Here is a 218,522-nt window from a genome sequence, read left to right on the forward strand (position 1 = left end):
CGCTGAAATGGAAACAATGACACTGTGTCGCCCGGCGTGAGCGACAGTGATATCCTAGGCGGGGCGTGAAAGACCACTTCGCGTGCTCCCAGAAGGACGCACGGCCTGTCTTTGTGGCAAACCAGCGTATTGAGCACCGCCAGTTGGTGGTCCAGCCGACCTCCGAGAAACCCGACACCCAAGACCAGCGGCGCGCGGATATTGCGTAGGGCCTTGTCGAAATCAGTGCTGTCCTGTTCCCGGATCGGAAACAAACGGTCCTCTGGTATCCGTGCAAGATAGGCGTGTGCCAACGAATCGAAGTCGCCGATCACCGCATCCGGAACGCGCCCCGAATCGATCAATGCGGCGGCCCCGCCATCCGCGGCTACAGCGCCATTGACGCGATTCAGCGCCAGATTCAGGTCATCGGGGCCGGTTTCCCCTCCTCCGAACAGGGCAATTGGTCTTTTGGAATGAACAATTTCGCCGTTTTTTCCAAGATTGACCATTTTTCCCGCTTTTGGACACATTGAGACCACAAAATGATAGGTTCTTTAGAACAGGTTCGAGCTGACAGACGCGCCCAGCGTCGCGCGGGTTGGCTCTGTGTAGTTTGTAGAGGACGTGCGTCTGATGGTACAGAACAACAAGGTATTGACCGTTTCCTACGGAACCTTCTCATGCACTTTGGAAGGCTTTGACGATTCCTTTGAGACGATGAAGGCGATTGCCGAATACTTCCGCGATCTTGCTGCGGATGACAGGTATTTCGGCTCCGAGCCTCCGCAACCAGACGCAGAAATGTTGACCCGTATCGCTCAGCGTGACGCTTCGCGCCGTGTGGAAGCCAAGCAGAACGACACCGGACTGCTGCTGCGCGCCACGGATGAAGCCCATGATGCGGCCCCGCAACAAACCGCACCCGCAGCCAGCACACCGGCGCCCGCCAGCCCTGATCTGAGCGTGGTCGACACGGCACCGGCGGCTGGTGCTGCCGCATTCTTTGCCGATGCCGAGCAGGTCGAATCCGCAGCCCCCCAAGGCGCCGACAGCATCGCCGCCAAGCTGCAGCGCATCCGCGCGGTCGTCTCGCACAATGACCAGACGCCCCCCGCCTACAGCGAAGACGAAGACAGCGGTTTTCTAGCGTCGCCCGAGCCCCAGATTGACGCCATCTCGGCCGCATTCGAAGCCGGAGCGCTCAGCCCCGACGATTTGGATGCAACCGAAGAGGTGACGCAGGAAGATGCTGAAGATGCTCCGGTAGAAGCCACACAACAGCCCACGGACCCGTTTGTCGACCTGGCCGAGGAAGAACCTCAGGCCGCGGTCGAATTCGAAGCGGCAGAAGAATTCCCGGCAGCACCGGAAGTTGAAGCGGAGGCTGAAGTTGAAGCGGAGGCTGATGAAGCTGCCGAGGATGCTCCGGAAGTTGAAGCTGATCTGGAAGAGGCTGAGGAAGCCGCGGCGGAAGAAACGTCCGAAGACGACCAGGCCGCCAGTGATGAAGAAGCCTCGTCCGAGATTCTCTTTGCTGATCTTGAAGAGGACACCGACTCGGAGCCCGAGGCTGACGACATCCTCAACATTCTGGGTGATCAGCCCGAAGATGCCGATGAGGAAGTCTCTGAACTCGCGGAAGACGGCGTCCTGACTGCCGAAGACGAAGAGAGCATCCTGGGTGAGATCTCGGAAATCGAAGCGGAAATGGATGCGCGCTCGAAACGCGACGCAAACAAGCCTCAGGACCTGGACTCGGACGTGTTGCGCCTGATGGAGAAGGCCGACGCCCAAATGGACGACCCGGCCACTTCGGACAAGCGGGAAACTTATTCCCACCTGCGCACAGCTGTAGCAGCCACCGAAGCTGAAGGCGGCAAGGCCCGCGATGCGGATGAGGACGAAAACCAGAAATATCGTGGAGACCTGGCCTCGGTCGTCAGCCCCCGTCGTCCCGAAATCCATGTCACCAGCATGCGCCCCGAGTCGGATACGGCCGCGCCGCTCAAGCTGGTTGCCGAGCAGCGTATCGATACGCAGGACGCGGACGCCGGTCCGGTCACCCCGCGCCGCGTGACCGCAGCACAAGACGACGACGCATCCGAAGAAGGCGGCTTTGCCCACTTCGCTCAGGAGCAGGGCGCACAATCCCTGCCCGACCTGCTGGAGGCGGCGGCGGCCTACCTGTCTTTCATCGAAGGTCAGGAGCAGTTCTCGCGTCCGCAGCTGATGAACAAGGTGCGGTCACTCAAGCAGGATGAATTCAACCGCGAAGAAAGCTTGCGTTCGTTCGGCCAGCTTCTGCGCGATGGAAAGATCGAAAAAGCCGGCGGAGGGCGCTTTGCCGCCTCGAACCAGATCGGCTTCCGCCCCGACGACAAGCGCGCCGCGGGCTGACAAGACCCCCCAACTGCCCAAGACAGGCCGGAGATCCTCTCCGGCCTTTTTTGCATTTTGCGTGAAAGCTCAGAACTTGAACGCCAACGCCACGTACGGGCCGGTCAGTATAAGATCGACAACGTTGCGGCCGTCCTCAAAATCAACGCTCAGATGACGGTAGCCGGCCGCAACATCGATGGTCTCGGTCCAGCTCCAATTGGCTTGAACGAGGGCTTCCCACTGGAATTTCGACCCATAGCCAAAGCCACCGATGTTGCCCATGGCCGCCAGTTTCCACCGCTCATTCAGCGCGCGAGAGTATCGTGCCCCAATGATTGGATCTGTCCAGCTTTGGTCAGTGCTTGCCGTGAAACCGGCCACAGTTGTCGACAGATCAAGATCCCAATGGCGCAGCCCGCCCAGCACCTCAATTCGGGACTGGCTGTCCTCTGCCACCGCGTAGCTGCCCGCGAGCGAGGTCATGATCCCGTCCAGCTCCCAGCTCGCGGCGTTGCTGAATGGTCCGATGGAAACGGTGTCGCCCAAATTCAGATAGTTGAACTCGCCTCCGATCGTCCAACGCCCTTTTCGGGCCTCGCCCGCGATCAGGAATGCGCTGTTTAGAATGTCGAAGATGGATTTGCTGCCATCAACCGGAGGGTTCGGCCCAATGTCCAGAGACGTTCTGAAATCCGGCCCCCAGAGGTAAGGGGCAATGATGAACTCCCAATCATCAGCCCAAACGGCACCCGAACTCAGGGTTGCGAGACTGGTCAATGTGACCAAAACAGCATTTTTCATCAAGGATCCACCTGCCGACTTGTGCTTTTCGAAACTGTTTTTCGGACAAGCCTGTCACGTCGGCAGGTTTCTTACAACGGTCTGGTCTATTGCTGATCTTGATCCGGGTCTTCTTTGCCAACGCCACGAAACACAAATTTGAATGGCAGCGCCCAAAGAACACCCAAAACCACATAGACCAGCAGTTCGACCAGGATCGATGGTCGGTCCAGCCAGTTCACGATGGTGACCACCGCCACAATATACAGCGGCAGCCCCACCAGCAACAGAACCAGCGACCACCGTCTGCGGGCCTTGTAGCTGAGGCCGGGTTTGTCCGCGCCTGCCATCAGTCGGCAAACGGGTCGGTCACCAGGATGGTGTCGTCCCGCTCCGGGCTGGTGGACAGCAGCGCAACCGGGCATTCGATCAGTTCTTCCACCCGGCGAACGTATTTGATGGCGTTTGCCGGCAAGTCTGCCCAGCTGCGCGCGCCTTCGGTGGACTCGCTCCAGCCCGGCATTTCTTCATAGATCGGTGTGCACCGCGCCTGCTGATCCGCAGCCGTCGGCAAATAGTCCAAACGCTTGCCGTCCAGTTCGTAAGCGACACAGATTTTCAGCGTCTCGAACCCGTCCAGAACATCGAGCTTGGTCAGGGAAATGCCGTTGACGCCACTTGTGGCGCAGGTTTGCCGCACGAGGCAGGCGTCAAACCAGCCGCAGCGCCGCTTGCGGCCTGTCGTGGTGCCGAATTCATGTCCGCGCTCCCCCAGTCGCTGCCCGTCGGCGTCGTGCAGTTCGGTCGGGAACGGTCCTTCGCCAACACGGGTAGTGTAGGCCTTCACGATACCCAGAACGAAGTCGATCGACCCCGGACCAATCCCCACGCCCGTCGCCGCTTGCCCTGCAATCACGTTCGACGAGGTCACAAACGGATACGTACCAAAATCGATATCCAGCAATGCACCCTGAGCGCCTTCGAACAGGATGCGCTTGCCCGCTTTGCGCTTTTCGTTCAGCACTTTCCAGACGGGGGCCGCAAAAGGCAGGATCTGCGGCGCGATTTCCTTCAATTGGGCGATCAGTGCGTCACGATCCACGGCGTCGATACCCAAACCCTTGCGCAGCGGGTCGTGGTGTTGCAACGCCCTATCGACCCGGGCCTCGAGAGTCGCCTCATCCGCAAGATCGGCCACACGCACCGAGCGGCGACCAACCTTGTCTTCATAGGCCGGGCCGATCCCGCGCCCGGTCGTGCCAATCTTGGTGCCCTTGCTCGCTGCTTCCTCGCGCGCGCGGTCCAGCTCGCCGTGGATCGGCAGGATCAAGGGTGTGTTTTCCGCAATCATCAGCGTTTCAGGTGTGATCTCGACGCCTTGCGCGCGGATCGTTTCGATCTCTTTCAGCAGATGCCAGGGATCCAGGACAACCCCGTTGCCGATGACGCTCAGCTTGCCACCACGCACCACACCAGACGGCAGTGCATGCAGCTTGTAGACCTCGCCATCGATGACCAGCGTATGCCCGGCGTTGTGCCCGCCCTGAAAACGCGCGATCACGTCTGCCCGCTCGCTGAGCCAGTCGACGATCTTGCCTTTTCCTTCGTCACCCCATTGGGCGCCGACAACAACCACATTGGCCATATCCGGTCCTTTTTGCGCTGATTTACCAAACCCGGCCCATATAGCGGGGTGCAGGCAACAGGGAAACCGGTAATTCGCCGCAGCCACCAATCGCGCCGACGCGCAATGCTGTTGTCGGGGATCATGGCCACCGGATGGAGTCCGCGCCGTTGTTCATCTGACCCAGAAGATACCGGGATAACCCCCGGAACGGGCAGCAACTGCCAAGTCACCCGGGGTTAAAGGCGTACCGGCATTCCGTGAGGCGTCTTTAGATACGCCTCCTCCCAAGCTGCGCGCATTTCGTGGACTTCTTCGGGCAACGCCGTTTCCTGCTCGGCCAAAACCGACTCGAGCGTTTCGAGCCAGGCCATGAAATAGTCATCGCCCCCGTCCAGCTCGCGGTTCAGCCCGTGGCGCCGCAAAGTCTCGGAGAACCGGGCGGCCCAATCGGTCCAGGAAATCCGGCCGGCCTCGTTCAACGCCACCGTCACCGCAAACACCTGAGCGTGCCAGGGGTTCTCAAAAACCGGACTTGGGGCGTTGTGATCGGGACAGATGCTCATGCGGGTTCCAGATAGCTTTGCCAGAGATCCAGAATCACCTCGTCGTCCGGGTGTTCGGGATTGGCCCACAGTTCCGACGCGGGAAAAGCAACGGCATAAAGCGGCTCGGGCGCTTCACCCAGACCATGCGCGCTGGAGTCCGGCAAGACATGTGTGCCGTGAAACCGCAAAATGCGTCCGGTCGCGCCCGCTCCGTATGCGGGCAGCCGCGTGTGCCCCCCTGCAACAAGACGATTGGCAGAAGGGCGCAGCGTGCGAACGGTCTGGCCGACCTCAAAAGCGGCAGGGATGTTCGACGGGCGATCGGCCGGTCCACCTTTAGCCAGAACTCTGGCCACCGCATCCGCCGGCAGTTTTCGCGGAGCAAGCGGATGTGGCCTGTCAACGCCCTGCCCGCGCAGATCCTCGATCTGCAGAACCCCGGTCTCGACCAACAGGTTGGCCAGGGCCGAAATCCATTTCTCGTAATAGCTGTACCGGGCATAGTCCTTGGGGGACAGCCTTTCTCGCGCATGGCGCGACGTGTCGATGTTCCATTGGCCCAACGCGCCGGCAGCCAGCGTCACTGCAAGGGCCCGCGCGTGCCAGTCTTCGGCAAACACCGGCACGTCTTCAGGCTCGGGGCGTACCGGCCCGTCACCGAACCGCCCGCCCATGTCGTGGACACGGGTCATGCCGACACCTTCGGCAAACCCGTGCCGATCATGCTGTCGCGCGTGACCAGCGCGGCGAGGTCTGCTTCGCTCAGACCATCAGTGCCTTCTGGGCGCATGGGCAAGACCAGATACCGTATTTCGGCGGTCGAATCCCAGACACGAACTGCGGTACCCTTGGGCAGTTCAACTCCGAACTCAGCCAGGACGCGGCGCGGCTCGCGCACGGCTCGGGCGCGGTAAGCGTCAGATTTGTACCAGCCCGGGGGGATACCCAACAGCGGCCATGGGTAACAGCTGCACAAGGTGCAGACGACCATGTTGTGCGTCCGGGGAGTATTCTCGACCACGACCATATGTTCGCCCTGCCGGCCATAAAACCCCATCTCAGAGAGCACAGGCGTAGCGTCGCCCAGCAGAGCGCGTTTGAACTCCGGGTCAGACCAAGCTTTGGCGACAACCTTCGCACCGTTTTGCGGGCCGATCCGGTTCTGATAGGTGTCTATGATCTCGTCCAGAGCGGCCGGATCGATCAAACCCTTGCGGGTCAGGATCGTCTCGAGCGCTTTGACGCGCAAAGCGGGGTCCGGGGGCAGCAACGCGTGCGGGTGGTCGTGGTCGTCATGTGGCATGGCCGCAGCCTGAGCCAGGCACCGCCGGGTGTCCAGCCCCATTTGGCCTGTTCGGCACAATCCCTGGCGGTGACGGCAACTCGTGGCTTGCCCCCGGCCTCAAACTTGCTTAAGTACCCGGCGATACACGCCACGCCGCACAGGAACACCATGGAAAACGTCGTTCTCATCATCCACCTTCTTTTGGCTTTGGGCCTGATCGCCGTTGTTCTGCTGCAGCGGTCCGAAGGCGGTGGCCTGGGCATGGGTGGCGGCGGTGGTGGCGCCATTGCAGGACGTTCGGCAACGACGGCACTGGCAAAGGTGACCTGGATCCTTGCAGCCTGCTTCATCGTCACCTCGATCACCCTGACGATTCTTGCCGCGGAAAAATCGGCTGGAAGCTCGGTCATCGACCGGCTTGGCGTTCCGGCTCAGGACGCGACCGAAGAGAGCACACCTGCTGTTCCCTCGGCCGAGGACCTTCTGCCGCCGGCGCAGGGCGACAACGCGCCGCTGATCCCGCAGGCCGACTGATCCACAAAACCTGGAAACCTGAAAGAGAACCACAACAGCATCTTGCGGTTCTCTTGCGCTTTTTGCGCGAATCCTTTATACGTGAAGTCCCGTGATGCTGCGGTTTTTTCGAACCGCCGGGCAGTTGATGTTGACGTCTCACGGGGGCAGCCGAAGAAACATGGCACGATTTATTTTCATCACTGGTGGTGTTGTTTCATCCTTGGGCAAAGGGCTGGCGTCCGCTGCTCTGGGTTCGCTTCTGCAGGCTCGGGGATACTCGGTTCGGCTGCGCAAGCTGGATCCCTACCTGAATGTCGACCCCGGCACGATGTCGCCGTTCGAACATGGTGAAGTCTTCGTCACCGACGACGGGGCCGAGACCGACCTGGACCTGGGTCACTACGAACGCTTCACGGGTGTTGCCGCACGAAAGACCGACTCGGTCAGTTCGGGGCGGATCTATTCGAACGTTCTGGAAAAGGAACGCCGCGGCGACTATCTGGGCAAGACCATTCAGGTGATCCCGCACGTGACCAACGAGATCAAGGACTTCATCGCCATCGGCGAGGATGAGGTAGATTTCATGCTGTGTGAAATCGGCGGCACCGTGGGCGACATCGAAGGCCTGCCCTTCTTTGAAGCCATCCGTCAGTTCAGTCAGGACAAACCGCGCGGCCAGTGCATTTTCATGCACCTGACCCTGTTGCCTTACATCAAGGCCTCTGGCGAGCTGAAGACCAAGCCCACCCAGCACTCGGTCAAGGAACTGCGCTCAATCGGCCTGGCGCCCGACATTCTGGTCTGCCGTTCCGAAGGACCGATCCCGCAGAAAGAGCGCGAAAAGCTGGCCCTGTTCTGCAACGTGCGCCCCGACGCGGTAATCGCCGCGCAAGATCTCTCGACCATTTACGACGCGCCGCTGGCCTATCACCGCGAAGGTCTCGATCAGGCCGTGCTTGACGCATTCCAGATCAGCCCGGCGCCCAAGCCCGACCTGTCGAAGTGGGAAGACGTCAGCGACCGCATCCACAACGCCGAGGGCGAAGTGAAGGTCGCGATCGTCGGAAAGTACACCCAACTGGAAGACGCCTATAAGTCCATCGCCGAGGCGCTGACCCATGGCGGCATGGCCAATCGCGTCCGGGTCAAGGTTGAGTGGGTCGATGCCGAGATCTTCGACACCGAAGACCCCGGTCCGCATCTGGAAGGGTTCCATGCCATTCTGGTGCCCGGCGGTTTTGGCGAGCGCGGCACCGAAGGCAAGATCAAGGCTGCGCAATATGCCCGCGAACACAAGGTGCCGTATCTGGGCATCTGTCTGGGCATGCAGATGGCAGTGATCGAAGCCGCGCGCAACGTGGCCGGCATTTCCGGCGCGGGGTCCGAGGAATTCGACCACGAGGCCGGCAAAAAACGCTTTGAACCGGTGGTCTATCACCTCAAGGAATGGGTCCAGGGCAACGCCAAGATCGAACGCAAGCTTGGTGACGACAAGGGCGGCACCATGCGTCTGGGTGCCTACAACGCGGTTCTGACCGAAGGCTCGAAAGTGGCCGAGGTCTACGGCAGCACCCAGATCGAAGAACGACACCGCCACCGCTATGAGGTGGACACCAAGTATCGCGAACAGCTTGAGAAAGCTGGCCTTAACTTCTCGGGGATGTCACCCGATGGACGCCTGCCCGAGATCGTCGAATGGTCGGATCACCCGTGGTTCATCGGCGTGCAGTACCACCCGGAACTGAAATCCAAACCTTTCGATCCGCACCCGTTGTTCCGCGACTTCGTTCGCGCGGCCAAGGACACGTCGCGTCTGGTCTGAGGCGGACTGTACGGCTTGGTCTTGCTTTGCAAAGCGTTCCGGTTCAGTTTGAGCCGGAACGGACAAAAGGAGCAGACCGCGTGAGCAAAGGATACTGGGTGGCCCATGTCGACGTAGACGACATGGAGACCTACAAGACCTACATCGCTGCCAATGGCGAGGCTTTTGCCGAATACGGTGCCCGTTTTCTGGTCCGCGGTGGAGATCGGCAGGTGCGGGAAGGCGCAGCGCGGGCGCGAACCGTCGTTATCGAATTTCCCAGCTACGAGGCCGCCCTGGCCTGCTATGAAAGCGACCTGTACCAAAAGGCTAAAGCCTTGCGCGATCCTGTTTCATCCGGTGATCTGGTGATCATCGAAGGGTATGACGCCTAGCACGGACACGGTGACAGAAATACGGATACCCCAATGCCACTGCTAAAGAACTTCCTGCAGGCTTTGCGCCCTCCTCAGCAGACCACGCTGCCGGACCCTGATGCGGAACTGGCGCTTGGCGCTTTGCTGGTGCGTGTCGCGCAGGCCGACCGCGACTACAAGATCGAGGAAATCAGCCTGATCGACCGCATCCTGGCACGGCTGTACCAGCACAACGCGATCGAAGCCGCCAAGGTCCGCGCCACTTGCGAGAAATTGCACGCCGCAGCCCCCGACACGGATACCTTCGGCAAACTGATCCGCGAAACGACGGATTTGCACGAACGTCTGGCCGCGATGGAGGCCCTTTGGGAGGTTGTGCTGGCCGACGGCAATTCGGACGAGGGCGAGATCAAGATCGTCGAAGAAGCGCGTATCGCAATGGGCCTCAGCTACAATGACAGCCAGGCCGCGCGCGAACGGGTGCAAAGCCGCTTGGACGCGGGCTGAGTGACGGCTATATCTAGGCCATGTTCAACGCCTTCCTGTCCCGGCTGACCCAGCCGCAACCCGACCCACTGACCGATGACGACGCCCGGCTGGCCTTGGCCGCCCTGCTGGTTCGCCTTGCCCGGTCCGATGATGACTATGCCGATACCGAGATGTCGCGCATCGACAAGGTTCTGGCCGAGCGCTACGGCCTGTCCCCGTTCGAGGCCGCAGGGCTGCGCGCCCACGCCGAAGATCTGGAGGCCGAGGCCCCTGATACCGTCCGCTTTACCCGTGCGATCAAGGATGCGGTGCCGTACGACCATCGCCTCGGCGTGGTTCAGGCGCTGTGGTCGGTGGCGCTGGCTGACGGTCAGCGCTCGCAGGACGAGGACTCGCTGCTGCGGCTGGTCGTCAGCCTCCTGGGCGTCAGCGACGTGGATTCAGCTCTAGCCCGGCAGAAGGCCGCCAAATCGTGACGGCGATGCTGGGCATGTACGACATGCCCGCTTTGCAACCGGCCAACGATCGCTTTTGGAGTTTGATTCGCGCACATTTGGGCGAAGGTCCGAACCATCTGACCCGTGATCGCGATTTCTGGGAGATCTGGCAGGACCCTGACCTTGTCTTTGCCCAGACCTGCGGCATGCCTTATCGCACGCGCCTGCTCGGCAAGGTGCATCTGGTCGGCACTCCAGATTATGACCTGCCGGGCTGTCCGCGGGGACACTACTGCTCGGTTTTCGTGGCCCGCGCTGAAGACGCGCGCGATCTGCCTGAACTGGCGGCCGGTTTTTTTGCTTTTAACGAGGCGCTATCCCAATCGGGTTGGGCCGCCCCGGTCACGCATCTGTCCGAACTGGGCCTTGCTCCGGCGCGCCTGCTGGAAACCGGTGGACACGCTTTGTCGGCGCAGGCCGTGGCCGATGGACATGCCGATTTCGCATCGCTGGACGCGCTGACATGGGTGCTGCTGCAAGAGCATACCGATCTGGGCAAGCGCCTGCGCCCGGTGGAAAGCACGCGCCCCACCCCGGCGTTGCCCTACATCACCGCGATCACGCGCGATCCGGTCCCGGTCGCCACCGCGGTTCGCGCCGCGATTTCAGACCTTTCCCCGGCTGATCGGGCAGCGCTGCACATCCGCGGGTTGATCGACATTGCAGCCGATCTCTACCTGGCCGTTCCCAACCCGCCATCGCCTGCGGCTTTGCTGCCTGAAAGCTGACCAATTTGACCACTGACCGTGGCCGAATCGGAGGTTTCGGGACTTGAACTTGTCATTTGCGCATTGCATTGCTCTTGTTTTTCGGCCCTAGTACCGCACCAACGCAATCAACAACACCAGGACGACCCGTGACAGACAGCACTCCCGTCATCGAGATCAAGAACCTGCACAAAAGCTTTGGCAATCTCGAAGTCCTCAAAGGAGTGGACATCACCGCCCATCGCGGCGACGTGGTGTCACTGATCGGATCATCCGGGTCGGGCAAATCCACCCTCCTGCGTTGTTGCAACCTGCTGGAAGACAGCCAGGAGGGCGAGATCCTGTTCAAAGGTGAGCCGGTGCGCTGGACGGGAACCCGCGATCACCGCCGCCCCGCCGATCCCAAGCAGGTGCTGCGCATCCGTACCAACCTGTCGATGGTGTTCCAGCAGTTCAACCTTTGGGCTCACATGACCATCCTGCAGAACGTGATGGAAGCCCCGATCACCGTGCTGGGCCGTGACCGGCACGAGGTCGAGGACAGCGCCCGCAAATACCTGGACAAGGTTGGCATCGGCGACAAATGCGACGCCTATCCCGCGCAGCTGTCGGGCGGCCAGCAACAGCGCGCCGCGATCGCGCGAGGCCTGTGCATGGAGCCCGAGGCGCTGCTGTTCGACGAGCCGACCTCGGCACTCGATCCCGAGCTGGAACAGGAAGTGATCAAGGTGATCAAGGATCTGGCCGCCGAAGGCCGCACCATGATCATCGTCACGCACGACATGCAGATGGCGGCCGACATCTCAAGCCACGTGGTGTTTCTGCACCAGGGCCTGATTGAAGAAGAAGGCTCGCCCGAAGATATTTTCACTGCTGCCGAATCCGAAAGGCTTCGGGGCTTTCTCTCCGCCACAAAGGCGGCGTAAAATCAGGACAGAACCAAACAGGGGAGTTACCAATGAAAAACCTGATTCTGACCACTGCAGCGCTGGCGCTTGGCGCTGGTATGGCCATGGCCGACACGGTCCGCATGGGCACCGAGGGTGCCTATCCTCCGTACAACTTCATCAACGACGCCGGCGAGATCGACGGCTTCGAGCGTGAGGTCGGCGACGAGCTGTGCAAACGCGCCCAGCTGGAATGCGAATGGGTCAAGAACGACTGGGATTCGATCATTCCGAACCTGGTCTCGGGCAACTACGACACCATCATCGCGGGCATGTCGATCACGGCCGAGCGTGATGAAGTCATCGACTTCACCCAAGACTACTATCCGCCGACCGCTTCGGCCTATGTCGCAACTTCGGCGGATGCTGACGTGACCGGCGGCGTCGTCGCCGCACAGACCGCCACCATCCAGGCCGGCCACGTGGCCGAGTCGGGCGCAACTCTGGTTGAATTCGCAACGCCCGAGGAAACCATCGCCGCCGTGCGCAACGGTGAGGCTGATGCCGTTCTGGCCGACCGCGACTACCTGGTGCCGCTGGTTGAGGAATCGAATGGCGAACTGGTCTTTGTCGGCGATCCGGTTCCGCTGGGCGGTGGCGTCGGCATGGGCCTGCGCGAAAGCGATGCCGAACTGCGCGGCAAGTTCGATGCCGCCATCACCTCGATGAAAGAGGACGGCACCCTGAACGAGATGCTGAAAAAGTGGTTTGGTGAAGACACCGCCACCTACGCACCTGACGGCTCGGTCGTCACCAACTAAGCATCCGGTCCTGCGGTTCGGCGCCACGCGCGCCGAACCCACCCCGGCCCGCGCCGGACCCGACGTTCGAAAGACGCCCCATGTTTTCCTACTGCGCTGATCCCGACACGCTCGGCACGTTCCGCTGGTTTTCATGCTATCTGACCAACGGCGTGCACTGGTCGTTCTACCTGTCGTTCATCAAGGTTCTGGCCTTGCTGGCGGTGACGGCCCCGGTGGCGTTGGCTTTCGGCTTTGCGGGGGCCATGGCGGCGCGGTCGCATGTCCCGCCACTCGGTTGGCTGGGCAAGGGCTATATCGCCATCGTGCGCGGTGTGCCCGACATTGCGTTTTTCCTGTTTTTCGTGATCGCCCTGGACCAGGGGTTCGAGTGGATGCGACATCAGGTGCTGTGTCCCGACTGGACCGATCCAATCCGCCAGGGCAACGATTTCCTCGTCTGCCCCCAGGCCAAGCTGCCGCTGGGCACCGCACCGGAATGGGTGCACGAAACCTACGGCTTTTTCCTGGCCGTCATCACTTTCTCGATCGTGTTCGGTGCCTTCGCCGCCAACGTGCTGTTCGGCGGCATGCGCGCCGTGCCGCTGGCGCAGCTTGAAACTGCCGAGGCCTATGGCATGACCCGCCGCCAGACCTTCTGGCGCATTCTCGTGCCGCAGATGTGGGTCTATGCCCTGCCCGGCCTGTCGAACCTTTGGATGGTGCTGATCAAGGCCACGCCCCTGCTGTTCCTGCTGGGGGTCGAAGACATCGTCTATTGGGCGCGCGAGCTGGGCGGCACCAAGACCTCGAAATTCACGGCCTATCCGCATGGCGACTGGCGCATGTGGTACTTCCTGTTCCTGCTGGTTTTCTACCTTGGCATGACCCGCGTTTCCGAGATCGGCCTCGAACGGCTGATGCGCCGCCTGTCGCATGGCCAGGCCACATCGGGCGGAGAGCTGCTGCGCAAGGAGACCACCGCATGAGCTGCCTGCAGACCATCCAGGATTACGGCCTGCGTTCGATCGGGTTTGGCGAGCGCCTGCTGCCGCGCAGCGATTTCACCCTGTGCGAACAGTTCACCCTGATCGGCTCGGGGATGATCTGGAACATCTATTTCGGCGTGATGGCACTGGCCACCGGGTTCTTCCTGGCGACGGCCGTGGCCCTTGGCAAGGCGTCCAGCCGCAAGTGGCTGCGCAAACCGTCCGAGTGGTTCATCTTCATCTTCCGCGGGTCACCACTGTTCATCCAGTTCTTCTTTGCCTACTTCCTGTTCCTGTCGCTCAAGAAGACCTACCCGATGTTCGACGCCTTCACCTCGGCCTGGCTGGGGGCGCTGATCGTGCTGTTCCTGAACACCGCCGCCTATTCGGGCGAGATCTTCTATGGCGCGCTGCGGTCGATCCCCAAGGGAGATATCGAGGCCGCCGATGCCTATGGCATGTCCGGCTGGTCGCGCTTCCGCCGGATCGTGTGGCCCACCATGCTGCGGCTGGCCTGGCCCGCCTACACGAACGAGGCGATTTTCCTGTTCCATGCCACCACGCTGGTCTTCTTCTCGGCCTTTCCGGCCTGGCAGCAACGCGGGGACGCGCTGTACTATGCCAGCTATTTCGCCGACAAGACGTTCAATCCATTCGTCCCCTACCCGATCCTGGCGTTCTATTTCATCCTGCTGACGCTGGTGATCGTGGGCGTGTTCGGCCTGATCAACAAGCGGCTGAACCGGCACCTGCCGGTGGCGCGCAAGGCCAAGATGCGGTTCCGCCTGAACCTGGCGCGCTGAGGCATCAGGCTCAGGCCATCCGCAACCGGCCCAGCATCGGGCAATCCACAGACCCTTCGGCGCAATTTGCCGTCAGCTCGCCCAGGGCGGCCTCCAGCCTTTGCAGCTCGGCGATCTTCCGACGGACACTATCCATGTGGCGTTGGGCCAATGCGCTGACATCTGCGCAATCAGCCGCGCCGCCCTCGGACAGGTCCAGCAGAGCCTTTGCATCGCCCAGCGAAAACCCAAGGTCACGGCAGCGTTTCAGAAACCGCAACCGCCCCACATCCTGCGCGGAATACAGCCGCCGATTGTTGGCCGCCCGCGCCGGGCGCGGCACGATGCCTTCACGCTCGTAATACCGGATGGTCTCGATCCCTACGCCGCTTTGACGGGCCGCTTCGCCGATCGCAATCATGTGACCTCGTTTCGCTTGATCCTGTAGTGGCTACAGGATTTATACCTCTGCCCACACGCTGCGGCAATGCTGCGGCCCCTGAATGACGGAGGAACAAAATGCGCGGATTTCTCGGCCTCAGCTTTGCCGGATCCCTGTCGGCCCTGGGCGTGGGCGCATGCTGCGTGCTGCCGATGACGATGATGTTGCTGGGCCTTGGCGGCAGTTGGCTGGCTGTCTTTGGCCAGATCGCGGCGTTCAGCTACTATGTTCTGGCGGCATCGACGGCGCTGGTCGCGGTGGCGTGGCTGGTGGCCTATCGGCGCAATTCCGTGCGCCATCTGAAATGGGGTTTGGCGGCCAGCACCGTGATGACCGCCCTCGCCTGGGTCGTCGTGTTCAACGAGGCCCGCATCAACGAATTTCTGATCCAGCAGATGTGAGACCATGACAGACACGACCGTAACGCTTGAAAGCACTCTGACCTGCCCCGCCTGCGGCCACGCCCAGACCGAGACCATGCCCACCGACGCCTGCCAGTGGTTCTATGAATGCAGCGCCTGTCACACGGTACTGAAACCCAAGCCGGGTGATTGCTGTGTCTATTGCTCGTACGGAACCGTGGCCTGCCCGCCTATTCAGCAAGGCGACTGCTGCTGCGGATAATTTGATCAAATATCGTGACAAGGGCAGAAAGCTCGACTAGGTTTGCCGCAGCACAGCTACGGAGCCCCAGATGGACCTTGCCGCCCTGCACACATTTCGCGTTGCCGCCTGCGACCTGAACGGCCAGATGCGCGGCAAACGCGTGCCCCCGTCTTACGCCGACAAGCTGGACAGCGGCGCGGTGCGCATGCCGTTTTCGGCGCTGAATGTCGATCTGTGGGGCGCCGATATCGAGGGCAGCCCGCTGGTGTTCGAAACCGGCGACGCCGATGGCGTGCTGCGCCCGACCGAGCGCGGCCCGGTGCCGATGCCCTGGCTTACCACACCCACGGCGCTGGTGCCGATGTGCCTGTACGACGATCACGGCGCCCCCTTTGCTGGCGATCCCCGCCATGCGCTGGCCGCAGTCCTGTCGCGCTATGCCCAGCGCGGATGGAAAGTTGTTGCCGCGACCGAGTTGGAGTTCACCCTGCTTGACTCCTCGGACGCGCAACCAAAACCCCCGCACAACCCGGTCACCGGCCGTCGGCTGCGCGGCGAGGCGGTGCTGTCGATGGCCGAAATGGACGCCTTCGACGCCTTCTTTACCGAGCTTTATGACGGGTGCGCCGAAATGGGAATTCCCGCTCAGACGGCAATCTCAGAGAGCGGCATCGGCCAGTTCGAGATCAATCTGAACCATCAGGATGCCATGCGCTGCGCCGATGATACGTGGCTTTTCAAGGCATTGACCCGTGGGTTGGCCCGCAAGCACGGCTTTACCGCGACCTTCATGGCCAAACCCTATGCCGATGATGCGGGGAACGGTATGCATGTGCACTTCTCGGTGCTGGATGACCAGGGTCGCAACGTGTTTGACAATGGCGGGCGTGAAGGGACCGAATTCCTGCGCTCTGCCGTCGCCGGCTGTCTTGCCGCCATGCCCGGCAGCACGCTGATCTTTGCTCCGCATGGCAATTCTTACACGCGGCTCGTGCCCGGAGCTCATGCCCCCACCGGCGCGGCCTGGGCCTATGAGAACCGGACCGCGGCAATCCGCATTCCGGGCGGTGCGCCCGCCGCCCGCCGGATCGAACATCGCGTGGCCGGCGGCGACATCAACCCTTATCTGATGCTGGCGGCGGTTCTGGGCGCGGCTCTGATCGGCATCGAGGACGGCCTTCAACCCCCGCCCCCGATCACCGGCAATGCCTACGAGATCGAAGGGCTTCCGCAATTGGCGGGGGACTGGGATTCGGCCATTTCGGCATTCGAGACGGACCCGATCATCGCGCGCATCTTCTCCGGGGATCTGATCCGAAACATGGTGATGACCAAAAGGCAGGAATCCGCACGCTTTGCCGACATGGACCCCGACAGTCACTGGCTGAGCTATCTGGAGTCCGTATGATCCTCTTGCCCGTGGATCGAGACTCGGGTAGATTGAATTTGATCAAATTTGGTGACTCATGAAAATCGGCATACTGCAGACCGGCCACGCGCCCGAACCGCTGGAACGATCGTTCGGCGACTACGACCTGATGTTTCAACAGCTTCTGGACGGCAACGATTTCGAGTTCGTGACCTATGCGGTGGTGGATGATGTGTTCCCCGACAGCGCAAGCGACTGCGATGGATGGGTGATTACCGGCTCGCGGCATGGCGCCTACGAAGATCATCCGTGGATCCCCAAGCTCGAGCAACTGATCCGCGAGATCCAAGCGGCACGGAAACCGTTGATCGGGGTCTGTTTCGGCCACCAGATCATCGCTCAGGCGTTGGGCGGCAAGGTTGAAAAGTTCGACAAGGGTTGGGCGATCGGACGCACGGAGTATGACTATGACGGGCGCAAGGTGTCATTGAACGCATGGCACCAGGATCAGGTGACGGCCTTGCCCGACGGCGCCCAGCTATTGGGTAGCAACGCGTTCTGCAAGAACGCGATGGTTGCCTACGGGGACACGATCTGGACGGTGCAGGCACATCCCGAATACTCCAACGATTTCATTCAGGGCCTCATGGAGACACGCGGTAAAGGCGTGGTGCCCGACGCCCTGATGGACGACGCAAAAACCCGATGGAACGCTCCGGATGACAACGCCAATATCGGGCGTTTCATGGCAGAGTTCCTGAAGAAAGAGAGGGCCTGATGGCCGACTGGACAGACCAACTTCCACAAGCAGCACGGGATTACATCGAAGGGCACCGGCTGGACGAGGTCGAATGCATCATCTCAGACCTGCCGGGGATTGCCCGCGGCAAGGCAGTTCCGGCATCGAAATTCGCCAAGCAGGCTTATTTCCATCTACCCGACAGCATTTTCTACCAAACCATCACTGGTGACTGGGGTGAGGCCGCGGGTGAGGATGGGTTCATCGAACGCGACATGATCCTCAAGCCCGATTTCAGCACGGCCTCGGCGGCACCGTGGACCGGTGACTGGACCCTTCAGGTGATCCATGACGCCTACGACAGGGACGGCGATCCGATTCCGTTCAGCCCGCGCAACGTGCTCAAACGCGTGGTCCAGCTGTACAAGGACAAAGGGTGGAAACCGGTTGTCGCGCCCGAGATGGAGTTCTTTCTGGTTGCCCGCAACGTGGACCCGGCCAAGGGGATCGAGCCGATGATGGGCCGGTCGGGCCGTCCGGCTGCCGCGCGGCAGGCCTATTCCATGACCGCCGTGGATGAATTCGGCCCCGTGATCGACGACATCTATGATTTCGCCGAAGCGCAAGGGTTCGAGATCGACGGCATCACCCAAGAGGGCGGCGCCGGTCAGCTTGAGATCAACCTGCGCCACGGCGACCCGGTCAAGCTGGCCGACGAGGTGTTCTATTTCAAACGCCTGATCCGCGAGGCTGCGCTGCGCCACAACTGCTTTGCCACCTTCATGGCCAAACCGATCGAGGATGAGCCGGGATCGGCCATGCACATCCATCACTCGATCATCGACATGGAGACGGGCAAGAACCTGTTCTCGGGGCCTCAGGGCGGCGAAACGGACGCGTTCTACAACTTCATCGCCGGTCTGCAGCTGCACCTTCCGGCCGGGCTGGCGGTGATGGCGCCCTACGTCAACTCGTACCGGCGCTACGTCAAGGACCATGCCGCCCCGATCAACCTTGAATGGGCGCGCGACAATCGCACCACGGGCATCCGCGTGCCACTGTCAGGCCCCGACAGCCGTCGGGTGGAAAACCGCATCGCCGGTATGGATTGCAACCCCTATCTGGGCATCGCCGTGTCGCTGGCCTGTGGCTATCTGGGGCTGGTCAACCAGGACCGGCCGCGCCGTCAGTTCTATGGCGACGCTTACGAAGGTGACGGCGACATCCCGCAGGTCATGGGCAACGCGCTGGATCTGTTCGACGAGGCCGAAGCCTTGCATCAGGTTCTGGGCCCTGAATTCGCCCGCGTCTACAGCATCGTGAAACGCGCCGAGTACGAGGAGTTCCTGCAGGTGATTTCGCCGTGGGAGCGTGAACACCTGCTGCTGAACGTCTGAACCATGTGCGCCATGAACCTGCTGTACAGCAATGACAAACGCGGCACCTACCCGCCCAGCTGGTATGCCGCCACCGCGCACCCGCGAACCCCGACCGAGCCGCTGCGCGGCGAGGTCACCGCCGACGTTTGCGTCGTGGGTGGAGGGTATACGGGCCTCTCGACCGCGCTGCACCTGGCCGAGGCCGGGTTCAGGGTGGTCCTGCTTGAAGCGCACCGCGTGGGCTTCGGCGCCTCGGGGCGCAACGGCGGGCAACTGGGCAGCGCCCAGCGCATGGATCAGGAAGACCTGGAGAAGCTGGTGGGGCGCGACGACGCGGCCAAGCTGTGGGATCTGGCCGAAGACGCCAAGACGCTGACCAAATCGCTGATCGAACGCCAGGGCATCGATTGCGACTTGAAACCGGGCATCGCCACGTTGGGCTTCAGCGACGGCGAACGGGGCGAATTGCACGCCCACGCCAAGCACCTGAAAACCGCCTATGGCTATGACCAGATCGAGCAGCTGGATGCCGAAGCCGGGCGCGTGCTTTGTCCCTCGCCGGCCTATGCAGGCGGATACCTGGACATGGGCGCGGCCCATCTGCACCCGTTGAACTATGCGCTGGGTCTGGCCGAGGCCGCCTTGGCCGCCGGCCTGACGCTGCACGAAAACACCGAGGTTCTGGGCATCGAGGAAGGCCCGCGCGTCACCGTTCGCACCGAACAGGGTTCGGTCACGGCCGACCATCTGGTTCTGGCCTGCAATGGCTATCTGGGCAACCTGAGCCGCAAGGTCGCCGCGCGGGTCATGCCGATCAACAATTTCATCGCCGCGACCGAGCCGCTGGGCGCCGAGGCCGCAAAGGTTCTGACGCAGGACGTGGCGGTTGCCGACACGAAATTCGTGGTGAACTATTTCCGGCTCAGCGCCGATGGGCGGCTACTATTCGGCGGTGGCGAGAGCTATGGCTATCGCTTTCCATCCGACATCGCCGCCAAGGTCCGCAAACCGATGACCGAGATTTTTCCACATCTGCGCGACGTTCGGATCGACTATGCTTGGGGCGGCACGCTGGCCATCACCATGCGGCGAATGCCCTACCTGACGCGTCTGGCGCCAAACATCCTGTCGGCCTCGGGCTATTCCGGTCATGGGGTCGGCACTGCAACCCATGCCGGTCAGTTGATGGCGCTGGCCATCCGGGGCCAGGCCGAAGGGTTCGACACGATGGCCCGCGTGCCTGCCATGCCTTTTCCCGGAGGCTCGGCCCTCCGCAGCCCTCTGCTGGTGCTGGCGATGACTTGGTATGCCCTGCGTGATCGGCTGGGCCTTTGACCCACGACTTGTGACGGTTCGGTGAAATTTCGCCCATCAGGCGAATGAAGGCTTGGTTTGCTCAGCTTTTCATTTTATCTTTTCCAAACATAGAATTTGGGATTATCAAATATGACGCTGCCACCCAACGTCCATGACGCCGAACCCATCCCTGCCGCCGCCAAAGACGCGATCGAGTCCCTGATGCAATCCGGGGACCTGTTCCGCTATACCGCGCCGCAGGATGCGCCGGTTGCTTTGCTTGAGGCTGAGTTCGCCGAGTTGCTGGGCAGCAAATACGCGCTGGCGGTGTCGTCTTGTTCGGCGGCTCTGTTCCTGTCGCTCAAGGCGCTGGGGCTGCCGCGGGACGCGCGGGTACTGATCCCGGGCTTTACCTTTGCGGCGGTGCCCTCGTCGGTGGTGCATGCAGACTGCGTTCCGGTCCTGTGCGAGGTGGGCGACAATTACCGCATCGACATCGACGATTTCGCGGCCAAGCTCGACGGGGTTCAGGCGGTGATCATCAGCCACATGCGCGGCCATACCTCGGATATGGACGCGATCATGGCGCTGTGCGACGCGCGCGACATCCCGGTTATCGAGGACGCGGCCCATTCGCTGGGCACCACCTGGCATGGCCACAACATCGGCACCATCGGCAAGGTGGGCTGTTTCTCGTTCCAGTCCTACAAGATGATCAACGCGGGCGAAGGGGGCATCCTTGTCACCGACGACGCCGACCTAGTCGCACGCGCCGTGATCATGTCGGGCGCCTACGAGCACAATTGGAAGAAACACAAAGGCCCGCACGGCCAGAATACACCTGATCTGGAGCAAGCTTTTGCGCGATGGCAAAACAAGCTGCCGCTCTACAATCTGCGCATGAGCAACCTCAGTGCCGCGGTGATCCGCCCCCAACTGCCCGAATTGGCGCGGCGGGTGCGGGACGGGCTGGCCAACCACGACTATGTCGCGCAGCGCCTGAACAGTTCGCCGCATATCCACGTCCCCGACCCGTTGACACCGGAGCGACGCGCGCCGGATTCGATCCAGTTCAACCTGGTCGATCTGGACAAAGACCAGATCAAGGCCTTTGCCGCTGCCGCCGAGGGCCGCGGCGTCAAGGTGCAGGTCTTTGGTCTGAGCGAGGACAACGCCCGCGCCTTCTGGAACTGGCAGTTTCTGCCAGAGCAGGTCGAGCTGCCTCGAACGCGCGCGATGCTGATGTCGGCCTGTGACGTGCGTCTGCCGGTGCGCCTGACCCGTGCGGAACTGGATGTAATCGCCGACATCATCCTGGCCTCGGTCGGCGAGGTTACCGCGCCCGAAGTGGCCTTCGGCACCTGACCCCAACACAAGAAAGAAAAGGCCCGGGTTGTCCGGGCCTGTCTGGTATCAGCTGAGCTTGGAAAGCTTCTGCTGCAACTCGGCCAGTTGTTTCTTGATGTCGTCCAAGTCTTCTTTGGACTCGGACTTGCCTTCTTCGTCCTTGTCCGGCCCGGACCAATTACCCGACAGCCCGCCTGTCATGGCCTTCAGGAACGCCTGCTGCTGCGCTTGCATTGCTTCGAACCCGGGCATGCTGCTCATGGGGTTCATCGCATTCATGTTTTCCATCATCTTGGCCTGGCTTTCGCGCAGCATCTCAAAGCTGGATTGCAGGAATTGAGGCATCATGCCCCCGCCCGGCACCATGTAGCTGCGCACCAGGTCATTCAGAACGTTCACAGGCAGAACGTTCTCACCCCGGCTTTCATGTTCGGCAATGATTTGAAGTAGATACTGTCGTGTCAGGTCGTCGCCGGTTTTCAGGTCGATGATCTGAACCTCGCGCCCGTCGCGGATGAACCCAGCGATGTCCTCGAGCGTGACGTAGTCGCTGGTCTCGGTGTTATACAGCCGGCGGCTGGCATACCGCTTGATCAGCAGAGGTTTATCTTTGTCCGACACCGTTTACCCTCCCCAAGGATGATGCGTTGCAGCAGAGGTTATGCGACTGCAGAACAAAAAGAAAGGGCAGGTCAATGGACCTGCCCTTAGCGATTGCACCAATTTGGGAGGGATGGGTGCGTTTCGCGGATCCTGCTTACTTGGCAGCCGTTGCTTTCTTGGCAGCAGCGGTCACTTCGTTGGTGGCTTTCTTGACGGCCGCGGTGGTTTCTTCCGCAGCTTCTTTGCCAGCAGCCATCAGCAGCTCGACAGTTTCCGACTGAACTTTCTTGGCGATTTCAGCGAAAGCAGCCAGGTTCTCGGCAGCAACTTCAGCCGAAGCGCTGGCGAAATCGGTTGCTGCTTTGGCGTAGTCGGCCGGCTCTGCTTTGGCTTTCGACATCTCGCTCAGCTTGGCCAGAGTTTCCTTGGTCCATTTGTTCGAGATTTCAGCCGATTTCTCGGCAGCTTCCAGAGCAACACCCGACAGCTTTTCGTTCAGCGAAGCGGTCGATTTGAATGCATTTTCAACGGCGGAGGTGTCCACCGGGAACGCGCCCATCATGTCTTTCATGATCGCGGTAAAGTCTTGGGTCTTTGCCATTATCCTAATCCTTTCAGCCGGTCCGGGCCCACCCCGGGTTTCATCAGCTTGAGGACAATATGATTGCTGCGGCGCAGCATTTCAAGTTTTTTGTTGCTGCACCGCAGAATTTTTTAGTTTCAATGTGAAATCAAGACTTTGGTTTGGCGACTACATAGGTTCCCGGCGCCGGAGCCAACGGTGGATGGCTCGAATCACCCGGTTCGCGTGCCGGAACCTGCTTGCCAGACCGCTTCTTCAACCAAGCCTCCCAGCGGGGCCACCACGAGCCTTCGTGGAAGCTTGCCTCTTTCATCCAGGTATCGGCACCCGCCTTGAGATCGGGGTTGGTGTAGTGACCGTATTTCTTTTTGCTGGGCGGATTGACGATGCCTGCAATATGTCCCGATTCCGAAACGATGAAGGTTTTGCTGCGGGAACCCATTTTCTGCACACCGCGATAGCAGTCCTTCCAAGCGGCGATATGGTCCGTCTCGCAGGTGATCGCCATCAACGGCACATCCACGTCGCGGACATGCAGCTTGTGGCCCATCAATTCGAACCCGTCCGAGGCGAACTCGTTGCGCTGACACAAGCCACGTAAATACTGCACAGCCATTTTCGCGGGCAGGTTCGCGCCGTCCCCATTCCAGTACAACAGGTCAAAGGCGGGTGGCGTCTCGCCCAGCATGTAGCTGCGGATCGCCGGTCCATAGACCAGGTCGCGAGACCGAAGGAACGACATCGTGCGCGCCATGATCCATGACCGCAGCACACCTTCCTTGTTCACCTCTTCCTCGATCCCGTCGATGAAATCATTCTGCAGGAAGGGGGTAAACTCGCCCTGATCCGAAAAATCGGTCAGCGCCGTAAAGAACGTGGCGGATTTGATCGACTTGTCACCGCGCTGCTTCAAAAGCGACAGAGTGAGGCTCAAGGTCGTTCCGGCAATGCAGTACCCGACCGCATTGACTTGTTTGACCTTGCAGATCTTCTTGGCCTCTTCGACCGCCGTCAGGAATCCGTCCTGAACGTAGTCTTCCATTCCCGTTTCGGCATAGCTGGCATCCGGATTGACCCAGCTGACGACGAACAAGGTATAGCCCTGATCGGTGATCCACTTGATCAGGCTGTTCTGTGCCTTCAGATCCAGGATGTAGAACTTGTTGATCCAGGGCGGGAACAGAACGACGGGTGTTTCATAAACCGTCTCAGTCGCAGGACTGTACTGGATCAGTTCCATCATCCGATTTCGATAGACGACTTCTCCGGGTGTTGTGGCCAGGTTGCCGCCCACCTTGAACGCGTTTTCATCCGCCAGCTTGACGATCAGCTCGCCATCATTGGCTTCGAGATCGGCAACAAGATTCTCCAGCCCCTGGATCAGCGACTGGCCATCGGTTTCTATCGCCTTCTGCAGAGCGTCGGGGTTGGTCGGCAGGAAATTCGTCGGCGACATCATGTCGACAATCTGCTGCGAGAAGTATTTCAGCCGCCGCTTGTCCTTGGCGTCCAAGTCCTCGACCGACTCCACCGCGTTTGCGATGGCTTCGGCATTGGTCAGGTATTGCTGTCGGACGAGACGGAAATAGGGGTTCGTATCCCACAGCGGGTTCGAGAAGCGTTTATCCTTGCTCGGAGCCTCGTCCGCTTCGCCTTCACCCGCCAGCAGGGCCTGCTGCGCCGCAGCAAAATTCAGGACGGACTTGCCCCAGTATTCCAGCTGTTGTTCCAACAACTTGGCCGGATTTTGCAGGGCCTCGGCCCAATAAGCTGTTGCTGCTCTTGCAAAAAGTTCCTGATTCGGGCCGTCCAGCGCGGGAGTATGAGCTTTTTTCGACGCCATCACCTCGATCAGCCGCTTGGACAGATCTTCGACTTTCAGCATGTTTTCCTTAAGGCGTTCAACGTGTTCGTCACTTAAGTCGGGCATGTGGCCTTCACTTGTTGTCATTTTAACAAATCCCCCCTAACCTCGCTGCTGTGCAGAATATCGTCGTGGGCACCGGGGGGCAAAGCGACGAATGGTCCGAACTCTCAGGCTGACATTTAGGAGGCCATTCCCGTGCGTTACATGATGACCTACGACCTGATGGAAACCATGCGCAACACCAACCAATGGCTTGGTGCAACCGCAAGCGCGATGGCGTCCTACCCCCAGTTTTCCATGATCCCCAATCCGGCATTCAACTGGATGGCCGCGTGGGGCGAAGTAACCGAACGCACATTTCAACGCATGGTCGTGAAACCCGATTGGGGTATCCGAACGTTTACCTGCGAAGACGGCAAAGATCATCTGGTGGATGTCACCTCCGTGCTTGAACGCCCGTTTGGCGATCTGGTCCACTTTCGCGTGAATGGCCGCAAAGAGCAACCGCGCAAGGTGCTGTTGGTTGCGCCGATGTCCGGACACTACGCCACCCTGCTGCGCTCGACCGTCAAGAGCCTGCTGGTCAATTGCGAAGTCTACGTGACCGATTGGCATAACGCGCGCGACATCCCCGTGTCCGAAGGCAAGTTCGATGTCGAGGACTACACCCTGTACCTTGTCGATTTCATGAAGGAGCTGGGGCCGGACACGCATGTCGTCGCTGTCTGCCAGCCCGCGCCCCTGACCCTTGCGGCGACGGCGTACCTTGCCGAAACCGACCCCAAGGCGCAGCCCAGCACGCTGACGCTGATCGGTGGCCCGGTTGACCCTGACGCAACCCCGACCGAAGTCACCGATTTCGGCCGCCGGGTGACCATGGGCCAGCTTGAGGAAACGATGATCCAGCGGGTGGGCTTCAAATACAAGGGCGTGGGACGCATGGTTTATCCCGGGCTTCTTCAATTGGCATCCTTCATGTCGATGAATGCCGAGCGCCACGGCAAGGCGTTCTCCGACCAGATCCAGCGCGTCATGCGGGGTGAGGCGTCGGATCATGACGCCCACAACCGTTTCTACGATGAATATCTGGCCGTGATGGACATGACGGCAGAGTTCTACCTCTCGACGGTCGAGCGGGTTTTCAAGAACCGTGAGATCGCCCGGAATGAGTTCATCGTGGCTGGCCACAAAGTCGACATCGGCAAAATCACGGATGTGGCGGTCAAGACGGTCGAAGGCGCCAATGACGACATCTCGGCCCCCGGTCAGTGTATCGCGGCGCTGGACTTGTGCACCGGCCTGCCCGACAGCAAGAAGGCCAGCCATGTCGAACCCGGCGCGGGCCATTACGGTATCTTCGCCGGACGCAGTTGGCGTGACAATATCCGCCCGCTGGTCATAGACTTCATGAACGAAAACAGCCGCAAACCGCGCCGCCGCGCGGCCAACAGCAACAAGGTTGCTTGATGTCCGCAGACCCGGCGCCTGCCCTTCCGTTCGCCTGCAACTGCGGTGAGCTTAGCGGCGAGATCACGGCCAAAGGGGTGTCCAGTGGCACCCATGTCGTCTGTTTCTGCCCAGATTGCCGCGCCGGACAGCTGTATTTCGGTCAACCTGACCCCGCACCGGGACCGGTAGACATTTTTCAGATGTCGCCCGAATATATCCGCATCACCAAAGGCGCCGAGTACCTGGCCGTGATGCGGCTGGGACCCAAAGGTCTGTTTCGATGGTACGCCAAATGCTGCAACGCGCCTTTGGCGACCACCACCAGCAGCATGAAATTCCCCTTTGCCGGATTTGATGTCGCCAGGTTTTCCGATCCATCCCCTCTGGGGCCTGTGAAGACCCGCGCCCATGTCCCGCAGGCGAATGGCAAATGGAAGCACGAAAATGTGGCTCCTGCTGTTTTCGGCATGATCCGCAGAGTCATTGCGGCGCGCCTTTCCGGTCGTTGGAAGCAAACTCCGTTCTTCGACGTCGCAACCGGCGATCCGGTCGTGGCTCCGCATGTCATCAGCCTTGAAGAACGCAAGGCGCTGTACGACTAGAAAGCCCGCACGGGTATGTTCAACCAGTCGGACAGCGCGTCGGTGGTTTCACCCGGCGCTTCAAGCGTTGGAAGATGCCCCGCCATGTCCACCACATGCAAGGCTGCACCGGGGATCAACTCGGCCATGAAACTGTGTTTTTTGACCGGCGTCAGAGTGTCGTGTGCCCCGCACAGAACCAATGTCGGCACCTTTATTCGCCGCAATGTGCCCTGCTGATCCGGGCGGCGCTGCAGAGCGCGCATTTGGCGCACGAACAGTTCCGGTCCCAGCTCCAGCGCCATTTCCAGCATGTCGTTCAATATCGGGATCCGCTGCGGTCCGGGGGCCAGCGTGTCCGAGCCCAGAACCTTGCGCATGACATCCTCAAGACGGCCAGCCTGCGCCGCAACGATCAGCTCTTCGCGGTCAGCGGCGATCTGGGGGGTATCGGCCTGCGCATCCGTCGCCATGAGGCAAAGGCGGGTCACGCGTTCCGGGGCCCGGCGCACCAGTTCCAGCGCGACAATGCCCCCCATGCTCAGACCAGCCAACGCAAAGCGGTGGGGCAACTGGTCCAAAAGCGACGAGGCAATCTCTTCGATCCGATCACCGCCGCCGATCGGCGCGACCATCACCGGCCTGGTCTGAGACAGCCGGGTTGTCTGCGGCTGAAACAGACGTGCATCGCACATCAATCCTGGCAACAAGACCAGCGGCTCGATCACGCAGGGCCTCCTTGTACTGGCCGATCGGCTCGGCCGTTTTGTTGATCAGGATGAGAGTTTCGGCGCAGACGGGCAAGGAAAACTTTAGGGATAGCGGATTGCGCGAAATTCGGGAAAGTCCGCATAGCGCCGACGGCGTTCACGCAGGGTCTCATCCGGATCGGCACCGGCCCTGAGCAGACTGCCCCGCGGCGCAATGTAGCTGTCGATCCGGCGCAGTGGGGTGGGCCGCCACACCAGATTGAAGGCGCAGAGTTTGGGAAAGAACCAGATCTCGGAATAATCCAGATGATCGTGCATCCACCAGGCCAGATCGCGCCAGTCCCTGCCTTGTGCGTACCGGTCGGCAAACCATGGGATCACGATCGAGGCTCCGGCAATTCGCGCCTCGCCTGTTCCCCGGTCCCAGATGTGGCATTCAAGTGGATGATCGTTGCGGGCGCAGTTCAACTTGTTCTCGTTTCCAAACCGGTTCAGCGCGGGTGACCGGTATCCAGACCGGACGGCAACACGCCCGAATGTTTCCTCCAACGGATCCAGAAGGGTTTCGCAAAATGCACGGCCGGTTTCGATGGCCAGATCCGGGTTGTCCGGCAGGTTCTGTTTTTTGTGAAAGTTCCCGATCTCGGAATACAGGAAATCGCGCATGAAGAAATGGCGCGACAGGCGCACGCGGCCCAGGGTCTCGAGGCTCCACATGCTGCCCGGTCTGCGCATATTCAATACCCGTTCCAACGAAAGGCCCCATCCGGCGCGAGGGCCGAGTACGGGTTGAACGCAACTTCCCAGATCGTGCCATCCGGTGCCCGAAAGTACCCATGGTGCCCGCCCCAGAACACGTCCGAGGCCGGCTTCAGGATTTCGGCCCCCGCTGCCTCGGCAGCTTGCAACAGTTCGGCGACACCCTCCTTGGATCGGCAATTGTGGCTGAGCGTCATCGCGCCGCGCCCCAGGGTTTCAACGCCAACCCCGATTTCTTCGGCCAGCGCGGTCAATGAATACAGACCCAGCGTCTGGCCGATCAGGTCAAAAACGATCACCCCGTCCGGGCTGTCGGTGCGACGCCAGCCCAGCGCCTCGTAAAAGCGGGCTGCGGCTTCGGGATCTTCGGCCCCGATTGTGATCAGGCTGACGCGTTGCTCCATCACTCTACCCCCAAACCGTTCAGCCATTGCAGAATACCCGCCACCGTCGCATCGGTCTGCCCCGGCGACATCAGCCGTCCGGCAATAACATGCGATTGCGGGTCGTCACCCGGCCCCATGGTTACGGTCTGAACGGTCGCAGGTGCCCGCCAGTCTTCTGCAACTTTGTGCGTCAGGTCGGGCCGAACCACCTGGTCGTCATCCGAGAACCAGAACAGAGCCGGCACCAGTGCACCCGAAAAATCCAGCGCGTCGACGGTATCCACCAGAACAGACATCGGAACCACCGCCTCCCACGGATAAGAGGACGACCAGTACAGGTTCTTTTCCGGATCAGGGCCCGACACGTCGCGGGTTTCCCCCATCAGCAACGGCAGCCAGCTGCGCGCCCAAGGCAGTGATGGTATCCAGGATCCGGCCGCCTGCACCCCGAAATTGGGCGAGATGAACACCATCCCGACCACGTCCTTGCTCAGCTCGGGGTCCAGCGCCGCGGCTGCCGCCAGGGTTCCCCCGGTCGAGGTCGAGATCACGATGACCTTGTCGCCCACCGCGCGGGCGGCGGCTAGACCTTCGGCCATGTCCTGCATCCAGCCCGAGGCCGTCCCTTCGGCCATTGCCAACCCGTCGCGCCCGTGCCCCTGCAGGCGCGTATAGACAAGATTGGCCCCCAGCGCGTCGGCGATCCTGTCGGGCACCGGGCGGATTTCCTCGGACGAGGCCGAGAACCCGTGCACATAAAGCACCGAATAGGGCGCGCGACGTTCCTTGAACCCGTCCTGCCAGATCACCCGCTTTTCGACACCCGGTACGATATCGTAATAGGCGGACTCGATGCTTTCGAAATAGACTTGGACCCCCTCGCCAAACTTGCGCGGATCGAACCGCGGGTGCAGATCCACTTCTTCGCGCGGGCCGAACCAGTAGATCAGCCCGCCGACCACCACCAACGCCAGCAAGGCCCGCCCGAGAAACCGCCCCAGCCGCCGCATCAGTTTGTCCCCATCACGTCGCGAACCGCATCCTCGATCAGCCCCAGGCACGGCCCGTCCGAGAACCGGTGATCCGCATCCTTGACCAACAACAGCCGCATGTCCGGACCGCTGGCATGGTCGAGCAGCCGTACAGCGGTGTCGACCGAAACCGCCGTATCCGCCGTGCCTTGCAGAAACCGTACCGGGAACGGCAGGTTCAACGGCGACCGCAACACCAGCCGCGTCCGGCCATCCTCGATCATCCGCTTGGTGATGATGTAGGGCTCCATGTAGTCCGAAGGCAGTTCAACATGCCCGACCGTCTCCAACGCCTCTTTCTGCGCGTCTGTGAACGAGGCCCAATAGCCGTCCTCGGTGAAATCCGGCGCCGCCGCGATGGTGACCATGCCGGCGATCCGCTCGGGCATGGCCTTGGCCAGCAACAGCGCCTGCCACCCGCCCATGGACGAGCCCACCACGATCAGCGGCCCCTCGGTCAGTTCAGACACCGCCGCAACCGTGTCTTCGTGCCAATCCCCGATGCAGCCTTCCTCGAACCGGCCGGAGCTTTCACCATGCCCGGAATAGTCGAACCGCAAGTAGGCCTGCCCACGTGCCCGCGCCCAGTCCTCCAGATGCACCGCCTTGGTGCCCTCCATATCCGACTTCAAGCCGCCCAGAAAAACGACCGTAGGCCCTGTCCCTTCGCTCTTATGATAGGCCAGCCGCCGCCCCTGCGGCGTTTCCAGAAATGTCGTTGCTGCCATGAAATCCTCACATGCTTTTCCAGCATCATGCACGCGCCGCGCCCAAGTGCAATTCCCGCCCCTCCGTCATCTGGAGGCAGATACCCCGCGGCACGCTAGGAGCAGAGCCCTCTGCCCGCCAACGCTTGACACGGACACCACCAACTGCCAAACGGACCCGACACCATAACCCGCAACCGGGCGTTCAGTGGGCGCCAAACCGACGAGGAGAGCCAGACCATGGCCTTGGATTCAAAATCCGTCTCTCTTACCTTCCCCGATGGCAATTCCCGATCCTACGCGGCAGGCGTTACGCCGGCCGAGGTCGCGGCCGACATCTCCACCTCGCTGGCGAAAAAGGCCATCTCGGCCACCGTCAACGGCCAGCACTGGGATCTGCAGTGGCCCATCGAACAGGATGCCGAAATCGCTCTCCATACGATGAAGGACGAGGCCCAGGCCAACGAACTGATCCGCCACGACTTTGCCCACGTGATGGCCCGCGCGGTCCAGGAAATCTGGCCCGACACCAAGGTCACCATCGGCCCGGTCATCGAAAACGGCTGGTATTACGACTTTGACCGCGCAGAGCCGTTCACGCCCGAAGATCTCGGCCTCATCGAAAAAAAGATGAAAGAGATCATCAACAAGCGCGATCCCGTCACCACCGAGATCTGGGACCGCGAGCGTGCCATCGCGTTCTACAAGGCCAACAACGAGCCCTACAAGGTCGAGCTGATCGAGGCGATCCCGGGTGACGAGCCGGTGCGCATGTATTGGCACGGCCACTGGCAGGACCTGTGCCGCGGGCCGCACCTGCAGCATACCGGCCAACTGCCCGGCGATGCATTCAAGCTGATGTCGATCGCCGGCGCCTACTGGCGCGGCGACAGCAACCGCCCGATGCTGCAGCGTATCTATGGCGTCGCGTTCACCGGCAAGGAAAAGCTCAAGGCGCACCTGCACATGCTGGAAGAGGCCGCCAAGCGCGACCACCGCAAGCTGGGCCGCGAGATGGACCTGTTCCACATGCAGGAAGAGGCCCCTGGCCAGATATTCTGGCACCCCAACGGCTGGACCATCTACACCCAGCTTCAAGATTATATGCGGCGTGCCCAGCACCGCGGCGGCTATGTCGAGGTCAACACCCCGCAGGTGGTCGACCGCAAGCTGTGGGAACGTTCGGGCCACTGGGACAAGTACCAGGAAAACATGTTCATCGTCGAAGTTGACGAGGAACACGCCCGCGAAAAGGCCGTGAACGCGCTCAAGCCGATGAACTGTCCCTGCCACGTGGAAATCTTCAAGCAGGGCCTGAAATCCTATCGCGACCTGCCGCTGCGCATGGCCGAGTTCGGATCCTGCGCGCGCTACGAACCCTCGGGCGCGCTGCATGGCATCATGCGGGTCCGCGGCTTTGCCCAGGACGACGCGCATATCTTCTCGACCGAGGACCAGATCGGCGACGAATGTGCCCGCTTCATCGGGTTTCTGACCGATGTCTACAAGGATCTGGGCTTTGACAGTTTCAAGGTCAAATTCTCGGACCGCCCCGAACAGCGCGCCGGCTCGGACGAGGTCTGGGACAAGGCCGAAGAGGCCCTGCTGACCGCCACCCGCGCAGCGGGGGTCGAGCCGGAACTGAACCCCGGCGAAGGTGCTTTCTATGGGCCGAAACTGGAATTCGTCCTGACCGACGCGATCGGACGTGACTGGCAATGCGGCACCTTCCAGGTGGATTTCGTCCTGCCCGAACGGCTGGACGCCACCTATATCGGCGCCGATGGTGCCAAACACCGTCCGGTGATGCTGCACCGCGCCTGCCTGGGATCGTTCGAACGGTTCATCGGCATCCTGATCGAAGAACACGCCGGCAAACTTCCTTTCTGGCTGGCGCCGCGCCAGGTCGTCGTGGCCTCGATCACCTCCGAGGCCGATGACTATGTTCTGGAAGTGGTCGAAACGCTCAAGGCTGCCGGTGTCCGGGCCGAGGCTGACATCCGCAACGAGAAGATCAACTACAAGGTCCGCGAACATTCGGTCGGCAAGGTGCCGGTGATCCTGGCCGTCGGCCACCGCGAGGTCGAAGAGCGCACCGTCAGTGTCCGCCGCCTGGGCGAGAAGCAGACCCAGGTCCAGCCGCTTGACGCTGTAACAAAAGAGCTGTCGCACGCAGCAACGCCCCCCGATCTTCTGTAACAATCGGCACAGTCTTGCCGCCAATCCGGCCCCCAGCACGGGGCCGGATTGAAACATTTCTGGATTTCCTAATTTATTACAGTGTGTTAACCTGCAAGAGGCATTAACGCTCCCTGACACAGCCGTGAGACACGGGCTCGTGAATTCAACAGAGCAGTGTCAGCCGTTACCTTTGTCACTGTCACAAGCAGACATACGCAATCACGAAAAGGATTACCTGAGATGTCGAACACCGCCAAAACCCTCGTAATCGCAAGCGCCGTTGCCGCAGCCGTTGCGGGCTCTGCAACCACCGCCGCCGCTCAGGCCAAAGAAAAATGCTATGGCGTATCGCTGGCAGGCCAGAACGACTGCGCCGCCGGACCGGGCACCACATGTGCCGGCACCTCGACCGTGGACTACCAAGGCAACGCCTGGACGTTGGTCGATGCGGGCACCTGCGCCGACATCGAACTGCCTAAATCCGCGGATGGAACGCCCCGCAAAGGCTCGCTCGAGCCGCTGGAACGCGATCTGCCGGCATAAGGCACGGGAAGGAATGTCAGGGGCGGGCTAAACCAAACAGCCCGCCCTGTTTCTTGCTGAGAAGGATCACGCGATGTTGGATGACGCCCGCAGAATGCAACGGCTGCCCGCCGCGCCCGGGGTCGGCTACAAGCCGCAGCACTATGCCGAGATCCTTGACCAGCCCGACCCCGTCGGTTGGCTGGAAATCCATGCCGAAAACTACATGGGCGACGGCGGCCGACCGCTGGCGCAGCTGCGTCACCTGTCCGAACGGTTTCCCATCTCGGTGCACGGCGTGGGCCTGTCCATCGGCGGCGAAGGCCCGCTGGACGCCGAGCACCTGGGCCGCCTGAAGCATCTTGTCGGCTGGCTGAACCCGGCCAGCTTTTCGGAGCATCTGGCATGGTCCACCCATGACAGCCAGTTCCTGAACGATCTGCTGCCCCTGCCCTATACCGACGCCACACTGGTCCGCATCTGCGATCATATCGATCAGGTACAGCAGACGGTGGGCCGGCAGATGCTGCTGGAGAACCCTTCCAGCTATCTCACTTTTGCCGAAAGCACGTGGTCTGAACCCGACTTCTTGCGCGAGGTCGCGCGCCGCACCGGCTGCGGCCTGCTGCTGGACGTCAACAACGTCTTCGTCTCGGCCACCAATCTGAATTACAGTCCGCAGGCCTATATCGACGCCTACCCTCTGGACAAGGTTGGCGAGATCCACCTTGGCGGCCATGACGAGGATCAGGACGACCACGGCCAACCCCTGCTGATCGACAGCCACGGCCGCGCCGTCGTCGATCCGGTCTGGGCGTTGCTGGATTATGTGCTCGACCAGTCAGGCCCCAAACCCGTGCTGATCGAATGGGACAATGACGTTCCCGACTGGCCCACCTTGCGCGCCGAGGCCGAGCGCGCGCAATCCGCGCTGGACCGGATCCCGGCATGAGCGTTTCGCAATCAGAATTCCGGGCGGCTCTGCTGGACCCGGCAGCCCCCGTGCCCGAGGGGCTGCTGGACGACCAGGCCCGCCCCGCCGGGCGCCGTTTCAGCGTCTACCGCAACAACGTGGCCGTGTCGCTGACCGAAGCCATGCACCAGGCATTTCCGGTCATCACCAAGCTGCTGGGTCCGCAGAACATGGACGGTCTGGCCGGAATCTATCTGCGCCAGCACCCGCCGACCTCTCCGCTGATGATGTTTTACGGCGAGAATTTCCCCGAGTTCCTCGCCGACACCGGGCAGCTGGCGCATCTTGGCTATCTGCCCGACGTGGCACTGCTGGAGTTGGCATTGCGCCGGTCCTACCACGCCGCCGACAGCCAACCGATCGCGCCCGACGCGCTGGCCGCCCTGCCGCCCGAAGACCTTATGCAGGCCCGGCTGGGCTTTGCCCCGGCCATGCAGCTGGTCCGGTCTGACTGGCCCATCCACGCCATCTGGCGGTTCAACACCGAAGACGGCGCGCCCAAGCCCCAGCCCGGTGCCCAGGACGTGATGATCACGCGCCCCGAATTCGACCCGTCGCCGCACTTGCTGCCCCCCGGCGGGTTTGACTGGATCACCGCCATGCAAGCCGGCCAGACCATTGGTCAGGCCTTCGAGGCAACCACCGCCCGGACGCCCGCGTTCGACCTGGGAACCACCCTAGCACTGCTGTTGCAGGGCAGTGCAATTACTTCAGTGACTATCGAAAGGCCGGAAACATGACTGCCCTGATCTCTATGCATAATTCCGCACTTGGAAAGCTGGACCACGCCTCGAACTGGCTGACACCGACCGTGGCGCGGCTGACTTTCATAGCGGTTCTTCTGGTCTATTACTGGAACTCGGCCATGACCAAGCTGGGCAGCGGCTTTTTCGGGTTCCTGTTCCCCTCGGATGGGGCCTATGTCCAGATCTTCCCCAAGGCCATGGAGGCCGTCGGCTACGACAGCTCGCAGCTAGGGTTCTTTACCTGGCCCGTTGCCGTCGCCGGAACCTGGGCCGAGTTCATCCTGCCTGCGTTGCTGCTGGTGGGGCTGCTGACCCGCCTTGCCGCCCTGGGCATGATCGGGTTCGTCTGGGTCCAGACCTTCACCGATGTCACCGGGCACGGGGTCAAACTGGGTGGTCTGTTCGACAACACCATCACTCTGATGGATCAGCGGGTCATGTGGACCTTCCTGTTCGTGGTGATCGTGATCAACGGCGCGGGCCCACTCTCGCTCGACCGGGTCCTGCGCCTGAAATGATCTAGAAATGCGCTTTGGGTTCGTCCGGCTTGCCCGCGGCGATCCCAAGCAGCCCGGCGACGCCGGCGAAGGCAATCGGGAACATGGTGAACACGCCGAAGCCAAAGGCATAGTACATCCCCGCCGCGGAAATCAGCAACAACACACCGGCCAACAGAGCACGCGCATGCGCCATGGCCCCCCCGGCAATCGCCAGCAACGGCGCCAGAAGCGATGCTGTCTTGATAAGCTGGGGGTTTTCCACCTGCTCTGCCAACCCCTCGATCTCGCCGTAACGATCCACAAGCTCGACAAACCCGTACCCAAAAAAACCGACGATCATTCCGACCAGACCGGCAATGACACCCAATATCATGGCTGCGTTTCGCATGAATTATTCCTGATTGTTGCGCCGGTTCAGATAGTCACCCGATCAAGCAATGCCAAGGGCTGCGCGGGTTTGCGGGGTCCAGCCCAGGAACAAGTGACCGTCACGTTTGATCAGCGGACGCTTCATCAGGGCAGGATGATCCGCCAGCAGTTCCAGCGGTGGTCGCGAGCGTTGATCGTCGTCCAATCCACGCCAGGTTGTCGAGCGGGTGTTGAGCAAGGCTTCGCCGAACTGGTCAAACGCTTTGGCCAGCACCTCCGAAGGAACACCCGCACCTCGGACATCAATGAATTCGGCATCAGGCAGTGATTTCAATGCCTTACGGCAGGTATCGCAGGTCTTCAGGCCAAAAAGGCGCATGATGTATCTACTCCGGTCGTTGCAGCAATTTCGGGCAAAACGAATAGGTTAACCCAGTATTCCTTGATTTTTTACTTCACCGTGCAATGTTGAAAAAGGCGAAACACACAATTTACGCCGTCTCGTTCGTTCGGAACTGCGTGGGTTTGTGGTCGCTTTGACTATGCCCTGCCGATTTGCTGGGTGACGCGCAAGGAGAAGGAGACACGGGAAATGCCAACCGGCACCGTGAAGTGGTTCAATACGACCAAAGGCTATGGTTTTATTGCCCCCGATGAAGGGGGTAAGGATGTGTTTGTGCATATCTCGGCCGTAGAACGATCCGGCCTGACCGGACTCGCCGACAATCAGAAAGTCTCGTACGAGTTGCAGGACGGACGTGACGGCCGCCAAATGGCGGCTGATTTGAAGCCATTGTAAAAGGGCCCGCCAACTGGCGGGTGCGACGAAACAAGGTCAACGGCCAATTGACAGGCCGTTGTCCACCCTCTTCCCGGATAGTCTAACCTCGCGTCGGGTCGGCCTCGATGCGGCTTGTCCAGTTGTTGCCCATGGCCACAATGCAGGACGTCCCGGTCGCATAGGTTACGACAAGGGTCCAGTCGCCGCGACGGCTGGTCCACACTTCCATGATCTGCTCGGGTCCGCGAACACCAGAGGCGGTCTGCTGCGCGCCGAATTGGTGGCGCAGTTTGTCATGCATCCGCGCCGTGGGCTCACAGATCACCTCAGCGATTGGCGACTTTGCGTAGGCCGGCTGGCACAGCAACAAAGCGATCGCCGCAGTTCTAAACATCAAGCTGAACGTCATGCCCAAAGTGTAACAGGATCATGACAATCCGAACAGGTGGCGATCAGCCTTCGCGGATCACCGCTTCGAACTCGCGCCATTCGCGCGCGGTCATGCCCGAGTTTTCCTGCGTCACCTGCTCGCCCTTCAGCATCCGACGCAGCGCTTCGACCATCTGCGCCGACAGGTTGACCGCACCCAGCCGATAGTCCTCGAACGCCTTGTACGCGAACGGTACCCAGTCGGCCACGATCTTGCACATGGTTTCGGCATAGACGCGGATCTCGTATTGCGCATGCGAATCTGCCCGCAGGCGCAGGAAGTGGAACAGATTGTGCAGGTCCACCTTCCAATACCACTGCGTGTAGATGTTTGCCGGCAGGTTCATCCGCGCCAGTTCGCGCGCCAGCCCCTGCTGGCCATCCTGGCCGATCATCGCTTCGTAATTGTCGTAGCAGCGGGCGCTGTCGGCCTTGAGAATGTCCAGCACGCGCGCAGCCTCTTCGCCCTGCAGCGCCTCGCCCCGCCCCTGATTGTTGATCGCTGATTGCGCAGCCAATTGATCCGGCGCGGGAATGTAGAATTCCCGGTCAAGGATCGAATAACGGGCCGAGTATTCGTTCACGTTCGCCGTGCGGTGGCGGATCCACTGACGAGCCACGAAGACCGGCAGTTTCACGTGCAGTTTCACTTCGCACATCTCGAACGGGGTCGAGTGCCAGTGGCGCATCAGATAGCGGATCAACCCCTCGTCATTCTGTACGGACTTCGTACCTTTGCCATAGGACACGCGGGCCGCCTGGCAGATCGCAGCATCATCGCCCATATAGTCGATGACCCGCACGAATCCGTGGTCCAGAACAGGATGCGCAGTGTAGAGGTGCTGTTCCATACCCGGAGCTACAACTCGGCGGGTCGCCTGCGTTTGTGCGCGTTGCTCTTCGATCTCGGCCAGTTGTTCGGCGGACAGCGGCATGGACATACCTCGTTTTTGAAATGAGTCGCCGACCACTATATATCGGCAACATCAGCACTGAAACCGCCATATGTGTGCTGCGTCGCGCATTTTTCGGTTTCTCTGCGACCGCCCCCTCGACACGCCCCTGCAGCGCGCTAAGCTGCACACAATCATCAACACCGAAAGGATCGCCGAGATGGGGCTGAGATACCTCCACACCATGGTGCGCGTGAAGGATTTGGAAAAATCCATGGCCTTCTACAAGCTGCTGGGACTCCAGGAAACCCGCCGCTACGACAGCGAGGAAGGGCGGTTTTCGCTGATCTTCATGGCCCCTCCGGGTCAGGAGGACAGGCCGATCGAGCTGACATGGAACTGGGATGGCGATGAGGGTTTGCCAAGCGACAGCCGCCATTTCGGCCACCTGGCCTATGGGGTCGACAACATTTACGAGACCTGTCAGCACCTTGCCGACAATGGTGTCGTCATCAACCGCCCTCCGCGCGATGGGCGCATGGCGTTCGTGCGCTCGCCTGACAACATTTCGGTTGAACTGCTGCAGAATGGCGATGCCCTGCCCCCGGCCGAACCTTGGGCCAGCATGGAAAGCACCGGCCACTGGTGATCCGCTGGCTGACAGGATTGGGGCTGGCCGTTCTGGCCAGCTCTGCTGAGGCCCAAAACTGCCGGCTGGCCTTGGCGCTTGCCTTGGACATCTCCGTTTCGGTCGACGCCAAAGAAGACGCCCTGCAGCGGCAGGGCCTGGCTTCAGCCTTGATCGCTCCGGAAGTCCGGAAAGCGTTCTTTTCCTCGCCGCTGCCCGTAGCCCTGACGGTTTATGAGTGGAGCGGTCGCGACGCCCAGTACATCGTCCTTCCCTGGCGCCTGATCGAAACCGAGGCTGATCTGCTTGTTGCGGCGACACAGGTGAGCAGGTCCCAAAGATCTGACAGCGGCTCGGCCACCGCCATGGGATATGCCCTGGCTTTCGGGGCCTCGCTGATGGAGCAGGCTCCGCAATGCCTGTTTCAAACGATTGACCTGTCCGGGGACGGCTCGAACAATGACGGCTACGGTCCGCAGATCGCCTATCGCCACTTTCCCTTCGACCGCATAACCGTGAATGGGTTGGTCATAAATGCGGCGGATTTCGAAGGGGAGCTGTTCCTCATCCCGTTTTTTGAGAACAACGTCTTGCATGGGCCAAACGCCTTTTTGGAAATCGCGCAAGGGTTCGAAGACTTTGAGCGCGCCATGCGACGCAAGCTGGAACGGGAATTGACCAGCCTTCAGGTCGGCGCGTTGGGGCGCAACGCAAAATGATTACCCGTGCGCTGGCTCTGTGTTGTTTGGCCTTGGGCAGCCCGGCCGCTGCTCAATGCCGGCAAGCCCTGGCGCTTGGGTTGGATGTTTCAGGCTCAGTCGACAGCAACGAATACCGACTTCAATTGGACGGCTTGGCCGCTGCATTGCAACGGCCGGAGGTGGAACGGCTGATCCTGTCGAATCCCGAAGCCCCCATTCGGATCGCCGTTTTCGAATGGAGCGAAGCAGGTTTCCAGCGGCTGTTGGTCGGCTGGACCGACATTCGGTCCCCGACCGATTTGTCCGGGATTGCGCAACGTCTGCAATCCACGCGTCGGTCATCGGCACCTCAGGGCACAGCGGTGGGGTCTGCCATGCAGTACGGGGCTGATTTGTTGGATGCCCAAGCCGCCTGCTGGAAGCGAACGCTGGACCTCTCAGGAGATGGCAAGCACAATGTCGGCCTCCATCCCAGAGAAGCTAAAGCCCAACTGCAGGCAACCGGCATCACGATCAATGGGCTTGTGATCGGAGCCGATGATCCCAGCACCGGGGACAAGCGGTATGTGCAAATCGGAGAGTTGTCGGCCTATTACAACGCTTGGGTCATTCTGGGGCCCGGGGCCTTCGTCGAAACCGCTTTGGGATTTGAAGCCTACGAAGACGCGATGACACGCAAGCTGATCAGAGAGCTGGATTCGCTTACCCTGTCCCAAGTTTTGCCATTGAACGGCGAAAGTCAGTAGATGTACCGGATCTGATCCGTCCAATACCGTTCAACCCGGCGCAAAGCGCTGGTAATCTCTTCGATCCCTTCGATGCCAAGGACACCTTTGGCCTGTAGCCCTTCGGCGTGCCGCGAGAAGAGATCGGCCACGATGTCACGGATTTCCCGCCCCCGAGGTGTCAGACGCACCCGCACCGAACGTCGGTCAATCTCGCATCTCTGGTGATGCATGAACCCCATCTCGACCAGTTTCTTGAGGTTGTAACTGACATTGCTGCCTTGATAATAGCCGCGGCTTTTGAGTTCACCGGCAGTCACCTCGTGGTCACCGATGTTGAACAGCAGCAGCGCCTGCACCGCGTTGATTTCCAGAACGCCGACCCGCTCGAACTCGTCCTTTATGACGTCCAGAAGCAACCGATGCAGACGTTCAACCAATGCCAGCGCCTCAAGATAGCTGGACATGAACCCTTTGGTTCCGGGTGCGGAGACCTGCAATTCCAAACTCATCCGATCCTCCGATTCAATCGCGCCGTTCAGGAAACTTTGACGCGAAATCCCGAAGAATCTGTTAAGTCTGTTTTGCCATTATTTTTGAAATACTTGCGAGATATCGAAGATCATGCTCGCGTAGTGTTCAGGGGCGGCGACCTGCCCGGTTACCCATTGGTAGAGGTCCTGATCGTTTTCGTGCAACAAAGCTTCGTACAGGTCCAATTCGGTCGCAGACATCCGCTCAAGCCGCTGGTCGGCATAGGCAGACAGAATTATGTCCATTTCCTTGATGCCGCGCCGCATCGACCGCATCTTCAGCCGCTTGATCCGGATGTCGTTCATTCGCCTTTCTCCAGCTTCAGCCGCAGCGTTTTCTCGACCCGCGCAAGGCGCTCGGAACTGGCGCGCATCTCACCTCGGATGGCGCGCAACTCCGCGACCAGCGGTGCCAGCTCCATATCCGCGGCTTCCGCGATATCCGGAGCATCCATGCCCTCGCCTTCACCGGTTAGCAGCCACATGATCGACACGTTCAACATACCTGCCATCATCGACAGCTTGTTGGCGCGCGGTTCTGACAGGTCATTCTCCCAGGCCACCACAGTGGACTTCTTGACACCCAGCCGGCGGGCCAGTTGGGTCTGGGTCATACCGGCGGCTTCGCGCGCGCCGGCCACGCGGTCTCCGAATGTCGCGGCCTCGGGTCCGAACCAGTCGGTTTCGTCGCTCATCAAACTCTCCAGTTCTTCAAAAGCATATCGCTTGATCGTGTTTCGGCGGCACCCTATGACAGTCCTGAGCAACATACAAACCGGGGCCCGCCATGAGCTTTCTGTCTGCGACACTGTCGCGCGTCAAACCTTCGCCGACCATTGCCATGACGGCCAAAGCCGCCGAGTTGAAGGCCGCCGGACGGGACGTCATCGGCCTCAGCGCAGGTGAGCCCGATTTCGACACGCCGCAGAACATCAAGGACGCAGCCGTTGCCGCAATCGCCGCCGGTAAAACGAAATACACCGCGCCTGACGGCATTCCCGAGCTGAAACAGGCCGCTTGCGCCAAGATGAAACGTGACCACGGGCTGGACTATACGCCCGCACAGATCTCGGTCGGAACAGGTGGCAAGCAGACGCTGTACAATGCGCTGATGGCGACGATGAACCCGGGCGACGAAGTGATCATTCCCGCCCCCTACTGGGTCAGCTATCCGGACATGGTGCTGCTTGCGGGCGGTTCGCCTGTCGTGGTTGAGACCACACTGGAAAACAGCTTCAAGCTGACCCCAGACCAGCTGGAAGCCGCAATCACGCCAAACACCAAATGGTTCATCTTCAACTCGCCGTCGAACCCGACCGGCGCCGGGTACAGCCGCGCCGAACTCAAGGCTCTGACCGATGTTCTGATGCGGCATCCTCATGTCTGGATCATGTCGGACGACATGTATGAACACCTGGCCTATGACGGGTTTGAGTTCTGCACGCCAGCCGAAGTCGAACCCGGGCTGTATGATCGCACGCTCACGTGCAACGGTGTCTCCAAGGCCTATGCCATGACCGGCTGGCGTATCGGCTATGCCGCAGGCCCTGTCGAGCTGATCGCGGCCATGCGCAAGATCCAGTCGCAATCCACGTCGAACCCTTGCTCGATCAGCCAGTGGGCCGCGGTCGAGGCCCTGAACGGCACCCAAGACTTCCTTGCCCCGAACAATGAAACTTTCAAACGCCGACGCGATCTTGTGGTCGGGATGCTGAACCAGATTGACGGCATCACCTGCCCCACTCCCGAGGGCGCATTCTACGTCTATCCGTCCATTGCCGGGTTGATCGGCAAGACCACGCCGGCCGGCACGGTCATCGACACCGACGAGGCCTTCGCGACTGCCCTATTGGAGGAAGCCGACGTAGCCGTAGTGTTTGGAGCGGCGTTCGGCCTCAGCCCCAATTTCCGCGTCAGCTACGCGACTTCAGACGAAGCCTTGACCGAGGCCTGCACCCGCATCCAGCGGTTCTGCGCGTCCCTGAGCTAAGACCGAGGTTCAACATGTCCGCAGCACTGCCCGAATATTACTTTCGCGTCCGCGAGAACGGCGCGGTCGTGTTCAAGATCGACACGGAGAACCGGCAGCGCCGGATCGAAATGGACCAGATCGCGGTGATCAACATCCGCAACGGCGAGGTCAAGCCGCATGGTCAGGGTACCCTGACCGAAGCGGACAAAACCGAAATCGCCCGTTGGATGGACGAACGCAAAGCCCTGCTTGCGCGGCGCGACGTCGACGACATCCACCGCACGATCGATCACCTGAACCTGACCACGCAATGGGCCCAGTCCAAGGCGACCGATACCCAATTGGAAGACATCACGGACCGGTTGCTGCTGGCGATGCACGACTTGCGCACGGTACTGGTGCGCAAGAAGGCCGACCGGCTGGAGAAGGGTTGAGCCTGGCGGTTGTCGCTACGCGGCGGGCGCACCTACCACGCGGACGGATCGCAGCCAGAACCGTCCCATCAGCATGACCGCCGCGCAGGCAAGGCCCAGAACAAGGCCAAGCCAGACTCCGATCCCGGCCATGCCTTGCACGAAACCAAAGTAGTAGGATGCGGGGATCCCCACGACCCAATAGCTGAGGCCTGCCATAACCATGGGCACCTTGGCGTCTTGCAACCCGCGCAGAAGGCCCAGAGCGATTACCTGCGCGCCGTCCACCAGCTGGAACAGGGCCGCCATGGCCAGCAGACCGGTCCCGATGGCCAGAATCTGGGGACGCTGCGGGTCGTCCGGTTCGACAAATACCGAGATGAGCGGCTCGGCGCAGGTCAGGAACAGGATGATTGTCAGCACGGACACCACAAGGGACATGCCCGTGACCGCAATTGCGCCTTTCTCAAGATGCGGTCGATCCTTGCGACCCAGCGCGTTGCCGGCCCGGATCGTTGCTGCATTCGACAGGCCCAGATGCACCATGAAAGTGGCCGAGGCCAGGTTCAGCGCAATCCCGTGCGCCGCCAGCGGCACCTGCCCGATCCAACCCATCATGAAGGCGGACATGGCGAACAGAGACACTTCGGCCAACAAGGTCAGACCGATGGGCACACCCAGCTTCAGGACGCTCAGCAACATTTCCCAATCCGGGCGCCAGAACCGCTGGAACAGGTTATGCTCCGGCAGGACTTTCACCGCGTAAATGATCACCGCCACCAGCGACACGGTCTGCGTGACGACCGACGCAATCGCGGCCCCCATCACGCCCAGTTCCGGCGCGCCCCAGTTGCCGAAGATCAGCGCATAATTCGTAAGTCCGTTGACCACTGCCGCAGCGACGGTAATCCACAGCACGATCTGCGTACGCTCCAGAGCGGCCAGATAGGATTTTAGAACCATCACCACCAGCGCCGGAAACAGGCCCCAGCCCGCGACCCGCAGATACTCGGACGCGGTTTGCGCCACTTGCGGATCCTGATCCGTGGCGATCAGAATCGGGTAGGACCACCACAGCAGCGGCATGATCAGCATGCCATACAGCAGCGACAGCCACAGACCCATTCGGGTGCTGCGCCGAATGCTGGTTTCATCCTCCTCGGCGGCCGCGGTCGCGACCATCGGCATGACGGCTAGGCCAAATCCGCCTCCGAAAAGAAACAGAACAAAGTAAAAGCTGCTGGCCAGCGTCACCGCGGCCAGTGCCTCGACGCCATACCAGCCCAGCATGATCGTATCCGTCAGGCCAATGGCGAATTGCGCCAGATGACCACCGATCAACGGCAGCCCCAGCACAGCAATGGCCCGGAAATGGGCGGGATATGTCATGACCTTTCTCATCCCGCCAGCCATATGCGCGGCCCCGAGCCGGGGCAAGGGGAGATCTCTGAAATTTCACTTCGAGACCTCGATGACGCCCGTCGGGCCAATCAGGTGACGCGCGCCTCGGGATGTATCGCCGTACCAAGGATGTGATCCGACCGGTGGACCACATGATGTGCCTGCCCCACGATCAATGGATCGGGCTGGCCCACGATGTCGTGATCCTTGTCCGGATAATCCAGCGTCGACAGGAAATGCCGCATGCAGTTCAGCCGGGCGCGTTTCTTGTCGTTCGACTTGACGATGGTCCAAGGCGCGTCGGCGGTGTCGGTATAGAAGAACATCGCCTCTTTCGCCTCGGTGTAGTCGTCCCATTTGTCCAAGCTGGCTTTGTCGATGGGCGACAGTTTCCATTGCTTCAGCGGGTCCGTCTCGCGGCTTTTGAAACGGCGCAGCTGCTCATCCCGCGTCACCGAGAACCAGTATTTATAAAGCTGGATTCCCGACCGAACCATCATGCGCTCCAACTCGGGCGTCTGGCGCATGAACTCGAGGTATTCGTTCGGGGTGCAGAACCCCATCACCCGCTCGACCCCGGCCCTGTTGTACCAGGACCGGTCATAGAACACCATTTCGCCGACAGTGGGCAATTCCTGGATATAGCGCTGGTAATACCATTGGCCCTTCTCCTCCCAGGTCGGTTTGTTCAGCGCCACCACCCGGGCCTGACGCGGGTTCAGATGCTCCATGAACCGCTTGATGGTGCCGCCCTTGCCGGCGGCGTCGCGACCCTCGAACAGCAGCACGAACTTCTGCCCGGTCTCCTGCGCCCACAATTGCACCTTCAACAATTCGGCCTGCAACTGGGCTTTCTGCTTTTCATAAGCCGCCCGCGATAGTTTCGAGCGATACGGATACTCCCCGCTTTCAAAGGCCTGCCGGATCTTTTCGCGAGTGGGCGCTTCGGTGTCCGCGTTCGGTTTGGCCATGACGGCCACGGGGGCTGCGTTCGTCTTTTTTTGGGTCACTGCGTCCATATGCTCTCTCCTTTGTCACTGTCCGCCGAAACGCCTAGCAAATTTGCATCTTTTCCGCGTTGATCCGTATCAAGTTGACTTCGGCGACGGCTCCGAAAACTCTGCAGGTGTGAACTCAGTCAGGGGCATCCGGCATGGACAGCGAATTCTTCGACCTCAACGGCCACCCTTTCTTCGTCCGCCGCTGGGGCGATCCCAACCTGCCTACGCTTTTGATGTTGCACGGTTTCCCGGAGTATGGCGGCGCGTGGTCCGACCTGGCCCCGCACCTTTCGGACCGCTTTCACTGCATCGCGCCGGACCAGCGTGGCTATGGTCAAAGCTGGGCGCCCGAGGGTATTTCGAACTATGCGCTGTCCAAGCTGGTGTCGGACATGGCTGCGCTGATCGAGCAGTTCGGCGACCCCGTCACTGTGCTGGGACATGATTGGGGCGCCTCGGTGGCTTACGGTCTTGCCATGTTCCACCCCAAGTTGGTCAGCCGCCTGGTCATCGCCAACGGTGTTCACCCTGTCCCGTTCCAGCGCGAATTGGCGGCAGCGGGCAAACAATCTGAGGCCTCGCAATACATCAACCGCCTGCGCGCGCCTGATGCAGCCGAATTTCTTTCGGCCGACAACTTCGCCAAGCTCGAACAATTCTTTCGGCATGGCATGGGGTTGGACTGGATGAGCGACGCGCGCATGGGCGACTATCGCACCGAATGGGCCCGCCCCGGACGGCTCGACGCCATGCTGAACTGGTACCGGGCCTCACCCCTCGTGGTGGCTGAGCCGGGCGCGCCCTGCACGGACCTGCCGGAACTGCCCGTTGACAGATTGACAGTCTTCTGCCCGCATTTGCTTCTGTGGGGGCCGCGGGACAAAGCCTTGCTTCCCGAATGCACCGATGGGCTGGAGGAGTTCGCACCCAACCTGACCCGCAAGCAGATCGACGGTACAGACCATTGGCTGCATCACCAGAAACCTCAGGCGGTGGCCGACGCTATTCTCGATTGGGTTCAGGACAACTGAGCCAACTCTTCGCCCGACGCCGAAGGACGCAAGAGGCAGCGCCCTTCACCGATGGCCCCAGTCATCCGGATTGTCCGAATTGTTCGGAGACAACCCCAGAATGTCGCCCTTGGTCGAACAGCCAAGCCCCAGAACGGTGCGGTTGGCGTAGGAGAAATAGGCGCAGACCTGATTGATCTCCAGGATCTCACCATCGTCCCAGCCAACAGATCGCAACGCGTCAATATCCGCCGCCACCAGGTCGGCCGGGTTCTCGGTCAGTTTTCGGGCGTATTCCATCGCCGCCACCTGTGCGGGGTCCAACGGCGCCGTCTCGGGTGTTTCCGCCTCGATCGCCGCGCGGATGGCCATACCGCGCTGCTCGTCGCCCAAGAGTCGCTGCAACCCGCTGAAATGATGCTCGACACAATAGCCGCAGCGATTCAGCGAGCTGACCCAGACCCCGAGCAGTTCCAGAAACCACTTGGGAACCGAGTTTCCCGAATGGTGCAGCACGTTCTTGTAGAGCGCCATGTGACCTTCCATCGAATGTGGACGCAGGGAATGCACCATCATGATGTTGTCCACATTGTTCCCAGGCCCCGTGACCCGGTCATACAGCGTCTTCAACCGACCGCGGGCCTCGTCGAATGGTATCGTCTTAATCCAGCTCATCACCTGCTCCTCCACGATTTCCGCAACTCAGCGGGAAAACTACCCGTTTTGCAACCCGCCACCGCCCGCAAGTTTGATACAACACCTCGCGTCCCTCTTCCCCCGACCCACATCACCTGCCATAATGGGCCAAACCCAAAAACAAGAGCAGCACCCATGCCCGACGACCTGTTGACGCCCGAATCCGCCACCACCTACGACGCCTCCTCGATCGAGGTCCTCGAAGGTCTGGAGCCCGTGCGCAAACGCCCCGGCATGTATATCGGCGGCACCGACGAACGGGCACTGCACCACATGGTGGCCGAAATCCTCGACAATTCGATGGACGAGGCCGTTGCCGGCCATGCCAACCGTATCGAGGTGGAACTGCACGACGATTACGCCCTGACTGTGCGCGACAACGGCCGCGGTATTCCGATCGACCCGCACCCGAAATTCCCCGATAAATCCGCGCTCGAGGTGATCCTGTGCACCCTGCACGCGGGCGGCAAGTTCTCGGGCAAGGCCTACCAGACCTCGGGCGGTCTGCACGGCGTGGGCGCCTCGGTTGTCAACGCCCTGTCGGATTCGATGGTCGTACAGGTGGCCCGCAATAAGGAGCTGTACGAACAGCGCTTTTCGCGCGGCATCCCACTGGGTCCGGTCGAAAAGGTGGGCTCGGCTCCCAATCGGCGCGGCACCACCGTCACCTTCCACGCCGACCCCGAAATCTTCGGCCACCACAGGTTCAAACCCGCCCGCCTGTTCAAATCGATCCGCTCCAAGGCCTACCTGTTCTCGGGCGTTGAAATCCGCTGGAAAACCGCAATCGACGACGGCGAGACGCCCACCGAGGCTACCTTCCACTTCCCCGGCGGCCTGTCGGACTACCTCAAGGAGACGATGAACGGCTCCTCGACCTATTCCGAACAGCCCTTCGCCGGAACCGTTGATTTCAAAGAGAAATTCGGCACCCCCGGCAAGGTGGAATGGGCGATCAACTGGACGCCGTCGCGCGATGGCTTCATCCAGTCCTACTGCAACACCGTTCCGACGCCCGAGGGCGGCACCCACGTGGCGGGCTTCTGGGCCGCGATCCTCAAGGGCATCAAGGCCTACGGTGAACTGATCAACAACAAGAAGGCCGCCCAGATCACCCGCGATGACCTGATCACCGGCGGCTGCGCGCTGGTCTCGTGCTTCATCCGTGAACCCGAATTCGTCGGCCAGACCAAGGACCGCCTCGCCACGGTCGAGGCGCAGCGGCTGGTCGAAAATTCGGTCCGCGACCATTTCGACAACTGGCTGGCCGCCGACACCAAATCCGCCGGCGCCATTCTGGATTTCCTCATCCTGCGGGCCGAGGAACGCCTGCGCCGACGGGCCGAGAAGGAAACACAACGCAAGTCCGCCACTAAGAAACTCCGTCTTCCCGGCAAGTTGGTGGACTGTAGTAGTTCAACACGCGACGGCACCGAATTATTCATCGTCGAGGGCGACTCGGCTGGCGGCTCGGCCAAGATGGCCCGCGACCGCAAGACACAGGCCCTGCTGCCCCTGCGCGGCAAGATCCTGAACGTACTGGGCGCGGCCAGCTCGAAACTGGGCACCAACGCCGAGATCAACGACCTGACGCAGGCCCTTGGCGTCGGGCTGGGCACCAAGTTCAACATCGACGACTTGCGCTATGACAAGGTCATTATCATGACCGACGCCGACGTGGACGGCGCGCATATCGCATCGCTGCTGATGACCTTCTTCTTCACCCAGATGCGCCCGATGATCGACGCGGGCCACCTGTACCTGGCCTGCCCGCCCCTCTACCGCCTGACCCAAGGCGCCAAGCGCGTCTATTGCCTGGACGAGGCCGAGCGCGACGAATGGCTGGAGAAAGGTCTGGGCGGCAAAGGCAAAATCGACGTCAGCCGCTTCAAGGGTCTGGGCGAGATGGACGCCAAGGACCTGAAAGAAACCACGATGGACCCCAAGTCGCGGAAATTGATCCGCGTCACCATCGACGAGGACGAACCCGGCGAGACCGGCGACCTGGTCGAGCGTCTGATGGGCAAGAAACCCGAACTGCGGTTCCAATACATTCAGGAGAACGCCCGGTTCGTGGAGGAGTTGGATGTTTGAGTTCCAACGTGCTCGCGCTCACCAGCGAATTACATAACTATTTCTAAGCGCAGGGAGTTTTTCGTCGATTAGGATACCGGTTTAAAAGCACCTGTGGATACAAAGGGATTGCGTTATGTTGGACCGACAAACGCTAGAAACGCTGGCATCAGAGCGAGATGTAGACGCATTAGGCATATCTAACGACATCTTACCCGATTCAGTTATCGCCCTACTGGGCTTTCAGCGAACCAAACAAATCAGCAAACAGGCCCGAGAAGCTTGGATGGCCGGAAATCGTGCCCCGTTAGTGGCCGAGGTCGTCGAGCGCCGCGGCGCAATCTTTAATGGTGCGTTGCTGGAAGTCTTCCGAGAGCACATCCCGTTGCGTCGCTATTTGGCCGAACGCAAAATCCGACCTAAGTCAATCGTCGACATTGGTTGCGGTCAAGCCTTGCCGACCCTTTTTCTGCTCCGCGATCATTCTCCTAAGCTTACATTGGTAGATATCGAACACACCGATGAGCAGTACCATTCTTGGGCCAGAAGTGGCAGCGGTTACAGCAGTCTGGCCCATGCCCGCGACCTTCTAGTGCACAACGGAGCTGACCCGCGCGAAGTCGAAACCCTGAATCCCCAAAGAAATCCTAACGACATGGCAAAGGTCAGCGGGGACTTGGTCACCAGCTTTTATTCATGCGGGTTCCACTACCCGGTAGATGACTATATTGACCTGATGGTCCAGACGATTGGTGGCGGCGGCAGCGTTTGCCTGGACCTGCGCAAACGATATTTGCGCCGCCGCCCAGCCCCGCTCGATCGGCTCCTGTCGGCGGGTCGAATGGTCACACTATATGAGGATCCGCGTTCGTACCGTGTGGTGGTTACTGGACTGTAGCGGGGCAACGCTGCTCCACTCATTCTACGCTTTCGCCCCCTTGCCTAACCCTTTGATCCGGATCACACTAACCCTCAAACCGTCATTCAAGAACGAGCTTTGAGGTTCCGAGCGTCCAAGACCCAATTTGAAAATCGGATATCCGAACGGGAGGACGACATGAAGACTTTGACCCTCGGGCTGGCCCTGACCCTGATGGCCTCGGCAGCCCCCGCGCAGCAGATGCTCAGCACCGCATCCCCCATCCCCGACGGCGCCGAGACCCGGTTCTGCTATTACGAAGGCATGGCCTATTCCGAGGACGCCTTTGTGCTGATGGTCGGTGACAACACCGTCACCAGCACGGTGAGCACGGTGCAGGAACGCCTGTTGCGTTGTTACCGCGAAAGCGACGGCGTGCTGCGTTGGCGGCCTCAGAGCACGTTTCAGGTCAGCAAATAAAGCCTGAACGGCCCCTAGCCCAGCTTCTGGTCCAGCCAGTCCGCAATCTGTGCGGCTGGCTTTTCCCAACCGGGCTCCATGAACAGAAAATGCGCGTGACCTTCTGCGGACAGAAAGGTCGCGCGGTCGCCATAGAGTTTCGCCAAGGAACGGCAGGTGTTGGGGTTCACCGCCCTGTCCTCCGAGCCTGAAACGATCAGAACCGGGCAGTCGACCTTGTCGATATCAACCTTCATCGCGTGGTGATCGTCGAACATCCAGAAAAACATCTCGAACATCACCCGCCCGCTTTCCGGGCCAAGCTGATCGAAGACCGCATGTTGCTGGGCTTCGGGCATTTTGTTCAATGCGAATGGGGCCATCAAGTCGAAGTCGACGCGCATGGGCTGCTTCCAGAACGCCCCGCCCTCCATCAAGGCGCGCGGCACGGCGCGTTCGTCATCGGTTTCCGGCAGGGTGCCCCAGGCCGCGTTCGGGTTGATCAACACGATGGCGCTGGCTAACCCGCGAGACGCAACCTGCTGGGCGACGACGCCCGCAATGGCATGCCCGAGGATCACGGGTTTGCTGTCCAACCCCTGGACGAATTCTGCAATGTCGTTGGCATAATCCAGCACGCTGGTGTCGGTCAGACCCGCATCGGGCTCGGCTGCAGGATCGCCGCCATGGAACCTCAGCGCCGGAGTGTGCACCGTCCAGCCACGGGCGCGGAAGAACTCCGCATAGTCCGCCATGCACCACGGCCCGGCAAACGCCCCGTGGATCAGCACAATCTCTTTGGTCATCACGTTCTCCCTCCGGTCCCTGACCCGAGTATGGGCATCCTGACACGCGTTACAACTGCACGTGATCGCTGTTGCGTGGGAAGCCTGGCCACTTAAACTCAGGTGCATGAGCTTCATCACCGACTATCAGCTGCCCCTGCTGTTGCTGTTCTTTCTGGCCGGATCGATTGGCACCGCGTTCCTGTTTCGCAAACCAGCGGGTCACCGGGCATGGAAGCTGGCCGACCTCGTGTGGGTCGTGTTGGGTGGGCTGGGCGCGCTGGTGGCGGTCATGGCGGGGCTCTACAAATCCGACAGCTCAAGGTTGGACAGGCAGATCGACGTTGCCTATGCGGCGACACTGGCCTTCGATCGCGACGCTGCGCGGTTCCGGCTGCGGTTCTGCGATCCGGCCTACGATCCGGACACGGCGGTTTTGTGCGACAAGGTCGAATTCCTGTCGGCCTCGACCGCCAGCAACGCCGACCTGCCGCTGTTCATCGCCGTCACCAACGAAGTTGCGCCGCTGCAGGGCCTGAACTTCATCTTAGGCGCACGGTCCCGAGGCCAGATGGATGACATTCAGGACATGGCCGCCAAGGCCGATGCCTTCGACATCGAGCAATTCCTAGTATTCACCACGCTGGACGAAGAAACGCAGACCGCTATCGACAACATGCGGCGGAAAGTGCCGGCAATCGCCGGAGACTATATGATCCTCGCGCAAAGCTATGATGATTTGATCGCTCAGGTCGCCAAACTGAAAGGAGAGTGGGAGTACCTCCAGGAAAACGCCCACATTCTCGTGCTACAGATCATCGCGCTGTGTCTTGTCAGCTTTGCGGCACCATTCCGGTTGGGCAAATCTGTTGTCGAGTTGCGGTCCAACCTCATCGCCGAGCCGACGGCGCGGAAGCCAACCTCCGAAGCACCTGCGACCGAGGTTACCGCGGTGGCACCTCAGGACGCGTCCGACCACGGCGCCCGGCGCCTGTAATGGCACGCGCCCGCAATAGTGTCGCGCGCGGCAGAGAGCGCATGAGCGCCCCCTCCTTCCCCGGTTGATCCGGATATCCACCGGCGGCCTTGTACAATTGCGCCGGCAGCAGCAGGCCCTGATCAACAGACGCCAATCCAAAGACCCGGCTGCGCAGATTGGCCCAGCCTGCCGTCAAACTCGGGCTCAGGCCTGAGGACCGGAACCCAAGGCGGAACACACCCGGACGCCGCGTTACAAGGTGCTCGGCCACCGCGTCGGTCCACCCCGGCTCAAGCTCGGTCCCCGGAAGGATGATCAGCAACCAGTCGCCCACTGCGGCGTCGCATCCCACGCGCAGCTGCGCGGTACGGGACCCGGCCCCGGCAACGATCCGGGCACCTGCTTCATCGGCAATACGCAACGTATGATCGGTCGACCCTCCATCGGCGATGACAAGTTCGCGGATCAGACCGGCGTGCAGACCTTCCATCAGGGTCATCAGCGTGCGCGCGAGTTCGGTTTGGGAATCGAATGTCGGAATCACGATACTGATCGGGGCGGACACGTTCGAAACCTCTGGTCTTGGCAACGGGTTCGCTTATATCACCGCTCTCAGGGCAATGACGAGGACCCAAAAATGAGCACCCGCCGCATTTTGCGCCTGACCGGCACGGATACCGACAGCTTCTTGCAAGGTCTGGTCACCAATGACACCCGCAAGCTGGACGATGGTCTTGTCTACGCGGCCATCCTGACCCCGCAAGGCAAATACCTCACCGATTTCTTTCTGAAACGCGATGGCGACTCGGTACTGCTGGACGTGGCTGAGTGGATGGCGGATGCACTGATCAAGCGGCTGAACATGTACAAGCTGCGGGCGGACGTGCGTATCGAGGAAACCAACTTGCACCTGCAACGCGGAACCGGGCCCGCACCCGAAGGCGCCCTGCCCGATCCTCGTCACCCCGATATGGGCTGGCGCGCATATTCTGACGCTCCCGAAGCCGATGATGGAACGGATTGGGACGCAATTCGGGTGCGTTATTGCATCCCGGAAACCGGGATCGAGCTGACACCGGACACTTATATCCTCGAGGCCGGTTTCGAGCCGCTCAACGGCGTTGATTTCAAAAAGGGTTGCTATGTCGGGCAAGAGGTAACCGCTCGCATGAAGCACAAGACCCAGTTGCGCAAGGGGCTGCGGGTTGTCGCCATCGACGGCGCGGCTCCGGTCGGCTCCGAAATCCTCTCGGCGGGAAAGCCAGCTGGTACGCTGTTCACGCAATCGAACGGACAGGCCATCGCCTATCTGCGCCTTGATCGGGCGGGCGACGACATGCAGGCCGGAGACGCCCGGCTGCGTCTGCTGGATTGAGCCTGTTGCCCAACCGGCACGACCACTAACCGGGCTGCTTTGCAAACGTTTTATCCGGGCCGGCCACACGGTAAGACTTGAGGCACTTGGCTGATCGGGTGCCTGCATGCTCCAACTGTATTCAGCCATCTGGCGCGCCAGCGCCGGACGGCAAGTCATACTGATCCTGTTGTCCTTGTCGGTCGCGGCTCTTGCCGCGGCCCCGTTGGAGTTTCAACGGGACATCATCAACCATCTGACCTCGGACAATATCGAGGCGCCTCATCTCCTGCTGCTGGGTGCCGGCATGATGGGGGTGATCCTGCTGAGCCTCGCCCTGAAATGGGTGTTGGGATATCGCGCGGGGACATTGGGCGAAGACATGATCCGTCGCATTCGCCAGCTTTTGCTGGCCCGCACCGTGGACGTGGACGAGTCGGGCGAGAATGTCCGCAAGGGAACCATGACGACGGCCATCTCTGCCGAAGCCGAAGAGCTGGGCAAATTCGCAGGAGGCGCATTCTCGGACCCGGTCGTACAGATCGGAACCTTGGTCAGCGTGATTGGCTACATCTCGTCGACGCAACCCTGGCTGGGACTGATTGCCCTTTCGATGATCGCACCGCAGATCCTTATCGTTCTCGTCTCGCAGAGAAAGGTGAACGTGTTCGTGGCGGACCGCGTCCGCATATTGCGAAGCGCGACCGACCATCTGACGATCGAAAACATCGAGGCCGTGACTCAAGAGGTGCACGACCAGTTCGACGCGATCTACGACACCCGGCGGCGGATGTTCCTGTGGAAATTGTCGGCCAAGTTTCTGCTGAGCGTGATCAACGGTGCAGGCACCGTCGGTGTTCTGATGCTGGGCGGATGGCTGGTTCTGCAAGGAGAAACCGACGTGGGAACCGTGGTCGCCGCGACCAGCGGTCTGGCCCGGATCCAAGGGCCGACCGGGTTTCTCATCGCTTTTTACCGACAGGTCAGCGCCAATCGCATCAAGTTCGAGCTGTTGCTGGAACTGTTCGGCCCGGACCGCGCCCGCTACCGCCGGGGCGGGGTCGCCTCGCAAGAAAATAACCGCGCCGAATAGCGGCGCGGTTTCTTGGTCTTTCTCCGAGTATGACGCGACGTTACGCGCGCTCGGAATATTCCATTGTCTCGGTGTTCACGACGATCATCTCGTCCTGCGCGATGAACGGCGGCACCATGACTTTGACCCCGTTGTCCAGAACCGCCGGCTTGAACGAGTTCGCCGCAGTCTGACCTTTGACGACCGGTTCGGTCTCGACGACCTTGCAGACGACTTTCTGAGGCAGCGTCGCGTTCAGCGCCTCGCTTTCATAGAATTCGACCACGATGGTCATTCCGTCCTGAAGGAACGGACGACGGTCACCCAGCAAATCTGCAGGCAATTCAATCTGTTCATAGGTCTCGGCATCCATGAATACCAGCATCCCGTCGCTTTCATACAGGAACTGCTGGTCTTTCTGCTCCAACCGAACACGCTCGACCTTGTCCGCGGAACGGAACCGCTCGTTCAGTTTCGAGCCGTTGCGCAGGTTCCGCAATTCTACCTGTGCAAAGGCACCGCCTTTGCCCGGTTTGACGTGATCGACCTTGACCGCCGCCCACAGACCGCCGTTATGCTCAAGCACATTGCCCGGGCGAATTTCGTTCCCATTGATCTTGGGCATGACATATTTCCTTCACACATGGTTGATGCGTCAGTTGTCGTCCCTATATCTGGCGGGACCGATCCATGCAATACAACGAAACCTAGTGCTGCACCTGCAGAGAGCCATGCAAATGACGCAACGCAACTATGCAAATTAGGTGTATCCGAATCGCACTAAATAGGTCATAAGGACCGCCACGCCGAAAATTACAAGAGCAAGAACAACAAGGAAAACGAGATGAGAGATTTCGTTGACGGCACCGCCTTTAACAATGAGCAAGGCAACCGTGCCCGCAAACTTTTCGCGGCCGTTGTGCTGGCTGCACTCGATGATGCCATCGCCGATGACAAGAAATACGGCAATGGCCCGGAACAAATCGCCCGCTGGGCACGCTCGCGCGATGGTCGCGAAGTGCTGTCCTGCGCTGGCATCGACCCGAACGAACGGGTTGTCCACGGACTGATGGAGTTCGTTGGCCGTGGCGTGCGTACGTCCGTCGCCCTGTCGCGCGAAGAAAGCGAACGCCGCAACGCTGCACAGCAGGCCGAAGCCGCCTAAGGCTTTGCCCGACCCAAAAACGCGCGCCGGTACTTTCGGCGCGCTTTTTTTTGCCCTGTACGCAGCGGAATAGTCGCATTCGTCGTGCAAATGGCCCGATCCACGCTTTCGTCGGCTGAATAAATGCGGTCATCTGCCAACATCCGCAGGAGGCTCAGATGGTTCGCGCGATCATGATTCAGGGAACCGGCAGCAACGTCGGCAAGTCGATGCTTGTGGCCGGGCTGGCCCGGGCCTTTGCGCGGCGAGGGTTGAAGGTTGCCCCTTTCAAACCGCAGAACATGTCCAACAACGCCGCAGTGGCGGCAAACGGAGGCGAGATTGGCCGCGCCCAGGCGCTGCAGGCCCGGGCGGCGGGGCGCCCGCCGCATACGGACATGAATCCAATCCTTCTGAAGCCGGAAACCGATACCGGTGCGCAAGTGATCGTTCAGGGCAAGCGGGCGGGAACGATGCGGGCCAAGGACTATCGCAAGGACAAATCCAAGCTTCTGAACGCTGCGCTCGAGAGCTTTGCTAGACTTTGCCAAGATGCCGACCTTGTGCTGGTCGAGGGCGCCGGCAGTCCGGCCGAGACCAACCTGCGGGCAGGCGACATCGCCAACATGGGCTTTGCCTGCGCCGCGAATGTGCCCGTCATACTGGTGGGAGACATTCACCGGGGCGGTGTCATAGCGCAGATCGTCGGCACCCACACAGTGCTGGAAAGTGCCGATCTAGCAATGATCCGCGGCTTTGCAGTCAATCGCTTCAAGGGAGACGTAAGCCTGTTTGATGACGGGCGCGACGACATTGCGGCACGCACCGGATGGCCTTGCCTGGGCGTCGTTCCCTGGTTTGACGACGCCTGGAAACTGCCGGCCGAAGACATGATGGATATCCGCTCGCACGCAGGCGGCACCTGCAAGGTTGCAGTACCGCAGTTGGAGCGCATGGCGAATTTTGACGATTTGGACCCGCTGTCTGCCGAGCCGGGTGTTTCGGTCGAGATCATTCCGGCTGGCCGCCCCCTTCCCGGTGACGCGGATCTGGTGATTCTGCCGGGCAGCAAATCAACGATCGGAGATTTGACCTTCTTCCGCAAACAGGGTTGGGACATCGACCTGTATGCCCATGTACGGCGGGGCGGCCATGTTCTTGGCCTCTGCGGCGGGTATCAGATGCTGGGCCGGGTGATCGCTGACCCCGACGGAGTGGACGGCAGACCCGGCGGCGTCGATGGGCTGGGTTTGCTGGACGTGGAAACGGTTATGTCCGGGGAAAAACGGGTCGAACTGCAATCAGCGCAGGCCTTGCCCGGCGGCGAGCCTGTCACCGGCTACGAAATCCACATGGGGCGCACCCAAGGTCCGGATACTGCCCGCGCATGGTTGCAGGTGGAAGGGCGCCCGGAAGGCGCCGCATCGAGAGACGGGCGCGTTCTGGGAAGCTACCTGCACGGCATTTTCGCGTCAGACGCCTTCCGCGCGTCGTATCTGCAGCGGTTTGGCGCCAGGTCGGAACTGGCATACGAAGACAGTGTTGAGCAAACGTTGGAGGCGTTGGCCGATCACCTTGAACAGCATATGGACCTTGATGCCCTGCTGTCACTGGCAGCCGAGCCTCGGTTCGGCTGAGCGTCAATCCAAATTCTGAGCGGCCAAAGCGCGGTTGATCTCGCGCCGCACCAGCTTGCGAATGTTGCGGGTGATACGTTCACCCAGCGCGCCCTGCAGTTCCTGACGGACGATGTCTGCGATCAACTCGCGCAATTCCTCTTCATCCATCGTGCCGGTCGCCATCGCCGGCGTTTCCTGATCCAGCTTTACCTCGGCCTCAGAGGCATCCCGGTTGTCCCGGATAAACGTGGCAGGCGTTGATTCCTCGTCGCTGTCAGCGTCCATCTCCGCCTCAGACTCAGGCGCATCCTTTGATGCCGAAAACCCGGTGTCCGTGGCCCAACTGACCGTGTCGGTGCGCGTGCCGGAATAGGCGTCGTCGCTTTCACCGTCAGGCTCCCACTGATCTTCGGTCCGCGCAATCGCAGCCTCAAGAGCCGCGATCTTGGCGCTCAGGCTGCCGGCCAGATCCCTGCGGCCTTCGCGATCATTCGAAGACTCGCCGCCAATGTCGTTGATTGCCGGGGTTCCGGGACGAACGATATCGCAAGACCGCAACCGCATAGGTTGTGACAGGTCGTTGGCCGGGCGCATAGCCTCGACATTCGCAGCATGCTGCGAGGCCGCCTCAGCCGAGATCTTTTGGGCCAGCTTCAAAGGTGCTTTTGGATCCTCGGCCGGTGTGCCAACCCGCAGGGCATCCGTCAAAACCAGGCGTCCCGGCTTGCGGGCCGCAGTCGCTTTGATCAGGTTCGGGACCTTGCGCCCTTCTTCGCTGACCAAACGCTTGATCGACGACAATACGTCTTCGACACCTGCTTTGACACTGCTATCCGTCATTGTTCTCTACCGCTCTGACCTTTTGGACCAGTGTATCCAATCCGGTCGAACCTAACAACAGATAGTGTGGCTGATCACTCGCGCCGCAAAGCTTTGAGAACTCGATCCAGGTCGCGGCTTTGCTTGCTGATCTGTGCTGGCGCCTTTTTGACCAGGTTGTAGTAGAGCGTCGGGTCGTAAATCTGTACCGCCAATCCAAGACGCTCGGCAGTCAACAGACCTTGTGCCTGCAACAACTGATAGGCAGCCAAAGACCGCTCCGTCCGCGAGGCAACTTCGGCCAATTGTGCGTCCAGCAAATCCTGCTGAGCGGTCAGAACGTCCAGCGTGGTCCGAGCCCCCAGCGTGGCCTCTTCGCGAATCCCGTCAAAGGCGACCTGCGATGCGCGTACCCGTTCGACGGATGCTCGCAGGCTGGCCGTGGCCGTTTCAAAGCGCACATAGGCGTCCGTCACACCCTGAGTGATGTCTTTCTGCACATTCAGAAGGTTGGCGCGCGATGCGTCCCGCTGAGCCATTGCTCGGCGCACGTTAGCCGCCAATCGACCACCGGCATAGATGGGCTGATTGAAATTCAACGAGATGGACGCATCGTTGGTATAGTCGTCGTTGTCATAGCTTTCCGTTATCCCCGCGTCCGCGTTCAGGCTGACATTCGGACCAAGGCCCGCGCGCTGCTGCTGCACGGTCAGATCCAAGGCACGCACCTGATGCTGCGCCGAAAGGATTGCCGGATGGTTTCTTTGTGCCAGGCTGATGGCCTCGGCCAATGAACCGGGTAGCTTCGGCAGACGCGGCTGGCCCGCTGTACGGCCAGGCTGTTTGCCGACGGCATTCACGTATTCCGCTTGAGCGGTGCTCAGGTCGCCTCGCGCATCGGCCAGATCAGCCTGCGAGCTTGCCAACTGCGCTTCGGACAGCGCGACGTCGGTCCGGGTGACCTCACCGACTTCAAAACGGTCCTGCGTGGCCCGCAGTTCCTCGCCCGAGAGATTGACGTTGTTCTGGCGAATTTGAACCGTTTCTTCCTGCAGCAGAACACTCAGATAAGCCGTCGTTGCGCGGAACAGAACCTGTTGCTCAATGTCGATCAATGCCTGGCGGGTTGCCAGAACTGTTTCCTGAGCCGACTGTTTCCCGAGAATCGATGCACCGCCGTCATAGACCAGCTGGCTCAGCGTTAACCCCGAGAAGAAGCGCGATGGTTCGACCGTCGACACCACAGTTCCGGCGCGGGTCTTGGCGTAATCCTGGCTGACACGGACGGTCCAGTTGATGATCGGGCGCAGGGCCGACAACGCGATTGCAACGTCTTCGTCGGCTGCGCGCAGCAAGGCGCGGTTCTGTTCCAACAGCCCGCTTGTGTTGTATGCACCGATGAACGCGTCGGTCAGATTGTCCGCCAAAACCGAGCGCCCCGGCATCACGCTCAGCGCGATTCCCGCCGTCAGAGCGACTGCCTTGACCAGCTTCCCTCCAGCCGTTCCAAGCATACCCAAATCCTCTCAAATCAAAATAACGCAAGCCCGCAGGCAGTTTGCGCCTTTGTTTTCAACTAATCAAGGGACCGCGGAAAACCGCTGATCGACTATAGCGAAAATGCACACTCGGCCGAAAACGCCGGCAGTACCGGGGCGTTTGCGTTGAAGCCATGACGCCAAGTCACCCGCCCATCGGACTTTCGACCAATGCGAACGGTGCCCAGATTGCCTTCGACGAACAGGCAGGCGATGCGGCCATGATCTTTCAGTTGATCGAGCAGGGCATCGGGCAGACGTTCCACACCGCCCTGGATGATGATGACATCATAAGGGCCATGCTCGGCAGCCCCCTGCTCCAAAGGTCCGACATGAATGATCGCGTTGTCGATATCCGCCTCCATCAGGCGGGACTGCGCGTCGGCTGCGTTGGCCTCGTCATCCTCGACGCCCACCACAAGCTGCGCCATGTTCGCGGCCACGGCGGTCGAGTATCCGAACGCTGGGGCGATATCCAGAACCACCTCGTCATTCGAAATATTCAATGCATCCAGCATCTTCGCCAGAGTCCTCGGCTCCAGCAGGCAGCGCCCGTTTCCCAGGTCGATCAGGTCGCCAGCATAGGCCACTTCGCGACTGGCATCCGGCACGAAGTTCTCGCGCTGGACCTTCAGCATTGAATCGATGATCGGGAATTTGGTGACATCAGAGGGCCTGATCTGAGTGTCTACCATCGTGTGGCGTCGGGCTGCGAAATCCGTCATGTGACCGCTCGTATATTTCCCATGGTTGCTCGGCTTTTGCCACATCCGATCCCGCCCGGCAACGGCCAGCCCGGCAAAAATTGCAGGCCGCGACAAAAGTTGCCACAGCGTTGACCGACCATCCATCGCCGTGGCCGGCGGAAATTTCAGCAACCCTCTGGACGTTGTTCTGGAAAGCTGCTAGAACCGCGTCTGCACCACGTCAAGTAATTGAAATTGCTTGAAAAGGCGAGTTGGCGGAGTGGTGACGCAGCGGATTGCAAATCCGTGTACACCGGTTCGATTCCGGTACTCGCCTCCAACTTTTTAGCCTCGCACTGCATCGCTGCTCTCTGATCCTAATAATAGTCGACTGGAACAGTTTGTTGATACGAAACGCCAAAATACGTGCGGAGATGGTTAGCGCAGCCGAGCTAACCAGTAACTATCGGGCAAGGATTTAGTCCGTGCTGGGGCACCGCCTACGCACTCGACCCACGCAAAACACACCCGGAAAGGGCGTGCCTCTTACTGACCGTCGGCTCAGACCGCGCTTCTACCTTGCGGAATCACCTCGTACCCCGGCTCTTCCGGTTCATCGTCCTGCATCTCGGCCGGAAAACCGGGCGCGGTAATGCTCAGCCCGGTTGCATCCTCGAGCCGCCGAATGATGTTGGGCGACAGCTCGCGCTCGCCATAGCGGGCGATGGCGTCGTCGAATATCTTGATCATCAGGGGGTTCATCTCCAACGGCACGCCGGCGCGGTCGGCGACCTCCTGGAATAGGCCGATATCCTTTTTCACCAGGTCCATGGTGAAGGAAATATCGCGCGAGCCGTTCAGGATCACCTGGCTTTCGGTCTCATGCACGAAGGACGTGCCGGACGAGATCTTGATCGCCTCGTAGGTCGTGTTCAGGTCCATCCCGGCGGCCTTGGCGGTCACCAGCGCCTCGGCGCAGGTGATCAGGTTGGCAGTGGCCAGATAGTTGGTCAGCACCTTCAGAACCGAGGCCGTGCCCAGATCGCCGGTATGCAGAATGCGCCGGCCCATCGTCGTCAGGAACGGCAGGATCCGCTCGAACGTGGCCCGGTCGCAGCCCGCGAAGATCGAGATATTGCCCGTGGCCGCCCGGTGGCACCCGCCCGAAACCGGGCAGTCCACCGCCGCCCCGCCGCGTTCGATCACCATGGCCCCCAGGCGTTTGACCTCGGCCTCGTCGGTGGTGGACATCTCCATCCAGATCTTGCCGTGGGTCACCTCGGGCAGCATCTGCTGCATCACCGCGTCCGAGGCAGCGGGCGATGGCAGGCAGGTGATGACCGCATCGCAGTCGCGCATCATCTGGGCCGGGCTTTCGCCGGCCTTGGCTCCCTTGGTCGCGAATTCAGCAACAAGATCGGGGTTCAGGTCATACACCGTCAGGTCGACACCGTTGCGCAGCAGCGACCCCGACAGCTTGCCCCCCACATTGCCCAAACCGATGAACCCGACCTTCATGTTCTGCCCTCCTGCAGGCGCAATTTCGTTAGCCCGAGTATTTCCGTTGCCCACCGACAAAAGAAACGAATAAAAAGTCAGTTTAGATGTAAAATATTTTGGTGCTGAATGGACCGCCTGCCCAATCCGGCCTGGCTGCGCAGCTTCGAGGCCGCTGCCCGCCACCTGAATTTCACAACCGCCGCGCAGGAACTGGGCCTGACGCAAACGGCGGTGTCGCTGCATATCCGCTCGCTCGAGGCGGACCTCGGGCAGCCGCTTTTTGCCCGCAACGCGCGACACCTGTCGCTGACCGAGCTGGGCCAGTCCTATGCGCTGACCGTGCGCCGGGCGTTGTCGGATATCGCGCTATCCACCAACAGCTTGTTCGGCCCCGCCTCGCGACAGGCGCTGACCATCCGGGCGGCGATATCGTCGATGACCTACTGGATCGCGGCCGAGCTGCCCGCGTTCAGCGCGCAGCACCCCGAGATCCCGGTGCGGCTGGTGTCGCATATCTGGAACGACTCGGCCGCGCCTGCCGATGTGGACGTGGAAATCCGGCTGGGCTATGGCGACTGGCCCGGTGTTGCGGCCGAACGGCTGTGCTCGGAACGATTGGTGCCCGTCTGCCGGGCGCAGGACCCGGCGCCAGACCTGCGCAACGGCCCGTTGATCCACATTCTGGGGTACGAGGACAACTGGGCGCGGTACTTCGAGGCCACGGGCACCGACCTGCCCGACCGCCCCGCGCGCCATTCGGCGGATACGACCGTCACGGCGCTGCAACTGGTGACGGCCGGCGCGGGCTACGCCACCGTTCTGGAGCGGTTCGCGCTCAACGCCATCGCCCAGGGCGCGCCGATCCGGGTTGCGGGGCCGGCGATTCCCTTTACCCAGTCGCACTACCTGATCCGCAGCGTCAGCGCGGCGCCTCCGTCCATCCCCGCCCAGTTGTTCCTCGCGTGGTTGCGCGACCGATTGGCCGGTGATGCCGCGGATTGACCCCGGCAAGTCGCTTTTTCGATCCGACGCAAAGCACTTGCCCCTGCGCGCTTGACAACCCCCCTGCCCGTACCGCATGTCGCTTGCGTTGGTGTCTGTGCAAACAGATGAAAAGGGAATGCGTCAGCGGTTTTCCGTCAAACGCAGCCGCCCCCGCGACCGTGACCGGAGAGGGTGCCCAAATGCCACTGGCCGCAGGCCGGGAAGGCGGGACATCCGACAGAGCGACGCTCTGACATCCGCAAGCCGGGAGACCTGCCAACGCCCGAAGACAAACCGGACGGGGTGTTCCGGTGTCGGGCCCATGTCCGCAACGTGGCCCGCGCATACCCCGTCCCCCGACAACCGAGTGATGGGGATGAGAGACGTGACCGAGACCACACCAGTCGAGCTGCTGGTCTGCACCACCTGCCGACGCGGGCTGCCCATCGAGGACGACGCCCAGCGCCCCGGCACGCTGCTGCACAAGGCGCTGGCCGCCGCCGACCTGCCCGAAGGCATCACTCTGAAGCCGGTCGAATGCCTGTCGAACTGCGACCAGGGCTGCTCGATCGTTCTGCGCGGCGGGCCGTCGCGCTGGACCTTCGTCTATGAAAACCTGAACGAATCCGACCATGTCGAGATCATCGTCGAAGGCGCCACCAAATATCTGGCCGCGGATGATGGCCTTGTGAAATGGCGCGACCGCCCTGAACATTTCCGCAAGAACTGCGCCGCCCGCATTCCCCCGATTGGAGCCTGAGCATGAGCACCCTCGAAAAACTTCCCGTCACCGTCATCACCGGCTTTCTCGGCTCGGGCAAGACCACGCTGATCCGCCATCTGATGCAAAACCCGCAGGGCAAGCGGCTGGCCGTGGTGGTCAACGAATTCGGCGACGTGGGCGTCGATGGCGAAATCCTGAAAAGCTGCGCGATCCCCGACTGCCCGGCGGAAAACATCATGGAACTGGCCAATGGCTGCATCTGCTGCACCGTGGCCGATGACTTCATCCCCACGATCGAGGCGCTGATGGCGCTCGACCCGCGCCCCGATCACATCCTGATCGAAACCAGCGGTCTGGCCCTGCCGAAACCGCTGCTCAAGGCGTTCGACTGGCCCGACATCCGTTCCAAGATCACCGTGGACGGCGTGATCGCTCTGGCCGATGCCGAGGCCGTGGCCGCAGGCCGCTTCGCCCCGAATGTCGCGGCGGTGGATGCCCAGCGCATGGCCGATGACTCGATCGACCACGAAACGCCCCTGTCCGAGGTGTTCGAGGATCAGATCTCGTGCGCCGACATCATCCTGCTGACCAAGCCTGACCTGGCCGGCCCCGAAGGCGTGGCCAAGGCGCGCGAGATCATCGCCGCCGAGGCGCCCCGCCCCCTGCCCGTGGTCGAAGTGGCCGAGGGTGCGGTGGACGTGCGCGTGGTGCTGGGGCTGGAGGCCGCAGCCGAAGACGACATGGACGCCCGCCCCTCGCATCACGATGGCCATGACGACCACGAACATGACGATTTCGAAAGCATTGTGGTCGAGCTGCCAGAACAGACCGACCCGGCGCAGCTGGTCGCCAATATCGAGCGTCTGGCGAACGAGCTGAACATCCTGCGGGTCAAGGGCTATGCCGCCGTTCAGGGCAAGCCGATGCGCCTGCTGGTCCAGGCGGTCGGCGCGCGGGTGCGGCACCAGTATGACCGCCCGTGGAAACCCGAGGAAGAGCGCCGCTCGCGCCTTGTGGTCATCGCCGAGCATGACGACATCGACGCAGCCGCGATCCGCGGCATCCTGACGGGCGTCACCGAGGCCGCCGAGTAAGCACCGATGCACGTCGTCTTCCGCGAAAGCCACGGGCTCGAAGAAACCGAGACCCCGACCGATCTGGGCCAGAGCCCGGCGGATCTGGTGGTGCTGTCCTTTTCGGACAGCGATCTGGGTGCTTTCGCGGCCGGCTGGCATCGCGGCGGCGGGCCCGAGGGGCGGATGCCCTCGTTGCGGCTGGCCAACCTGACGGCGCTGAAACATCCGCTGTCGGTCGATACCTATGTCGAGCAGACGCTGGAGGGCGCCAAGGGCATCCTGATCCGGCTGATCGGCGGCGTGCCCTATTGGTCCTACGGGTTGCATCAGGTGCTGGCGCTGGCACAGGCCAAGGGCATCGCGCTGGCGGTGCTGCCCGCCGACGGGCGCGAGGATACGCGGCTGGACGACTATTCCACCCTGCCGGTCTCGACCCTGCGGCGGCTGGCGCATCTGTGCGACACCGGCGGCGAGGTCGCGGCGCAGGCGGCGCTGGCGCAGATGGCGCTGGCGGCGGGGCTCTATGCCGGGCCGGTGATGGGGGCCAAGACCCTGCCCGATTGCGGCGCGTGGTGCCCGGATCGCGGCGTGATCGCGCCCGAGGACACCTTCGCGGGCGAAGGTCGGCGCATCATCGTGACCTTCTACCGCGCCTACCTGACTTCGGCCGATACCGCGCCGGTCGCGGCCCTGATTCGGGAAATCCGCGCGCGGGGTCATCAGGCGGTGGGGCTGTTTGCGCCCTCGCTCAAGGCGCCTGCGGCGGCTGAGTGGCTTACCGAGAATATCCCCGCGATGGCGCCCTCGGCCATCATCAATGCCACCTCGTTTTCAGGCAAGGGCGCGTCGGGCACATCGCCCTTGGACGTGGCGGGCGTGCCGGTGTTTCAGGTCGCTCTGGCCACTTCGCGCCGCAAGGCCTGGGCCGAGGCCGAACGCGGCCTGTCGCCTGCCGATCTTGCCATGCATGTGGTCCTGCCCGAGGTAGACGGGCGTATCACAGCCGGTGTCGCCTCGTTCAAGGAGCCGGGCAAGCGCGACCCGCATCTGGAATATTCCCGTTTCGCCCACCGACCCGAGCCCGACCGGATCACCGCCATCGTCGACCGGGCGATGGCCTGGGTGGACCTGGCCGAGAAACCAAAGGCGCAACAGGTCCCCGCGCTGGTCCTGTCCACCTATCCGGGCAAATACTGGCAGATGGCCTATGCGGTGGGGCTGGACGCGCTGGCCTCGGCCGAGGCGATCCTGTCCGACCTGCAGGGCGCCGGCTATGACACCGCCCCCGCCGAACCGATTGCCAACACGCTGCTGGACGCCCGGATTTCATGGCCGGTCTCGGCCTACCGCGCAGCGCTGGCGCAACTGCCCGAAGCGATGCGCGCCGATCTGGAAACCGTCTGGAGCGCGCCCGAGGACGACCCGGCCTGCGCCGATGGGGCCTTTCACTTCACTGCGCTTCGGCGCGGCAAGGCGCTGGTGGCGTTGCAGCCCGAACGCGGCACGCCGGAACTGCGCGACGACGAATATCACGACCTGTCGCGCACGCCCCGGCATGGCTATGTGGCCTTCTACCTGTGGCTGCGGCACGGGTTGGGGGCGGATGCGCTGATCCATATCGGCGCCCACGGAACGCTGGAATGGCTGCCGGGCAAATCGGTCGCCCTCTCGGCGGAATGCTGGCCCGAGGCGCTGATCGGCGACCTGCCGGTGATCTATCCGTTCATCGTGAACGACCCGGGCGAGGCCGCGCAGGCCAAGCGCCGGATCGGGGCCGTCACGTTGGGCCATATCCCGCCGCCGATGAAACAGAGCAGCACGCCCGACCGCATGGTGCGGCTGGAATCGCTGCTGGACGAGTTCTCGAACGCTGACGGGCTGGATCCCAAGCGGCGCGACCGGTTGCAGGCCGATATCCGGGATGAGGCACAGGCCATCGGGCTCGAGGCCGATCTGGGGCTGGATCAGGCCACCAGCACCGCCGAGGCAATCACCCGCATCGACCGTTTCGTCTGCGACATCAAGGAAAGCCAGTTCGGCGACGGGCTGCACGTCTTTGGCCGCGCGCCGCAGGTTGCGGGCAATTTCGATACTGCCGCGTCAGCACAGACCGAACGGCAGGCCCTGCTGGATGCCTTGGCCGGCAAACGGATCGAGGCTGGCCCGTCCGGCTCGCCCTATCGCGGGCGCACCGACGTGCTGCCCACCGGGCGCAACCTGTTCACCACCGATCCGCGCTCCGTCCCGACCCGCGCGGCCTATGCGCAGGGGGTGAAACTGGCCGAAGAACTGGTGCGCCGCCACCTGCAGGAGGAGGGCGACTACCCCAAGGGCCTGATCGTCGATCTGTGGGGCTCGGCCACGATGCGCACGGCGGGCGAGGAATTTGCAATGGCATTGCACCTGCTGGGCGTCAAACCGGTCTGGGATCCGGGGTCCGAGCGCGTCAGCGGGATCGAGGTTCTGCCGATCACCGACCTGGAGCGCCCGCGGCTGGACGTGACCCTGCGTGTCTCGGGCCTGTTCCGCGACGTGTTCCCGACCCAGTCGGCGCTGTTCGGACAGGCGGTCCGGGCGCTGTCGGAACGCGACGAGGCGCCCGACTGGAACCCCTATGCGGGCCAGCCGCCCGCCGCCCGCGTCTATGGCCCGGCGCCGGGCAGCTATGGGCTGAACATGACCCACCTGTCGGAGACCTATACCGACGAGGCGCGCGCGCAGGCCGGTCAGGCCTGGCTGGACGCCAGCGCCTTTGCCTTCGAGGGCGAGCACATTGCCCACGACCTCGATGGGATCACCCAGCGCGTGGCGCAGGCCGACAGTTTCGTGCACCTGCAGGACCTGACCGAGACCGACCTGCTGCTGGCCAATGACTATGCCACGCATGAGGCCGGATTTGCCGCCGCCAAAAAGCTGACCGGCGGGCAGGCGCAGCTGTACCACCTGGACAATACCCGCCCAGAAACACCCCGCGCCCGCACCCTGCCCGAGGAAATCAGCCGCGTGGTCCACGCCCGCGCCGCCAATCCCGACTGGATCGCCGGTATGCAGCGCCACGGATTCCGCGGCGCGGCCGAGATCGCCGCGACGCTGGATCACATGGCGTCTTTCGCACATCTGTCGGGCAGCGTCGCCCCGCATTTGTTCGACCTCTATCACGATGCCACCCTCGGCAACCCGGAGGTGGACGCCTTTTTGCAGCAGGCCAATCCGCAGGCCCATCAGGCCATGCAGGACCGGTTCCGCGCGCTGTTCGAGGCCGGGCTGTGGAACACCCGCCGCAACTCGATCCGCGCGGATCTGGAGGGGTTGGGATGAGCGCCCCGGTCGTTCAGGGCTGGTGCCCCGGCGCGCATCGCCCGATGATGTCCGGCGACGGGCTGGTGGTGCGGGTGCGCCCGCGTCTGGCCCGGCTGAGCGCAGCCCAAACGCTGGGGCTGTGCGATCTGGCGCTGCGCTTCGGCAACGGCACCATCGACCTGACCAACCGCGCCAACCTGCAACTGCGCGGCGTGGCCGAGGCCAACCACCAGGCGCTGCTGGCCGAGATGTCGGCGCTGAACCTGCTGGACGCCGAACCGGGCATCGAAACCCGGCGCAACATCCTTGTGTCGCCGCTGTATCAGCCGGGCGACCTGACCGCACGCCTGACACAGGCATTGATCGACCGGCTGGGCGATCTGCCCGCCCTGCCCGCCAAGTTCGGCTTTGCGGTGGATACCGACGAGGCGCGGCTGCTCGCTGGGGACTCGTCCGACATCCGACTGGAGCGAGGACCTTCGGGCCTGATCCTGCGCGCCGACGGGGCCGAGACCGGCCGTTTGGTGATCGAAGATGAGGCTATCGATCGCGCGATCGAATTGGCCCGCTGGTTTGCCGAGCGCTTCACTTCTGACACCCGCCGCATGGCCCGCCTGATCGCGGTGCAGGCTCTGCCCGAGGAATGGCAGGGCCACGCCCCCGGCCCCACGGCACCGGCGCTGCAACCCGGCAACGGCGCAATGGGCCCGATCTATGGCGCGGCCTTCGGGCAACTGCCCGCCGCCGAGTTGCGCGCATTGGTCGAGGCCTCGGGCGCCGCCGCCCTGCGCGTCACGCCCTGGCGGTTGTTCCTGCTGGAAGGTGGGGCGGCGATCCCCGCCCCGGCCTTCGTGACGGACGGCGCCGACCCTCTGTTGACCACCGACGCCTGCCCCGGCGCGCCATTCTGTCCGCAGGCGCAGGCCGAGACCCGCGCCATCGCCCGCGCGTTGGCTCCGCGCGTGTCCGGCAGCCTGCATGTCTCGGGCTGCGCCAAGGGCTGCGCGCGCATGGGCGCGGCCGATCTGACGCTGGTGGGACGCAATGGGCGATTTGATCTTGTAAAACACGGCCGCGCGGGGGATGAGCCCCTCCAGCGCGGGCTGGACCCCGAAACACTGAAGACCATGGACCTGACCTGATGCCCTATGAATACGAAACCGACGGCGCGGCGATCTACAAGCAATCCTTCGCCACGATCCGGTCCGAGGCCGATCTGGCCCGCTTTGATCCGGACGAAGAGCAGGTCGCCGTCCGCATGATCCATGCCGCCGGGATGGTCGGGCTGGAAGAATTCATCTATTTCTCGGACGGCTTCGTGCGCACTGCCCGTACCGCGCTGGAAAACGGCGCGCCGATCCTGTGCGACGCGCGGATGGTGTCCGAAGGCGTCACACGCTTTCGCCTGCCCGCTGACAACCAGGTCATCTGCACCCTGCATGACGAGCGCGTGCGCGCGCTGGCCGAGAAGATGGGCAACACCCGATCCGCCGCCGCGCTGGAACTGTGGCGCCCGCATCTGGAGGGTGCGCTGGTGGCCATCGGCAACGCGCCCACGGCGCTGTTTCACCTGCTGAACATGCTGGAAGACCCCGACTGCCCCCGCCCCGCCGCGATCATCGGCTGCCCGGTGGGCTTTGTCGGTGCGGTCGAATCCAAGGACGCCCTCTGGGAAGCGCAGCCGGTGCCCTGCTGCATCGTCAAGGGCCGTCTGGGCGGCAGCGCCATCACCGTCGCCGCGATCAACGCCATCGCAAGCCGGGCGGAATGAGCATGGGCACGATCTATGGCGTGGGCCTCGGCCCAGGCGATCCCGATTTGATGAGCGTCCGGGCCGACCGCCTGTTGCGCGGCGCGAAACACGTGGCCTATTTCCGCAAGCCCGGCCGCACCGGGCAGGCGCGCAAGATCGTCAACGGGATGATCCGCGACGATGCGGTCGAGTTTCCCATGGAATACCCGGTCACGACCGAGATCCCGGTCACCGATCCGCGCTACAACGCGTTGCTGGCCGAGTTCTACGAACGCTGCACCGCGCGCCTGAAAGAACTGGCCGATCAGGGCGAAGACGTGGTGGTGCTGTGCGAAGGAGACCCGTTCTTCTACGGCTCGTTCATGCATCTCTACAGCCGCCTGCGCGACGTAGTGCCCGTTGAGGTGGTGCCGGCGATCACCGGCATGTCAGGCGCATGGACGGCCTCGGGCGATCCGATCACCTGGGGCGACGACATCCTCACGGTGCTGATGGGAACCCTGCCCGAAGAGGTTCTGGCCGACCGCATGGCGCGCACCGACGCGCTGGTGGTGATGAAGATCGGCCGCAACATCGACAAGGTGAAACGCGCGCTGAAAACGGCGGGCCTGTTCGACCGGGCCTGGATCGTGGAATACGCGCAGATGCCCAACCAGACCGTCCGCAAGCTGAGCGACGCCTGCACCGAGATCACGCCCTATTTCTCGATCATCATCGTGCACGGACAGGGGCGGCGGCCATGAGCGGCTGGGTCAAGATCGCCGGGCTTGGCCCCGGAAACGAGGCGCTGGTGACCTCCGAGGTGACCGCCGCCTTGGCCGAGGCGACTGATGTGGTGGGCTATATTCCCTACGTCGCGCGGGTGGCCAAACGGCCGGGCCTGACCCTGCACGCCAGCGACAACCGAGTCGAGATCGACCGCTCGCAGCACGCGCTGCGCATGGCGGCCGAGGGCAAGCGGGTGGTCGTGGTCTCGTCGGGCGATCCGGGCGTGTTTGCCATGGCCGCCGCCGTGTTCGAGGCGCTGGAAACCGGCCCGGCCACCTGGCGTGAAATCCCTGTCGAGGTTCTGCCCGGCATCACCGCCATGCTGGCCGCCGCGGCCCGGGCGGGCGCGCCGCTGGGCCATGATTTCTGCGCCATCAACCTCAGCGACAATCTCAAGCCCTGGGCCGTGATCGAGAAACGCCTGCGGCTGGCCGCGCAGGCCGATTTCGCGATGGCCTTCTACAATCCGCGCTCGAAGTCGCGGCCTGAAGGCTTTGTAAAGACGCTGGAAATCCTGCGGCAGGAATGCGAGCCCGAGCGCCTGATCCTGTTCGCCCGCGCCGTATCGCGCCCAGACGAGGCGATCCGCATCGCGACCCTGGCCGAGGCAACGCCCGACATGGCCGACATGCAAACGGTGGTGATCGTCGGCTCGTCGCTGACCCGCGTCATCGAGCGGCCGATCGGCCCCATCGTCTATACCCCAAGGTCGACACCGGAATGAGTCAACCAGTCCAGAACCTGCGGCACGCTTGTCAACTCGACCCGGCGGGGCAGCCTGGGCCGGTCGATCATCAGCACCGGGATGCCCACCGCTCGCGCGGCGTCCAGCTTGGCGCGCGCGCCGGTGCCGCCGGCGTTCTTGGACACCACCAGTTCAGTTCGGTGCCGGCGCATCAGCGCCGTGTCTTCTTCAACCGTAAAAGGCCCGCGCGACACGACCACGTCGCAATCGGCGAAGGGCAGCGGGCCGGGTTCATCGACCAGCCGCAGAAGATAGTGGTGCTGGGGCTGCGCCGCGAATTCCTCAAGATGCATGCGCCCCACCGCAAGGAACACCCGACGCGGCGGACCGGCCAGCGCGGCGACGGCGCCGGCGATGTCGGGCACGTGTTGCCACCGGTCGCCGGGCGCGGCCGTCCATTCTGCGCGGGTCAGCGCGGCCAGCGGCGTCTGCGTCTGCTGGCAGGCGGCGATGGCATTGCGGCTCATCTGCGCGGCAAAGGGATGGGTGGCGTCGATCACATGGGTCACGCCGTTGTCGCGGATGTGACGCGCCAGACCCTCGGCCCCGCCGAAGCCACCTACGCGCGTCGGCAGCGGTTGCGGCCGCGGGTTGTCGACCCGGCCCGCATAGGAATAGGTTGCCGCCACACCCAAATCCGCCACGGCGCGGGCCAATGCGTTGGCCTCGGTCGTGCCGCCAAGGATCAGGAGGTTGGGCATGTCTGAAACTCCGTGGCTGACCATTCTGGGCCTGGGCGAGGATGGACTGGATGGCCTGTCGGCCGCAAGCCGTCAAGAGCTGGAACGCGCCGAGGTCATCATGGGCCCGCCGCGGCACCTGTCACTGGTTCGCGAAACCGGAGCCGAACGCATCGAATGGCCGGTGCCGTTCGCCGACGGGCTACCCATCCTGCAAGGGCTGAAGGGCCGCCGCACGGTGGTTCTGACCTCGGGTGATCCGTTCTGGTTTGGCGCCGGGTCGGTGATCGCGCGCAATTTCGCCCCCGAAGACTGGGTGGCACGGCCGGGGCAGTCGACCTTCGCTCTGGCGGCCGCGCGGTTGGGCTGGCCGCTGGAAAGCACTGCCACCTTCGGCCTGCACGCCGCCCCCCTGACCCGCCTGCGTCCGCATCTGTCGCGCGGCCTGCGCGCCATCGTCCTGCTGCGCGACGGGGCCGCGGTGGCCGAGTTGGCCCGCTATCTGACCGAGACCGGGTTCGGCGAAACGACCCTGCACGTGATGGAGGCCCTCGGCGGCCCTCGGGAACGCGCGCGCAGCATGTCCCTGACCGAAGCCCTGCTGGGCGCGTTCGAGCATCCGGTCTGCGTTGCGCTCGAGGTTTCGGGCAACGGGCCTGCGCTGCCCTTGGCCTCGGGCAAACCCGACGAGATCTTCGAGACCGACGGGCAGATCACCAAACGGCCGGTGCGCGCGTTGACCCTGTCGGCGCTGGCGCCTGCGCGGGGCGAGCATCTGTGGGACATCGGCGGCGGCAGCGGCTCGATCGGCATCGAGTGGCTGATGTCCAACCCGTCCCTGACCGCCACCACGATCGAGCCGCGCGCCGACCGCGCCGCGCGCATCCGCGCCAATGCCGACGCGCTGGGACAGGATCGGTTGCAGGTCATCCATGGCCGGGCGCCTGACGCGCTGGACGGCCTGCCCTTGCCTGACGTGGTGTTCATCGGCGGTGGGCTGAGCGACGCGCTGCTGGACTGGCTTGCGGCCAACCTGCCCTCGGGCACGCGGCTGGTGGCCAACGCCGTGACGCTGGAAAGCGAAGCGGTGCTGGGCCAATGGCACGCCAAGCTGGGCGGCGACCTGCTGCGGATCGAGCTGGCGCAGGCCAGCGACCTCGGTCCCCGGCGCGGTTGGAAATCGGCCTATCCGGTCGTGCAGTGGAGCGTGACCCTATGATCGTGGCCGGGCTTGGGTTTTCGTCCACCGCGACCTGCGCCAGCCTGCGAGCCGCGTTCGACCGCGCCACTGCCGGGCAGGCGGTGGACGCGCTGGCCACCGCCGCCGACAAGGCCGGCCACCCGGCGCTGGCCGAATTTGCCGCCGCCTGCGCCCTGCCCCTGCATTTCGCGGACCCCGCCGATCTGGCCGGGCAACGCACGCTCACCTGCTCTCCCCGCAGCCGCGCCACCCATGGCACCGGCAGCGTGGCCGAAGCATCCGCCCTTGCCGCCGCCGGACCTGGCGCGCGGCTGCTTTCACACAGACAGATCTCGGACGACCGGCTTGCCACCTGTGCGGTCGCCATCGGAGGACAGACATGACCGTTCATTTCATCGGCGCCGGACCGGGCGCCGCCGACCTTCTGACCCTGCGCGGGCGCGACATCATCGCCGCTTGCCCGGTGTGCCTTTATGCCGGATCGCTGGTGCCCGAGGAGATCCTGGCTCATTGCCCCGAAGGTGCGCGCATCGTGAACACCGCGCCGATGGATCTGGATCAGATCATGGCCGAAATCAAAACCGCCCATGACGCCGGCCAGGACGTGGCCCGCCTTCATTCGGGCGACCTGTCGGTCTGGTCAGCGATGGGCGAACAGATCCGGCGCCTGAAACAGATGGGCATTCCCGTCAGCGTGACGCCCGGCGTTCCGTCCTTTGCCGCCGCCGCCGCCGCTTTGGGCACCGAGCTGACCCTGCCCGGGCTGGCGCAATCGGTGGTGCTGACGCGGACCCCGGGGCGCGCCTCGTCCATGCCCGAAGGCGAGACGCTGGAAAACTTCGCCCGCACCGGCGCCACACTGGCCATCCACCTGTCGATCGGCAATCTGGACAAGGTGGTGGCCGACCTGACCCCCGCCTATGGCGCCGACTGCCCCGTGGCCGTGGTGTACCGCGCAAGCTGGCCGGATGAGCGGATCATCCGCGCCACGCTGGGCACGTTGAAGGACTCGCTGGACGAGAGCATCTCGCGCACCGCGCTGATCCTGGTCGGACCGGCGCTGGCGGGCGAAGGCTTCGACGAAAGCTGCTTGTATTCAAAGACCTATGACCGCCGCTATCGCCCGCAAAGCGCCGACAGCCCGTGGTCAAGCTGGAGTCACGGCGATGACTAACCCGCCCGGACTGCTGATCTCGGCTCCATCCTCGGGGACGGGCAAGACCACGGTGATGCTGGGCCTGCTGCGCGCGCTGGCCGAGGACGGGCTCACGGTGCAGCCCTTCAAGAGCGGGCCGGACTACATCGACCCGGCCTTTCACCGGGCGGCGGCGGGGCGGGCCTCGTTCAACCTGGACAGCTGGGCGATGGGCGCGCCGTTGCTGGGCGCGATTGCGGCGCAGGCCAAAGGCGCCGACATCGTGGTGGCCGAAGGGTCGATGGGCCTGTTCGACGGAGTCGCCAAGCCGGGAGAACTGGGCCACGGGTCAAGCGCCGAGACCGCGCTGCGCATGGGGTGGCCGGTGGTTCTGGTGCTGGATGTGGGTGGTCAGGCGCAATCGGCCGCCGCAACGGCGCTGGGGTTCCGGATGTACAACCCCGACCTGCCCTTTGCCGGCGTGATTCTGAACCGCTGCGCCAGCCCGCGCCACGAACGCCTGACCCGTCTGGGGATGGAGCGCGCGGGCCTACCGGTTCTGGGCGTATTGCCCCGGCGCGGCGACCTGACCCTGCCCGAGCGGCATCTGGGTCTGATCCAGGCGGTCGAGCACCCCGATCTGGAAAGCGCAATTGCCAGCTACGCGGCCTTTCTGCGCGAACATGTGGATCTGGAAGCGATCATGCGGGCGGCCTCCTCGGGCCCGATGGGGCCGTCGTCGGCCGCGCTGCCGCGCCCTCCGGCGCAACGGATCGCACTGGCCCGGGACGCGGCGTTTTCCTTTACCTATCCGCATCTTCTAGAAGGCTGGCGGGCGGCCGGGGCCGAGATCCTGCCGTTTTCTCCGCTGGCGGACGAGGCGCCGGCCCCGGATGCCGATCTGGTCTGGTTGCCCGGCGGGTACCCCGAACTGCACGCCGGAACCCTGGCTGCGGCAGAGCAGTTCCTGACCGGCTTGCGCAAACATGCTGAAACGCGGCCCGTGCATGGCGAATGCGGCGGCTACATGGCCCTGGGCGAAGGGCTGATCGACAAGGACGGCACCCGCCACCGGATGGCCGGGCTGCTGGGCCTAGTCACTTCGTACGAGAAGCGCAAGTTCAACCTGGGCTATCGCCGGGCCGAGTTGCTGGCCGACATGCCCGGGTTCTCGGCCGGGACCGCGCTGCGGGGGCACGAGTTCCACTATTCCTCGATCGTCGAGCAGCCCGATGCGCCTCTGGCGCGGGTTTTTGACGCCGAAGGCGCCGAAGGTCCGCAGACCGGATCGCGCCGCGGACATGTCACCGGTACGTTCTTCCATCTGATCGCAGAGGCCAGCGCATGAGCGGTTTCGTTTCCTTCATCGGGTCCGGCCCCGGCGACCCGGAGCTGTTGACCCTCAAGGCCGTGGACCGGCTGCAAAAGGCCGACGCGGTTCTGTTCGACGATCTCAGCAGCGGGCCGATCCTGAGCCATGCGCGCAAGGACGCCGACCTTGTGGGCGTGGGCAAACGCGCCGGGCGGCCCTCGCCCAAGCAGGACCATGTCAGCCGCCTGCTGGTCGAGTACGCCCAGACCGGCCAGCGGATCGTGCGGTTGAAATCGGGCGATGGCGGCCTGTTTGGGCGGCTCGAGGAGGAACTGGTGGCCCTGCGCGCTGCCGGGATCGCGTACGAGATCATTCCGGGCATCCCCTCGGCCATTGCCGCGGCTGCGGCGGCGGGCATCCCGCTGACCCGGCGCCTGACCGCGCGCAGGGTGCAATTCGTCACCGGCCACGATGTCAGCGGCAAGCTGCCCAAGGACCTGAACCTGCCCGCGCTGGCCGACCCGGGTGCGACGACCGTGGTGTTCATGGGCAAGCGCACCTTTCCCCTGCTAGCGCAGGCGCTGCACGCGCATGGCCTGCCGCTGGACACCCCTGCGCTGATGGCCGAATCGGTCTCGACGCCCGAGCAATCGATGCACCGGTCCACCGTCGGCGCACTGGCCGAGCGTCTGGGCTCCGAGATCGGCACCGCGCCGGCGCTGATCCTTTATGGCCCGCTGGCGGAGTTCGACGATGATTGATCTGGTCTTGATCGGGATCGGCACCGGCAACCCGGACCACGTGACCTTTCAGGGCGCGCAGGCGATCCGCGCGGCCGATCTGATCCTGATCCCGCGCAAGGGCGCCAACAAGGCCGATCTGGCCGGCGTGCGCGAGGAAATCATCCACAAGGTCACCGACACACCGCCCCAAATCTCCTATTTCGACATCCCCGAGCGCCGGTCGCAGGACGGCTACCTGCGCGGCGTGGATGAATGGCACGACGCAATCGCCCTGCGCTGGCAGGAGGCGATGGACGAACACCCCGAGGCGCGCACCGTCGCCCTGCTGATCTGGGGCGACCCGTCGCTCTATGACAGCTCGCTGCGAATCGCGGCGCGGCTGGCCCCGCAGCCGAACACCACGGTGATCCCCGGCATCACGGCGCTGCAGGCGCTGACGGCGGCCCATGCCATGCCAATCAATGAGATCGGCGCGCCTTATCTGGTGACCACCGGCCGGCGCATCCGCGACGAGGGCTGGCCCAGCGACGCCGATACGGTTGCGGTGATGCTGGATGGCGAATGTTCGTTCCAGACGTTGGACATGGCCGATTTTGACATCTGGTGGGGGGCTTACGTGGGTATGCCCGAGCAGATCCTGATCAAGGGTCCGCTGGCCAATGTGGCCGACCAGATTCTGCGCACCCGCGCCGAAGCCCGCGCCCGGCACGGCTGGATCATGGATATCTATGTTCTGAAAAAGCGCGGGAATTGACGCGAAAGGTCGCAAATGGCGATTGCGCCACAGCGGCATTCACGTCTAAATGGTCGGGTCTGGTCCTGCCGGAGACATCCGGATGCTAAGAGGGAATTTGGTGCGGCCTGCGCGCAGGTCAAATCCAAAGCCGCCCCCGCGACTGTAAGCGGTGAGCCCTGTTCAACCAGCCACTCCCGATCCGTTCGGGGGGAAGGCGAACAGAGGCGCTGACCCGCAAGCCAGGAGACCTGCCAGGCGAACAATGAAACACCGGCCGTCGGGTGCGGCGGCACAGGAGGACAGAAAATGACGACACAAACGCAAACCGCATCAACGGCACGTGCTGGCATTCTTTCGGCAGTGTTCGCGGCAGCCCTGGGCCTGGGGATCATCACCCTGGCTGGTCACGTTCAGGCATCGGCGCTGCATGACGCCGCGCATGACGTGCGCCACGCAACCGGCTTCCCCTGCCACTAAACCAATGTTCAGTCGCATTCTGACCAGCGCGCTGTTCGCTGGTGCTGCAGCCGGGTTGATCGTCGCCCTGCTGCAGTTGGTATTCGTGCAGCCCGTGTTGCTGCATGCTGAACTCTATGAATCCGGAGAGCTGGTGCATTTCGGAGCCGAAGCCGTCTCGGCCCATCCCGAACTGCCGGGCATGTTCTCGGACCTGACCCGCGACGGGCTGAGCGTGGTGTTCACCATGCTGACCTATACCGGCTATGCGCTGGTTCTGGTCGCCCTGATGTCGCTGGCCGAAGCGCAAGGCCACCCTGTTGACGGGCGCACGGGCGTGCTGTGGGGCCTGGCCGGTTTCATCGCCTTTCACCTGGCGCCGGGCTTCACCATGGCCCCCGAGGTTCCGGGTGTTGCCGCAGCCGACGTGTTCGCGCGGCAGATCTGGTGGTGGGCAACCGTCGCGGCTGCTGGTGTGGCCATGTGGCTGATCGCCTTTGGTGGCAACATCGTCAGCTATCTGGTTGCGGCCGTGCTGTTGATGGCCCCGCACCTGATCGGCGCGCCGGAACCCGACGTGTTCACCGGGCCGGTTCCGACCGAGATCGGGGCCCTGTTCGCAGCACGCGCCTTTGGCGTCGGCCTTGTGGCCTGGGTGCTGCTGGGTTCGTTTGCCGGGTATTTCTGGCAAAGCGAGGGCAAGCGCGTCGAAGCCGCGGCCTGATCCCCGAAATCCCACGACCCGCCGGCGCCCAACCGGCGGGTCATTTGCTTTTCAAGGAAACATGATGACACGCTCGCTTGCTCTTTTTGCGATCGGTCTGGTCTTTGGCGGGGGTGCCGGGTTCGTGCTGGCCGCGGCCAACGGCGTCACCTTCGACGGCCACGACCATGCCGACGCCGCCCAACATGGCGGCCATCACGCCGAGGCCATGGCCCATGACCACAGCGCCGCCATCAACCTGCCCGCCGGACCGGACGCGCCGGGGCTGGAGATCGCCGTCTCCCCCGACCCGATGGCGGGTTGGAACCTGCATGTGATGCCAAAAAACTTCCGCTTCTCGCCGGAGAACGCCTCGCTGGACAACAAGCCCGGCGAAGGCCATGCGCATGTCTATGTAAACGGCGTCAAGCTGGCCCGGCTTTATGGCAACTGGATGCACATTTCGGACCTGCCCAAGGGCAACACTACCATCGAGGTCTCGCTGAACGCCAACAGCCACAGCCCGCTGGCCGTGGATGGGGTGCCGGTCAGCGCCTCGGTCACGGTTCAGGTGGACTGAAACGCGGGGATCCGCGCCCGCAGACACAAGCGAAGCCGCCCGCACGGCCGGGCGTCTTCGATCCAGCCATTCGGGCTGTTCAGAATGGTCCGACAGGTCGCCGCAATGTCATCGGCATCGGCAACCGGATCGATCCCCGAAAACACGTAGGACGCCAGGCGTTCCCCCTGCATCGCCACCACGGTCGGCTCGTCGCAACCGCTGAAACAGGCGTGCTCGACGATCTCGACCTGCCCGTCCAGGTCCGCAGCGCGCAGGGCGTCCGATACGGCCTGACGCTCGGCCGGCAAGTCGCGCTCGCCCGCGCAGCTGCTGCAGATCAAAACACGCATGCCACTCGCCTGCCTTTTTCGTTTCTCACTGTCGCTTGTGCGGGTTTCGCACCCCCGGCGCAAGCCCGCCACCCACGATATTGTGACTGTACGCAGCCGGGATTTCGGGAAAACTCGGGCCACCCATTACATGGAGAGCCCGCGATGAAACATCTTGTGTTTTTCCTCGGCCTGCTGGCGCTTCCCGCGCTGGCGGCTGATATCGAACCGCGGCCGGGTTGGGCCTTCCACCCGACGACCAAGACCTATGACGCGCTGGTGGCCGACACGATCGCGGCGGTCAAGGCAAACGGTCTGATCGTGGTAACGCAGGCCGGGCCCACCAAGGCCGCCGCCGCGCGCGGCATCACCATTCCGGGCAACCGGGTGATCGGCGTCTTCAACAACGACTATGCGGTGCGGGTTCTGGAACAATCGGTGCTCGCGATGATCGAGGCGCCGATCCGCCTGTACGTCACGGAAAACGAGGACGGGACCGCGACGCTGTCCTACAAAACGCCCACTTTGGTCTTTGCCCCCTACAACGGTGGCTCCGACGCCTTGCCCGCGATTGCCGCAGAGTTGGACGCCAAATTCGCCGCCATCGCCCAGATGGCTGTCAAATAGTCACACTGACGTGATGCGGCTTGCACCGGCCCGGAACCTCCGCAATCTGCTGCGCAACGGAACTTACGGAGCTTGTTCGATGCAGGACCTGTCCCCCCGCGCTGCGGACCTTCTGGCGCAACGGCTGTACGAGGCCGGGTGCCGCCACGCATTCGGCATGCCCGGGGGCGAGGTGTTGACCCTGGTCGATGCGCTGGAACAGGCCGGGATCACCTTTCACCTGACCAAGCACGAAAACTCGGCCGGTTTCATGGCCGAGGCGGTGCACCACCGCGATGGAGCGCCGGCGATTCTGGTGGCGACCCTAGGTCCGGGGGCCATGAACGGCATCAATGTCGTGGCCAACGCGCTGCAGGATCGGGTACCGATGATCGTGCTGACCGGCTGCGTCGATGCCGACGAGGCGCTGACTTACACCCATCAGGTCATGGATCATGCGCAGGTCTATCGCTCGATCACCAAGGGTACGTTCACCCTGACGGCCAAGGGCGCCGATATCATCGCCGACAAGGCCGTGTCGCTGGCCACGCAGGCGCGACCGGGGCCGGTGCATATCGACGTACCGATCTCGGTCGCCGATACCCGGGTGTCTATCGCCAAGCGCCGACGGCTGACCCGGGCCGCCCGCGTCGCGCCCGAGGGCACATGCCTGGAGAAGGCCCGCCGCTGGGTGGCCGAGGCCGAGCGTCCGCTGGCGATCATCGGGCTGGACGTGCTGTATGACGACTCGCGCAGCGTGGTGCGGGCGTTTCTGGAACATTTCGGCATCCCGTTCGTCACCACCTACAAGGCCAAGGGCGTGGTGCCCGAGGATCACCCGCTGTGCCTGGGGGGCGCGGGCCTGTCACCCCTGGCCGACACGCAGCTTGTGCCGCTGGTCGAACAGGCCGACCTGATCCTGTGCCTGGGCTATGACCCCATCGAAATGCGCCCCGGCTGGCGCGAGATCTGGGACCCGGACGAGAAACGCGTGATCGACATCTCGACCGTGGTGAATGACCACTACATGCATCAGGCGGGGCTGAACCTGGTGGCCGATACCGGCGCCACCCTTGAAGCGATCGCCAAGGGCAACCCTGCGCGACCGACGTGGCCCCAAGGCCAACCGGCGCAGGTCAAGGCCGCCTTGGCCGCGGCCTTTCCCACCGACGACGACTGGGGCCCCGCCGCCGTGATCGCCGAGACCCGCGACACCCTGCCCCCCGAAACACTGGCCACCGCCGACAGCGGCGCGCACCGCATCCTTCTCAGCCAGATGTGGCAGTGTTCCGAGGCGCGTGGCCTAATCCAGTCTTCGGCGCTGTGCACGATGGGTTGCGCCGTTCCGATGGCGATCGGCCTGAAACTGGCCGAACCCGACCGTCCGGTCATCAGCTTTTCCGGTGATGCCGGGTTCCTGATGGTGGCCGGTGAGTTGTCGACCGCCGCAGAAATGGGCGGAAACCCGATCTTTCTGGTCTTTGTCGATGCCAGCCTGGCACTGATCGAACTGAAACAGCGCCAGCGCCAGATGGGCAACCGGGGCGTCGATTTCGACCGGCATGACTATGCCGCGATGGGCCGGGCGTTCGGCGGCAACGGCCATACCGTGCGCAACCGCGCCGAACTGCGCGCGGCGCTGCAGGCCGCGATGACCGCGGACACGTTCACGGTGATCGCCGCCGAGATCGACCGCGGAGGCTATGATGGCCGCATCTGAAGGGCCGCTGAAGGGCGTCAAGGTTCTGGATCTGTCACGCATTCTGGCCGGGCCGACCTGCACGCAGCTGCTGGGCGATCTGGGCGCCAGCGTGATCAAGGTGGAAAACCCGGCCACCGGGGGCGATGACACCCGCCAATGGGGGCCGCCCTATGTCACCGATGCGGATGGCAACCCGACCGATCTGAGCGCCTATTTCATGGCCGCGAACCGCAACAAGAAATCCGTCGCCATCGACATCGCAACGCCAGAGGGGCAGGCACAGATCCGGCGGCTGGCTTCCCATGCCGACATCCTCATCGAGAATTTCAAACCCGGCGGGCTGGCCAAATACGGGCTGGACCATGAAACCCTCTCGCGGGACTTTCCGGGGCTGATCTACTGTTCGATCTCGGGCTACGGCCAGACCGGCCCGAACGCGGCCAAGCCGGGCTATGACCTGATGGCGCAGGGCTATGGCGGGATCATGTCGCTGACGGGCGAACCGGATGGAGCCCCTATGAAAGTCGGCGTGGGCATCGCCGACGTGATGTGCGGCATGTACGCGACCGTCGGCATTCTGGCGGCGCTGCGCCACCGGGATCAGACCGGCGAAGGCCAGCAGATCGACATCGCACTGGTCGACAGCCAGATCGCATGGCTGATCAACGAGGGCGTGAACTATCTGACCTCGGGCCAGGTTCCACAGCGGCGCGGGAATGGGCACCCCAACATCGTGCCCTACGATGTTTATGAAACCGCCGATGGACACGTCATTCTGGCCGTGGGAAATGACAGCCAGTTCCGGCGTTTCTGCGGTTTTCTGGAGTTGAGCCACCTGCCCGACGATACGCGGTTCGCCACCAACCCGGCCCGGCTGGAACACCGCGACGCATTGAACGCCGTTCTGCGGCCCGCGCTACAGCGGCTGGAGACCAAGGCCGTCATCGATGGCCTCGAGGCGCTGAAAGTGCCGGTCGGGCCGGTTCAGACGCTGGATCAGGTCTTTGCCTCGGATCAAGTGGCGGCGCGGGGGATGCAAGTGGATATGCCAGCCCGGCCCGGCCCGGTGCGGCTGATCGGGAATCCATTGAAGTTGTCCCGCAGCCCGGTGACCTATCGCTCTGCTCCGCCCGAGTTCGGCGCTGACACGCAAGCGGTTCTGAACGCGGAAAACCCCTTCGAGGATTGAAACACTCTGCCTTTTTCGGCGGCAAGTCGCTGAAACATGTCATTGAATCGGCGATTTTTTTCGCTTTTTGCGAACACAAGCTTTCACCAATTCGAGAGCACGCCCGATACTGTTACGTCCCGTCTGCACACTCTGCTAAGTCCAAGAGTGTGAGTTTTTGCAACCAGATTGGACCCAAGCATGCAGCAAGATGTTTTCGGACAGATGAACACCCTGACCCACCCGGACAGCGCCGAAGCGTGGAATGGTGTTCTGCTTGGTTTCATGGCGCACGCAGCGGTCACACCTCAGCATCTGGGCAAGGTGCTTGAGCTTGAACCGGGCTTTGCGCTTGGACATGCCATCAAGGGGCTGTTCATGGTTCTGTTGGGGCGCAGGGAAATGATGGAGGTCGCCCATCAGGCCGCCGCCGCCGCAAAGAGTGCGGCCGCTGAGCAGCCGATTTCGGCCCGCGAGACACTGTATCTTGAGGCCCTGGATCACTGGCTGGCAGGCCAGCCCACCCGCGCCGTGCAAACCTTCGAGGCAATTCTGCGCAGCCACCCTGATGACACGCTGGCCATGAAACTCAGCCACGCGACCCGTTTCGTGTTGGGTGACTCCGCAGGGATGCGACGCTCGATCGAACGGGTTCTGCCAGCTTATGCGCCTGATCACCCCGGTCGTGGATACCTGCTTGGGTGCCATTCCTTTGCGTTGGAAGAAACCGGTGCCTACGAAAAGGCCGAAATCGCAGGGCGGCAGGCTCTGTGGATGGTTTCCGACGACGCGTGGGGCCTGCACGCAGTCGCCCACGTGCACGAAATGACGGGCAATGCGCAATCTGGCCTGGACTGGCTGGCCGGGCGCGAGGCTGCCTGGTCCCACTGCAACAACTTCCGGTATCACGTGTGGTGGCACAAAGCGTTGATGCATCTGGATCTGGGTCAGATCGACCAGGTGCTTGATCTGTACGACCACGAGATTCGCCAGGACAAGACAGATGACTATCGCGATATTTCGAATGCGACCTCGCTGTTGTCGAGGCTCGAGCTTGAAGGCGTGGACATTGGCAACCGATGGGAAGAACTGGCCGACCTGAGCGCCACCCGCACCGAAGACGGCTGTCTGATCTTCGCCGATCTGCATTACCTTCTGGCACTGACTGGTGACAACAGGCCCGACTCGACTGCCAAGTTGCTAGCCCGCATTCACAAGGACTCCCAACAGCCCGCAACCGACACGGCACGTCGCATGGCCGACCCGGGCTTGGCCGCCGCCATTGGCCTTGAGGCATTTGGAAAAGGCGATTATCGCCAAGCCTTCGAGCATCTTGCAAATGCGCGAAATTCGATGCAATTGGCCGGCGGCAGTCACGCCCAGAGGGATGTTTTTGAACGCATTACAATCGATTCCGGCCTGCGTGCCGGACGCCTCGATGATGTCGAGCGCATTTTGGACGACCGCAAGGCCAAACGGTCAGGCACCGAAGACAATTACGCCCTCGCGCGCCGCGCTCTGATCAGTTCGGCCCGCGACCAATCCGGTGTGCAAAGCGTACCGGCTGAATAACAAGACGACCACAAAGGACAGAGAAACGAATGGCGACAGCATCGCCCGCTTCTGATTTTGCACCGGTGGCGGCATCCTCCGCCCCTGCTGCCACAACCCGCGACCCGCGGCTGGATTTCTATCGCGGTATTGCGATGTTCATCATCCTGATCGCGCACATCCCGAACGACCCTTGGGCCAGATGGATCCCGGCCCGGTTCGGTTTCTCGGACGCGACTGAAATCTTTGTTTTCTGCTCGGGCATGGCTTCGGCGATCGCCTTTGGCGGCGCGTTTGAACGCAAGGGCTGGTGGATGGGGACCGCCCGGGTCAGCTTCCGCATCTGGCAGGTCTACTGGGCCCATATCTGCCTGTTTTTCTTTGTCGCCATGTCCATGGCGGCGCTGGATCTGTCCGGAGCCTTCGACAAAAGCTATGTCTCGGGATTGAACCTGCAGCATTTCTTCAACGACCCGATGCCACAGATGGTGGGGCTGTTCACCCTGACCTATGTGCCGAATTATTTCGACATCCTGCCGATGTACCTGGTCGTTCTGGCAATGATGCCGATGTTCATGGGCCTGTCGCGCCTCAGCATCTGGGCGGTCGGGTTGGTCTCGGTCGCGATCTGGCTGGTGGCGCAGACCGGTATGTTGGCGCTTCCGGCCGAACCGTGGTCGGACCGCCAGTGGTTCTTCAACCCGTTTGGATGGCAGTTGCTGTTTTTCACCGGCTTTGCATTCATGCGGGGCTGGATTCCTGCGCCGCCGGTTTCCAAGACGCTGATCTGGGCAGCGGCATTGTTCCTTGTCCTCTCGGCCCCGTTCGGATCGTGGAAAGTGTTCTTGTGGGTCCAAGCGGCCGCACCGGATCTTGCCGAGAACATCCGAAAGGTCTGGCGCCTGACAAGCGAACTGCGCGAAAAAACCGATTTCGGCTTGTTCCGGTACATGCATTTCCTGTCGCTGGCCTACCTGGGATGGGTGGCTGCTGGGCAACATGGGCATCGCCTGATCGCCACCGGCAACACGATGGGCGCGCAGCTGTGGCGATGGATCCTGAAGCAGATCACCAAAGTGGGCCAACAGTCCTTGGCGGTTTTTGTATTTTCCATGGCAGCGGCGCGACTTATCGGCGTTTTCCTCGACGAATTTGGGCGGGATTTCGCCACCGTTCTGGCCGCAAACCTAATTGGATTTGCGTTGATCATCGGCGTGGCTTATCTGGCCGCTTGGTTCAAATCACACCCATGGAAATCGAAGTCATGAAGTTCACGCGTCGTGCATTCCTTGCGTCGACTACGGCGCTGGCCTTCGCCCCGGCCACCTTTGCCACCGGTGGCGAGGTGCCATTCGACCGGGCCGATATCATCGCCCTTGCCCGCGATCTGGCCAGCCGCCCCTACGAGGCGCGCGAAACCGTTCCGCAGGCGTGGCAGGACCTCACCTACGAACAGTACCGCTCCATCCGTTTCCGGCTGGACCGTGCGCTTTGGTACGGGACCGATACGCCGTTCAACGTCGATTTCTTCACCCCCGGCCTCTACTTCCCGCGAACCGTTCAGGTCTCGGCGGTTGAGAACGGGATGACCGCGCCGGTTGCCTTCGACCTCGAGATGTTCGACCGGGCCGAGGATGTCCCCGATCTGCCCGTAGACGAAACGCTGGGTTTTTCGGGTTTCCGGCTGCGCACCGAGATGCATCGCCCTGGCAAGACGGACGAGTTCTGCGTCTTTCAGGGAGCCAGCTATTTCCGTGCCATCGGCCTGCACGAGGTTTATGGTCTGTCAGCCCGAGGTCTTGCACTGAAAACCGGGGATCCCGAGGGCGAAGAATTTCCGGATTTCATCCGATTTTGGCTGGAGCGCCCAAAGCCCGGCCAACGCAACATGATCGCTCACGCCCTGATGGACAGCCCCAGTGTAACCGGCGCCTACCGGTTCGATATCACCGCCGGCGCCGACTGCATCATGGAGGTGCAGGCGACCCTGTTTGCTCGGGAAGAGCTTCCCCACGTCGGGATCGCACCGGGGACGTCGATGTTCCTGTTCGATCAGACCAATCACAACCGGTTCGACGATTTCCGTCCGGCCGTGCATGACAGCGACGGTCTGATGATCCGAAACGGGGCCGGAGAAGTGATTTGGCGCCCGCTCGCCAATCCCAAGCGATTGCAGGTGTCCTCATTCGTCGACATGAATCCGCGCGGGTTCGGACTGATGCAGCGCAAACGCGCGTTTTCCGACTATGCCGACCTCGAGGCGCAATACCACAAGCGCCCCGGCCTTTGGGTCGAGCCGATGGGCGATTGGGGCAAAGGTACGGTCACTCTAGTCGAAATTCCGGCCGATCAGGAGATCTACGACAACATTGTCGCCTATTGGCGTCCCGCTGAACCGGTCGCTGCCGGTGCTCAGCTCGACTTGTCGTACCGCCTGATCTGGGGCGAGGAACCTCAGCGGACCGCCATGCCGCGGGTGATCAACACCGCCATGGGCGAGAACACTTTCGGGGAAGGACGGCTTGCGGTGATCGACTTCGAAGCCAGCGAGTTGTTCGACGATCCGGACGCCCTCAGCGTGTTCGTGCAGTCGCCTCATGCGGAAACTTCGGACGGGGTTCTGCAACGCAACCCGGATACGGGCGGTTTGCGTCTGGCCCTTTCGTTTCAACCCGGCGACCGCGACCACGTCGAATTGCGCGCGCAACTGAGGCTGGGTGACGAGCCCGCCTCGGAAGTCTGGATGTACAGATGGACAGCATGAATCCGGACCTGAAGATCATGCCGCCCAAGGCACCGTTGGCGATGCCGGAGCAGGACTTTGCCGCCGGGTTTCGGGACGCCCAAGCGCCTGCGGATGCCCGCCGGTCGTCGGCGGGCCTTTGGCGCGCATTGGCGTTTTCCCCGGCCATGGCGGCCTCGGTTGCTTTGCTGTGGGTCATGGCAGACTGGTTCGACGCCGAAGGGATAAACGTGGTCGAAGCCATCCTTTTGGCATTGATTTCGTTCAATTTCTTCTGGATTTCCTTCACGGTCTGCACCGTCCTACTGGGCATGGTCTCTCTGGCCCGGCAAGAGCGTCCGGTACGGCAGGGTCGCGCGCAGCCACTGCGGGTCGCTTTGCTAATGCCCGTCTACAACGAAGTGCCGTGGAACGTGTTGGGCAATGCCCGCACGATGCTGGAAGAATTGCGCGCCCGAGGGGGCAAGCATCACTATGCGATGTTCATTCTGTCAGACACCCGCGATCCGGAAATCGCGGCCCAGGAACAGGCCAGCATCGAGGCGCTGCGTACCACGCTCGCCCCGGGACTTGAGCTGTATTACCGACGCAGGGAACAGAATACGGACCGCAAGGTAGGCAATATCGCTGATTGGGTCAGCCGCTGGGGTGGCACTTGGGATGCAATGCTGGTTCTGGACGCCGACAGCCTGATGACCGGGCGCGCGATCGCGCGGCTGACCGACGCGCTGGCCCGCGATCCCGGCGCCGGCCTGATCCAAAGCTATCCGCAACTGATCGGTGCCCAGTCCGTCTTTGCCCGGATGCAGCAATTCGCCAATGGTGTGTACGGCATCGCGTTCGCCGAGGGCCTCTCCCGTTGGTGCGGCCAGGAAGGCAACTATTGGGGCCACAACGCCATCATCCGCACCAAGGCCTTTGCGACCTGTGCCGGTCTGCCCAAGCTGCGCTCGCTCTCGGGCCAGGAACAGCTGATCATGAGCCACGACTTCGTCGAGGCCGGGTTGCTGCGCCGCGCCGGTTGGGGCGTTCGCTTTCTGCCGCGCATCCGAGGCTCGTACGAAGAAACACCGCCGACACTGATCGACCACGCCCTACGCGACCGCCGCTGGTGCCAGGGCAACCTGCAGCATCTGCGCCTGCTGGGCTCGACCGGGTTTCGGGCCGTGTCGCGGTTTCATCTGTTCCACGGCGCCGTCGGATACCTGATGTCACCCTTGTGGTTCGCACTGCTGGTCATGTGGGCGTTGATCGGTCAGGGCAAGGATGCTTCGGTGCTGCACTATTTCAGCCCGGACAATCCGATGTTCCCCCAGTGGCCGGAAATGACCGAAACGCGGCATGTTCTGATCATCCTTGTCATGTACGCGATGCTGCTGGCCCCCAAGATTCTGGGTGCCCTGGCACTGCCCCTCAGCGGTGTTCGCTATGAAGATTTCGGCGGCCGGACCCGGTTTCATGCGTCATTCCTGTTCGAGGTCGTGCTGTCGATCCTGTACGCACCGATCCTTATGGTACAGCAGATGATCGCCGTGTTCCGCACCCTTCTCGGTGTGCAAAAAGGCTGGACCCCGCAGGCGCGGGATGGCGGCACCTATGGGCTGCGGACGCTGATCGTGTGTCACGCGCTCGAAACCATCAGCGGCCTCGCGCTGAGCGCGGGTATCCTGGCCGGGTTGGTCTCGGTCTGGTTGGCTCCAATCGCCATCAGCCTGACCTTTGCGGTACCGCTCTCCGCTCTCAGCGGCGTATCTGCCGCTGCGGCGCGTCGCATGGTCGGCATGCCCGAGGATTTCCACGAGCCTGCCATCACGCGGGCGGCACGTTCGCATCGCAACGAGTTGAAACGCCTGATCGAGGGCAAGGGAACCATGACACCGGCGGAATGATCACCCGCCGGGCAACCCTTCGTACCAATCCAGCATCATGTCGGCCCAGCCCCGAGGGACTGTATGACCGCCGAGAAACAGCGCGAACTCCAATGCGCTGCCGTCCGCACAGGCGGTCCACTTCCGACGCATGAACCGACCTGTCGTAGAAAACCCGTCTGGGCGGTTGTCGGCGCATTCGTTGGCCAGCCGCCAGATCTCAAGCCCGGCGAAGATGTCGCCCTGAAGGAACCGACCGCCACCCAGTGCGCGCCCCTCCAGCGGCACCACGTTGTCGGTCCAGCCGTGTGTGTGGAACAGGCGCACCGGCCCCGCACAACTTTCGGGATGCGGGCGCCAGAATCCTCCTGAGACAGGCACGTAGGCCGAGAATGCCTCGGGATCGGCGCAGGCCAGATAGTTCACCATGAAGCCGCCGGCCGAGAACCCCCCCAGCACCACGCGATGGTCATCTACCCCGAACCGTTGGACCGCATCCGCAACAACCTCCTTCAGGAACGCGGCTTCGTCACGCCCGTCCCAACCCGGATAGAAGTTCCAGCTCTTTCGCCCGTTGCGCTCGGCCCCCTCGGGTGCCATGACCGCGTATCCCCGGGCCAGCAAGGGTTCGACCATGCCGCGGTTTTTCATGGTCCCCTGCGCGCTGCCGCCGTACCCGTGCAGGAACACGACCAATGGCGGGTTGTTTTCTTCCGGCAGCTCGATGCGATAGCTTCCGGTTGCAGTCTCGCAAACACCCTGATCCTGCCCACACGCAGCCAATGCCGGAGTTGCGGCGGTTGCGACCAACACAGCCAACAGATCCCTGAGCCTCATCACGCCCCCTCCGAATACGCCTGCACCGGCAGCCCGGCCCGCACCCAGCCCGGACCTGCGGCTGACCCCAGCATCCCTTCGGGCACGTCAAGAATGTTGCCATAGCCTGCCTCGGTCAACCTGTTGCCAAGCCGCGCTGACCGCACACCACGGGCGCAGATCACGGCAATCGGCCGCCCCTTGTCACCGCCAGACAGGCGATCCAACGCATCCAGAAAGTCTTCACGGCGCATGTCCAGCGGTTGGGCGCCCTGCCCGATGCCTGAGGCCCGCCATTCGCGCGGGGTCCGAATGTCGAGCAACAGGATTTCCCCTGCAACAGCCTTTTCGTGCGCCTGAGCGACGGTCAACGTACCGCCAGAAAAGTCTTCGGGGATCAGACGGTATTCACGGATCGCAAAACCCGCGAGAACAGCGGCTGCGCCCCCAAGGAACACGCCTCTGCGGCTGAGCTTGGTTGTGATCGCCAATGTGCACCCTCCGGTTTCTGCAAGCCGGTTTTATCACGGGTCCGCCTCCGACGCTGCGCCGAAAAGCAGGGCGCAGATCAAGTTCGCGTCATTTTCGCGCAGGCTTTGGCCAAAAATCCGAGCGGTGTAGTGCAAGGTGAAAAACTTGCAATAGCTGGACAGTCAATAAATTATCCTTACAAAATCAACAGCACCCTGACCGCTCAGCCCGGAGTATCGCAGTTGTCCCTATTCCTTATCGCGGCCCTTCCCTTCCTCGGAGCTGTCTTTCCCGCCCTGCTGATCCGCGCCGGGCGCAACGCAGCCGCATCGGCAGCGGGATTGACCACGTTTCTGGCCTTGATGGGGCTGCTGATTCATATCCCGGACGTCATGAACGGCACGGTGGTCACCGCGCGGTTCGACTGGATTCCGGGGCTGGGGTTGAACGCCAATTTCATGCTGGACGGGCTGGGATTTCTGTTCGCGCTGCTGATCCTCGGCATTGGTCTGCTGATCATCCTGTACGCGCGATTTTACCTGTCGCGTGAAGACCCTATGGGGCAATTCTACACCTATCTTCTGCTGTTCCAGGGCGCGATGGTCGGTATTGTTCTGTCCGACAACATACTGCTTTTGCTGGTTTTCTGGGAACTGACCTCGCTCAGTTCGTTCTTGCTCATCGGCTATTGGAAACACCTGCCCGAAGGTCGCCAGGGCGCGCGGATGGCGCTGGCGGTCACCGGGTCCGGCGGGCTGGCGATGATCGCGGGGATGCTGATCCTCGGCAATATCGTGGGGTCCTATGACCTGAGCGTGATCTTGCAGAACCGGGAGCTGATCCAGTCTTCGCCCTACTACCTGCCGGCGTTGATACTGATCCTGCTGGGATGTTTCACCAAGTCGGCCCAGTTCCCGTTCCATTTCTGGCTGCCTCATGCCATGGCGGCGCCAACGCCGGTTTCCGCGTACCTGCACTCGGCGACAATGGTGAAGGCTGGTCTGTTCCTGATGGCGCGCATGTGGCCGGTTCTGGCCGGGACCGAGGCCTGGTTCTACATCGTCTCCACCACCGGACTGATAACCATGCTGATCGGTGCCGTGATCGCGCTGTTCAAGGATGACCTCAAGGCGCTGCTGGCCTTTTCGACGGTGTCGCATCTGGGCTTGGTCACGATGCTGCTGGGGTTCGGCACCAAGATCGCGGTCGTGGCCGCCATCTTCCACATCATCAACCACGCCACTTTCAAGGCCGCCCTGTTTATGACCGCCGGGATCGTGGACCACGAAACCGGCACCCGGAACATCAAGCGCCTGGGCGGGCTGCGCCATTTGATGCCGATCACCTTCACGATCGGAACAATCGCCGCTTTGTCCATGGCAGGCATTCCACCTTTGAACGGTTTCCTGTCGAAGGAAATGATGCTGGAAGAAACCGTGCACACGGTCTGGCGGCACTCGCACTATCTGGTGCCAGCCCTTGCCCTGGTGGCCGCGATCTTCTCTGCCGCATATTCCTTCCGGTTCGTCTCCCACGTTTTCTTGGGCCCAGAACGCGAGGATTACCCTGTGCACCCGCATGACCCGCCAGTGGGGCTGTGGCTGGCTCCGGCATTCCTGGTTGTGCTGGTCGTGCTGATCGGCCTGAACTCGGCCGCCATCGTCGGCCCCTTGGTTGCGGTTGTGTCTTCTGCGGTTATCGGTGGCGAAAAGCTGCCCTATTATTCACTGAAGCTGTGGCACGGGTTCACGCCCGCCTTGTACATGTCGATCGTCGCAACTTTTGGCGGCCTCTTCCTGTTGGCTTTGCACCGGCGCGGCGAGCACGTCTGGAATATCCTGCCCCGCCCCGAGGCCAAGACCATCTTCGACGCCGTGATCGGCGGATTTACCGCCGCCAGCCGCTGGATCACGGACGAGTTGCACAACGGAGTCATCAGCCGCTATGCGATCATCCTGATCGCCTTTACGGTCGGCCTTGGATACTATGCCTATTCGACCGGTACGATTGGCGTGGAAACGCGGGTTCCGCTGCCGGCTCCGATCATTCCGATCATCGGCTGGCTGTGCCTGATCGTGGCGACGATGGGCATCATGTGGTTCCACCGGAACCGTTTGCTATCACTTGTTTTGATCGGTGTCGTAGGCCTGATCGTGTCGATGGCCTTCAACTATCTGTCCGCGCCTGATCTGGCTCTGACGCAGATCTCGGTCGAAGTCGTGACGATGATCCTGCTGCTGCTGTCGCTGAATTTTCTTCCGACCGAGACCCCATGGGACAGCAGCGCGGCACGGCGCTGGCGTGATGCTGCCATTTCAGTGGTGGCCGGCATCGGCGCCGGGGGCTTGATCTATGCGCTCATGCTGCGCGATTTCGCCTTCCCGACGATTTCGGAATTCCACCTGGCCAATTCCTACAAGGGTGGCGGCGGCACCAACGTGGTCAACGTGATCCTGGTGGACTTCCGGGGGTTTGATACCTTCGGCGAGATCATCGTGCTGGGGATCGCGGCCCTGATCATCTTTGCCCTGACCGAGGCCGTGCTGGGCACCAGTGTCCGCGCCTATCTGCTGAACCGCAAACCGCACTGGCCCCAGTCAGGTGACTCGCACCCGCTGATGATGGTTGTTGCGACACGTGTGATGATGCCGATCGCCCTGATGGTAGGTGCCTACATCTTCTTCCGGGGGCACAACCAACCCGGAGGCGGCTTCATCGCCGGTCTGGTCGTCGCGATCGCCTTCCTGATGCAGTACATGGCCAGCGGCTATACCTGGGCGATCGAGCGGCAGCGGTTTTACTACCATGGCACAATCGGCTGGGGCGTTCTGATCGCTGCAGCCACGGGTTTGGGCGCCTGGTTCAACGAGCGGCCCTTCCTGACCAGCGATTTCGGCTATCTGCATTGGCCACCGCTGGAAGAGTTCGAATGGGCCACGGCCATGCTGTTCGACACAGGCGTGTTCCTGGCCGTTCTTGGCGCCGTGATGTTGGCGCTGGACAGCCTGTCGCGCTTTGCGTGGCGGCCGGGCATGGCACAGGAATTCCCGATGGACATCAACCCGTTGCGGGATGATCTGGCCGAAGAGCAAGAAAAAGCGAAGGAGCAGGGCTGATGGAAGCACTCGTCGCATCGGCCGTTGGCGTTCTGACCGCCGCAGGGATCTTTCTGATCCTGCGCCGTCGGACCTTTCCGGTCATCCTGGGCCTGTCGCTGCTGACCTATGCGGTCAACGTGTTCCTGTTCGCCACGGGACGGCTGGCCGTAAACGCGCCTGCAGTTCTGAACAAATACGAAGAGGTTCCCTATACCGATCCATTGCCGCAGGCCCTTGTTCTGACGGCGATTGTGATCTCGTTCGGGATGACAGCTGTGATCGTGATGATCGCTCTGGGCGCCTACCTGTCTTCGAAGGATGACCATATAGACATGGCCGCGCAGGACAGCGTGGATGACGCAGGAGAAGACGCATGAACCACTGGATCGTTGCGCCGATCGTCCTGCCCGCGATCCTGGCCCCCTTCATCATCATGGTTCTGCGGTACCATCTGGACCTGCAGCGTATCTTTTCAGTCGCCGGTGTGGTGGGTCTGCTCGGCATCGCGCTGACCATCACTGCGCAGGCGGCAGGCGGCGAGATTCACGTCTACGAGCTGGGTGATTGGCCGGCCCCGTTTGGCATTGTTCTGGTCCTTGACCGGTTGTCCGCGATGATGGTGTTGCTGACGGCGCTGCTGGCCTTGCCTGTCGTGCTGTACGCCATCGCGTCCGGATGGGACGAACGCGGCAACCACTTTCACCCGTTGTTCCAATTCCAGCTGATGGGTGTCTGCGGCGCCTTCCTGACCGGGGACGCTTTCAACCTGTTCGTATTTTTCGAGGTATTGCTGATCGCCTCCTACGGCCTGATGACCCATGGCGGCGGCGCAGTACGTCTGAAGGCCGGGGTGCAATACGTCACCTACAACCTCTTGGGGTCAACTCTGTTCCTGTTTGCATTGGGTACGATCTATTCAGTGACCGGCACCCTGAACATGGCCGACCTCGCCGTGCGCGTCGCGGAAATTCCGGCCGAAGACACCGCCCTGTTGCGCGTGGGTGCGGTTCTTCTGCTGCTGGTCTTCTGCATCAAGGCCGCTGTCCTGCCGCTGCATTTCTGGCTGCCGGCCAGCTATGCCAACGCGCCACTGCCAGTGGCCGCGCTGTTTGCGATCATGACCAAGGTGGGGGCCTATTCGATCCTGCGGGTCTATACTTTAGCATTCGGCCCGGATGTTGCCGTCACCGAAGGACTGGTTGGTGATTGGCTACAACCTGCCGCGCTGGTGACCCTTGCCATCGGCTCGATCGGTATTCTGGGCACGCGGCACATTGCGCGCATGGTTGCGTTTTGCGCCATCGCATCGATGGGAACGCTGCTGGTGGCTATTTCCTTGTTCACCGAGACGGCCACAGCCGCCGCTCTGTACTACGTCTACCATTCAACCTTGGCGACCGCGCTGCTGTTCCTGGTGGCCGATCTGGTAATGGAACGTCGAGGAGGGGCCATTGCGCCCCGCCCGCCGATGCCGCAAAGCGGACTGATCTCGGCGCTGTTCTTCGTTGGAGCCATAGCGATGGCGGGCATGCCGCCTTTGTCGGGGTTCATCGGCAAGCTTCTGGTGCTGGATGCGTCTTGGTATGCGCCGGATGCCACTGCGGTCTGGGCGGTCGTTCTGATCGGGTCCTTCGTCACCATCGTAGGTCTAGCCCGCGCCGGATCCCTGATCTTCTGGAAAAGCTATGACGCCAGCACCCAGATCGAACCGGAACCCGAAACCGAGGCCACCAACGATGATGAACCCCCGCACCGGCCCGCGCCTGAACCGCAGCCGGGGCTGGCGTTCACCTCGGTGTTCGGAGTGGTTCTGGGCCTCGTCCTGCTGACCCTGTTCGCCGGACCCTCGCTGGACTACACTCGCAAGACCGCCGCGCAACTGTTCGCGCCGGAACAGTACATCTCGGCCGTATTGGGAAGGGAAGACTGATGAAACTGCTGCGCCGGATATTCCCCCACCCGCATCTGAGCTTCCTGCTGACTCTGGTCTGGGTGCTGTTGGCCAACGCGCCCTCGCTGAACTCGTTGGTGTTTGGATTGCTTCTGGGGATCATCATTCCCTTCATCACCCAACCCTACTGGCCCGACCGGCCCATCCTGCGGAACTGGCCCATGGTCGTTGAGTACATGATCGTGGTTCTGTGGGACATCGTGGTGGCCAACGTGACCGTGGCCCGCATCATCCTGTTCAAACGCGACGCGGACAGACAACCGAACTGGATCTCGATCCCGCTGGAACTGCGCACACCCGAAGCGATCACGGTACTGGCTGGAACCATCACCATGACTCCGGGCACCGTCAGTTGCGACCTCTCGGCCCAAGGGCATTGTCTGCTGGTCCATTGCCTGGACGCTCCGGATCCGGGCGCGGTACGAGACCAGATCAAGCAGCGTTACGAGCGCCGCCTGAAGGAGATTTTCGAATGATCGAATATGCGATCTATTTTGCCTTTGCCTGCTTTGGGGCCGCGATCATGATGTGCCTGTGGCGGATCATCACCGCCGACGGTGTGGGAACGCGAGTGCTCGCCCTTGATACGATGGTGATCAACACCATCGCCCTGATGATCCTGTACGGCCTGCATCTGGGCACCGAGATCTTTTTCGAAGCCGCCATGATCATTGCCATGCTGGGCTTTGTTTCGACCGTGGCCTATGCGCGCTTTATGCTGCGCGGCAACATCATCGAGTGAGGCCGCCATGGAATTCATCTTCGAGCTTCTGATTGCATTTTTCCTGATCGTTTCAGGGATTTTCGGCTTTGTCGGGTCATTCGGCATGATCAAGCTGAAGGATCCGATGTCGCGGCTGCACGCCCCGACCAAAGCCACCACGCTGGGCGTGGGCGGTGTGTTGCTGGCCTCGATCTTTCATTCGATCCTGATCGAACAGCGCCTTTCCATGCATGAACTGCTAATCACGCTGTTCCTGTTTCTGACGGCTCCGATCACGGCTCTGTTCATTGCCAAGTGGCACATTCACCGCCATGAAGCCCCCGAGGATCTGCCGGACGCGGGCGAAGACAAGCTTTGGGCCACCCACGCGGTCGAGCAGGTCGAAGACGTCCCGGATCACAGCGCGAACTGACTTCATGAAAACACCTTCGTTGCCACTTACCCGCGATCTGGTTCTGGTGGGCGGAGGCCATACGCATGCGCTTTTCCTTCGGAAATGGGGGATGAACCCCCTACCCGGCGCGCGGTTGACCGTGATCAATCCTGGCCCGACCGCGCCCTATTCCGGGATGTTGCCCGGATATGTCGCGGGGCACTACGCGCGCCGCGACCTGGACATCGATCTTATCCGGCTGGCACGGTTTGCGGGGGCCCGGATCATTCTGGGTGCCGCGATCGGCCTGGACCTGAACCGGCGGCTGTTGAATGTGGCCGATCACCCTGATGTCGCTTTCGATGTCGCCTCAATCAATGTCGGAATCACATCGGACATGCCGTCTTTGCCCGGGTTCACGGAACATGCCATCCCTGCAAAACCTCTTGGTCCCTTTGCCGCAAAATGGGCCCAGTACCTGGAGACAACCGACCCCGCTTCGGTGGCGGTCATTGGCGGCGGTGTAGCGGGCGTCGAACTGGCGATGGCCATGGCCCATGCTCTGCGCGCCAAGGGTCGGGAAGCAACGGTCACTCTGATCGACAAGGCGCAAATTCTGACCGCGATAAACCCCAAGGCCGCCCAGACCATTCGGCGGGCGATGGAACAGCTTGGCATCGATTGCATCGAACAAGCCAAAATTGCGCAAATCACACCCGAAGGCGTGCAACTGACCGATGGGCGTCACATCACGGCCGATTTCACAACTGGCGCGGCGGGCGCCCGCCCCTATGACTGGATCGGTCTGACCGGACTGGACCTGCAAGACGGCTTTATCCGAGTGAACGGGTATTTGCAGTCCAGCGATCCATCGGTCTTCGCAGTCGGCGACTGCGCTCATCTGGATGACACGCCGCGCCCCAAGGCTGGCGTCTTTGCCGTACGAGAGGCTCCCGTTCTCTTCAACAACCTGCGCGCAGCTCTCGGGGCTGGAACCATGCGCCGGTACAAGCCGCAGAAGGATTACCTGAAGCTGGTCTCGCTGGGGGAACGCTCGGCACTGGCCGAGCGCTTTGGGACGTCATTCAGCGGACCTGTGATGTGGCGGTGGAAAAACCATATCGACCAGAAGTTCATGCGTCGCTTTCGTGAGCTGCCCCAGATGCCAGGCCCCGCGATTCCCCGTCACCATGCGGATGGACTGCGCGACGCTCTGGGCGACAAGCCCATGTGCGGCGGTTGCGGCGCCAAGGTAGGTCGCGGCGCCTTGCAGGCCGCGCTGTCCGCGATACCGCGATTCGACCGTCCGGATATCATACCCCTGCCCGGGGATGATGCAGCGATGCTGACCTTTGAAGATGTCCGGCAGGTGCTGACGTCAGATCATTTGCGCAGTGTCGTTCCGGACCCTGTTCTGATGACCCGCATCGCGGCCATTCACGCACTGGGAGACATTTGGGCGATGGGAGCGACCCCACAGGCCGCGACGGCCACACTGATCCTGCCGCGCATGTCCTCCCAGCTGCAACACCGCACCATGGCTGAAATCATGCAAACCGCGACCGAAGTCATGCGCGGCGCCGGGGCTGAGATCGTCGGCGGCCATAGCTCGATGGGCGATGAGCTTACCATCGGTTTCACCATCACAGGTTTGTGCCGGTCTGATCCGATCACCCTTTCGGGTGGGCGGCCCGGTGATGTGTTGATCCTGACCAAACCGATTGGCAGCGGCGTCCTGATGGCCGCGGAAATGGCAGGGCAAGCCAACGGCGAGTGGGTAGTGGCCGCCTATGACCACATGACGCGGCCGCAGGGTGGCGCCGCACGCATTCTGGCCCAGGCCCAAGCCATGACTGACGTCACCGGGTTCGGACTGGCCGGGCATCTTGTTGGCCTGTGCGAGGCATCCAACTGTGGCGCAGTCCTGAACCTGGACGCAGTCCCGGTCATAGAGGGGGCGCTCGAGCTCAGCCAGCAAGGTGTTCGGTCCAGCTTGTTCAACGACAATCGTTCCATCGCGCCCGAAGTTTCAATCGGCGGCAAGGCCGATCTGCTGTTCGATCCTCAGACCGCGGGTGGGTTGCTGGCTGCCGTTTCGGCCGACGACGCACGAAAAATCTGCGACCATTTGCGTGCCGCTGGTTACCCGGCTGCAGTCATCGGTGTATTGAGCGACACACTCGGCCTGCGCCTTCAGAGCTGAGCCACAATCCCTTCGATTTCCGACGCAACCTGATCCAGCCCATTCGTAGTCAAGGACGCGGCATGCACGCGCGCGATCACGTCGAACTGGTGGTTTCTTCGCGACTTTTCGTAAGCCGGGTCATAGTGCTGCTCCATCAAGGTGCGCGTCAGAGCTTTCTTGTTTCCCTCGGCAATCTGAGCCATCCACGCATCCACGACATCATGCCCCCGGTGAAACCGCAGCGGCGACAGGCGGTCCCGCAAACGCTCGGCATCGGACAGGATGTCGTCATAGGCAGCGACCAGATAGTCCGTTCGCGCCTCGATATCTGCCGTGACAAGTATTCGCGGCGCTTGGCACAGGCTCTGCCAGACCGCTGGGGGCAGGATCAACGAACCGATTTTTGACGACTCGGCCTCGACCAACACGGGCCGTGCCGGATCAAGGGCGCACATGGCCGAGGCCAAGGCAGATTCGAACGCTTTCTGGCTGGGTTGTCCGCCGGGTTGCTCGCCCAGCAGCGAACCGCGGTGATTGGCCAACGCTTCGAGATCCAGAACCTGCACCCCGCGCGTTTGCAACTGGGCCAGAAGTTCCGTTTTTGCAGTGCCGGTGTAGCCATCCAACGCCACCAGCTTGAACGGCAGCGGGTCATCGTAGAGGTACTGCTTCACCAGACGCCGATAGCTGCGGTATCCGCCCTCGATTACCTCGGCTCGCCAGCCGATCTGCTGCAGCATCCAGGTGAAGGATTCCGACCGCTGACCGCCACGCCAGCAATAGACCAAAGGGCGCCAACCGCCCTCGTGGTGGCTGAGTTGCGTCTCGATATGGGTGGCGGCGTTGCGAAACACCAACGCGGCCCCCAGCTTGCGCGCCAGAAACGGGCTCTGCTGAACGTAGATCGTGCCGACACGTGCGCGTTCCTCATTGTCCAGAACCGGGAGGTTGATGGCGCCGGGCAGATGGTCCTCGGCAAACTCTGCCGGGCTGCGCACATCGATGATCGTATCGAACGGATGCGCGTACAGCTGCGGCAGGTTTGAGAATTTCAGGGCCATGACAGGGGTTTAGCGCGCAGGATGGCAAAAGAAAAGAAGGCCCCGCTGATGTCATTCATCGGCTTCGGGCGCGATAAGGTCCGGCCCACTGGCCCGGTTGGAGTTTACGGCCGTGCCGACCCTGTGAAACTGCAACACATCCTCGGCGCCGGGTTTCATCAGGCGGGCTGCCCCCTTGCCGACCTCGCCCAGCCACAAGGCCCAATCCGCCTGTTCGATGATCAACGGCATCCGGTGATGAACCGCACGCACATTGTCGTTGGCTGCGGTCGTGACGATCGCGCAGGTCGCCTGCCGCGCCTCACCCTCGCCCCAGTTCTGCCAGATGCCGGCAAAGGCGATGGGCGCACCATTGCTGCGGTGGAAGTACCAAGGCAGCCGCGCACCGTCTTGGGTCTTGGTCCATTCGTAGAAGCCCGTGGCCACGATCAGACAGCGCCGATCGCGGCAGGCTGTGCGAAAGGCCGGTTTCTGGGCCAGGGTTTCGGCGCGGGCGTTGATCAGCAGCGGACCGTCGTTTTGGGCTTTGTACCAATGTGGCAAGAAACCCCATCGCAGCGGGTCCAACTGCCGCCCTCCCTCTCTGGCGCGCACGACATGCACCTGATTTGTCGGGCAGATGTTGTAGTTGGGCACCGCCGGCAACGCGTTTGAAGGCCGCGCAGCAAACAGCTGCGCCATGGCATCGTTGGGAAGAGTTATTGCAAACCGTCCGCACATGGGTAATGAACCAACAACAAAAGTTTCAATCAGGCACAGGGTCTCGCGCAGTCAGATGACAAATCAAGCACCAAATTCCCTCAAGGCCAAGGCGGTGGCGGATCTGGACTCCGGCAAGCTTCCTCAGGCTCTGAAGAAAGCTACCCTCGGCATCAAGAAATTCCCGAAAGACGCGGACTACCACGCGATTGCCGGGTTCGTTCTGACCGAGATGAAGCAGTACAAGAAATCGCTGCCGCATTTCCAGGAAGCCGCCCGCCTGAAACCGGACGACCCGCAATTCGTCGAAAACATCGCGAATGCCCTGATGCAGACCGGCCAGATCGCGCGAGCGTTGGCCTATGCCGAAAAGATGGCCGAAAAGATTCCCGGCAACCGCGAGATCGTCCGGGTGATCGATGAAATCACGCTCAAGGGCAAGAACTGGCGCAGCATCATCGAGAACGCCACCAAGCGACTGATGACCGATCCGGACAACCCCAAGCTGCTGTCCACCCGCAGCAGGGCCTATGGGCGCGTCGGCTTCGTGGATGCGGCCTCGGCCGATATTGCGCGCGCATACGAGCTGGATCCCGACAACATCGAAATCGCCTTCCGCCGAGCAGTGGACCTGCACCAAGCCGGCGACAAGAAGGGCTGTACTGACCTTTTGTGGCGTGTTTTGGACAAGGATCCGTATCACGCATCGGCGTTGTTCCAATTGTCGTCAATGGTAGACACCGAACAGGCCGAAGCATTGTTGCCCCGGGTCGAGGCCGCGATCGCAAAGCGGAAACACCCCAATTCGACTCTGGAGTTCACGCTGGCACAGCTTCAATCAAAGATCGGTGGGCTGGAGGCCGCCCTTGCGCAGTTTGCAGTCGCAAACAGGGTGCAGCACGACGAAAACCCATACGATTTCGAAGAAGAAGAGCGCAAACTACGCCGCATCTGCGGCCTGTTCCCTGACAGCACGTCGGTCCCAAGTTCCGGGATCGAGGAAATGCCCCTGCCGATTTTCGTGATCGGACAGCCTCGGTCGGGCACCACTTTGATGGAAATGATGCTGAGTTCTGCCCCCGACATCGCGGGATGTGGAGAGCTGAACCTCGGGTCCGACCTTTCGGCGCCATACTCGAACGAAAAGAAGGCATTCTCGGACGCAGAAGCCGCGGAGTTCGCCAAGCATTTCCGCGAGTTGATGCCCCCGATCCCCGAGGGCTCGATCGCTTTCGTCGACAAGATGCCGCACAACTACCAGCGGGTTGGTTTTCTTTTGGCAGCCTTCCCCAACGCAAAGATCATCAACATGCTGCGTGACCCACGGGACGTCGGCCTGTCGAAATGGATCCGGCGTTTTCCAGCGGGCGGAATGCGATACGCATCGAACCTGAACTCGATCGCGCACTCGGCCAACATGTATCGCCGCTACATGCAGCATTGGGATGCCATCTTCGGGGATCGCATCCTTACGGTGCCCTACGAAAAACTGGTGGCCGACCCCGAGACCTACAGCAAGCAGGTTGCAGAATTCTGCGGGATCGAATGGCGCGAAAGCATGATGCACCCGGAAGAAAACAAGAAACAGGTGCGCACGGCCAGTATCGACCAGGTGCGCAACAAAATCTCGACCAAATCGGTTGGCGGCTGGCGTCAGGTTGCGGATTATATCCGGCCCATGTTGGACGGTTTCGACCCCGAGTTGTGGCCCGAATACGAATTCGAATAAGCCGAACCCCAACAAAAAAGGCCGCATCCTTGGATGCGGCCTTTTCTTTTTCTGTGTCAGCAATCACTTCTGCTGGATACGTCCATCCAGATAGGGCGTGTAAGGTGCATTGGCCGCAAGGTATTCCGCGGTCACATCCGCAAGATCGGGACCGAAGTCATAGGCATTCTTGTCCTCGCCAGAGAACATCTTGTACCCGTCGCCACCGTTGCGGACATAGTTGTTGGTCACCACCAAATAGGTCTTGGCCGGATCGATCGGCACATACCCATCACCTTCGGCCACCATGACCTCGGTCACGCGGCCTTCGTTGGGAGCAACCGACGGATCCCAGGTGAATTTCAACCCTGCCACCTGCGGGAAGCGACCCTTGACCTCTTCCACTTGGCTTACGCCGTTTTCCAGCGCATCGATGATGCCCTGCCCACTGATCTCAAAGGTGGAGAGCGTGTTCTGGAAGGGCAGAACAGTCAGCACCTCGCCCATGGTCACGTCGCCCGCGTCGATCGAGGCACGCAGGCCACCCGAGTTGGCGATGGCTATCTGAACGCCCTGATCGGCGACCCGCGCCAGCATGGCATCGGCCACCAGGTTACCCATCTCGCATTCCTGCACGCGGCAGATCGACCGGTCACCTTCGATCGGAGCCGCGGCGTTGGCCACGACCTTGTTGCGGATCTCGTCCAGCGGCTTGGCCAGTTCTGCGATGCGGTCCAGGGCAGCCTGATCCTCGGTCACGGTGTTGTCCATGATCAGCGGTTCACCCACCGCCTCGACCACGTTGCCGTCGTCATCAAAGGTCACGTTCAACTCGCCGAGGAACTTGCCGTAGGCATAGGCCTGAACGATCTGCACCCCGTTCACTACGGTCGGGTACGGCCCGGCGGCCTTGTCTGAAGTATTCGACAGGTAAGTGTTCGAATGTCCGCCCACGATCACGTCAACACCCGTGGTTTCCTGCGCGACCCGCTGGTCGACGCCATAGCCCGAGTGGCTGAGCACGATGATCTTGTTGATGCCTTCCGCCGTCAGCTTGTCCACCTCGGCCTGAACCGCCGGAACAGGATCAGAGAACACGACATTCGGCCCGGGTGAGGCCAACTCGTCGGTGTCTTCGGGGGTCAGGCCGATCAGGCCAATCTTCTCTCCACCCACTTCGATCACGGTCGATTTCTTGATCCGGTCGGTCAGAAGTTCCTCGTTCTCGATGTTCGCATTCGACATCAGAATCGGAAATTCGACCGCATCAACGAAACCGGCCAGAACCTCGGGGCCATCATCGAATTCGTGGTTGCCCACGGTCATCGCATCATAGCCCAGCTTGTTCATGAACTCGGCCGCGACCTTGCCCTTGTAATAGGTATAGAACAACGACCCCTGAAACTGGTCACCGCCGTCCACGAGGATCGAGTTTTCGGCCCGCGCGCGGGCGTCGTTGACCGCGGTCACCAAACGCGCCGAACCGCCGAAGCATTTGCCCTCGGCATTGTCCTCGGCGCCACAGCCGCTGTCATATTTGTTGATCGGCTCGAACCGGGAATGGAAGTCGTTGGTGTGCAGAATGGTCAGCTTGTAGTCGGCCGCCGCCATGCCTGCAGTCAGGCCAAGGGCCGCCACGGATGTCAGGAAACGGGTAATCATTTGAAACTCCCTGTTATTGATTGTCAGGATCGTGCGCCGAGGGCGGCAAAGAGTCAAAGGGGGAAATGCGGCTTGATTCTACCCCGTGCGCGGGGCATCACGGCGCCATGCTGATCTACAAGATATTCCGGGCCGAGGAATGGGCGGCCCTGCAGGCACAGGGCGAAACCCGAGGCGCGCCGGTCGATGTGGCGGATGGGTTCGTGCATTTTTCCACCGCAGAACAGGCGGCCGAGACCGCGGCCAAACACTTTGCCGGGGTCGAAAACCTGACCCTCGTGGCCTGCGATGCCCAGAAAATGGGCGATGATCTGAAATGGGAGGTCTCGCGCGGCGGGGCCTTGTTCCCGCATCTCTATCGCAACATGCGCATGGCGGATGTGGTCTGGGCCAAGCCGCTGTCGCTGGAAAACGGCGCGCACCGCTTCCCCAAGGAGATGCAATGACCGGCCATATCGACCCCGACCGCGCCGAGTTCGAGGCGTTCAAAGCGCTGGACCGCGATCACCCGATCGAGATGCTGAACCTTGTGCATTTCCGCGCCAAGGCCGTCTATCCCGCAGGCCACGACCTGGCCGGCGCGGGGCTGAGCGGCGCAGAAGCCTATCGCCGGTATGGTGCCGAAACCGCCCCGATCATCGCGCGGCTGGGGGCCTCGATCATCTGGCGCGGCACGTTCCAGACAACGCTGATCGGCCCGAAGGGCGAAGCGTGGGACGAGATGTTCATCGCCCGTTACCCCTCGGCCCATGCGTTTCTGGAGATGGTGACCGACCCGGCCTATCGCGCGGCGGTCATTCACCGGCAGGCGGCGGTGGCCGACTCGCGCCTGATCCGCACCGCCCCTACCCCAACCGGAGCGTCCTTCGGATGAAACTGACCGAGAAACTGGCCCTGGCCGCGCTACATCGCCTGGACCCAGAAACCGCGCACGGCCTGTCGATCAAGGCGCTGAAAACGGCTTTGACCCCGGCGCCCGGTCCCGTCACCTCGACGCGCTTGCGCACGCAACTTGCCGGGCTGGACCTGCCCAACCCGGTGGGGCTGGCCGCCGGGTTCGACAAGAATGGCGAGGTTCTGGGCCCGCTGTCGCGCGCGGGCTTCGGATTCATTGAGGTGGGCGCCGTGACCCCGCGCCCGCAGCCGGGCAACCCCAAGCCGCGACTGTTCCGCCTGACCGAGGACCGCGCCGCCATCAACCGGTTCGGCTTCAACAACGAAGGGATGGAGGCGATGGCCCGGCGTCTGGCGCACCGCCCCAAGGACGCGGTGATCGGCCTGAACCTGGGCGCCAACAAAGACAGCACCGACCGGGCGCGGGATTTTGCGCATGTGCTGGCCCATTGCGGGCAATGGCTGGATTTCGCCACGGTGAATGTCTCGTCACCCAACACCGAAAAGCTGCGCGACCTGCAGGGGAAAGAAGCGCTGAGCGCCCTGCTGGCAGGTGTGCTGGACACCCGCGATGCCTTGGCGCGGCGGGTCCCGGTGTTTCTGAAGATCGCCCCCGACCTGACGGATGACGAACTGCGGGACATCGCCGATGTCGCCCGTGACACGGGCATCGACGGTGTCATCGCCACCAACACGACCTTGTCGCGCGAAGGGCTGCGCAGCCTGCACAAGGACCAGGCCGGCGGATTGTCAGGCGCGCCCCTGTTCGAGAAATCGACCCGCATTCTGGCTCGGCTGAGCCAGTTGACCGACGGGCAGATTCCGCTGATCGGCGTGGGTGGCATCGGCACGGCCGAACAGGCCTATGCCAAGATCTGCGCCGGGGCCTCGGCCGTGCAGTTCTATACCGCGATGGTCTATGGCGGCCTGTCGCTGGCGGCCGAGATCGCGCGGGGGCTGGACGCCCTGCTGGCGCGGGACGGGTTCAAATCGGTGGCCGACGCCGTCGGCAGCAAACGAGAGGATTGGCTGTGATCGAATACTGGCACAACCCACGCTGTTCAAAATCGCGCGCTGGGCTGGCCCTGCTGCAGGACCGCGGCGCTGAAGTCACCGTTCGCAGATACCTCGAGGACGCGCCCAACGCGGATGAGCTGCGCGCGGTGCTGTCCCGGCTGGGCATCCCGGCGATCGAGATGATGCGCCGGGGCGAGGCGCGGTTCAAGGAACTGGGGCTGAGCAAGGAAATACCCGAGGAGGCCTTGGTTCAGGCCATGGCCGAGAACCCGATCCTCATCGAACGCCCCGTCGGGATCACCGCCGACAAGGCCGCCATCGGTCGCCCGCCCGAGAACCTGCTGACCCTGCTCTAGGCCACCTGCGCCTCGAGCCGGGGATAGCGCAGGCCCAGCGTCACCGCGCGGGCGGTGTTCAGCACCATCAGCGCGGCCCACAGCCCGTGATTTCCCATGGTCGGCACCAGCAGGAACAGCGCCACCACATAAATCGCCACCGACTGGATCATGGCGGTGCGCATGGCGCGGGTCCAGGTGGCGCCGATGTAGATGCCGTCGAACATCCAGCTGGCAACGCCGACCACCGGGGCCAGCGCCGCCCAGATCAGGTATTCGCGCGCCGTGATCCGCACCTCGGGCGCGGTGGCCATCAGGTCGATCAATGCGGGCCCTGCCACAAAAAACGTGGCCCCCAGCACCAGAGCCCCGCCGACGCCCCATTGCGACGCCATGACCGAGGCGCGCCGGACCTGGTATCGGTCCTTGGCTCCGACGGCGCTGCCTACCAATGCCTCGGCAGAAAAGGCGAACCCGTCCAACGCAAAGGCGGTGATTTCCAGGAACTGCAGCAGCACCTGGTTGGCGGCCAGCGTCACGTCGCCCAGATCGGCGCCCACGAACAGAAAGGTGGTGAAGGACCCGGTCAGCAGGACCGACCGGATCATGATGTCGCCATTGACCTGCATCATCCGGCGCAGGCGGGCGGGGTCGAAGATCCGCGCCCAATCGCGCCATTGATTACCCCCGAACGCATCGCGGCACAGCCACAGACCCAGCGCCAGACCCGTCCATTCGGCAATCAGCGTGGCCACCGCCACCCCTTCGACGCCCCAGCCCAGCCCCAGCACGAACCACAGATCCAGCAGGATGTTCAGCCCGTTCATCCAAACCTGCAGGACGAACACGCCGCGCGTGCGCTCGACCGCGATTAGCCACCCCGTCACGGCATAAAGCGCAATGGTCGCCGGCGCGCCCCAGATCCGAATCTCGAGGTATTTGCGCGTCAGCGCCTCGACCTCGGGGCTGGCGGGCGACAGCGCGAACGCCCCTGCGAATACCGCCACCTGCGCCACGATAAAGAACAGCCCAGCCGCGCCACCCAAGAGCAGACCGCGCATGAGCAGAGCACCGGTTTCGGCCGTGTCTCCCGCGCCTCGGGCCTGTGCGGCCAGACCGGTCGTGCCCATGCGCAGAAAACCGAACACCCAATAGATCGTGGCCAGAATGACCGCGCCAATGCCAACCGCGCCGATCGGGGCGGCCTGCCCCATCTGGCCGACCACGCCGGTATCTACCGCGCCCAGAATCGGCACCGTCGCGTTGGACAGCACGATCGGCACCGCGATCTTCAGCACCCGTCTGTGCGTAATGGGTGCCGAGGCGTCCCGCATTTTGCTCAGCTCTTGGCCGAAGGCTCTTGCGGCATCAGGAAATGCCCTGCGGCCTGCGCGAACAGCTTGGCGTGGTTGTCCTGCCAAGCCTCGACGCGCACCGAGGCATACCGCCGACCCGCCCGGCTGATGAAGGCGCGTGCATAGGCATCGCGCGGCAGGCCCGAGCGCAGGTAATCCACCGTGAAATCGATGGTCTTGGGAAAGCGGATACTGTGATCGGAGATGATGTCCTCGGCATCGATCTCACCGCTTTCGATGCGCGGGAACAGGTGCTCCCAGCTGAGCGTGATCACCGCCGTCACCTCGAGAAAGGCCGCCGTGACGCCCCCATGAATCGCCGGCAGGAACGGGTTGCCGATCAGCTTTTCGTCGAAATTCAGAACTCCGGTCAGTTCGTCTCCGCGCCGGTCGAAGCTGATATTGAGGAACCGGATATACGGAACCCCCTCGACCAGCGCCTTGAGGGCCGCGTCGCGGCGCTGTTTCACCACCTGCATCGGTTCGGGACGGGGTCTTGCCATCTCACTTCCCCTCGACTGTGAAGGCGCCCGAGGCGGTGGCCACCGGGCGATCCTGATCGTCGTCCATGGCAGTTGCGCGCACGAAGGCCACATTGCGCGTGATGTGATAGCAGGTCGCGCGGGTGGTGATCGTCTGGCCGGGCGTTGCGGCGCGCATGTAGTCGATGCGCAGATCGATGGTTGCTGTGCCGCCCGGCGCCGCCGGATGGCTCATGACCGCAGCCCCGCAGCAAGTATCCAGGCTGGCCGACACAGCCCCGCCGTGAATCACGCCAGTGCGGGGATCGCCGATCAGATCCTCGTTGTAAGGCATGGTGATCTCGGCCTCACCCTCGCCGATATGGGTCAGCGTCAGGCCCAGGGCCCGCGCATGGGGGATCGCCTCGATGAACTGGCGGGCGAGTACTGTCTTGTCGACCATGAGGTTCAGTCCTGTTGTCCTGCCCCTTTATGATCTGCTCTGCGCGCAAAGGGCAAGCCCGCCTGTTGCGCTTGTCCGCACAACGCCCTAGGTTGCAACCGAGGAGAACAGGAATGTCCGACAAGCGTTTGTCATTCAAAGAGATGTGCGCCGAGTTCGACGTGACTCCGCGCACCCTGCGCTACTACGAGTATATCGAGCTGCTGCAGCCAGACCGGGAGGGACGGTCCCGGTTTTACGGTCCGCGCGAGCGTGCGCGGATGAAGCTGATCATGCGTGGCCGAAAGTTCGGGTTTCCACTTGAGGAAATCCGGCAGTGGTTGTTGATCTACGAAGATCAAGGCAACAAGGCCCAGATGGCTACCTTTATCGAAATGGCCGACCGCCAGATGGAAGAGCTGCGTCAGCAGCGTCAGCAACTGGACGAAGCTATGGACGAGTTGCAGCGCCTTCGCGATCAAACGGCCAACTCCCTGACCTAAATCGGCCGGTTCGAGCCCCCCAAATCCATCCTTCATTACACCGGAAATCTGCATTTTTTGGCTGGCGCCCTGCCGCCTGCCCGTCGGATTCGAACCGCGCGGGTACAGTGGATTTGGCTGACCCAACGGAAAGAAAATTGCCAACCCGCCGCTTTACGCGACCGGAAGTTACGTCAATTTCTTTGTGACGCAGCGTCTGGATTACGTAAACGTCAATCTCATGTTGTAAAGCGGCCATCGACTGCGCAACTTTCTCATGACGCCAGCGACGAGAGGGTGACCAATGACCGAAGATCTTATGACCATCCGCGAGATGTGCGAGACCTATGACGTCACGCCGCGGACCTTGCGGTTCTACGAAGCCAAAGAGCTTCTGTTTCCGATCCGTGAGGGCCAGAAACGGCTGTTCACCAAACGTGACAGGGCGCGGCTCAAGCTGATCCTTCGCGGCAAACGCTTTGGTTTCAGCCTGGAAGAGATCCGTCAGCTTCTGGATCTGTACCATGTCGGCGACCAGCAACTGACCCAGATGACCCGCACCTATGAAATCGCGTGCGAGCGCCTGGCGGACATGGAAGCCCGCCGCGAGGAACTGACCCAGGCGATCGACGATCTGAAGGAACAGTTGCGCTGGGGCGAAAAGGTCATCGCCTCGATGAAACAGGAAAAGAAGGCGGCCGAGTAACTCCTCGCCCGCCTGCCACCCGGACATCTGAATTAAGGGAGCTTCAAATGCCCGTTTACAACGCGCCTACCAAAGACACGCAATTCGTTCTGCATAACGTTCTGAAAATCTCGGCCTCGGATATTCCGGGCTACAATGAGCTGGAGCCCGAGTTCACGGGCGCCGTTCTGGAAGAGGCCGGCAAGGTCGCCGTCAACCTGCTGCACCCGCTGAACGTGGTCGGCGATACCGAAGGCTGCCGGTTGGAAAACGGCGTCGTCTACACCCCGACCGGGTTCAAGGATGCGTTCGAGCAGGTCAAGGAAGGCGGCTGGACCGGTCTGGACATGCCCGAGGAATATGGCGGCCAGAACATGCCTTATGTTCTTGGCACGGCCGTGGGCGAGATGTTCTCGGCCGCGAACCAGGCTTTCACCATGTATCAGGGCCTGACCCACGGCGCGGCCTCGGCCATCCTGGCGCATGGCACCGACGCGCAGAAAGACACATATCTGCCCAAGATGGTCAGCTGTGAATGGACCGGCACCATGAACCTGACCGAGCCGCATTGCGGCACCGATCTGGGCCTGATGCGCACCAAGGCCGAGCCGCAGGGCGATGGCAGCTACAAGATCACCGGCCAGAAGATCTTTATCTCGTCCGGCGATCACGACATGGCCGACAACATCATCCACCTGGTGTTGGCCAAGATCCCCGGCGGACCCGAGGGCATTAAGGGCGTATCGCTGTTCATCGTCCCCAAGTTCCTGGTGAACGAAGACGGCAGCCTTGGCGAGCGCAACGGCGTTTCGGTCGGCAAGATCGAAGAAAAAATGGGCATCCACGGCAACTCGACCTGCGTGATGAACTATGACGGCGCAACCGGCTACCTGCTGGGTCAGGAACACAAAGGCATGCGCGCCATGTTCACCATGATGAACGAAGCGCGTCTGGGTGTCGGCATGCAAGGTCTGGCTCAGGCCGAGGCCGCCTATCAGAACGCGCTGGAATACGCCAAGGACCGCCTGCAGGGGCGCGACGTGACCGGTGCCAAAAACCCTGACGGTCCGGCCGATCCGCTGATCGTACATCCCGACATCCGCCGCAGCCTGATGGACCAGAAAAGCTTTGTGGAAGGCGCGCGGGCCTTCATCCTGTGGGGCGCGACCCTGATCGACAAGGCGCACCGCGCAGGCGACAAGGACGCCGACGGGCTGATCTCGCTGATGACCCCGGTCATCAAGGGCTTTTTGACCGACGAGGGCTATGACATGACCGTTCAGGCCCAGCAGGTCTATGGCGGCCATGGCTACATCGAGGAATGGGGCATGTCGCAATACACCCGCGACGCCCGCATCGCCATGATCTACGAAGGCGCCAACGGCGTTCAGGCGCTGGATCTGGTGGGCCGCAAGCTGGCGCAGGACGGCGGCAAGCATGTCATGGCCTTCTTCGACTTGGTCAAAACCTTCTGCAAGGAAAACAGCGGCAAGGACGAAGCCTATGACAAGGCGTTCATCGAACCGCTGAAGGCCGCGTCGAAGGATCTGCAGGCCGCCGGCATGTACTTCATGCAGAACGGCATGACCAACCCGAACAACGCTCTGTCGGGCTCGTATGACTTCATGCACATGTTCGGTCATGTCTGCCTGGGTCTGATGTGGGCGCAGATGGCCAAGGCCGCACAGGAAGCGCTGGATGCCGGTGCGTCCGACAAGGACTTCTACGAGACCAAGATCGCTACCGGCCGCTACTACATGGCGCGCCGTCTGCCGGCCACGGGCATGCACCTCGCGCGGATCCAGACCGGCGCCGACACGGTGATGGCACTGGACGCGGCGAACTTCTGATCCCAGTCTGGTTCCGGGCGAACCCGCCCGGAACCAGCGCTCATGGAGGAGATGACATGCCCAAACGCTTTCGCCTGACCCGCCGCTTTCCCGTCGCCATGACCGAGGACGGGTATCGAAAACTCAAGGGGTTTGCCCGCGAGGCCGGGCTGGACGAAGGAGAGGCGCTGTCATTCCTGTTCGAGAATTTCAACAGCGTGATCGACGAGGAGAACCTGACCCACCGGCTGCGCATCTTCAATTCCGAGCTTGAGGCGCGCAAACGCTAAACGACCCCGATGCCTGGCCCAGGCCCGGCGTGTTTTCAGCAAGACAAGTCCGAACGCGGCTGCTGCCCGCAAGACAGGTCTTTCTTGAAACACGTGCGTGACGAAACCGTACAAACCGCCTTGGGAGGGGTGAGTGCATGACGATAAAACTGCATTGCTTCGGAGAAAGCGGAAACTCGTACAAGGCCGCCCTTGCGCTCGAGATGTCGGGGTTGGAATGGGAGCCGGTCTTTGTCGATTTCTTCAACGGCCAGACCCGAACCCCCGAATACCGCGCCGAAGTCAACGAAATGGGCGAAGCGCCGGTGTTGATCGACGGAGATTTCCGGACCAGCCAGTCGGGCGCGATTCAGGCCTATGTCACCGAGAAGTCCGGGAAATTCGGCGGAAAGACGCGGGAAGAGAACTATGACATCCTGCGCTGGGTGCTGTGGGACAACCACAAGTTCAGCTCGATGGCTGGCATGACCCGGTTCCTGATCAACTTTCTGCCCGAACAGCACCGCAACCCGGATGTGATCGCCTTCAACCAGGGCCGACTGAAAGCCGCCTATCAGGTGCTGAACGCGCATCTTGAGGGGCGCGACTGGATCGTCGGCGACAGTGTGACCAACGCCGATCTCAGCTGCGGCGGCTACCTGTATTACCCTGAACCCTTCGGCTTTGACCGCGCCGAATGGCCCCATATCGACGCCTGGCTGACCCGCCTGTCCGAGCAGCCCGGATGGAAACAGCCCTATGACCTGATGCCCGGCAATCCGTCGGATCGAGCTTGAGGAGAGAAGTATGACCGAAGCTTACATTTATGATGCCCTGCGCACCCCGCGCGGCAAGGGCCGCAAGGACGGCAGCCTGCACGAGGTGACCTCGGTGCGCCTGTCGGCGGTGGCCCTGAACGCCATCAAGGAACGCAACAACCTGGAAGGCCACGCCGTCGAGGACGTGATCTGGGGCAACGTCACCCAGGTAATGGAACAGGGCGGCTGCCTGGCGCGATCCGCGGTTCTGGCCTCGGACCTGGATGAAACGATCCCCGGCCTGGCCATCAACCGGTTCTGCGCCTCCGGGATGGAGGCCGTGAACCTGGCCGCCAACCAGGTCAAAGGCGGCGCGGGCGAGGCCTATATCGCCGGTGGCGTCGAGATGATGGGCCGCGTGCCCATGGGCAGCGACGGCGCCGCCATCGCGGTCGACCCGTCGCTGGCGATGGAGACCTATTTCGTCCCGCAGGGCATCTCGGCCGACATCATCGCCACCGAATACGGTTTCAGCCGTGACGATGCCGACGCGCTGGCCGTCGAGTCTCAGAAGCGTGCGGCCAAGGCGTGGGAAGAGAACCGCTTTGGCAAGTCGGTGATCACCGTCAAGGACCGCAACGGCCTGACTATTCTGGACCGCGACGAATACATGCGCCCCGGCACCGACATGCAGAGCCTCGGCGCGCTGAACCCGTCCTTCCAGATGATGGGCGAGCAGATGCCCGGTTTCGACAAGGTGGCGATGCTGAAATACCCGCATCTGGAAAAGATCAACCACATCCACCATGCCGGCAATAGCTCGGGCATCGTGGACGGTGCGGCGGCCGTTCTGATCGGCAACAAGGAATTTGGCGAGAAATACGGCCTGAAGCCGCGCGCCCGCATCAAGGCCACCGCCAAGATCGGCACCGACCCGACCATCATGCTGACCGGTCCGGTTCCGGTGACCGAAAAGATCCTGGCCGAAACCGGCATGAAGATCAGCGATCTGGACCTGTTCGAGGTCAACGAGGCCTTCGCCTCGGTCGTGCTGCGGTTCCAGCAGGCATTTGACGTCGATCCAGCGCTGGTCAACGTCAATGGCGGCTCGATCGCCATGGGCCACCCGCTGGGCGCCACAGGCGCGATCATCATCGGCACCCTGCTGGACGAGTTGGAGCGCCAGGACAAGGAAACCGGTCTGGCCACCTTGTGCATTGCATCCGGCATGGGCGCGGCAACCATCATCGAACGTGTGTAACGGCGGGGATCAGGAGAAGAAAAATGGCTGATTTTACACTGACCAAAGACGCCGACGGCGTTGGCATCATCACCTGGGACGTCCCCGGCAAGACCATGAACGTGATGTCGTTCGACGGCCTGTCCGAACTGAACGACTGCATTGATCAGGCCCTGGCCGATGACGAGATCAAAGGCATCGTGATCACCAGCGGCAAGGTAGGCTCGTTCGCCGGCGGCATGGACCTGAATCTGCTGGCGGTTATGAAGGAACAGGCGGGCGACGACCCGGCCAAGGGCCTGTTCGAAGGCACGATGAAGATGCACGCCCTGCTGCGCAAGATCGAGCTGGCCGGCATGGACCCCAAGACCAAGAAAGGTGGCAAACCGATCGCGGCCGCCCTGCCCGGCACGGCCGCCGGCATCGGCATGGAGCTGCCGCTGGCGACCCATCGCATCTTTGCCGCCGAGAACCCCAAGGCCAAATACGGCCTGCCGGAAATCATGGTCGGCATCTTCCCCGGCGCGGGCGGCACCACCCGGATGGTCCGCAAGGTGGGCGCCATCGCGGCGGCTCCGCTGCTGCTGGAAGGCAAGATGCTGGACGTGAAAAAGGCCAAGGGCGCAGGCTACATCGACGAGATCGCAGCCGATCCGCTGGCCGCGGCCAAGGAATGGGTGCTGAACGCCAAGGAGGCCGATCTGGTCAAGCCGTGGGACGCGAAGGGCTACAAGATGCCCGGCGGCGCGCCCTATCACCCGGCGGGCTTCATGAACTTCGTGGGTGCCTCGGCCATGGTGAACGGCAAGACCCAAGGCGCCTTCCCGGCAGCCAAAGCCCTGCTGAGCGCGGTCTATGAGGGCGCACTGGTCGATTTCGACACCGCGCTGAAGATCGAGGCGCGCTGGTTCACCTCGGTACTGATGAACCCGTCCTCGGGCGCGATGATCCGTTCGCTGTTCCTGAACAAGGAAGCGCTGGAAAAAGGCGCTGTGCGTCCGCGAGGCATTCCGGATCAGTCGGTCAAGAAAATCGGCGTTCTGGGTGCGGGCATGATGGGCGCGGGCATCTCGTTGGTCTCGGCGCAGGCCGGGATGGAGGTTGTGCTGATCGACCGCGATCAGGCCGCCGCGGACAAAGGCAAGGCCTATACCGAAGCCTATCTGGACAAGGGCATGAAGCGTGGCAAGGTCACGGCCGAGAAGAAAGAGGCCATGCTGGCCCGCATCACCGCCACGCCGGACCTTGAAAAGCTGGCGGGCTGCGATCTGATCATCGAAGCCGTGTTCGAGGATCCCAAGGTCAAGGCCGAGATGACCCAGAAGGTTGAGGCGATCATTCCCGAGGATTGCATCTTTGCCTCGAACACCTCGACCCTGCCGATCACCGAACTGGCCAAGGCCAGCAAGCGGCCCGACCAGTTCATCGGCATCCACTTCTTCTCGCCGGTCGAGAAGATGTTCCTGGTCGAGATCATCAAGGGCAAGGAAACCGGTGACCGGGCCGTGGCCAAGGCGCTGGACTATGTCCGCCAGATCCGCAAGACGCCGATCGTGGTCAATGACGCGCGGTTCTTCTACTGCAACCGCTGCATCATCCCCTACATCAACGAAGGGGCGCGGATGATCACCGAAGGCGTCAGCCCGGTTCTGGTCGACAACGCCGCCCGTCAACTGGGCTTCCCGGTGGGTCCGGTTCAGCTAACCGACGAAACTTCGATCGACCTGGGCGCCAAGATTGCCCGGGCGACCAAGGCGGCAATGGGCGACGCCTACCCGGAAAGCCCGGCGGACGATCTGATCTTCTGGATGGAAGAACAGGGTCGCCTGGGCCGCAAGTCCAAGGCCGGGTTCTTCGATTATGACGAAAACGGCAAGCGCATCGGCTACTGGAAAGGTCTGCAGGACAAGTATCCGCTGGCCGAGCAGCAGCCCGACTTGATCGAGGTACAGGAACGCCTGATGTTCGCACAGGTTCTTGAAGCCGTGCGCGCGCTTGAAGAAGGTGTTCTGGAAGACATCCGCGAAGGCGATGTCGGCGCCATCCTGGCCTGGGGCTTTGCGCCGTGGTCGGGCGGTCCGTTCAGTTGGCTTGATATCATCGGTGCGCCTTACGCGGCCGAGCGTTGTGACCAGCTGTCGGAGAAATACGGTGACCGCTTCGCCTGCCCGCCGCTGCTGCGCGAGATGGCCGAAAAAGGTCAGACCTTCTACGGCCGCTTCGACCCCGAAGCCAAGGCTGCCTGAACAAGTGATGCTGGCGCATGATCCCATGCGCCAGCATCTTTCTTAGAGTGTTTGGTCAGGTCTGCCATTCAGGCCGCAGAAACAAGGCCGGCACGTTGGGCCGCCCCGGACGTCCCGGACGCCGCACCCCCGATGGGGGACGTATCGGAAAGATCGGTTCCTGCGGGATGGGTGCAGGCAGTGCACCCAACGGGTTTGCAAGGGCCGACAGTTCGCCGGCCTCTGCGATAGATGTAACGAGGCTCCGCGCCTCGGATTCTTCCAGCACCGCGTAGGATCGTCGGGACGGGCCAGACAGCGAACGGATGCGGCACGAGGAACAGAAGGCTTGAAAGCCACCCTCGATAAAGACCACTTCGTCCTGCTCAAAAAACAGCGATGTGACCTGGAATTCCTCTGCCGGTGTCCGAGAGGAAAAGCTGAAGTGCCCGCTCAGCAGACGCGCCGGAATGATCGCCAGCCCCTCGTCGATGCTGCCATCAGAAGACAAGGCTACGGCCATTCCCTGCTCGGGCATTAGCCAGACCGCGCGACCGTTATATGCCGCGCGGGACGGCACGCGCACGGGCAAAAAGTCAGGTCGAACCTCGCCAGCCGGTACGGCTATTCTGTCGTGGGACACGCGTTTCACTTCCTGGAACCCGTTGTCCATCGTTCTGACCAGATCCCCGGCGACCAATGCCTCGGCCAGTTTCCAGCCACTGGTGGTGGCAACCTTCGTCCCATGCAGCAATCCGCCACGCCTGACCGAAACGGCGTCACCCGGTACGGTCTGGATATTATTTTCGGAAAACCCCGAAACACTCACTACTTCCAACACGTGCCGACCCCCTTTTGGCACTTTCAAACTATCCCATTGGGCTAGCACGAAGTTTTCGGGAGTGACTTAGTTTTGCCATATTTGGGGCCAATTTGGGCCTTTTTCGCCCCATTAGTCGCGCTTCCTATAAACAAAAGCCTGTATTTGTCAGCGTTTTGCGCAATTCGGGAAATAATCGACCAGCTTTATTAGAACTGATATTCGAATCTCTCTATGTCTTCGCGACAGATGTCAAACACAGCCTCTTTTGCCTGGACCGAGTAGTAGTTGGCATATTCCGCCCCCCGGGCTGACCGGTTTTCATGCGGAAGGTCCAGACGAAACCTCAGATGATCGAACAGTGGGGCCGCATCCCGCTGAAAGCGTTCGATCCGAATGTATGCGCGACAAAGATCGGTTCCGGTGACGTCACTGACATAGGATGGGAACGGGTTTTCCCGAAAGGAGCGCTGGATTTCCGGGTGCAGAACAAAGGCCTCGAAATCAAGCCGCCCAGCCAGATGAACCGCTGGGTGATCAAAGGACTGATCCCTCAGCCAGTGGTAATAGCTTACCATCCGGTCCCACGGGTTGCGGATCAGCGTGAACACGAACATCTCTTGCATCTGGTGGGCGGGCAAAAGCCCCCGCAAATCGGTTAGACGGGAGTGTTTCCATAGCCTCCCCGCCGTCCGCAGTGACCTGTTGCGTTTGTTTCTGCGCTGCGCCTTGGGGGTGTCGCCCACCAGAATATCGTCCTTCATGGCCCGCTGCTCGAGCGCCAGCGCCAGCGACGTTCCCCCGGTCTTGGGAATATGTATGAAGATGTAGGACCGCCCTGTTGATAGGATCATTGCGCCGGTTCCCGTTGGGGAACCACGCTTGCCCGCCACGCCAGCACTGAACCGGCCGCGGCGATCAGGGCGATGCCCGCAATCTGCAGCGGCCCAATCCCCTGCCCCATCACCACCCAGGCAAAAAGCGGTCCGAAGATCATGACCGAATACTCGAACACCGCGACGTATGACGGCTCGCCCAGTTGGTAGGCCTTGATCAGCATGAATACCGCAGCCGTGGACCCAACCGCCTGCAATGCGACCCACGGCAGAGCGGCCTCCATCGGCCAGACCCAGCCCCGGGTCACAAAACCGGCCGGGCCGTCAGACCCGACCACCGGAAAAACCGAAAACACCGCGAGGCCAAGAGCGCCGGCCAGCCCAAGCGTGACAATCATCGCGGCCAGCAAAGCGACGGTGCTTTCGTTTGCACAATGCGTTCGGGTCAAGATCGCACTGAGCGCATAGAAAAAGCCGCCAGCCACCGGCAAAAGGCTGGTCGCATCAAAGGCATTGGGGTCAGGCTGCAAAACACAGAGGATTCCGACAAACCCCATAAGCACAGCCACGACCCGCCAGGGGCCGATCTTCTGGTCCAGCAACAGCGCGGAAATCAACAGAACGAAGATCGGTGATGTAAACAGCCCCGCAAGGGCCTGGGCAATTGGCATCAAAGCCAGTGAGCTGAAATAGAACAACATCGCCAGGGTGATCAGGACACTGCGCAGCAGGACCGCCCAAAACCTCCGAGGTCGCAGCCCTCCAAACCCCAGAAACGACAGTCCACCGATAAGAGGCAGCATCATCACGGCCCGGCTAAGGTGGAATTGCCACAAACCGATCGTTTCGGCCAACCGAATGACGAAATTGTCCACGACGCCGATGATTGCCATGGCTGAGACCATCAGAACCGATGCAAGAACCGGTGAAGAACGATGTGCTGTCTGCATGTGGCCTTGGCCTCCGGGCCCTTTGGCCGAAACTACGCGTCCCGGTTATCGAGCACATTTCCAAATCACCACGCAACAGGTTTGCGCGGATTAATCTCTCCGTGTTAGAAATCGACAAAAGAAAAAACGAGCAGACCTCATCGAAATGACGGCACTGAAACAATACCAGCGGATCGAGGCTACCGGTCTGTGGCGCCCGTCGCCCGACGAGCAGCGGCGCGAAGTGGTTGTTTCGATCGGCGAGGCAACGTTGACCATCACCGATTTCAACGATCGCGCGCTGACGCACTGGTCGCTTGCCGCACTTGAAAGGCAGAACCCGGGCAAGTTCCCCGCAATATTCAATCCAGACGGCGACCCGGATGAGACACTGGAGCTGGAGCAGTCCGAAACCACCATGATCGAGGCAATCGACCGCTTGCAACGCGCCATCGAACGGGCGCGCCCGCATCCCGGACGCCTGCGGTGGGCCAGCGTCGGCGGCGTGGTTGCGGCTGTCGCGGCGGTCTTGCTGTTCTGGCTGCCCGGCGCCCTGCAAAGCCATGTCGAAAAGGTCGTGCCCGAGATCAAACGGCAGGACATCGGGAACACGATTCTGCAACGGATCGAACGGGTTTCGGGCCGGGCCTGCGCCTCGGCGGACGCGCAGCCGGCGCTGCAGAGGCTGGCCCAGAGAACAGGCGTGCGACGGATCGTTGTGTTGCCGGCCGGGGTGCGGGAAAGCCTGTCACTTCCCGGAGGGATCGTGCTGCTGAACCGAGCGCTGGTTGAAGACAGTGAAGATCCCGCGGTTGCCGCCGGTTACGTGATAGCTGAACGCACGCGGGCCAGGCTGCATGATCCGTTGGACGATCTCCTGGACAAAACTGGGCCCACTGCAGCGTTTCGCCTGCTGACGACGGGCGAACTGACACCCCAGATCGTGGACACCTATACCGAACAGGTTCTGGCCGAACCCCGCCCCGCAGTTCCGGAAGACGACTTGCTGGAGGCGTTTGCGTCCGCCAATTTGCCCTCAACCCCATATGCCTATGCGGTTGATATCACGGGCGAAACGGTTCTGGGTTTGATCGAGGCCGACCCGATGGCGGGTCAGCCTTTGGATCAGGTTTTGCCCGACCGGGACTGGGTACGGCTGCAGAACATCTGCAGCGACTAGGCGCGCCTATTTGGTGCCGAACATCCGGTCTCCGGCATCGCCCAGACCGGGCATGATGTAGCCTTTGGAATTCAGCTCGCGGTCTAGTGCGGCAGTCACGATCTTGACGTCGGGATGCGCTTCTTTCATTCGGGCCACGCCTTCGGGGGCGGCCAGCAGGCACAGGAACCGGATGTCGGTGGCACCGGCCTGTTTCAGAAGGTCGATCGCTGCGGCCGAGCTGTTGCCGGTGGCCAGCATCGGGTCAACCGCAATAACCAGCCGATCTTTAAGGCCTTCGGGGGCCTTGAAGTAGTACTGCACCGGCTGCAGCGTTTCTTCATCGCGATACAGGCCCACAAATCCGACCCGCGCCGAGGGCACCAGCTCCAGAACGCCGTCCAGCATCCCGTTGCCCGCGCGCAGGATCGACACCAGCGCCAGCTTCTTGCCCGCCAGGATCGGCGCGTCCATTTCCTCCATCGGGGTTTCGATATGGCGCGTGGTCAGGGGCATTTCGCGCGTGACTTCATAGGCCAGCAGCAGCGTGATCTCGCGCAGCAATTGCCGGAACGAGGCGGTCGAGGTGCCCTTGTCCCTCATGAGCGTCAGTTTGTGCTGAACCAGCGGGTGGTCGACGACGGTCAGATGTTCGCTCATGTGTTCTCCAGTCTTTTTCTAACCCTTGCGCGGGTCTCTTCATCGCAGAATGCGGCATTCAGGGCGGTGTCGTTCAGCGCGGCGAAATCCTCGGCGTCCCAGCCGAAGGCCTGGGCCAGCATGTCATATTCGCGGCGCAGGGTGGTATGAAAAAACGGCGGGTCATCGGTGGATACCGTGACCTTCACACCCGCCTCGCGCAGCCGCGCGATCGGGTGGGCGGCAAAATCAGGGTACAGGCCCAGCACCACGTTCGAGCCCGGGCAGACCTCGAGCGTGACGCCCCGGTCGGCCAGTTCATGTACCAAATCGGGGTCTTCGATGGCACGAACCCCATGGCCCACACGTTCGACCCCCAGCGCGCGGACCGCATCGCGCACGCTTTCGGGGCCGCCGAATTCGCCGGCATGGGTGGTCAGGCGCAATCCGGCCTCGCGCGCGCAGTCGAAGGCCCATTTGAAATCGGCCTGCTGGCCCATGGCCTCGTTCCCGCCCATACCGAAACCGGTGATCCAGTCACCGGCGGTTTCGGCGGCGCACAGCGCGCTGCGCTTGGCCTTGTCGGGCCCGAAATGGCGCACGCAGGTCACCACCCCGCGCAGGGTGATGTCGAACTTGCGCTCGGCTTCGTCGGCGGCGTCCTGAATGGCGGCCAGATAGTCGCGCCAGGCGTGCAGATCACCCCCGCCGCAGAAATCGGGGCTGAGGAAGGTTTCGGAATAGACCACCCCGTTCGCAGCACTTTCTTCCAGGATCGCCAGCGTCAGGCGGCGGAAATCCTCGGGCGTTTTCAACACCTCGCAGGCGGCCTCGTAGACGCTGAGGAAATGCGCGAAATCGCGAAAGTCATAGCTGCCGTCGGGCTTGAAGATGCCGCTCAGGTCAACCTTCTTTTCATGCGCCAGCTGGCGGATGAAGGCGGGCGGGGCCGCGCCTTCGTGATGCAGGTGCAGTTCGATCTTGGGCAGGTCTGCGACGGTCATAGAAAGGTCCTTCCCGGCCCTTGCGCCGGAATGTTCAGGTGATGGGCGATGCTGGCGGCCACGTCGGCGAAATTGACTTGCCCGATCTGTCCGGCCCCCAGGCCGGCGGTCAGCACCGGCACCTGCTCGCGGGTGTGGTCGGTGCCGATCCAGCTTGGGTCGTTGCCGTGATCGGCGGTCAGCAGAAACAGGTCGCCCGGGCGCAGCCGGGGCAGGATACGGCCAATCTCGGCGTCGAACCATTCCAGCGCGCGGGCATAGCCCGAGATGTCGCGCCGGTGGCCGTACTGGCTGTCAAACTCGACGAAATTTGCGAATGTCAGGCTGCCGTCCTCGGCGCTGTCTACAAGGCGCGAGAGGTGACCCATCAGTTCGGCGTCCGAGCCCTTGTCCAGCGTGTCGATCCCCTGCATCGAGTAGATGTCACCGATCTTGCCCACGCCATGCACCGTGCGCCCGGCATCCTGCGCCCAATTGGTCAGCACCGGAGCAGGCGGCGTGATGGCGAAATCCTTGCGGTTGGTGGTGCGGACAAACCCCTGTTCCGGCGATCCCACGAAGGGGCGCGCGATCACCCGGCCCACCTTCATCTCGTGCAGCATGGGGGCCAGGGTCCGGCACATCTGGTACAGACGCTCCAGCCCGAACGTCTCCTCGTGCGCGGCAATCTGGAACACGCTGTCGGCCGAGGTATAGCAGATCGGCCAACCCGTGCGCATATGTTCAGCGCCCAGTTCGGCAATGATCGTGGTGCCCGAGGCATGGCAATTGCCCAAAATGCCCTCGGTAGCTGCGGCTTGTGCAGCGGCGCGGGTCACATCATCAGGGAACGCGGGGACCGTGTCGGGGAAATAGTGCCAGTCCCATGGCACCGGCAGCCCGGCCAGTTCCCAATGACCCGAAGGCGTGTCCTTGCCCGGCGAATGTTCGCGCGCGCACCCCCACAGGCCGGTCGGGTCGGCCTCCAACCCCGGCACATCCGCGCCCGACGCCAGCCGCACCGCCGCCCCCAGCCCCAGCGCATCGAGGTTGGGTAGGCGCAACGGCCCGGACCGACCATCCTCGGCCCGCCCTTCGGCGCAGGCCTGCGCGATATGGGCCACCGTGTTCGCGCCCGTGTCCGGCACGTCGCCGTTGAAGAACCGGTTAGCATCCGGCGCACCGCCGATACCCACCGAATCCATCACCACAAGGAACGCGCGGCTCATGCGAGGATCCTTTCTTGTACCAGCTCCGGCACCGGAACGGGCGCTGGGCCGATGGTGATCGCGGCACGCACGGCTTGCGCGGCCCGCTGCGCGGCGTCCTCGCGCGCGGCATGGACCACGGCCAGCGGCGTCCCGGCCGAGACCTTGTCGCCCAGCCGCACCAGCCCCGACAGGCCCACCGCCGGGTCGATCGCGTCGCTTTCCACCTGCCGGCCACCGCCCAGCGCCACGACAGCAAGGCCCAGCGCCTCGCCGTCCATCGCGGTGACATAGCCTTCGTCTTGGGCCGTGACCTCAAGAATCACGCTGGCCTCGGGCAGATAGCGCGCCCAGTCATCAACCAGCCCCAGCGGCCCGCCTACCGCGGCCATCATCCGTCCGAACCGTTCGGCCGCACGGCCATCGCGGATCACCTCGGCGATCATGTCCCGCCCGGCCCGCGCGTCGCCGACCATACCTGCGTCAGACAGCAGAACACCGCCCAGCTCGGCCGAAATCCCGGCCAGGGGCGAGGGCTGCCCACTGGTCAGCACCTTCATCACTTCGGCGATTTCCAAGGCGTTGCCCAAGGCGGGCGCCAGCGGCTGGTTCATGTCGGTGATCAGGGCCGAGGTCCGGCACCCGGCCGTATTGGCCGTTTCGGTCAGGGCCTGCGCCAGCTTGCGCGCCTCGTCCAGCGTTTTCATGAAGGCTCCGCTGCCCACCTTGACGTCCAGCACCAGCGCATCCGGGCTGGCCGCCAGTTTCTTGGACAGGATCGAGGCGGTGATCAGATCGAGGCTTTCGACCGTGGCGGTCACGTCGCGGATGGCATAGAGCCGCTTGTCAGCCGGGGCGATCTGGGCCGTCGCGCCGACGATGGCGGCACCGGTCTCGGCCAAAATCTGGGCCAACCGGTCCTGGCTGATCTGGGTCGATACGCCGGGAATCGCCTCGAGCTTGTCGAGCGTCCCGCCGGTATGGCCCAGACCGCGGCCCGAGATCATCGGCACATAGGCCCCGCATTCCGCCAGCGCCGGAGCCAACACAAGGCTGACGCAATCCCCCACCCCGCCGGTCGAATGCTTGTCGATCACCGGGCCGCCCAGATCCCAGGTCAAAACCTCACCGCTGTCGCGCATGGCCAGCGTCAGCGCGGCGCGGCCTTCGGGACCCAGCCCGCCCATGCAGACGGCCATGGCAAAGGCTCCGGCCTGGGCGTCGCTGACGCTGCCATCGGCCAGACCTTGGGCGAACCACGCCAGTTCGCCGGAATCCGGCACCTCGCGGCGGCGCAGTTTCGCGATAATCGAACGGGCGTCCATGGGCGCGGCCCTTACATGAACGAGGCGTCGAAGGCGCCAGGCAGCAGCTCGCCGATGGTCGTGCGGGTCTCAATCCCGTCCACCGTCGCCATGGTGACCACCACGTCCTTGTCTCCGAACTCGGCCAGTTTCTGCCGGCACCCGCCGCAGGGCGGCACCGGTTGCGGGCTGGAGGCCACCACATAGACCTCGGCCAGCTTGTTTTCTCCGGCGGCGACCATCGCGGCGATCGCACCGGCCTCGGCGCAGGTTCCTTCGGGATAGGCCACGTTTTCCACGTTGCAGCCCGCGAACACTTCGCCCGACGGGGTGCGGAGCGCGGCGCCTACCTTGAAATTCGAATAGGGCGCATAGGCGTTTTCACGCACCTTGAGGGCTGCTTCTTTCAACGACATGGCGATTCCCCGATTTTTGATCATCTGGTCAGAATGCCATACCCTACTGGAAATCCGCGGGGGAATTGAAGCCCCCTCTGCACGGGAATCTCGGCGCGCCCGCGCGTCAGCCCAGATCGGTCTTGAAATACCCCGGCAGCGTGACCTCGAGCAGTTCGACATCGTCGCTGGGGTCGGCCAGCCGCGTGCGCATTCCGGGCGGGATGACAAAGGCATCGCCCTGCTCCAGCCGAAATGGATCACGGCCTTCACCTTCCAGGGTGACGGTCCCGTTCATCACGAAGGTAAAGTGGATATCGGCATCATGGCTGGCCCAGACCGGGTCGCCCTGCCCCCGGCGCACCACCTGAACGCCCGCCACGCCCTTGGTGTTTTCGGCAATCGTCGTGTCGCGGTATTGATAGCCCGGCAGGCGGAACGGCTGCCACGCTGCCCCTTCGGCCCGGTTGTAGACGAACCGCTGGCCCTGCCATTCCCGCTCGGGGCGGTAATGCGGCGTGGGCAGCTGCATTTCGTGGTCGATCTCGGTGACATGTTCGGCCGGAACGCCGATTTCGATCACCTGCACGTTGTCCGACGCTTCGAGCACGCGGTGCCGGATTTCGGGTGGCTGAATGAAACAGTCGCCAGCGGTCAGGCGCATCTTGTCCCCCTGATCCTCATAGACCACATCCACCCAGCCATGGATGCAGAAGATCAGCTGGAACCCGACCTTGTGGAAATGCACCATGTCCGGGACCGGGCCGCCGTCGGGAATGCGGATGTGGCTGGCGATGATCGACCCGCCCAGCCGGTCGGGCACCAGATCGCGGTAATGCATGCCCGCGCGCCCGATGATCCAGGGCGCCTGATCCTTGAGCCTGCGGACGACGAAGGAATGAACCGTCTCGGGCATCACCAGGGGCGGGTTGCGCTCTTCGATCTCGATGCGGGTGCCGTTGGGGGCGACCAGGCTGCGCTGACCGCCGGCAAACCCGTCCGGGTCATCGGTGAGGATGCGCAAGGTGCCCGGCGCCTCGGGCGCGTCCTTTTCCACCCGCAGGCGCAGTCCATGCCCGGAAAACACCGCGACCCGCGGGTCATCCGCCGGATAGATCATGTCCATCCGCATGCCCAGAACCTTGGTGTAGAACGGAATGTCGTCGCGCAGTTCTTGGGTCGGAATGCGGAATTCGGCTATGGTGTCGGTCATGCTGGTCTCCTCTGCGCAGGACTGTGAGGGGCCGTTGGGGGATTTGCAAGTCGGGGTCGGATCCGCCGTCATGCGATTTCGAGGTTTCCCCTGCGTCAGAAATAGTTTAGCACTAAACTAAATTCCAAACGGGAAGTTTTGACATGTCCGACACACCCAGCCTGCGCCAGGCCGCACTTGATTACCACGCGCATCCGAAGCCTGGGAAACTGGAGATCAAGGCGACCAAACCCATGGCCAACGGGCGCGACCTTGCCCGCGCCTATTCGCCCGGCGTGGCCGAGGCGAGCCTTGAGATCAAGGCCGACCCGGCGACCGCCGAGATGTATACCGCGCGCGGCAATCTGGTGGCGGTGGTTTCGAATGGCACCGCGGTGCTGGGGCTGGGCAATATCGGCGCGCTGGCCTCCAAGCCGGTGATGGAGGGCAAGGCCGTCCTGTTCAAGAAATTCGCCGGCATCGACTGTTTCGACATCGAGGTGAACGAACCCGATCCCGAGAAGCTGGCCGATATCGTCTGCGCGCTGGAGCCCACCTTCGGCGCGATCAACCTCGAAGACATCAAGGCACCCGATTGCTTTGTCGTCGAGAAACTGTGCCGCGAGCGGATGAACATCCCGGTGTTCCACGACGACCAGCACGGCACCGCCATCGTGGTGGGGGCCGCTGCGCGCAACGCGCTGCACGTGGCCGACAAGCGGTTCGAGGATATCAAGGTGGTTTCCACCGGCGGCGGTGCGGCTGGGATCGCCTGCCTGAACATGCTGGTCAAGCTGGGCGTCAAGCGCGAGAACATCTGGCTGTGCGACATTCACGGGCTGGTCTATGAAGGTCGGGCCGAAGACATGAACCCGCACAAGGACCAATTCGCCCAGAAAACCGACCTGCGCACGCTGGATCAGGTGATCAACGGGGCCGACCTGTTTCTGGGCCTCAGCGGGCCGAACGTTCTCAAGCCCGAGATGGTCGCACGCATGGCCAAACAGCCGATCATCTTTGCCCTTGCGAACCCGACCCCGGAGATCCTGCCCGACGCCGCGCGCGAAGTCGCCCCCGACGCCATCATCGCCACCGGGCGCAGCGACTTCCCGAACCAGGTGAACAACGTCCTGTGTTTCCCGTTCATCTTCCGCGGCGCGTTGGACGTGGGCGCGACCGAGATCAACGATGCCATGCAGATCGCCTGCGTCGAAGGCATCGCCGAAATGGCCCGCGCCACCACCAGCGCCGAGGCCGCAGCCGCCTACAAGGGCGAACAGCTGACCTTCGGCCCAGACTACCTGATCCCCAAGCCGTTCGATCCGCGACTGGTGGGTGTGGTATCCTCGGCTGTGGCCCGGGCCGCGATGGAAAGCGGCGTCGCCAGGCGCCCCATCGAGGACATCGAAGCCTACAAGGAAAAGCTGAACCAGACGGTCTTCAAGTCCGCCCTACTGATGCGCCCCGTCTTCGAGGCCGCCGCCGCCGCCTCGCGCCGCATCGTCTTTGCCGAAGGCGAAGACGAACGCGTGCTGCGCGCCGCTCAGGCGATTCTTGAGGAAACCACCGAAACCCCGATCCTGATCGGCCGTCCCGAGGTGATCGAGGCCCGCTGCGAACGTCTGGGCCTGTCGGTCCGCCCCGGGCAGGACTTCCAGATCGTGAACCCGGAAAACGACCCTCGTTATTATGACTATTGGAACTCGTACCACCAAATCATGCAGCGTCGGGGGGTAACGCCTGATCTGGCCAAGGCGATCATGCGGACCAATTCCACCGCGATCGGCGCAATCATGGTTCACAGGGGTGAAGCCGACAGCATGATCTGCGGCACCTTTGGCGAGTATCGTTGGCACCTGAACTATGTCGAGCAGGTGTTGAATGACGGCGACCTGCGCCCGCACGGCGCATTGTCCCTCATGATCCTTGAAGACGGCCCGCTGTTCATCGCCGACACTCATGTCCGGCAATTGCCCAGCCCGGAAGAACTTGCTGAGATCACCGTCGGCGCCGCGCGCCATGTCCGGCGTTTCGGGCTGGCGCCAAAGATCGCGTTCTGCTCGCAATCGCAGTTCGGCAATCAGGCCGAGGGCTCGGGCAAGCGCCTGCGCGAAGCCATCGCAGTATTGGACAGCAAGCCCCGCGACTTCATCTATGAAGGCGAAATGAACCTGGACGTGGCCCTGGACCCCGAACTGCGCGAGCGGATATTCCCCAATTCCCGCTTGGAGGGGGCCGCCAACGTTCTGATCTTTGCCCATGCGGACGCGGCCAGCGGTGTGCGCAACATACTGAAGATGAAGGCAGACGGCATCGAGGTCGGCCCCATCCTGATGGGCATGGGCAACAAGGCGCATATCGTGACACCTTCGATCACCGCGCGCGGGCTGCTGAACATGGCGGCAATTGCCGGAACGCCCGTCGCGCATTACGGTTGACCACGGCGGCCCGACCGGTCTGGCCGCCCTGCCGAGGGAGGTCATCATGAAAGGTCACTGCCACTGTGGCGCCGTGCGATGGGCCAGCGATGCCGAGATCGCCTGGAGCTGCTACTGTCATTGCGCGGATTGCCGTCGCAATTGCGCTGCCCCGGTCACTGCGTTCATCGGGCTGCCCCACGATTCGGTGACGTGGTCGGGGGATGCGCCGCGCGTGTACAACTCGTCTAAGGATGTCGAACGCCTGTTCTGCGGGACCTGCGGCACGCCGATGGCATATCGCAATGCCCGCGACCGGGTGAACATTCATCTCTACACCGCCACGTTGGACAACCCCGAGGATGCTGCGCCCCGGTTTCACGTTTATCACGCCGAGCATCTGCACTGGCTGAACATCGAGGACAGCCTGCCCCGATATGCGGGAACGGCGACCTGATCCGAATCTGACAAACCCACTTTTGCACCGGACGCTTTGCGAATTTGCAAGTTCTGCGGAAATTTCCCGCTTAGGCGCGCAAACAAGGATCATTTGCAAAACTTTGCAAGACAATTGGGGCAGTTCTGCAAATATTTCGCGATAAACTGACGCGCCGTCACGCGCGCCGCTTGCTCGGTTAGCCGTCCGCGCCTAACACAATGCGAGCATTTTTTGGGAGGAGGACCCATGGCATACCAGGACGTTTACGAGAGCTGGCAAAAAGACCCAGAGGCTTTCTGGATGGACGCAGCCAAAGGAATTGACTGGTTCCAACCGCCAAGCAAGGCCCTGTTTGACGACAACGCCCCTCTCTATGAATGGTTCTGCGATGCCAAGGTGAACACCTGCTGGAACGCCGTGGACCGCCATGTGGAAAACGGCCGGGGCGAGCAGACGGCCATCATCTATGACAGCCCGATCACCCACACCAAGCGCGAGATCTCCTACATGGAACTGCGCAATCGCGTGGCGACCCTGGCCGGTGCGCTGCGGGCCAAGGGGATCGAAAAGGGCGACCGCGTCATCATCTACATGCCGATGATCCCCGAGGCGCTCGAGGCGATGCTGGCCTGCGCGCGGCTGGGTGCGGTGCATTCGGTGGTCTTTGGCGGGTTTGCCAGCAACGAACTGGCGGTGCGGATCGACGACGCCAAACCCAAGGCGATCATCGCGGCGTCCTGCGGGCTGGAGCCCGGTCGTGTGGTACATTACAAGCCATTGCTGGACGGCGCCATCGACATGGCCAGCCACAAGCCCGAGTTCTGCGTGATCTTCCAGCGCGAACAGGAAGTGGCCAAGCTGATCGAAGGGCGCGACTTCAACTGGCACGGCTTCCAATACGGTGTCGAGCCGGCCGAGTGTGTGCCGGTCGCAGGCAATGATCCCGCCTACATCCTTTACACCTCGGGCACCACGGGGGCGCCCAAAGGCGTCGTGCGGCCCACGGCGGGGCACCTTGTGGCGCTGAACTGGACGATGAAGAACATCTACAACGTCGATCCCGGCGATGTGTTCTGGGCGGCCTCGGACGTGGGCTGGGTCGTGGGGCACTCCTACATCTGCTATGGCCCGCTGATCCACGGCAACACCACCATCGTGTTCGAGGGCAAGCCCGTCGGCACACCCGATGCCGGCACCTTCTGGCGGGTGATTTCCGAGCACAAGGTCAAAAGCTTTTTTACCGCCCCAACGGCGATCCGCGCGGTCAAGCGCGAGGACCCCAAGGGCGAGATGCTGGCGAAATACGACCTGTCCTGCCTCAAGGCCCTGTTCCTGGCCGGTGAACGCGCCGACCCGGACACGATCACTTGGGCGCAGGACGCGCTGAAGGTTCCGGTCGTCGACCACTGGTGGCAGACCGAAACCGGCTGGACCATCGCCGGCAACCCGCTGGGGATCGAGGAACTGCCGATCAAGCTGGGCTCGCCCGCCAAGCCGATGCCCGGCTATGACGTGCAGATCCTGGACGAAGGCGGCCACCCGATGAAACCGGGCGAGCTGGGCGCGATCGCGGTCAAGCTGCCCCTGCCGCCGGGAACGCTGCCGACCCTGTGGAATGCCGAGGAGCGGTTCAAGAAATCCTATCTCGAGCATTTCCCGGGCTACTATGAAACCGGCGATGCCGGGATGATCGACGAAGACGGTTACCTGTATATCATGGCCCGCACCGATGACGTGATCAACGTGGCCGGCCATCGCCTGTCCACCGGCGCGATGGAGGAGGTTCTGGCAGCCCATCCCGATGTGGCCGAATGCGCAGTCATCGGTGTATCGGACCAGTTGAAGGGTCAGGCCCCGGTTGGCTTCCTGTGCCTGAACGCAGGCTGCAATCGTGACCATGCCGAGATCGCGAAAGAGGTCGTGCAGATGGTGCGCGACAAAATCGGGCCCGTTGCGGCATTCAAACTGGCCGTCGTAGTGGATCGTCTGCCAAAGACACGGTCTGGCAAGATCCTGCGTGGAACGATGGTGTCGATCGCCGATGGCAAAGATTACAAAATGCCTGCAACAATCGACGACCCGGCCATTCTGGACGAGATCACCGAAGCCCTGAAATCAATCGGTTACGCCCAGTAACCGGGCATCGGGCGGCCCTGGGCCGCCCGCCCTGCCTTGCGGGGTTGCAACCATTAGCAGACCGCCTACTGTGCCCTTGACGGAGGGCACATGGCAAATGACGACATCTGGCGCCTGAGCGCCACAGAACTCGCAAAACTGACTCGCTCCGGCGAATTGAGCGCGACCGAAGCCGTCCAAAGCGCAATCGACCGGATGCAGGCGCTGAACCCGGCGTTGAATGCCGTCGTCGAAGACCTCAGCACCGAGGCGCAGGAGCGTGCCCGGGCGCTGGACGCCGCGCGGGCGCGCGGCAAACCGACCGGCCCGCTGCACGGCGTTCCCGTCACGATCAAAGTCAATGTCGACCAGAAGGACCATGCCACGACCAATGGCGTAGCCGCTCTGAAAGACGTAATTGCCCCAGATAATGCGCCCGTCGTGTCGAACCTGCTGAAGGCTGGGGCGGTGGTGATTGGCCGGACCAACACGCCCGAGTTCTCATTCCGTGCCGACACCGACAACCCGCTTTATGGACGCACCCACAACCCTTGGGGCCGACATATTTCTCCCGGGGGCTCCTCGGGCGGGGCCGGTGTGGCGGTGATGACGGGCATGGGGGCGCTGGCGCATGGCAACGACATCGGCGGCAGCCTGCGGTTTCCGGCCGCGGCCCTTGGCGCGGTGACCGTGAAGCCGGGCCTTGGCCGCGTTCCCGCATGGAACCCCAGCCAAACCGCCGAACGCGGACTGCTTGCGCAATCCATGTCGGTGCAAGGCCTGATCACCCGCAGCGCGGCCGACCTGCACCTGGCCATGCCCAGCCTGATCGCGCCGGATCCGCGCGATCCGTTTCACGTCCCGCTGCCCTGGCGCGTGGCCGAGCCTGACCAGCAGCCGCGGGTGGCTTTCACCAAGAACACTTTCGGTTACGATCTCCACCCCGAGGTCGACAAGGCGCTGGACACGGCCCGTGATGCACTGGTTGATGCCGGGTACACCGTTGACGAGATCGACCCTCCGAACGTGTTCGAATGTGGACGGCTTGGTTATCGCGCATTGATGGGCGAAGTGCTGACCCTGATGAAAGCCGATGTCGAGGCGGCCGGGTCCGAGACCATCCAACGCATCTTTGCCACTTACTTCCAGGAATTTCCCCCGATCACAGGCCCGGACCTGATCCGGGCACTGGCGCAGCGCAGCCACTATGCGCGGGAATGGTCCCTGTTCATGGAGGACTACCCGCTGGTGCTGTCGCCTTTCCTGCCGCAGCCCTTTTTCAGACCCGACCGTGATACGGAAGGCTCGGAAGGCGTGCACGAAGTGCTGGGCTGCGCAGTCTATTCCTATGCCATGAACTTTCTGGGCCTGCCCGCCGCCTGCGTTCCGGCGCGTTTGGCCGAGTTGCCGAGCGGGCGCCAGCCAATCAACGTTCAGATCGCAGCGCAGCGCTGGCGCGAGGACCTTGCCGTGGACGCAGCCGTCGCAATTGAAGCCCGGGTTGGTCGTATGGCTGATCACCTGTGGGCCGATCTGGCAAGCACGGGCTGAAACACCAACCGCTTTCAAATGCCCCAAAATAATTGACCCCGGGACTGAGAGCCCGGGGTCCAAGTGCTAAAATATGCCCGGATTGTGATGACGAGCGTAGCACCACCCACCCTCGCCAGCGCGAAAACTGCGCAATCATCCGAAAACACCATTTGGTGGCCACTCACTCCCACCGCGGCGTGTTCTCCGGGCAGGATTAGCATAGCTGAGAGGCGGTCAGCTTCCTGTGAACTGCTTCACATAAGTCCGAGAATCTCGGGAATTTATGTAAATTGTTCAATCGTTAGACGCTCTTCCAAGCCATGACCGGGATCAAACAGGATCCTGTGGCGGATCTTGGGTTCCGACCGAATCTCGACCCAATCGATATCCGGAAAGGATATGGAATCAGCGTCCGCCATCACCGGGCGCTTGTCGGCTTCAAGCACGTCAAAGCGCACGTGCGCCGTGCTGGGCAGCAACGCACCGCGCCACCGCCGAGGGCGAAAGGCCGCAATGGCCGTCAGCGCCAGAACGTCCGACCCAATGGGCAGAATCGGGCCATGTGCCGAATAGTTGTAGGCGGTCGACCCGGCGGGCGTGGACAACAGCGCGCCATCACAGACCAGTTCGGCCAACCGCACGCGGCCATTCACGCTGATCTTCAGGCGCGCGGCTTGCGGACCGGCACGCAGCAACGAAACCTCGTTAATCGCAAGGGCTTCGTGCACCTGCCCCGATTGGTCCATGGCCTTCATCGTCAAGGGGTTGATGACTTCTTCTTCGGCTGCTTTCAGACGCTCCATCAGATCGGCTTCGTGGAACTCGTTCATCAGAAACCCGATGGTCCCGCGATTCATGCCGTAGACCGGCACATCCAGATGCTGCGTGTTGTGCAGCGTCCGCAACATGAACCCGTCGCCGCCCAGCGCCACGATGACATCCGCATCTCGGGGGGCCGCATTGCCATAGCGTGCAACCAGTTTGTTGCGGGCCGACTGCGCGACATCCACGTCGCTGGCGAGAAAAGCGATTCTCTTTGTCATGTTTTCCGGTTTCCGGTGCTGCGCATTTGGTTCCGAAACAAACATACCTTTCCCCATTAGGCCAGACGTGACGCCGCAGCTGGCCATTTCGTCGCTTTAAAGTCTTTTTCATCCGCACAGTTTCCTATAGGAAATCCGCCAAACCAACCTCAGCCATGCGGAGCGCCCATGAACGCCAACCTTCGTGATACCGGTTTCTTCACCCAGTCCCTCGCGGATCGCGACCCTGAACTTTTCGGGGCAATCACGTCCGAACTGGGACGTCAGCGCGACGAGATCGAGCTGATCGCTTCGGAAAACATCGTCAGCGCAGCCGTAATGGAGGCGCAGGGCTCGGTCATGACCAACAAGTACGCCGAAGGTTATCCCGGGCGGCGTTACTATGGCGGTTGCCAGTTCGTCGACATCGCCGAGAACCTGGCCATCGACCGCGCCAAGCAACTTTTCGGTTGCGAATTCGCCAACGTGCAGCCGAATTCGGGATCACAAGCCAACCAAGGCGTGTTCCAGGCGCTGATCCAGCCGGGCGACACCATTCTGGGCATGAGCCTGGATGCTGGCGGTCACCTGACCCATGGCGCCAAGCCCAACCAGTCGGGCAAGTGGTTCAATGCGGTTCAGTACGGCGTGCGCAAGCAGGACAACATGCTGGACTACGATCAGGTCGAGGCGCTGGCCAAAGAACACCAGCCCAAGCTGATCATCGCCGGCGGCTCCGCCATTCCGCGCCAGATCGACTTTGCTCGCATTCGCGAGATCGCCGACATGGTGGACGCCTATCTGCACGTGGACATGGCGCATTTCGCCGGCCTTGTCGCCGCGGGTGAGCATCCCAGCCCCTTCCCGCACGCGCATGTGGCCACGACCACCACGCACAAAACCCTGCGCGGCCCACGTGGCGGCATGATCCTGACCAATGACGAGACGATCGCCAAGAAAGTGAATTCGGCCATCTTCCCGGGCATCCAGGGCGGCCCACTGATGCATGTGATCGCGGCAAAGGCCGTGGCATTTGGCGAGGCGCTGCAGCCTTCGTTCAAAGACTACATCAAACAGGTCGTCGTCAACGCTCAGGCGTTGTCGGATCAGCTGATCAAGGGCGGCCTGGACACGGTGACCCACGGCACTGACACCCATGTTGTTCTGGTCGACCTGCGCCCAAAAGGCGTCAAGGGCAACGCGACCGAAAAGGCGCTGGGCCGTGCGCACATCACCTGCAACAAGAACGGCGTGCCGTTTGATCCTGAAAAGCCGACCGTGACCAGCGGCATTCGTCTGGGTTCGCCCGCCGGTACGACCCGAGGTTTTGGAGAGCCCGAGTTCCGCCAGATCGCGGACTGGATCATCGAAGTGGTCGATGGACTGGCCGCCAATGGTGAAGACAACAACGGTGAGGTCGAGGCGCGGGTCAAAGCGCAGGTCGCGGATCTGTGCGCAAAGTTCCCGATCTACCCGAACCTCTGACGCCACAAGTTCAGAAACAACAAAATGGCGCCTTTAGCGGGCGCCATTTTTCTTTGCTGTCAGATGCCCTGATCAGATCAGATCGCGCCACCACAGCACGACCAGAAACAGCGCGACCAAGGCCAGGATATTGAAGGCCAGCCCCCCGAGCATGCCCAGAAACCAACCCCAGCGGCGATCCGCCAGATTGATGGCGCGCAAATGCGACTGAACATCCTTTGCCGCCTTTTCCAGGGTCGGCGAGTCCAGGGTCAGCCGGAGCTTGGGATGCTCGACCAACGGCTCGGCACGGGCCAGTTCCATTGCCTGTTTGTAGACCTTGCGCGGCAAGCGGCGCTTGGCACGGCGCACCGACTCGGCCAGGGTCTTGCCCTTTGCGCCCAGTTTTTTGCGCAACAGAAATATCGTCTGCGCGATCTGGGTCTGAATTTCTGTTTCCTGAGCCATGCGCCCCTCCTGATGGGGCAATCTAACGGTCTGCGCAGGCGGTCACAATGGGGCTGGTTGTCCGGGGCGCCGGAGGCTATCAGAAAGACATGCTGAACACGATCACACATGGCGAACCGACGTCCCGCACACCGCTGCTGATTGCCCATGGGCTATACGGATCGGCCCGAAACTGGGGGGTGATCGCGCGTCGGCTGTCAGACGAACGTCAGGTGGTGGCGGTCGACATGCGCAATCACGCCCACAGCTTCTGGGACGACCGGCACGATTATCCGGCATTGGCGGATGATTTGGCTGAGGTCATCGAAAGCATGGGCGGCGTGGCAGACGTGATCGGGCATTCGATGGGCGGCAAGTCGGCAATGACATTGGCGCTCGAGCATGGCGAAATGGTCAACAGGTTGGTCGTGGCGGACATTGCTCCGGTTCGGTACAGCCACACGCAAATGCCATATATCGAGGCCATGCGCGCCGTGGACATGACACAGGTCGCGCGCCGCTCGGACGTGGAACAGCAACTGGCCGATCTTGGAGTCGAGAAGGCATTGCAGAGCTTCTTCACTCAGTCGCTGGACGTTCCCGGCAAACGCTGGCGGCTGAACCTGGACGTATTGGCCAAAGAGATGCCGAATATCATGGGTTTTCCGGACTTTACCTCACACTGGGACGGCCCGGCACTGTTTCTCGCCGGTGCGGAGTCGGACTATGTTCAGGCAAGTCACCGCGAAGTCATCAAATCTTTGTTCCCGAACGCCCGTTTCGCCAAGATTCCGGGCGCAGGCCATTGGCTGCACGCCGAAAAACCGCGCGAGTTCGAAGCTGCTGTCCGGACATTTCTGAACGCCGCCTAAGCTCTCTATTGGTACAGGCGCTTGGCGACCAGCCAGGATGCGGGCAAAGCCGCGACCGCTCCGACGGCTGCGGCACCCACGATGGCCAGGGTCGAAACCATTCCCGCGGTCAGCACGGCGATAACGGCCGTACCCGCGAGGGCGGTCGCGATCAGGGAATACAGTAGCGCTGCAAGTCTCATCATTGCCAGTCGTCCTTGTTGATGGCGTCTGACGCGCAGATTGCCGAAGCGTAATACAATCGGCTTTGATGCAGATCAGGCTGGGTCCCTACATCCCGGAATCAACCGGGCCGACGTAGTCGCCCCCGCCGTTTACCCAGTCCGAGAACCCACCCAGGTTGTAGACATGCTGATACCCCATGTCCTTGAGCAACTTGCCCGCAAGAGCCGCCCGTCCGCCCGATGCGCAATGCAGAATGATCGGGCGATCCTTCCGCAGCTCGGGGTCATGCGACTGCAGCGCAGGATCGGCACGAAACTCGAGCATACCGCGTGAGATATGGTGAGATCCGACGGCGCGACCGGTCTTTTCCAGTTCAGGCGCATCGCGAATATCCAGCAGCAGCGCACCCTGCTGCAATAGCTCCCTGGCTTGCGCGGCGCTGATACGTTGAACATCAGCATTCGCGGTCTCAAGCATCTCTTGAACGGTCAATGGCATTCGTGCGGTCCCTCCCGGATTTTCACGAATGCTAGCACGGGGCCTTTTGTATTTGTAAGCGCTATGGTGGTCGCCTATTGCTCGCGAAAGGCCCGAGACATGCTGTCGACGATCGGCTTGGCGATATAGGCGGCAAAGGTGCGTTCCTCGGTCTGGATCATGATCTCGGCCGGCATGCCGGGCGTCGGAATGAACCCCCGTACCCGGTCCATCTCGTCAGGCTCCAACGACACCCGGGCCAGATAGACCTCTTGAGGTATTCCGCTGGCTTCTTCCAGGACCGCGTCCGCCGAGACGTAAAAGACTTCGCCCGTCAGAACCGGTGTCGTGCGCTGATTCAAAGCCACCAACCGCACAGTCGCGGTCTGGCCGGTCACAACGCTGTCGATATCGGTGCGCGGGATCTGGGCCTCGATGATCAGCGGGGCATCAGCTGGCAGGATTTCGGCAATCGGCTTGCCGGTCTCGATGACGCCGCCCGGCGTGTAATAGTGCAGTCGCACAACCGTGCCATCGACCGGGGCGCGAACCACCGCGCGGGCAAGAACACTGCTGGCCTGGCGCGATTTTTCCCGCACGCTTTCCAGATCCGCCTCGATTACACCCAGTTCGTCCAGCGCTGCTTCGCGATAGGCAGACCGGGTCCGGGTGATCTGCTCTTCGTATTTCAGCAGCATCTGGCTGGTTTCCGAAGCCTCGGCCGCCAGTCGGGCCAACTGCCCGTCCGCTTCGGCCTGGACCCGCCGGATGGTGTTCAACTCACCCTTTCGGACAAGCCCTTTTTCGAACAACGCGTTCTTGGTTTCGTATTCTTCCTGAAGGATCGCCTTGCGGCGCTCCATGCTTTCCAATTGCGCCTCGAAGCCGCTGGCCCTGATCTTCAGCGCTTCGATATTGCGTTCGAGAAGGGCAATGTCATTCAGCAGAGTCTTGCGCGAGACTTCGAAACTGAGTCGCTGGTTGTCGAGAATGGTCATCACCTCGACGTCGTCGGATGCCTCGATCAGGGCGGGTGAAAACTCCAGATTGTCCTTTTCGGCGTATTCGGCCAGCAAGCGCTCGACCATCGCCTGGAGGCGGATCTTGCGGATGAACAATTCGCGCTCATTTGCCTCGGCCGAGGTCTGGTCGAGTGTCATCAAGACCTGCCCCTCCTGCACGGTCTGGCCTTCGGTGACCAGGATCTGTTCGATGATCCCTCCTTCAAGATGCTGGACGATCTTGTTGCGCCCGGTAGCCACAAAGCTGCCCTGCGCAATCACTGCGGCCGCGAGCGGCGCCTGAAACGACCACAGGCCGAACCCGCCGAAACAGGCGACCAGCAGCACGGTGCCCACGACTATGAACTTGGTTATCGATCTCGGAACCTCGGCGTACCAAAGGGCGGGATCGTCTACTTGGACCAATTCGTTCATCTTTACCCCCGTCTACCCTTTCAACTCGGGCTGCTGACGCGGCCCGTTCAGTTGCTGCAGCACCTGCTCACGCTGACCGAACAGGGCGACCCGCCCGTCCGTCAGCAGCATGATCTTGTCCACCACGTTCAAGAGCGTTGGTTTTTGGGTGATCACGACCACGGTAATCTTGTTTTCCCTCGCCTGCTCGATTGCCCGGGCCAGCGCCTTGTCGCCCGCGACATCCAGGTTCGAGTTCGGCTCGTCCAGGACCACCATCCGCGGATTGCCAAAGAAGGCGCGCGCCAGCGCGATCCGCTGTTTCTGACCGCCAGACAGGGGCGAGCCATCGGCAGCGACCACGGTCTCATACCCCTGTGGCAAGGTGGCGATCATGTTGTGCACGTCGGCCAGAACTGCAGCATCATGAATTTGCTCATCGGTGGCATCGGCGCGCATTCGGCCGATATTGTCCTTGATCGTGCCCGGAAACAGCTGAACGTCCTGCGGCAGGTACCCGATGCTTTCGCCGAACTGGCGCGGATCCCAGTTTCGGATATCCATCAGGTCGAGCCGCACGCTGCCCGAGGTCGGCAGAATCGATCCTACCAGCGTTTTGCCCAGCGTGGTCTTGCCCGCGCCCGAGTTGCCGATGATCGCCAGCGTCTCGCCCGGGTTGAGCGAAAAACTGATGCCGTTGAGAACCACGCGTTTGGTACCCCCGGGTACAAACAGAAGGCGTTCAACATCCACTCGTCCCTCGGGGCGGGGCAAGCGCAGCTTCTCATACTGAAGCGCCGAATTGGACAGCAATGCCTTGATGCGGCTGTAGGCACCGCGGGTCAGCAGGAATGTATTCCAGCCCTCGATTGACCCTTCGATTGGCGCAAAAGCCCGCCCAGCGATGATCGAGGCCGCGATCACCATGCCGCCCGTGATTTCGCCTTGCAGGGCCAGATAGGCCCCCCATCCCAGAATGCCGACCTGCGTCAGCAGGCGTACGGTGCGCGAGATCGCCGCGAACACCACGTTTCGGTCCTGCGCCCGGACCTGCCAGGTCAGGGAGTTGGCGGTGTCGCGTCCCCAGATCCGAACCGCCTCGGGGATCATAGCAAGTGCGTTGATGATCTGGCTGTTCCGCGACATCGAATCCAGATGCTGGTTGGCCAGAGATTGGGCCATGTTGGCCTCGGCAAACGGTTTGGCCGTCATCCGCTGGTTGATCAGCGCGATAACCATCAGGATCACGGCCGTCACCACCACGATCATGCCCAACTCTGGGTGAACCAGAAAAATCATAAGGATGAACAACGGCGCAAAAGGAACATCCAAAAAGGAGAGAAGGGTGCTTGAAACGAGAAAGCCGCGGATCTGCTGCAGATCACCCAGCGTCTGATACTCGCGTCCCGTCCCGTGCAACGAGGCATGCGCCGCGGCACTGAGGGTCGGAGCACCCAGTCGCGCCGCCACTTCGACCCCGGTGCGCATCAACATGAAGCGCCGCACCGCATCGAAAGCCGATTGAAAGATGATTGCCCCGGCCACGATCGCGGTCAGCATGATCAGCGTGTCCAGCGAGCGGCTGGTCAGTACCCGGTCACTGATCTGGAACAGATAGATCGGGATCGCCAGGATCAGCAGATTGGTCGCGCAGGTCAGAACCAGAACAAAGGCAAGGTTCCGCCATATCGCTCGCATCGAGGTCCGAAGGGTGCGTTGAAAGTCTTCGGGCGGCGTGCGTTTGTGAAAAGTTTGGGGTGGCCCTTTGCCGCCGCCATCGCCTGAACCAGTGCGCAGCAGCGGCTTGTTCGCTTCGGCCTCGATAGTGGTGCCCATGCGATCCGTCCCACCCGACCGGGACGAGGGGGTCATGCGCGCGGTCGGGCTTTCGACGGTTTGCGGTTCCGAGTCCTCGGCATTGGCCACCCCTTCGCCGTCACCCGCACGCCCTTCCACGGCGACGGTCTCCGGCGTTTCGCGCCGTCGGGGAGAAGCGGCGCTGAATGTTGTTTCCAGTGTGTTGTCGTCTGTTATTTTCTGATCGGTTTCGTCTTGGGCCTTCGCTGCCGGAGCCGCAACATTCCGAGCAACCTCTTGCTCTGTCTGCGCCGTCGCCGGGCCCTCCTGCGCTGCCTTGTTCTGGCTCTGCTCGGTCACGGGCACGCGCATCTCCTTGGTCAGCCTTAGCCGTGCGGTCAGCCGTTCCGTTGCAAATGACGAGCCAGACACCATGTCGCTGGGTCGCAAAGTCAGAGGCTGTCCGCTTCCCGACCGGTCCAGCGGGCTGGCATATCGGGTGCGGCGCGACGAAAAAACGATCGACATAAACAAACCTTCCGGTCACTCGTAAAAAAGGGAAAATCAGGTCAGGATGGATTGCATTCCTACATTGGCGTCCAAGTCTTCGGGCGTCAGGACAGGAGCGGTCGGGCCGCTGACTGGTTGCCCGGCGGTCATTGCCTCTTCCATCAGGATTGCGATGGCTTCATTGGCAAATTCCGGGCTGATCTCGTTCTCGGGCAAGTCGATGAGACTGGCCTGGTGCAGCAAAAGCTCGGAATATGCGCCCTGCCCGGCCATGACAACGGAGTCCACGCCCAGCTTGTTGATGTTGGCCGCATTCAGCATCGCGTTGCTGCCGGCCACGACTTCGGTACTGGCCCCATGCGGACCGGACAGGAAAATGTCATCCTGATCGGCAAGCATGGTGACCTGCTCAAGAATATTCACCTGCAGCAGGTTTCCGTCGATCTTCAGAACGCGCATCTGCTCCATACCCGCGAACATCGGATCGTTCAGCAATGCGTCCTCGAGCGCCGCCATGTTCATTTCATTCAGAGTCATGGCCTCGGCCATGTTCTCCTCAAGCGCCTCCTGCAGGTCCAGGCCGTTGATCATCACCGAGGCCTGGTTCATCAGCAGGTTTTCGTTCGCACCTCCGGCAGGTCCGGCGAGGCCACCTGACACCAGGTCGTCATCCATCAGGACAAGCGTCTGGAACAACATGTCGACCGAGATCATGTCGCCGCCGATCATGATCAGGTCATAATAGTTGCCGAGTTGAACAATATCGGCCACGTTGACCATCTGGTTGCCACCCATCGCATACATGGTCGAAGACGCGGAAATCTCGGTCTGGATATGGTCGATATCGGTGGCGTTGATGACCTGCTTGAGGAAGTTGGCAACCACCAGATCGCCATGGATCCAATCGACGGTCAAAAAGGACGGCTGCCCGGCCCCACCAGCGACGGCCGAGGTTCCGGCAAGCCACGGCGCAGGATTCGCCTCTGTTTCAATCTGGGCGGATTGGACGACGTTGGTGCCCGCGCCGCTGCCGGTGTTTCCGACATCAACATCTGATACCAGCGCGACCTGGCTGATCATCGTCAGGCTGATCGCTTGTCCACCCACGGCGATGAAGGGGGCATCCACCCAACCGACGTTCAGTGCGACTTCGTTGATCGCAAGATTGCCGCCGGTGACAACGGTATGACCCTCGTGTGACTCCGGCCCCTCGGACTGGCTCCACTCGGCCGGATAGGACTGTGACACCAGATTTTCCTCAGCCTCCTCGGGCTGGTGGTAGGCCGGCAGAAGATCGCTCCAGACCGGAGCCTCCGACACGTGTTGACCGTTTACGATGATGCCTTCCGCGTCTTCACCTTGGAATTGGTGAACCGTGACACCTTGGACCGATCCGTTCATCGGTGTCGTTATCTGTTCGACCAGCGTATCCAGGTATTCTGGCGTCATGTAGTCCGGTATCGCCAGTGAAGGCGCCGCCATCGCATGAAGCGACTGCGCCACGTCCAGCGCGGCCTCGGCCTGCGCTGTCAGCATCGCCGCATCGCGGAAGTCGCCCGCGCCGACGGTATCATTGTCGCGCAGGACCAATGTCTGGAATGTGTAAGTGACGGCAGACCCTATCAGGTCGCTGACGACCTGCGGCTGCAACATCAAGAATTGCGGCCCGACCGAGATAGGCAATTCGGACTGCGGAACGAATCCGCCCGGCGCCAACGGGTCACCGATCTGGATGCTCGACTCGAGCATCGGACCGGCGGGTGGCAGCGGCAACTGCGGGTCCGCGGGCGGTTCGGGGAAACGGTAGGGAAGCGGGTCGTAGTCCTTGGGCTTCAGATCCAGATCGGCCTTGACGACAATCCTGATCGGATCCTCCAGGCCTTCAACTTCGGCCAGCCGTCGGAGCGCCGTAAACTCCTCGTATTGCTGCCGCAGGATGGCCTGTTCCATCGTGAGCTGAAAAGTACCAATAAAATGCGCGATCGTTTCCGTAATGCTGTCAAGTGACATCTGGACTATCCCTGTCACCCTTTCCGGCAGAAAATTTCCGGGTCTGGGTTAAGTTGGACCGAGGCCATGAAACACGGCCCCGGTGTTTTCATCAAAGACCGGAGGCCGAAATCGCGGCCTCCGGGGTCAGGCATTATGCCTCGGTGTCGTCGCTCGCGTAGGTCGAGCTCATCGAACCGCCAACCATCGTGGTATCGACCGAGTTGCCAAGCACGTTGGCGCCCATGACGATTGTCTGGTTGAAGGCCGAGGTATCGACCACTGCTGCTGCCGACGCGTAGGATTCACCGGTGACGATACCGTCGCCACCATTGTTGGAACCCCAAGTGCCGCCATTGCCGCCGGCTCCGCCGTCACCTGAATAGGCGCCGGCCGCGCTGCCACCGGTGACTGCGCCACCCGTGGTATCGCCGGACATGGCGCTACCCATGGCGTAGCCGCTGGTACCACCATTGGCCGCAGACGCACCGCCTGCACCACCGGCTCCCGAGCTGGCCGCGCCAGTCGCGCTACCGGATCCGGTCGAGGTGGCATCGTTGTCGGTGTACGACGCGCCGCCGTATCCCGCGATGGCTTCGGCCAGACTGTCGGCGGAACCGTTTGTGTCAGCGTCAGCAAAGACTTCTGCCGCACCACCGGTACCGGCCGTGTTGACCGCATCCGCAGAACCCGCACCGTTACCGGACGAGGTGGACGTTGGCGTCGTGGTCCCACCGGCTCCGCCAGCGCCTTCTGCACTGGACGAACCCGAACCGGTTCCGTTTGCCGCGCCATTGGCCGCGTTCGAACCGCCGGCTCCGCCGGTTCCGGTCGACGTCTGCGGGTTGCTGGCTGCACCGTTCACGTCACCGGGCGACTGGCTGATATTCGGACCGCTTGCGGCCAGATCGCCGACGCCCTGTGCGCCAGAGTTGGCTGCCGAGCTGCCGCCCGTGCCGGCTCCGCCGGACCCTGGGCCACCGGTTCCGGCACCGCCGGTTCCTGCGCCGCCGGTTCCAGCACCACCGGTGCCCGCTCCGCCGGCACCCGGGTTGTTGCCCGTGGTTCCGCCGCCACCGGTCGCAGCGTCGGTATCAGCCGCATTCAAGGCCGGACCACCATCCGCGATTTCCTGGTTCAGCGCTGCAATGGCTGCTTCGACCATGGCCGAGAATCCGCCGGATCCCTCGCCACCAGAGCCTTCGCCACCAGCACCTTCACCACCCGAGCCCGAGCCGCCGGAACCCGTGCCACCGGAACCAGACCCGCCGGTGCCATTGGCGCCACTTTGCGCGCCGCTGCCAGCCATGCCCGCACCCGTGTTGCTTCCGGCCGTCGCTTCATTCGCTTCGGTCGTACCGGTGCTATTGTTCGATGCAGAACCCGAGTTCGATGACTCGCCGTTGCCGCCATTGGCGCCGTTCGCACCCGACTCGTTTCCGGCCAGGCCAAGGCCCGCGCCGATCGAACCGGTCGCGTTTTCACCACCGTTGGCATTGCCTTCCGAGTTGGCGCCGGACAGTCCCAGACCAAGGCCAAGACCGATCGAGCCGGCATTACCGCCTTCACCGCCAGTTCCCTGGCCGTTGGCATTCGAACTGCCGGTGTTGTTGGCGCTGGAGGTGCTGTTGGCGTTGCCGCCATTGCCAGCCGTGCTTTCGCCACTGGCTTCGGCGCCCGACAGACCAAGACCCAGGCTCGTGTTGTTGGCGCCGCCCGAAGCCGCACCGTTGCCGCCTTGCGAAGCCGCGCCGGCATTGCCGGTGTGACCGCCCAGCGCGAATGCGTGGCTGCCATTGGTCTCGCCGCTTGCTGCACCGCCGTAGCTGGTTCCGCCGGAACCCGAGTTACCGCCGCCGGAGGAGGAACCGATGCCTTCTTCGGCATAGGCCGAACCGCCCGTCGCGCTGCCGTTCTGATAGAACGAGCCGTCATTCGACAGGCTGGGCGAATCCAGCGTGTCATCGTCACTCAGGCTGGCCAACTGGTTGTTGATCGACGACATGTCATTACCGTCACCATTCATCGAGATGGACAGGTTCAGATCATCGCCGGGATCATAATTCACGTCGTTTCCGGCCGTGATGACATCACCGATGGATGCCGAGTCACCGATATCCAGATCGACCTGGTCATCGTCGCGCGGGATCCACTCACCTTCACCGAAATCGATGTTGATCGAGTTTGCGATGCTGTTGCTGTCATCGCCGCCATTGACGTTCGACTGCTGCTGACCTTGCTGTTGGCCCTGCTGCTGCGCCTGACCCTGGTCCTGACCCTGGGCCTGTTCGTTTGCAACCTCGGTCGCCTGAGCCTGAGCCTGGTTCTGTTCGTCTTCGTTGTTTGCAGCGTTTTGAACTTCCTGACCCTGCTGCTGTTGCTGCGCGGTCAGTTCGGCCTCGATATTTGCTTCTTCAACGGGGATTTCCACCGAGATCGGAGCTTCGAGATTTTCAACATTAACTTCGTCAACGGTCGTGACATTGGTATTGTTCACATTGCGTCGCATAACAATCTTCCATTTTTGAAGCGCCAGACCGCCATTCATCTACAAAGCGATATTCGGCGCGGTTGAAAAATATTATTGAGCATCCATTCGCGAAACTGCGCATGTCTGCGGCCTTGTCTTTCGAATGATGTGTTGTCACCCCCCTTTCTCGGCCAAGCCGATTCCGTGACTGCTCAAAATCACGCGAAAATACGCGGGCCGCAGACACGCCAGGTACAAGTACACTTCGCAAATTGAAGCACGACACAGGGTACAGATGCCGTTCGGCCTGCCTAGCTGGCAGAAAGTATTAACATCAATAAAAGGCTGATTTGCTTGATGTATTACTCGAACACGCATTTCATGGCCGAGTTCGGAGCCGAATTGGCCAGCGACAAAGGTTGGTGAATTTAAGTTCTTTGTATCCAGATATTTAAGCGGTCCGACCGTCAAACAGCCTTAATCGAAAGTTCTAAACTCTGGTGATTCTCAAAGCCGTACAGTTGTCGAAAACTGAACTTTCTGGTATACTCAATACATAATTTTAATTGTTTTTATTCAGTTTCACCCCGGCCAATAACGGCCAATTCAGGACGTAATCTGGGGTATTTAGGGGGGCGCAAAAATGAGTATTTCTGAATTAAGTAACAGTTCCAGCACGATCGACAAAAGTGAAGATTTCATGATTGTTTTTCTTGGGAAAGAGCTCTTCTACTCCAACCAAACCCTGCGAAGCGTTCAGCACGAATTCGGCGTGGCAGCCCATCGGTTTGAATCCCTCGCGGCATTCTTGTCCGAGGCGAGCAATGCTGAGGGTTCCGGCAAGATTGTTGTCGTGGATCAGATCATGATGGAGGATCTGCTGGCCCATCCCTCCGATTATGTTCGATCGTCCATGCCGGGATGCCTTGCCTTCGCATACCGCAAAGAGGACGCAGCCCGTTTCGTTTTCGAGCGATGGGACCGATCTCGGTACGGACCAATCGGGTATCTTCCGATGAACGTCGCCCCGGACGCATGGCGCGCGATCCTGCGGCTGCTGATGCATGAGGAGTTGTACCTGCCGGGATTTGTGGCCAATTGCGTTGCATCGAAGCCATGCGCGACAGGTGCGACTACGGCCCGGGAAACTCCGAAATCCCCTGCGGCTGGCCCTCTGTTGTCAAAACTGACCCGGCGCGAGAAGCAGGTTCTGCAACTTGTCTCCGAAGGCAAAAGCAATAAGGCGATCGCTGCCCAGTTGGGTATCACCGAACACACGGTCAAGCTGCACATGCACAACGTGTCGGGCAAGATCGGTGTCAGCAACAGAACGGCAGCGGCGCATTTCTTCTTTGAGGCGGCGGCGCAGGACGCGCACCGAACTTCGGTTGACTGACGACTTCGAAGCCAGGTTCGATCGGTTGATCCTTTTGGTCGGCCGCCTGAACTATGTCTGGACGAACACCGAAAGCCTGCTGATTCATCTGATCGCCGGCCTCTCGGGGACCAGCAAAGACGTGGCCGTCATCATCTTCCTGACCCTGAACACGACCCGCGCCCGAATTGATCTGGTCGAGCGTCTGGCAAAGATGGACGGAAGGCCTGCCTCGGTTCGTGATCCAATCCTAGAGCACACGCAGCGGCTCAGCCGTCTGTCGGGCATCCGCAACAAGTTCAACCACTGCATCTATTCCTTCGACCAGGAAACCGGGAACCCCAAAACGATCCTGATGCGCATTGCCGATCGAAAAACCGACATCAAGCTGGGACGCGAAGATACGGTCGACGAACAGGCGATGCAGGAAATCGAGGATGTCGTCGCGCAGCTGTCGGCGGCGAACCAGGACATCTGGCGGCTGATCTCCAAGCTGGGTTATCCGGTCTGACGATCGCCCTCGGCCAAGTCGACCATTGTGTTTGGTGCGGGCGGTGGGACTCGAACCCACACGGCGCTAGGGCCTTCGGATTTTAAGTCCGATATGTCTACCATTCCATCACGCCCGCATCCGGCCGGTCTGGTGTACCGGCGCCGGATCACGTGCCGAACACTTACACGCACCCATACCGATTGCAAAGACCGCAAGCGGTCAATTTGCCAGCCTGATCAACGCCGTTTGGTTCAGGGCAGGCAGCCACTTTTCCCAGGGAACAAGAAGCGCGCAATTCTCGCATTTCACCCCTTTGCCTTGACAGACTGACTGCATTCCTATGACGTCTGCCGGATCGTTGAGGGAGGCCGCGATGAAGACCGTCACCAACCCGTATCGAGGCGAAGGCAAACTGTTTTCACAGGCACCGTTCCCCTCAACCAACTCTAACCGGTTGGCGCGGCTTCTTTCTCTGTGTCCGGCCTCCGGTGTAACACCACTGACCGAAGCGCAGGGTTTGGCGCCCGTTTCCCGCCTATGGATCAAAGATGAACGGACGCGGATGAAACTCGGGTCGTTCAAGGCATTGGGCGCGGCCTATGTCATCGCCTGCCAAGCGAGCGACGCCACCGAGACACCCGACAACACATCCCTTGCCGGCCGCACTTATGTTACGGCCAGCGCCGGGAACCATGGCCTCAGCATGGCTGCGGGTGCGCGCGTTTTTGGTGCGAATGCCGTGGTGTTCATTTCTGAAACCGTGCCCGAAAGCTTTGCGCAGCGCCTTGCGGCGCAAGGTGCGCGAGTGGTGCGCGAAGGCGTCGATTACGCCGCAAGCATGAACGCCGCGAGCCGCGCGGCGAACGACAACGACTGGACGCTTCTGTCAGACAGCTCTTGGGAAGGGTATTACGACCTGCCCCATCTCTTGATGGAGGGGTACGTTCAAATGGCTGTCGAGGCGGTTGATCAATGTCCCGAACCTCCGACATTGATCCTGCTGCAGGCCGGAGTGGGAGGCATGGCGGGCGCCGTTGCCGCATGTTTCCGAAAGGCTTGGGGAGACGACCCCAGGATCATCGTGGTCGAACCGGCCGCAGCCCCGGCGCTGATGGCCAGCATCGAAGCCGGCGCGCCGGTTTTTGCAGACGGTCCGGACAGCATCATGGGACGGCTGGATTGCAAGGAGCCATCGCTGATTGCACTTAATGGACTGGCGCGGGATGCCGATCTGTTTCTGACGCTGGACGATGACACCGTGGCCGCTCAGCTTCCAGTCATGGCAGAGGCCGGGTTCGAAACGACTGCGTCAGGCGGGGCTGGACTGGCTGCCGTTCTGGATACCGATAGCCGCAACTTGCTCGATATCGAACCACAGGACCGCGTTTTGTGCATCGTGACCGAGCAAGCCTCGTGAGAGGGTTCGAACAAGCCGAGTTCGCGGACAGATCTGCGCGTGCGCAGGATCTCATGCGAGAGCATGGGCTGGACGCCCTGCTCCTGACGACCGAGCCCGACGTCCGGTATTTCAGCGGCTTTCTGACCCGGTTCTGGGAAAGCCCGACGCGCCCCTGGTTCCTTGTCGTTCCTGCGACCGGCAAACCTGTCGCGGTGATCCCGTCGATTGGCGCGGCCTTGATGGCGCAGACCTGGATCGAAGACATCCGTACCTGGTCCGCCCCGGATCTGGCAGACGACGGAGTATCGTTGCTGGCCGAAACCCTGCGCGACCTTGTTCCGGACGGCTGCTTGATCGGATGCCCCGACGGGCATGAAACGCACCTGCGGATGCCGCTCGCCGATTTCGGGCGTCTGAAATCCGAAATCGACCGCCGCAGGATCACCGGCGACCTTGGCATTCTGCGCGACCTGCGCATGGTCAAATCTCAAGCCGAAATCAAAAAGATCGAAACCGCCTGCCTGATCGCGGGACAGGCTTTTGAGCGGGTTCCTGAGATTGCATCGGCCGGTGTTCCTCTGGATCAGGTCTTTCGACGGTTCCAGATGTTGTGTCTCGACGCAGGCGCCGATTGGGTGCCTTACCTTGCCGGCGCAGCCGACCAGGGCGGATATGGCGATGTAATCTCGCCGGCAACCCAACAACCGTTGGAGTCGGGCGACGTGCTTATGTTGGATACCGGGCTGGTCTGGGATGGGTATTTTTGCGATTTCGACCGCAACTGGTCCGTCGGCCCGGCCAGTCCGGCCGTGCGCGCGGCGCACCACGCGCTGATCGATGCGACCGAGGCTGCGTTCGAGCAGGCCAGACCCGGCGCGACGGCCTCGGACCTGTATCACGCGATGAACTCGGTCCTGTCCCGTGGCGGCGGCGGGACCGAAGCCGGGCGCCTGGGTCACGGATTGGGCATGTCCTTGACCGAGTGGCCTTCGCTCATCCCAACAGATCACACGGTTCTGAAACCCGGAATGGTGTTGACGCTGGAGCCAGGTATTGAGGTCGGTGGCAAAATACTTGTCCACGAGGAAAATGTGCTGGTCACCGAAGGCGCCCCGCGGTTCCTGAGCCCCAAGGCAGGACGGGAGATTCCCGAGCTATGACAACACTGTCATTTTCTTTGGACACGGATGACCCGGGTATATCTCCGCTTGGCCTGATCGTTCTGCAGACAGACGAGACGATCGAAGGCGATTTCCGCAGGCTTTTTGCCGGCGACCCTTCACCCATTTATGTCTCGCGCATAACCAGCGACCCGCAGGTCACGACCAAGACGTTGACCCGCATGAAGCATGCGCTTCCAACGGCGGCGGATTTACTGCCCAAGGCGCGCCCCTTCCGGGTTGTGGGTTACGCCTGCACCTCGGCAAGTTCGGTCATCGGGTCGGAAAAGGTCGAAGAACTGATAAAGCAGACTTGTGACGTGCAAACGGTGACCAACCCGCTGCGCGCCGCGGCAGCGCAGGCGCGCGAACTGGGTGTGTCACGCTTTGCACTGCTGTCCCCTTATGTGGAGCAGGTCAACACGGCGCTTCGCGCGGCCTTCGCCGATCAAGGGGTCCTGATGGATGTGTTCGGCACCTTTGGGATTTCCGAAGAATCAAAGGTCGTCCGGATTTCGACACAATCCATCGTTGACGCCGCGGTGAGGTTGGGTTCGGACAGAGCAGTCGAAGCTGTTTTTCTCAGCTGCACCAACCTTCGTACGTTGGATGCTATCCCGCAGATCCATGAACAGATCGGCAAACCGGTCTTGTCCAGCAATCAGACCCTTGCGTGGCACATGCGGCGCCTCAACACTGCGCAAAATCCTTGAATCCCACCCAATGAGGATTGGTTTTTGTCATTGAGTCTTGCCAGCCGGACATTGCTGCGTCTTTAATGTGCTCAGGGATCAATGAAATCCGGACCAACCGGATCAAGAATTGACGCAACAGGGGGTCTTGTGACCGGCACTTCTAGCGACGCCGCGTTTGTCGAATTTCAACGCGTTCAAAAATCGTATGACGGCGAAAATCTTGTCGTCAAAGACCTTAACCTCGCGATGCCAAAGGGCGAGTTTCTGACAATGTTGGGCCCATCGGGATCTGGCAAGACCACTTGCCTGATGATGCTGGCCGGATTCGAAACTGCGACGCATGGCGAAATTCTGTTGGATGGGCGACCGATCAACAACATTCCGCCGCACAAGCGTGGCATCGGGATGGTGTTCCAGAACTATGCCCTGTTCCCGCACATGACGGTGGCCGAGAACCTCGCCTTTCCGCTGGAAGTCCGAAAAATCGGCAAGTCCGAGCGCGAAGAAAAGGTCCAGCGCGCCCTCGACATGGTGCAGATGGGTGCCTTCGGCAGCCGCCGACCTGCGCAGCTGTCGGGCGGACAACAACAGCGTATCGCCTTGGCCCGCGCGCTGGTCTTCGAACCCGAATTGGTTCTGATGGACGAACCGCTGGGCGCATTGGACAAACAGCTGCGCGAGCACATGCAGTTTGAAATCACGCGTCTGGCCCATGAATTGGGGATCACGACCGTCTATGTGACCCACGACCAGACCGAAGCGCTGACCATGTCGGATCGCGTAGCGGTCTTTGACGATGGCCGGATCCAGCAGCTTGCACCGCCGGACCAGCTTTATGAAGAACCGGAGAACAGTTTCGTTGCGCAGTTCATCGGTGAGAACAACACGCTGGAAGGCGTTCTTAAATCCGTAGATGGCGGGAAATGCGTCGTCACGCTGGACGATGGCTCCGAGATCGACGCGGTTCCGATCAACGTGAGCCAACCGGGGGAACGGACCAAGGTCTCGATCCGGCCCGAGCGCGTGGAATTCAACAAGGATCGCCTCAGCCCCGAAGCGCATACGCTCAAGGCTGTGGTCAAGGAATTCATCTACATGGGCGATGTATTCAGGTTCCGCATGTCGGTGGCCGGCAATGATGAATTCATCGTCAAGACCCGGAATGCCCCTGACGCCGTCAGGCTGACACCGGGTCAGGAGATCGAGATCGGATGGCTGGCGCAGGATTGCCGCGCTCTGGACGCCTAGGCGCGCCCGGCTTCGCAATCCGCCCCCAAGCCGAAAGAACCGACCGACGAAAACCCGTGCGTTGGTCGACAAATCATAAAACGGGAAAAACTGGGAGCTACATATGAAACGTACCACCACAATGCTGACAGCTGTTGCACTGGCAACTGCAGCAGGCGGAGTTTCCGCCGAAGAAATGACGATCGTGTCCTGGGGCGGCGCCTATTCCAAGTCGCAGCTCAAGGCCTATCACGAGCCCTATTCGGAAAAGACCGGCGTCACCATCCTGAACGATGACAGCTCGGCCGAGGCCGTGGCCAAACTGCGCGCCATGAACGAGGCGGGCAACATCACATGGGATGTCGTCGACGTGGTTGCCGCGGACGCGATCCGTCTGTGTGACGAAGGTCTGGCGATGGAAATCGACCCGGATACGCAGCTGGCGCCCGCGCCGGACGGCACTCCGGCTTCGGAAGACTTCGGCGATCTGCTGGTCAGCGAATGCTTCATCCCTCAGATCGTGTATTCGACCACCTTTGGGTATCGGACCGACATGGTCGGGGACAACCCGCCGACCGACATCTGCGCGGTCTTCGACCTGGAGACCTATCCCGGCAAGCGGTCGCTGGAAAAGCGCCCGATCAACAACATGGAATGGGCCCTGCTGTGCGACGGCGTCCCGAAGGACGAAGTGTATGACGTTCTGGCAACCGACGAAGGCCAGGACCGTGCTCTGAAGAAGCTGGACACCATCAAGGACAGCGTCGTCTGGTGGTCCGCCGGCGCCGATACGCCCCAGCTGCTGGCTGACGGCGAAGTCGTCATGGGCTCGACCTACAATGGCCGCCTGTTCAGCGTCATCGAAGAGCAGAAGCAGCCCGTCGCCATGCTGTGGGACGCGCAGGTCTTCGATCTGGACGGCTGGATCATTCCCGCCGGTCTGAGCGAAGAGCGCAAGCAACGCGCGCTGGACTACATCATGTTCGCGACCGACACCCAGCGCCTGGCGGATCAGGCCAAGTACATCTCGTACGGCCCGGCTCGCGCTTCGTCTGCTCCGCTGGTCGGCAAGCATGCCGAACTGGGAATCGACATGGCTCCGCACATGCCGACCGATCCGGAAAACGCCAAGAACACGTTCCTCTACAACTACGAGTTCTGGGCTGACTACCGCGATGACATCGACGCCAAATTCCAGGCGTGGTTGGCGCAATAAGCGCTTGAATCTCTGAAGAAACGTCAGGTGGCGGTGCGCCGCCATCTGACCCGGGAACAACCAAGAGGCACTGATGACTGACGCAAGCCAAACCGCAGGACCCATGCTGGCAGCGGACGGGACGCCGCTCAAGCAATCGCTGGCGCGTTCATTGCGACGTCAGAAACTGCGCGCGCTTATGCTGATCGCGCCTTTGCTTCTGTTCGTGCTGTTTTCCTTCCTCGTACCGATTGCATCGATGCTGTTTCGGTCAGTCGAAAACGGAATTGTCTCGGAAACCCTGCCCCTGACGGTCGAAGCGCTGGACAACTGGGATGAAACCAGCGGCGAATTGCCGGGCGAGGACGTCTATTATGCCTTCGTTCGCGACATGGTGGTCGCGATCGAAAACAAGGAACACACCCGGCTTGGCACGCGTCTGAACTACGAAGAAACCGGAATGTCTTCGCTGTTCCGCCAGTCAGGCCGCAAGATCAAACGGTTGGATCCTGAAACCGACGGTCCGTTCAAGGAAAAGCTGATCGAGATCCACGACGGCTGGGGGGACCCGCAGACGTGGCGCGTGATCAAAACCCATGCGGTTCCGATCACCAACGGTTACTTCCTGAACGCAATCGACATGCGGCGCACCCCGGAAGGTGCTCAGGCTCAGCCGGAAGACAAGCAGATTCTTATCAAGCTGTTCGGGCGTACGTTGTTCATGTCGCTGGTAATCACCGGGGCCTGCATCCTGCTGGCCTATCCGGTCAGCTACCTGCTGGCGACCCTGCCAATGCGCGTGTCGAACCTGCTGATGATTTTGGTTCTGCTGCCCTTCTGGACGTCACTTCTGGTGCGGACATCCGCATGGAAGGTCATGCTGCAGCAGCAGGGCGTCATAAACGATACCCTCGTCTGGCTCGGGCTGGTCGCAGATGACGCCCGGCTGATCATCATCAACAACCAGATCGGCACGATCATTGCCATGACGCATATCCTGCTGCCGTTCATGATCCTGCCGATGTATTCGGTGATGCAGACGATCCCGCCATCCTACACCCGCGCGGCCAAATCCATGGGCGCGACGAACTGGACCACGTTCTGGCGGATCTACTTCCCGCAATCCATCCCGGGCATTGGGGCGGGCTCGATCCTCGTGTTCATTCTGGCAATCGGCTACTACATCACGCCCGAAATCGTGGGCGGCACCAAGGGTGTCTTCATCTCGAACCGGATTGCCTATCACATATCGTCGTCGTTGAACTGGGGCCTGGCTGCAGCATTGGGGACGATCCTGCTGGCAGTGGTTCTGATCCTCTACTGGGTCTACGACAAGATCGTGGGCATCGATAACGTGAAGCTGGGGTAACCGACATGGCCGCACTGACACCAATTTCGCGCAAGCCCCTATCCATGGTCCTTCCCAGCGTCGCACTGGCCGGCGCGTTTGCCGGCATGTTTGTCGGCGCCGGAAACGGCTCGGTCCCCCTGGGAATGATCGGCGGCGCGGCGCTGACGGCCCTTTTGGCCTGGATCTACATCTCGGTCCTCAAGAACGAGAGACTTGCCTACTGGATCAACATTATCGGCTTTGCGGCCGTCGGCTTCGCGGTTTCAGGGCCGATGGGCGGTGTGCTCGGCTTCTTGGGCGGCTGGTTTTTTGCATGGTTCACATTCTGGCTGTACGAGGGCCGATACCGCCGCAAGCTACTGCCTTATCTGACGGCGCAGCAGGTGTTCTATCACTACCTGTTCCGGGTGATCTGCGGCGCGATCTTCGTTTTCCTGATCACGCCGATTCTGGTGGTTCTTCCGCTGTCGTTCAACGCGCAGGACTTCTTTACCTTTACACCCGAGATGCTGCGGCTGGACCCCGAAGGGTATTCGCTGAAGCATTACCAGGATTTCTTCACAAACAACGAATGGCAGCGCAGCTTCAAGAACTCGCTGATCATCGCGCCCATCGCCACGATCATATCGGTAACGCTGGGAACGCTGGCGGCCATCGGTCTCAGCCAATCGCATGTGCCCGGGCGGCGCGCCATCATGGGGATCCTGATTTCTCCGATGATCGTGCCGCTGATCATCTCGGCGACGGGCATGTTCTTCTTCTACAGCGACATCGGCCGCTTCCTTGAAGGCACTTTGGGCATGAACAAGACCTTTGTGGGCTACCTCAAGGTAATCCTGGCCCACGCAGTCCTGGGCATTCCCTTCGTCATCATCACCGTGACCGCCACCCTCGTAGGCTTTGACCGCTCGCTGACGCGGGCCGCCGCGAACATGGGCGCGGGCCCGGTACGGACCTTCTTCAAGATCCAGATGCCCCTGATCCTGCCGGGCGTGATCTCGGGTGGGCTGTTCGCCTTCATCACCTCGTTCGATGAGGTGGTCGTGGTGCTTTTCGTCGGATCGGCCAGCCAAAAGACGCTGCCGTGGCAGATGTTCACCGGCCTGCGCGAGCAGATCAGCCCGACCATCCTGGCCGTAGCCACGATCCTCGTCGTCATCTCGATCGCCCTGCTGACCACGGTCGAGCTGCTGCGGCGGCGGTCGGAACGTCTGCGCGGGCTGACGCCGGCTTGACCGGCGGCGTGGCCTGATCTAACGATTTCCTTGTTCACCCTCTGCTGCGATGGCGTCGCAGCACCCAAGGGGGTGATCGGCTCTCGGACCCCGAGACCGCCTGTCCTGTACGCCGGGACAAGTGGCCGGGCTTTGCACGTCCGGCAAAGAAACGAGAGAGCACATGTCAGACCTTTCAAATCGCCCCGAATTCTTCACCTGCCACAACGGTGACAAGGCGCCCCTGCCCTTCAGCCGGGCCGAGTACGACCGGCGGCTGGCCAAACTGCGCGCCATCATGGCGCAGCGGGACATCCCGGTCGTTCTGCTGACGTCAATGCAGAACATCGCCTATTACTCGGGCTTTCTGTACTGCGCCTTCGGCCGGCCCTATGGCTGCGTGGTGACGCAGGACGCTTGCACCACCGTGTCAGCCAATATCGACGCGGGCCAGCCCTGGCGCCGGTCGGTCGAAGACAACGTGATCTACACCGACTGGAAGCGCGACAACTACTGGCGCGCCGTAGCCAGCCTTATCGGGACTGCCCGCCGGATCGGCATCGAAAGCGACCACATGACGCTGGCTGCGCGCGACACGGCCCTGTCCATGCTGAACCAGCCCGAGCTTGTGGACATCGCCCCCGACACGATGGCCGCGCGGATGGTGAAATCGGCCGAAGAGATCGAGTTGATCAAAGGCGGCGCACGTACGGCGGACGTGGGCGGCGCGGCCATCCATGCCGCGATCCGTGAAGGTGCCACCGAGATCGAGATCGCCATGGCCGGCCGCGATGCGATGGAGATCGAGATCGCCCGCGCCTATCCCGACGCCGAGTACCGCGACACCTGGGTCTGGTTCCAGTCGGGCCTGAACACCGACGGCGCACACAACCCGGTCACCAAGCGGACCTTGCAGAAAGGCGATATCCTGTCGCTCAACACATTCCCGATGATCTCGGGCTATTACACCGCGCTGGAACGCACCCTGTTCTTGGGCGAGCCCGACGCCGACAGCCTACGCCTGTGGCAGGCCAATGTCGCCGCCCACGAGCTGGGGCTGAGCCTGATCAAACCCGGCGCGACCTGTTCCGGCATCACCGCCGAGATCAACCGGTTCTTCGCCGATCAGGGCCTGCTGCAATACCGCTCGTTCGGGTATGGGCACTCCTTCGGCATCCTCAGCCACTATTACGGCCGCGAGGCCGGTCTTGAACTGCGCGAGGACATCGACACGATGCTCGAGCCGGGCATGGTCGTGTCCATCGAGCCGATGCTGTGGATACCCGAAGGTCAACCCGGCGCAGGCGGCTATCGCGAGCACGACATTCTGGTCGTAGGCGAGGATGGGGCCGAGAATATCACCGGCTTTCCGTACGGACCGGAACACAACATCATCAATGCGTGATGCAGAGGGGGCGAGGCATCGGCCTTGCCCCTGTTTCCGCCTGAAACGGGTGTCAGGCCAGGATGGCGTGGATTTTGTCCAGCGTCGCGACGCTGACACCAACCCCGTCTTGGTTGGCCTGCAGGCGCTTGGCGCGCCGACCATCGCCGGGCAGACGCGCTCCTTCCTGATACCGGATCGCCTCGACAAGTTCCGCGATACTGGCAGCAAACTCCGACCCGGCCGTAGCGCCGGGGTCGATGGCAATGAAGAACTGACCGGTCTTTGGCGGACCGCCCACAGTTCCGGAAAAGGGTGAAGCATGGATGCCCAAAGTGGCCCCGGTCAATGCGGCGGCCATCACTTCTGTCAGAAGTGCGACACCCACGCCCTTGTAGCCGCCCGAAGGCGCCATCGAGCCCTTGAGGCCCACGGCGGGGTCAGTTGTCGGGTTGCCATCAGGGTCCAGCGCCCAACCGACTGGAATCGGCTTTCCCTCGCGGGCGTGCTTCATGACCTCGCTTTTTGCGATCGTGCTGGCGCTTTGGTCGATCAAGACGGCAGGTTGCCCATCAGCACCCGGAACGGCCAGCGAAAACGGGTTTGTGCCCACGACGGGCCGTGAACCACCCGACGGCGCAATAGATGCAGGTGCATTGGTGAACCCCAGACCAACAAGGCCCGCCTGAGCCAAGCGATAGGTGTGATACCCCAGCACACCACAGTTGTAACTGTTGCGGATGGCCAGCGCAGCTATTCCCTGCTCGCGTGCGGCCGGGATCAACGCGTCGAACCCCAAGTCGATCGCCGGGTGCGCGAAACCGGTGGCCGCATCAACGACCACCACGCCCGGTTTTGGGGCGGATATCACCGGCTGTGCTCGCCCGTCTACCTTGCCAAACTGTACGTGCTCGCAATAGATCGGGATGTAGGCCAGCCCGTGACTGGCCACCCCATCCGCCTCGGTCGCGGCGGTCGCAACCGCCAATGGCCGGGCATTGTCCTCGGACGTGCCGGCCGCCATCAGAGCGCGCAGCGACAGATCCTCGATTTCGGCAAGGGACAACGTTCGGGTTTCTGGCATCTCGGCCTCCTCAGTCATTATCGGACAAACCAGCACCGGCACCCAACCTACGAGATTCCTCGGTTGCGGGGGCATAGGTGCGTTGAGCCAGCGTGTTCAAAAAAGCCAGAGCCGCAGGCGCCGGCAGGGCGCGCGTCTGCGTGGCGCGCAGTTTTTCAGGTGTACCGCCGATCCTTACGGTGACCTTTGCGGCGCTTTCCGGCCAAAGATCCGGAGCGTCCACGGCCTCCCCATCCGTCGTGGCGCTGAGTTCATCGCAGACGATGGTCACATTGGTTTGCAATCGGCGTGCAGCGTTGCCAGCGAACGGCACGAGAAACAGTGGAACCGCCACGTCATGCAGAACGATCGACCCGCGGCCCAGATGTTCCGAACAATCTGACAGCAGCATCCCCGCCCCCAACGGGCACATCTGCCCATTCGCCCGCCAATTCACCCCGAGGCCCTGCGGCGTGTGTGCATCAAACCGAAGCGCAAATTCCTGGCGCAGGACTGCTGACAAGGCGGCTGCACCGTCAAAACCTTGACGACACAGCCAGCGCGTCGCCTTGGCGGCGTCCTCGGCCGGCCCCCAGTGATGACCCGCCCCACGTGCCGCGCGTTTTGCCAGTCCTTCGACCTCGTTCAGCGACAGGTTCATACCGGCACCTCCGGATAAACCCAGAAATCGGCATTTTCGGGCGAAAGATCCTCGGGGTACGGCGCGCCTGAATACATGCAGATACGGACCCAACGGTCCGAGCGGGGATCGAAATGCGTCGCGCCGAAAAAGGAAAGTTTGGCGCGGAGCATGTCGATCGGCAGAACTGATGCACCAATCGTGTTGTCTCGGATCTCGCTGTAGGGGGCCTTGCGGCTGATCTGCGCCCGGCGGATCGTGTGGCGATGTTCAGGGTGGCGCAGAAGAAATTCCGCGGTGGTCGCGGCTGTGTCCCAATCGGCCATTGCCGAATATGCCGCTGCCGCATCCCGTGCCGGGGCAAGCGGTTGTTCGTACTCGGCCACCGGCTCGTCAAAGCGCTCACCCAGTCTGGGTTCCAGCTTTTCTTCCGATACATACCAGACCCTTGCGCAGGCTTCCCGTGCGCCCCAGTCCAGATCCAACGCCCAACCGAAACTGTCGCGGATCGCTTGCCGCACATCGGCCAGCGGCATGGCACCGTCAATCTCGTACAGATGCGGGCTTGAATCCGCCATGCATCCTGACAAACCGTCCACCAAGTCTGAATAGGGTTCGAGGATCAGGGAAAGAAGCAACTCCTGCCCCTCCTCGCTCAGCACAGTTTCCGACCACTCCACCAGACGGTTCCAAGGTCTTCGGCCCGTAAGATCGTCATGGCGGAGAAAGTCCGCGATCACCCCGAGGTCCGCTTTCAGAGCAGACAGTTTCCGCTCTTGTATCGGATGTTCCGAATGCCATTGGCCAATCGACACTTGGCAGCGATCAAACACCGACCGGAACACACTGATTTCTTCTTGGGTCGCGGTTTCCACGGCTCGAACTCGGGCGATTGCCTCCTCGCGCGCCATGATCCAGTTGTTCAGCAGGACTGGATGATTGATCAGGAAGGGCGCCATGCCCAGCCCCGTGGAATTGCCAATGCCCAAGCGGCGCGCGATATCAGAAGACATCCTGACCGCCTTGCTTCCCCCTTTGGCACGCGCCATGTGTTCGACCAGGTCCCGCACGAAGGCGCGGGTGAGGAAAACCGACAGCATCTCGGCCTGAAACGGCCCCTCGGTTTCCGGACGGTTTGCAATGTTTTCCCGGTCCGCGGCCCCGAATTTACCCGATCCGTACACGGCCGTGGTTCGCATCAGGTAGCCAACCTTTTGGATCTGCTCCAGATCCGGCTGTCGACCATCGGCCAGGGCTTCGACTAGATGCGTCCACAATCGGACCGAGCGATTGGCCCGGGATAGCGACAGTTCGGTTTCGCTGATCCGGCCGGCCTCCTGCAGCGGAACATTGCGGGAAAGCCGGTCAAGGTCGGCTTCGGAAGGGATTCCGTCAAATAGGGTGAAGGTCGCGTCCCAGGCATCCGCGATCACCCGGTCCGACCGTTTTTCTGGTGGAAGATCATGGGCGAAGGCCACCAGAGAATACGCGCGCTCGGGTCCCTGGGCGACATAGACGGCCCGTCCGACACCTGCCTCGTCAATATCGAACACCGGCGTGGAAAACCGCCAGTTGTCGCGTGCCAGGCGGCGAGTTAGAACGCGCATGAAGCTGAGCCTGCACTGGTGCAAAGACCCGAGCCGGCTGAGCCGCATAACGGTTGCCGGATCCCGGCGTGCGATATTCGGCCCCGGTCCAGTCAATTCTGGACCGGTCCGAAGTTGTCCGCAAAGAAGCGGTACCAGTTCTGCCCCATGATCCCGGCGACTTCGGTCGGAGTCATCCCAACCGCGACAAGGCCGGCCTCGATCTTGCCAAAGTCACGATTGTCCCTGAACCAATTTGGCATCGGCGGAAAGCCCGGGTTCGCAGACGATCCTTCGCCGAAATCGATTTCCTTGGTCCAGCGACCCACACGCATCCACTCGACAACGCTGTCGGGTTGGTCCTGGCACAGGTCGGTTCCGATCCCGAGATGCTGTGTTCCGTATTTTTCGGCCGTTCGGGCAATCATGGTGCAAAAGCTATCCAGCGAGCAGTCGGACTTGTCCTTCAGGTGATGAGGGTAGACCGAAAACCCGAGCATCCCACCTCTTTCCGTCACGGCGCGGATGACGGGGTCACGCTTGTTGCGCAGGGCGGGCGCCCAGTCATGCGGATTGGCGTGGGTGATGGCGATCGGACGCGTGGAAAGGTCGGCTGCCTCAATCGTGGAGCGGTCGGCCGAATGGCTCATGTCGATGACCAATCCCACGCGGTTCATCTCCTTGATCACCTGCCGCCCCATCCGGGTGATACCGGTGTCTTCAGCCTCGTAGCAGCCGGTCGCTAGCAGGGATTGGTTGTTGTAGGTCAACTGCATGAACCGGGCACCGAGATCGTACAGTATTTCAATCAGCCCAATGTCATCTTCCATGGGTGATGGGTTCTGGAAACCAAAGAAAACGGCCGTACGCCCAGTGTCACGCGCGGAGTCGATGTCGCTGGCCGATCGTCCCTTCATGATCAGGTCCGGGAACAACTCGAACCATCGGTTCCATTTCTCGAGGTTCTGAACCGTTTCACGAAAATTCTCGTGGTAGGCGACGGTGACGTGGATGGCATCCACGCCCCCTTCCCGCAATTGCCGAAAGATCTTTTCCGACCAGTTGGCGTATTGCAGGCCGTCAATCCGCATCAGATCGGGGTCCCGGCGCTGATATAGGCGGTTTTGACAGTGGTGTAGAACTCGGCGGCCGCTTTGCCTTGTTCGCGCGGTCCATACGAGCTGTCGCCCCGGCCACCGAAAGGAACGTGATAATCAGTACCTGCGGTGGGCAAATTGACGGTCACGACACCGGTTCTTGCATGACGCCGGAAATGCGTCGCGCGCGCAAGATTCTGGGTTACGATGCCCGATGTCAGGCCGAAATTCGTGTCATTCACGATCGCCAAAGCCTCATCATAGCTGTCGACCTTGAGCACGCTGGTCAGCGGGGCAAACATCTCTTCCCTATTGATCCGCATAGTGTTGTTCGTGTTCACGAACACGCCGGGCGACATGTAATACCCGTCATGCTGCAGCTCCAGCCGTTGCCCGCCGCACGCCAGCTCGGCGCCTTCGGATTGGCCAAGTTCGACATAGGCCAGGTTCTCTTGCAGTTGCTGTTCGCTGACAACGGGGCCCATCTGCGTGCCTTCCTCCAGGGCATGCCCAACCTTCAGTGCCTTGGCGCCGGCGACAAGCTTCTCGACAAAGGCGTCGTGGATCGCGGCGTGGACCACCAACCGCGAAGAGGCGGTGCATTTCTGCCCGGTGCCGCCAAAAGCTCCGCCCAACGCAAGTGACACCGCCAGATCCAGATCCGCGTCATCCATCACGGCCAACGCGTTTTTGGAGCCCATCTCCATCTGCACCTTGGTCAGGTTCTGGATGGCTGCTGCGGCAATGCCCTTTCCGACGGGCACCGACCCGGTGAACGAGATCGCATCCACCTGGGAGCTTTCAACCAGTCTTTGTCCGATTGCGCCGCCTGACCCCATGACCAAACTGAAAAGACCCTTGGGAATGTCCTGACGCGCGATGATCTCGGTCAACGCCACGGCGGAGGCGGGGGTCAGGTTGGCCGGCTTCCACACCACGGCGTTCCCATAACACAAGGCCGGTGCGATCTTCCAAGCGGCCGTAGCTGTCGGGAAATTCCAAGGAGAGATTACCCCGACAACCCCGACCGGTTCGCGGCGCACGTCGATTTCGACGCCTTCACGTACGCTGTCCGCGTTTTCACCAATCTGGCGCAGGCATTCCGCCGCGTAATACGTAAAGAACTGCCCCGCGCGGTAAACTTCGCCCTTGCCCTCGGCAAACGGCTTGCCCTCTTCTCGCGACAACAACCGCCCCAACTCTTCAGCGCGGGACATCAACTCGGTCCCGATACTCATCAGAACCGCCTGCTTGCGTTCCAACCCATAGGCCGCCCATTCCAGCTGCGCGTTACGTGCACGATCAAGGGTCGCGGACAGCTGATCGGCGCTTGCCTGGGCGAACAGGCCAATCACATCCGTCAGATCAGAGGGGTTGCGGTTCTCGATCGCGGTGTCGCCGGCCATCCACTCGCCGGCAATCAGGTTCAATTGTGTCACAGGGGGCCTCGGGTCCGGTACGTTTCACGAACAGAATAGACCTCTGCACAGACATCAGGCAAACTCAAACAAATTTAATGAACTTCAGGAAATCTAAAATTTGACTTTGAAACTGGAAATGCTCCGCTGCTTTTGCACAGTCGCCCAGTCCGGAAATCTTGCCGAAGCCGCAAGCCGTCTGGGTCGCACTCAGTCTGCGGTCTCGATGACCTTGAAACAGTTTGAAGAACACCTCGGCAAACGCTTGTTTCTGGGTGAGCGAAAGAACCAGCTGTCGCCTCTGGGGTCGGAAGTCTTTGCCCTCGCCCAAAATCAGGTGCGCCAATTTGACGACACGGTCCAAAGCATTGAAGCCCTGGCCAAGGCGTCCCAAGGGCTGATCCGGATCGTTTCCGTCCCTTCGGTGGCAGCACTGCTGTTTCCATCGCTGCTTGACCACCTGTCCAGCACCTTTCCCGGCCTGAAGATCGAGCTGAGGGATACCGACACCCGACAGGTTTTGGACAGCCTCGCCGAGGGGCGGGCAGATGTAGGGATTGCGTCGGGCCATCACCCGTTGAACGGAATACGGGCCGAGCCCCTGTTTCAGGACAGATTCGGGCTTGTGGCCGCCGCCGATCACGCCTTGATCACCGCGCACGAGCCACCAACGCTGAACCAAGTCGCGGCGAAGGGATTCGTGCACAACTCGCTGTGCCAACTCATTGAAAATCCGGGTTTCGAAGACGTAATCGCAGGGTCCGCGATCACAGTGCACAACACCCACTCGTTGATCGCCATGGTCGCAACCGGGCGGTGGGTGACCATACTGCCTGAAACGGTCGCACGGTTTTTGCCGGAAAACACTGCCTTCCGTCCGATCGAGGATTTGTCGGACGTTCGTGATGTCTATCTGTACACCCGCGAGCGAACACAGTTCCCAGAAGTGGCAGAAGAGTGTCGCAGCCATATCCTGAATTGGCCTCGCAATTGAGACCCCAGAGAACAACCCTGCCAAGCGCACCCAAGCGAGCGGGGTAGGTATAATAAATACGATGGATAGAAAACAACGTACCGCACCGCCGGAAAGCCGCTCAGACAAGGACAAGCTTTTTTGCGTTTTCGGAGAAGATGGTGCCCCCACACGGACTCGAACCGCGGACCTACTGATTACAAATCAGTTGCTCTACCAGCTGAGCTATAGGGGCAAGCATTACGCTTTCAGATACCTTTGCAGGCAAAGGCAAGAACGGGCAACCACTCCTACCTTTTCAACCCACTGTGATTACATGCCTATCGAAACACATGTAATCCCATTGAGCCGATGGCGCTGTGATTAGGTGAAAGCCTCAATAAAGGCAAGCGGGTTTGCGACGGAATTGTGCAACAACATGCGGAAAATCGGCGCCACATAAAATCGCCTCGATTATCTGCAACACAGACGCCACAGATGGTTACGCGGCAACGACGGTTGCGAAGCAATTCGACCCAGTCGTTTCTGGCGCCGTCCTGTTGACCACAATCAAGTTTCGACGTTCTCAGGCAATCTTTATCATGGCGAAAGAATGGCAGGTTTGACTGTCTATCGTTCAACCTGTAACCCCGAAACGTATTCAATCGAAGAGCAAGGACAGCGGTCGGCATGCATGTGGCCATTCACTCCGGTGTGGTTTTTTCAGACGGGGGGCTCCTGCTCAAATCGCTTCAGGCGAATGCCAGTGTATTGCAAGAAAACGGCATTGTGCTGTTTGGTCCGCGTCGGTTCCGGAAGGCATTCAAGACGCCGCTGAATGCGCTGGACGAAGGCAAGCTGACCCCAGATGCCTTCGAGCGTTTGAAAGCCCAAATTCCTGATGATCCGGAAACCGGCCGGGTGGTCATGAGCACTGCGGACTTCATCGGAGAACTGAACAGCGCCATAAAGGACGGCCAATTCTACCCCTATGCAGGTCGTCGGCTGGCTTTGCTGGATCAGGCTTTCGAAGGACACGAGGTCGAATTGTTTATCGGGCTGCAGAATCCGGGCAGCTTCATACCCAAGGTATTGATGGCATTGCCGGACGAAACCCGCGAGAGCATTCTAGCGTCAACGGACCTGAGTTGTCTGAGTTGGCTGACCCTTATCGAGGATATTCACGATCTTGCCCCCGCCGTTTCCATTACGGTCTGGGCCAATGAGGAGTGCCCGTTGATCTGGGGAGACATCATCCGCAGCCTGTGCGGTCTGAGCGCCGACATACCGCTGACCGAGGAGTTTTCGCTGCTGTCCTCGCTGGTTGACGCAGACGGCAAGCGGGAGATTGAAGAGATCCAACAGGTCGGGCACACGGACCCGGCCCTCCTGCAAGACCGCCTCGCCGCCGTCTTTTCGCAGCACGCCCTGCCGGACAGGATCGAGGAGGAACTGGACTTCCCCGGGTGGAGCGCCGAAATCCACGCGGCGTTTTCCGAGCTTTACACACAGGATCTGGAACGGCTCAAGAAAATGCCGGGCGTGCGGTTTCTGGGGCGCTGACCGAAGCCTCAGAAGGCCCGAGGCTTACATGCCGAGGGCTTCCTTGTACATTTCCAACACTGCTTCTTCTTCGGCGATATCGTCTTTGTCACGCTTGCGCAGCGCGATAACCTTGCGCATCACCTTGGTGTCGTAGCCACGTGCCTTGGCCTCAGCCATCACTTCTTTCTGCTGGTCAGCGATGTCTTTCTTTTCGGCCTCCAGACGTTCGAACCGTTCGATGAACTGGCGCAGCTCGCCTGCGGTCACGCGGTAGTTCGCAGCGGCCTGGTCTTCGGTCATGTCTTCCATATGCGTCTCTCCCAAGTGGAAATCTCTTTAGCCGGGGTCACGGGCAACATGTCGGATACCGTGCCGGCGGGTCCGCCGCAAGCGAACAATGGGGCTGCTTGCCTTGTGCCGCCGGCAACGATCCGCTAAGCGCATCGGCAGCGAAACAGAACGATGCGGGGCGCAATGTTCGACGTGTTCATCTGGGGAGGCGCCAGCCTGTCATTGGCCGGGCTGGCAGGATTGGTCTGGTGCATTCTGCGCGTGATGAAGGCTCGTCGGTCAGGCTTGACTGACGACGAATTGCGGGCTGCCGTTCAGCGGGTGCTGCCTTGGAACATGGGTGCGCTGTTTCTGTCCGTCATAGGACTGATGCTGGTTATTCTTGGCATATCGTTCGGCTGACCGCCGGCGTCAAATCGGCATATTGTCGAACTGGGCTTCAACCGCATCTTCGATCAAGGCAGCGTCCAGCCGTCGAAAGCGCGATGGTACGCTCATGCCTTGAGCGCGCATGCGTTCAATTACCTTGGTGACGCTGGGCTGCAGTGCCAGCCGGGTCTCGAGATTTGCCCCGTGCAGTTTCCGCTCCAGCCGCTCGGCTTCGAAATAAAGCTCGTTCGTGGTCATGGCCATCCTCCCAAATGCTGCCATCCTGCCTGATATAGGTAACAGGATTGAGACCAACACAGGACCCGCCCAAACCCAGCAAAAAATCGCCTGCGCGCTATCCGGCAGCCGGCACTGGGCCGCGAGTCGATCGAATATTAACCTGATTTCGACCAAACTGCCTTGACAGACATCAATCCGCAAAAGTCGCCGTGGAAGAAAATGCATTGCGCAAGAACGGTCACGCCGTGGAACTGGACAGGGCTGACTCTGCGACCTAAGAAATCGGCATGGAGATTCGACAGATCACGCCCCGCTATTTCGTCTCGCCGCAGATCACGGTCGAGGATGTACCCGCCATCGTTGCCGCCGGCTTCGTCAAGGTCATCTGCAACCGGCCGAATGTCGAAGTGCCTGCCGCCATGCAATCCGAGGTAATCGGCCAGGCCGTGCGGGATGCGGGTCTCGAGTTTGAGGTGCTTGAACTGACGCACCAAACCATGACGCCCGAGAACGTGGCACGGCAGCGCGACCTTGCCGAGTCTTGCGAAGGCCCGGTTCTTGCCTACTGTGCCTCGGGCACCCGCTGTTCCGTCGTTTGGGCCCTTGGGCAGTGCGACACAATGAGCCCTGATGAAATACTCGAAGCCACGGCAAAGGCGGGCTACGCGCTGGACGGTTTGCGCCCGGCATTGCTGCAGATGCGGGCGGCGAACACCTGATTTCATACGTCAGTCGTTGGGTCGTTCCGCAGGAGCAGGTAGACCCGCCAATTCGGATATTTCGGACGCGAGGCGGTCGGTGCTTGCTTGCGCGAAGTCTTCACCCACTGCGGATTGCGCATGCGATCGGTCTTGGGCAACGGCGTCCTGACGCGACAAATCAACATCTGCTATTTCAGCCGGCGCGTCCCTTCGCTTGTGCTCAACAAAGCTCTGCGCTTCGGGTCGTGTTGGGACGGGTGGCTGCAGTAACTCGTTGATCCGCACGGCCCGTTGACCGCCACATTGGCCCAGACGTCCCGTAGTGGCCTGGGTCCGATCAATCGCGGCAATGTCGATCCGATCAAGTCGCGCGCCCGCAAGTGGCAGCAGATCCCCGATGCCCAGCTTCGACAGAGTTGTCAGCGGGAGATGCATCCGACAAATCACCGCGTTGAGTTCGGCCCGAACCACGCCTGCGGCTTGCGACAGTGTCTTGAGCGGTTCCAAATCTGCGTGCCCGTCCCGCCCCTCGGCCACCGAAATTTCCGGCAGCAGGATGAGGACCGTTCCCTGCCGTACACCGCCCTCGAGTTCAACCGTGAATTCGAACGCATCATACCCGTCCTCGACCAGTGCCAAAGAAAGCGTCCGCCGATCGACCGCCCGTGAAGCGAACTCATATCCGTTCAGGCGGGCTGCATCGCTTTGATCATCGACCAGTTTCCGGGCCCGTTCCAGCATGTCCTCGACCAACGGGACCACCATTGCCGCATCGGTGTCGGTGAGGGCGCGAGGCTGGGGCAGGTCCGGGAATACTTCGCCCATTGTCTGCTTCTGGATGACCGCCGAGACCAAACCGACGTCCAAGACAACACTGGCTACCCTGCCCTCTTTGGTCGCGAACAGCAGAAACAACTGACCATCTTCCAGCCCGCTCGTGACGACTTCCTGGCATCTTCTGGCCTGTTTCGCGCCAATGACGGATGCTGATAGCTTGAAACGTTCGACCGCGGCGCGGGCAATCGCAAGGCGCAATGCCCGCAGCAGCGCCCGGGATTTGCTACCCGCCCCCTCTTGTCCTGCCGACAATTTGCGCGCCAAGGCCGCGCTGACAGTCTTTGACATCGCAACGGTCCGCCAGTTTCGATTCTGCTCGCTACTGGTCTAGCCCATTGTTCGTTACGAATACCTTTACTTGCCCGCTACTGAGCGGCCTGCCGGTGAGGCAATGGCAGGCTCACGCGGAACGCTGCGCCGCCCTGCCCGGGCAGATAGGTGATTTCTCCCCCAAGCCGGTGCATGATCTCACGGCAAATAGCCAGTCCAAGACCTGCACCGCCCGCCTTGTCAAATCCGACCCGCGCGAATTTCTCAAAGACCATCGACTGGGCGTCCGGCGGGATACCGCTGCCGTTGTCGACAAAGTCGATCACCGCCTGGCCGCCGACATCATGGGCTGAAATCGTCAGGACCGGCTCGGGCGCGTCACAGTACTTCTGTGCGTTCGAAATCAGATTGATGAAGACCTGCCCCAGGCGATCCAGATCGGAATGCAACGCGATGCGCTCGGCAGACAGATTGCGGAGAATGGTCAAAGGGCTGTCTGCCCCGGCCATAGTCGTTGACACGGCCCGATCCAGAACCGTCCGCAAGCTGGCATCACCCATATTCAAGCTGACCTGACCGTTTTCCAGAACGCTCAGGTCCAACAGGTCATCCAGCAGCCGCGTCAGGCGCAGCGCTTCGTCATGGATGATTGTCGCATAACGCCGAGAATCCTCAGCGCTCAGCCCGTCAGTGTCCCGCATGATCTCCGAAAAGGCACGAATGGACGTCATCGGAGTGCGCAACTCGTGGCTGACCTGCCCCAGGAAGGCATCTTTCTGACGCGATATCTGGGTCAGTTTTTCGTTGGCCTCGCGCAGTTTGCGGGCCGTACGGCTCAGTTCGGCCGACTTCGCCTCAAGCTGGCTGGAGTATTCCAGCAATTGCGCGGATTCGTCGGCCACCGCCAACAGATCCTCGACCGAAACGGACGAACCTCCGACGATCTGCCCGATCATGGCATGAGCCGTGGCCGCGCCGACCGAGCCGCTCAATTCGCGTTCCAGCCGTTCCAGAAAACCCGGCGTAGGTTCTGGCCAGCGCCCGCGCACGCCCTGCTTTTCCGCCTCGGCCTGAAAGAAATCCTGAGCGGGACCGGCCCCGAGGATCCGTTGGGTCATGATCATCAGGTCTTCGCTCTGGGCAACGGATCCCGTCCACCCCCCGGGCGCGACAGAATGATCAAATACATTGACGAACTGCGCCCCCTGCAACCGTTCAAGCGGGCTGGGAAAGCTCAGAAGTGACGCGAGGCAAAAGGCCAATGTGTTCAGTGACAGCGACCACAGCACCGTGTGGGTCATCGGGTCCAAACCGTCAAGGCCGAACAACGCCTGAGGACGCAGCCACCCCAGTCCGAAAGGACCGTTTTCGATGACCGAGGCGGACATGACACTGCCGCCCATTCCAGGCAGCAACAGCGTGTAGATCCAAAGGAAGAACCCCACGCTCAGCCCAACAAGGGCACCTGTCCGTGTCGCCCCGCGCCAGAACAGGCCGCCAACCAGCGCCGGCAGGATCTGCGACACGCCTGCAAATGCCACCAGGCCGATCGAGGCCAGCGCGGCGCCGCCACCGGACATACGATAGTAGAAGAACCCCAAGGCCATGATGGCGGCAATCGAAACCCGGCGCGCCATCAGCACCACGTTTCGCACATCGCCTGACATGGAACTGGCGTTCTCGCGCGTATTCAGCCAGATCGGCATCACGACGTGGTTCGAGACCATGGTCGACAGGGCCATCGCCGTCACGATGACCATCGACGTGGCCGACGAAAAACCGCCGATGAAGGACAGCATCGCCAGCCAGTCATTTCCCTGTGACAGAGGAACCGTCAGCACGAAAAGGTCCGGATTTGACCCGGCCGGCAGCAGATCCAGCCCGACGACCGCAATGGGAACCACGAAAAGGCTCATCAAAAGAAGGTAGAGCGGGAAAGCCCAGGCCGCCGTTCTCAGGTGGCTCTCGTCGTCATTCTCGACGACCATGACCTGAAACATTCGCGGCAAGCAGACAAAAGCAGCCGCCGACAGGAAGGTAATGGCCATCCAACGTCCGGTATCGACGTTCCAACGCCCGATTTCCGACGCGTCGATTCGCTCCATCATGGGCGTGACGCCTCCGGCCACCCCCCAGACGACAAAGATGCCCACCGCCAACAGAGCGAACAGTTTGACGACGGATTCCAACGCGATGGCGGTCACTACGCCATGGTGCCGTTCATTGGCATCCAGGTTCCGGGTGCCGAACAGAATGGCAAACACGGCCAGACCAGCGGCCACCCAGAATACGCTGGCGCCCTCGCGATAAAGGCCCGAAGGATCGGCCTCGGCGAAAATCGAGAAAGACAGCGTAATCGATTGAAGTTGCAGTGCGATATAGGGTGTGCCCCCCAGCACGGCGAGGATGGTCACACAGATGGCCAAGGTGTTCGACTTGCCATAACGCGATGAGATCAAGTCGGCGACCGATGTTACCCTCTGGCTGCGACCCACCCGCACCAGCTTGCGCAGCCCCCACCACCAGCTGATCATCACCAAGGTCGGCCCGAGGTAGATCGTCACGAATTCCAGACCGGACCGGGCCGCATTGCCAACTGCGCCATAGAAGGTCCAGGCGGTGCAGTAGATCGACAAAGACAGCGTGTAGATCAACGGTGACCGCAGCCATTTGCCTCGCCCCGCGGCGGCCATTCGATCGGCTGCAAACGCAACGCCGAACAAAAGCACGACGTAGCCCAGGCAAACAAGGATCAGGACGTTCAGCGTGGCCATTGCTCACTCTCTGCCGTGGACCCTTCCGAGGACGACATCCGCCGGGCGGCAAAGCCGAACAGAAGGCTAAACACGATCAGGGCGGCCCAGCATGTAAAGATATAAAGAATGGCCGACGACAACGGGACGCCAGAGTTTTCCGGACCCGGATCCGGCCAAAGCAGCGGGATGCAGATCAGGCCCGCGCCAACAAAGGGCAGCATTCGGGCCGCATCGGCCAGCCTGCGGCGGCGGTAACTCTGCCGTTCCAAAAACACCGACGGACGCGGGCCTGTCGGGCGGGCTGGCTCGTTTTCCGGTGTGGTCATGACTGTGACGCCTGCGCGTGCAAATCACGCACAGCCGTCAGCACTTCGGTATTCGAGAACGGTTTCGTCATAAACCGGCTGACGCCTGCCTTTTCAGCCATCTCGCGGTCTCGCGACTGACCGCGAGCGGTCAGCATCAGAACAGGCAAGGCGCGCATCTCCTCGTGCTCACGCAATTCGCGCAGAACATCCATACCGCTCTTGCCGGGCAGCATCACATCCAGAATGACCAGATCAGGCTGCGCAGACAATATCGTTTGAACCGCGTTTTCACCTTCGGCATGGGTTTCGACCTGCCACCCTTCGCGGGTCAGCAGAAACCTGATTGCCTCCGTGATGTTCGGTTCATCCTCGATCAACAGAACCTTGCGGCTCATATGTTCACTTCCTCCCCAAGACCGGTCGCACCTCCAGCCACCTGCCAAGTGCAGATTAATCGCTGTGTCAGGAAACTGTCAAAAACCTTCACTCAAAATCGACGGCTCCCGCCGCGAGTCGCACGGCTTTCGGGGGCAGATCCTGCAGCTTGTGCCGACCTGTACCGGCAAGTCGGTGGCCACGCCGGGCTCTTCGACCGGCAGCACCAGCATCGCCGATCTGTACACAGGTTCCTGACCGAAGGCGCTGACGGGTTGAGGCCAGGCGATTGCAAAGCAGTCGAAATCCGCCGGCGTCCGGCCCAACAGGGTCACGCGTTTTCGGATCGGCACAAGGGGCCGGTTCAGCGCGCTGAAGACCGGCCACAAAGGACAGGCTTCGCCGTGGCGCGGCATTGCGAAACCGGGGACCTGCTTGAACAGCAAAATGCTTCCTGATGAATCGCATATGACCAACCCGGCCGGACGCGGCATGACATCCTCGGGCAGAAACGCAAGCCGTCGCAGGACTGTCGGCACGTCAACAGAAAACCGCGCGGCAAGACGCAGAGGATCAACGCCTTCGACCTCCAGTGCCTCCGAAACCGCTTCCAGCGGCATGGCCCGGGCATCCGCCGCATAGGCGTCGAGCACCTGACGCGCGACAGATCTTGAGGCGGAAGAGGCCATCTCGGCCTGCGCGAGGGTTACCGGGTCCTGTCCTGTCTCAAGTTCCGGCAAATGAAACCCGCGCTTCTCCAGAAATGCCTCGACCTCCTCCATCGGCAACCCGCGCCGTTCGCCGGTGTCCTCGCTTTCGTCCAAAAAGGCGACCAGAGCTTTTGAGCTTTCAGCCAGACGTTCGGCATCCTGGTGCAAGTTTCGGTGGAATCTGTCGCGCCACTCGGCCTCGATCTCGCCCGGTTCGGCCAGGATGGCGGCTGTCGACCGAATCGCTGCTGCGGCGGACAGGACTTCGTGCATGGATGCCGCAAGGTGCGGGTCATGGGTCAGCCGGTCTGACAGGGTTTCCACGGTACGTTCCAGCGAAACCACCCGACGATGCATCTGTGCCAGTACAGCGGCCCAGCCGGGAAACCGGCCAGCGAATTCATCAAGCGCCTCAACCTCGGCCTTTTGGCCGACCGCATCCGCCGCTGCTTCACGAAGGGCCGCGATCAGCGTCGCCTCGACCCCCTGCGTCAAAACCGAAGGCTCAACGGACAAAGCCGAAGCGATATCGACCAGCAGTTTGCCCCCGATACGCCGCCGATTGTGCTCGATCAAGTTCAGATACGACGCCGAAATGCCGACCTGTCGCGCCAGCTGGGCCTGACGTAAGCCCGAGATTTGCCGCCTTTCGCGGATACGGCTGCCCGTCAATGAATCACGCATGGTGCCCCCGCCGAAACGTGTTCGAGTCACTCTCGAAACGATCCCGTATTTTCTGAATACTTCATGAATTTATATGGTTTACGCTGCCCTTTTCAAAGCAGTTTTACAACCTTGACAATGTCGTGGCTTTCGCCGGGCCCTGATCGCTTTCGGACGCCAAATCAATCCTGCGCTGCAATGCCCTCTTCTATTCCGGCCGAATTGGCGGCACGATAGGCAAATGAGTGATCCGGCCTTCGAATACGCACCTATCGGGCTTGTCGAGCTTGAAAACCGCATCATCCGGCGGTGCAATTTGCAGTTTGCCCGGACATTCGGGGGCAACGAATCCGACTACCGCAACCTGCCTTTGCTGCACCTGTACCCATCCGTTGCCGATTGGGAGAGAATTGGCGCACGAAGTCTTCAGGTCATGCGGGACACCGGCTACTACACGGACGAGCGGGTCATGCGCCGACGCAACGGCGACTTGTTCTGGTGTCGCGCGCGCGGCCGGTCGCTGACACCCGATGACCCATTCCGCCATGGAATATGGAGCTTTTCCGACATTTCCGAGGAGCGCCCACTGGTCGAATTGACCAAACGCGAACGTGAAGTCGCGATCCTGTCCTGTCGCGGCCTGTCGGCCAAGGAAATAGGCGTCGAACTGGGGCTCAGCTACCGGACCATCGAAGCCTACCGCGCCCGGTTGCTCGAGAAATTCGGCGCGCGCAAGCTGCCGGAACTGGTCGCCAAACTGTCCGGCACGCCGCTCTGACCGTCGTGGACCCTGCCGATAAGGCAGAAACCGGGGCAGAACGGCCCCAGTCGGCGCTTTTCATGGCCGCGCGGTTGCCTTATAACGCAGCGTAATTGACCAGAGCCCGCGCAGACAGACGGGCCAAAGGGGAACCTTCGAGGACACTCATGACAGACAACAGACACGAAGCGGATGTGACGTTCATCAAGGCACTGGCCGAACTCTTGCGCGAAAACGACCTGACTGAGTTGCAGGTAAAACGGGAATATGGCGAGGAAGACAGCCTGAACGTCCGGGTCAGCCGAGTGAGCCCGACCGCCGCGCCTGTGCAAGTTGCCGTTCCTGCACCCGCTGCCGCACCGGCACCTGTCGCAGCCCCCGCTGCTGCCCCCGCCGAAGCACCCGCTGCCGTCGAGGACCCGGCGAGCCACCCCGGCGCGGTGACCTCGCCCATGGTTGGTACCGTCTATATGCAGCCGGAACCCGGCGCGTCTCCGTTCATTGCCGTCGGCGCATCTGTTTCCGAAGGCGATACGCTGCTGATCGTCGAAGCGATGAAGACCATGAACCACATCCACGCCCCCAAATCCGGGACCGTCAAGCGGATCCTGGTCGGGGATGGCGACGCTGTCGAATTCGGCACTCCTCTGGTCATCATCGAGTAAGGCGGGCCCATGTTCGACAAGATCCTGATTGCCAACCGAGGCGAGATCGCCCTGCGTGTGATCCGCGCCGCGCGCGAGATGGGGATTGCGACGGTTGCCGTGCACTCGACCGCTGACAGTGACGCCATGCACGTGCGCATGGCTGACGAGTCCGTGTGTATCGGACCGGCACCCGGCCCCCAAAGCTATCTCTCGATGCCCGCGATCATCTCGGCCTGTGAAATCACCGGCGCCCAGGCGATCCACCCTGGCTATGGCTTTCTGTCCGAAAATGCCGAGTTCGTTCAGATCGTCGAAGACCACGGCATCACGTTCATCGGCCCCACCGCCGAACACATCCGCATCATGGGCGACAAGATCACCGCCAAGGACACCATGAAAGAGCTGGGCGTACCCTGCGTACCGGGCTCGGACGGCGGCGTTCCGGATCTTGAGACGGCCAAGCGCATCGGTGAAGAGATCGGCTATCCGGTCATCATCAAGGCCACGGCCGGTGGCGGTGGACGCGGCATGAAAGTCGCGCAGACCGCGGCCGAAATGGAAAGCGCCTTCATGACCGCGCGGGCCGAGGGCAAGGCCGCGTTCGGCAATGACGAAGTCTATATCGAGAAATACCTGACCACGCCCCGCCATATCGAGATTCAGGTCTTCGGCGACGGCAAGGGCAATGCGGTCCACCTGGCTGAGCGCGACTGTTCGCTGCAGCGCCGTCACCAGAAAGTATTCGAAGAGGCTCCGGGCCCCTGCATCACTCCTGAGGAACGCGCCCAAATCGGCAAGGTCTGCGCGGATGCGGTCGCCAAGATCAACTATATCGGCGCGGGCACGATCGAGTTCCTGTATGAAAATGGCGAGTTCTATTTCATTGAGATGAACACCCGCCTGCAGGTCGAACACCCTGTGACCGAAGGCATTTTCGGCGTCGACCTTGTTCGCGAGCAGATCCTTGTTGCGGCCGGAGAACCGATGTCGTTCGGCCAGGATGATCTGGAGATCAACGGCCACGCGATCGAAGTTCGGATCAATGCCGAAAAGCTGCCGAATTTCGCGCCCTGCCCGGGCAAGATCACGGCGTATCACGCACCGGGCGGCCTGGGTGTCCGGATGGATTCGGCGCTGTACAACGGGTATTCGATCCCACCCTACTACGACTCGTTGATCGGCAAGCTGATCGTGCACGGGCGCGACCGCCCCGAAGCGCTGGCGCGGTTGAATCGGGCCTTGGGTGAATTGATCGTGGACGGTGTGGACACGACGGTTCCCCTGTTTCATGCACTTCTGCAGGAACCCGACATCCACAGCGGCGATTACAACATCCACTGGCTGGAGCACTGGCTTGCGGAGAACATGGCCTAGTATCGACCAAGCCGCGAGAGCACCCGCTCTCGGGCTTGTCGCCGCGGTGTGAGCCATGGGCCTGACGCCTGATTTGCTGTTGCACGGTTATTCCATCGGAATCTTCCCGATGGCCGAACACAGGAACGACCCGGATCTTTTCTGGGTCGATCCAAAGCTACGGGGTGTATTCCCGTTGGACGGGTTTCACATCTCCCGCAGCCTTGCGCGGCGCATCCGGAACTGCGGGTTCTCCGTGACCATAAACCGGGATTTTGCAGCCGTCGTAGACGGATGCGCGGACCGGGCGGACACTTGGATCAATGACGAACTGCGCAGGCTCTATGCGCAACTGCACCACTCGGGCCGCGCCCATTCACTTGAGGTTTGGGAAGGCGAGGAGCTTGTCGGGGGCGTTTATGGCGTTGCCTTGGGTGCGGCATTTTTTGGGGAAAGCATGTTTTCGCGCCGCACCGATACGTCAAAAATTGCGCTCGCCTATCTGGTCGACCGCTTGTGCCAGACGGGCTTTCAACTGTTCGACACACAATTTCTGACGGCACATTTGGCTTCGCTGGGGGCGATCGAAATCCCCAGACAGCAATACCGCCAACTTCTGGATCAGGCCACTGCTGCCAGCGCAGATTTCACCGCTGAGGTATGTCAAACCCCTCAGGGGGTGATACAACGGATTACCCAGACGTCGTAGCGCGAGTGATCCAGGGCGTTGAGCGCCGGGGACGTGGCGATCATCCAGCCGTCGAACAGCTGGTCGGCCTTTCCCTTTTCCCAAATCGTAAGATAGGCAAACGCGTCGCCGGTCGGGTTTTCAGACGGATACCGGCAATCACCCAGAGCGACATCCAAGCCGAAAATTTCGACCGTATCACCGGTCGGCACCTGCACGTCCACCGTCTGACCGCTGACCTTGTCCAGCCCGCGCAGCATGGCCCCCGGCCCCGAGGAAACCTTCTGCTGCGCGCCCGCCGTCGTCGCGGCCAACAGCAGCGCCATCAGAGCGGCACGCATCATTCGCTGCCATCCCCGGCCACAAACTTGACCAGCAACGAGATCAGGCTCACGGCTCCTTGCGTGTCTTCAATCTGATCACCCGGCTCAAAATAGAACGGAGAACCGCCGGGCATGACCTCGACGAAGTTGCCCCCCAGAAGGCCTTCGGACGAGATCACGATCGCGCTGTCATCCGGAATCTGGATGTTGTCGGCAACCGAAATCGTCGTATCGGCACGGTAGGTTTCAGGGTTCAACTCGACATCGGTCACGGTGCCGATCTTTACACCCGCGAGGCGCACATCCGTGCCCACCGCCACACCCTCAAGCGACCGAAAGGACGCCTCAAGGTGATAGCCCCCGTTTTCGCGCGACCAGCCCGTGGACTGGCTGGCATACACGCCAAACGCCAATGCACTGGCCAGCACGACACCGCCGACAAGAACTTCGGTCATGTTGTGGGTCGACATGTGGATCTCGCTTATTCTGGGCTCCAGGCTTCGTAGTCCTTGCGCTCGATCGGATCGGGACGGCGCAGGGACCCCGCCGGCACATAGGCCATCGCGGTGCCCGTCAGATTTTCCTGATGCGGCTTTTCCCACGCCTTGTGTGGCAGTGGCTTGTCGGTCGGCGGTTCATCCCAAGTGCGGTGCAACCAGCCGTGCCATTCCGGGTCGATCCGGCTCGCCTCGGCCTCTCCATTGAAAATCACCCACCGTTTGCTGTCATCGGCGTTGCGATAAAACACGTTGCCCTGATCATCCTCGCCAACCTTGATACCTTTGCGCGCAGTGTAGATCTGCGTGTTCAGAGTGGCCCCGTTCCACCAGGTCACGGCCCGCAAAAGAGTGTTCAGGATTCCCATCGGCTGCCTCCGGCATTTCTGTCCCTGCAGATATGGACCAAAGCCGAGCAGAGGTCCAGAGCCACAAAGAGCGCATCCATTACTTGGGCAAGAATGCGGTGACCTCGATTTCGATCCGGTATTTTGGATCAATCAACCCGCATTCGATCATCGTCGCAACAGGCGGGTTGGCACCGAACGTCTCAGCCAGGACTGGCCAGCACGCTTCAAATTCTTGGCGATCAGGCAGCATGTAAGTCACGCGCACCACGTCGGCAAAAGAGGCGCCCGCCTCTGCCAAGGCGTTGCCAATGATCGTCAGCGCCGAGCGGCATTGGTCGACGACGCCTTCGCCCTGCCCGACCGTTCCGGCAACATGGACCCACCCACCCGCGACAACTGCCCGGCAGTAGCCGACCCTGGCTTCGAACTCACCCCCCGAGGAAATACGTTGGATCGTCATGACACCCTCACATGAAAACGGCGCGGACTTTGCCGCGCCGTATCTGCATTAAATTTCAAACAGTTCAGCCGGCAGATGCCGATTCCGGCGCGGCATCCGCATAGATGATCAGCGGCTGCGCGTCCGACGTTACGGCCTCTTCGTTCACGACCACTTTGGTCACGTTCTTCATGCCCGGCAGCTCGAACATCGTGTCCAATAGAATGTCTTCAAGGATGGAACGCAGGCCACGGGCACCGGTCTTGCGTTCGATCGCCTTTTTGGCAATCGCCGCAAGCGCGTCGTCGGTAAAGTCCAGTTCGACGTTCTCCAACTCGAACAAACGCTGGTATTGCTTGACCAGCGCGTTCTTGGGCTTGGTCAGGATGGTGACAAGCGCGTCCTCATCCAGGTCCTCAAGCGTTGCCAGCACGGGCAGACGTCCAACGAATTCCGGGATCAGACCGAATTTCAGCAGATCCTCGGGCTCGAGATCCTGGAAGATCTCGCCCACACCGCGTTCGTCATTGTCGCGCACATCGGCGCCAAATCCCATGGCCGAGCCTTTGCCGCGCTGCGCGATGATCTTGTCCAGACCTGCAAAAGCGCCGCCGCAGATGAACAGGATGTTGGTGGTGTCCACCTGCAGGAATTCCTGCTGCGGGTGCTTGCGCCCGCCCTGCGGCGGAACGCTGGCCACGGTTCCTTCCATCAGCTTCAGCAGGGCCTGCTGCACGCCCTCGCCCGATACGTCTCGGGTGATCGAGGGGTTTTCCGACTTGCGGGTGATCTTGTCGACCTCGTCGATATAGACGATGCCGCGCTGCGCGCGCTCGACATTGTATTCGCTGGCCTGCAACAGCTTGAGGATGATGTTCTCGACATCCTCGCCCACGTAACCGGCTTCGGTCAGCGTGGTCGCGTCAGCCATCGTGAACGGCACGTCCAGAATCCGCGCGAGCGTCTGCGCCAGCAAGGTTTTGCCGCACCCGGTCGGACCAATCAGCAGAATGTTCGACTTGGCCAACTCGATGTCACCACCGGCCTTCTGCGCGTGGTTCAGACGTTTGTAGTGGTTGTGCACGGCAACCGACAGGACACGCTTAGCCCGAGCCTGGCCGATGACATAGTCGTCCAACACCTCGCAGATATCTTTGGGGGTGGGCACACCGTCCGAGGATTTCAGTCCGCTGGCTTTGGTTTCCTCGCGGATGATGTCCATGCACAGTTCGACGCATTCATCACAGATGAACACGGTCGGTCCAGCAATAAGCTTACGCACCTCATGCTGGCTTTTTCCACAGAAGCTGCAGTAGAGCGTGTTCTTGCTGTCGCCGCCTGAATTCGTCGCCATGTTCTACCTTTCGGGCTCCATCCCTGCGGCCCGGATCCGGACCGCGCTTACCGCCTGTCCGTGCAGCTTAGGCCAGCACCGGGGCAGCTACAATGTCAAAATCGCACCCCGCACCCGTGGGTGCGGGGTTTCCGCATCACGCTTCGGTCGGTTCGGATTTGGAGCGGCTTTCGACAATCTCGTCGATATGGCCCCACTCTTTTGCTTCTTCCGGGCTCATGAAATTGTCACGGTCCAAAGCCTTTTCAATGGCCTTTTTCGACTGTCCGGTATGCTTGGCATAGATATCGTACAAACGATCCTTCAGCTTCTGCGTTTCGGCCGCGTGAATCATGATGTCGCTGGCTTGACCCTGGTAACCGCCGCTGGGCTGGTGCACCATGATGCGGCTGTTCGGCAGCGAGAAGCGCATCCCCTTCTCTCCGCCCGCCAGCAGGACCGACCCCATCGAGGCCGCCTGGCCGATCACCAATGTCGAACATTTTGGCTTGATGTACTGCATTGTGTCGTAGATCGACAGACCGCTGGTCACGACACCGCCGGGCGAGTTGATGTAGATCGAGATTTCCTTGTTGGGATTCTCGGCTTCCAGATGCAGAAGCTGCGCTACGATCAGGTGGCTCATCCCGTCATGGATCGGGCCATTGATGAAGATGATCCGCTCCTTCAGCAGGCGAGAGAAGATGTCATAGGCCCTTTCGCCGCGGCTGGTCTGCTCAACGACCATCGGGACGAGCGTATTCATGTAGGTGTCAACTGGATCGAACATTCGGAACCTGCCTGCTTTGGTGTGAACCGGGACCATACCCGATGAGAAGTTACATGAGTCTTAGTGTTGCCTTCGGGGGCCTGCAAGGGGCAGCGGACACGCGACGCCGATTGAGAAATACGGATCAGTCCGCATCGTCGGGATCCCGCAAAACAGAGCGAACAACCGCGCAGAACGCAAATACCCGGCTGTTTTTTGGCCTCGCCGCCATTCACAGCGCTTTCATCACGCCATTTTGATCCATGCATATGGAAATATCTGATCATTCTATATAGAGACCCAATTCGCTCAGGCGAAACTAACAAAGGGAACACCTGCCCCACACTCACCAAGGGGCCAACAAGGACAAGAAGATGGCACTTCCCCAACTTTCCGAAGACATCTCGCGCGACGACATGGACCGGATGGCCGCTAACGCAACCCGCGCTTCGAATTTTCTGAAAGCGATCAGCCACGAGGGCCGGTTGATGATCCTCTGTCATCTGGTATCCGGCGAAAAATCGGTGACTGAACTCGAGTCACTGCTGTCCGCCCGACAGGCCGCCGTTTCACAGCAACTGTCGCGGCTGCGCCTTGAGGGGCTGGTCACGCCCCGGCGCGAAGGCAAGGCGATCTACTATCGCCTTGCAGACGACAGACCTCGCAAAATGCTGGAAACGGTGTACGAGTTGTTCTGCGACGAGGAATAAGTCAGAAAACCCGTAGAATGGCGAAGGGCGCAACAGATGGTTGCGCCCTTCGTTTTTCACGAGTTGCGGCTACAGGCCTGGAAACTTGCAGCCATTGCGCGCAACAGGTCCGGATACAGGGTTGGACCCGGCTCGAGCGTGGCACCGATCGGGTCCAGCACGAGGATTTGCACATCCATCCCCTCCGTCGCGGCGGAGATCAGACGGGTATCGTATTGCGGCTCGGAAAATGCACAATCAATGCCTTCCTCTGCAATCCGGGCTTTTAGCTCGGCCAGACGGGCCGGTCCGGGGGCAGACGCATCGCCAAGGCTCACTGTGCCCGAAGATGCCAGATCGAACCGGTGTTCGAAATACTGGTAGGCGTCGTGAAAAGTGACAAACCGCGGCTCTGACTGGGCCAGATCCGCCCGTATCTCGGCTTCCAAAGCACTCAGGCCTTCAACCGCCTTGTCCGCATTGGCTTGGTACAGCGCAGCGTTATCCGGGTCCTTCTCTGACAGAGTTTCGGCAATTGCCTGCACCCAAACGCGCGCGTTTTCCGGGTCCAGCCAAGCATGCGGGTCTACACCGTCGTGGTCATGCCCGTGGTCATGGTCATGTGCATCGTGATCGGCGTGCTCTTCATGTTTCTCATGTTCATCGTGGTCCGCATGGTCGTCGTGACCTGCATGATCCTCGTGTTCATCGTGTTTCGCATGGTCATCATGGTCCGAATGATCGTCGTACTCGTCGTGGTCTGCATGCTCCTCTTCTCCCTCATGATGATCGGCCACGTCGCGGAAATCGTGCCGCACAGTCCCTGCCACCTCCAGCAACTCAACCTGCGTCGCTCCCTCGGAAAGGGCGCCGAGTGGTCCCTTCATCCACGGGGTCAGTTCCGGGCCTACCCAAAAAACCACGTCCGCAGATTGCAACGCTCGCGCCTCGGACGGGCGCATGGCGTGGTCATGAGGTGAGGCTCCGGGCGGGATGATCAGGGAAGGCTCGGCAACACCGTCCATGACTTGGGCAACCAACGCGTGAACCGGCGCGATATCGACGGCAACGTTGGGCGCATCGGCCGCCGCTTTTCCGGCCAGCACGACGCCGGCCAGCAACAAGAATTTTCGGGACATGTCGCCTCCTAGAATGATATGTTATTACATTGCTGGTCGACTTGATATTGCTCACGTTATAACATATCAAGCCAAAAATTTCGGAGCGCACATGAGCACAGTAGGCTTCAGGCACCACAATCATAACCACTGCATGAAAACCGCGCTGAGCAAGGCCGAGGAAAAATGCGCCAACCAGAAGCTTCAGTTCACGCCGGTGCGCCGTCGCGTGTTGGAGATCTTGTTGGAGCAGCACAAGGCAATGGGAGCCTATGACATTCTGGCTGTTCTGTCCGCCGAAGGCATGGGGTCGCAACCTCCGGTGGCCTATCGTGCACTGGACTTCCTGGTGCAGCATGGGTTCGTGCACCGTATCGAGCAGATGAACGCCTATGCGGCTTGCGCCCACCCCACGCACGACCACGTACCTGCGTTTCTGATTTGCCGGGCGTGCAAGGCCGTGGCCGAAACCGAAACCGAGCTGACTCAGGGCCGGCTTGGTGCTGCCGCCGACACATCAGGCTTCACCATTGAAAGGATTGTGGTCGAGGCCGAAGGTCTTTGCCCGGACTGCATTGGAACGCAGCCATGACGACCCCCCTCATTTCTCTACAGAACCTGTCGGTTCGCCTGGATGGCCGGCTCATTCTGGACAACGTATCCGCCCAGATCGCCGCTGGTGAAATCGTCACCATTGTCGGCCCGAACGGTTCGGGAAAATCGACTCTGCTGCGCGCCATGATCGGGGCTGTTCCCGCGGCTCAGGGCACTGTTCGGCGCGCTCCGGGTTTGCGGATCGGCTACGTCCCCCAGAAACTTGCGCTGGACGCCGCCCTGCCGATGACGGTGCAACGGTTCCTTGGCCTGCCGAAACGGGTTTCGGCCAGCAAGGCCAAAACCGCGCTTGAACTGGCCGGCGTGCCGGACTTGCGTGAAAGACAGATGACCCGACTGTCCGGCGGTCAGTTTCAACGGGTCCTTCTGGCCCGCGCGCTGCTGGAGGAGCCTCAGGTGCTGCTGCTGGACGAAGCAACCCAGGGGCTTGATCAGCCCGGCGCAGCTGCCTTCTATGAACGCATTGAACAGGTTCGCACGGACCTCGGCTGCGCCATAGTCATGGTCAGCCATGACTTGCACGTCGTCATGGCCGCGTCCGACCGGGTTCTGTGCCTGAACGGGCATGTCTGCTGTGAAGGGGCACCCCAAATGGTCGCGGACGCGCCCGAATATCGGGCGTTGTTCGGCAGCGGAACGCGGGGCACGATGGCCTTGTACCAACACAAGCACAGTCATACCCACGATCACAATCACGCGCAGGATACGTCACACTGATGCTGGACGATTTCATGGTTCGCGCAGCCCTTGCAGGGCTCGGTGTTTCGATCGCCGCGGCACCGCTGGGGTGCTTTGTCGTCTGGCGGCGCATGGCCTATCTCGGAGAAGCCACCGCACATGCGGCCGTATTGGGTGTAGCGCTGGCGCTCAGCTTTTCTCTGCCGCTGCTGCCCGCAATCATTGCCGCTGCGCTTGCCATGGGCTTGTCGGTCAGCCTGCTGCGCGGTCGCGGTTACGCCATGGACACGCTTCTGGGTGTGATTGCACACACCGCACTGGCCGCCGGCTTGGTAACCGTGGCGTTGCTGTCCGATGTCCGACTGGACCTGAATGCCTTTTTGTTCGGCGATATCCTTGCCGTCACAAAGTCCGATCTGGCCACGATCTGGATCGGTGGCGCCACGATTTTGGCGCTGATGGTCTGGCGCTGGTCAGCCCTTCTGGTTTCGACACTCAACCCGGACTTGGCTCAGGCATCCGGGATCGATCCTAAACGAGAAGAACTATGGCTGACTCTGGCGATGGCACTGGCCGTTGCGGTCGCCATCAAAGTTGTCGGAATTCTTCTGATCGCGGCCCTGCTGGTCATTCCAGCGGCCGGAGCCCGCCCTTTGGCCCGCACCCCAGAAAGTATGGCTTTCACCGCTGCGATCATAGGCTCGACGGCGGCGTTGGGCGGGCTGGGCGGTGCATATTGGGCGGATACACCCGCTGGACCAAGCATCGTTTGCGCGGCCGCGTTGATCTTTGTCGCGACGGCCATCCTTGGTCCCATCTTCCGCAAAGGCTGATCACCCAAAAAGGTTTGTCTGCATTGCCTGAATGGTGCTACCGATTGGTAGTCGACCAACCAAGGAGATATCGATGATCCGCACTATTCTGATCGGGCTGAGCCTTTTGGCCCTGACGGCCTGTGAAACCGCAAAAGGCGCGGGCAAAGACATCGAAAAAGCCGGCGACGCCATCCAGGGCGCGGCGACGGACGTTCAGGAAAGCCTCTGACACCCGTCAACATCTAGCGGACAGCGGCGCAGCACTACCAACATATGGTTGAAAGTTCCGGGCGACCGGATTATTGTCCCTGCCACAGGTGCATAGACGCGGTAATGCATTACTGACACGACTGCGGGGTTCTTGTGCAATTGCGCAAGAACCCCGTTCCCGTTCTGACGGGCGGTGAGTGGAAGCCTGTACGAAACCGAAATCGGCAAAAGGAAAAGGCGCCAGGTGCGCAGACGCGGTCTTTGCATGTGCCCTTGCGGACACCCCTGACGCCTTGCCGGGTCGACACGCCCGAGGGACGCCCCGATCCAGTTGCTTCAGCCCCCGAGGGGACCTCGCTGCCGCAAAGCACCTGATGGCGCTCTGCCGCCCGCTCTGGCCTTCTGAGAAGCTGACCGCTCAAGCCGGGCTTGCGCCCCTCCTGACTGGTCACCTACCGGTAAGCCCTTGCAACCCGACGAAAATCCTAAGATCTGCCTGCGGTGCCAGGACCCCCTGACCTTTGCGTCCCGCCTTGGATCGTGATGAACCTTGGCGATGCCTGAACCTTGGCACTCACCCTCACGTCCGGCAAGAAAATAGCACTGCAGCATGAAAAATAGCCGGGGATAAAATGTTGATATCCGACCGGAAGACGATGTGGATAAGTCGGGAAATGATGAAATCGGGCTGGGTTGCGCTGGGAAAAGCCGAAGGCCGATTTCTCTCCGCTCAATTGGGCGATTTCTGCGGGTGCGAAGGGAGAATCCCGGCCCTCATGACGGTCCTGACCTGACAGATACGGGCATATCGCTCGAATCGACATCGATGAGTCGCCACACGCAACGGATGACGAACGTGCAGCCCACGAATTGAGAAGCGTTCCGACCCGGACGAGGCAACCTACTACTCTCCGCCTCCCGCAAAATCGGGCAACGGCAACTACCCCCTACAACCGCCTGGGCCGGAAACGCTTCAGTTCACCTGTCGTTCCAGAACCGTGCTGTAGGTGGTTCCAGTCCGCAGGCTACGGAAATCCGCATAGATCTTGCCGTCCTCGTACCGCGCATCGATCAGCGCGTTGACGCCCGAGGTCGGATCAGCAGCGGTTTCGACAATGCCGATCTTGCCCGAACCATCCTGGCTGATCGAGCCGGTGGCCTCGTACATCGTCCAGTCATCCATGGCATTGCGCCGCCACATGCTGGGCCCCCAGAACACGTTTTCGTGCTGCGCCTGGATCTCAAGCACCCATTCCGAGGTGTTGAACCGCGGCGCGGTGGCGGTGTTGGCGTTCGAGGGCGACACCGTTGTCTGGCTGGCCGTCCACGTGCCGCGCAGATCGGGCATGGCATCGGCCAGGGCGGCAGAGCCCATCGTCAATGTCGCGGCCACGGCGGCGGCGCTGGCGGTCATGTATCTGGTCATGGGCTCTCTCCGTTTGATCGGCGGGCCTTGCTGGCCTGCTGAACAGATTGGGAGGGCGCGCGGCCGTTACAACTTACCTAAGGGAAACTTCATGAAGGGTTCATGCGGCGCTCACCGACGGGCTCAGGCCCAGGCCAGCGCGGTGCCAGCGATGACGAGGGCGATGCCCAGCCCCTCGCGGTAGGAAAAGGACTCGCCGAACAGAAAGAACGAGGCGATGGCGATCAGCACGACCTCGGCCCCCAGAATGCCGGTGTAGATGATGCCCAGCCGTTCGTCGCGCAGCGCTGCGAGTTCCAGCGTGGCGGCGGCCAGCAAGGTGGCGACGATCAGCAGCCCCAGCCCGAGGCCGGGAAGTTTCCACCAGAACTTCATCGAGATCATGGCCACGGAATAGAGACCCGCCGATCCAAGCGCGATGATGGGGATCATGGACATGGGGCCTCCGCCGCTGGTTTACGTTGGGTTAACCTTAGCGGGTTCGGGTCGGTGGAGCTGTGAAGTGGATCACATTGCGGGGAGGCCCGTCTCGGAAACGGTTTGAGGTGTCGTTTCTGGCCAGATGACTGACCGAAAACTGAGATAAATACAGGACCGAGGAGAAGATTGAAAAGCTTCGGGTTGCAAAACACTTGTTCAAAATGCCACTCTGAGGAAATTTTTTTGCAGCGATCCCCTCAATAACCTTCACTCCTTTTGCTATGGCTGTTACGCTTTGTACAAGGATGCTCGGTTTTTCAATAACAGTGCGTCAAATTGATTGAGTAGTAGAATCCTTGGACCCGGTATCACTCCCAAAATACTCCACCTATCAAGACATGGTCTCGGACCAGAACTGGATCGCTGCACTAGGATCGCTAAACGGGCACCTTGCCAAATCTCTATGCGCCGCGGACGCTGAGATGGGGCTCAATGGCAACTTGTTTTACAAACACAAATCAGTGAGCTTCGAAACAGACGAGCTATTTCCACCATTTGAAGGCAAGCGGCGTAACTTGTTTGCCCTAGCCCAAAACTCGACTCACATGTTTGAAGTGGGCGTTAATGGCGGCCACTCTCTGTTTCTTGCCCTTTCCGCCAACCCAAAATTACAGGTTACCGGCGTTGATATTTGCCGACAGATCGAACCGTCATGGGGTCGAGTTGATATCTACGTGCCGGCTGCCTTTGATTGGCTTAAGGCGGCGTTCCCTGGACGAACACGCTTCATTACCGGAAACTCTCTCATCGAAATCCCGCGTTACGTCGAAAACAACCCCGATCAACGGGTCGACTTGCTGCATTTAGACGGTGCCAAGGACACTCATCTTCGAGAGTTCCTTGCCATTCGCCCTTGCCTGGAAAAAAGTGGGAAAGTTGTTTTAGACGACACCCACACAAAACCCGTTCGCCTCGGGATGCGACAAATAATTAGGCTGGGTATGGCCCGCCATATCGGCGATAATAACATCGGAGTCCAAATGGTACGCCAGCATCGGGTGTTGGAAGTATTGTAGAAACAATATAATGTACATGACGGCTTGTTTGGGGAAACGCTAGCCGTGTACGTTAAGTGCCTGCCATTGAGAGCAGTCCTTGTCCACGGTACTAGCGCAACGGAGACCGCAGGCACGTGCTACGCTGCTATCGCAAAACTCTACAACCAATCGAATACTGTTTCTATCGAAGGTGAACCTCGTTCTGTTAAATGTTAATCTGCACCATTCGCCTAACCAGATTGAAACTGTTGCAGGTTGATTCGCATTTTGGTTAACCTTCACTCAAAACGAACAGCCTCAGCTGTCCATCTTCAACGCTGAAATAAACGCCTCTTGCGGGATGTCGACCTTGCCGAACTGGCGCATCTTCTTTTTGCCGGCCTTCTGCTTTTCCAGTAGCTTCCGCTTCCGCGTGGCGTCGCCGCCGTAGCATTTCGCGGTCACGTCCTTGCGTAAGGCGCTCAGGGTCTCGCGGGCGATGACCTTGCCGCCGATGGCCGCCTGGATCGGGATCTTGAACATGTGGCGCGGGATCAGCTCTTTCAGCTTTTCGCACATGGCGCGGCCGCGGGTCTCGGCGCGGTCGCGGTGGACCATGACCGACAGCGCATCCACCGGCTCGTCATTCACAAGGATCGACATCTTGACCAGGCTGTCCTCGCGGTAGCCGGTCATCTGGTAGTCGAAGCTGGCATAGCCCTTGGTCACCGATTTCAGGCGGTCGTAGAAGTCGAAGACGACCTCGTTCAGCGGCAGGTCATAGACGACCATCGCGCGGCTGCCCGCATAGGTCAGGTCCAGCTGGATGCCGCGACGATCCTGGCAGAGTTTCAACACGTCGCCCAGGTATTCGTCGGGCACAAGGATGGTGGCCTTGATGCGCGGCTCTTCCAGGTGGTCGACCTTGGACATGTCGGGCATGTCGGCGGGGTTGTGCAGCTCGATCATCTCGCCGTCTTTCATGTAGACGTGATAGATCACCGACGGCGCGGTGGTGATGAGCTCAATATCGTATTCGCGTTCGATGCGGTCGCGGATGACCTCGAGGTGCAGCAGGCCCAGGAAGCCGCAGCGGAAGCCAAAGCCCAGCGCGGCCGAGGTTTCCATCTCGTAAGAGAAGCTGGCGTCGTTCAGGGCCAGTTTCTCGATCGCGTCGCGCAGGTCTTCGAATTCGGCGCTGTCCACGGGGAACAGGCCGCAGAACACCACGGGCTGCGCGGGTTTGAACCCCGGCAGAGCGGTTTCGGCACCGTTGCGGTCATTGGTGATGGTGTCGCCCACACGGGTGTCGCGCACCTGCTTGATGGATGCGGTGAGGCAGCCGATCTCACCCGGACCCAGCTGGTCGACCATCTGCATCTCGGGGCGGAACACGCCCACGCGGTCGACATGGTGCAGGGTGCCGTTCGACATGAACTTGACCCGCATGCCCTTTTTCAGAACGCCGTCCATGATGCGGACCAGAACGATCACGCCCAGATAGGCGTCGTACCAGCTGTCGACCAGCATCGCCTTGAGCGGCGCGTCGCGCTCGCCCTTGGGCGCGGGCAGCTTGTGCACGATCGCCTCGAGCGTTTCGTGTATCCCCTCTCCCGTCTTGGCCGAGACGCGGATGGCGTCGGTCGCGTCGATGCCGATCACGTCCTCGATCTGTTCGGCCACGCGGTCGCAGTCGGAGGCCGGCAGGTCGATCTTGTTCAGCACCGGCACGATCTCGTGGTCGGCGTCGATGGCCTGATAGACGTTGGCCAGGGTCTGCGCCTCGACCCCTTGCGTCGAGTCGACCACCAGCAGCGAGCCTTCGACCGCGCGCATGGACCGCGAGACTTCATAGGCAAAGTCCACGTGGCCGGGGGTGTCGATCAGGTTCAGCACATACTTTTCGCCATTGTCGGCGGTATAGTCGATGCGGACCGTGTTGGCCTTGATGGTGATGCCGCGTTCGCGCTCGATATCCATGCTGTCGAGTAGCTGTTCCTTCATGTCGCGATCCTGCACAGTCCCGGTCTCCTGGATGAGCCGGTCGGCAAGGGTGGATTTGCCATGGTCGATATGCGCGACGATGGAGAAATTGCGGATATGAGCGAGGTCTGTCATAGCGTCGGGATATGGTTCGAAATCGGGCGCTGGTCAAGGTGAGACAGCACGTCGGACGCCCCATATTTCAGCGCTATGAGGCCACGACGCTGCGGTTGGCTTCGTTCCAAGCCCTCAGCTGCATTCAGGCGACCGTACGTAGACAGAACTCGGCCGTGTTGCACCGTCCAAAACGGGGTTCGAAGGGCATGCCACGGCCGACCATAGTGCCAACCGCGGCACTTTCGACTCAGGTACGGAGTTTCTGAAAGCAAATTGTTGAACGGCAGGAAAACTTGGACGATACTGCGCCGCAAGCCGAGAGGGACACAAGACTCCTCCGGGCAGGCAAAACGAGGCATGAGCATGAAACAGTTCCTCATTATCGCGCTATGCGCCACGTCGCTGACCACTTTGGCCCCGGCCACGACCGAAGCGGCGCAGATCAAACGTGCATGTTTGGCGTCCGACCGTTCGGCGGCGACACGCGACAGGTGCAAGTGCATCCAGCGGGTGGCCGATCAGGCTTTGACCAACAAAGACCAGAAAACCGTGGCCAAGTGGTTCACCGACCCGCATCAGGCCCAAGAGCTGAAGATGTCGAAATCCGCTCGCGATGACGCGCTGTGGGAGCGGTATCAGAACTTTGGCCGCATGGCGCAGGCGATCTGCAGCTGACGCTGACCGCGATCCTTGACCTGACCCGCCCTGCGCCTCAGTAATGGCGCAGTGAAAGGGAAATCATATGGTGACGAAAGGGTTGACCCTGCGCGGTCTCGAAGTGTTCGAGGCCTTGGCGCGGACCGGTTCGGTGGCACAGGCTGCCGAGATTACCGGACTCAGCCAGCCATCGGTCAGCCAGCAGTTGCGCAATCTCGAGAATGCTCTGGGCACGGACCTGGTGGATCACGGGCGGAGACCCATGCGCCTGACCCAAGCCGGGCGCAGCTTTCTGGCGCGGGCCGAATCCGTACTGGCCGAGTTGCAGATGGCCCAAAGCGAGCTGTCGGTCATGGACCTGGGTCATCTAAGCACGCTTTCGATCGGCCTGATCGACGATTTCGACAATGACCTGACCCCGCGTCTTGCCACGTTGCTGGCCGACAGCCTGACCCGTTCCAAGTTCAAACTCATAACTCTCCCCAGCCTCGAAATCTTTGAGGCGCTGGCTTCGCAACGCCTGCATCTGGCGGTTTCGGCCCATAGCGGCGAGGTGCTTGAAGGCGTGGTGGAGTACCCTTTGGTGCAGGATCCTTTCATTCTGGTCGCGCCGAAGGGCGGTGTGCCCAATGGGGGCGTAGAGGCTGCTTTGCAGACCCTGCCCTTTCTGCGCTATGCGCGGGAACAGTTGATCAGCCGGCAAATCGAAAGCCACCTGGCGCGGCAACAGCTGCAGTTCGAAGAGCGGTTCGAGATCGGGTCGCACTTGGCACTGATGGCGATGGTGGCGCGTGGCCTTGGCTGGGCGATCACCACGCCGTTGGGATACATGCGCGCAGCCCGCTTCCACGAAGGCATGGATGTCTACCCGGCTCCGTTCGGAGAGTTCTCGCGCACTATTTCCCTGTTCACTCGGTCTGACTGGTCAGATCAGGTTCCGCGCGAAGTCGCGGGCATGACGCGCCGTTTGATGCAGAGTCAGATGATTGAACCAGCCCTTTCCCGCCTGCCCTGGTTGTCCGGACAGTTGAAGGTGATCGGCGGCTAGCCGTCCAGATATGCCACCAACCCATCCACGGCGGCTTCGATGAGGTCCAGCGCCCCGTCGAAATCGCGGGTATAGTAGGGGTCGGGCACATGATCAGCGCCGGTGTGGGGCGCAAATTCGGTCAGCATGCGTACAGGTGTAGGATTGTCGGCCGGGCGCAAAGCCTCGATCTTGGCGAGATTTTCGCTGTCCATACCGATGATCAGGTCAAACCTGTCAAAATCAGACACCGCAAACTGGCGCGCGCGCAGATCGCTCAGCTCCACCCCTCGGTTGCGAGCCGCGTGTTGCATCGGCGCATAGGGTGGATCCCCGACATGCCAGTCGGACGTTCCGGCACTGTCGCAGGCATGATGAGGCGCCCTGACACGAAAAACACCTTCGGCAGCAGGGGAACGGCAGATGTTGCCGAGGCAGACAAACAGGATACGCTGTGACATGGCTCGGGTTTAGCGTGTGGAGGGCGAATGGAAAAGATCGTGATTTTGACCGGAGCCGGGATTTCGGCGGAAAGCGGATTGGGCACCTTTCGCGATGAAGGCGGATTGTGGGCACAGCACCGGATCGAAGACGTGGCGACACCCGAAGGTTTTGCCCGAAACCCTGCCCTTGTTCATGGCTTCTACAACGCGCGCCGGATGCAGGCGGGTGGCGCCGACCCAAATGCAGCCCACACAGCACTGGCCCGGCTTCAGCACGACTGGCCGGGAGAAGTGGTGATCGTAACGCAGAACGTGGACAGCCTGCACGAAGCCGGAGGTGCGACCGCGGTTATCCACATGCACGGCATCCTGTCCGGCGCGCTGTGCGCCTCTTGCGGGCATCGCTGGACTTCGCCAGCGGAAATGTCCGTGGGCGAACCGTGCCCCGCCTGCCGCGCGGCAACCGCCCGACCCGACATCGTGTGGTTCGGCGAAATGCCTTACCACATGGATCAGATTTACGACCATCTGGCACAGGCCGGGATATTCGCCGCCATCGGAACCTCTGGCCAAGTCTACCCAGCTGCGGCCTTCGTGCACGAAGCCATAGCTGCGGGCGCACAGACGGTCGAATTGAACCTCGAGCCTTCGGTTGGTGCATCCAGCTTCGATCAGACGCTGCTTGGCCCCGCCACCCAGATCGTGCCACGCTGGGTCGATGACTTGCTGGGCCGCAGGTGACTCGGGTCATCCCGCTGGTCTAAGCTAAAGGAACCTGAACCAGGAGAAACTGATGACCGAGCCTGAAGCCCCCCGTGGCGAAATCGTTGACGACGAAGGCATCGACAGCCGCGAAGCGCTGGGCGACACCCTTGCGGATCTGTGGTGGACGTTCCTGCTGCGCGGATTGCTTGCGGGGGCCGTTGGCGTCGCCGCGCTGTTCTGGCCAACGGGCAGCATCGCTCTTTTGCTGCGGCTGGTAGGGGTGCTGCTGATCCTCGATGGCGGCCTGACCCTGCTTGGCTTTGGGCGGCGGGGACTGATCGGAGGCGCGGGTATCGGGGCGGTCTTGATTGGGCTGGTCTTTTTGATCTGGCCGGAAGGCACAGCACGTCTGACGTTCTTTCTGCTGGGCGCCTGGGCGTTGATCATCGGGATCGGCTCGCTGATTTCGTTGGGCCAGATGCATCAGCTGGACCCAGAACGTGCGACCGTCCGGAACTCGGGCATCGTGGCTCTTATCATCGGGCTGGTGCTGATCTTCTGGCCCGGAAGCGGCGTTGTCGCACTGGGCTGGGCAATCGCGTTCTCCGCCTTGGCCTTTGCCGGCGTTATGCTGTTCATGGCCGCACGTTTCAAACGGGCCGGAGAACGGGTTTCGATGCGCGTTGTCAACAAGTGAAGAACAACGCTGATCGGCAGTTGAAACGCGAACAGGCCGGGGCTTGCCCCGGCCTGACGCATGGATGACGGCCGCATCGCGGCCCGAAGACAGGCGTGCTGTCAGTTCGAGTGCTTCATATGCCCGTGGCCGTCTTTCCGTTCCAGGTCCACGGGAATCTCGACAACGACCTCACCGGCCTGCTCAAAAACCAAAGTGACGGGTATGGTTGCGCCCTGCTCAAACGGCTGCTTGAGCCCCATGAACATCACATGGTCTCCGCCCCGCTGCAGCATATGCGCCTCGCCGGCGGGGATCGCAAAACCCTCCTCGACTTCCATCATCTTGGCCACGCCGTTGTCGTCGATCTTGTGCGTATGCAGTTCGACCCGTGCAGCGATATCGGATTTCACAGCGACGAGTTGATCATCGGTGTCGCCTGAATTGCGGATCATCATGAAGGCCGCACCAGCCTTGGCATTAGCCCCCGAGGATCGGGCGTAGGCATCCTCAACCGAGATCACACTTTCCGCATGGGCGGCGGTGGACATGATTGCAGCGACGAAAATAGCGGGCAGGATTGATTTGAAGGGCATCTCGCCTCTCCTTTTTGACTGTCTGATTGTGTTGCGAACGGTTTCAGACAGGGGCCGGCGGCGCGCGCGCCGGTCGCTGCGGGATCGGAGCCGCAACAAGGCTGTCGGAACGCAGCGGTATGTCAGACTTTTCCCGCTCGGGCCCTTTCGGTGCCGGCGGAGGGGCATTCAGAACCGCACCCAGCAAGTTGAGCGCATAGTCGGGACAGAAATGAGGTGGTTTGGTGGGCTGGCCGTGCTCGTCCATATAGACAACCACAGGACCGTTCCCGGTGCAAAGCACCATTTGACCGACCGCCGCATTCAATCCCCGTGACGCCGCAAAACCCTGGCCTGTCAGAACCAGCATCAGCGACAGTAGCAACGGCAACACGAGGCGATAGGATCGGGTCATCTTGGCAGAGGTTTAGGCCCGATCGGAAACGGACTTCAAGTGCCTTCGTGAACGCTGAGACAGTTTGGCGCGAACCAAGGAAAAAGGGCCGGCCTGACCGGCCGACCCCAGAATTTGTCTTGATCGGGACCGTCAAAGAACTCCGCGATCATCCGGACCGGTGTTGAGACCGGTATGCAGCCGGTTCACCCGCCGCTGCATCCGCGCACAGCTGGAAAATGACCCGACCAGAAGAGTCGAAAGGAAGGAAATAATAATTGAAGTATTCGCAGACATTACCACACTCCGCCGTAGAATAACCGCATACATAAAACGGATTCAAAACCCTGTATGTGAACAATGTCACGTAGTCGCGTTCTTCTGCCTTCCGCACCGACACCGCGTGCGACACCAGTCCAACGGCAAAGTGATCGGGACGGTCTGGTTTGGGCGGAAATTCAGGCGTAGATCGTGGTCATGCCACTCAAAGCGCACACAGAAATTCAGTTCCTCAGGCTGCCGCAGATTGAGCCAGCTGAAATCGCACGGCACATGTCTGATCCCCGCGTCGCCCGGCATCTGCCTTTGCTGACGGGGCCCTGGGACATCGCGATGGCGCGGGCTTTCATAGACGCAAAAGAGGCCTGCTGGGAGCGCAACGGGCTTGGGCACTGGGCGATCACGTCCGGCGGTTGCTATGTCGGCTGGGGCGGGTTCCAGCGTGAAGGCAGCGAATGGGATTTCGGCCTGGTCCTGACGGCGGATGCCTTCGGTCTGGGCACGCGCATCACCCGCAAGGCCATCGCATTCGCCCGAGCTGATGAACGTATTCCCCATGTCACTTTTCTGCTTCCACCGTCCCGCCGCAATCTCTCTGCGCTACGGCGCATCGGCGCGCGTTACGTCGGTCCGGTGACCCATTCCGGCGCGCAGTTCCTGAAATACAGGCTTGAGACAGGTTGAGGCCCACAGACAAACGAAAAGCCCCTGCACCAATGGGTACAGGGGCCACGAAACAGTCTTTGGGAAAATCAGGCCGAGGCTTGCGCCTTGGCGATTTCCTTTTTCACTTTCAGCGCGTTGGCGGACAGCTCTTCGTCCTTGGCTTTTGCCAGGAACGCGTCCAGACCACCACGGTGATCGACCGAGCGCAGCGCGGCGGCCGAGATGCGCAGCTTGACGCCACGACCCAGGGTTTCCGACTGCAGGGTCACGTCGTTCAGGTTGGGCAGAAAACGACGACGAGTTCTGTTTTTGGCGTGGCTGACATTGTTGCCAGTCATCGGGCCTTTTCCGGTCAGTTCGCAACGGCGCGACATGGTTTCTTCCTTTGTTTCTGGAGGCCGGGCATAAATCCGCAGCCAAATCACAAGGGGCACAACCCGAAGTCGCGCCCGAAAACTGGTTGGATGCGTTTAGTGGGAATCGCCGGAAGGGTCAAGACAGCAGCTGCGAAATCTTTCCTTGCCAATAAATGGTCCTGAAACGGCTCAGGCATCGACAAGCAAAGGCCTTTGATTTTTTAGGTGACGAGCAATCAGACGGGTCTGCTGTTGGCTTATCGGGATCAACCTAGCGGGTTCGGATTCGTGGTTCTCGTCAGCCAGTTCCGGAAAAATCGTAAGGATTTCAGTCCTTGCCGCGGGTCCCAGAGATTTCAGCGCCTCAGGGCCAGTATACAGGCTTTCGGTCGGCGCGGATTCGGCAAACAGGATCTCGTGCCGATCGAACAGCAGATGGAAGTACTCGATGCTATCGACCGTGCAATCTACGAAGATCCCCGGCAGCGCCGTCAGCTTGATCGCGGGAATCAGAACTTGAGACTGGCCGAACATGCGTTGCGCGATGCGAGAACCGACCATCATGCGGTGCTGGCGGGAAACCAACAGGTCCCGCGTGGGCAGCCCTGCACCCAAAGCCCCGGCGCAAATACGAACTGGGCGCAGTTTCGGATTGGCCCTCAGATCAACCGCATCAAACCTGCGCCGACCGATCCAGCGGATGGATTGGTTGCCGCTCTCGGCCGTACAGATCAGGTCGCCGGTGCGCAGGTCTTGCACCTGTACCGGGCCGCGGTCAGTCAGAATGCTCGTGCCAGCGGTAAAACACGGAACGCCGGATCCGTTTTCAAATGCGGAATAGGTGACTGTGATGCCCGACGGCAGAGTGAAACTGCCGCTGGTCAACGAATAGCTGGTGCCGGCAGACACGGTAAATGTCCCGAATGAGCTGTCGTTGACCACGGTTCCAGCAGGCAGATTCAGCGTGTCGGTACCACTGCCACCGCGCACGTCGCCGGACACGCTGGTGCTGCGGAAGTTCAGAACATCATTTCCGCCGCCCAGACGGATATTGCCAATGACCGAGCCTTGCAGCGTGACCGTGTCGTCATCTGATCCGGCCCTTACCTGACCGCCGATCGTGCTGCCGATCACCGTGATCGTATCGATCCCGGCATTTCCACGGACACTGCCAGAGATGGTACTGTTGGTGACAGTGATGATGTCGTTGCCGCCGCGCGCGCGGATATCATCAATCGGCGTACCTTGAGGGGTGCCGTTCAGCGTACCGTTGTCATTGGTGACATCGATATCGTCGTCGCCGTTTGTCCCAAAGATATCGGGCATAAGAGGCGGATCCTGTTTCTCCGCTTGGTCACGGCCAGCCAGTTGCGCTCCGGTTTTTCTGTGTGCTGGGCGCCACAACCAAGGATTTCACCTGCTCTCAGGCTACAGAACTCTTGGGCGTTGCGCCAAGTTTTCCTGTCCGCGCGGGCAATGGTGTTACCCGGATGCAAGAGTCCGCAACATCCGCTCGGCCGCCACCGAGGGGCTGAGCCGACCCGACCCGACCTCGGCGCCCAGCCGGTCCATCTCGGATCGGGCCTGCGGGGTTTCCAGCTTGGCGAGCAGCGCGTGACGCACTTCCTGGTCGAACCAGTAGCGGGCCTGCTCGGCGCGGTTGGTACCCCAATGACCGTTCTGTTTGCGCCAGTCGGCCAGGGCCTGCATCTCGGCCCAGGCCTGGTCCAGGCCGTGTTCCTCGACCGCTGAAACGGTCATCGCCTTGGGAAAGCCCTCGGGGTCCTGCGGGCGTTTGCGCAGCAGGCGCAGCGCCCCGGCATAGTCGGCGCAGGTGCGGGTGGCCGTCGCTTTCAGGTCGCCGTCGGCCTTGTTCACAAGGATCATGTCGGCCATCTCCATGATGCCGCGCTTGACGCCCTGCAATTCATCCCCGCCGGCCGGGGCCAGCAGCAGCAGGAAAAGGTCGGACATTTCCGACACCACGGTCTCCGACTGGCCCACGCCCACCGTTTCGATCAGCACCACGTCGAACCCGGCCGCCTCGCACAGGGCGATGGCCTCGCGCGTGCGGCGGGCGACGCCGCCCAGATGGCTCTGGCTGGGTGAGGGGCGGATGAAGGCGTTCGGCTCGCGGCTGAGGCGTTCCATCCGGGTCTTGTCGCCCAGGATCGAGCCGCCCGACCGGGCCGAGCTGGGATCGACCGCCAGAACCGCCACCCGCAGCCCCTGCCCGATCAGCATCATGCCGAAGCTTTCAATGAAGGTGGATTTGCCCACCCCCGGCGTTCCCGACAACCCGATGCGCAGCGCCTGCCGCCCGGCACCCGACAGCGCCTCGAGCAGCTGCGCCGTCTGGGCGCGGTGATCGGCGCGGGTGCTTTCGACAAGGGTGATCGCGCGGGCCAGCGCCCGGCGGTCGCCCTTGAGGATCCTGTCGGCAAGCTCGGCTGTAGTCATGGGCGCGGTCCTTCGTCGAAATCTGCCCTAGATGACGGGGATGGGCCGGGTTTGTCCAGTACCGCCGGGCACGGGATTTGACGCAGGCGTTCTGGACCTTGGCCGAGGCTTTGGCGATAAGGCGGCATGACCCGTCTACCGATCGACGATGCCCTGCCCGACCTGATCGCCGCGCTGCGCACACGCGGCCGCGCGGTGCTGCAGGCCCCGCCCGGCGCCGGCAAGACCACGCGCGTGCCTCTGGCGATGCGCGACGCCGGCCTGTGCGACGGGCGGATCGTGATGCTGGAACCGCGGCGGCTGGCCGCCCGCGCCGCTGCCGAACGCATGGCCGAGACACTGGGCGAACGCGCGGGCCAGACCGTCGGCTATCGCGTGCGGGGCGAGACGAAAGTGTCGAATGCCACCCGGATCGAGGTGGTGACCGAAGGCATCCTGACCCGGATGCTGCAGTCCGAGCCCGATCTGCCCGGTGTTGGGGCGGTGATCTTCGACGAATTCCACGAACGATCTTTGAACGCCGATCTGGGGCTGGCCCTGTGCCTCGAGGTCGCCGGTGCGCTGCGCGACGACCTGATCCTGCTGGCGATGTCGGCCACGCTGGATGCCGATCCGGTGGCGCGGTTGATGGACGCGCCGCTGGTGACATCCGAGGGGCGCAGTTTTCCGGTTCAGACCCGCTGGCTGGACCGCCCGCTTGGCCTCCAGACGCGGCGGCTGGATGCGTTGGTCGATCTGGTGGTGCAGGCCGAGCGCGAGACCCGCGCCACCGGCGGCGGTATTCTGCTGTTTCTGCCGGGCGAGGGCGAAATCCGCCGGGCCGAGGCCGCGCTGGCCGGGCGGCTGCCCGGCGATTGTACGATCCGGCCGTTGTTCGGCGCCCTGCCCTTTGCCGCCCAGCGCGCCGCCCTTGCGCCGGTCGAGACCGGACGCAAGGTGGTGCTAGCCACCTCGATCGCCGAGACCTCGCTGACCATTCCGGACATCCGGGTGGTGGTGGACATGGGTCAGGCCCGCCGCGCGCGGTTCGATCCGGGCTCGGGCATGTCGCGCCTAGTGACCGAGCGCGTCACCCGCGCCGAGGCGACCCAACGCGCGGGCCGCGCGGGCCGCGTGGCCGAAGGGCTGTGCTATCGCCTGTGGTCGAAGGGTGAGGAAGGCGCCCTGCCCGCCTTTCCACCCGCCGAGATCGAAGCCGCCGACCTGACAGGCCTTGCGCTGGAACTGGCCCTGTGGGGGGCCGAGCCGCAGGATCTGGCCTTTCTGACACCCCCGCCCGAGGGGGCGCTGGCCGGGGCGCGCGCGCTGCTGCGGATGCTGGGCGCGCTGGACGGCAAGGGCCGGATCACCGAACATGGCCGCGCACTGGCTGGTCTGCCGCTGCATCCGCGGCTGGGGCACATGCTGGTCACGGCCGGCGCGCAGGCCGCTCCGCTTGCCGCCCTGATGGCCGAGCGCGACCCGTTGAAGGGCGCGCCGGTGGACCTGTCGCTGCGACTCGAGGCGCTGCGCGATCCGCGCGCCTATCAGCGCAACCGGATCTGGCCCGCCAATCCCGGCGTTCTGGACCGAATCCGGTCCGAGGCGAAACGGCTGCGCGGCCAGATCAAGACCGAAGGCGACCCGCTGAGCCCGGCGGCGATGGCCGCGCTGGCCTATCCCGACCGGGTCGGCCAGCGGCGCAAGGGCGACGCGCCGCGCTATGTGCTGTCGGGCGGCAAGGGTGTGGTGATGGACCCCGGCGACCCGCTGGCCGCGGCGCCGTATCTGGTGGCCATCGACACTGACGGCAACCCGCGCGAGGCCCGGCTGCGCATGGCCGCGCAGATCACCGAGGCCGAGATCCGCGCGCTGTTCGCCGACCAGATCGAATGGGTCGATACCTGCGCCTGGTCGAAACGGGACCGCCGGGTGGTGGCCCGGCGGCAGGAACGGTTCGGTGCGCTGGTGCTGGATGACCGCATCTGGAAGGACGTGCCCGACGAGTCCGTGGCCCGCGCGATGCTGGACGGCGTGCGCGATCTGGGCTTGCGGCTGGAGGGCAAAGCGGCGCGACTGGCCGCACGGGTCGAGCTGGTACGGGCGGCGGGCGTCGACCTGCCTGATTTCTCGGACAGCGGGCTGATGGACACGCTTGAGGATTGGCTGCTGCCGATGCTGACGGGCGTGCGCAGTGCCGAGGATTGGAAGCGGTTCGACCTGCTGCCCGCCCTTCAGGCGCGGCTGAGTTGGGACCAGATGCAGGAACTGGACCGCCGCGCGCCTCCGGCCTTCGTCACGCCGCTGGGGCGCAAAGTCCCGATCGACTATGGCAAGGCGGTGCCCGAAATCGCCGTTCGCCTTCAGGAGATGTTCGGGGTCACACGGCACCCGATGGTGGGCGGCGAGCCGCTGAAGATCACCCTTCTGTCCCCCGCGCAACGCCCGATCCAGATCACCCGCGACCTGCCGGGGTTCTGGGCCGGGTCCTATGCCGATGTGCGCAAGGACATGCGCGCGCAATATCCCAAGCACCCCTGGCCCGAGGACCCGACCCAGGCCGACCCGACCCTGCGGGCCAAACGCAGGGGTGCTTGAATACCGTCTGTCAGATTGATATCTCTCGCCGTCTGGAAGGCAGAACAACAAAAAAAACGGCAGGCACCCGCAATGACATGGCTGCACAAATTTTGGGAGGGGGTCCTGAAACCCCTGTTTCAGCGTCCGCGCCTCGTGCAGTTCGCGGCGCTGTGTACCCATGGCGATGGCCCCGATACGCAGGTCCTGCTGGTCACCAGCCGCGACACCGGGCGGTGGATCATCCCCAAGGGCTGGCCGATTGACGGGTTGAACGGGGCCGAGGCGGCGGCGCAGGAGGCCTGGGAAGAGGCCGGCGTGCGCACCGCCGAGGTCGATCCAGAGCCGGTCGGCAGCTACTGCTACGGCAAGGTCCGCAAAAGTGGCGTGATCGATCCGGTCTGCACCACGGTCTATCGGCTGCGGGTCACCGAACTGGCCGATGAATTTCCCGAAATGCACGAACGCACCCGCGAGTGGGTCTCGCCGCAAGAGGCGTCCGAACGGGTCCATGAACCAGAGCTGAAAAAGCTGCTGTTGCGGATCTAACCGCCGGCACCGCTCAGCCCGGCACGGATCTGATCGGGGGTCAGCGGACCCGTCTCGCCCCGCGTGATCAGCGCTGCCAACCGGTCGCAGATCGGGGTCGGCGTGCCGGTTTCGCGGCCCAGGCGAATGATCTCACCCTGCAGGCTGTCAATTTCGGTCGGACGACCGGCATCCAAATCATAGGCCATCGAGGTGCGCGCGGCGGGGTCGATCGTCAGCATCCGCGCCGCGATGCGCGAAAACAGCGGTGTGGGCAGGCGCAGGACATGCGGCGTCATCCAGGCCGGCAGCGGCGTGGTCGAGGCCACGGGGTGCCCGGAGGCGGCCAGAACCGCCAGCGCCTCGGCCATCTGATCGGCCATCAGGCGGCGCCAGTCGCGGTTCAAAAGCTGTTCGCGCAGGGTCAGACCCGACAGCGCGTTCAGTGCATTGTTGAGGTTGATGACCAGCTTGCCCCATTGCACCGCCTCGATCCCGTCGGTTTCGGTGACGGGCAGATCGGGCGAGGACAGGCGGCGGGCCAGCGCGCCGGGGCCGGACTGGATCACGATGTCGCCGGATGTCGCGCGATGCCAGGTGGCCGGACCGGCAGGCACCACGTTGAACGGCACCATCCCGGCGCGCACGTCCCGCCCGGGCAGCGCGATGCGCAGCGTGCGCGCGTTTTCCATCCCGTTCTGCCACGAAATGACCGGGGCCGCGGAAGGGGCGTGCGCGGCGATCAGGCGGGCCATCTCGGCTGTGGCGCCGGTTTTCACCGTGACCAGAACCAGATCGGCGTCGGACAGGCAGGCAGGGCCTTCAGACAGTGTCAGACGGCCGGCGGGGATCGTTTTGCGCAGGCCCGAATAGTCCGTCGCGGTCAGCCCATTCTGCCGGATCGGATCCAGCACCCGCGCCCGGCCCAGCAGCGTAACGTCATGCCCGGCATCGGCCAGCAGGCCCCCGCAATAGCATCCGATGCTGCCCGCACCCGCGATCACAAGTTTCATGCCGTCCCCTTCCCGTTTGCCGCCAAGGATCGCCGGGATCCCTCGGGCAGGCAAGCCGGGCGAGCGCTGACGTGACGTTCAGCGCGCGAGCCGGGGTTTGGTGCGTTCCAGCTCCGGGGTGATTGGTATGAACTCGTCCTCGTCCCCCGGCGGCAGGTGGAAGGCACCGTTGGCCCAATCGGCGGATTTCCATTCGCGGATCGCCGTTTCGATCTTGTCCTTCGAAGACGAGACGAAGTTCCACCAGATATACCGATCCTCATTCATCGTGGCCCCGCCCAGCAGCATCAGCCGCGCCCCCGCCGGCCCGGCCGTCACCGACAGGCGATCACCCGGGCGGAAAACCATCATGCGGCCTTCCTCGAACCGGTCACCCGCGATCTCGACCGAGCCCTGGGTGACGTAGACGCCCCGATCCTCATGATCGTCGGGCAGCGGAAAGGCGGCGCCGGGGTCCAGTTGCACGTCCAGATAGAAGGTTTCCGACAGCATCGTGACCGGGCTGGTTTCCCCATAGGCCGAGCCAAGGATCAGCCGGGCGCTGACACCGGCATCCTGGATATGCGGCAACGCGGCCTGTTTGTGATGTTCGAAATCGGGGGCCATGTCTTCGTGCGCTTCGGGCAGCGCGATCCAGGTCTGGATCCCGAACAGGCTGTGCCGCTTCGCGCGGGTTTCGGCGCTGGTACGTTCGGAATGGGTGACGCCGCGGCCCGCGACCATCCAGTTGACCTCGCCGGGATAGATCATCTGATGGGTTCCGAGGCTGTCGCGATGTTCAAACTCGCCCTGGTACAGGTAGGTGACCGTGCCCAGCCCGATATGCGGGTGTGGACGTACGTCGATGCCGCCATCAGTGATGAACTCGGCAGGTCCCATCTGGTCGAAGAAGATGAAGGGCCCCACCAACTGGCGCTTGACCGAGGGCAGCGCGCGGCGGACCTCGAACCCGCCCAGGTCGCGGGCGCGCGGGATGATCAGGGTTTCCAGCGCCGAACCTTCGGTGACGCATTCGGGGCTGTGGGTGGGGTTCCAGCTCATGTCGGCCTCCAATCCGGTGCGATGGGATGTTCACCCTTGCCAATCTAGCGCAAAATACCAGCGGACAAAGTGCATCAGCGCACAGACAGGCTGCGCCCCGGATCAGCCCTGTGCGCGGGGCCAGAGTTGCGGGAAAAACGGGCCGGCGATCCGGTCGCCCTCGGCATAGCCGGCGGCCTCAAACTGCGCCCGCTCCTCCTTGGCCCAATCGCCGCGATACCGGATCACCCCGTCCGGCCCGGTCATGCGCAGGGTGAAGCGGCGCACCGTTTCCGTGGGTGTGACCGAGGACAGCCCCCCGTGCAGCGTGCGCATGTCGAAATAGATGCAGTCGCCCAACTCCATGTCCCATTGCAGCAGGTCATAGGCGCCGGGATCGGCATTCACGTCCGGTGGCGGGTGATAGGTGCGGCCTGCAACCTGCGTGGGTTCATAACTGGGGTGCCCGTCGGCGAACCGCACCCGCATGAACAGCTTGTCCCACAGGTGCGAGCCGCGCACGAAGGCGATCCCGTTGTCTTTGCTGACCGGTTCAAGCGGCAGCCACAGCACGCACATCGAGCCTTCGAAATCGAAATAGGACAGGTCCTGATGAAATGGCGGGCGAGAGGTCGATCCGGCCTCGCGCAGGAACCAGTTGTCCATCACCAGATTGATCGGCGCGGCGCCCAGCAATTCGGACGCGATTGGCGCGCAGGGCGAGTTGCGGACGAAGTCCTCGAACTGAGGGATCTTGCTCCAGGCCCAGTAGTCCTCGAGATAGGCCGGCGCATCCGGGTCCTTGGTGTGGCGGGTGAAGTTCTCGGTCGGGGTCTGCAAATCGGCGTCGATGCCCGCGCGCAGCATCTCCAGCCAGTCCGCGCTGAACTTCCGGCGCAGCACCACCGCGCCGTCGCGGCGGAAGGCATCGATTTCATTCTTGGTCAGCAGGCTCGTATCTGTCATCGGCTTCCCCCTTGGTGACGCAACCGGAAGGATCGCACCCGAGTGGTGCAGGCGTCAAAGACTACTTTGGTCCATTCCATGCGCTTTCGTCCGCAGGTCGGCCGGATTTTGCCCGGAACGCTCGGAATGAGCCGTGATCGTGCTATCCTTCCACTGTGGCGGTTGGAACAGCTGCCGGGTCAGCACAGGAGAGGTTTCGATGCCCGGAAATTCACTGAACCGAAGAACCATGTTGGTGGCCGGTACCGCGTTGGTCGCCACGGCCGGCAGCGGCCTGATCCTGCCTGCGCGGGCCAGTGGGTTGGCGCCGACCCCGTCGATGCGGGGCGGATCGAACAACTACCGCCCGGGCGCGCCGATCGTCGACCGGATCGGCGGCGGCGGTTTCTGGATGACCGGCACAGTACGGAGGGCCGGCGACGGCGCACCCTTGCCCGGTCAGCGCATCCACATCTGGGCGCATACCACAGAAGGCCACGAGCGCGACCCGCAAAGCCACGGTGCCACCCTGACCGATGCGAACGGAGAATTCCGACTGGAGATGCCGCAGATCGTGCCGGCCTTTGGTCAGCCGCATGGACATCTGGCCTATGACAGCGGCGAATTCGAGACCGTCTTCCTGCGCCCGATCATGTCCAGTGCGCGCGACAAGACCCTCGCCGCGCATTTCGTTCTGCAACCGGTCTGAACCACGTGCCGCACCCGGGCGTTCTTGCGGTCTGGCTGGCGTTGATCGCGGCCGTTGCGGTGCCCGTGGTGGTGGCGGGGTTCAGCCCGTATCTGGCCTGGCGCAGCCCGATCTACATCGCTGCGGGCTTTGCCGGAGTCATCGGGTTGGGATTGCTGCTGGTACAGCCGCTGCTGGCTGCGCGCATGTTGCCGGGGCTGACCGCGATGAACAGCCGAATGGTGCACCGCTGGGTCGGCATCGCCCTGATCGCCATGATTGCCCTGCATGTGGGCGGGTTGTGGATCACCAGCCCCCCGGACGTGGTGGATGCCATGCTGTTCCGGTCGCCTACCTCGTTCTCGGCCTGGGGCGTGGCGGCCATGTGGGCAGCGTTCGCCGCCGCGGCGCTGGCCGCGCTGCGCAGCCGGCTGGGATGGCGGTTCCGCCCCTGGCGGTTGGCCCATGCCAGTCTTGCGCTGGTGACCATCCTGGGCACGGTCGTTCATGCCCTGCTGATCGAGGGCGCAATGGAAACCGTCACCAAGGCCACATTGTGCGGGCTTGTATTATTCGCCTGCGTCGGGGCGTTGATCAGATTGCAGGTCTGGGTCGTGAAACCGCGGGGTTAAGCGACGGGCGCACGTCAGGTCGCCAGGCGCTTGGCATAGGTGGCGCGGTTCATCTCTACATCCCGTACGGTAATGTTGCCGACCTTCGGCGCCGCGGCGGCCAGAACATCCAGAATGATCGCGTTCAGCTCGGCTCGCGTCCGTTCATCCCGTCCCTGCATCAGCAACAGAGAGGCATGGATGAAGGTCTGCGGCTCGGTCCCGATGAAGGAATATGGGATCGGCATCGCGCGGATTTTGAGCGTTGGTGCGTCAAACTCCTCATGCGCGGCGAGGACCCTATAGAGTTCTTCGCATATGGCTTGAAAATCATGCGATTGCTCAAGTCCGGCTGAAAATTCCAAGACGACGTGCGGCATGGGAGCCTCCAAGAACGAAAGAGAACCAGTGGCTCCCATTGAATGTCTGAGGGGGCTTCAGACCCCCAAACACCAGCGCATTACCGCCTTCTGCGCATGCAGGCGGTTTTCGGCCTCGTCAAAGATCACCGAGTTCGGCCCATCCATCACCTCGGAGGTCGCTTCCTCCTCGCGGTGGGCGGGCAGGCAGTGCATGAACAGGGCGTCGGGTTTGGCATGGGACATGAGCTCCGCGTTGACCTGATAGGGCCGCAGCAGGTTGTGCCGGCGTTCCTTCGCGGATTGGGAATCGTGCATCGAAACCCAGGTGTCGGCCACAACCAGATCAGCGCCATCGACGGCCTTGTACGGGTCGCGTTCGACCACGATCTTCGAGCCCTTCTGGCGGGCGAAACCCATGAACTCTTCCTCGGGATCGAACTGGGCAGGGCCGGTGAAGGTCAGGTCAAACCCGAACTGGCCCGCCGCGTGCAGGAACGAGGCGCAGACATTGTTGCCGTCACCCGTCCAGACCACCTTTTTCCCGTCGATGGGGCCGCGGTGTTCTTCATAGGTCAGCACGTCGGCCATGATCTGGCAGGGATGGGTGCGGTCGGTCAGGCCGTTGATCACCGGCACGTCCGAGTATTCGGCCATCTCGGTCAGGATGGTTTCGTCAAAGGTGCGGATCATTATCATGTCGACATAGCGCGACAGCACGCGGGCGGTGTCGGCGATGGTCTCGCCATGGCCCAGCTGCATGTCCTTGCCCGACAGCACCATGGTCTGACCGCCCATCTGGCGCACGCCTACATCGAACGAAACGCGGGTCCGGGTTGATGGTTTTTCGAAGATCAGCGCGACCATGCGGCCGGCCAGCGGCTGTTCATCGTCGGGTGCGGCCTTAGGGCGGCCCAACCGGGCCTGCTTCATCGCGCCGGCCTGATCGATCATCGACCGCAGCGCGGCGGCGTCGGTTTTGTGGATATCAAGGAAATGGTTCATGTCGGTTCGCTTTTTTACTGTCGGTTGCCGGGGGCACCGCCCCCGGCGCATTCGGGAATAGGGGGCGTCAGGCCGAGGCGAGTTGGCCCTGGACCTGCCGGGCGGTTTTCTCGAGGCGGATCTGGGCCTGGGCAATGTCATCCTCGGTCAGGGTCAGCGGCGGCAGCAGGCGGATCACGTTGTCAGCTGCGGGCACGGTGATGACTTCGTTTTCATAACCGGCCGCGACAACATCGGCGTTGGACGCCTTGCATTTCAGGCCCAGCATCAGGCCGGATCCCCGAACCTCTTCGAACACGTCGGGGTGATCGGCGACTAGGCCCTCGAGCTTTTGGCGTAGCAGACCCGCCTTTCGGTTGACGCCGTCCAGGAAGGCCGGGGTTGCCACGTGGTCCAGAACCGCGCAGCCCACCGCGCAGCCCAGCGGGTTTCCGCCATAGGTCGACCCATGGGTGCCCGCGGTCATGCCGCTGGCGGCCGCTTCGGTAGCCAGCACCGCACCTAACGGGAAGCCGCCACCGATACCCTTGGCCGCCATCATGATGTCGGGCGTGATGCCCGCCCATTCATGGGCAAAGAGTTTCCCGGTCCGGCCGACGCCGCACTGCACCTCGTCGAGGATCAGCAGCAGGCCGTTGTCGTCGCAGATCTGGCGCAGGGCCTTGAGTTCGACATCGGGGACGGGGCGGATGCCGCCCTCGCCCTGGATCGGCTCGATCATGATCGCGGCGGTCTTGTCGCTGATCGCGTTGGTCACACCGTCCAGATCGCCGAAGGCGACATGCACGAACCCCGGCAGCAGCGGGCCGAACCCCTTGGTCATTTTCTCGGACCCGGCAGCGGCGATGCCCGCTGAAGAACGCCCGTGGAAAGACCCATCAAACGTGATGATCTCCACCCGCTCGGGTTGCCCCTGATCGTAGAAGTATTTGCGGGCCATCTTGACCGCCAATTCGCAGGACTCGGTGCCCGAATTGGTGAAGAACACCGTGTCGGCAAAGGTCAGATCCACCAGCTTATCGGCCAGCGCCTGCTGCTGCGGAATATGGTACAGGTTCGACACGTGCCACAGCGCGTGCGCCTGTTCAGTCAAGGCGCCGACCAGTGCCGGATGGGCATGGCCCAGCGCATTCACCGCGATCCCCGCGCCCAGATCAAGGAAACGTCGGCCGTCCGCCTCGGTCAGCCAGGCGCCTTCGCCCTTTACGAAGGTCAGCGGAGCACGATTGTAAGTCGGCAGAACGGACGGGATCATCGGATCATCCTTTTTGGAAAACTTGAACCCAGTGACTGAAACACTGAGACCGGGTTCGTCAACAGATTTGGTGAGAGATGCGCGGATTTGGTTCGCGCGCGCAGGATCAAACGGACCGGTTACGAAATGATGCGTCGACGTCGGAGCGGCAGGATATGCACGAGTTTGATCATGGGCGCCCGTATAGCGGGGCCAGCCCAGTGTGGAAAGGCAAAATGTATCCGCCCATGGATTTTTTGCAGGCGCGGGTCGGGCGCCTTGCAATTCGGGCTTGTCATTTCTCTTACGCTGGCGCACCGATGGCCCATGTTCTCACCACAAGCCCACAACCCTGCCCTGGCAGCCGTACTTATCTTCTGCGCCAGCGCTTTCATCGCGGGCACGACATTGCTGGCCAAAGCTCTGGGCACCGAGACACTGGGCCCGCCCCTGCACCCGATGCAGATCAGCCATGGCCGGTTCCTGTTCGCATTTGTGGTCATCGTGGCAGCGGTTGGCGTTCTGCGTCCCCAACTACGGCGTCCCCACTGGGGCCTGCATGTCGGACGCACCAGTTTCGGGTGGTCTGGCATTACTCTGATGTTCGCGTCGGTCGCCTATATCCCCATAGCCGATGCCACGGCGATATCGTTTCTGAACCCTGTTTTCGCGATGGTTCTGGCCATTCCTCTGCTGAAAGAGACCGTAGGGCCTTGGCGCTGGTTGGCGGCGGCGGTGGCTTTGACGGGGGCCATCATCCTGCTGCGCCCGACCCCCGACAGCTTTCAACCCGCGGCTCTGCTGGCCTTGGCGGCGGCGGCAGTGATCGGGATGGAACTGATCTTCATCAAAAAGCTGTCTGGCCGCGAGAGCCCCATCCAGATCCTGCTCATCAACAATGCCATGGGCTTGACGATTGCCAGCATCGCGGTCGCAACCGTCTGGCAGCCACCATCGCCCGCTCAGTGGGCGGCTTTGGCCGGCATTGGTTTTCTGATGGCTTGCGCGCAGGCCTGCTTCGTCAATGGAATGGCCCGGGCAGATGCCTCGTTCGTAGCGCCAATCAGCTATGCAACGCTGATATTCGCCGCGCTTTATGACTTTGCGGTGTTCCGGGTCGTTCCGGATTGGGTCAGTTTGCTGGGCTCAGGGGTCATTCTGACCGGAGCGCTGATCCTTGTCTGGCGCGAGGCCCGAGCCAGACGCCGCTAGAATTTTTTTCTACGTCCTTGTCCGCAGGCGACCCCGATGTCGCAAACTCTCATGAAACCGACACCGCATGACGCACCCTGAATGCGGTTGGTTAGAGAGATTGCCCGATGCACGAACGCCGAATCCCGGAATGGGTCCGTCATGCGCCCGCGCCCTCCGTTCGCAAGTTCGGCATACTTGCCGGGTTCGAGGCCGTGGTTCGCGGCATCCTGATTTCCGTATTCCCCTTGGTGATGTACCGGGCCATGGGCGACGCCGGGTCCGTCTCGCTCGTTTACTTTCTGGTAGGCCTCGTTTCGTTATTGGCTGGACTGATGGTGCCGTTCCTGATCCGTTATATCCCGCGACGATGGGCCTACACAGCCGGCTGCGTTATGTTCATCACCGGCGCTCTGCTGGCCATCGACGGCAGCCCCGAGGCCGTGATCGGGGCACTTGCGCTGAACACCGTGGCCGCGGTGGTTACTTTCATCTGCTTCAACGCCTACGTTTTGGACTACATCAGCAAGATCGAGCTCGGCCGCTGCGAAACAAGCCGGATGTTCTACAGCGCGCTGGGTTGGACAGCGGGGCCGATGGCAGGTGTGATGTTGATGGAATTATGGGCGCCGGCCCCTTTCGTCATCAGCGCGGCCGCCGCCATTGGTATGCTGATCATGTTCTGGGCCATGCGTTTGGGCAACGGCAAACTGATTACCAAGGCCAGGAGGGCAACGCAAAATCCGCTGTCATTTCTGCCTCGGTTCTTTGCCCAACCACGGCTGGTGGCCGGGTATCTGTTTGCCATGATCCGGTCCTGTGGCTGGTGGATCTATGTGGTCTACCTTCCGATTTTCGCCATCGAAAACGGGTTGGGTGAGCAATTGGGCGGCACGCTTTTGTCAGCCACGAACGCCATGCTGTTTGCTGCCCCCCTGATTCTGCGCTGGGTCCAGAACCGGTCTCTGCGCAGCGCCGTGCGAACGGGCTTTGCCGCCTGCGCCACATGTTTTCTGTTGGCTGCATTTCTCTCGGGCTGGCCGGTGGCATCGGTCGTCGCACTGGTCATGGGGTCAATCTGGTTGATCGTGCTGGACATTTGTGCCGGTCTGCCATTCCTGATGGCGGTGAAGCCGTCCGAGCGGACAGAGATGTCCGCAATCTATTCCAGCTATCGCGACGTTTCGGGAATTCTGACACCGGGCGTTGCCGCCTTGGTGTTGCTGGCGACACCGGTGGCTGGTGTTTTTGCGGCAGGTGGGTTTGCACTGCTGGGCGCCTGGTCCGTGGCCGCGCGACTGCATCCGCGGCTGGGACGCCCCCGCGTGCCGCTACAGCCCGGTTCGTTGTCCGAAGCTGCCTAGGCCTTCAAACGGTAACCGGTCCGCAGCATTTGCCAGATGACGGCGCAGATCAGCAGGGTCGACAGCAAACAGACGGCCATCCCCAGCATTGGGTTGCTGTCCGACACTCCGATCATGCCATATCGCAATCCGTCGATCAGATAGAAAACGGGGTTCACGTGACTGATCCTGTTCAGCAACGGCGGCAACGCGTCGACCGAGTAGAAGGTACCGGACAGAAATGCCAACGGGGTGACGATGAAGTTGGTAATGGCGGCCATCTGATCGAACTTGTTGGCGAAGACCCCTGCCAGCAGGCCGAGCGCGCCCATGAACGCACCCCCAAGAATGACGAAAATCAAGGCCAGCGCGGGATGCTGCGGCATCAGCCCCAAGCCAAGCGCCAGCGCAACGGCCAGCATCAACGCGATCAGCACACCCCGTGCGATGCCGCCCGCCAGATAGCCCAGCAATATCTCGAGCGGGGACAGCGGCGGCATCAGGGTATCGACGATGTTGCCCTGCACTTTCGAGATCACCATCGAGGACGAAGTGTTGGCGAAGGCGTTCTGAATCACCGTCATCATCATGATCCCGGGCGCCAGGAATGTCAGGAAGGGCACGCCCATGACATCCGGTCGCCCCGGACCGACGGCTATATTGAAGATCAGCAGAAACAGCCCCGCTGTGACCAGAGGCGCCAGCAGGGTCTGCGTCCAGACCGCCAGAAAGCGCAGGGTTTCGCGCTGGGCCAGTGTCCACAGCCCCATCCAGTTGACCGCTCCGAAACGGCGCATGTCCTGATCCGCGAGATTCTGCATTCCTGCCCCCAATCTGATTCGATGACCGCTTGTAACTCGGCCCGCAGTGATTAGAATAGGGCGCTGAGACGAATTTCGAAGGCGGCCCGTGACCGAGGCCGCTTTCCCGCTTTTGAAAGGCTACCCATGTCCTGGACAGACGAGCGCGTTGAACTGCTCAAGAAAATGTGGGGCGAAGGCCAGTCGGCCAGCCAGATCGCCAAGGAACTGGGCGGGGTCACCCGCAACGCGGTGATCGGCAAGGTCCATCGCCTGGGCCTGTCGAACCGGACCACCGGCGCCGCACCGGCCAAGGCCGAGCCCAAGGAAAAACCGGCCCCCGCGCCCAAGGCCGAAGCCAAGCCCAAACCCGCGCCCAAGACCGAGCCGGCCCGCCCCGCGGCAGCCGCGCCGGCCGCCGAGGCGAAACCGGCCACGCCGCCGCGCCGCCAGATCATTCCGGCCGGCCAGCCGCTGCCGCCGCAGCCCTCGGCCAATGAAATCAGCCCCGAGGCACTGGCCAAGGTCAACGAGGTCGAGAAGAAGGCCAAGAAGCTGACCCTGATGGAACTGACCGAGAAGACCTGCAAATGGCCCGTGGGCGATCCGGCCACGGATGATTTCTGGTTCTGCGGTCTGCCGGCCGAGCCGGGCAAACCCTATTGCGAGGCGCATGTGGGCGTCGCCTTCCAACCCATGAGCTCGCGCCGCGACCGGCGTCGCTGAGGCCCATGCGCCAGGATCCGACAGCGATGGAGGATACCTGGCTGGCCCGGGCCAAACGGCTTTTGGCGCTGGCCGAAACCGGCCAGCATTTCACCACCGATCCGTTCGACCGCGAACGCTATGACGAGATCGTCGGAATGGCCCGCGCGATGCTGGCCGACCTGGGTCGGGTGCCTTTGTCAAAGATCGAAATGGCGATGCCTGCCCACTCGGGCGGATACGCAACACCGAGCATCGACATCCGCGCCGCCGTAATTCGCAACGGCGGTATCCTGCTGGTACGGGAACGCAGCGACGGGTTGTGGGCGATGCCTGGCGGTTTTGCCGATATCGGCAGCTCTCCATCGGAGAACATCGAACGCGAAGTCTTGGAGGAAGCCGGTCTGCGTGTCGCGGCGCAGACACTCTATGCCGTACGCCACAAGGCACGGCATCCCTACCCGGCAGATCCACGGGACTTCTACAAACTGTTCTTCCTATGCAGCCCTTTGGATGCCGCCACCCCGACCCCGGGCCCCGAAACCAGCGAAGCGGCGTTCTTCGCCCCGGATGCGTTGCCGGACCTGTCCCTGACACGCAATCTGGAAAAAGACATCCACGATGCGTTTCAAGCGAACGGCAAGTCACCCAGCCCGGCGATGTTTGACTGACCGCTACTGCGCCGGGTGCGAATGTGGCCCTGCCGGCAGGTGCACCCATTTGGGCAGTTCGTCGGGCGAAACCGAGACATGCAGGCGTTCGGACGGGTCCTGACCTACGGTGCGATGCTTGCGCAGCAGGAAGATCTTGCCCCACCCCCGCCACGTCCCGACCGACGGTGCATGCGGATCGGTGGGAAAGCGGGTGCGCCAATCTTCTGGCAGCGGCAGACCATGCAACTCGGCCTTGTCGAGCATCCACACCAGCGAAATGTTGGCCAGCGGTCGCGCGGGCTCGAACCCGCTGAGTTGCCCCCCGACGTCACCATGCGTGCCGCGGAACCAGACCTGTTCGCAATGGCCGCGGAAATCCGGTGCGGTCGACCAAAGGACCGGCGTGAAGACCTCTCGCGTTTCATCCAGCGCCAGCGCATGATACCCGTGCCGGGTGGACGGCCCGAGGTGGTGATTGTGAAATGAATGCCGCTCTTCGGCCATGCGCCACAGCAGCGGCAGGCGCAGTCCCAATGCCTTGACCGTGTCCCAGACGCCGATCATCTCAACTTCGACGCCGTCGTGGCAGAAATTCCGGCGAAAGTCTTGCGCCGCCTGCCCGCCCGGGTTGCACTCATAATGCCGGTAGGCCTGCTTGATGTTGCGCTCGGTCGCATGCTCGGCCTGCAACAGACCGATCATATCGATGACGCCGGCAAGGCTGCGCACACCATAGGCGCCGCGGGAATAGCCGATGAAGTAGATCCGATCGCCGGGCTTGTACCGCGAGGCAAGATAGCCGTAGGCCCTGCGGATCTGGCGATTGATCCCCCGCCCCATCATCACGTCCAGCGTGGATTTCCAGCTCTCCCATTGCACGCCCGCTTCATAGAAGACCGAGACCCGATTGCCCATTTCACAGCACAATCGAAAGGTCTGGCCGGCATGGGTTTCGAAGCCGGGCTCCAGGGTCGACATCGTTCCGTCCAGGATGATGACATGACTGATGGGTTCGCGGTGGCGCGTTTCGGCAGAATGCTCGGACCGCAGGGGGCGGCCGAGCCATCCAAGTATCTTCTTACCGAACCGCGACAGTACCATTCGACAACAATTCCCAAACCTTGACCGGAGTGAACGGCATGTCCGCCTGCCGCACCCCATGATCCCAGAGCGCATCCTGCACCGCATTTGCAACCGCGGCCAATGCGCCAACGGTGCCTGCCTCGCCGCATCCTTTCATTCCCATGGGGTTGGCCGTTGACGGAACCGGCGCCGAGGTAAACCTAATCATGGGTATGTCAGCGGCGCGCGGCAAGGCGTAATCCATGAACGTTGCCGTGAGCAACTGCCCCTCACCATCATGCACCACGTGCTCGCACAGCGCCTGGCCGATGCCCTGGGCCACCCCGCCATGCACCTGCCCTTCGGCCAGCATGGGGTTGATGAGATTGCCGAAATCATCGACGACCGTATAGCGGTCGACCGTCGTCGTGCCGGTTTCCGGGTCGATCACGATCTCGGCAACATGGGCGCCGTTGGGATAGCTGCGCGCCTCGAGCCGCGTGCGGGCCTCGTGCTGCAGCAGGTCGGTGCGGCCATCCGCGCGGGCCATCTCGGCCGCTTCGATCAGCGTGGGCGTCAGGTTCGACCCCGGCGCGCGGAAGGTTTCATGGTCGAAGGTCACATCGCTTTCCTCGACCCCCAACTTATCCGCCAGATAGGGCGTGAATGCGGCAATCATCTGGTCAATCGTGACCAGCGTCGCCGCGCTTTGCACCGTAACCGAGCGCGACCCGCCGGTGCCGCCGCCCTGCGCCATGCGGTCGCTGTCACCCTGCACGACCCGGATCCGGTCGGCCGGAATTCCCGTCTGGTCCGACAGGAACTGGGCATAGACCGTCTCATGCCCCTGCCCGTTCGATTGCGTCCCGACATAAAGGTTCACGGTGCCATCCTGACAGAATTCGATTTTAGCGCCTTCGGAAGGGTCGCCCAGAATGCTTTCGATATAGTAACAAAGCCCCTGCCCCCGGATCAGGCCGCGTTCGGCGTCGGCGGCCTTGCGCGCGGCGAAACCGGCGGTCTGTTCGGCGGCGCGGGACAGGACCATGTCGAAATCGCCCGCGTCATAGGTTTCACCGGTGGCCGAGACATAGGGAAAAGCCTCGGGCCGGATGAAGTTGCGGCGGCGCAGTTCCCACGGGTCGACGCCCAGTTCCCGCGCGGCGCGGTCCATCGCGCGTTCCAGCACATAGATCGCCTCGGGGCGGCCGGCACCGCGATAGGCATCGACCTGGGTGGTGTTGGAATAAAACCCCTCGACCCGCAGATAGGTTTTCTGCACGTCATAGACGCCGGGCAGCACGCATTTGAACAGGTTGGTCTGGATCGCCTGGCCGAAATGGCTGTTGTACGCGCCCAGGTTGCAGCGGCTGTGGACCCGGTAGGCGGTGATGCGAAGATGCTCGTCAAAGGCCAGTTCGGCCAGCGAGGTCAGGTCGCGCCCGTGGTGGTCGGACAGCATCGCCTCGGTCCGGTCCGACATCCAGTGCACGGGCTGGCCCAGTTGCATCGCCGCTACTGCGACCGAGAAATACTCGGGGTACGGCATCGCCTTCATGCCGAACCCGCCGCCCACATCGGGCGTGGTGACATGGACCGCCTGCGGGTCCAGCCGCAGCTTGTCGGCCAGCTGCGCCTTCATCCCCCAGACGCCCTGCCCGCCATAGCTGAAATGCAGCCGCCCGTCGGACCAGACCGCGTTGCAGCCGCGCGGCTCGATTGAGTTCACGATCACCCGGTTGTCGGCCACCTGCAGCGACACGACATGAGCGGCAGCGTTAAAGGCGGCTTGGGTCGCGGCCTCGTCGCCCACGGCCCAGTCAAAGGCGCGGTTGTCGGGGGCCTCGGGGTGCAGCGGCTCACCGCCCGGCGCAAGGTCCAGCTTGGCGGGGCGGTCGGCTGTGTCCATCCAGATCAGCTCGGCGGCGTCGCGGGCCTGCGCCAGCGTTTCGGCCACGACCATCGCCACCGGCTCGCCGACAAAGCGCACCCGGTCGCGGGCCAGCATGTGGCGCGGGGGACTGGCGGCGCGGCTGCCGTCGCGGTTGACAAGGATCGTGGCGCTCAGCACCGGGTCGATTCCGGCGGCGATCAGGTCATCGATGGTCAGCACCAGCCGCACACCGGGCGCGGCGCGGGCGGCGTCGAGGTCCAGCGCGGTGATGTCGCCATGCGCCACCGGGCTGCGAAAGAACACCGCGTACAGCGCACCGGGCGGCACCGTATCGTCCATGTAGCGCCCCTGACCGGTCAGGAACCGCTGATCCTCGGTCCGGGTGACCGGTTGGCTCTTGCCGAACTTTTCCATGACGCGCCCCTTTCGCTGCCTCAGACCGCGACCCTAGCCTTGATGCGGCGGATGTCCAGTGCGCGAGGTGCTTGGCCCTTTCCCTTCCCGCCGCCATTCGCTATTGCAGGCGCTGACCCAAGATCGATGACGCAGGACGCACCCGATGGCGATGGACAAGACATTCAACGCGGCCGAGGCCGAGGCCCGGATCTACAAGGCCTGGGAAGAGGCCGGAGCCTTCAAGGCAGGCGCGAACAAGTCGCGCGACGAAAGCTTTTGCATCATGATCCCGCCGCCGAACGTGACCGGCGCGCTGCATGTGGGCCATGCGTTCAACAACACCCTGCAGGACATTCTGACCCGCTGGCACCGGATGCGCGGGTTCGACACGTTGTGGCAGCCCGGGCAGGACCACGCCGGCATCGCCACGCAGATGCAGGTCGAGAAGATGCTCGCCGCCACGCAACAACCCAGCCGGAACGAACTGGGCCGTGAGAAGTTCCTTGAGAAGGTCTGGGAGTGGAAGGGCGAATACGGTGGCACCATCATCGAGCAGCTGAAACGCCTCGGCTCTTCGTGCGACTGGTCGCGCAACGCCTTCACCATGGCCGGTGCGGCGGGCGACCCCCGCACGGGCCACGAAAACAGCCCCAACTTCCATGACGCGGTCATTAAGGTCTTTGTCGACATGTACGACAAGGGTCTGATCTACCGCGGCAAGCGGCTGGTCAACTGGGACCCGCATTTCGAGACCGCGATCTCGGACCTCGAGGTCGAGAATATCGAGGTCGCCGGCCACATGTGGCACTTCAAGTACCCGCTGGCCGGGGGCGAGACCTACACCTACGTCGAAAAGGACGAGGACGGGAACATCGTGCTCGAGGAAGAGCGCGATTATATCTCGATCGCCACGACCCGCCCCGAAACCATGCTGGGCGACGGCGCGGTTGCCGTGCACCCGTCGGACGAACGCTATGCGCCCATCGTCGGCAAGCTGTGCGAAATCCCGGTGGGCCCGAAAGAGCATCGCCGCCAGATCCCGATCATCACCGACGAATACCCCGACCCGAATTTCGGCTCGGGCGCGGTGAAGATCACCGGCGCGCATGATTTCAACGACTATCAGGTGGCCAAGCGCGGCAAGATCCCGATGTACCGCCTGATGGACACGCGCGGCCACATGCGGGCCGACGGCGCGCCCTATGCGGACGAAGCGGCCAGGGCCCAGGAATATGCCCGCGGGCGCGAATTCACCGAGAACGAGATCGACGCGATCAACCTGGTGCCCGACCATCTGCGCGGCCTGGACCGGTTCAAGGCGCGCGCCAGGGTGGTCGAAGAAATCACCGCCGAAGGCCTGGCCGTGATGACCCGCGCGGACGATCCGCGCCTGGGATCGACCGCGCTGAAACCCGATGCCGAGGGCGCCGACGCGCTGGTGCCGCTGGTCGAGAGCAAACCGATCATGCAGCCCTTCGGCGACCGCTCGAAGGTGGTGATCGAGCCGATGCTGACCGATCAGTGGTTCGTCGAAACCTCAAAAATCGTGGGCCCCGCGCTGGACGCGGTGCGCGACGGCCGGGTCAAGATCATCCCGGAATCGGGCGAAAAGACCTATTACCACTGGCTCGAGAACATCGAGCCCTGGTGCATCAGCCGCCAGCTGTGGTGGGGCCATCAGATTCCGGTCTGGTACGGGCTGGACCTGTCGGCCGAGGATTTCAAGGATGACGAAAACGACGGCGAGCTGGACCTGGTCGAACTGGGCCGGTTGCTGAACGAAGGCGGCATGCTGCACCGGGGCGCGGTCATGGAGTGCGCCGCCAGCTTCGAGGACGTCACCGGAAAATTCCTGGATGACAATGCCGACATTCCCAGCCCGCTCAGCCACGCCACGGTGATCGAGGTGGCCGACAAGCACGAGGCGATCCACCGGTTCGCCGAAAGCCTGGCACAATACGCGATCGACCGCGATCCGACCAAGCTGGTCTATCCGGTCTGGCGCGACCCGGATGTGCTGGACACCTGGTTCTCGTCCGGGCTGTGGCCGATCGGCACGCTGGGCTGGCCCGAACAGACCGAGGAGTTGCAGCGCTACTTCCCTACCGATGTCCTAATCACCGGGTTCGACATCCTGTTCTTCTGGGTCGCCCGGATGATGATGATGCAGCTGGCCGTGGTGAACGAAATCCCGTTCCACACCGTCTATTTGCACCAGCTCGTCCGCGACGAGAAGGGCAAGAAGATGTCCAAGACCACCGGCAACGTCATCGACCCGCTGGAAATCGTGGACGAGTTCGGCGCCGACGCGCTGCGCTTTACCAACGCGTCGATGGCGGCCATCGGCGGCGTGCTGAAACTGTCGCGCGAGCGCATCACCGGCTATCGCAACTTTGGCACCAAGCTGTGGAACGCCGTCCGCTTTGCCGAGATGAACGAGGTCTTTACCGACGCCGTCCCGCAACTGGACGTGGCCGAGTTGCAGCCCAAGGCCGCCGTAAACCGCTGGATCATCGGCGAAACCGCCCGCGTGCGCGAAGAGGTCGACTCGGCGCTGGAGAGCTATCGCTTCAATGACGCGGCCAACGGGCTTTATGCCTTCGTCTGGGGCAAGGTCTGCGACTGGTACGTGGAACTGTCCAAACCGCTGCTCCAGGGCGACGATGCCGAGGCCCAGGCCGAGACCCGCGCCACCATGCGCTGGGTTCTGGACCAGTGCCTAGTCCTGCTGCACCCGATCATGCCCTTCATCACCGAAGAGCTGTGGGGCCTGACCGGCACCCGTGCCAAGATGCTGGTGCATGCCGACTGGCCCAGCTATGCCGCCGACGATCTGGTCGATGCCGACGCGGATCGCGAGATGAACTGGGTGATCTCGGTGATCGAAAACACCCGCTCGGCCCGCGCCCAGATGCGCGTTCCGGCGGGCCTGTACGTGCCGATGCTGGTGACCGAGATCGACGCCCACGGCCAGGCCGCCTGGGACCGGAACGAGGCGCTGATCAAGCGGCTGGCCCGGATCGACAGCTTGACCAAGGCCGATACGCTGCCCAAGGGCACCATCTCGATCGCGGCGCCCGGCGCGTCCTTTGGCCTACCGCTGGCCGACATCATCGACATCGGCGCCGAGAAGGAACGGCTGGAAAAAGCCAAGGGCAAACTGGCCAAGGAACTGGGTGGTCTGCGCGGGCGTCTCAACAACCCCAAATTCGTGGCCTCGGCCCCGGAAGAGGTGGTGGAAGAGGCCAAGGCCAACCTGGCCGCCCGCGAAGAGGAAGAGGCCCGCATCAACGAGGCGCTGGCCCGACTGGCCGAGATCGCCTGATCCGTCAGCCCTCCGAAGCTTGACGAAACCCCGCCGCGCACGCCCGGCGGGGTTTTTTCCACCCGGCCCTGTTCACCGGGCCAAACGGTTGCTAGCAATCTCGGGACCAATCCACCGAGGCCCCCATGTGCAGACCCTTTCCGCCGATGCAGACCGTTTCAACCGGGCTGGTCGTGGCCGTAGTCGGCTTTTTCAGCTCGTTTCCGATTGTCCTGCAGGGGCTGGACGCCATGGGCGCCTCGGGGCCGCAGGCGGCATCGGGGCTGATGATGGCCGCCCTTGCCATGGGGCTGGCGGCGATCGTGCTCAGCCTGGGGTACCGCCAACCGATAAGCGTGGCCTGGTCCACGCCCGGCGCGGCGCTATTGGCGGTTTCGGCCGCGCCGGCTGCAGGTTTCTCGGGTGCCATCGGCGCGTTCCTGTTTGCGGGTGCGCTGACCGTGCTGGCCGGGATGTGGCGCCCGCTGGGACGGTTGGCGGCGGCGATTCCCACCTCCTTGGCGCAGGCAATGCTGGGCGGGGTGCTGCTGCCGCTGTGCATCGTCCCGTTCCAGGCCGCGGTCGAGATCCCCTGGCAGGCCCTGCCGGTGATCCTGACCTGGTTCATCGCCGGACGTTTACACAGACTGCTGGCGGTCCCCGCCGCCGTGCTGGCCGCCGCGCTGGTCGTCGTTCTGTTCTCTGACGGACCGTCGGTCCGCCCCGACCACCTGCTGGCCGCGCCGGTCTGGATCATGCCCACATTCTCGATGGCGTCGATGATCGGCATCGGGGTGCCGCTGTTCGTGGTCACGATGGCCACGCAAAACATCCCCGGCATCGCGGTCATGCGCAGCTTTGGCTATGCCCCGGTCGCAGGACCGCTGTTCTCGGCCGTGGGCGGGGCCAGCATCCTGTCGGCCCCCTTCGGCGCGCCGGCGACCTGCCTTGCGGCCATCACCGCCGCCATGTGCTCGAACGAGGACAGCCACCCCGACCGGGATCAGCGCTATTGGTCGGCTGTCATGGCCGGAGTGTTCTATTGCCTGTTCGGGGTGTTCGCCGTGGCCATCACCGGGTTTGCCGCCCATGCCGATCCGATGCTGATGGGCACGCTGACCGGCGTGGCACTGATCGGGGTCATGGCCAATGCCACCTTCGCCGCGCTCGAGGTTCCGGCCGAGCGCGAAGCCGCGATCCTGACCTTTGCCATCACCGCCTCGGGCATCACCGTGTTTGGCCTGGGCGCGGCGGTCTGGGGTCTGCTGGCAGGCGGCATCGCCTATGGGGTGACGACGCGCCTGCGGGGCTGAGGCCCACCTGGCCGCGGCCCGCGAGTTTACTTGAACTCGGGCTTGCGGCCCTGCATCTGGGCCATCACTACTTCCATCTGGTCGGGTTTGCCGATCAGCTCGACCTGTTCGGCGGATTCGGCCAGCAGAACTTCGGCGCGCGACTTGGTTTCGGCCACCTCGATCAGGCGTTTCGCGGCGCGGATGGCCGAGGGACTCTTGCCCGCAATATCCTCGGCCAGCGCGATGGCTTCGGTCAGCGGA

227 protein-coding genes, 3 tRNA genes and 2 riboswitches (2 of these 232 only partly in view) are annotated in these 218,522 nt (G+C 61.9%); of the genes, 130 read left to right on the top strand and 100 right to left on the bottom strand.

The annotated features are described in order from the left end of the window. Positions 1 to 491, bottom strand: the 5' portion of a protein-coding gene (locus ACR0IR_RS08615; protein WP_170363119.1) for a thiamine diphosphokinase. Its footprint begins 217 nt before the window's first position; 491 of the gene's 708 nt are visible here — the first part of the coding sequence; the start codon lies at positions 489 to 491; its stop codon lies beyond the left edge, outside the window. A 124-nt stretch (positions 492 to 615) separates the two neighbouring features. Here ACR0IR_RS08615 and ACR0IR_RS08620 point away from each other — a divergent pair, with 124 nt between their 5' ends. Beyond that, on the top strand, positions 616 to 2,379 hold the full coding sequence (locus ACR0IR_RS08620; protein ID WP_170363118.1) for a hypothetical protein: 1,764 nt from the start codon (positions 616 to 618) through the stop codon (positions 2,377 to 2,379). 69 nt (positions 2,380 to 2,448) lie between these two features. Here ACR0IR_RS08620 and ACR0IR_RS08625 read toward each other — a convergent pair whose 3' ends face one another. The 6 genes from ACR0IR_RS08625 to nthA all read right to left on the bottom strand — a co-directional run bounded on the left by ACR0IR_RS08625 (position 2,449) and on the right by nthA (position 6,616). Next, complete coding sequence (locus tag ACR0IR_RS08625; RefSeq protein WP_170363117.1) at positions 2,449 to 3,162, bottom strand: porin family protein; 714 nt, start codon at positions 3,160 to 3,162, stop codon at positions 2,449 to 2,451. An 86-nt stretch (positions 3,163 to 3,248) separates the two neighbouring features. After that, positions 3,249 to 3,491, bottom strand: coding sequence for a DUF2842 domain-containing protein (locus ACR0IR_RS08630; RefSeq protein WP_093962533.1), 243 nt, complete (start codon positions 3,489 to 3,491; stop codon positions 3,249 to 3,251). Then, on the bottom strand, positions 3,491 to 4,786 hold the full coding sequence (locus tag ACR0IR_RS08635) for an adenylosuccinate synthase (RefSeq protein ID WP_170337852.1): 1,296 nt from the start codon (positions 4,784 to 4,786) through the stop codon (positions 3,491 to 3,493). The genes ACR0IR_RS08630 and ACR0IR_RS08635 overlap by 1 nt, the downstream gene beginning before the upstream one ends. 218 nt (positions 4,787 to 5,004) lie before the next feature. Continuing rightward, the gene (locus ACR0IR_RS08640; RefSeq protein WP_170363116.1) at positions 5,005 to 5,331 is read right to left on the bottom strand and encodes a nitrile hydratase accessory protein; all 327 of its coding nucleotides are present in this window, start codon (positions 5,329 to 5,331) and stop codon (positions 5,005 to 5,007) included. After that, positions 5,328 to 6,005: a nitrile hydratase subunit beta gene (nthB, locus tag ACR0IR_RS08645; RefSeq protein WP_170363115.1), complete on the bottom strand. Its 678-nt coding sequence runs from the start codon at positions 6,003 to 6,005 to the stop codon at positions 5,328 to 5,330. Before nthB ends, ACR0IR_RS08640 begins: the two co-directional genes overlap by 4 nt. Next, positions 6,002 to 6,616, bottom strand: coding sequence for a nitrile hydratase subunit alpha (gene nthA / locus ACR0IR_RS08650; RefSeq protein WP_170363114.1), 615 nt, complete (start codon positions 6,614 to 6,616; stop codon positions 6,002 to 6,004). The genes nthB and nthA overlap by 4 nt, the downstream gene beginning before the upstream one ends. Positions 6,617 to 6,766: 150 nt before the next feature. On the opposite strand from nthA, the gene secG reads away from it, so the two are divergent. The 10 genes from secG to ACR0IR_RS08700 all read left to right on the top strand — a co-directional run bounded on the left by secG (position 6,767) and on the right by ACR0IR_RS08700 (position 14,464). Then, positions 6,767 to 7,132 (top strand): preprotein translocase subunit SecG, encoded by a 366-nt coding sequence (gene secG / locus ACR0IR_RS08655; RefSeq protein WP_093962537.1) that lies wholly within the window; start codon positions 6,767 to 6,769, stop codon positions 7,130 to 7,132. Positions 7,133 to 7,292: 160 nt separating this feature from the next. Beyond that, entirely contained in the window at positions 7,293 to 8,936 is a 1,644-nt protein-coding gene (locus ACR0IR_RS08660) for a CTP synthase (protein WP_170363113.1), read from the top strand. Positions 8,937 to 9,016: 80 nt separating this feature from the next. Beyond that, positions 9,017 to 9,310, top strand: coding sequence for a DUF1330 domain-containing protein (locus ACR0IR_RS08665; protein WP_170363112.1), 294 nt, complete (start codon positions 9,017 to 9,019; stop codon positions 9,308 to 9,310). A gap of 39 nt (positions 9,311 to 9,349) precedes the next feature. After that, positions 9,350 to 9,799 carry a tellurite resistance TerB family protein gene (locus ACR0IR_RS08670; RefSeq protein ID WP_170340012.1) on the top strand — a complete coding sequence of 150 codons (450 nt, stop codon included), beginning with the start codon at positions 9,350 to 9,352 and terminating at the stop codon, positions 9,797 to 9,799. A gap of 20 nt (positions 9,800 to 9,819) precedes the next feature. Then, on the top strand, positions 9,820 to 10,257 hold the full coding sequence (locus ACR0IR_RS08675; protein ID WP_480779056.1) for a tellurite resistance TerB family protein: 438 nt from the start codon (positions 9,820 to 9,822) through the stop codon (positions 10,255 to 10,257). 5 nt (positions 10,258 to 10,262) lie between these two features. After that, positions 10,263 to 11,006, top strand: a complete 744-nt coding sequence (locus ACR0IR_RS08680) for a phosphate/phosphite/phosphonate ABC transporter substrate-binding protein (RefSeq protein WP_170363854.1) — start codon at positions 10,263 to 10,265, stop codon at positions 11,004 to 11,006. A gap of 128 nt (positions 11,007 to 11,134) precedes the next feature. After that, the gene (locus tag ACR0IR_RS08685; RefSeq protein ID WP_093962540.1) at positions 11,135 to 11,911 is read left to right on the top strand and encodes an ABC transporter ATP-binding protein; all 777 of its coding nucleotides are present in this window, start codon (positions 11,135 to 11,137) and stop codon (positions 11,909 to 11,911) included. Positions 11,912 to 11,943: 32 nt separating this feature from the next. Continuing rightward, positions 11,944 to 12,693, top strand: coding sequence for a transporter substrate-binding domain-containing protein (locus ACR0IR_RS08690; protein WP_093962541.1), 750 nt, complete (start codon positions 11,944 to 11,946; stop codon positions 12,691 to 12,693). Between the two features lie 80 nt (positions 12,694 to 12,773). After that, positions 12,774 to 13,661: an ABC transporter permease gene (locus ACR0IR_RS08695; RefSeq protein ID WP_170358530.1), complete on the top strand. Its 888-nt coding sequence runs from the start codon at positions 12,774 to 12,776 to the stop codon at positions 13,659 to 13,661. Then, entirely contained in the window at positions 13,658 to 14,464 is an 807-nt protein-coding gene (locus ACR0IR_RS08700; RefSeq protein ID WP_170358529.1) for an ABC transporter permease, read from the top strand. Before ACR0IR_RS08695 ends, ACR0IR_RS08700 begins: the two co-directional genes overlap by 4 nt. Before the next feature lie 10 nt (positions 14,465 to 14,474). Here the strand turns inward: ACR0IR_RS08700 and ACR0IR_RS08705 are convergent, their stop codons facing one another. After that, positions 14,475 to 14,864 (bottom strand): MerR family transcriptional regulator, encoded by a 390-nt coding sequence (locus ACR0IR_RS08705; protein WP_170358527.1) that lies wholly within the window; start codon positions 14,862 to 14,864, stop codon positions 14,475 to 14,477. Positions 14,865 to 14,962: 98 nt separating this feature from the next. Here ACR0IR_RS08705 and ACR0IR_RS08710 point away from each other — a divergent pair, with 98 nt between their 5' ends. The 7 genes from ACR0IR_RS08710 (at position 14,963) to ACR0IR_RS08740 (ending at position 21,639) form a co-directional block, all read left to right on the top strand. Beyond that, entirely contained in the window at positions 14,963 to 15,286 is a 324-nt protein-coding gene (locus ACR0IR_RS08710; protein WP_170363111.1) for a hypothetical protein, read from the top strand. A 4-nt stretch (positions 15,287 to 15,290) separates the two neighbouring features. Continuing rightward, on the top strand, positions 15,291 to 15,509 hold the full coding sequence (locus ACR0IR_RS08715) for a GDCCVxC domain-containing (seleno)protein (protein WP_170363110.1): 219 nt from the start codon (positions 15,291 to 15,293) through the stop codon (positions 15,507 to 15,509). A gap of 70 nt (positions 15,510 to 15,579) precedes the next feature. Beyond that, positions 15,580 to 16,899 (top strand): glutamine synthetase family protein, encoded by a 1,320-nt coding sequence (locus tag ACR0IR_RS08720; RefSeq protein WP_170363109.1) that lies wholly within the window; start codon positions 15,580 to 15,582, stop codon positions 16,897 to 16,899. A 58-nt stretch (positions 16,900 to 16,957) separates the two neighbouring features. Continuing rightward, positions 16,958 to 17,638, top strand: coding sequence for a type 1 glutamine amidotransferase (locus tag ACR0IR_RS08725; RefSeq protein WP_170337836.1), 681 nt, complete (start codon positions 16,958 to 16,960; stop codon positions 17,636 to 17,638). After that, the gene (locus ACR0IR_RS08730; protein WP_170338296.1) at positions 17,638 to 18,996 is read left to right on the top strand and encodes a glutamine synthetase family protein; all 1,359 of its coding nucleotides are present in this window, start codon (positions 17,638 to 17,640) and stop codon (positions 18,994 to 18,996) included. The genes ACR0IR_RS08725 and ACR0IR_RS08730 overlap by 1 nt, the downstream gene beginning before the upstream one ends. A 12-nt stretch (positions 18,997 to 19,008) precedes the next feature. Continuing rightward, entirely contained in the window at positions 19,009 to 20,313 is a 1,305-nt protein-coding gene (locus tag ACR0IR_RS08735) for an NAD(P)/FAD-dependent oxidoreductase (RefSeq protein ID WP_170363108.1), read from the top strand. A gap of 111 nt (positions 20,314 to 20,424) precedes the next feature. Next, positions 20,425 to 21,639: a DegT/DnrJ/EryC1/StrS family aminotransferase gene (locus tag ACR0IR_RS08740; RefSeq protein ID WP_170363107.1), complete on the top strand. Its 1,215-nt coding sequence runs from the start codon at positions 20,425 to 20,427 to the stop codon at positions 21,637 to 21,639. Between the two features lie 48 nt (positions 21,640 to 21,687). Here the strand turns inward: ACR0IR_RS08740 and phaR are convergent, their stop codons facing one another. The 3 genes from phaR to ACR0IR_RS08755 all read right to left on the bottom strand — a co-directional run bounded on the left by phaR (position 21,688) and on the right by ACR0IR_RS08755 (position 24,758). Beyond that, on the bottom strand, positions 21,688 to 22,242 hold the full coding sequence (phaR, locus tag ACR0IR_RS08745) for a polyhydroxyalkanoate synthesis repressor PhaR (protein WP_170363106.1): 555 nt from the start codon (positions 22,240 to 22,242) through the stop codon (positions 21,688 to 21,690). A 136-nt stretch (positions 22,243 to 22,378) separates the two neighbouring features. Next, positions 22,379 to 22,825 carry a phasin, PhaP gene (locus tag ACR0IR_RS08750; RefSeq protein ID WP_170338288.1) on the bottom strand — a complete coding sequence of 149 codons (447 nt, stop codon included), beginning with the start codon at positions 22,823 to 22,825 and terminating at the stop codon, positions 22,379 to 22,381. A gap of 130 nt (positions 22,826 to 22,955) precedes the next feature. Continuing rightward, a complete protein-coding gene (locus ACR0IR_RS08755; RefSeq protein WP_170358513.1) occupies positions 22,956 to 24,758 on the bottom strand; it encodes a PHA/PHB synthase family protein in 1,803 nt (600 codons plus the stop codon). A gap of 111 nt (positions 24,759 to 24,869) precedes the next feature. Here ACR0IR_RS08755 and phaZ point away from each other — a divergent pair, with 111 nt between their 5' ends. Continuing rightward, positions 24,870 to 26,141, top strand: coding sequence for a polyhydroxyalkanoate depolymerase (gene phaZ / locus ACR0IR_RS08760; protein ID WP_170337826.1), 1,272 nt, complete (start codon positions 24,870 to 24,872; stop codon positions 26,139 to 26,141). Beyond that, a complete protein-coding gene (locus ACR0IR_RS08765) occupies positions 26,141 to 26,725 on the top strand; it encodes a DUF6151 family protein (RefSeq protein WP_170363105.1) in 585 nt (194 codons plus the stop codon). Before phaZ ends, ACR0IR_RS08765 begins: the two co-directional genes overlap by 1 nt. Here ACR0IR_RS08765 and ACR0IR_RS08770 read toward each other — a convergent pair. From ACR0IR_RS08770 to ACR0IR_RS08790, 5 genes are all read right to left on the bottom strand, one after another. Continuing rightward, positions 26,722 to 27,432 (bottom strand): alpha/beta fold hydrolase, encoded by a 711-nt coding sequence (locus tag ACR0IR_RS08770; protein ID WP_170363104.1) that lies wholly within the window; start codon positions 27,430 to 27,432, stop codon positions 26,722 to 26,724. The two genes, ACR0IR_RS08765 and ACR0IR_RS08770, sit on opposite strands and share 4 nt — an antisense overlap. Positions 27,433 to 27,516: 84 nt before the next feature. Beyond that, the gene (locus tag ACR0IR_RS08775) at positions 27,517 to 28,131 is read right to left on the bottom strand and encodes a hypothetical protein (protein ID WP_170363103.1); all 615 of its coding nucleotides are present in this window, start codon (positions 28,129 to 28,131) and stop codon (positions 27,517 to 27,519) included. 20 nt (positions 28,132 to 28,151) lie between these two features. Beyond that, positions 28,152 to 28,577: a VOC family protein gene (locus ACR0IR_RS08780; RefSeq protein WP_170363102.1), complete on the bottom strand. Its 426-nt coding sequence runs from the start codon at positions 28,575 to 28,577 to the stop codon at positions 28,152 to 28,154. Then, entirely contained in the window at positions 28,577 to 29,569 is a 993-nt protein-coding gene (locus ACR0IR_RS08785) for an alpha/beta hydrolase (RefSeq protein WP_170363101.1), read from the bottom strand. The genes ACR0IR_RS08780 and ACR0IR_RS08785 overlap by 1 nt, the downstream gene beginning before the upstream one ends. Beyond that, positions 29,569 to 30,318: an alpha/beta fold hydrolase gene (locus tag ACR0IR_RS08790; RefSeq protein ID WP_170363100.1), complete on the bottom strand. Its 750-nt coding sequence runs from the start codon at positions 30,316 to 30,318 to the stop codon at positions 29,569 to 29,571. Before ACR0IR_RS08790 ends, ACR0IR_RS08785 begins: the two co-directional genes overlap by 1 nt. Before the next feature lie 219 nt (positions 30,319 to 30,537). Between ACR0IR_RS08790 and thrS the strand changes: the two genes are divergently transcribed. The 5 genes from thrS (at position 30,538) to ACR0IR_RS08815 (ending at position 35,237) form a co-directional block, all read left to right on the top strand. Next, positions 30,538 to 32,496 (top strand): threonine--tRNA ligase, encoded by a 1,959-nt coding sequence (gene thrS / locus ACR0IR_RS08795; RefSeq protein ID WP_170363099.1) that lies wholly within the window; start codon positions 30,538 to 30,540, stop codon positions 32,494 to 32,496. 222 nt (positions 32,497 to 32,718) lie between these two features. After that, positions 32,719 to 33,021: a BufA1 family periplasmic bufferin-type metallophore gene (locus tag ACR0IR_RS08800; protein ID WP_005982123.1), complete on the top strand. Its 303-nt coding sequence runs from the start codon at positions 32,719 to 32,721 to the stop codon at positions 33,019 to 33,021. Positions 33,022 to 33,094: 73 nt separating this feature from the next. Beyond that, entirely contained in the window at positions 33,095 to 33,952 is an 858-nt protein-coding gene (gene bufB / locus ACR0IR_RS08805) for an MNIO family bufferin maturase (protein WP_170363098.1), read from the top strand. Beyond that, positions 33,949 to 34,713, top strand: coding sequence for an HvfC/BufC N-terminal domain-containing protein (locus ACR0IR_RS08810; RefSeq protein WP_170363097.1), 765 nt, complete (start codon positions 33,949 to 33,951; stop codon positions 34,711 to 34,713). Before bufB ends, ACR0IR_RS08810 begins: the two co-directional genes overlap by 4 nt. Then, the gene (locus ACR0IR_RS08815) at positions 34,710 to 35,237 is read left to right on the top strand and encodes a DoxX family membrane protein (protein WP_170358500.1); all 528 of its coding nucleotides are present in this window, start codon (positions 34,710 to 34,712) and stop codon (positions 35,235 to 35,237) included. The genes ACR0IR_RS08810 and ACR0IR_RS08815 overlap by 4 nt, the downstream gene beginning before the upstream one ends. A gap of 1 nt (position 35,238) precedes the next feature. On the opposite strand, the gene ACR0IR_RS08820 is transcribed toward ACR0IR_RS08815, so the two are convergent. After that, entirely contained in the window at positions 35,239 to 35,607 is a 369-nt protein-coding gene (locus ACR0IR_RS08820) for a hypothetical protein (protein WP_170338267.1), read from the bottom strand. 42 nt (positions 35,608 to 35,649) lie between these two features. After that, positions 35,650 to 35,967: an ArsC/Spx/MgsR family protein gene (locus ACR0IR_RS08825; RefSeq protein ID WP_170363096.1), complete on the bottom strand. Its 318-nt coding sequence runs from the start codon at positions 35,965 to 35,967 to the stop codon at positions 35,650 to 35,652. 213 nt (positions 35,968 to 36,180) lie between these two features. On the opposite strand from ACR0IR_RS08825, the gene ACR0IR_RS08830 reads away from it, so the two are divergent. Then, on the top strand, positions 36,181 to 36,387 hold the full coding sequence (locus tag ACR0IR_RS08830; protein ID WP_008758035.1) for a cold-shock protein: 207 nt from the start codon (positions 36,181 to 36,183) through the stop codon (positions 36,385 to 36,387). Positions 36,388 to 36,469: 82 nt separating this feature from the next. Here the strand turns inward: ACR0IR_RS08830 and ACR0IR_RS08835 are convergent, their stop codons facing one another. Next, complete coding sequence (locus tag ACR0IR_RS08835) at positions 36,470 to 36,763, bottom strand: hypothetical protein (protein ID WP_170363853.1); 294 nt, start codon at positions 36,761 to 36,763, stop codon at positions 36,470 to 36,472. Positions 36,764 to 36,821: 58 nt separating this feature from the next. Beyond that, a complete protein-coding gene (thyX, locus tag ACR0IR_RS08840; protein ID WP_170363095.1) occupies positions 36,822 to 37,733 on the bottom strand; it encodes an FAD-dependent thymidylate synthase in 912 nt (303 codons plus the stop codon). 178 nt (positions 37,734 to 37,911) lie between these two features. Here thyX and ACR0IR_RS08845 point away from each other — a divergent pair, with 178 nt between their 5' ends. Genes ACR0IR_RS08845 through ACR0IR_RS08855 form a run of 3 tightly spaced genes read left to right on the top strand, consistent with a single transcriptional unit; the run spans position 37,912 to position 39,766 of the window. Beyond that, positions 37,912 to 38,340 (top strand): VOC family protein, encoded by a 429-nt coding sequence (locus ACR0IR_RS08845; protein ID WP_170337804.1) that lies wholly within the window; start codon positions 37,912 to 37,914, stop codon positions 38,338 to 38,340. Beyond that, entirely contained in the window at positions 38,337 to 39,038 is a 702-nt protein-coding gene (locus ACR0IR_RS08850) for a DUF1194 domain-containing protein (RefSeq protein WP_170363094.1), read from the top strand. The genes ACR0IR_RS08845 and ACR0IR_RS08850 overlap by 4 nt, the downstream gene beginning before the upstream one ends. Next, complete coding sequence (locus ACR0IR_RS08855; RefSeq protein ID WP_170363093.1) at positions 39,035 to 39,766, top strand: DUF1194 domain-containing protein; 732 nt, start codon at positions 39,035 to 39,037, stop codon at positions 39,764 to 39,766. The genes ACR0IR_RS08850 and ACR0IR_RS08855 overlap by 4 nt, the downstream gene beginning before the upstream one ends. Here the strand turns inward: ACR0IR_RS08855 and ACR0IR_RS08860 are convergent. The 3 genes from ACR0IR_RS08860 to ACR0IR_RS08870 form a co-directional block, all read right to left on the bottom strand. Beyond that, positions 39,760 to 40,257: a MarR family winged helix-turn-helix transcriptional regulator gene (locus ACR0IR_RS08860; RefSeq protein WP_170363092.1), complete on the bottom strand. Its 498-nt coding sequence runs from the start codon at positions 40,255 to 40,257 to the stop codon at positions 39,760 to 39,762. The genes ACR0IR_RS08855 and ACR0IR_RS08860 overlap by 7 nt on opposite strands. 78 nt (positions 40,258 to 40,335) lie before the next feature. Next, entirely contained in the window at positions 40,336 to 40,584 is a 249-nt protein-coding gene (locus ACR0IR_RS08865) for a succinate dehydrogenase assembly factor 2 (RefSeq protein ID WP_170338258.1), read from the bottom strand. Further along, positions 40,581 to 40,973, bottom strand: a complete 393-nt coding sequence (locus ACR0IR_RS08870) for a helix-turn-helix domain-containing protein (RefSeq protein WP_170363091.1) — start codon at positions 40,971 to 40,973, stop codon at positions 40,581 to 40,583. Before ACR0IR_RS08870 ends, ACR0IR_RS08865 begins: the two co-directional genes overlap by 4 nt. A 92-nt stretch (positions 40,974 to 41,065) precedes the next feature. On the opposite strand from ACR0IR_RS08870, the gene ACR0IR_RS08875 reads away from it, so the two are divergent. Beyond that, complete coding sequence (locus ACR0IR_RS08875; protein WP_170363090.1) at positions 41,066 to 42,268, top strand: pyridoxal phosphate-dependent aminotransferase; 1,203 nt, start codon at positions 41,066 to 41,068, stop codon at positions 42,266 to 42,268. 14 nt (positions 42,269 to 42,282) lie between these two features. Beyond that, entirely contained in the window at positions 42,283 to 42,684 is a 402-nt protein-coding gene (locus ACR0IR_RS08880; RefSeq protein ID WP_093962573.1) for a hypothetical protein, read from the top strand. Between the two features lie 15 nt (positions 42,685 to 42,699). On the opposite strand, the gene ACR0IR_RS08885 is transcribed toward ACR0IR_RS08880, so the two are convergent. Together ACR0IR_RS08885 and ppk2 are read right to left on the bottom strand one after the other, a co-directional pair. Further along, positions 42,700 to 44,052, bottom strand: coding sequence for an MATE family efflux transporter (locus tag ACR0IR_RS08885; RefSeq protein ID WP_170358487.1), 1,353 nt, complete (start codon positions 44,050 to 44,052; stop codon positions 42,700 to 42,702). A 101-nt stretch (positions 44,053 to 44,153) separates the two neighbouring features. After that, the gene (ppk2, locus tag ACR0IR_RS08890; RefSeq protein ID WP_170363089.1) at positions 44,154 to 45,083 is read right to left on the bottom strand and encodes a polyphosphate kinase 2; all 930 of its coding nucleotides are present in this window, start codon (positions 45,081 to 45,083) and stop codon (positions 44,154 to 44,156) included. A 134-nt stretch (positions 45,084 to 45,217) separates the two neighbouring features. On the opposite strand from ppk2, the gene ACR0IR_RS08895 reads away from it, so the two are divergent. Beyond that, positions 45,218 to 46,096 carry an alpha/beta fold hydrolase gene (locus ACR0IR_RS08895; RefSeq protein WP_170363088.1) on the top strand — a complete coding sequence of 293 codons (879 nt, stop codon included), beginning with the start codon at positions 45,218 to 45,220 and terminating at the stop codon, positions 46,094 to 46,096. 45 nt (positions 46,097 to 46,141) lie between these two features. Here ACR0IR_RS08895 and ACR0IR_RS08900 read toward each other — a convergent pair whose 3' ends face one another. Beyond that, complete coding sequence (locus tag ACR0IR_RS08900) at positions 46,142 to 46,750, bottom strand: carboxymuconolactone decarboxylase family protein (RefSeq protein WP_170363087.1); 609 nt, start codon at positions 46,748 to 46,750, stop codon at positions 46,142 to 46,144. A 156-nt stretch (positions 46,751 to 46,906) separates the two neighbouring features. Between ACR0IR_RS08900 and parE the strand changes: the two genes are divergently transcribed. From parE to ACR0IR_RS08915, 3 genes are all read left to right on the top strand, one after another. Next, a complete protein-coding gene (parE, locus tag ACR0IR_RS08905) occupies positions 46,907 to 48,865 on the top strand; it encodes a DNA topoisomerase IV subunit B (protein ID WP_170363086.1) in 1,959 nt (652 codons plus the stop codon). 115 nt (positions 48,866 to 48,980) lie between these two features. After that, the gene (locus ACR0IR_RS08910) at positions 48,981 to 49,742 is read left to right on the top strand and encodes a hypothetical protein (RefSeq protein ID WP_170363085.1); all 762 of its coding nucleotides are present in this window, start codon (positions 48,981 to 48,983) and stop codon (positions 49,740 to 49,742) included. A gap of 159 nt (positions 49,743 to 49,901) precedes the next feature. Next, on the top strand, positions 49,902 to 50,183 hold the full coding sequence (locus tag ACR0IR_RS08915) for a DUF1496 domain-containing protein (protein WP_170338238.1): 282 nt from the start codon (positions 49,902 to 49,904) through the stop codon (positions 50,181 to 50,183). 14 nt (positions 50,184 to 50,197) lie between these two features. On the opposite strand, the gene ACR0IR_RS08920 is transcribed toward ACR0IR_RS08915, so the two are convergent. After that, a complete protein-coding gene (locus tag ACR0IR_RS08920; protein WP_170363084.1) occupies positions 50,198 to 50,968 on the bottom strand; it encodes an alpha/beta hydrolase in 771 nt (256 codons plus the stop codon). A 106-nt stretch (positions 50,969 to 51,074) separates the two neighbouring features. On the opposite strand from ACR0IR_RS08920, the gene ACR0IR_RS08925 reads away from it, so the two are divergent. After that, the gene (locus ACR0IR_RS08925) at positions 51,075 to 51,944 is read left to right on the top strand and encodes a hypothetical protein (RefSeq protein WP_170363083.1); all 870 of its coding nucleotides are present in this window, start codon (positions 51,075 to 51,077) and stop codon (positions 51,942 to 51,944) included. Here ACR0IR_RS08925 and ACR0IR_RS08930 read toward each other — a convergent pair. After that, entirely contained in the window at positions 51,892 to 52,491 is a 600-nt protein-coding gene (locus ACR0IR_RS08930) for a glycosyltransferase (protein ID WP_367647642.1), read from the bottom strand. The genes ACR0IR_RS08925 and ACR0IR_RS08930 overlap by 53 nt on opposite strands. A gap of 72 nt (positions 52,492 to 52,563) precedes the next feature. On the opposite strand from ACR0IR_RS08930, the gene ygfZ reads away from it, so the two are divergent. Both ygfZ and ACR0IR_RS08940 read left to right on the top strand, forming a co-directional pair. After that, the gene (gene ygfZ, locus ACR0IR_RS08935; protein WP_170363082.1) at positions 52,564 to 53,301 is read left to right on the top strand and encodes a CAF17-like 4Fe-4S cluster assembly/insertion protein YgfZ; all 738 of its coding nucleotides are present in this window, start codon (positions 52,564 to 52,566) and stop codon (positions 53,299 to 53,301) included. A 106-nt stretch (positions 53,302 to 53,407) separates the two neighbouring features. Beyond that, the gene (locus ACR0IR_RS08940) at positions 53,408 to 54,373 is read left to right on the top strand and encodes an ABC transporter transmembrane domain-containing protein (protein ID WP_170363081.1); all 966 of its coding nucleotides are present in this window, start codon (positions 53,408 to 53,410) and stop codon (positions 54,371 to 54,373) included. Between the two features lie 40 nt (positions 54,374 to 54,413). Here the strand turns inward: ACR0IR_RS08940 and efp are convergent, their stop codons facing one another. Then, complete coding sequence (gene efp, locus ACR0IR_RS08945; RefSeq protein ID WP_093962584.1) at positions 54,414 to 54,977, bottom strand: elongation factor P; 564 nt, start codon at positions 54,975 to 54,977, stop codon at positions 54,414 to 54,416. A 219-nt stretch (positions 54,978 to 55,196) separates the two neighbouring features. Here efp and ACR0IR_RS08950 point away from each other — a divergent pair, with 219 nt between their 5' ends. Both ACR0IR_RS08950 and ACR0IR_RS08955 read left to right on the top strand, forming a co-directional pair. After that, positions 55,197 to 55,517, top strand: a complete 321-nt coding sequence (locus ACR0IR_RS08950) for a DUF6280 family protein (protein WP_093962585.1) — start codon at positions 55,197 to 55,199, stop codon at positions 55,515 to 55,517. Between the two features lie 158 nt (positions 55,518 to 55,675). Next, entirely contained in the window at positions 55,676 to 57,133 is a 1,458-nt protein-coding gene (locus ACR0IR_RS08955; protein WP_170363080.1) for a cobyric acid synthase, read from the top strand. A gap of 3 nt (positions 57,134 to 57,136) precedes the next feature. Here ACR0IR_RS08955 and ACR0IR_RS08960 read toward each other — a convergent pair whose 3' ends face one another. The 3 genes from ACR0IR_RS08960 to ACR0IR_RS08970 form a co-directional block, all read right to left on the bottom strand. After that, positions 57,137 to 57,955, bottom strand: coding sequence for a hypothetical protein (locus ACR0IR_RS08960; protein ID WP_170363079.1), 819 nt, complete (start codon positions 57,953 to 57,955; stop codon positions 57,137 to 57,139). 74 nt (positions 57,956 to 58,029) lie between these two features. Then, the gene (locus ACR0IR_RS08965) at positions 58,030 to 59,448 is read right to left on the bottom strand and encodes a TolC family outer membrane protein (RefSeq protein WP_170338225.1); all 1,419 of its coding nucleotides are present in this window, start codon (positions 59,446 to 59,448) and stop codon (positions 58,030 to 58,032) included. 95 nt (positions 59,449 to 59,543) lie between these two features. Then, entirely contained in the window at positions 59,544 to 60,197 is a 654-nt protein-coding gene (locus ACR0IR_RS08970; RefSeq protein WP_170338223.1) for a protein-L-isoaspartate O-methyltransferase family protein, read from the bottom strand. A gap of 227 nt (positions 60,198 to 60,424) precedes the next feature. Here ACR0IR_RS08970 and ACR0IR_RS08975 point away from each other — a divergent pair. Beyond that, positions 60,425 to 60,498: transfer RNA gene (locus tag ACR0IR_RS08975), tRNA-Cys, on the top strand. 221 nt (positions 60,499 to 60,719) lie between these two features. Here ACR0IR_RS08975 and ACR0IR_RS08980 read toward each other — a convergent pair. Further along, complete coding sequence (locus ACR0IR_RS08980; protein ID WP_170363078.1) at positions 60,720 to 61,676, bottom strand: NAD(P)-dependent oxidoreductase; 957 nt, start codon at positions 61,674 to 61,676, stop codon at positions 60,720 to 60,722. 108 nt (positions 61,677 to 61,784) lie between these two features. Here ACR0IR_RS08980 and ACR0IR_RS08985 point away from each other — a divergent pair, with 108 nt between their 5' ends. From ACR0IR_RS08985 to cobJ, 8 genes are all read left to right on the top strand, one after another. Further along, on the top strand, positions 61,785 to 62,660 hold the full coding sequence (locus ACR0IR_RS08985) for a LysR family transcriptional regulator (protein ID WP_170363077.1): 876 nt from the start codon (positions 61,785 to 61,787) through the stop codon (positions 62,658 to 62,660). Between the two features lie 72 nt (positions 62,661 to 62,732). Further along, positions 62,733 to 62,937: riboswitch (cobalamin riboswitch) on the top strand. Positions 62,938 to 63,018: 81 nt separating this feature from the next. After that, the gene (locus ACR0IR_RS08990; RefSeq protein ID WP_093962591.1) at positions 63,019 to 63,402 is read left to right on the top strand and encodes a DUF1636 family protein; all 384 of its coding nucleotides are present in this window, start codon (positions 63,019 to 63,021) and stop codon (positions 63,400 to 63,402) included. Between the two features lie 2 nt (positions 63,403 to 63,404). Continuing rightward, entirely contained in the window at positions 63,405 to 64,460 is a 1,056-nt protein-coding gene (cobW, locus tag ACR0IR_RS08995; protein ID WP_170363076.1) for a cobalamin biosynthesis protein CobW, read from the top strand. Between the two features lie 6 nt (positions 64,461 to 64,466). Then, entirely contained in the window at positions 64,467 to 67,760 is a 3,294-nt protein-coding gene (cobN, locus tag ACR0IR_RS09000) for a cobaltochelatase subunit CobN (protein WP_170363075.1), read from the top strand. Beyond that, positions 67,757 to 68,884 carry a cobalamin biosynthesis protein CobG gene (locus tag ACR0IR_RS09005; protein WP_170363074.1) on the top strand — a complete coding sequence of 376 codons (1,128 nt, stop codon included), beginning with the start codon at positions 67,757 to 67,759 and terminating at the stop codon, positions 68,882 to 68,884. Before cobN ends, ACR0IR_RS09005 begins: the two co-directional genes overlap by 4 nt. Beyond that, positions 68,884 to 69,513, top strand: a complete 630-nt coding sequence (locus ACR0IR_RS09010; protein ID WP_170363073.1) for a precorrin-8X methylmutase — start codon at positions 68,884 to 68,886, stop codon at positions 69,511 to 69,513. Before ACR0IR_RS09005 ends, ACR0IR_RS09010 begins: the two co-directional genes overlap by 1 nt. After that, on the top strand, positions 69,510 to 70,238 hold the full coding sequence (locus ACR0IR_RS09015; protein WP_170363072.1) for a precorrin-2 C(20)-methyltransferase: 729 nt from the start codon (positions 69,510 to 69,512) through the stop codon (positions 70,236 to 70,238). Before ACR0IR_RS09010 ends, ACR0IR_RS09015 begins: the two co-directional genes overlap by 4 nt. Continuing rightward, positions 70,235 to 70,987, top strand: coding sequence for a precorrin-3B C(17)-methyltransferase (gene cobJ, locus ACR0IR_RS09020; RefSeq protein WP_170363071.1), 753 nt, complete (start codon positions 70,235 to 70,237; stop codon positions 70,985 to 70,987). Before ACR0IR_RS09015 ends, cobJ begins: the two co-directional genes overlap by 4 nt. Here the strand turns inward: cobJ and ACR0IR_RS09025 are convergent. After that, positions 70,960 to 71,709 (bottom strand): cobalt-precorrin-6A reductase, encoded by a 750-nt coding sequence (locus ACR0IR_RS09025; protein WP_170363070.1) that lies wholly within the window; start codon positions 71,707 to 71,709, stop codon positions 70,960 to 70,962. The genes cobJ and ACR0IR_RS09025 overlap by 28 nt on opposite strands. Between ACR0IR_RS09025 and cbiE the strand changes: the two genes are divergently transcribed. The 9 genes from cbiE to ACR0IR_RS09070 all read left to right on the top strand — a co-directional run bounded on the left by cbiE (position 71,708) and on the right by ACR0IR_RS09070 (position 78,554). Then, positions 71,708 to 72,907: a precorrin-6y C5,15-methyltransferase (decarboxylating) subunit CbiE gene (gene cbiE, locus ACR0IR_RS09030; RefSeq protein WP_170363069.1), complete on the top strand. Its 1,200-nt coding sequence runs from the start codon at positions 71,708 to 71,710 to the stop codon at positions 72,905 to 72,907. The two genes, ACR0IR_RS09025 and cbiE, sit on opposite strands and share 2 nt — an antisense overlap. Further along, positions 72,904 to 73,272: a cobalamin biosynthesis protein gene (locus ACR0IR_RS09035; protein WP_170363851.1), complete on the top strand. Its 369-nt coding sequence runs from the start codon at positions 72,904 to 72,906 to the stop codon at positions 73,270 to 73,272. The genes cbiE and ACR0IR_RS09035 overlap by 4 nt, the downstream gene beginning before the upstream one ends. Continuing rightward, positions 73,269 to 74,063, top strand: coding sequence for a precorrin-4 C(11)-methyltransferase (cobM, locus tag ACR0IR_RS09040; protein ID WP_149776913.1), 795 nt, complete (start codon positions 73,269 to 73,271; stop codon positions 74,061 to 74,063). The genes ACR0IR_RS09035 and cobM overlap by 4 nt, the downstream gene beginning before the upstream one ends. Next, complete coding sequence (locus ACR0IR_RS09045; RefSeq protein WP_170363068.1) at positions 74,056 to 75,372, top strand: cobyrinic acid a,c-diamide synthase CobB; 1,317 nt, start codon at positions 74,056 to 74,058, stop codon at positions 75,370 to 75,372. The genes cobM and ACR0IR_RS09045 overlap by 8 nt, the downstream gene beginning before the upstream one ends. Further along, positions 75,369 to 76,097, top strand: a complete 729-nt coding sequence (gene cobA / locus ACR0IR_RS09050) for a uroporphyrinogen-III C-methyltransferase (protein ID WP_170363067.1) — start codon at positions 75,369 to 75,371, stop codon at positions 76,095 to 76,097. The genes ACR0IR_RS09045 and cobA overlap by 4 nt, the downstream gene beginning before the upstream one ends. Beyond that, a complete protein-coding gene (gene cobF / locus ACR0IR_RS09055) occupies positions 76,090 to 76,833 on the top strand; it encodes a precorrin-6A synthase (deacetylating) (protein WP_170363066.1) in 744 nt (247 codons plus the stop codon). Before cobA ends, cobF begins: the two co-directional genes overlap by 8 nt. A 44-nt stretch (positions 76,834 to 76,877) precedes the next feature. Continuing rightward, a riboswitch (cobalamin riboswitch) is annotated at positions 76,878 to 77,086 on the top strand. Between the two features lie 35 nt (positions 77,087 to 77,121). Further along, entirely contained in the window at positions 77,122 to 77,292 is a 171-nt protein-coding gene (locus tag ACR0IR_RS09060; protein ID WP_005981986.1) for a CbtB domain-containing protein, read from the top strand. A gap of 4 nt (positions 77,293 to 77,296) precedes the next feature. Beyond that, entirely contained in the window at positions 77,297 to 77,995 is a 699-nt protein-coding gene (locus ACR0IR_RS09065; RefSeq protein WP_170363065.1) for a CbtA family protein, read from the top strand. A gap of 64 nt (positions 77,996 to 78,059) precedes the next feature. Beyond that, a complete protein-coding gene (locus ACR0IR_RS09070) occupies positions 78,060 to 78,554 on the top strand; it encodes a hypothetical protein (RefSeq protein WP_170363064.1) in 495 nt (164 codons plus the stop codon). Here ACR0IR_RS09070 and ACR0IR_RS09075 read toward each other — a convergent pair. Further along, the gene (locus ACR0IR_RS09075) at positions 78,542 to 78,886 is read right to left on the bottom strand and encodes a DUF1636 family protein (RefSeq protein WP_170363063.1); all 345 of its coding nucleotides are present in this window, start codon (positions 78,884 to 78,886) and stop codon (positions 78,542 to 78,544) included. The two genes, ACR0IR_RS09070 and ACR0IR_RS09075, sit on opposite strands and share 13 nt — an antisense overlap. A 144-nt stretch (positions 78,887 to 79,030) precedes the next feature. On the opposite strand from ACR0IR_RS09075, the gene ACR0IR_RS09080 reads away from it, so the two are divergent. From ACR0IR_RS09080 to mdoH, 7 genes are all read left to right on the top strand, one after another. Then, entirely contained in the window at positions 79,031 to 79,492 is a 462-nt protein-coding gene (locus ACR0IR_RS09080; protein ID WP_170363062.1) for a DUF302 domain-containing protein, read from the top strand. Positions 79,493 to 79,571: 79 nt separating this feature from the next. Beyond that, positions 79,572 to 81,191: a thiamine pyrophosphate-binding protein gene (locus tag ACR0IR_RS09085; protein ID WP_170363061.1), complete on the top strand. Its 1,620-nt coding sequence runs from the start codon at positions 79,572 to 79,574 to the stop codon at positions 81,189 to 81,191. Next, positions 81,178 to 82,362, top strand: a complete 1,185-nt coding sequence (locus tag ACR0IR_RS09090) for a CaiB/BaiF CoA transferase family protein (protein ID WP_170363060.1) — start codon at positions 81,178 to 81,180, stop codon at positions 82,360 to 82,362. The genes ACR0IR_RS09085 and ACR0IR_RS09090 overlap by 14 nt, the downstream gene beginning before the upstream one ends. 180 nt (positions 82,363 to 82,542) lie before the next feature. Beyond that, positions 82,543 to 83,913, top strand: coding sequence for a tetratricopeptide repeat protein (locus ACR0IR_RS09095; protein ID WP_170363059.1), 1,371 nt, complete (start codon positions 82,543 to 82,545; stop codon positions 83,911 to 83,913). A gap of 29 nt (positions 83,914 to 83,942) precedes the next feature. Then, positions 83,943 to 85,160, top strand: a complete 1,218-nt coding sequence (locus ACR0IR_RS09100; protein ID WP_170363058.1) for an OpgC family protein — start codon at positions 83,943 to 83,945, stop codon at positions 85,158 to 85,160. Continuing rightward, positions 85,157 to 86,656, top strand: a complete 1,500-nt coding sequence (locus ACR0IR_RS09105) for an OpgD/OpgG family glucan biosynthesis protein (protein ID WP_170363057.1) — start codon at positions 85,157 to 85,159, stop codon at positions 86,654 to 86,656. Before ACR0IR_RS09100 ends, ACR0IR_RS09105 begins: the two co-directional genes overlap by 4 nt. Further along, on the top strand, positions 86,653 to 88,524 hold the full coding sequence (gene mdoH, locus ACR0IR_RS09110) for a glucans biosynthesis glucosyltransferase MdoH (protein ID WP_170363850.1): 1,872 nt from the start codon (positions 86,653 to 86,655) through the stop codon (positions 88,522 to 88,524). The genes ACR0IR_RS09105 and mdoH overlap by 4 nt, the downstream gene beginning before the upstream one ends. Here mdoH and ACR0IR_RS09115 read toward each other — a convergent pair whose 3' ends face one another. Both ACR0IR_RS09115 and ACR0IR_RS09120 read right to left on the bottom strand, forming a co-directional pair. Continuing rightward, positions 88,525 to 89,340, bottom strand: a complete 816-nt coding sequence (locus ACR0IR_RS09115; RefSeq protein WP_170363056.1) for a CE1 family esterase — start codon at positions 89,338 to 89,340, stop codon at positions 88,525 to 88,527. After that, complete coding sequence (locus ACR0IR_RS09120; protein WP_170337700.1) at positions 89,340 to 89,810, bottom strand: rhodanese-like domain-containing protein; 471 nt, start codon at positions 89,808 to 89,810, stop codon at positions 89,340 to 89,342. Before ACR0IR_RS09120 ends, ACR0IR_RS09115 begins: the two co-directional genes overlap by 1 nt. Positions 89,811 to 90,032: 222 nt before the next feature. Here ACR0IR_RS09120 and ACR0IR_RS09125 point away from each other — a divergent pair, with 222 nt between their 5' ends. From ACR0IR_RS09125 to selD, 7 genes are read left to right on the top strand one after another with little or no spacing between them, the layout of a single operon-like run. Next, positions 90,033 to 92,906, top strand: a complete 2,874-nt coding sequence (locus ACR0IR_RS09125; RefSeq protein ID WP_170363055.1) for a monovalent cation/H+ antiporter subunit A — start codon at positions 90,033 to 90,035, stop codon at positions 92,904 to 92,906. Further along, positions 92,906 to 93,265, top strand: coding sequence for a Na+/H+ antiporter subunit C (locus ACR0IR_RS09130; protein WP_170337694.1), 360 nt, complete (start codon positions 92,906 to 92,908; stop codon positions 93,263 to 93,265). The genes ACR0IR_RS09125 and ACR0IR_RS09130 overlap by 1 nt, the downstream gene beginning before the upstream one ends. Further along, positions 93,262 to 94,818 (top strand): monovalent cation/H+ antiporter subunit D, encoded by a 1,557-nt coding sequence (locus ACR0IR_RS09135; RefSeq protein ID WP_170358416.1) that lies wholly within the window; start codon positions 93,262 to 93,264, stop codon positions 94,816 to 94,818. Before ACR0IR_RS09130 ends, ACR0IR_RS09135 begins: the two co-directional genes overlap by 4 nt. Continuing rightward, on the top strand, positions 94,818 to 95,315 hold the full coding sequence (locus ACR0IR_RS09140; RefSeq protein ID WP_170337690.1) for a Na+/H+ antiporter subunit E: 498 nt from the start codon (positions 94,818 to 94,820) through the stop codon (positions 95,313 to 95,315). The genes ACR0IR_RS09135 and ACR0IR_RS09140 overlap by 1 nt, the downstream gene beginning before the upstream one ends. Then, the gene (locus tag ACR0IR_RS09145) at positions 95,312 to 95,581 is read left to right on the top strand and encodes a K+/H+ antiporter subunit F (protein ID WP_093962617.1); all 270 of its coding nucleotides are present in this window, start codon (positions 95,312 to 95,314) and stop codon (positions 95,579 to 95,581) included. Before ACR0IR_RS09140 ends, ACR0IR_RS09145 begins: the two co-directional genes overlap by 4 nt. Positions 95,582 to 95,588: 7 nt before the next feature. Continuing rightward, entirely contained in the window at positions 95,589 to 95,975 is a 387-nt protein-coding gene (locus ACR0IR_RS09150) for a Na+/H+ antiporter subunit G (protein WP_093962618.1), read from the top strand. A 4-nt stretch (positions 95,976 to 95,979) separates the two neighbouring features. Next, the gene (gene selD / locus ACR0IR_RS09155) at positions 95,980 to 98,139 is read left to right on the top strand and encodes a selenide, water dikinase SelD (protein WP_170363054.1); all 2,160 of its coding nucleotides are present in this window, start codon (positions 95,980 to 95,982) and stop codon (positions 98,137 to 98,139) included. Here the strand turns inward: selD and mnmH are convergent. Beyond that, the gene (mnmH, locus tag ACR0IR_RS09160; RefSeq protein ID WP_170363053.1) at positions 98,130 to 99,182 is read right to left on the bottom strand and encodes a tRNA 2-selenouridine(34) synthase MnmH; all 1,053 of its coding nucleotides are present in this window, start codon (positions 99,180 to 99,182) and stop codon (positions 98,130 to 98,132) included. The two genes, selD and mnmH, sit on opposite strands and share 10 nt — an antisense overlap. 51 nt (positions 99,183 to 99,233) lie before the next feature. Further along, a complete protein-coding gene (locus ACR0IR_RS09165) occupies positions 99,234 to 99,902 on the bottom strand; it encodes an SOS response-associated peptidase (protein WP_170363052.1) in 669 nt (222 codons plus the stop codon). Between the two features lie 55 nt (positions 99,903 to 99,957). Here ACR0IR_RS09165 and ACR0IR_RS09170 point away from each other — a divergent pair, with 55 nt between their 5' ends. Further along, complete coding sequence (locus ACR0IR_RS09170) at positions 99,958 to 101,610, top strand: tetratricopeptide repeat-containing sulfotransferase family protein (RefSeq protein ID WP_170363051.1); 1,653 nt, start codon at positions 99,958 to 99,960, stop codon at positions 101,608 to 101,610. 63 nt (positions 101,611 to 101,673) lie between these two features. Here the strand turns inward: ACR0IR_RS09170 and ACR0IR_RS09175 are convergent, their stop codons facing one another. After that, positions 101,674 to 103,251 (bottom strand): bifunctional metallophosphatase/5'-nucleotidase, encoded by a 1,578-nt coding sequence (locus ACR0IR_RS09175; RefSeq protein WP_170366555.1) that lies wholly within the window; start codon positions 103,249 to 103,251, stop codon positions 101,674 to 101,676. A gap of 107 nt (positions 103,252 to 103,358) precedes the next feature. Between ACR0IR_RS09175 and ACR0IR_RS09180 the strand changes: the two genes are divergently transcribed. Genes ACR0IR_RS09180 through arsC form a run of 4 tightly spaced genes read left to right on the top strand, consistent with a single transcriptional unit; the run spans position 103,359 to position 105,518 of the window. Further along, positions 103,359 to 103,697, top strand: a complete 339-nt coding sequence (locus ACR0IR_RS09180; RefSeq protein WP_480779107.1) for a DUF952 domain-containing protein — start codon at positions 103,359 to 103,361, stop codon at positions 103,695 to 103,697. Continuing rightward, a complete protein-coding gene (locus ACR0IR_RS09185; RefSeq protein ID WP_480779057.1) occupies positions 103,694 to 104,125 on the top strand; it encodes a DUF1330 domain-containing protein in 432 nt (143 codons plus the stop codon). The genes ACR0IR_RS09180 and ACR0IR_RS09185 overlap by 4 nt, the downstream gene beginning before the upstream one ends. Then, the gene (locus ACR0IR_RS09190) at positions 104,122 to 105,180 is read left to right on the top strand and encodes a quinone-dependent dihydroorotate dehydrogenase (protein WP_480779058.1); all 1,059 of its coding nucleotides are present in this window, start codon (positions 104,122 to 104,124) and stop codon (positions 105,178 to 105,180) included. Before ACR0IR_RS09185 ends, ACR0IR_RS09190 begins: the two co-directional genes overlap by 4 nt. Then, positions 105,177 to 105,518, top strand: coding sequence for an arsenate reductase (glutaredoxin) (arsC, locus tag ACR0IR_RS09195; RefSeq protein ID WP_480779059.1), 342 nt, complete (start codon positions 105,177 to 105,179; stop codon positions 105,516 to 105,518). Before ACR0IR_RS09190 ends, arsC begins: the two co-directional genes overlap by 4 nt. Here the strand turns inward: arsC and ACR0IR_RS09200 are convergent. The 3 genes from ACR0IR_RS09200 to ACR0IR_RS09210 are packed head-to-tail and all read right to left on the bottom strand — an operon-like array spanning position 105,515 to position 107,776. After that, the gene (locus ACR0IR_RS09200; protein ID WP_480779060.1) at positions 105,515 to 106,831 is read right to left on the bottom strand and encodes an MATE family efflux transporter; all 1,317 of its coding nucleotides are present in this window, start codon (positions 106,829 to 106,831) and stop codon (positions 105,515 to 105,517) included. The two genes, arsC and ACR0IR_RS09200, sit on opposite strands and share 4 nt — an antisense overlap. A 5-nt stretch (positions 106,832 to 106,836) precedes the next feature. Continuing rightward, positions 106,837 to 107,355, bottom strand: coding sequence for a PaaI family thioesterase (locus ACR0IR_RS09205; RefSeq protein ID WP_170358400.1), 519 nt, complete (start codon positions 107,353 to 107,355; stop codon positions 106,837 to 106,839). 1 nt (position 107,356) lies between these two features. Continuing rightward, positions 107,357 to 107,776 (bottom strand): PaaI family thioesterase, encoded by a 420-nt coding sequence (locus tag ACR0IR_RS09210; protein WP_170358398.1) that lies wholly within the window; start codon positions 107,774 to 107,776, stop codon positions 107,357 to 107,359. Between the two features lie 113 nt (positions 107,777 to 107,889). Between ACR0IR_RS09210 and ACR0IR_RS09215 the strand changes: the two genes are divergently transcribed. The 7 genes from ACR0IR_RS09215 to ACR0IR_RS09245 all read left to right on the top strand — a co-directional run bounded on the left by ACR0IR_RS09215 (position 107,890) and on the right by ACR0IR_RS09245 (position 115,264). Further along, positions 107,890 to 108,258, top strand: coding sequence for a MerR family transcriptional regulator (locus ACR0IR_RS09215; RefSeq protein ID WP_170337669.1), 369 nt, complete (start codon positions 107,890 to 107,892; stop codon positions 108,256 to 108,258). A gap of 283 nt (positions 108,259 to 108,541) precedes the next feature. Next, positions 108,542 to 108,943, top strand: a complete 402-nt coding sequence (locus tag ACR0IR_RS09220; RefSeq protein ID WP_093962630.1) for a MerR family transcriptional regulator — start codon at positions 108,542 to 108,544, stop codon at positions 108,941 to 108,943. A gap of 47 nt (positions 108,944 to 108,990) precedes the next feature. Further along, positions 108,991 to 110,772 carry an acyl-CoA dehydrogenase C-terminal domain-containing protein gene (locus tag ACR0IR_RS09225; RefSeq protein WP_170363045.1) on the top strand — a complete coding sequence of 594 codons (1,782 nt, stop codon included), beginning with the start codon at positions 108,991 to 108,993 and terminating at the stop codon, positions 110,770 to 110,772. Between the two features lie 56 nt (positions 110,773 to 110,828). Further along, on the top strand, positions 110,829 to 111,041 hold the full coding sequence (locus tag ACR0IR_RS09230) for a hypothetical protein (protein WP_005981899.1): 213 nt from the start codon (positions 110,829 to 110,831) through the stop codon (positions 111,039 to 111,041). A gap of 137 nt (positions 111,042 to 111,178) precedes the next feature. Continuing rightward, positions 111,179 to 111,817, top strand: a complete 639-nt coding sequence (locus tag ACR0IR_RS09235) for a glutathione S-transferase family protein (RefSeq protein ID WP_170363044.1) — start codon at positions 111,179 to 111,181, stop codon at positions 111,815 to 111,817. A 10-nt stretch (positions 111,818 to 111,827) separates the two neighbouring features. Next, positions 111,828 to 113,039, top strand: a complete 1,212-nt coding sequence (locus tag ACR0IR_RS09240; RefSeq protein ID WP_170363043.1) for an acetyl-CoA C-acetyltransferase — start codon at positions 111,828 to 111,830, stop codon at positions 113,037 to 113,039. A gap of 23 nt (positions 113,040 to 113,062) precedes the next feature. Next, a complete protein-coding gene (locus ACR0IR_RS09245; protein ID WP_170363042.1) occupies positions 113,063 to 115,264 on the top strand; it encodes a 3-hydroxyacyl-CoA dehydrogenase NAD-binding domain-containing protein in 2,202 nt (733 codons plus the stop codon). 55 nt (positions 115,265 to 115,319) lie between these two features. Here the strand turns inward: ACR0IR_RS09245 and ACR0IR_RS09250 are convergent, their stop codons facing one another. From ACR0IR_RS09250 to ACR0IR_RS09260, 3 genes are all read right to left on the bottom strand, one after another. Continuing rightward, positions 115,320 to 116,084: a Hint domain-containing protein gene (locus ACR0IR_RS09250; RefSeq protein WP_260063326.1), complete on the bottom strand. Its 765-nt coding sequence runs from the start codon at positions 116,082 to 116,084 to the stop codon at positions 115,320 to 115,322. Positions 116,085 to 116,272: 188 nt separating this feature from the next. Then, positions 116,273 to 116,917, bottom strand: a complete 645-nt coding sequence (locus ACR0IR_RS09255; RefSeq protein ID WP_170363041.1) for a sulfotransferase family 2 domain-containing protein — start codon at positions 116,915 to 116,917, stop codon at positions 116,273 to 116,275. Next, entirely contained in the window at positions 116,914 to 117,849 is a 936-nt protein-coding gene (locus ACR0IR_RS09260; RefSeq protein ID WP_170363040.1) for a DMT family transporter, read from the bottom strand. Before ACR0IR_RS09260 ends, ACR0IR_RS09255 begins: the two co-directional genes overlap by 4 nt. Positions 117,850 to 117,994: 145 nt before the next feature. On the opposite strand from ACR0IR_RS09260, the gene ACR0IR_RS09265 reads away from it, so the two are divergent. Beyond that, entirely contained in the window at positions 117,995 to 119,008 is a 1,014-nt protein-coding gene (locus tag ACR0IR_RS09265; RefSeq protein ID WP_170337654.1) for a hypothetical protein, read from the top strand. Positions 119,009 to 119,014: 6 nt separating this feature from the next. Here the strand turns inward: ACR0IR_RS09265 and upp are convergent, their stop codons facing one another. The 6 genes from upp to ACR0IR_RS09295 all read right to left on the bottom strand — a co-directional run bounded on the left by upp (position 119,015) and on the right by ACR0IR_RS09295 (position 124,729). Further along, positions 119,015 to 119,647 (bottom strand): uracil phosphoribosyltransferase, encoded by a 633-nt coding sequence (gene upp / locus ACR0IR_RS09270; RefSeq protein ID WP_093962638.1) that lies wholly within the window; start codon positions 119,645 to 119,647, stop codon positions 119,015 to 119,017. Next, a complete protein-coding gene (locus tag ACR0IR_RS09275) occupies positions 119,644 to 120,630 on the bottom strand; it encodes an adenosine deaminase (RefSeq protein WP_170363039.1) in 987 nt (328 codons plus the stop codon). The genes upp and ACR0IR_RS09275 overlap by 4 nt, the downstream gene beginning before the upstream one ends. Then, positions 120,627 to 121,838, bottom strand: coding sequence for a phosphopentomutase (locus ACR0IR_RS09280; protein ID WP_170363038.1), 1,212 nt, complete (start codon positions 121,836 to 121,838; stop codon positions 120,627 to 120,629). The genes ACR0IR_RS09275 and ACR0IR_RS09280 overlap by 4 nt, the downstream gene beginning before the upstream one ends. After that, positions 121,835 to 123,142, bottom strand: coding sequence for a thymidine phosphorylase (locus tag ACR0IR_RS09285; RefSeq protein WP_170363037.1), 1,308 nt, complete (start codon positions 123,140 to 123,142; stop codon positions 121,835 to 121,837). The genes ACR0IR_RS09280 and ACR0IR_RS09285 overlap by 4 nt, the downstream gene beginning before the upstream one ends. An 11-nt stretch (positions 123,143 to 123,153) precedes the next feature. Further along, on the bottom strand, positions 123,154 to 123,537 hold the full coding sequence (locus tag ACR0IR_RS09290) for a cytidine deaminase (protein ID WP_170363036.1): 384 nt from the start codon (positions 123,535 to 123,537) through the stop codon (positions 123,154 to 123,156). A 106-nt stretch (positions 123,538 to 123,643) separates the two neighbouring features. After that, on the bottom strand, positions 123,644 to 124,729 hold the full coding sequence (locus ACR0IR_RS09295; RefSeq protein ID WP_170363035.1) for a cupin domain-containing protein: 1,086 nt from the start codon (positions 124,727 to 124,729) through the stop codon (positions 123,644 to 123,646). 143 nt (positions 124,730 to 124,872) lie between these two features. Here ACR0IR_RS09295 and ACR0IR_RS09300 point away from each other — a divergent pair, with 143 nt between their 5' ends. The 4 genes from ACR0IR_RS09300 (at position 124,873) to ACR0IR_RS09315 (ending at position 131,230) form a co-directional block, all read left to right on the top strand. After that, positions 124,873 to 127,146, top strand: coding sequence for an NADP-dependent malic enzyme (locus ACR0IR_RS09300; RefSeq protein WP_170363034.1), 2,274 nt, complete (start codon positions 124,873 to 124,875; stop codon positions 127,144 to 127,146). 46 nt (positions 127,147 to 127,192) lie between these two features. Then, positions 127,193 to 127,582 (top strand): GFA family protein, encoded by a 390-nt coding sequence (locus ACR0IR_RS09305; protein ID WP_170363033.1) that lies wholly within the window; start codon positions 127,193 to 127,195, stop codon positions 127,580 to 127,582. Positions 127,583 to 127,810: 228 nt separating this feature from the next. After that, the gene (gene prpE, locus ACR0IR_RS09310; protein WP_170363032.1) at positions 127,811 to 129,700 is read left to right on the top strand and encodes a propionate-CoA ligase PrpE; all 1,890 of its coding nucleotides are present in this window, start codon (positions 127,811 to 127,813) and stop codon (positions 129,698 to 129,700) included. 90 nt (positions 129,701 to 129,790) lie between these two features. Continuing rightward, positions 129,791 to 131,230, top strand: a complete 1,440-nt coding sequence (locus ACR0IR_RS09315; RefSeq protein ID WP_170363031.1) for an amidase family protein — start codon at positions 129,791 to 129,793, stop codon at positions 131,228 to 131,230. A 263-nt stretch (positions 131,231 to 131,493) separates the two neighbouring features. Here the strand turns inward: ACR0IR_RS09315 and ACR0IR_RS09320 are convergent, their stop codons facing one another. Next, positions 131,494 to 132,255 carry an NAD kinase gene (locus tag ACR0IR_RS09320; RefSeq protein ID WP_170363030.1) on the bottom strand — a complete coding sequence of 254 codons (762 nt, stop codon included), beginning with the start codon at positions 132,253 to 132,255 and terminating at the stop codon, positions 131,494 to 131,496. A gap of 168 nt (positions 132,256 to 132,423) precedes the next feature. Here ACR0IR_RS09320 and glyA point away from each other — a divergent pair, with 168 nt between their 5' ends. Further along, positions 132,424 to 133,719 (top strand): serine hydroxymethyltransferase, encoded by a 1,296-nt coding sequence (gene glyA / locus ACR0IR_RS09325; RefSeq protein ID WP_170363029.1) that lies wholly within the window; start codon positions 132,424 to 132,426, stop codon positions 133,717 to 133,719. Positions 133,720 to 133,791: 72 nt separating this feature from the next. Here glyA and ACR0IR_RS09330 read toward each other — a convergent pair whose 3' ends face one another. Next, on the bottom strand, positions 133,792 to 134,166 hold the full coding sequence (locus ACR0IR_RS09330; protein WP_170363028.1) for a hypothetical protein: 375 nt from the start codon (positions 134,164 to 134,166) through the stop codon (positions 133,792 to 133,794). Between the two features lie 47 nt (positions 134,167 to 134,213). Here ACR0IR_RS09330 and ACR0IR_RS09335 point away from each other — a divergent pair, with 47 nt between their 5' ends. After that, a complete protein-coding gene (locus tag ACR0IR_RS09335) occupies positions 134,214 to 135,017 on the top strand; it encodes an alpha/beta fold hydrolase (RefSeq protein WP_254430694.1) in 804 nt (267 codons plus the stop codon). 5 nt (positions 135,018 to 135,022) lie between these two features. Here the strand turns inward: ACR0IR_RS09335 and ACR0IR_RS09340 are convergent, their stop codons facing one another. The 7 genes from ACR0IR_RS09340 to ACR0IR_RS09370 form a co-directional block, all read right to left on the bottom strand. Then, the gene (locus tag ACR0IR_RS09340) at positions 135,023 to 135,202 is read right to left on the bottom strand and encodes a hypothetical protein (protein ID WP_170363027.1); all 180 of its coding nucleotides are present in this window, start codon (positions 135,200 to 135,202) and stop codon (positions 135,023 to 135,025) included. Positions 135,203 to 135,287: 85 nt separating this feature from the next. After that, the gene (locus ACR0IR_RS09345; RefSeq protein WP_170363026.1) at positions 135,288 to 135,680 is read right to left on the bottom strand and encodes a rhodanese-like domain-containing protein; all 393 of its coding nucleotides are present in this window, start codon (positions 135,678 to 135,680) and stop codon (positions 135,288 to 135,290) included. Between the two features lie 74 nt (positions 135,681 to 135,754). Then, positions 135,755 to 137,095 (bottom strand): HlyD family type I secretion periplasmic adaptor subunit, encoded by a 1,341-nt coding sequence (locus ACR0IR_RS09350; protein WP_170363025.1) that lies wholly within the window; start codon positions 137,093 to 137,095, stop codon positions 135,755 to 135,757. A 12-nt stretch (positions 137,096 to 137,107) separates the two neighbouring features. Next, entirely contained in the window at positions 137,108 to 139,399 is a 2,292-nt protein-coding gene (locus ACR0IR_RS09355) for a type I secretion system permease/ATPase (protein ID WP_480779061.1), read from the bottom strand. 36 nt (positions 139,400 to 139,435) lie between these two features. Then, positions 139,436 to 141,391, bottom strand: a complete 1,956-nt coding sequence (locus ACR0IR_RS09360; RefSeq protein WP_170366579.1) for a type I secretion protein — start codon at positions 141,389 to 141,391, stop codon at positions 139,436 to 139,438. A gap of 133 nt (positions 141,392 to 141,524) precedes the next feature. Next, positions 141,525 to 143,879, bottom strand: a complete 2,355-nt coding sequence (locus ACR0IR_RS09365) for a hypothetical protein (protein WP_170363022.1) — start codon at positions 143,877 to 143,879, stop codon at positions 141,525 to 141,527. A 619-nt stretch (positions 143,880 to 144,498) separates the two neighbouring features. Further along, positions 144,499 to 144,729 (bottom strand): hypothetical protein, encoded by a 231-nt coding sequence (locus ACR0IR_RS09370; protein WP_480779062.1) that lies wholly within the window; start codon positions 144,727 to 144,729, stop codon positions 144,499 to 144,501. A 126-nt stretch (positions 144,730 to 144,855) separates the two neighbouring features. On the opposite strand from ACR0IR_RS09370, the gene ACR0IR_RS09375 reads away from it, so the two are divergent. Both ACR0IR_RS09375 and ACR0IR_RS09380 read left to right on the top strand, forming a co-directional pair. Next, on the top strand, positions 144,856 to 145,236 hold the full coding sequence (locus ACR0IR_RS09375; RefSeq protein ID WP_261391817.1) for a response regulator transcription factor: 381 nt from the start codon (positions 144,856 to 144,858) through the stop codon (positions 145,234 to 145,236). After that, positions 145,229 to 145,726: a hypothetical protein gene (locus ACR0IR_RS09380; RefSeq protein ID WP_093962654.1), complete on the top strand. Its 498-nt coding sequence runs from the start codon at positions 145,229 to 145,231 to the stop codon at positions 145,724 to 145,726. The genes ACR0IR_RS09375 and ACR0IR_RS09380 overlap by 8 nt, the downstream gene beginning before the upstream one ends. 32 nt (positions 145,727 to 145,758) lie before the next feature. Here the strand turns inward: ACR0IR_RS09380 and ACR0IR_RS09385 are convergent. Then, positions 145,759 to 145,844: transfer RNA gene (locus tag ACR0IR_RS09385), tRNA-Leu, on the bottom strand. Between the two features lie 237 nt (positions 145,845 to 146,081). Between ACR0IR_RS09385 and ACR0IR_RS09390 the strand changes: the two genes are divergently transcribed. The 8 genes from ACR0IR_RS09390 to ACR0IR_RS09425 all read left to right on the top strand — a co-directional run bounded on the left by ACR0IR_RS09390 (position 146,082) and on the right by ACR0IR_RS09425 (position 155,354). Beyond that, positions 146,082 to 147,125: a pyridoxal-phosphate dependent enzyme gene (locus ACR0IR_RS09390; RefSeq protein WP_170363021.1), complete on the top strand. Its 1,044-nt coding sequence runs from the start codon at positions 146,082 to 146,084 to the stop codon at positions 147,123 to 147,125. Continuing rightward, positions 147,122 to 148,267, top strand: a complete 1,146-nt coding sequence (locus ACR0IR_RS09395) for a M24 family metallopeptidase (protein ID WP_170363020.1) — start codon at positions 147,122 to 147,124, stop codon at positions 148,265 to 148,267. Before ACR0IR_RS09390 ends, ACR0IR_RS09395 begins: the two co-directional genes overlap by 4 nt. Next, positions 148,264 to 148,980 carry a maleate cis-trans isomerase family protein gene (locus ACR0IR_RS09400; RefSeq protein WP_170363019.1) on the top strand — a complete coding sequence of 239 codons (717 nt, stop codon included), beginning with the start codon at positions 148,264 to 148,266 and terminating at the stop codon, positions 148,978 to 148,980. Before ACR0IR_RS09395 ends, ACR0IR_RS09400 begins: the two co-directional genes overlap by 4 nt. Before the next feature lie 81 nt (positions 148,981 to 149,061). Next, on the top strand, positions 149,062 to 150,210 hold the full coding sequence (locus ACR0IR_RS09405) for an ABC transporter ATP-binding protein (protein ID WP_174819681.1): 1,149 nt from the start codon (positions 149,062 to 149,064) through the stop codon (positions 150,208 to 150,210). Positions 150,211 to 150,313: 103 nt separating this feature from the next. Next, on the top strand, positions 150,314 to 151,405 hold the full coding sequence (locus ACR0IR_RS09410; RefSeq protein ID WP_093962659.1) for an extracellular solute-binding protein: 1,092 nt from the start codon (positions 150,314 to 150,316) through the stop codon (positions 151,403 to 151,405). A gap of 73 nt (positions 151,406 to 151,478) precedes the next feature. Next, positions 151,479 to 152,753 carry an ABC transporter permease gene (locus ACR0IR_RS09415; RefSeq protein WP_170363018.1) on the top strand — a complete coding sequence of 425 codons (1,275 nt, stop codon included), beginning with the start codon at positions 151,479 to 151,481 and terminating at the stop codon, positions 152,751 to 152,753. A 5-nt stretch (positions 152,754 to 152,758) separates the two neighbouring features. Further along, positions 152,759 to 153,970 carry an ABC transporter permease gene (locus tag ACR0IR_RS09420; RefSeq protein WP_093962661.1) on the top strand — a complete coding sequence of 404 codons (1,212 nt, stop codon included), beginning with the start codon at positions 152,759 to 152,761 and terminating at the stop codon, positions 153,968 to 153,970. A gap of 163 nt (positions 153,971 to 154,133) precedes the next feature. Beyond that, the gene (locus ACR0IR_RS09425; protein ID WP_170363017.1) at positions 154,134 to 155,354 is read left to right on the top strand and encodes an aminopeptidase P family protein; all 1,221 of its coding nucleotides are present in this window, start codon (positions 154,134 to 154,136) and stop codon (positions 155,352 to 155,354) included. A 52-nt stretch (positions 155,355 to 155,406) separates the two neighbouring features. On the opposite strand, the gene ACR0IR_RS09430 is transcribed toward ACR0IR_RS09425, so the two are convergent. Genes ACR0IR_RS09430 through ACR0IR_RS09450 form a run of 5 tightly spaced genes read right to left on the bottom strand, consistent with a single transcriptional unit; the run spans position 155,407 to position 161,125 of the window. Beyond that, positions 155,407 to 156,417 carry an Ldh family oxidoreductase gene (locus ACR0IR_RS09430; protein ID WP_170363016.1) on the bottom strand — a complete coding sequence of 337 codons (1,011 nt, stop codon included), beginning with the start codon at positions 156,415 to 156,417 and terminating at the stop codon, positions 155,407 to 155,409. 10 nt (positions 156,418 to 156,427) lie between these two features. Further along, complete coding sequence (locus ACR0IR_RS09435; RefSeq protein ID WP_170363015.1) at positions 156,428 to 157,057, bottom strand: DUF3726 domain-containing protein; 630 nt, start codon at positions 157,055 to 157,057, stop codon at positions 156,428 to 156,430. Continuing rightward, a complete protein-coding gene (locus ACR0IR_RS09440) occupies positions 157,054 to 158,691 on the bottom strand; it encodes a hypothetical protein (RefSeq protein ID WP_170363014.1) in 1,638 nt (545 codons plus the stop codon). Before ACR0IR_RS09440 ends, ACR0IR_RS09435 begins: the two co-directional genes overlap by 4 nt. 44 nt (positions 158,692 to 158,735) lie before the next feature. Next, positions 158,736 to 159,713 (bottom strand): membrane dipeptidase, encoded by a 978-nt coding sequence (locus tag ACR0IR_RS09445; protein WP_170363013.1) that lies wholly within the window; start codon positions 159,711 to 159,713, stop codon positions 158,736 to 158,738. Next, positions 159,713 to 161,125 (bottom strand): aldehyde dehydrogenase family protein, encoded by a 1,413-nt coding sequence (locus tag ACR0IR_RS09450; RefSeq protein ID WP_170363847.1) that lies wholly within the window; start codon positions 161,123 to 161,125, stop codon positions 159,713 to 159,715. Before ACR0IR_RS09450 ends, ACR0IR_RS09445 begins: the two co-directional genes overlap by 1 nt. 151 nt (positions 161,126 to 161,276) lie before the next feature. Here ACR0IR_RS09450 and ACR0IR_RS09455 point away from each other — a divergent pair, with 151 nt between their 5' ends. Then, complete coding sequence (locus ACR0IR_RS09455; protein WP_367647641.1) at positions 161,277 to 162,131, top strand: LysR family transcriptional regulator; 855 nt, start codon at positions 161,277 to 161,279, stop codon at positions 162,129 to 162,131. Between the two features lie 138 nt (positions 162,132 to 162,269). On the opposite strand, the gene ACR0IR_RS09460 is transcribed toward ACR0IR_RS09455, so the two are convergent. Then, positions 162,270 to 162,345: transfer RNA gene (locus tag ACR0IR_RS09460), tRNA-Thr, on the bottom strand. Positions 162,346 to 162,878: 533 nt separating this feature from the next. Here ACR0IR_RS09460 and ACR0IR_RS09465 point away from each other — a divergent pair. Then, positions 162,879 to 163,652: a hypothetical protein gene (locus ACR0IR_RS09465; RefSeq protein WP_367647640.1), complete on the top strand. Its 774-nt coding sequence runs from the start codon at positions 162,879 to 162,881 to the stop codon at positions 163,650 to 163,652. A gap of 24 nt (positions 163,653 to 163,676) precedes the next feature. Here the strand turns inward: ACR0IR_RS09465 and ACR0IR_RS09470 are convergent, their stop codons facing one another. Next, positions 163,677 to 163,943 (bottom strand): DUF2312 domain-containing protein, encoded by a 267-nt coding sequence (locus tag ACR0IR_RS09470; protein ID WP_093962669.1) that lies wholly within the window; start codon positions 163,941 to 163,943, stop codon positions 163,677 to 163,679. 165 nt (positions 163,944 to 164,108) lie between these two features. Between ACR0IR_RS09470 and ACR0IR_RS09475 the strand changes: the two genes are divergently transcribed. Further along, positions 164,109 to 164,327 (top strand): hypothetical protein, encoded by a 219-nt coding sequence (locus ACR0IR_RS09475; protein WP_170339991.1) that lies wholly within the window; start codon positions 164,109 to 164,111, stop codon positions 164,325 to 164,327. Between the two features lie 9 nt (positions 164,328 to 164,336). On the opposite strand, the gene ACR0IR_RS09480 is transcribed toward ACR0IR_RS09475, so the two are convergent. After that, positions 164,337 to 164,552 carry a hypothetical protein gene (locus tag ACR0IR_RS09480; RefSeq protein WP_170337604.1) on the bottom strand — a complete coding sequence of 72 codons (216 nt, stop codon included), beginning with the start codon at positions 164,550 to 164,552 and terminating at the stop codon, positions 164,337 to 164,339. A gap of 269 nt (positions 164,553 to 164,821) precedes the next feature. Between ACR0IR_RS09480 and ACR0IR_RS09485 the strand changes: the two genes are divergently transcribed. After that, positions 164,822 to 165,253 (top strand): protein tyrosine phosphatase family protein, encoded by a 432-nt coding sequence (locus ACR0IR_RS09485; protein ID WP_170363010.1) that lies wholly within the window; start codon positions 164,822 to 164,824, stop codon positions 165,251 to 165,253. A gap of 9 nt (positions 165,254 to 165,262) precedes the next feature. Here the strand turns inward: ACR0IR_RS09485 and ACR0IR_RS09490 are convergent, their stop codons facing one another. The 5 genes from ACR0IR_RS09490 to ACR0IR_RS09510 form a co-directional block, all read right to left on the bottom strand. Then, positions 165,263 to 166,360, bottom strand: a complete 1,098-nt coding sequence (locus ACR0IR_RS09490) for a FliM/FliN family flagellar motor C-terminal domain-containing protein (protein ID WP_170363009.1) — start codon at positions 166,358 to 166,360, stop codon at positions 165,263 to 165,265. A gap of 77 nt (positions 166,361 to 166,437) precedes the next feature. Continuing rightward, entirely contained in the window at positions 166,438 to 169,116 is a 2,679-nt protein-coding gene (locus tag ACR0IR_RS09495) for a sensor histidine kinase (protein WP_170363008.1), read from the bottom strand. Further along, the gene (locus ACR0IR_RS09500; protein ID WP_170363007.1) at positions 169,104 to 169,424 is read right to left on the bottom strand and encodes a hypothetical protein; all 321 of its coding nucleotides are present in this window, start codon (positions 169,422 to 169,424) and stop codon (positions 169,104 to 169,106) included. The genes ACR0IR_RS09495 and ACR0IR_RS09500 overlap by 13 nt, the downstream gene beginning before the upstream one ends. Beyond that, positions 169,421 to 169,801: a response regulator transcription factor gene (locus ACR0IR_RS09505; RefSeq protein ID WP_093962675.1), complete on the bottom strand. Its 381-nt coding sequence runs from the start codon at positions 169,799 to 169,801 to the stop codon at positions 169,421 to 169,423. The genes ACR0IR_RS09500 and ACR0IR_RS09505 overlap by 4 nt, the downstream gene beginning before the upstream one ends. Before the next feature lie 78 nt (positions 169,802 to 169,879). Continuing rightward, positions 169,880 to 171,175 carry a helix-turn-helix transcriptional regulator gene (locus ACR0IR_RS09510; RefSeq protein WP_170363006.1) on the bottom strand — a complete coding sequence of 432 codons (1,296 nt, stop codon included), beginning with the start codon at positions 171,173 to 171,175 and terminating at the stop codon, positions 169,880 to 169,882. Positions 171,176 to 171,395: 220 nt separating this feature from the next. Here ACR0IR_RS09510 and ACR0IR_RS09515 point away from each other — a divergent pair, with 220 nt between their 5' ends. The 4 genes from ACR0IR_RS09515 to aat all read left to right on the top strand — a co-directional run bounded on the left by ACR0IR_RS09515 (position 171,396) and on the right by aat (position 174,623). Next, positions 171,396 to 171,932, top strand: coding sequence for a LuxR C-terminal-related transcriptional regulator (locus ACR0IR_RS09515; protein ID WP_093962677.1), 537 nt, complete (start codon positions 171,396 to 171,398; stop codon positions 171,930 to 171,932). Positions 171,933 to 172,081: 149 nt separating this feature from the next. Then, the gene (gene accB / locus ACR0IR_RS09520) at positions 172,082 to 172,579 is read left to right on the top strand and encodes an acetyl-CoA carboxylase biotin carboxyl carrier protein (RefSeq protein WP_170337596.1); all 498 of its coding nucleotides are present in this window, start codon (positions 172,082 to 172,084) and stop codon (positions 172,577 to 172,579) included. 9 nt (positions 172,580 to 172,588) lie between these two features. Further along, a complete protein-coding gene (accC, locus tag ACR0IR_RS09525; RefSeq protein ID WP_170363005.1) occupies positions 172,589 to 173,935 on the top strand; it encodes an acetyl-CoA carboxylase biotin carboxylase subunit in 1,347 nt (448 codons plus the stop codon). Positions 173,936 to 173,990: 55 nt separating this feature from the next. Further along, the gene (gene aat / locus ACR0IR_RS09530) at positions 173,991 to 174,623 is read left to right on the top strand and encodes a leucyl/phenylalanyl-tRNA--protein transferase (protein ID WP_170363004.1); all 633 of its coding nucleotides are present in this window, start codon (positions 173,991 to 173,993) and stop codon (positions 174,621 to 174,623) included. Here aat and ACR0IR_RS09535 read toward each other — a convergent pair. The 6 genes from ACR0IR_RS09535 to ACR0IR_RS09560 all read right to left on the bottom strand — a co-directional run bounded on the left by ACR0IR_RS09535 (position 174,587) and on the right by ACR0IR_RS09560 (position 178,334). Then, positions 174,587 to 174,946: a DUF2155 domain-containing protein gene (locus tag ACR0IR_RS09535; RefSeq protein ID WP_170337593.1), complete on the bottom strand. Its 360-nt coding sequence runs from the start codon at positions 174,944 to 174,946 to the stop codon at positions 174,587 to 174,589. The genes aat and ACR0IR_RS09535 overlap by 37 nt on opposite strands. Next, positions 174,943 to 175,395, bottom strand: a complete 453-nt coding sequence (gene mlaD / locus ACR0IR_RS09540) for an outer membrane lipid asymmetry maintenance protein MlaD (protein WP_170338041.1) — start codon at positions 175,393 to 175,395, stop codon at positions 174,943 to 174,945. Before mlaD ends, ACR0IR_RS09535 begins: the two co-directional genes overlap by 4 nt. Positions 175,396 to 175,406: 11 nt before the next feature. Then, positions 175,407 to 175,790, bottom strand: a complete 384-nt coding sequence (locus tag ACR0IR_RS09545) for an NADH:ubiquinone oxidoreductase subunit NDUFA12 (protein ID WP_093962683.1) — start codon at positions 175,788 to 175,790, stop codon at positions 175,407 to 175,409. Between the two features lie 79 nt (positions 175,791 to 175,869). Beyond that, a complete protein-coding gene (locus ACR0IR_RS09550; protein ID WP_170363003.1) occupies positions 175,870 to 176,232 on the bottom strand; it encodes a RidA family protein in 363 nt (120 codons plus the stop codon). 64 nt (positions 176,233 to 176,296) lie between these two features. Next, positions 176,297 to 177,565 carry an ATP-dependent Clp protease ATP-binding subunit ClpX gene (clpX, locus tag ACR0IR_RS09555; RefSeq protein WP_170337591.1) on the bottom strand — a complete coding sequence of 423 codons (1,269 nt, stop codon included), beginning with the start codon at positions 177,563 to 177,565 and terminating at the stop codon, positions 176,297 to 176,299. A gap of 136 nt (positions 177,566 to 177,701) precedes the next feature. After that, on the bottom strand, positions 177,702 to 178,334 hold the full coding sequence (locus tag ACR0IR_RS09560; protein WP_093962686.1) for an ATP-dependent Clp protease proteolytic subunit: 633 nt from the start codon (positions 178,332 to 178,334) through the stop codon (positions 177,702 to 177,704). A 353-nt stretch (positions 178,335 to 178,687) separates the two neighbouring features. Here ACR0IR_RS09560 and ACR0IR_RS09565 point away from each other — a divergent pair, with 353 nt between their 5' ends. Continuing rightward, positions 178,688 to 179,023 (top strand): ArsR/SmtB family transcription factor, encoded by a 336-nt coding sequence (locus ACR0IR_RS09565; protein ID WP_093962687.1) that lies wholly within the window; start codon positions 178,688 to 178,690, stop codon positions 179,021 to 179,023. 56 nt (positions 179,024 to 179,079) lie between these two features. On the opposite strand, the gene ACR0IR_RS09570 is transcribed toward ACR0IR_RS09565, so the two are convergent. Next, positions 179,080 to 180,141, bottom strand: a complete 1,062-nt coding sequence (locus ACR0IR_RS09570; protein ID WP_170363002.1) for a zinc ABC transporter substrate-binding protein — start codon at positions 180,139 to 180,141, stop codon at positions 179,080 to 179,082. A gap of 91 nt (positions 180,142 to 180,232) precedes the next feature. Between ACR0IR_RS09570 and ACR0IR_RS09575 the strand changes: the two genes are divergently transcribed. From ACR0IR_RS09575 to ACR0IR_RS09590, 4 genes are all read left to right on the top strand, one after another. Continuing rightward, complete coding sequence (locus tag ACR0IR_RS09575; protein WP_170337589.1) at positions 180,233 to 180,712, top strand: Fur family transcriptional regulator; 480 nt, start codon at positions 180,233 to 180,235, stop codon at positions 180,710 to 180,712. Further along, the gene (locus tag ACR0IR_RS09580; RefSeq protein ID WP_170363001.1) at positions 180,709 to 181,452 is read left to right on the top strand and encodes an ATP-binding cassette domain-containing protein; all 744 of its coding nucleotides are present in this window, start codon (positions 180,709 to 180,711) and stop codon (positions 181,450 to 181,452) included. The genes ACR0IR_RS09575 and ACR0IR_RS09580 overlap by 4 nt, the downstream gene beginning before the upstream one ends. Next, positions 181,452 to 182,246: an iron chelate uptake ABC transporter family permease subunit gene (locus ACR0IR_RS09585; RefSeq protein WP_170337587.1), complete on the top strand. Its 795-nt coding sequence runs from the start codon at positions 181,452 to 181,454 to the stop codon at positions 182,244 to 182,246. Before ACR0IR_RS09580 ends, ACR0IR_RS09585 begins: the two co-directional genes overlap by 1 nt. A 73-nt stretch (positions 182,247 to 182,319) precedes the next feature. Beyond that, on the top strand, positions 182,320 to 182,457 hold the full coding sequence (locus ACR0IR_RS09590; RefSeq protein ID WP_093962692.1) for an entericidin A/B family lipoprotein: 138 nt from the start codon (positions 182,320 to 182,322) through the stop codon (positions 182,455 to 182,457). 954 nt (positions 182,458 to 183,411) lie between these two features. Here the strand turns inward: ACR0IR_RS09590 and ACR0IR_RS09595 are convergent. Together ACR0IR_RS09595 and ACR0IR_RS09600 are read right to left on the bottom strand one after the other, a co-directional pair. After that, positions 183,412 to 183,864, bottom strand: a complete 453-nt coding sequence (locus ACR0IR_RS09595; protein WP_170358302.1) for a hypothetical protein — start codon at positions 183,862 to 183,864, stop codon at positions 183,412 to 183,414. Between the two features lie 123 nt (positions 183,865 to 183,987). Continuing rightward, positions 183,988 to 184,302, bottom strand: a complete 315-nt coding sequence (locus ACR0IR_RS09600) for a hypothetical protein (protein WP_110644555.1) — start codon at positions 184,300 to 184,302, stop codon at positions 183,988 to 183,990. A 464-nt stretch (positions 184,303 to 184,766) separates the two neighbouring features. Here ACR0IR_RS09600 and ACR0IR_RS09605 point away from each other — a divergent pair, with 464 nt between their 5' ends. Next, positions 184,767 to 185,360 carry a class I SAM-dependent methyltransferase gene (locus ACR0IR_RS09605; protein ID WP_217357060.1) on the top strand — a complete coding sequence of 198 codons (594 nt, stop codon included), beginning with the start codon at positions 184,767 to 184,769 and terminating at the stop codon, positions 185,358 to 185,360. Between the two features lie 279 nt (positions 185,361 to 185,639). On the opposite strand, the gene lepA is transcribed toward ACR0IR_RS09605, so the two are convergent. Further along, entirely contained in the window at positions 185,640 to 187,439 is a 1,800-nt protein-coding gene (lepA, locus tag ACR0IR_RS09610; protein ID WP_480779063.1) for a translation elongation factor 4, read from the bottom strand. Positions 187,440 to 187,784: 345 nt separating this feature from the next. On the opposite strand from lepA, the gene ACR0IR_RS09615 reads away from it, so the two are divergent. Both ACR0IR_RS09615 and ACR0IR_RS09620 read left to right on the top strand, forming a co-directional pair. Then, positions 187,785 to 188,096, top strand: coding sequence for a hypothetical protein (locus ACR0IR_RS09615; protein WP_170362998.1), 312 nt, complete (start codon positions 187,785 to 187,787; stop codon positions 188,094 to 188,096). Between the two features lie 67 nt (positions 188,097 to 188,163). After that, positions 188,164 to 189,126 carry a LysR family transcriptional regulator gene (locus ACR0IR_RS09620; RefSeq protein WP_170362997.1) on the top strand — a complete coding sequence of 321 codons (963 nt, stop codon included), beginning with the start codon at positions 188,164 to 188,166 and terminating at the stop codon, positions 189,124 to 189,126. Here ACR0IR_RS09620 and ACR0IR_RS09625 read toward each other — a convergent pair. Next, complete coding sequence (locus ACR0IR_RS09625) at positions 189,123 to 189,566, bottom strand: low molecular weight protein-tyrosine-phosphatase (RefSeq protein WP_170362996.1); 444 nt, start codon at positions 189,564 to 189,566, stop codon at positions 189,123 to 189,125. The genes ACR0IR_RS09620 and ACR0IR_RS09625 overlap by 4 nt on opposite strands. 27 nt (positions 189,567 to 189,593) lie before the next feature. Here ACR0IR_RS09625 and ACR0IR_RS09630 point away from each other — a divergent pair, with 27 nt between their 5' ends. Together ACR0IR_RS09630 and ACR0IR_RS09635 are read left to right on the top strand one after the other, a co-directional pair. Continuing rightward, complete coding sequence (locus ACR0IR_RS09630) at positions 189,594 to 190,289, top strand: NAD-dependent deacylase (protein WP_170362995.1); 696 nt, start codon at positions 189,594 to 189,596, stop codon at positions 190,287 to 190,289. A 52-nt stretch (positions 190,290 to 190,341) separates the two neighbouring features. Beyond that, a complete protein-coding gene (locus ACR0IR_RS09635) occupies positions 190,342 to 190,950 on the top strand; it encodes an HdeD family acid-resistance protein (RefSeq protein WP_170358289.1) in 609 nt (202 codons plus the stop codon). A gap of 101 nt (positions 190,951 to 191,051) precedes the next feature. Here ACR0IR_RS09635 and ACR0IR_RS09640 read toward each other — a convergent pair whose 3' ends face one another. Continuing rightward, a complete protein-coding gene (locus ACR0IR_RS09640) occupies positions 191,052 to 191,525 on the bottom strand; it encodes a copper chaperone PCu(A)C (RefSeq protein WP_170362994.1) in 474 nt (157 codons plus the stop codon). Positions 191,526 to 192,375: 850 nt separating this feature from the next. Between ACR0IR_RS09640 and ACR0IR_RS09645 the strand changes: the two genes are divergently transcribed. Then, positions 192,376 to 192,861, top strand: coding sequence for a GNAT family N-acetyltransferase (locus ACR0IR_RS09645; protein ID WP_170362992.1), 486 nt, complete (start codon positions 192,376 to 192,378; stop codon positions 192,859 to 192,861). Positions 192,862 to 192,929: 68 nt separating this feature from the next. Here ACR0IR_RS09645 and rpmB read toward each other — a convergent pair whose 3' ends face one another. The 3 genes from rpmB to meaB all read right to left on the bottom strand — a co-directional run bounded on the left by rpmB (position 192,930) and on the right by meaB (position 195,659). Next, positions 192,930 to 193,217, bottom strand: a complete 288-nt coding sequence (gene rpmB / locus ACR0IR_RS09650) for a 50S ribosomal protein L28 (RefSeq protein ID WP_039532366.1) — start codon at positions 193,215 to 193,217, stop codon at positions 192,930 to 192,932. A gap of 171 nt (positions 193,218 to 193,388) precedes the next feature. Continuing rightward, complete coding sequence (locus ACR0IR_RS09655) at positions 193,389 to 194,525, bottom strand: Hint domain-containing protein (RefSeq protein WP_170362991.1); 1,137 nt, start codon at positions 194,523 to 194,525, stop codon at positions 193,389 to 193,391. A 156-nt stretch (positions 194,526 to 194,681) separates the two neighbouring features. Beyond that, positions 194,682 to 195,659, bottom strand: coding sequence for a methylmalonyl Co-A mutase-associated GTPase MeaB (gene meaB / locus ACR0IR_RS09660; RefSeq protein WP_170362990.1), 978 nt, complete (start codon positions 195,657 to 195,659; stop codon positions 194,682 to 194,684). Positions 195,660 to 195,785: 126 nt separating this feature from the next. On the opposite strand from meaB, the gene hrpB reads away from it, so the two are divergent. Next, positions 195,786 to 198,236: an ATP-dependent helicase HrpB gene (gene hrpB, locus ACR0IR_RS09665; protein WP_170362989.1), complete on the top strand. Its 2,451-nt coding sequence runs from the start codon at positions 195,786 to 195,788 to the stop codon at positions 198,234 to 198,236. Between the two features lie 72 nt (positions 198,237 to 198,308). After that, positions 198,309 to 198,764 (top strand): NUDIX hydrolase, encoded by a 456-nt coding sequence (locus ACR0IR_RS09670; RefSeq protein ID WP_170362988.1) that lies wholly within the window; start codon positions 198,309 to 198,311, stop codon positions 198,762 to 198,764. Here ACR0IR_RS09670 and ACR0IR_RS09675 read toward each other — a convergent pair. The 3 genes from ACR0IR_RS09675 to ACR0IR_RS09685 all read right to left on the bottom strand — a co-directional run bounded on the left by ACR0IR_RS09675 (position 198,761) and on the right by ACR0IR_RS09685 (position 201,742). After that, entirely contained in the window at positions 198,761 to 199,756 is a 996-nt protein-coding gene (locus ACR0IR_RS09675) for a 2-dehydropantoate 2-reductase (RefSeq protein WP_170362987.1), read from the bottom strand. The genes ACR0IR_RS09670 and ACR0IR_RS09675 overlap by 4 nt on opposite strands. 78 nt (positions 199,757 to 199,834) lie before the next feature. Beyond that, positions 199,835 to 200,797 (bottom strand): pirin family protein, encoded by a 963-nt coding sequence (locus ACR0IR_RS09680; RefSeq protein WP_170362986.1) that lies wholly within the window; start codon positions 200,795 to 200,797, stop codon positions 199,835 to 199,837. 102 nt (positions 200,798 to 200,899) lie between these two features. Next, positions 200,900 to 201,742 carry a phytanoyl-CoA dioxygenase family protein gene (locus tag ACR0IR_RS09685; RefSeq protein WP_170362985.1) on the bottom strand — a complete coding sequence of 281 codons (843 nt, stop codon included), beginning with the start codon at positions 201,740 to 201,742 and terminating at the stop codon, positions 200,900 to 200,902. Between the two features lie 199 nt (positions 201,743 to 201,941). On the opposite strand from ACR0IR_RS09685, the gene ACR0IR_RS09690 reads away from it, so the two are divergent. Both ACR0IR_RS09690 and ACR0IR_RS09695 read left to right on the top strand, forming a co-directional pair. Continuing rightward, a complete protein-coding gene (locus ACR0IR_RS09690; RefSeq protein ID WP_170362984.1) occupies positions 201,942 to 202,430 on the top strand; it encodes a peptidase associated/transthyretin-like domain-containing protein in 489 nt (162 codons plus the stop codon). Positions 202,431 to 202,435: 5 nt separating this feature from the next. After that, positions 202,436 to 203,041 (top strand): ferric reductase-like transmembrane domain-containing protein, encoded by a 606-nt coding sequence (locus ACR0IR_RS09695; RefSeq protein ID WP_170362983.1) that lies wholly within the window; start codon positions 202,436 to 202,438, stop codon positions 203,039 to 203,041. A 14-nt stretch (positions 203,042 to 203,055) separates the two neighbouring features. On the opposite strand, the gene ACR0IR_RS09700 is transcribed toward ACR0IR_RS09695, so the two are convergent. The 3 genes from ACR0IR_RS09700 to ACR0IR_RS09710 all read right to left on the bottom strand — a co-directional run bounded on the left by ACR0IR_RS09700 (position 203,056) and on the right by ACR0IR_RS09710 (position 205,639). Continuing rightward, a complete protein-coding gene (locus tag ACR0IR_RS09700; protein ID WP_170337995.1) occupies positions 203,056 to 203,400 on the bottom strand; it encodes a 5-carboxymethyl-2-hydroxymuconate Delta-isomerase in 345 nt (114 codons plus the stop codon). 57 nt (positions 203,401 to 203,457) lie between these two features. After that, entirely contained in the window at positions 203,458 to 204,384 is a 927-nt protein-coding gene (gene argF / locus ACR0IR_RS09705) for an ornithine carbamoyltransferase (protein ID WP_170337993.1), read from the bottom strand. 67 nt (positions 204,385 to 204,451) lie between these two features. Then, on the bottom strand, positions 204,452 to 205,639 hold the full coding sequence (locus tag ACR0IR_RS09710) for an aspartate aminotransferase family protein (RefSeq protein ID WP_170337991.1): 1,188 nt from the start codon (positions 205,637 to 205,639) through the stop codon (positions 204,452 to 204,454). Positions 205,640 to 205,945: 306 nt separating this feature from the next. Between ACR0IR_RS09710 and ACR0IR_RS09715 the strand changes: the two genes are divergently transcribed. Together ACR0IR_RS09715 and ACR0IR_RS09720 are read left to right on the top strand one after the other, a co-directional pair. Continuing rightward, positions 205,946 to 206,830, top strand: coding sequence for a DMT family transporter (locus tag ACR0IR_RS09715; protein ID WP_170337566.1), 885 nt, complete (start codon positions 205,946 to 205,948; stop codon positions 206,828 to 206,830). Positions 206,831 to 206,937: 107 nt separating this feature from the next. Further along, on the top strand, positions 206,938 to 208,173 hold the full coding sequence (locus ACR0IR_RS09720) for an MFS transporter (RefSeq protein WP_170362982.1): 1,236 nt from the start codon (positions 206,938 to 206,940) through the stop codon (positions 208,171 to 208,173). Here ACR0IR_RS09720 and ACR0IR_RS09725 read toward each other — a convergent pair. After that, entirely contained in the window at positions 208,170 to 208,973 is an 804-nt protein-coding gene (locus ACR0IR_RS09725) for an ABC transporter permease (RefSeq protein WP_170362981.1), read from the bottom strand. The genes ACR0IR_RS09720 and ACR0IR_RS09725 overlap by 4 nt on opposite strands. Before the next feature lie 126 nt (positions 208,974 to 209,099). On the opposite strand from ACR0IR_RS09725, the gene ACR0IR_RS09730 reads away from it, so the two are divergent. Both ACR0IR_RS09730 and ACR0IR_RS09735 read left to right on the top strand, forming a co-directional pair. After that, on the top strand, positions 209,100 to 209,678 hold the full coding sequence (locus ACR0IR_RS09730; RefSeq protein ID WP_093962717.1) for a GcrA family cell cycle regulator: 579 nt from the start codon (positions 209,100 to 209,102) through the stop codon (positions 209,676 to 209,678). 5 nt (positions 209,679 to 209,683) lie between these two features. Next, a complete protein-coding gene (locus tag ACR0IR_RS09735) occupies positions 209,684 to 210,328 on the top strand; it encodes an NUDIX hydrolase (protein ID WP_217357059.1) in 645 nt (214 codons plus the stop codon). A 3-nt stretch (positions 210,329 to 210,331) separates the two neighbouring features. On the opposite strand, the gene ACR0IR_RS09740 is transcribed toward ACR0IR_RS09735, so the two are convergent. Both ACR0IR_RS09740 and ACR0IR_RS09745 read right to left on the bottom strand, forming a co-directional pair. Beyond that, positions 210,332 to 211,411, bottom strand: a complete 1,080-nt coding sequence (locus tag ACR0IR_RS09740) for a DUF2235 domain-containing protein (RefSeq protein ID WP_480779064.1) — start codon at positions 211,409 to 211,411, stop codon at positions 210,332 to 210,334. Continuing rightward, a complete protein-coding gene (locus ACR0IR_RS09745) occupies positions 211,389 to 213,680 on the bottom strand; it encodes a xanthine dehydrogenase family protein molybdopterin-binding subunit (protein ID WP_170362979.1) in 2,292 nt (763 codons plus the stop codon). Before ACR0IR_RS09745 ends, ACR0IR_RS09740 begins: the two co-directional genes overlap by 23 nt. Before the next feature lie 145 nt (positions 213,681 to 213,825). Between ACR0IR_RS09745 and ACR0IR_RS09750 the strand changes: the two genes are divergently transcribed. Together ACR0IR_RS09750 and ACR0IR_RS09755 are read left to right on the top strand one after the other, a co-directional pair. Next, positions 213,826 to 216,987 (top strand): valine--tRNA ligase, encoded by a 3,162-nt coding sequence (locus ACR0IR_RS09750; RefSeq protein WP_170362978.1) that lies wholly within the window; start codon positions 213,826 to 213,828, stop codon positions 216,985 to 216,987. Positions 216,988 to 217,112: 125 nt separating this feature from the next. After that, a complete protein-coding gene (locus ACR0IR_RS09755; RefSeq protein ID WP_254441512.1) occupies positions 217,113 to 218,279 on the top strand; it encodes a benzoate/H(+) symporter BenE family transporter in 1,167 nt (388 codons plus the stop codon). A gap of 26 nt (positions 218,280 to 218,305) precedes the next feature. Here the strand turns inward: ACR0IR_RS09755 and ACR0IR_RS09760 are convergent, their stop codons facing one another. Beyond that, positions 218,306 to 218,522 carry the final stretch of a crotonase/enoyl-CoA hydratase family protein gene (locus tag ACR0IR_RS09760; protein WP_170362976.1) on the bottom strand. It continues 566 nt past the right edge of the window, so the window shows 217 of its 783 coding nt (coding positions 567-783); the start codon falls outside the window, past its right edge; it ends in the stop codon at positions 218,306 to 218,308.

The sequence above is a fragment of the Ruegeria sp. CF2 genome (assembly GCF_056537385.1).

What these genes read in the sequence shown, in the direction of transcription:
- clpX (WP_170337591.1), bottom strand. Translation starts at nt 177,565, where the DNA reads ATGGCGACGAATTCAGGCGGCGACAGCAAGAACACGCTCTACTGCAGC.
- ACR0IR_RS09580 (WP_170363001.1), top strand. Translation starts at nt 180,709, where the DNA reads ATGACGACCCCCCTCATTTCTCTACAGAACCTGTCGGTTCGCCTGGAT.
- ACR0IR_RS09420 (WP_093962661.1), top strand. Translation starts at nt 152,759, where the DNA reads ATGGCCGCACTGACACCAATTTCGCGCAAGCCCCTATCCATGGTCCTT.
- ACR0IR_RS09455 (WP_367647641.1), top strand. Translation starts at nt 161,277, where the DNA reads ATGCTCCGCTGCTTTTGCACAGTCGCCCAGTCCGGAAATCTTGCCGAA.
- parE (WP_170363086.1), top strand. Translation starts at nt 46,907, where the DNA reads ATGCCCGACGACCTGTTGACGCCCGAATCCGCCACCACCTACGACGCC.
- ACR0IR_RS09105 (WP_170363057.1), top strand. Translation starts at nt 85,157, where the DNA reads ATGAAGTTCACGCGTCGTGCATTCCTTGCGTCGACTACGGCGCTGGCC.
- ACR0IR_RS08660 (WP_170363113.1), top strand. Translation starts at nt 7,293, where the DNA reads ATGGCACGATTTATTTTCATCACTGGTGGTGTTGTTTCATCCTTGGGC.
- ACR0IR_RS08950 (WP_093962585.1), top strand. Translation starts at nt 55,197, where the DNA reads ATGAGAGATTTCGTTGACGGCACCGCCTTTAACAATGAGCAAGGCAAC.
- ACR0IR_RS09080 (WP_170363062.1), top strand. Translation starts at nt 79,031, where the DNA reads ATGAAACATCTTGTGTTTTTCCTCGGCCTGCTGGCGCTTCCCGCGCTG.
- ACR0IR_RS09515 (WP_093962677.1), top strand. Translation starts at nt 171,396, where the DNA reads ATGAGTGATCCGGCCTTCGAATACGCACCTATCGGGCTTGTCGAGCTT.
- ACR0IR_RS08695 (WP_170358530.1), top strand. Translation starts at nt 12,774, where the DNA reads ATGTTTTCCTACTGCGCTGATCCCGACACGCTCGGCACGTTCCGCTGG.
- ppk2 (WP_170363089.1), bottom strand. Translation starts at nt 45,083, where the DNA reads ATGGACGCAGTGACCCAAAAAAAGACGAACGCAGCCCCCGTGGCCGTC.
- ACR0IR_RS08800 (WP_005982123.1), top strand. Translation starts at nt 32,719, where the DNA reads ATGTCGAACACCGCCAAAACCCTCGTAATCGCAAGCGCCGTTGCCGCA.
- ACR0IR_RS08835 (WP_170363853.1), bottom strand. Translation starts at nt 36,763, where the DNA reads ATGTTTAGAACTGCGGCGATCGCTTTGTTGCTGTGCCAGCCGGCCTAC.
- ACR0IR_RS09230 (WP_005981899.1), top strand. Translation starts at nt 110,829, where the DNA reads ATGCCCAAACGCTTTCGCCTGACCCGCCGCTTTCCCGTCGCCATGACC.
- glyA (WP_170363029.1), top strand. Translation starts at nt 132,424, where the DNA reads ATGAACGCCAACCTTCGTGATACCGGTTTCTTCACCCAGTCCCTCGCG.
- ACR0IR_RS08635 (WP_170337852.1), bottom strand. Translation starts at nt 4,786, where the DNA reads ATGGCCAATGTGGTTGTTGTCGGCGCCCAATGGGGTGACGAAGGAAAA.
- ACR0IR_RS09715 (WP_170337566.1), top strand. Translation starts at nt 205,946, where the DNA reads ATGTTCTCACCACAAGCCCACAACCCTGCCCTGGCAGCCGTACTTATC.
- ACR0IR_RS08965 (WP_170338225.1), bottom strand. Translation starts at nt 59,448, where the DNA reads ATGCTTGGAACGGCTGGAGGGAAGCTGGTCAAGGCAGTCGCTCTGACG.
- ACR0IR_RS08735 (WP_170363108.1), top strand. Translation starts at nt 19,009, where the DNA reads ATGAACCTGCTGTACAGCAATGACAAACGCGGCACCTACCCGCCCAGC.
- ACR0IR_RS09720 (WP_170362982.1), top strand. Translation starts at nt 206,938, where the DNA reads ATGCACGAACGCCGAATCCCGGAATGGGTCCGTCATGCGCCCGCGCCC.
- ACR0IR_RS09035 (WP_170363851.1), top strand. Translation starts at nt 72,904, where the DNA reads ATGATCGTGGCCGGGCTTGGGTTTTCGTCCACCGCGACCTGCGCCAGC.
- ACR0IR_RS09225 (WP_170363045.1), top strand. Translation starts at nt 108,991, where the DNA reads ATGCCCGTTTACAACGCGCCTACCAAAGACACGCAATTCGTTCTGCAT.
- ACR0IR_RS09735 (WP_217357059.1), top strand. Translation starts at nt 209,684, where the DNA reads ATGCGCCAGGATCCGACAGCGATGGAGGATACCTGGCTGGCCCGGGCC.
- ACR0IR_RS09560 (WP_093962686.1), bottom strand. Translation starts at nt 178,334, where the DNA reads ATGTTCGATCCAGTTGACACCTACATGAATACGCTCGTCCCGATGGTC.
- ACR0IR_RS09290 (WP_170363036.1), bottom strand. Translation starts at nt 123,537, where the DNA reads ATGTCGTTGAAAGAAGCAGCCCTCAAGGTGCGTGAAAACGCCTATGCG.
- ACR0IR_RS09670 (WP_170362988.1), top strand. Translation starts at nt 198,309, where the DNA reads ATGACATGGCTGCACAAATTTTGGGAGGGGGTCCTGAAACCCCTGTTT.
- efp (WP_093962584.1), bottom strand. Translation starts at nt 54,977, where the DNA reads ATGCCCAAGATCAATGGGAACGAAATTCGCCCGGGCAATGTGCTTGAG.
- ACR0IR_RS08885 (WP_170358487.1), bottom strand. Translation starts at nt 44,052, where the DNA reads ATGACATATCCCGCCCATTTCCGGGCCATTGCTGTGCTGGGGCTGCCG.
- ygfZ (WP_170363082.1), top strand. Translation starts at nt 52,564, where the DNA reads ATGAGCACCCGCCGCATTTTGCGCCTGACCGGCACGGATACCGACAGC.
- ACR0IR_RS09415 (WP_170363018.1), top strand. Translation starts at nt 151,479, where the DNA reads ATGACTGACGCAAGCCAAACCGCAGGACCCATGCTGGCAGCGGACGGG.
- ACR0IR_RS09165 (WP_170363052.1), bottom strand. Translation starts at nt 99,902, where the DNA reads ATGTGCGGACGGTTTGCAATAACTCTTCCCAACGATGCCATGGCGCAG.
- ACR0IR_RS08825 (WP_170363096.1), bottom strand. Translation starts at nt 35,967, where the DNA reads ATGCGCCTTTTTGGCCTGAAGACCTGCGATACCTGCCGTAAGGCATTG.
- ACR0IR_RS08870 (WP_170363091.1), bottom strand. Translation starts at nt 40,973, where the DNA reads ATGAGCGACGAAACCGACTGGTTCGGACCCGAGGCCGCGACATTCGGA.
- ACR0IR_RS08815 (WP_170358500.1), top strand. Translation starts at nt 34,710, where the DNA reads ATGACTGCCCTGATCTCTATGCATAATTCCGCACTTGGAAAGCTGGAC.
- ACR0IR_RS09075 (WP_170363063.1), bottom strand. Translation starts at nt 78,886, where the DNA reads ATGCGTGTTTTGATCTGCAGCAGCTGCGCGGGCGAGCGCGACTTGCCG.
- ACR0IR_RS08985 (WP_170363077.1), top strand. Translation starts at nt 61,785, where the DNA reads ATGGACCGCCTGCCCAATCCGGCCTGGCTGCGCAGCTTCGAGGCCGCT.
- argF (WP_170337993.1), bottom strand. Translation starts at nt 204,384, where the DNA reads ATGAACCATTTCCTTGATATCCACAAAACCGACGCCGCCGCGCTGCGG.
- ACR0IR_RS09025 (WP_170363070.1), bottom strand. Translation starts at nt 71,709, where the DNA reads ATGCCCAACCTCCTGATCCTTGGCGGCACGACCGAGGCCAACGCATTG.
- ACR0IR_RS08910 (WP_170363085.1), top strand. Translation starts at nt 48,981, where the DNA reads ATGTTGGACCGACAAACGCTAGAAACGCTGGCATCAGAGCGAGATGTA.
- ACR0IR_RS09245 (WP_170363042.1), top strand. Translation starts at nt 113,063, where the DNA reads ATGGCTGATTTTACACTGACCAAAGACGCCGACGGCGTTGGCATCATC.
- ACR0IR_RS09235 (WP_170363044.1), top strand. Translation starts at nt 111,179, where the DNA reads ATGACGATAAAACTGCATTGCTTCGGAGAAAGCGGAAACTCGTACAAG.
- ACR0IR_RS09330 (WP_170363028.1), bottom strand. Translation starts at nt 134,166, where the DNA reads ATGGCTCAGGAAACAGAAATTCAGACCCAGATCGCGCAGACGATATTT.
- ACR0IR_RS08680 (WP_170363854.1), top strand. Translation starts at nt 10,263, where the DNA reads ATGCTGGGCATGTACGACATGCCCGCTTTGCAACCGGCCAACGATCGC.
- ACR0IR_RS09495 (WP_170363008.1), bottom strand. Translation starts at nt 169,116, where the DNA reads ATGGCCACGCTGAACGTCCTGATCCTTGTTTGCCTGGGCTACGTCGTG.
- ACR0IR_RS09505 (WP_093962675.1), bottom strand. Translation starts at nt 169,801, where the DNA reads ATGAGCCGCAAGGTTCTGTTGATCGAGGATGAACCGAACATCACGGAG.
- ACR0IR_RS08750 (WP_170338288.1), bottom strand. Translation starts at nt 22,825, where the DNA reads ATGGCAAAGACCCAAGACTTTACCGCGATCATGAAAGACATGATGGGC.
- ACR0IR_RS09015 (WP_170363072.1), top strand. Translation starts at nt 69,510, where the DNA reads ATGAGCATGGGCACGATCTATGGCGTGGGCCTCGGCCCAGGCGATCCC.
- ACR0IR_RS09210 (WP_170358398.1), bottom strand. Translation starts at nt 107,776, where the DNA reads ATGGTCGACAAGACAGTACTCGCCCGCCAGTTCATCGAGGCGATCCCC.
- nthA (WP_170363114.1), bottom strand. Translation starts at nt 6,616, where the DNA reads ATGCCACATGACGACCACGACCACCCGCACGCGTTGCTGCCCCCGGAC.
- ACR0IR_RS09690 (WP_170362984.1), top strand. Translation starts at nt 201,942, where the DNA reads ATGCCCGGAAATTCACTGAACCGAAGAACCATGTTGGTGGCCGGTACC.
- ACR0IR_RS09355 (WP_480779061.1), bottom strand. Translation starts at nt 139,399, where the DNA reads ATGTCGATCGTTTTTTCGTCGCGCCGCACCCGATATGCCAGCCCGCTG.
- mlaD (WP_170338041.1), bottom strand. Translation starts at nt 175,395, where the DNA reads ATGTCGACCCACAACATGACCGAAGTTCTTGTCGGCGGTGTCGTGCTG.
- ACR0IR_RS09180 (WP_480779107.1), top strand. Translation starts at nt 103,359, where the DNA reads ATGCTGATCTACAAGATATTCCGGGCCGAGGAATGGGCGGCCCTGCAG.
- ACR0IR_RS08710 (WP_170363111.1), top strand. Translation starts at nt 14,963, where the DNA reads ATGCGCGGATTTCTCGGCCTCAGCTTTGCCGGATCCCTGTCGGCCCTG.
- ACR0IR_RS09605 (WP_217357060.1), top strand. Translation starts at nt 184,767, where the DNA reads ATGGGGCTCAATGGCAACTTGTTTTACAAACACAAATCAGTGAGCTTC.
- ACR0IR_RS09500 (WP_170363007.1), bottom strand. Translation starts at nt 169,424, where the DNA reads ATGACCACACCGGAAAACGAGCCAGCCCGCCCGACAGGCCCGCGTCCG.
- ACR0IR_RS08625 (WP_170363117.1), bottom strand. Translation starts at nt 3,162, where the DNA reads ATGAAAAATGCTGTTTTGGTCACATTGACCAGTCTCGCAACCCTGAGT.
- ACR0IR_RS09215 (WP_170337669.1), top strand. Translation starts at nt 107,890, where the DNA reads ATGTCCGACAAGCGTTTGTCATTCAAAGAGATGTGCGCCGAGTTCGAC.
- ACR0IR_RS09645 (WP_170362992.1), top strand. Translation starts at nt 192,376, where the DNA reads ATGCCACTCAAAGCGCACACAGAAATTCAGTTCCTCAGGCTGCCGCAG.
- thyX (WP_170363095.1), bottom strand. Translation starts at nt 37,733, where the DNA reads ATGCCGCTGTCCGCCGAACAACTGGCCGAGATCGAAGAGCAACGCGCA.
- ACR0IR_RS09345 (WP_170363026.1), bottom strand. Translation starts at nt 135,680, where the DNA reads ATGCCATTGACCGTTCAAGAGATGCTTGAGACCGCGAATGCTGATGTT.
- ACR0IR_RS09440 (WP_170363014.1), bottom strand. Translation starts at nt 158,691, where the DNA reads ATGCGGCTCAGCCGGCTCGGGTCTTTGCACCAGTGCAGGCTCAGCTTC.
- ACR0IR_RS09205 (WP_170358400.1), bottom strand. Translation starts at nt 107,355, where the DNA reads ATGGCAAGACCCCGTCCCGAACCGATGCAGGTGGTGAAACAGCGCCGC.
- ACR0IR_RS09425 (WP_170363017.1), top strand. Translation starts at nt 154,134, where the DNA reads ATGTCAGACCTTTCAAATCGCCCCGAATTCTTCACCTGCCACAACGGT.
- ACR0IR_RS09220 (WP_093962630.1), top strand. Translation starts at nt 108,542, where the DNA reads ATGACCGAAGATCTTATGACCATCCGCGAGATGTGCGAGACCTATGAC.
- ACR0IR_RS08640 (WP_170363116.1), bottom strand. Translation starts at nt 5,331, where the DNA reads ATGAGCATCTGTCCCGATCACAACGCCCCAAGTCCGGTTTTTGAGAAC.
- bufB (WP_170363098.1), top strand. Translation starts at nt 33,095, where the DNA reads ATGTTGGATGACGCCCGCAGAATGCAACGGCTGCCCGCCGCGCCCGGG.
- rpmB (WP_039532366.1), bottom strand. Translation starts at nt 193,217, where the DNA reads ATGTCGCGCCGTTGCGAACTGACCGGAAAAGGCCCGATGACTGGCAAC.
- mnmH (WP_170363053.1), bottom strand. Translation starts at nt 99,182, where the DNA reads ATGGCCCTGAAATTCTCAAACCTGCCGCAGCTGTACGCGCATCCGTTC.
- meaB (WP_170362990.1), bottom strand. Translation starts at nt 195,659, where the DNA reads ATGACTACAGCCGAGCTTGCCGACAGGATCCTCAAGGGCGACCGCCGG.
- ACR0IR_RS09410 (WP_093962659.1), top strand. Translation starts at nt 150,314, where the DNA reads ATGAAACGTACCACCACAATGCTGACAGCTGTTGCACTGGCAACTGCA.
- ACR0IR_RS09625 (WP_170362996.1), bottom strand. Translation starts at nt 189,566, where the DNA reads ATGTCACAGCGTATCCTGTTTGTCTGCCTCGGCAACATCTGCCGTTCC.
- ACR0IR_RS08925 (WP_170363083.1), top strand. Translation starts at nt 51,075, where the DNA reads ATGAGCTTCATCACCGACTATCAGCTGCCCCTGCTGTTGCTGTTCTTT.
- ACR0IR_RS09150 (WP_093962618.1), top strand. Translation starts at nt 95,589, where the DNA reads ATGGAATTCATCTTCGAGCTTCTGATTGCATTTTTCCTGATCGTTTCA.
- ACR0IR_RS09170 (WP_170363051.1), top strand. Translation starts at nt 99,958, where the DNA reads ATGACAAATCAAGCACCAAATTCCCTCAAGGCCAAGGCGGTGGCGGAT.
- ACR0IR_RS08740 (WP_170363107.1), top strand. Translation starts at nt 20,425, where the DNA reads ATGACGCTGCCACCCAACGTCCATGACGCCGAACCCATCCCTGCCGCC.
- ACR0IR_RS08920 (WP_170363084.1), bottom strand. Translation starts at nt 50,968, where the DNA reads ATGACCAAAGAGATTGTGCTGATCCACGGGGCGTTTGCCGGGCCGTGG.
- cobA (WP_170363067.1), top strand. Translation starts at nt 75,369, where the DNA reads ATGAGCGGTTTCGTTTCCTTCATCGGGTCCGGCCCCGGCGACCCGGAG.
- ACR0IR_RS09620 (WP_170362997.1), top strand. Translation starts at nt 188,164, where the DNA reads ATGGTGACGAAAGGGTTGACCCTGCGCGGTCTCGAAGTGTTCGAGGCC.
- ACR0IR_RS09700 (WP_170337995.1), bottom strand. Translation starts at nt 203,400, where the DNA reads ATGCCGCACGTCGTCTTGGAATTTTCAGCCGGACTTGAGCAATCGCAT.
- ACR0IR_RS09280 (WP_170363038.1), bottom strand. Translation starts at nt 121,838, where the DNA reads ATGAGCCGCGCGTTCCTTGTGGTGATGGATTCGGTGGGTATCGGCGGT.
- ACR0IR_RS09630 (WP_170362995.1), top strand. Translation starts at nt 189,594, where the DNA reads ATGGAAAAGATCGTGATTTTGACCGGAGCCGGGATTTCGGCGGAAAGC.
- ACR0IR_RS09340 (WP_170363027.1), bottom strand. Translation starts at nt 135,202, where the DNA reads ATGATGAGACTTGCAGCGCTACTGTATTCCCTGATCGCGACCGCCCTC.
- ACR0IR_RS09335 (WP_254430694.1), top strand. Translation starts at nt 134,214, where the DNA reads ATGGGGCTGGTTGTCCGGGGCGCCGGAGGCTATCAGAAAGACATGCTG.
- ACR0IR_RS09675 (WP_170362987.1), bottom strand. Translation starts at nt 199,756, where the DNA reads ATGAAACTTGTGATCGCGGGTGCGGGCAGCATCGGATGCTATTGCGGG.
- ACR0IR_RS08620 (WP_170363118.1), top strand. Translation starts at nt 616, where the DNA reads ATGGTACAGAACAACAAGGTATTGACCGTTTCCTACGGAACCTTCTCA.
- ACR0IR_RS09265 (WP_170337654.1), top strand. Translation starts at nt 117,995, where the DNA reads ATGACGGCACTGAAACAATACCAGCGGATCGAGGCTACCGGTCTGTGG.
- ACR0IR_RS09740 (WP_480779064.1), bottom strand. Translation starts at nt 211,411, where the DNA reads ATGGTACTGTCGCGGTTCGGTAAGAAGATACTTGGATGGCTCGGCCGC.
- ACR0IR_RS08915 (WP_170338238.1), top strand. Translation starts at nt 49,902, where the DNA reads ATGAAGACTTTGACCCTCGGGCTGGCCCTGACCCTGATGGCCTCGGCA.
- ACR0IR_RS09575 (WP_170337589.1), top strand. Translation starts at nt 180,233, where the DNA reads ATGAGCACAGTAGGCTTCAGGCACCACAATCATAACCACTGCATGAAA.
- ACR0IR_RS09750 (WP_170362978.1), top strand. Translation starts at nt 213,826, where the DNA reads ATGGCGATGGACAAGACATTCAACGCGGCCGAGGCCGAGGCCCGGATC.
- ACR0IR_RS09010 (WP_170363073.1), top strand. Translation starts at nt 68,884, where the DNA reads ATGCCCTATGAATACGAAACCGACGGCGCGGCGATCTACAAGCAATCC.
- ACR0IR_RS09485 (WP_170363010.1), top strand. Translation starts at nt 164,822, where the DNA reads ATGGAGATTCGACAGATCACGCCCCGCTATTTCGTCTCGCCGCAGATC.
- ACR0IR_RS09445 (WP_170363013.1), bottom strand. Translation starts at nt 159,713, where the DNA reads ATGCGGATTGACGGCCTGCAATACGCCAACTGGTCGGAAAAGATCTTT.
- ACR0IR_RS09360 (WP_170366579.1), bottom strand. Translation starts at nt 141,391, where the DNA reads ATGTCACTTGACAGCATTACGGAAACGATCGCGCATTTTATTGGTACT.
- ACR0IR_RS08790 (WP_170363100.1), bottom strand. Translation starts at nt 30,318, where the DNA reads ATGGCAGCAACGACATTTCTGGAAACGCCGCAGGGGCGGCGGCTGGCC.
- ACR0IR_RS09635 (WP_170358289.1), top strand. Translation starts at nt 190,342, where the DNA reads ATGACCGAGCCTGAAGCCCCCCGTGGCGAAATCGTTGACGACGAAGGC.
- ACR0IR_RS09070 (WP_170363064.1), top strand. Translation starts at nt 78,060, where the DNA reads ATGACACGCTCGCTTGCTCTTTTTGCGATCGGTCTGGTCTTTGGCGGG.
- ACR0IR_RS09100 (WP_170363058.1), top strand. Translation starts at nt 83,943, where the DNA reads ATGGCGACAGCATCGCCCGCTTCTGATTTTGCACCGGTGGCGGCATCC.
- ACR0IR_RS08980 (WP_170363078.1), bottom strand. Translation starts at nt 61,676, where the DNA reads ATGAAGGTCGGGTTCATCGGTTTGGGCAATGTGGGGGGCAAGCTGTCG.
- ACR0IR_RS09615 (WP_170362998.1), top strand. Translation starts at nt 187,785, where the DNA reads ATGAAACAGTTCCTCATTATCGCGCTATGCGCCACGTCGCTGACCACT.
- ACR0IR_RS09570 (WP_170363002.1), bottom strand. Translation starts at nt 180,141, where the DNA reads ATGTCCCGAAAATTCTTGTTGCTGGCCGGCGTCGTGCTGGCCGGAAAA.
- ACR0IR_RS09725 (WP_170362981.1), bottom strand. Translation starts at nt 208,973, where the DNA reads ATGCAGAATCTCGCGGATCAGGACATGCGCCGTTTCGGAGCGGTCAAC.
- ACR0IR_RS09185 (WP_480779057.1), top strand. Translation starts at nt 103,694, where the DNA reads ATGACCGGCCATATCGACCCCGACCGCGCCGAGTTCGAGGCGTTCAAA.
- ACR0IR_RS09655 (WP_170362991.1), bottom strand. Translation starts at nt 194,525, where the DNA reads ATGCCCGATATCTTTGGGACAAACGGCGACGACGATATCGATGTCACC.
- ACR0IR_RS08715 (WP_170363110.1), top strand. Translation starts at nt 15,291, where the DNA reads ATGACAGACACGACCGTAACGCTTGAAAGCACTCTGACCTGCCCCGCC.
- ACR0IR_RS09095 (WP_170363059.1), top strand. Translation starts at nt 82,543, where the DNA reads ATGCAGCAAGATGTTTTCGGACAGATGAACACCCTGACCCACCCGGAC.
- ACR0IR_RS08900 (WP_170363087.1), bottom strand. Translation starts at nt 46,750, where the DNA reads ATGAGCTGGATTAAGACGATACCATTCGACGAGGCCCGCGGTCGGTTG.
- accC (WP_170363005.1), top strand. Translation starts at nt 172,589, where the DNA reads ATGTTCGACAAGATCCTGATTGCCAACCGAGGCGAGATCGCCCTGCGT.
- ACR0IR_RS09685 (WP_170362985.1), bottom strand. Translation starts at nt 201,742, where the DNA reads ATGACAGATACGAGCCTGCTGACCAAGAATGAAATCGATGCCTTCCGC.
- ACR0IR_RS08700 (WP_170358529.1), top strand. Translation starts at nt 13,658, where the DNA reads ATGAGCTGCCTGCAGACCATCCAGGATTACGGCCTGCGTTCGATCGGG.
- ACR0IR_RS09140 (WP_170337690.1), top strand. Translation starts at nt 94,818, where the DNA reads ATGAAACTGCTGCGCCGGATATTCCCCCACCCGCATCTGAGCTTCCTG.
- ACR0IR_RS08895 (WP_170363088.1), top strand. Translation starts at nt 45,218, where the DNA reads ATGGACAGCGAATTCTTCGACCTCAACGGCCACCCTTTCTTCGTCCGC.
- ACR0IR_RS08755 (WP_170358513.1), bottom strand. Translation starts at nt 24,758, where the DNA reads ATGACAACAAGTGAAGGCCACATGCCCGACTTAAGTGACGAACACGTT.
- ACR0IR_RS09745 (WP_170362979.1), bottom strand. Translation starts at nt 213,680, where the DNA reads ATGGAAAAGTTCGGCAAGAGCCAACCGGTCACCCGGACCGAGGATCAG.
- ACR0IR_RS08830 (WP_008758035.1), top strand. Translation starts at nt 36,181, where the DNA reads ATGCCAACCGGCACCGTGAAGTGGTTCAATACGACCAAAGGCTATGGT.
- ACR0IR_RS08875 (WP_170363090.1), top strand. Translation starts at nt 41,066, where the DNA reads ATGAGCTTTCTGTCTGCGACACTGTCGCGCGTCAAACCTTCGCCGACC.
- ACR0IR_RS09585 (WP_170337587.1), top strand. Translation starts at nt 181,452, where the DNA reads ATGCTGGACGATTTCATGGTTCGCGCAGCCCTTGCAGGGCTCGGTGTT.
- ACR0IR_RS09285 (WP_170363037.1), bottom strand. Translation starts at nt 123,142, where the DNA reads ATGGACGCCCGTTCGATTATCGCGAAACTGCGCCGCCGCGAGGTGCCG.
- prpE (WP_170363032.1), top strand. Translation starts at nt 127,811, where the DNA reads ATGGCATACCAGGACGTTTACGAGAGCTGGCAAAAAGACCCAGAGGCT.
- ACR0IR_RS09350 (WP_170363025.1), bottom strand. Translation starts at nt 137,095, where the DNA reads ATGAACGAATTGGTCCAAGTAGACGATCCCGCCCTTTGGTACGCCGAG.
- ACR0IR_RS08675 (WP_480779056.1), top strand. Translation starts at nt 9,820, where the DNA reads ATGTTCAACGCCTTCCTGTCCCGGCTGACCCAGCCGCAACCCGACCCA.
- ACR0IR_RS09375 (WP_261391817.1), top strand. Translation starts at nt 144,856, where the DNA reads ATGAACGTCGCCCCGGACGCATGGCGCGCGATCCTGCGGCTGCTGATG.
- ACR0IR_RS08705 (WP_170358527.1), bottom strand. Translation starts at nt 14,864, where the DNA reads ATGATTGCGATCGGCGAAGCGGCCCGTCAAAGCGGCGTAGGGATCGAG.
- cobW (WP_170363076.1), top strand. Translation starts at nt 63,405, where the DNA reads ATGAGCACCCTCGAAAAACTTCCCGTCACCGTCATCACCGGCTTTCTC.
- secG (WP_093962537.1), top strand. Translation starts at nt 6,767, where the DNA reads ATGGAAAACGTCGTTCTCATCATCCACCTTCTTTTGGCTTTGGGCCTG.
- ACR0IR_RS08955 (WP_170363080.1), top strand. Translation starts at nt 55,676, where the DNA reads ATGGTTCGCGCGATCATGATTCAGGGAACCGGCAGCAACGTCGGCAAG.
- ACR0IR_RS09430 (WP_170363016.1), bottom strand. Translation starts at nt 156,417, where the DNA reads ATGCCAGAAACCCGAACGTTGTCCCTTGCCGAAATCGAGGATCTGTCG.
- ACR0IR_RS09755 (WP_254441512.1), top strand. Translation starts at nt 217,113, where the DNA reads ATGTGCAGACCCTTTCCGCCGATGCAGACCGTTTCAACCGGGCTGGTC.
- ACR0IR_RS08845 (WP_170337804.1), top strand. Translation starts at nt 37,912, where the DNA reads ATGGGGCTGAGATACCTCCACACCATGGTGCGCGTGAAGGATTTGGAA.
- ACR0IR_RS08730 (WP_170338296.1), top strand. Translation starts at nt 17,638, where the DNA reads ATGGCCGACTGGACAGACCAACTTCCACAAGCAGCACGGGATTACATC.
- ACR0IR_RS08810 (WP_170363097.1), top strand. Translation starts at nt 33,949, where the DNA reads ATGAGCGTTTCGCAATCAGAATTCCGGGCGGCTCTGCTGGACCCGGCA.
- ACR0IR_RS08990 (WP_093962591.1), top strand. Translation starts at nt 63,019, where the DNA reads ATGAGAGACGTGACCGAGACCACACCAGTCGAGCTGCTGGTCTGCACC.
- upp (WP_093962638.1), bottom strand. Translation starts at nt 119,647, where the DNA reads ATGAGCGAACATCTGACCGTCGTCGACCACCCGCTGGTTCAGCACAAA.
- ACR0IR_RS09565 (WP_093962687.1), top strand. Translation starts at nt 178,688, where the DNA reads ATGGCACTTCCCCAACTTTCCGAAGACATCTCGCGCGACGACATGGAC.
- thrS (WP_170363099.1), top strand. Translation starts at nt 30,538, where the DNA reads ATGGCCTTGGATTCAAAATCCGTCTCTCTTACCTTCCCCGATGGCAAT.
- ACR0IR_RS09295 (WP_170363035.1), bottom strand. Translation starts at nt 124,729, where the DNA reads ATGACCGACACCATAGCCGAATTCCGCATTCCGACCCAAGAACTGCGC.
- ACR0IR_RS09260 (WP_170363040.1), bottom strand. Translation starts at nt 117,849, where the DNA reads ATGCAGACAGCACATCGTTCTTCACCGGTTCTTGCATCGGTTCTGATG.
- ACR0IR_RS09115 (WP_170363056.1), bottom strand. Translation starts at nt 89,340, where the DNA reads ATGAGGCTCAGGGATCTGTTGGCTGTGTTGGTCGCAACCGCCGCAACT.
- ACR0IR_RS08820 (WP_170338267.1), bottom strand. Translation starts at nt 35,607, where the DNA reads ATGCGAAACGCAGCCATGATATTGGGTGTCATTGCCGGTCTGGTCGGA.
- ACR0IR_RS09275 (WP_170363039.1), bottom strand. Translation starts at nt 120,630, where the DNA reads ATGACCGTCGCAGACCTGCCCAAGATCGAACTGCACCTGCATCACGAA.
- ACR0IR_RS09090 (WP_170363060.1), top strand. Translation starts at nt 81,178, where the DNA reads ATGGCCGCATCTGAAGGGCCGCTGAAGGGCGTCAAGGTTCTGGATCTG.
- ACR0IR_RS09065 (WP_170363065.1), top strand. Translation starts at nt 77,297, where the DNA reads ATGTTCAGTCGCATTCTGACCAGCGCGCTGTTCGCTGGTGCTGCAGCC.
- ACR0IR_RS09590 (WP_093962692.1), top strand. Translation starts at nt 182,320, where the DNA reads ATGATCCGCACTATTCTGATCGGGCTGAGCCTTTTGGCCCTGACGGCC.
- ACR0IR_RS09475 (WP_170339991.1), top strand. Translation starts at nt 164,109, where the DNA reads ATGTTCGACGTGTTCATCTGGGGAGGCGCCAGCCTGTCATTGGCCGGG.
- ACR0IR_RS09255 (WP_170363041.1), bottom strand. Translation starts at nt 116,917, where the DNA reads ATGATCCTATCAACAGGGCGGTCCTACATCTTCATACATATTCCCAAG.
- ACR0IR_RS09045 (WP_170363068.1), top strand. Translation starts at nt 74,056, where the DNA reads ATGACTAACCCGCCCGGACTGCTGATCTCGGCTCCATCCTCGGGGACG.
- ACR0IR_RS08630 (WP_093962533.1), bottom strand. Translation starts at nt 3,491, where the DNA reads ATGGCAGGCGCGGACAAACCCGGCCTCAGCTACAAGGCCCGCAGACGG.
- ACR0IR_RS08960 (WP_170363079.1), bottom strand. Translation starts at nt 57,955, where the DNA reads ATGACGGATAGCAGTGTCAAAGCAGGTGTCGAAGACGTATTGTCGTCG.
- ACR0IR_RS08855 (WP_170363093.1), top strand. Translation starts at nt 39,035, where the DNA reads ATGATTACCCGTGCGCTGGCTCTGTGTTGTTTGGCCTTGGGCAGCCCG.
- ACR0IR_RS09510 (WP_170363006.1), bottom strand. Translation starts at nt 171,175, where the DNA reads ATGCGTGATTCATTGACGGGCAGCCGTATCCGCGAAAGGCGGCAAATC.
- ACR0IR_RS08860 (WP_170363092.1), bottom strand. Translation starts at nt 40,257, where the DNA reads ATGAGTTTGGAATTGCAGGTCTCCGCACCCGGAACCAAAGGGTTCATG.
- ACR0IR_RS09305 (WP_170363033.1), top strand. Translation starts at nt 127,193, where the DNA reads ATGAAAGGTCACTGCCACTGTGGCGCCGTGCGATGGGCCAGCGATGCC.
- ACR0IR_RS09085 (WP_170363061.1), top strand. Translation starts at nt 79,572, where the DNA reads ATGCAGGACCTGTCCCCCCGCGCTGCGGACCTTCTGGCGCAACGGCTG.
- ACR0IR_RS09490 (WP_170363009.1), bottom strand. Translation starts at nt 166,360, where the DNA reads ATGTCAAAGACTGTCAGCGCGGCCTTGGCGCGCAAATTGTCGGCAGGA.
- ACR0IR_RS09365 (WP_170363022.1), bottom strand. Translation starts at nt 143,879, where the DNA reads ATGCGACGCAATGTGAACAATACCAATGTCACGACCGTTGACGAAGTT.
- ACR0IR_RS09060 (WP_005981986.1), top strand. Translation starts at nt 77,122, where the DNA reads ATGACGACACAAACGCAAACCGCATCAACGGCACGTGCTGGCATTCTT.
- ACR0IR_RS09240 (WP_170363043.1), top strand. Translation starts at nt 111,828, where the DNA reads ATGACCGAAGCTTACATTTATGATGCCCTGCGCACCCCGCGCGGCAAG.
- ACR0IR_RS09730 (WP_093962717.1), top strand. Translation starts at nt 209,100, where the DNA reads ATGTCCTGGACAGACGAGCGCGTTGAACTGCTCAAGAAAATGTGGGGC.
- ACR0IR_RS08690 (WP_093962541.1), top strand. Translation starts at nt 11,944, where the DNA reads ATGAAAAACCTGATTCTGACCACTGCAGCGCTGGCGCTTGGCGCTGGT.
- ACR0IR_RS09600 (WP_110644555.1), bottom strand. Translation starts at nt 184,302, where the DNA reads ATGTCCATGATCCCCATCATCGCGCTTGGATCGGCGGGTCTCTATTCC.
- ACR0IR_RS08880 (WP_093962573.1), top strand. Translation starts at nt 42,283, where the DNA reads ATGTCCGCAGCACTGCCCGAATATTACTTTCGCGTCCGCGAGAACGGC.
- ACR0IR_RS09145 (WP_093962617.1), top strand. Translation starts at nt 95,312, where the DNA reads ATGATCGAATATGCGATCTATTTTGCCTTTGCCTGCTTTGGGGCCGCG.
- ACR0IR_RS09200 (WP_480779060.1), bottom strand. Translation starts at nt 106,831, where the DNA reads ATGCGGGACGCCTCGGCACCCATTACGCACAGACGGGTGCTGAAGATC.
- ACR0IR_RS09135 (WP_170358416.1), top strand. Translation starts at nt 93,262, where the DNA reads ATGAACCACTGGATCGTTGCGCCGATCGTCCTGCCCGCGATCCTGGCC.
- ACR0IR_RS08720 (WP_170363109.1), top strand. Translation starts at nt 15,580, where the DNA reads ATGGACCTTGCCGCCCTGCACACATTTCGCGTTGCCGCCTGCGACCTG.
- ACR0IR_RS09550 (WP_170363003.1), bottom strand. Translation starts at nt 176,232, where the DNA reads ATGACGATCCAACGTATTTCCTCGGGGGGTGAGTTCGAAGCCAGGGTC.
- cobF (WP_170363066.1), top strand. Translation starts at nt 76,090, where the DNA reads ATGATTGATCTGGTCTTGATCGGGATCGGCACCGGCAACCCGGACCAC.
- ACR0IR_RS08970 (WP_170338223.1), bottom strand. Translation starts at nt 60,197, where the DNA reads ATGACGGATTTCGCAGCCCGACGCCACACGATGGTAGACACTCAGATC.
- cobM (WP_149776913.1), top strand. Translation starts at nt 73,269, where the DNA reads ATGACCGTTCATTTCATCGGCGCCGGACCGGGCGCCGCCGACCTTCTG.
- ACR0IR_RS09680 (WP_170362986.1), bottom strand. Translation starts at nt 200,797, where the DNA reads ATGAGCTGGAACCCCACCCACAGCCCCGAATGCGTCACCGAAGGTTCG.
- ACR0IR_RS09005 (WP_170363074.1), top strand. Translation starts at nt 67,757, where the DNA reads ATGAGCGCCCCGGTCGTTCAGGGCTGGTGCCCCGGCGCGCATCGCCCG.
- ACR0IR_RS08725 (WP_170337836.1), top strand. Translation starts at nt 16,958, where the DNA reads ATGAAAATCGGCATACTGCAGACCGGCCACGCGCCCGAACCGCTGGAA.
- ACR0IR_RS09190 (WP_480779058.1), top strand. Translation starts at nt 104,122, where the DNA reads ATGAAACTGACCGAGAAACTGGCCCTGGCCGCGCTACATCGCCTGGAC.
- ACR0IR_RS08765 (WP_170363105.1), top strand. Translation starts at nt 26,141, where the DNA reads ATGTCCGCAGACCCGGCGCCTGCCCTTCCGTTCGCCTGCAACTGCGGT.
- hrpB (WP_170362989.1), top strand. Translation starts at nt 195,786, where the DNA reads ATGACCCGTCTACCGATCGACGATGCCCTGCCCGACCTGATCGCCGCG.
- ACR0IR_RS09545 (WP_093962683.1), bottom strand. Translation starts at nt 175,790, where the DNA reads ATGGGAATCCTGAACACTCTTTTGCGGGCCGTGACCTGGTGGAACGGG.
- ACR0IR_RS09405 (WP_174819681.1), top strand. Translation starts at nt 149,062, where the DNA reads ATGAAATCCGGACCAACCGGATCAAGAATTGACGCAACAGGGGGTCTT.
- ACR0IR_RS09435 (WP_170363015.1), bottom strand. Translation starts at nt 157,057, where the DNA reads ATGAACCTGTCGCTGAACGAGGTCGAAGGACTGGCAAAACGCGCGGCA.
- ACR0IR_RS09480 (WP_170337604.1), bottom strand. Translation starts at nt 164,552, where the DNA reads ATGACCACGAACGAGCTTTATTTCGAAGCCGAGCGGCTGGAGCGGAAA.
- ACR0IR_RS08780 (WP_170363102.1), bottom strand. Translation starts at nt 28,577, where the DNA reads ATGGAGCAACGCGTCAGCCTGATCACAATCGGGGCCGAAGATCCCGAA.
- nthB (WP_170363115.1), bottom strand. Translation starts at nt 6,005, where the DNA reads ATGACCCGTGTCCACGACATGGGCGGGCGGTTCGGTGACGGGCCGGTA.
- ACR0IR_RS09710 (WP_170337991.1), bottom strand. Translation starts at nt 205,639, where the DNA reads ATGATCCCGTCCGTTCTGCCGACTTACAATCGTGCTCCGCTGACCTTC.
- ACR0IR_RS09595 (WP_170358302.1), bottom strand. Translation starts at nt 183,864, where the DNA reads ATGACCAGATACATGACCGCCAGCGCCGCCGCCGTGGCCGCGACATTG.
- selD (WP_170363054.1), top strand. Translation starts at nt 95,980, where the DNA reads ATGAAAACACCTTCGTTGCCACTTACCCGCGATCTGGTTCTGGTGGGC.
- ACR0IR_RS08940 (WP_170363081.1), top strand. Translation starts at nt 53,408, where the DNA reads ATGCTCCAACTGTATTCAGCCATCTGGCGCGCCAGCGCCGGACGGCAA.
- ACR0IR_RS09400 (WP_170363019.1), top strand. Translation starts at nt 148,264, where the DNA reads ATGACAACACTGTCATTTTCTTTGGACACGGATGACCCGGGTATATCT.
- cobN (WP_170363075.1), top strand. Translation starts at nt 64,467, where the DNA reads ATGCACGTCGTCTTCCGCGAAAGCCACGGGCTCGAAGAAACCGAGACC.
- lepA (WP_480779063.1), bottom strand. Translation starts at nt 187,439, where the DNA reads ATGACAGACCTCGCTCATATCCGCAATTTCTCCATCGTCGCGCATATC.
- ACR0IR_RS09130 (WP_170337694.1), top strand. Translation starts at nt 92,906, where the DNA reads ATGGAAGCACTCGTCGCATCGGCCGTTGGCGTTCTGACCGCCGCAGGG.
- accB (WP_170337596.1), top strand. Translation starts at nt 172,082, where the DNA reads ATGACAGACAACAGACACGAAGCGGATGTGACGTTCATCAAGGCACTG.
- ACR0IR_RS09300 (WP_170363034.1), top strand. Translation starts at nt 124,873, where the DNA reads ATGTCCGACACACCCAGCCTGCGCCAGGCCGCACTTGATTACCACGCG.
- cobJ (WP_170363071.1), top strand. Translation starts at nt 70,235, where the DNA reads ATGAGCGGCTGGGTCAAGATCGCCGGGCTTGGCCCCGGAAACGAGGCG.
- ACR0IR_RS09390 (WP_170363021.1), top strand. Translation starts at nt 146,082, where the DNA reads ATGAAGACCGTCACCAACCCGTATCGAGGCGAAGGCAAACTGTTTTCA.
- ACR0IR_RS08785 (WP_170363101.1), bottom strand. Translation starts at nt 29,569, where the DNA reads ATGCGGCGGCTGGGGCGGTTTCTCGGGCGGGCCTTGCTGGCGTTGGTG.
- ACR0IR_RS09370 (WP_480779062.1), bottom strand. Translation starts at nt 144,729, where the DNA reads ATGGGCCAGCAGATCCTCCATCATGATCTGATCCACGACAACAATCTT.
- ACR0IR_RS09315 (WP_170363031.1), top strand. Translation starts at nt 129,791, where the DNA reads ATGGCAAATGACGACATCTGGCGCCTGAGCGCCACAGAACTCGCAAAA.
- mdoH (WP_170363850.1), top strand. Translation starts at nt 86,653, where the DNA reads ATGAATCCGGACCTGAAGATCATGCCGCCCAAGGCACCGTTGGCGATG.
- ACR0IR_RS09320 (WP_170363030.1), bottom strand. Translation starts at nt 132,255, where the DNA reads ATGACAAAGAGAATCGCTTTTCTCGCCAGCGACGTGGATGTCGCGCAG.
- ACR0IR_RS08775 (WP_170363103.1), bottom strand. Translation starts at nt 28,131, where the DNA reads ATGTGGAGCCTCGAGACCCTGGGCCGCGTGCGCCTGTCGCGCCATTTC.
- ACR0IR_RS08865 (WP_170338258.1), bottom strand. Translation starts at nt 40,584, where the DNA reads ATGAACGACATCCGGATCAAGCGGCTGAAGATGCGGTCGATGCGGCGC.
- ACR0IR_RS09640 (WP_170362994.1), bottom strand. Translation starts at nt 191,525, where the DNA reads ATGCCCTTCAAATCAATCCTGCCCGCTATTTTCGTCGCTGCAATCATG.
- ACR0IR_RS09535 (WP_170337593.1), bottom strand. Translation starts at nt 174,946, where the DNA reads ATGATGCGTGCCGCTCTGATGGCGCTGCTGTTGGCCGCGACGACGGCG.
- cbiE (WP_170363069.1), top strand. Translation starts at nt 71,708, where the DNA reads ATGTCTGAAACTCCGTGGCTGACCATTCTGGGCCTGGGCGAGGATGGA.
- ACR0IR_RS09470 (WP_093962669.1), bottom strand. Translation starts at nt 163,943, where the DNA reads ATGGAAGACATGACCGAAGACCAGGCCGCTGCGAACTACCGCGTGACC.
- ACR0IR_RS09175 (WP_170366555.1), bottom strand. Translation starts at nt 103,251, where the DNA reads ATGATTACCCGTTTCCTGACATCCGTGGCGGCCCTTGGCCTGACTGCA.
- aat (WP_170363004.1), top strand. Translation starts at nt 173,991, where the DNA reads ATGGGCCTGACGCCTGATTTGCTGTTGCACGGTTATTCCATCGGAATC.
- ACR0IR_RS09450 (WP_170363847.1), bottom strand. Translation starts at nt 161,125, where the DNA reads ATGGCCGGCGACACCGCGATCGAGAACCGCAACCCCTCTGATCTGACG.